Annotated in this window: 192 protein-coding genes, 1 pseudogene and 2 riboswitches; of the genes and pseudogenes, 93 read left to right on the forward strand and 100 right to left on the reverse strand. The window is 58.9% G+C overall.

Annotated features, from left to right (window positions below):
* Positions 1-137, forward strand: a 137-nt coding sequence (locus ACR0J5_RS14990) for a universal stress protein (protein WP_480655223.1), incomplete at its 5' end; no start/stop codon positions are given.
* Positions 138-219: 82 nt separating this feature from the next.
* The gene (gene ggt, locus ACR0J5_RS14995; RefSeq protein ID WP_480654718.1) at positions 220-1,968 is read left to right on the forward strand and encodes a gamma-glutamyltransferase; all 1,749 of its coding nucleotides are present in this window, start codon (positions 220-222) and stop codon (positions 1,966-1,968) included.
* A gap of 109 nt (positions 1,969-2,077) precedes the next feature.
* Here ggt and ACR0J5_RS15000 read toward each other — a convergent pair whose 3' ends face one another.
* Complete coding sequence (locus tag ACR0J5_RS15000) at positions 2,078-6,016, reverse strand: beta strand repeat-containing protein (protein WP_480654720.1); 3,939 nt, start codon at positions 6,014-6,016, stop codon at positions 2,078-2,080.
* 540 nt (positions 6,017-6,556) lie between these two features.
* Here ACR0J5_RS15000 and ACR0J5_RS15005 point away from each other — a divergent pair.
* The 11 genes from ACR0J5_RS15005 (at position 6,557) to ACR0J5_RS15055 (ending at position 21,837) form a co-directional block, all read left to right on the forward strand.
* Positions 6,557-7,183, forward strand: coding sequence for a helix-turn-helix domain-containing protein (locus tag ACR0J5_RS15005; protein ID WP_480654722.1), 627 nt, complete (start codon positions 6,557-6,559; stop codon positions 7,181-7,183).
* A 174-nt stretch (positions 7,184-7,357) separates the two neighbouring features.
* Complete coding sequence (locus tag ACR0J5_RS15010; protein WP_480654723.1) at positions 7,358-8,281, forward strand: class II glutamine amidotransferase; 924 nt, start codon at positions 7,358-7,360, stop codon at positions 8,279-8,281.
* Between the two features lies 1 nt (position 8,282).
* Positions 8,283-8,966, forward strand: a complete 684-nt coding sequence (locus ACR0J5_RS15015) for a protein GlxC (protein WP_480654725.1) — start codon at positions 8,283-8,285, stop codon at positions 8,964-8,966.
* Between the two features lie 20 nt (positions 8,967-8,986).
* Positions 8,987-10,315 (forward strand): FMN-binding glutamate synthase family protein, encoded by a 1,329-nt coding sequence (locus ACR0J5_RS15020; RefSeq protein WP_480655225.1) that lies wholly within the window; start codon positions 8,987-8,989, stop codon positions 10,313-10,315.
* Positions 10,316-10,386: 71 nt separating this feature from the next.
* A complete protein-coding gene (gene glnT, locus ACR0J5_RS15025; protein WP_480654727.1) occupies positions 10,387-11,715 on the forward strand; it encodes a type III glutamate--ammonia ligase in 1,329 nt (442 codons plus the stop codon).
* 414 nt (positions 11,716-12,129) lie between these two features.
* Positions 12,130-13,281 carry a hypothetical protein gene (locus ACR0J5_RS15030; RefSeq protein WP_480654729.1) on the forward strand — a complete coding sequence of 384 codons (1,152 nt, stop codon included), beginning with the start codon at positions 12,130-12,132 and terminating at the stop codon, positions 13,279-13,281.
* A gap of 135 nt (positions 13,282-13,416) precedes the next feature.
* Positions 13,417-15,393 (forward strand): heparinase II/III domain-containing protein, encoded by a 1,977-nt coding sequence (locus ACR0J5_RS15035; RefSeq protein WP_480654731.1) that lies wholly within the window; start codon positions 13,417-13,419, stop codon positions 15,391-15,393.
* A gap of 191 nt (positions 15,394-15,584) precedes the next feature.
* Entirely contained in the window at positions 15,585-17,639 is a 2,055-nt protein-coding gene (locus tag ACR0J5_RS15040) for an ABC transporter substrate-binding protein (protein WP_480654733.1), read from the forward strand.
* Positions 17,640-17,711: 72 nt separating this feature from the next.
* Positions 17,712-18,719 carry an ABC transporter permease gene (locus ACR0J5_RS15045; protein WP_480654735.1) on the forward strand — a complete coding sequence of 336 codons (1,008 nt, stop codon included), beginning with the start codon at positions 17,712-17,714 and terminating at the stop codon, positions 18,717-18,719.
* A 3-nt stretch (positions 18,720-18,722) separates the two neighbouring features.
* The gene (locus ACR0J5_RS15050; RefSeq protein WP_480654737.1) at positions 18,723-19,865 is read left to right on the forward strand and encodes an ABC transporter permease; all 1,143 of its coding nucleotides are present in this window, start codon (positions 18,723-18,725) and stop codon (positions 19,863-19,865) included.
* Between the two features lies 1 nt (position 19,866).
* Positions 19,867-21,837 carry an ABC transporter ATP-binding protein gene (locus tag ACR0J5_RS15055; RefSeq protein ID WP_480654739.1) on the forward strand — a complete coding sequence of 657 codons (1,971 nt, stop codon included), beginning with the start codon at positions 19,867-19,869 and terminating at the stop codon, positions 21,835-21,837.
* Between the two features lie 15 nt (positions 21,838-21,852).
* On the opposite strand, the gene ACR0J5_RS15060 is transcribed toward ACR0J5_RS15055, so the two are convergent.
* The gene (locus tag ACR0J5_RS15060) at positions 21,853-22,584 is read right to left on the reverse strand and encodes a response regulator transcription factor (protein ID WP_480654741.1); all 732 of its coding nucleotides are present in this window, start codon (positions 22,582-22,584) and stop codon (positions 21,853-21,855) included.
* Positions 22,581-23,771 carry a GAF domain-containing sensor histidine kinase gene (locus ACR0J5_RS15065; protein ID WP_480654743.1) on the reverse strand — a complete coding sequence of 397 codons (1,191 nt, stop codon included), beginning with the start codon at positions 23,769-23,771 and terminating at the stop codon, positions 22,581-22,583. Before ACR0J5_RS15065 ends, ACR0J5_RS15060 begins: the two co-directional genes overlap by 4 nt.
* Positions 23,772-23,993: 222 nt before the next feature.
* Here ACR0J5_RS15065 and ACR0J5_RS15070 point away from each other — a divergent pair, with 222 nt between their 5' ends.
* The 5 genes from ACR0J5_RS15070 to ACR0J5_RS15090 are packed head-to-tail and all read left to right on the forward strand — an operon-like array spanning position 23,994 to position 29,282.
* Positions 23,994-25,007 (forward strand): substrate-binding domain-containing protein, encoded by a 1,014-nt coding sequence (locus tag ACR0J5_RS15070; RefSeq protein WP_480654745.1) that lies wholly within the window; start codon positions 23,994-23,996, stop codon positions 25,005-25,007.
* Between the two features lie 3 nt (positions 25,008-25,010).
* On the forward strand, positions 25,011-26,483 hold the full coding sequence (locus ACR0J5_RS15075; protein ID WP_480654747.1) for a sugar ABC transporter ATP-binding protein: 1,473 nt from the start codon (positions 25,011-25,013) through the stop codon (positions 26,481-26,483).
* Complete coding sequence (locus tag ACR0J5_RS15080) at positions 26,480-27,406, forward strand: ABC transporter permease (protein ID WP_480654749.1); 927 nt, start codon at positions 26,480-26,482, stop codon at positions 27,404-27,406. The genes ACR0J5_RS15075 and ACR0J5_RS15080 overlap by 4 nt, the downstream gene beginning before the upstream one ends.
* Positions 27,403-28,380: an ABC transporter permease gene (locus tag ACR0J5_RS15085; protein ID WP_480654751.1), complete on the forward strand. Its 978-nt coding sequence runs from the start codon at positions 27,403-27,405 to the stop codon at positions 28,378-28,380. Before ACR0J5_RS15080 ends, ACR0J5_RS15085 begins: the two co-directional genes overlap by 4 nt.
* A complete protein-coding gene (locus tag ACR0J5_RS15090) occupies positions 28,377-29,282 on the forward strand; it encodes an SMP-30/gluconolactonase/LRE family protein (protein WP_480654753.1) in 906 nt (301 codons plus the stop codon). Before ACR0J5_RS15085 ends, ACR0J5_RS15090 begins: the two co-directional genes overlap by 4 nt.
* A 39-nt stretch (positions 29,283-29,321) precedes the next feature.
* Here the strand turns inward: ACR0J5_RS15090 and ACR0J5_RS15095 are convergent, their stop codons facing one another.
* On the reverse strand, positions 29,322-32,288 hold the full coding sequence (locus ACR0J5_RS15095; protein WP_480654755.1) for a hypothetical protein: 2,967 nt from the start codon (positions 32,286-32,288) through the stop codon (positions 29,322-29,324).
* Between the two features lie 123 nt (positions 32,289-32,411).
* On the reverse strand, positions 32,412-33,449 hold the full coding sequence (locus tag ACR0J5_RS15100; protein ID WP_480654757.1) for a helix-turn-helix transcriptional regulator: 1,038 nt from the start codon (positions 33,447-33,449) through the stop codon (positions 32,412-32,414).
* 235 nt (positions 33,450-33,684) lie between these two features.
* Here ACR0J5_RS15100 and egtB point away from each other — a divergent pair, with 235 nt between their 5' ends.
* Together egtB and ACR0J5_RS15110 are read left to right on the forward strand one after the other, a co-directional pair.
* Positions 33,685-34,956, forward strand: a complete 1,272-nt coding sequence (egtB, locus tag ACR0J5_RS15105) for an ergothioneine biosynthesis protein EgtB (RefSeq protein ID WP_480655227.1) — start codon at positions 33,685-33,687, stop codon at positions 34,954-34,956.
* Between the two features lie 391 nt (positions 34,957-35,347).
* Positions 35,348-35,440 (forward strand): annotated as a pseudogene (locus ACR0J5_RS15110) (IS6 family transposase); the annotation flags it as partial.
* A gap of 126 nt (positions 35,441-35,566) precedes the next feature.
* Here the strand turns inward: ACR0J5_RS15110 and ACR0J5_RS15115 are convergent.
* The 28 genes from ACR0J5_RS15115 to ACR0J5_RS15250 form a co-directional block, all read right to left on the reverse strand.
* The gene (locus ACR0J5_RS15115) at positions 35,567-35,830 is read right to left on the reverse strand and encodes a hypothetical protein (protein ID WP_480654759.1); all 264 of its coding nucleotides are present in this window, start codon (positions 35,828-35,830) and stop codon (positions 35,567-35,569) included.
* Between the two features lie 15 nt (positions 35,831-35,845).
* On the reverse strand, positions 35,846-36,538 hold the full coding sequence (locus ACR0J5_RS15120; RefSeq protein WP_480654761.1) for a NapC/NirT family cytochrome c: 693 nt from the start codon (positions 36,536-36,538) through the stop codon (positions 35,846-35,848).
* A 29-nt stretch (positions 36,539-36,567) separates the two neighbouring features.
* Complete coding sequence (locus ACR0J5_RS15125) at positions 36,568-37,002, reverse strand: nitrate reductase cytochrome c-type subunit (RefSeq protein ID WP_480654763.1); 435 nt, start codon at positions 37,000-37,002, stop codon at positions 36,568-36,570.
* A 12-nt stretch (positions 37,003-37,014) separates the two neighbouring features.
* Positions 37,015-37,932 (reverse strand): quinol dehydrogenase ferredoxin subunit NapH, encoded by a 918-nt coding sequence (gene napH / locus ACR0J5_RS15130; RefSeq protein WP_480654765.1) that lies wholly within the window; start codon positions 37,930-37,932, stop codon positions 37,015-37,017.
* Complete coding sequence (gene napG, locus ACR0J5_RS15135) at positions 37,929-38,747, reverse strand: ferredoxin-type protein NapG (RefSeq protein WP_480654767.1); 819 nt, start codon at positions 38,745-38,747, stop codon at positions 37,929-37,931. Before napG ends, napH begins: the two co-directional genes overlap by 4 nt.
* A gap of 27 nt (positions 38,748-38,774) precedes the next feature.
* Positions 38,775-41,267 (reverse strand): nitrate reductase catalytic subunit NapA, encoded by a 2,493-nt coding sequence (napA, locus tag ACR0J5_RS15140; protein WP_480654769.1) that lies wholly within the window; start codon positions 41,265-41,267, stop codon positions 38,775-38,777.
* A 17-nt stretch (positions 41,268-41,284) separates the two neighbouring features.
* Positions 41,285-41,557: a chaperone NapD gene (locus tag ACR0J5_RS15145; RefSeq protein ID WP_480654771.1), complete on the reverse strand. Its 273-nt coding sequence runs from the start codon at positions 41,555-41,557 to the stop codon at positions 41,285-41,287.
* Positions 41,554-42,066, reverse strand: coding sequence for a ferredoxin-type protein NapF (gene napF / locus ACR0J5_RS15150; protein ID WP_480654773.1), 513 nt, complete (start codon positions 42,064-42,066; stop codon positions 41,554-41,556). The genes ACR0J5_RS15145 and napF overlap by 4 nt, the downstream gene beginning before the upstream one ends.
* A gap of 141 nt (positions 42,067-42,207) precedes the next feature.
* Positions 42,208-43,113, reverse strand: coding sequence for an FAD:protein FMN transferase (locus tag ACR0J5_RS15155; RefSeq protein WP_480654775.1), 906 nt, complete (start codon positions 43,111-43,113; stop codon positions 42,208-42,210).
* The gene (locus ACR0J5_RS15160; protein ID WP_480654777.1) at positions 43,110-43,625 is read right to left on the reverse strand and encodes a nitrous oxide reductase accessory protein NosL; all 516 of its coding nucleotides are present in this window, start codon (positions 43,623-43,625) and stop codon (positions 43,110-43,112) included. The genes ACR0J5_RS15155 and ACR0J5_RS15160 overlap by 4 nt, the downstream gene beginning before the upstream one ends.
* On the reverse strand, positions 43,622-44,443 hold the full coding sequence (locus ACR0J5_RS15165) for an ABC transporter permease (RefSeq protein WP_480654779.1): 822 nt from the start codon (positions 44,441-44,443) through the stop codon (positions 43,622-43,624). The genes ACR0J5_RS15160 and ACR0J5_RS15165 overlap by 4 nt, the downstream gene beginning before the upstream one ends.
* Positions 44,440-45,333 carry an ABC transporter ATP-binding protein gene (locus ACR0J5_RS15170; protein ID WP_480654781.1) on the reverse strand — a complete coding sequence of 298 codons (894 nt, stop codon included), beginning with the start codon at positions 45,331-45,333 and terminating at the stop codon, positions 44,440-44,442. Before ACR0J5_RS15170 ends, ACR0J5_RS15165 begins: the two co-directional genes overlap by 4 nt.
* A complete protein-coding gene (locus ACR0J5_RS15175) occupies positions 45,323-46,579 on the reverse strand; it encodes a nitrous oxide reductase family maturation protein NosD (RefSeq protein WP_480654783.1) in 1,257 nt (418 codons plus the stop codon). The genes ACR0J5_RS15170 and ACR0J5_RS15175 overlap by 11 nt, the downstream gene beginning before the upstream one ends.
* 2 nt (positions 46,580-46,581) lie before the next feature.
* The gene (nosZ, locus tag ACR0J5_RS15180; RefSeq protein ID WP_480654785.1) at positions 46,582-48,489 is read right to left on the reverse strand and encodes a TAT-dependent nitrous-oxide reductase; all 1,908 of its coding nucleotides are present in this window, start codon (positions 48,487-48,489) and stop codon (positions 46,582-46,584) included.
* Positions 48,490-48,504: 15 nt separating this feature from the next.
* Positions 48,505-50,628, reverse strand: coding sequence for a 4Fe-4S binding protein (locus ACR0J5_RS15185; protein ID WP_480655229.1), 2,124 nt, complete (start codon positions 50,626-50,628; stop codon positions 48,505-48,507).
* Between the two features lie 44 nt (positions 50,629-50,672).
* On the reverse strand, positions 50,673-51,137 hold the full coding sequence (locus ACR0J5_RS15190; protein WP_480654787.1) for a DUF2946 family protein: 465 nt from the start codon (positions 51,135-51,137) through the stop codon (positions 50,673-50,675).
* A gap of 89 nt (positions 51,138-51,226) precedes the next feature.
* Positions 51,227-51,490 (reverse strand): hypothetical protein, encoded by a 264-nt coding sequence (locus tag ACR0J5_RS15195; RefSeq protein WP_480654789.1) that lies wholly within the window; start codon positions 51,488-51,490, stop codon positions 51,227-51,229.
* Entirely contained in the window at positions 51,447-52,931 is a 1,485-nt protein-coding gene (locus ACR0J5_RS15200; RefSeq protein WP_480654791.1) for a cytochrome D1 domain-containing protein, read from the reverse strand. The genes ACR0J5_RS15195 and ACR0J5_RS15200 overlap by 44 nt, the downstream gene beginning before the upstream one ends.
* 133 nt (positions 52,932-53,064) lie before the next feature.
* Positions 53,065-54,279: a heme d1 biosynthesis radical SAM protein NirJ gene (nirJ, locus tag ACR0J5_RS15205; protein ID WP_480654793.1), complete on the reverse strand. Its 1,215-nt coding sequence runs from the start codon at positions 54,277-54,279 to the stop codon at positions 53,065-53,067.
* Positions 54,280-54,282: 3 nt separating this feature from the next.
* Complete coding sequence (ahbB, locus tag ACR0J5_RS15210) at positions 54,283-54,765, reverse strand: siroheme decarboxylase subunit beta (RefSeq protein WP_480654795.1); 483 nt, start codon at positions 54,763-54,765, stop codon at positions 54,283-54,285.
* Complete coding sequence (locus tag ACR0J5_RS15215) at positions 54,762-55,211, reverse strand: Lrp/AsnC family transcriptional regulator (RefSeq protein ID WP_480654797.1); 450 nt, start codon at positions 55,209-55,211, stop codon at positions 54,762-54,764. Before ACR0J5_RS15215 ends, ahbB (ACR0J5_RS15210) begins: the two co-directional genes overlap by 4 nt.
* Positions 55,208-56,197 (reverse strand): siroheme decarboxylase subunit beta, encoded by a 990-nt coding sequence (ahbB, locus tag ACR0J5_RS15220; protein WP_480654799.1) that lies wholly within the window; start codon positions 56,195-56,197, stop codon positions 55,208-55,210. Before ahbB (ACR0J5_RS15220) ends, ACR0J5_RS15215 begins: the two co-directional genes overlap by 4 nt.
* A gap of 3 nt (positions 56,198-56,200) precedes the next feature.
* On the reverse strand, positions 56,201-57,346 hold the full coding sequence (locus ACR0J5_RS15225) for a cytochrome D1 domain-containing protein (protein ID WP_480654801.1): 1,146 nt from the start codon (positions 57,344-57,346) through the stop codon (positions 56,201-56,203).
* Complete coding sequence (locus tag ACR0J5_RS15230; RefSeq protein ID WP_480654803.1) at positions 57,343-57,735, reverse strand: c-type cytochrome; 393 nt, start codon at positions 57,733-57,735, stop codon at positions 57,343-57,345. Before ACR0J5_RS15230 ends, ACR0J5_RS15225 begins: the two co-directional genes overlap by 4 nt.
* Entirely contained in the window at positions 57,728-58,489 is a 762-nt protein-coding gene (cobA, locus tag ACR0J5_RS15235; RefSeq protein WP_480654805.1) for a uroporphyrinogen-III C-methyltransferase, read from the reverse strand. The genes ACR0J5_RS15230 and cobA overlap by 8 nt, the downstream gene beginning before the upstream one ends.
* A gap of 191 nt (positions 58,490-58,680) precedes the next feature.
* Positions 58,681-59,088: a cupredoxin domain-containing protein gene (locus ACR0J5_RS15240; RefSeq protein WP_480654806.1), complete on the reverse strand. Its 408-nt coding sequence runs from the start codon at positions 59,086-59,088 to the stop codon at positions 58,681-58,683.
* Between the two features lie 58 nt (positions 59,089-59,146).
* Positions 59,147-60,931 carry a NapC/NirT family cytochrome c gene (locus ACR0J5_RS15245; protein WP_480654807.1) on the reverse strand — a complete coding sequence of 595 codons (1,785 nt, stop codon included), beginning with the start codon at positions 60,929-60,931 and terminating at the stop codon, positions 59,147-59,149.
* A 124-nt stretch (positions 60,932-61,055) separates the two neighbouring features.
* The gene (locus ACR0J5_RS15250) at positions 61,056-62,732 is read right to left on the reverse strand and encodes a cytochrome D1 domain-containing protein (protein ID WP_480654809.1); all 1,677 of its coding nucleotides are present in this window, start codon (positions 62,730-62,732) and stop codon (positions 61,056-61,058) included.
* A 231-nt stretch (positions 62,733-62,963) separates the two neighbouring features.
* Here ACR0J5_RS15250 and ACR0J5_RS15255 point away from each other — a divergent pair, with 231 nt between their 5' ends.
* The 7 genes from ACR0J5_RS15255 to ACR0J5_RS15285 all read left to right on the forward strand — a co-directional run bounded on the left by ACR0J5_RS15255 (position 62,964) and on the right by ACR0J5_RS15285 (position 69,690).
* Positions 62,964-64,151 (forward strand): NnrS family protein, encoded by a 1,188-nt coding sequence (locus tag ACR0J5_RS15255; RefSeq protein WP_480654811.1) that lies wholly within the window; start codon positions 62,964-62,966, stop codon positions 64,149-64,151.
* Between the two features lie 120 nt (positions 64,152-64,271).
* Entirely contained in the window at positions 64,272-64,721 is a 450-nt protein-coding gene (locus tag ACR0J5_RS15260; RefSeq protein WP_480654813.1) for a c-type cytochrome, read from the forward strand.
* Positions 64,722-64,737: 16 nt separating this feature from the next.
* Positions 64,738-66,105 (forward strand): cbb3-type cytochrome c oxidase subunit I, encoded by a 1,368-nt coding sequence (locus ACR0J5_RS15265; protein ID WP_480654815.1) that lies wholly within the window; start codon positions 64,738-64,740, stop codon positions 66,103-66,105.
* A complete protein-coding gene (locus tag ACR0J5_RS15270; protein ID WP_480654817.1) occupies positions 66,105-66,920 on the forward strand; it encodes an AAA family ATPase in 816 nt (271 codons plus the stop codon). The genes ACR0J5_RS15265 and ACR0J5_RS15270 overlap by 1 nt, the downstream gene beginning before the upstream one ends.
* Before the next feature lie 9 nt (positions 66,921-66,929).
* Positions 66,930-68,852 (forward strand): nitric oxide reductase activation protein NorD, encoded by a 1,923-nt coding sequence (locus ACR0J5_RS15275; RefSeq protein WP_480654819.1) that lies wholly within the window; start codon positions 66,930-66,932, stop codon positions 68,850-68,852.
* Positions 68,849-69,397: a cytochrome c oxidase subunit 3 gene (locus tag ACR0J5_RS15280; RefSeq protein WP_480654820.1), complete on the forward strand. Its 549-nt coding sequence runs from the start codon at positions 68,849-68,851 to the stop codon at positions 69,395-69,397. Before ACR0J5_RS15275 ends, ACR0J5_RS15280 begins: the two co-directional genes overlap by 4 nt.
* A 5-nt stretch (positions 69,398-69,402) precedes the next feature.
* Positions 69,403-69,690, forward strand: a complete 288-nt coding sequence (locus ACR0J5_RS15285; RefSeq protein WP_480654822.1) for a cytochrome C oxidase subunit IV family protein — start codon at positions 69,403-69,405, stop codon at positions 69,688-69,690.
* A gap of 60 nt (positions 69,691-69,750) precedes the next feature.
* Here the strand turns inward: ACR0J5_RS15285 and hemA are convergent, their stop codons facing one another.
* Positions 69,751-70,974, reverse strand: a complete 1,224-nt coding sequence (gene hemA, locus ACR0J5_RS15290) for a 5-aminolevulinate synthase (protein WP_480654824.1) — start codon at positions 70,972-70,974, stop codon at positions 69,751-69,753.
* Between the two features lie 188 nt (positions 70,975-71,162).
* Here hemA and ACR0J5_RS15295 point away from each other — a divergent pair, with 188 nt between their 5' ends.
* Positions 71,163-71,861, forward strand: a complete 699-nt coding sequence (locus tag ACR0J5_RS15295; RefSeq protein ID WP_480654826.1) for a Crp/Fnr family transcriptional regulator — start codon at positions 71,163-71,165, stop codon at positions 71,859-71,861.
* Between the two features lie 94 nt (positions 71,862-71,955).
* Here the strand turns inward: ACR0J5_RS15295 and ACR0J5_RS15300 are convergent, their stop codons facing one another.
* Positions 71,956-73,278: a GH1 family beta-glucosidase gene (locus tag ACR0J5_RS15300; protein ID WP_480654828.1), complete on the reverse strand. Its 1,323-nt coding sequence runs from the start codon at positions 73,276-73,278 to the stop codon at positions 71,956-71,958.
* 2 nt (positions 73,279-73,280) lie between these two features.
* Complete coding sequence (locus ACR0J5_RS15305) at positions 73,281-74,312, reverse strand: LacI family DNA-binding transcriptional regulator (RefSeq protein ID WP_480654830.1); 1,032 nt, start codon at positions 74,310-74,312, stop codon at positions 73,281-73,283.
* A gap of 214 nt (positions 74,313-74,526) precedes the next feature.
* On the opposite strand from ACR0J5_RS15305, the gene ACR0J5_RS15310 reads away from it, so the two are divergent.
* The 5 genes from ACR0J5_RS15310 (at position 74,527) to ACR0J5_RS15330 (ending at position 80,775) form a co-directional block, all read left to right on the forward strand.
* Positions 74,527-75,795 carry an ABC transporter substrate-binding protein gene (locus ACR0J5_RS15310; RefSeq protein WP_480654832.1) on the forward strand — a complete coding sequence of 423 codons (1,269 nt, stop codon included), beginning with the start codon at positions 74,527-74,529 and terminating at the stop codon, positions 75,793-75,795.
* 66 nt (positions 75,796-75,861) lie between these two features.
* Positions 75,862-76,869 (forward strand): carbohydrate ABC transporter permease, encoded by a 1,008-nt coding sequence (locus tag ACR0J5_RS15315; RefSeq protein WP_480654834.1) that lies wholly within the window; start codon positions 75,862-75,864, stop codon positions 76,867-76,869.
* A 3-nt stretch (positions 76,870-76,872) separates the two neighbouring features.
* On the forward strand, positions 76,873-78,021 hold the full coding sequence (locus ACR0J5_RS15320) for a carbohydrate ABC transporter permease (RefSeq protein ID WP_480654835.1): 1,149 nt from the start codon (positions 76,873-76,875) through the stop codon (positions 78,019-78,021).
* Between the two features lie 9 nt (positions 78,022-78,030).
* Entirely contained in the window at positions 78,031-79,686 is a 1,656-nt protein-coding gene (locus ACR0J5_RS15325; RefSeq protein ID WP_480654837.1) for an alpha-amylase family glycosyl hydrolase, read from the forward strand.
* Between the two features lie 3 nt (positions 79,687-79,689).
* On the forward strand, positions 79,690-80,775 hold the full coding sequence (locus ACR0J5_RS15330; RefSeq protein ID WP_480654839.1) for an ABC transporter ATP-binding protein: 1,086 nt from the start codon (positions 79,690-79,692) through the stop codon (positions 80,773-80,775).
* Between the two features lie 282 nt (positions 80,776-81,057).
* Here the strand turns inward: ACR0J5_RS15330 and ACR0J5_RS15335 are convergent, their stop codons facing one another.
* A complete protein-coding gene (locus tag ACR0J5_RS15335) occupies positions 81,058-81,474 on the reverse strand; it encodes a hypothetical protein (protein ID WP_480654841.1) in 417 nt (138 codons plus the stop codon).
* Between ACR0J5_RS15335 and ACR0J5_RS15340 the strand changes: the two genes are divergently transcribed.
* The 3 genes from ACR0J5_RS15340 to ACR0J5_RS15350 all read left to right on the forward strand — a co-directional run bounded on the left by ACR0J5_RS15340 (position 81,452) and on the right by ACR0J5_RS15350 (position 85,139).
* Complete coding sequence (locus tag ACR0J5_RS15340; protein WP_480654842.1) at positions 81,452-83,779, forward strand: autotransporter outer membrane beta-barrel domain-containing protein; 2,328 nt, start codon at positions 81,452-81,454, stop codon at positions 83,777-83,779. The genes ACR0J5_RS15335 and ACR0J5_RS15340 overlap by 23 nt on opposite strands.
* Positions 83,780-84,121: 342 nt before the next feature.
* Positions 84,122-84,409: a hypothetical protein gene (locus ACR0J5_RS15345; RefSeq protein WP_480654844.1), complete on the forward strand. Its 288-nt coding sequence runs from the start codon at positions 84,122-84,124 to the stop codon at positions 84,407-84,409.
* Positions 84,410-84,797: 388 nt separating this feature from the next.
* Positions 84,798-85,139 (forward strand): hypothetical protein, encoded by a 342-nt coding sequence (locus tag ACR0J5_RS15350; protein WP_480654846.1) that lies wholly within the window; start codon positions 84,798-84,800, stop codon positions 85,137-85,139.
* 91 nt (positions 85,140-85,230) lie between these two features.
* Here ACR0J5_RS15350 and ACR0J5_RS15355 read toward each other — a convergent pair whose 3' ends face one another.
* From ACR0J5_RS15355 to ACR0J5_RS15375, 5 genes are all read right to left on the reverse strand, one after another.
* On the reverse strand, positions 85,231-86,106 hold the full coding sequence (locus ACR0J5_RS15355; protein WP_480654848.1) for a glycosyltransferase family 25 protein: 876 nt from the start codon (positions 86,104-86,106) through the stop codon (positions 85,231-85,233).
* Positions 86,107-86,192: 86 nt separating this feature from the next.
* Positions 86,193-87,668, reverse strand: coding sequence for a multicopper oxidase domain-containing protein (locus tag ACR0J5_RS15360; RefSeq protein ID WP_480654850.1), 1,476 nt, complete (start codon positions 87,666-87,668; stop codon positions 86,193-86,195).
* A gap of 179 nt (positions 87,669-87,847) precedes the next feature.
* Positions 87,848-89,236, reverse strand: coding sequence for a sensor histidine kinase (locus ACR0J5_RS15365; protein ID WP_480654852.1), 1,389 nt, complete (start codon positions 89,234-89,236; stop codon positions 87,848-87,850).
* 1 nt (position 89,237) lies between these two features.
* On the reverse strand, positions 89,238-89,909 hold the full coding sequence (locus tag ACR0J5_RS15370) for a response regulator transcription factor (protein ID WP_480654854.1): 672 nt from the start codon (positions 89,907-89,909) through the stop codon (positions 89,238-89,240).
* A 267-nt stretch (positions 89,910-90,176) separates the two neighbouring features.
* On the reverse strand, positions 90,177-91,472 hold the full coding sequence (locus tag ACR0J5_RS15375; RefSeq protein ID WP_480654856.1) for a vWA domain-containing protein: 1,296 nt from the start codon (positions 91,470-91,472) through the stop codon (positions 90,177-90,179).
* Positions 91,473-91,552: 80 nt separating this feature from the next.
* Between ACR0J5_RS15375 and ACR0J5_RS15380 the strand changes: the two genes are divergently transcribed.
* On the forward strand, positions 91,553-92,296 hold the full coding sequence (locus ACR0J5_RS15380; protein WP_480654858.1) for a DUF6502 family protein: 744 nt from the start codon (positions 91,553-91,555) through the stop codon (positions 92,294-92,296).
* Positions 92,293-92,484 carry a hypothetical protein gene (locus ACR0J5_RS15385; protein WP_480654860.1) on the forward strand — a complete coding sequence of 64 codons (192 nt, stop codon included), beginning with the start codon at positions 92,293-92,295 and terminating at the stop codon, positions 92,482-92,484. Before ACR0J5_RS15380 ends, ACR0J5_RS15385 begins: the two co-directional genes overlap by 4 nt.
* Before the next feature lie 61 nt (positions 92,485-92,545).
* Here the strand turns inward: ACR0J5_RS15385 and ACR0J5_RS15390 are convergent, their stop codons facing one another.
* Positions 92,546-93,319, reverse strand: coding sequence for a helix-turn-helix domain-containing protein (locus ACR0J5_RS15390; RefSeq protein ID WP_480654862.1), 774 nt, complete (start codon positions 93,317-93,319; stop codon positions 92,546-92,548).
* A 124-nt stretch (positions 93,320-93,443) separates the two neighbouring features.
* Here ACR0J5_RS15390 and ACR0J5_RS15395 point away from each other — a divergent pair, with 124 nt between their 5' ends.
* On the forward strand, positions 93,444-93,860 hold the full coding sequence (locus tag ACR0J5_RS15395) for a hypothetical protein (protein ID WP_480654864.1): 417 nt from the start codon (positions 93,444-93,446) through the stop codon (positions 93,858-93,860).
* Between the two features lie 168 nt (positions 93,861-94,028).
* Here ACR0J5_RS15395 and ACR0J5_RS15400 read toward each other — a convergent pair whose 3' ends face one another.
* A complete protein-coding gene (locus ACR0J5_RS15400; protein ID WP_480654866.1) occupies positions 94,029-94,493 on the reverse strand; it encodes a GNAT family N-acetyltransferase in 465 nt (154 codons plus the stop codon).
* 13 nt (positions 94,494-94,506) lie between these two features.
* Positions 94,507-94,764, reverse strand: coding sequence for a YjhX family toxin (locus ACR0J5_RS15405; protein WP_480654868.1), 258 nt, complete (start codon positions 94,762-94,764; stop codon positions 94,507-94,509).
* Positions 94,765-95,442: 678 nt separating this feature from the next.
* On the opposite strand from ACR0J5_RS15405, the gene ACR0J5_RS15410 reads away from it, so the two are divergent.
* Complete coding sequence (locus ACR0J5_RS15410; RefSeq protein WP_480654870.1) at positions 95,443-96,558, forward strand: RNA ligase; 1,116 nt, start codon at positions 95,443-95,445, stop codon at positions 96,556-96,558.
* Between the two features lie 556 nt (positions 96,559-97,114).
* Here the strand turns inward: ACR0J5_RS15410 and ACR0J5_RS15415 are convergent.
* The 8 genes from ACR0J5_RS15415 to ACR0J5_RS15450 form a co-directional block, all read right to left on the reverse strand.
* Positions 97,115-97,738, reverse strand: a complete 624-nt coding sequence (locus ACR0J5_RS15415; protein ID WP_480654872.1) for a hypothetical protein — start codon at positions 97,736-97,738, stop codon at positions 97,115-97,117.
* A 190-nt stretch (positions 97,739-97,928) separates the two neighbouring features.
* Positions 97,929-103,124: a hypothetical protein gene (locus tag ACR0J5_RS15420; RefSeq protein ID WP_480654874.1), complete on the reverse strand. Its 5,196-nt coding sequence runs from the start codon at positions 103,122-103,124 to the stop codon at positions 97,929-97,931.
* 707 nt (positions 103,125-103,831) lie between these two features.
* A complete protein-coding gene (locus ACR0J5_RS15425; RefSeq protein WP_480654876.1) occupies positions 103,832-112,921 on the reverse strand; it encodes a hypothetical protein in 9,090 nt (3,029 codons plus the stop codon).
* Positions 112,922-113,776: 855 nt separating this feature from the next.
* Positions 113,777-115,285: a sulfatase gene (locus ACR0J5_RS15430; RefSeq protein WP_480654878.1), complete on the reverse strand. Its 1,509-nt coding sequence runs from the start codon at positions 115,283-115,285 to the stop codon at positions 113,777-113,779.
* A gap of 13 nt (positions 115,286-115,298) precedes the next feature.
* The gene (locus ACR0J5_RS15435) at positions 115,299-116,129 is read right to left on the reverse strand and encodes a carbohydrate ABC transporter permease (RefSeq protein ID WP_480654880.1); all 831 of its coding nucleotides are present in this window, start codon (positions 116,127-116,129) and stop codon (positions 115,299-115,301) included.
* A 3-nt stretch (positions 116,130-116,132) separates the two neighbouring features.
* Positions 116,133-117,017 (reverse strand): carbohydrate ABC transporter permease, encoded by an 885-nt coding sequence (locus tag ACR0J5_RS15440; RefSeq protein ID WP_480654882.1) that lies wholly within the window; start codon positions 117,015-117,017, stop codon positions 116,133-116,135.
* Positions 117,018-117,068: 51 nt separating this feature from the next.
* Positions 117,069-118,376, reverse strand: coding sequence for an ABC transporter substrate-binding protein (locus ACR0J5_RS15445; RefSeq protein WP_480654884.1), 1,308 nt, complete (start codon positions 118,374-118,376; stop codon positions 117,069-117,071).
* A gap of 17 nt (positions 118,377-118,393) precedes the next feature.
* On the reverse strand, positions 118,394-119,467 hold the full coding sequence (locus ACR0J5_RS15450) for an ABC transporter ATP-binding protein (protein WP_480654886.1): 1,074 nt from the start codon (positions 119,465-119,467) through the stop codon (positions 118,394-118,396).
* A 96-nt stretch (positions 119,468-119,563) separates the two neighbouring features.
* On the opposite strand from ACR0J5_RS15450, the gene ACR0J5_RS15455 reads away from it, so the two are divergent.
* Positions 119,564-120,481, forward strand: a complete 918-nt coding sequence (locus ACR0J5_RS15455) for a LysR family transcriptional regulator (RefSeq protein ID WP_480654888.1) — start codon at positions 119,564-119,566, stop codon at positions 120,479-120,481.
* Positions 120,482-120,516: 35 nt separating this feature from the next.
* On the opposite strand, the gene ACR0J5_RS15460 is transcribed toward ACR0J5_RS15455, so the two are convergent.
* The 8 genes from ACR0J5_RS15460 to ACR0J5_RS15495 all read right to left on the reverse strand — a co-directional run bounded on the left by ACR0J5_RS15460 (position 120,517) and on the right by ACR0J5_RS15495 (position 129,232).
* Complete coding sequence (locus tag ACR0J5_RS15460; protein ID WP_480654890.1) at positions 120,517-121,512, reverse strand: zinc-binding dehydrogenase; 996 nt, start codon at positions 121,510-121,512, stop codon at positions 120,517-120,519.
* Positions 121,513-121,527: 15 nt separating this feature from the next.
* On the reverse strand, positions 121,528-122,601 hold the full coding sequence (locus ACR0J5_RS15465; protein WP_480654892.1) for an ABC transporter ATP-binding protein: 1,074 nt from the start codon (positions 122,599-122,601) through the stop codon (positions 121,528-121,530).
* A gap of 10 nt (positions 122,602-122,611) precedes the next feature.
* A complete protein-coding gene (locus tag ACR0J5_RS15470) occupies positions 122,612-123,436 on the reverse strand; it encodes a carbohydrate ABC transporter permease (RefSeq protein ID WP_480654894.1) in 825 nt (274 codons plus the stop codon).
* 10 nt (positions 123,437-123,446) lie between these two features.
* The gene (locus tag ACR0J5_RS15475) at positions 123,447-124,334 is read right to left on the reverse strand and encodes a carbohydrate ABC transporter permease (protein WP_480654896.1); all 888 of its coding nucleotides are present in this window, start codon (positions 124,332-124,334) and stop codon (positions 123,447-123,449) included.
* 77 nt (positions 124,335-124,411) lie between these two features.
* Positions 124,412-125,815: an extracellular solute-binding protein gene (locus tag ACR0J5_RS15480; RefSeq protein WP_480654898.1), complete on the reverse strand. Its 1,404-nt coding sequence runs from the start codon at positions 125,813-125,815 to the stop codon at positions 124,412-124,414.
* 74 nt (positions 125,816-125,889) lie between these two features.
* Positions 125,890-126,405 carry a VOC family protein gene (locus ACR0J5_RS15485; protein ID WP_480654900.1) on the reverse strand — a complete coding sequence of 172 codons (516 nt, stop codon included), beginning with the start codon at positions 126,403-126,405 and terminating at the stop codon, positions 125,890-125,892.
* Between the two features lie 98 nt (positions 126,406-126,503).
* Positions 126,504-128,153 (reverse strand): GMC family oxidoreductase, encoded by a 1,650-nt coding sequence (locus ACR0J5_RS15490; protein ID WP_480654902.1) that lies wholly within the window; start codon positions 128,151-128,153, stop codon positions 126,504-126,506.
* A gap of 68 nt (positions 128,154-128,221) precedes the next feature.
* Positions 128,222-129,232 (reverse strand): LacI family DNA-binding transcriptional regulator, encoded by a 1,011-nt coding sequence (locus ACR0J5_RS15495; RefSeq protein WP_480654904.1) that lies wholly within the window; start codon positions 129,230-129,232, stop codon positions 128,222-128,224.
* A 218-nt stretch (positions 129,233-129,450) separates the two neighbouring features.
* Here ACR0J5_RS15495 and ACR0J5_RS15500 point away from each other — a divergent pair, with 218 nt between their 5' ends.
* The 6 genes from ACR0J5_RS15500 (at position 129,451) to ACR0J5_RS15525 (ending at position 135,243) form a co-directional block, all read left to right on the forward strand.
* The gene (locus ACR0J5_RS15500; protein WP_480654906.1) at positions 129,451-130,278 is read left to right on the forward strand and encodes a DeoR/GlpR family DNA-binding transcription regulator; all 828 of its coding nucleotides are present in this window, start codon (positions 129,451-129,453) and stop codon (positions 130,276-130,278) included.
* On the forward strand, positions 130,275-131,336 hold the full coding sequence (locus tag ACR0J5_RS15505) for an ABC transporter ATP-binding protein (protein ID WP_480654907.1): 1,062 nt from the start codon (positions 130,275-130,277) through the stop codon (positions 131,334-131,336). Before ACR0J5_RS15500 ends, ACR0J5_RS15505 begins: the two co-directional genes overlap by 4 nt.
* 81 nt (positions 131,337-131,417) lie before the next feature.
* The gene (locus ACR0J5_RS15510) at positions 131,418-132,680 is read left to right on the forward strand and encodes an ABC transporter substrate-binding protein (protein WP_480654909.1); all 1,263 of its coding nucleotides are present in this window, start codon (positions 131,418-131,420) and stop codon (positions 132,678-132,680) included.
* 54 nt (positions 132,681-132,734) lie between these two features.
* Entirely contained in the window at positions 132,735-133,604 is an 870-nt protein-coding gene (locus ACR0J5_RS15515; protein ID WP_480654911.1) for a carbohydrate ABC transporter permease, read from the forward strand.
* The gene (locus ACR0J5_RS15520) at positions 133,601-134,401 is read left to right on the forward strand and encodes a carbohydrate ABC transporter permease (RefSeq protein WP_480654913.1); all 801 of its coding nucleotides are present in this window, start codon (positions 133,601-133,603) and stop codon (positions 134,399-134,401) included. Before ACR0J5_RS15515 ends, ACR0J5_RS15520 begins: the two co-directional genes overlap by 4 nt.
* A gap of 23 nt (positions 134,402-134,424) precedes the next feature.
* Complete coding sequence (locus ACR0J5_RS15525; protein WP_480654914.1) at positions 134,425-135,243, forward strand: sugar phosphate isomerase/epimerase family protein; 819 nt, start codon at positions 134,425-134,427, stop codon at positions 135,241-135,243.
* Positions 135,244-135,318: 75 nt separating this feature from the next.
* Here the strand turns inward: ACR0J5_RS15525 and ACR0J5_RS15530 are convergent, their stop codons facing one another.
* The 7 genes from ACR0J5_RS15530 to ACR0J5_RS15560 form a co-directional block, all read right to left on the reverse strand.
* Positions 135,319-136,725: a bifunctional enoyl-CoA hydratase/phosphate acetyltransferase gene (locus tag ACR0J5_RS15530; RefSeq protein ID WP_480654916.1), complete on the reverse strand. Its 1,407-nt coding sequence runs from the start codon at positions 136,723-136,725 to the stop codon at positions 135,319-135,321.
* On the reverse strand, positions 136,715-137,488 hold the full coding sequence (fabI, locus tag ACR0J5_RS15535) for an enoyl-ACP reductase FabI (protein ID WP_480654918.1): 774 nt from the start codon (positions 137,486-137,488) through the stop codon (positions 136,715-136,717). The genes ACR0J5_RS15530 and fabI overlap by 11 nt, the downstream gene beginning before the upstream one ends.
* A gap of 4 nt (positions 137,489-137,492) precedes the next feature.
* Positions 137,493-139,154, reverse strand: coding sequence for a PHA/PHB synthase family protein (locus ACR0J5_RS15540; protein ID WP_480654920.1), 1,662 nt, complete (start codon positions 139,152-139,154; stop codon positions 137,493-137,495).
* Between the two features lie 285 nt (positions 139,155-139,439).
* A complete protein-coding gene (locus ACR0J5_RS15545; protein WP_480654922.1) occupies positions 139,440-140,336 on the reverse strand; it encodes a LysR family transcriptional regulator in 897 nt (298 codons plus the stop codon).
* A gap of 46 nt (positions 140,337-140,382) precedes the next feature.
* Positions 140,383-141,681, reverse strand: a complete 1,299-nt coding sequence (locus ACR0J5_RS15550; protein ID WP_480654924.1) for an HlyD family type I secretion periplasmic adaptor subunit — start codon at positions 141,679-141,681, stop codon at positions 140,383-140,385.
* Complete coding sequence (locus ACR0J5_RS15555; protein ID WP_480654926.1) at positions 141,674-143,425, reverse strand: type I secretion system permease/ATPase; 1,752 nt, start codon at positions 143,423-143,425, stop codon at positions 141,674-141,676. Before ACR0J5_RS15555 ends, ACR0J5_RS15550 begins: the two co-directional genes overlap by 8 nt.
* 71 nt (positions 143,426-143,496) lie before the next feature.
* Complete coding sequence (locus ACR0J5_RS15560; protein WP_480654928.1) at positions 143,497-147,897, reverse strand: CHRD domain-containing protein; 4,401 nt, start codon at positions 147,895-147,897, stop codon at positions 143,497-143,499.
* A 248-nt stretch (positions 147,898-148,145) separates the two neighbouring features.
* Here ACR0J5_RS15560 and ACR0J5_RS15565 point away from each other — a divergent pair, with 248 nt between their 5' ends.
* The 15 genes from ACR0J5_RS15565 (at position 148,146) to ACR0J5_RS15635 (ending at position 162,988) form a co-directional block, all read left to right on the forward strand.
* Positions 148,146-149,075 carry a LysR family transcriptional regulator gene (locus ACR0J5_RS15565; RefSeq protein WP_480654930.1) on the forward strand — a complete coding sequence of 310 codons (930 nt, stop codon included), beginning with the start codon at positions 148,146-148,148 and terminating at the stop codon, positions 149,073-149,075.
* A 139-nt stretch (positions 149,076-149,214) separates the two neighbouring features.
* The gene (locus ACR0J5_RS15570) at positions 149,215-149,910 is read left to right on the forward strand and encodes a superoxide dismutase (protein ID WP_480654932.1); all 696 of its coding nucleotides are present in this window, start codon (positions 149,215-149,217) and stop codon (positions 149,908-149,910) included.
* A 247-nt stretch (positions 149,911-150,157) separates the two neighbouring features.
* Positions 150,158-151,393 carry an ABC transporter substrate-binding protein gene (locus tag ACR0J5_RS15575; RefSeq protein WP_480654934.1) on the forward strand — a complete coding sequence of 412 codons (1,236 nt, stop codon included), beginning with the start codon at positions 150,158-150,160 and terminating at the stop codon, positions 151,391-151,393.
* Positions 151,390-152,367 carry a GntR family transcriptional regulator gene (locus ACR0J5_RS15580; RefSeq protein ID WP_480654936.1) on the forward strand — a complete coding sequence of 326 codons (978 nt, stop codon included), beginning with the start codon at positions 151,390-151,392 and terminating at the stop codon, positions 152,365-152,367. The genes ACR0J5_RS15575 and ACR0J5_RS15580 overlap by 4 nt, the downstream gene beginning before the upstream one ends.
* Positions 152,368-152,604: 237 nt before the next feature.
* Positions 152,605-153,687, forward strand: coding sequence for an ABC transporter ATP-binding protein (locus ACR0J5_RS15585; protein WP_480654938.1), 1,083 nt, complete (start codon positions 152,605-152,607; stop codon positions 153,685-153,687).
* A complete protein-coding gene (locus ACR0J5_RS15590) occupies positions 153,684-154,547 on the forward strand; it encodes an ABC transporter permease (RefSeq protein ID WP_480654940.1) in 864 nt (287 codons plus the stop codon). Before ACR0J5_RS15585 ends, ACR0J5_RS15590 begins: the two co-directional genes overlap by 4 nt.
* A 2-nt stretch (positions 154,548-154,549) precedes the next feature.
* Positions 154,550-155,401, forward strand: coding sequence for an ABC transporter permease (locus tag ACR0J5_RS15595; protein ID WP_480654942.1), 852 nt, complete (start codon positions 154,550-154,552; stop codon positions 155,399-155,401).
* Positions 155,398-156,120, forward strand: a complete 723-nt coding sequence (locus ACR0J5_RS15600; RefSeq protein ID WP_480654944.1) for an SDR family NAD(P)-dependent oxidoreductase — start codon at positions 155,398-155,400, stop codon at positions 156,118-156,120. The genes ACR0J5_RS15595 and ACR0J5_RS15600 overlap by 4 nt, the downstream gene beginning before the upstream one ends.
* Positions 156,117-156,872 carry an SDR family NAD(P)-dependent oxidoreductase gene (locus ACR0J5_RS15605; RefSeq protein WP_480654946.1) on the forward strand — a complete coding sequence of 252 codons (756 nt, stop codon included), beginning with the start codon at positions 156,117-156,119 and terminating at the stop codon, positions 156,870-156,872. The genes ACR0J5_RS15600 and ACR0J5_RS15605 overlap by 4 nt, the downstream gene beginning before the upstream one ends.
* A 67-nt stretch (positions 156,873-156,939) precedes the next feature.
* Positions 156,940-158,157 carry an ABC transporter substrate-binding protein gene (locus ACR0J5_RS15610; RefSeq protein WP_480654948.1) on the forward strand — a complete coding sequence of 406 codons (1,218 nt, stop codon included), beginning with the start codon at positions 156,940-156,942 and terminating at the stop codon, positions 158,155-158,157.
* A gap of 83 nt (positions 158,158-158,240) precedes the next feature.
* Positions 158,241-159,344, forward strand: a complete 1,104-nt coding sequence (locus ACR0J5_RS15615) for an ABC transporter ATP-binding protein (RefSeq protein WP_480654950.1) — start codon at positions 158,241-158,243, stop codon at positions 159,342-159,344.
* Positions 159,345-159,359: 15 nt separating this feature from the next.
* Positions 159,360-160,712: an amidase gene (locus tag ACR0J5_RS15620; protein WP_480654951.1), complete on the forward strand. Its 1,353-nt coding sequence runs from the start codon at positions 159,360-159,362 to the stop codon at positions 160,710-160,712.
* Positions 160,713-160,759: 47 nt separating this feature from the next.
* Positions 160,760-161,662: a polysaccharide deacetylase family protein gene (locus ACR0J5_RS15625; RefSeq protein ID WP_480654953.1), complete on the forward strand. Its 903-nt coding sequence runs from the start codon at positions 160,760-160,762 to the stop codon at positions 161,660-161,662.
* A 54-nt stretch (positions 161,663-161,716) separates the two neighbouring features.
* On the forward strand, positions 161,717-162,013 hold the full coding sequence (locus ACR0J5_RS15630) for a hypothetical protein (protein ID WP_480654955.1): 297 nt from the start codon (positions 161,717-161,719) through the stop codon (positions 162,011-162,013).
* Positions 162,014-162,988 carry a CobW family GTP-binding protein gene (locus tag ACR0J5_RS15635; protein WP_480654957.1) on the forward strand — a complete coding sequence of 325 codons (975 nt, stop codon included), beginning with the start codon at positions 162,014-162,016 and terminating at the stop codon, positions 162,986-162,988.
* A gap of 16 nt (positions 162,989-163,004) precedes the next feature.
* Here ACR0J5_RS15635 and ACR0J5_RS15640 read toward each other — a convergent pair whose 3' ends face one another.
* Genes ACR0J5_RS15640 through ACR0J5_RS15660 form a run of 5 tightly spaced genes read right to left on the reverse strand, consistent with a single transcriptional unit; the run spans position 163,005 to position 167,267 of the window.
* Positions 163,005-163,976: a 5-oxoprolinase subunit C family protein gene (locus ACR0J5_RS15640; protein ID WP_480654958.1), complete on the reverse strand. Its 972-nt coding sequence runs from the start codon at positions 163,974-163,976 to the stop codon at positions 163,005-163,007.
* Complete coding sequence (locus ACR0J5_RS15645; protein ID WP_480654959.1) at positions 163,966-164,841, reverse strand: 5-oxoprolinase subunit B family protein; 876 nt, start codon at positions 164,839-164,841, stop codon at positions 163,966-163,968. The genes ACR0J5_RS15640 and ACR0J5_RS15645 overlap by 11 nt, the downstream gene beginning before the upstream one ends.
* 15 nt (positions 164,842-164,856) lie before the next feature.
* A complete protein-coding gene (locus ACR0J5_RS15650; RefSeq protein ID WP_480654960.1) occupies positions 164,857-166,224 on the reverse strand; it encodes an acetyl-CoA carboxylase biotin carboxylase subunit in 1,368 nt (455 codons plus the stop codon).
* Positions 166,225-166,227: 3 nt separating this feature from the next.
* The gene (locus tag ACR0J5_RS15655) at positions 166,228-166,464 is read right to left on the reverse strand and encodes an acetyl-CoA carboxylase (RefSeq protein ID WP_480654962.1); all 237 of its coding nucleotides are present in this window, start codon (positions 166,462-166,464) and stop codon (positions 166,228-166,230) included.
* Positions 166,465-166,487: 23 nt separating this feature from the next.
* On the reverse strand, positions 166,488-167,267 hold the full coding sequence (locus ACR0J5_RS15660; protein ID WP_480654964.1) for a 5-oxoprolinase subunit PxpA: 780 nt from the start codon (positions 167,265-167,267) through the stop codon (positions 166,488-166,490).
* A gap of 121 nt (positions 167,268-167,388) precedes the next feature.
* On the opposite strand from ACR0J5_RS15660, the gene ACR0J5_RS15665 reads away from it, so the two are divergent.
* Complete coding sequence (locus tag ACR0J5_RS15665) at positions 167,389-168,291, forward strand: LysR family transcriptional regulator (protein ID WP_480654966.1); 903 nt, start codon at positions 167,389-167,391, stop codon at positions 168,289-168,291.
* 418 nt (positions 168,292-168,709) lie between these two features.
* On the opposite strand, the gene ACR0J5_RS15670 is transcribed toward ACR0J5_RS15665, so the two are convergent.
* A complete protein-coding gene (locus ACR0J5_RS15670; RefSeq protein ID WP_480654968.1) occupies positions 168,710-169,636 on the reverse strand; it encodes a LysR family transcriptional regulator in 927 nt (308 codons plus the stop codon).
* A 92-nt stretch (positions 169,637-169,728) separates the two neighbouring features.
* Between ACR0J5_RS15670 and ACR0J5_RS15675 the strand changes: the two genes are divergently transcribed.
* The 3 genes from ACR0J5_RS15675 to ACR0J5_RS15685 all read left to right on the forward strand — a co-directional run bounded on the left by ACR0J5_RS15675 (position 169,729) and on the right by ACR0J5_RS15685 (position 172,067).
* A complete protein-coding gene (locus ACR0J5_RS15675; protein WP_480654970.1) occupies positions 169,729-170,613 on the forward strand; it encodes an SDR family oxidoreductase in 885 nt (294 codons plus the stop codon).
* 81 nt (positions 170,614-170,694) lie between these two features.
* Positions 170,695-171,534 carry an SDR family NAD(P)-dependent oxidoreductase gene (locus ACR0J5_RS15680; protein WP_480654971.1) on the forward strand — a complete coding sequence of 280 codons (840 nt, stop codon included), beginning with the start codon at positions 170,695-170,697 and terminating at the stop codon, positions 171,532-171,534.
* Positions 171,535-171,638: 104 nt separating this feature from the next.
* Entirely contained in the window at positions 171,639-172,067 is a 429-nt protein-coding gene (locus ACR0J5_RS15685; RefSeq protein ID WP_480654973.1) for a GFA family protein, read from the forward strand.
* A gap of 356 nt (positions 172,068-172,423) precedes the next feature.
* Here ACR0J5_RS15685 and ACR0J5_RS15690 read toward each other — a convergent pair whose 3' ends face one another.
* The 4 genes from ACR0J5_RS15690 to ACR0J5_RS15705 form a co-directional block, all read right to left on the reverse strand.
* Positions 172,424-174,481 (reverse strand): DEAD/DEAH box helicase, encoded by a 2,058-nt coding sequence (locus tag ACR0J5_RS15690; RefSeq protein WP_480654975.1) that lies wholly within the window; start codon positions 174,479-174,481, stop codon positions 172,424-172,426.
* A gap of 420 nt (positions 174,482-174,901) precedes the next feature.
* Positions 174,902-176,011 (reverse strand): DUF4172 domain-containing protein, encoded by a 1,110-nt coding sequence (locus tag ACR0J5_RS15695; RefSeq protein ID WP_480654977.1) that lies wholly within the window; start codon positions 176,009-176,011, stop codon positions 174,902-174,904.
* 274 nt (positions 176,012-176,285) lie between these two features.
* Entirely contained in the window at positions 176,286-177,545 is a 1,260-nt protein-coding gene (locus tag ACR0J5_RS15700) for an aminotransferase class V-fold PLP-dependent enzyme (protein ID WP_480654978.1), read from the reverse strand.
* Between the two features lie 120 nt (positions 177,546-177,665).
* Positions 177,666-178,295 (reverse strand): response regulator transcription factor, encoded by a 630-nt coding sequence (locus tag ACR0J5_RS15705; RefSeq protein ID WP_480654980.1) that lies wholly within the window; start codon positions 178,293-178,295, stop codon positions 177,666-177,668.
* Positions 178,296-178,511: 216 nt separating this feature from the next.
* On the opposite strand from ACR0J5_RS15705, the gene ACR0J5_RS15710 reads away from it, so the two are divergent.
* The 5 genes from ACR0J5_RS15710 to ACR0J5_RS15730 are packed head-to-tail and all read left to right on the forward strand — an operon-like array spanning position 178,512 to position 183,843.
* Entirely contained in the window at positions 178,512-179,753 is a 1,242-nt protein-coding gene (locus ACR0J5_RS15710) for a pyridoxal-phosphate-dependent aminotransferase family protein (protein WP_480654982.1), read from the forward strand.
* A 28-nt stretch (positions 179,754-179,781) separates the two neighbouring features.
* On the forward strand, positions 179,782-180,978 hold the full coding sequence (locus tag ACR0J5_RS15715; RefSeq protein ID WP_480654984.1) for a malate--CoA ligase subunit beta: 1,197 nt from the start codon (positions 179,782-179,784) through the stop codon (positions 180,976-180,978).
* Positions 180,978-181,865: a succinate--CoA ligase subunit alpha gene (gene sucD / locus ACR0J5_RS15720; protein WP_480654985.1), complete on the forward strand. Its 888-nt coding sequence runs from the start codon at positions 180,978-180,980 to the stop codon at positions 181,863-181,865. Before ACR0J5_RS15715 ends, sucD begins: the two co-directional genes overlap by 1 nt.
* On the forward strand, positions 181,865-182,836 hold the full coding sequence (locus ACR0J5_RS15725; protein ID WP_480654987.1) for a 2-hydroxyacid dehydrogenase: 972 nt from the start codon (positions 181,865-181,867) through the stop codon (positions 182,834-182,836). Before sucD ends, ACR0J5_RS15725 begins: the two co-directional genes overlap by 1 nt.
* A 29-nt stretch (positions 182,837-182,865) precedes the next feature.
* A complete protein-coding gene (locus tag ACR0J5_RS15730; protein ID WP_480654989.1) occupies positions 182,866-183,843 on the forward strand; it encodes an HpcH/HpaI aldolase/citrate lyase family protein in 978 nt (325 codons plus the stop codon).
* A 79-nt stretch (positions 183,844-183,922) separates the two neighbouring features.
* Here ACR0J5_RS15730 and ACR0J5_RS15735 read toward each other — a convergent pair whose 3' ends face one another.
* The gene (locus ACR0J5_RS15735) at positions 183,923-184,867 is read right to left on the reverse strand and encodes a PDR/VanB family oxidoreductase (protein ID WP_480654991.1); all 945 of its coding nucleotides are present in this window, start codon (positions 184,865-184,867) and stop codon (positions 183,923-183,925) included.
* A gap of 212 nt (positions 184,868-185,079) precedes the next feature.
* Here ACR0J5_RS15735 and ACR0J5_RS15740 point away from each other — a divergent pair, with 212 nt between their 5' ends.
* The 9 genes from ACR0J5_RS15740 (at position 185,080) to ACR0J5_RS15780 (ending at position 196,682) form a co-directional block, all read left to right on the forward strand.
* Positions 185,080-185,985 (forward strand): LysR substrate-binding domain-containing protein, encoded by a 906-nt coding sequence (locus ACR0J5_RS15740; protein WP_480654993.1) that lies wholly within the window; start codon positions 185,080-185,082, stop codon positions 185,983-185,985.
* A 102-nt stretch (positions 185,986-186,087) separates the two neighbouring features.
* Entirely contained in the window at positions 186,088-187,242 is a 1,155-nt protein-coding gene (locus ACR0J5_RS15745) for an aromatic ring-hydroxylating oxygenase subunit alpha (RefSeq protein WP_480654995.1), read from the forward strand.
* Positions 187,242-188,693: an aldehyde dehydrogenase family protein gene (locus ACR0J5_RS15750; protein WP_480654997.1), complete on the forward strand. Its 1,452-nt coding sequence runs from the start codon at positions 187,242-187,244 to the stop codon at positions 188,691-188,693. Before ACR0J5_RS15745 ends, ACR0J5_RS15750 begins: the two co-directional genes overlap by 1 nt.
* Before the next feature lie 2 nt (positions 188,694-188,695).
* Complete coding sequence (locus tag ACR0J5_RS15755) at positions 188,696-188,935, forward strand: hypothetical protein (protein ID WP_480654999.1); 240 nt, start codon at positions 188,696-188,698, stop codon at positions 188,933-188,935.
* A 229-nt stretch (positions 188,936-189,164) separates the two neighbouring features.
* Positions 189,165-191,585, forward strand: coding sequence for a GcvT family protein (locus tag ACR0J5_RS15760; RefSeq protein WP_480655001.1), 2,421 nt, complete (start codon positions 189,165-189,167; stop codon positions 191,583-191,585).
* A gap of 259 nt (positions 191,586-191,844) precedes the next feature.
* On the forward strand, positions 191,845-193,395 hold the full coding sequence (locus ACR0J5_RS15765; protein ID WP_480655003.1) for a sugar ABC transporter ATP-binding protein: 1,551 nt from the start codon (positions 191,845-191,847) through the stop codon (positions 193,393-193,395).
* A gap of 41 nt (positions 193,396-193,436) precedes the next feature.
* Positions 193,437-194,720, forward strand: coding sequence for an ABC transporter permease (locus ACR0J5_RS15770; protein WP_480655005.1), 1,284 nt, complete (start codon positions 193,437-193,439; stop codon positions 194,718-194,720).
* Between the two features lie 82 nt (positions 194,721-194,802).
* Positions 194,803-195,762, forward strand: coding sequence for a substrate-binding domain-containing protein (locus ACR0J5_RS15775; protein WP_480655007.1), 960 nt, complete (start codon positions 194,803-194,805; stop codon positions 195,760-195,762).
* Between the two features lie 110 nt (positions 195,763-195,872).
* Positions 195,873-196,682 (forward strand): IclR family transcriptional regulator, encoded by an 810-nt coding sequence (locus ACR0J5_RS15780; protein WP_480655009.1) that lies wholly within the window; start codon positions 195,873-195,875, stop codon positions 196,680-196,682.
* Between the two features lie 3 nt (positions 196,683-196,685).
* Here the strand turns inward: ACR0J5_RS15780 and ACR0J5_RS15785 are convergent, their stop codons facing one another.
* The 16 genes from ACR0J5_RS15785 to ACR0J5_RS15860 form a co-directional block, all read right to left on the reverse strand.
* Positions 196,686-197,165 carry an invasion associated locus B family protein gene (locus ACR0J5_RS15785; RefSeq protein WP_480655011.1) on the reverse strand — a complete coding sequence of 160 codons (480 nt, stop codon included), beginning with the start codon at positions 197,163-197,165 and terminating at the stop codon, positions 196,686-196,688.
* 67 nt (positions 197,166-197,232) lie between these two features.
* Positions 197,233-198,630 carry a pyridoxal phosphate-dependent decarboxylase family protein gene (locus ACR0J5_RS15790; RefSeq protein WP_480655231.1) on the reverse strand — a complete coding sequence of 466 codons (1,398 nt, stop codon included), beginning with the start codon at positions 198,628-198,630 and terminating at the stop codon, positions 197,233-197,235.
* A gap of 100 nt (positions 198,631-198,730) precedes the next feature.
* Positions 198,731-199,828, reverse strand: coding sequence for a Hint domain-containing protein (locus ACR0J5_RS15795; protein WP_480655012.1), 1,098 nt, complete (start codon positions 199,826-199,828; stop codon positions 198,731-198,733).
* 158 nt (positions 199,829-199,986) lie between these two features.
* Positions 199,987-200,448 (reverse strand): preQ(1) synthase, encoded by a 462-nt coding sequence (queF, locus tag ACR0J5_RS15800; RefSeq protein WP_480655014.1) that lies wholly within the window; start codon positions 200,446-200,448, stop codon positions 199,987-199,989.
* A 21-nt stretch (positions 200,449-200,469) separates the two neighbouring features.
* Positions 200,470-201,180, reverse strand: coding sequence for a 7-carboxy-7-deazaguanine synthase QueE (gene queE / locus ACR0J5_RS15805; RefSeq protein ID WP_480655016.1), 711 nt, complete (start codon positions 201,178-201,180; stop codon positions 200,470-200,472).
* Complete coding sequence (gene queD, locus ACR0J5_RS15810; RefSeq protein WP_480655018.1) at positions 201,177-201,530, reverse strand: 6-carboxytetrahydropterin synthase QueD; 354 nt, start codon at positions 201,528-201,530, stop codon at positions 201,177-201,179. Before queD ends, queE begins: the two co-directional genes overlap by 4 nt.
* Positions 201,530-202,231: a 7-cyano-7-deazaguanine synthase QueC gene (gene queC, locus ACR0J5_RS15815; RefSeq protein WP_480655020.1), complete on the reverse strand. Its 702-nt coding sequence runs from the start codon at positions 202,229-202,231 to the stop codon at positions 201,530-201,532. Before queC ends, queD begins: the two co-directional genes overlap by 1 nt.
* A 150-nt stretch (positions 202,232-202,381) precedes the next feature.
* The gene (locus ACR0J5_RS15820; protein WP_480655022.1) at positions 202,382-202,834 is read right to left on the reverse strand and encodes an SRPBCC family protein; all 453 of its coding nucleotides are present in this window, start codon (positions 202,832-202,834) and stop codon (positions 202,382-202,384) included.
* A gap of 97 nt (positions 202,835-202,931) precedes the next feature.
* On the reverse strand, positions 202,932-203,735 hold the full coding sequence (locus tag ACR0J5_RS15825) for an XdhC family protein (RefSeq protein WP_480655024.1): 804 nt from the start codon (positions 203,733-203,735) through the stop codon (positions 202,932-202,934).
* Positions 203,732-204,910, reverse strand: a complete 1,179-nt coding sequence (locus ACR0J5_RS15830) for a vWA domain-containing protein (RefSeq protein WP_480655026.1) — start codon at positions 204,908-204,910, stop codon at positions 203,732-203,734. Before ACR0J5_RS15830 ends, ACR0J5_RS15825 begins: the two co-directional genes overlap by 4 nt.
* Positions 204,907-205,782 (reverse strand): AAA family ATPase, encoded by an 876-nt coding sequence (locus ACR0J5_RS15835; protein WP_480655028.1) that lies wholly within the window; start codon positions 205,780-205,782, stop codon positions 204,907-204,909. The genes ACR0J5_RS15830 and ACR0J5_RS15835 overlap by 4 nt, the downstream gene beginning before the upstream one ends.
* A gap of 53 nt (positions 205,783-205,835) precedes the next feature.
* Positions 205,836-208,253 (reverse strand): aerobic carbon-monoxide dehydrogenase large subunit, encoded by a 2,418-nt coding sequence (locus ACR0J5_RS15840; RefSeq protein ID WP_480655029.1) that lies wholly within the window; start codon positions 208,251-208,253, stop codon positions 205,836-205,838.
* Entirely contained in the window at positions 208,250-208,744 is a 495-nt protein-coding gene (locus tag ACR0J5_RS15845; protein WP_480655031.1) for a (2Fe-2S)-binding protein, read from the reverse strand. The genes ACR0J5_RS15840 and ACR0J5_RS15845 overlap by 4 nt, the downstream gene beginning before the upstream one ends.
* 12 nt (positions 208,745-208,756) lie before the next feature.
* A complete protein-coding gene (locus ACR0J5_RS15850; RefSeq protein WP_480655033.1) occupies positions 208,757-209,608 on the reverse strand; it encodes an FAD binding domain-containing protein in 852 nt (283 codons plus the stop codon).
* 109 nt (positions 209,609-209,717) lie between these two features.
* The gene (locus tag ACR0J5_RS15855; protein WP_480655035.1) at positions 209,718-210,830 is read right to left on the reverse strand and encodes an MHYT domain-containing protein; all 1,113 of its coding nucleotides are present in this window, start codon (positions 210,828-210,830) and stop codon (positions 209,718-209,720) included.
* Positions 210,831-210,927: 97 nt separating this feature from the next.
* The gene (locus ACR0J5_RS15860) at positions 210,928-212,199 is read right to left on the reverse strand and encodes an MFS transporter (RefSeq protein WP_480655037.1); all 1,272 of its coding nucleotides are present in this window, start codon (positions 212,197-212,199) and stop codon (positions 210,928-210,930) included.
* A gap of 186 nt (positions 212,200-212,385) precedes the next feature.
* Here ACR0J5_RS15860 and cyoA point away from each other — a divergent pair, with 186 nt between their 5' ends.
* The 9 genes from cyoA to ACR0J5_RS15905 all read left to right on the forward strand — a co-directional run bounded on the left by cyoA (position 212,386) and on the right by ACR0J5_RS15905 (position 221,250).
* Complete coding sequence (gene cyoA / locus ACR0J5_RS15865) at positions 212,386-213,396, forward strand: ubiquinol oxidase subunit II (protein ID WP_480655039.1); 1,011 nt, start codon at positions 212,386-212,388, stop codon at positions 213,394-213,396.
* A gap of 82 nt (positions 213,397-213,478) precedes the next feature.
* The gene (gene cyoB / locus ACR0J5_RS15870; protein WP_480655041.1) at positions 213,479-215,512 is read left to right on the forward strand and encodes a cytochrome o ubiquinol oxidase subunit I; all 2,034 of its coding nucleotides are present in this window, start codon (positions 213,479-213,481) and stop codon (positions 215,510-215,512) included.
* The gene (cyoC, locus tag ACR0J5_RS15875) at positions 215,512-216,153 is read left to right on the forward strand and encodes a cytochrome o ubiquinol oxidase subunit III (protein ID WP_480655043.1); all 642 of its coding nucleotides are present in this window, start codon (positions 215,512-215,514) and stop codon (positions 216,151-216,153) included. The genes cyoB and cyoC overlap by 1 nt, the downstream gene beginning before the upstream one ends.
* Entirely contained in the window at positions 216,150-216,506 is a 357-nt protein-coding gene (gene cyoD, locus ACR0J5_RS15880; protein WP_480655045.1) for a cytochrome o ubiquinol oxidase subunit IV, read from the forward strand. Before cyoC ends, cyoD begins: the two co-directional genes overlap by 4 nt.
* Positions 216,503-217,207 (forward strand): SURF1 family protein, encoded by a 705-nt coding sequence (locus tag ACR0J5_RS15885; protein ID WP_480655047.1) that lies wholly within the window; start codon positions 216,503-216,505, stop codon positions 217,205-217,207. Before cyoD ends, ACR0J5_RS15885 begins: the two co-directional genes overlap by 4 nt.
* Positions 217,208-217,436: 229 nt before the next feature.
* Positions 217,437-219,731: an FdhF/YdeP family oxidoreductase gene (locus tag ACR0J5_RS15890; protein ID WP_480655049.1), complete on the forward strand. Its 2,295-nt coding sequence runs from the start codon at positions 217,437-217,439 to the stop codon at positions 219,729-219,731.
* A gap of 2 nt (positions 219,732-219,733) precedes the next feature.
* On the forward strand, positions 219,734-220,027 hold the full coding sequence (locus ACR0J5_RS15895; protein WP_480655051.1) for a hypothetical protein: 294 nt from the start codon (positions 219,734-219,736) through the stop codon (positions 220,025-220,027).
* Positions 220,024-220,884 carry a formate dehydrogenase accessory sulfurtransferase FdhD gene (gene fdhD, locus ACR0J5_RS15900; protein WP_480655053.1) on the forward strand — a complete coding sequence of 287 codons (861 nt, stop codon included), beginning with the start codon at positions 220,024-220,026 and terminating at the stop codon, positions 220,882-220,884. Before ACR0J5_RS15895 ends, fdhD begins: the two co-directional genes overlap by 4 nt.
* 9 nt (positions 220,885-220,893) lie before the next feature.
* On the forward strand, positions 220,894-221,250 hold the full coding sequence (locus ACR0J5_RS15905; RefSeq protein ID WP_480655055.1) for a hypothetical protein: 357 nt from the start codon (positions 220,894-220,896) through the stop codon (positions 221,248-221,250).
* Positions 221,251-221,316: 66 nt separating this feature from the next.
* Here the strand turns inward: ACR0J5_RS15905 and ACR0J5_RS15910 are convergent, their stop codons facing one another.
* Genes ACR0J5_RS15910 through ACR0J5_RS15920 form a run of 3 tightly spaced genes read right to left on the reverse strand, consistent with a single transcriptional unit; the run spans position 221,317 to position 223,863 of the window.
* Entirely contained in the window at positions 221,317-222,213 is an 897-nt protein-coding gene (locus ACR0J5_RS15910) for a metal ABC transporter solute-binding protein, Zn/Mn family (protein WP_480655057.1), read from the reverse strand.
* Entirely contained in the window at positions 222,210-223,112 is a 903-nt protein-coding gene (locus ACR0J5_RS15915; RefSeq protein ID WP_480655059.1) for a metal ABC transporter permease, read from the reverse strand. Before ACR0J5_RS15915 ends, ACR0J5_RS15910 begins: the two co-directional genes overlap by 4 nt.
* Positions 223,105-223,863 (reverse strand): metal ABC transporter ATP-binding protein, encoded by a 759-nt coding sequence (locus ACR0J5_RS15920; RefSeq protein WP_480655061.1) that lies wholly within the window; start codon positions 223,861-223,863, stop codon positions 223,105-223,107. The genes ACR0J5_RS15915 and ACR0J5_RS15920 overlap by 8 nt, the downstream gene beginning before the upstream one ends.
* A 327-nt stretch (positions 223,864-224,190) precedes the next feature.
* Positions 224,191-224,400, reverse strand: a riboswitch (cobalamin riboswitch).
* Between the two features lie 126 nt (positions 224,401-224,526).
* A riboswitch (cobalamin riboswitch) is annotated at positions 224,527-224,719 on the forward strand.
* Positions 224,720-224,798: 79 nt separating this feature from the next.
* Between ACR0J5_RS15920 and nrdH the strand changes: the two genes are divergently transcribed.
* From nrdH to nrdF, 4 genes are read left to right on the forward strand one after another with little or no spacing between them, the layout of a single operon-like run.
* Entirely contained in the window at positions 224,799-225,020 is a 222-nt protein-coding gene (nrdH, locus tag ACR0J5_RS15925) for a glutaredoxin-like protein NrdH (RefSeq protein ID WP_480655063.1), read from the forward strand.
* Between the two features lie 15 nt (positions 225,021-225,035).
* Complete coding sequence (nrdI, locus tag ACR0J5_RS15930; RefSeq protein ID WP_480655233.1) at positions 225,036-225,449, forward strand: class Ib ribonucleoside-diphosphate reductase assembly flavoprotein NrdI; 414 nt, start codon at positions 225,036-225,038, stop codon at positions 225,447-225,449.
* Positions 225,431-227,554, forward strand: a complete 2,124-nt coding sequence (nrdE, locus tag ACR0J5_RS15935) for a class 1b ribonucleoside-diphosphate reductase subunit alpha (protein ID WP_480655065.1) — start codon at positions 225,431-225,433, stop codon at positions 227,552-227,554. The genes nrdI and nrdE overlap by 19 nt, the downstream gene beginning before the upstream one ends.
* A gap of 11 nt (positions 227,555-227,565) precedes the next feature.
* A complete protein-coding gene (gene nrdF / locus ACR0J5_RS15940) occupies positions 227,566-228,537 on the forward strand; it encodes a class 1b ribonucleoside-diphosphate reductase subunit beta (RefSeq protein ID WP_480655067.1) in 972 nt (323 codons plus the stop codon).
* Between the two features lie 60 nt (positions 228,538-228,597).
* Here nrdF and ACR0J5_RS15945 read toward each other — a convergent pair whose 3' ends face one another.
* Both ACR0J5_RS15945 and ACR0J5_RS15950 read right to left on the reverse strand, forming a co-directional pair.
* Positions 228,598-229,962: an ArsB/NhaD family transporter gene (locus ACR0J5_RS15945; RefSeq protein ID WP_480655069.1), complete on the reverse strand. Its 1,365-nt coding sequence runs from the start codon at positions 229,960-229,962 to the stop codon at positions 228,598-228,600.
* 24 nt (positions 229,963-229,986) lie between these two features.
* Entirely contained in the window at positions 229,987-230,475 is a 489-nt protein-coding gene (locus ACR0J5_RS15950; protein WP_480655071.1) for a CBS domain-containing protein, read from the reverse strand.
* Positions 230,476-230,686: the final 211 nt, after the last annotated feature.

A 230,686-nucleotide genomic window follows, 5' to 3' on the forward strand; every position in this document is an offset into this window, starting at 1 on the left:
TCAAAACCGCCGACAACGCCGACTCAGACCTCATCGTCATCGGAGCCCACAAACCAGACCTCAAAGACTACCTCCTCGGCCCAAACGCCGCCAGAGTCGTCAGACACTCAACTGCATCCGTATACGTGGTTCGCTGACGCCCGCATGAGGAAAATGTGACCAAAGTATCAGTGTAAACAGTTTCTCAGAAAATCCCGTCATCAATCGGAGGACTTAATGATGAGGACAATATTAAGAACCAGCGTCGCGCTGGCCCTTGGGGTCATTGCGGGCTCGGCCAGCGCGCAGGACCCTGCGCCGGAATACGGGTACGGATGGGAAGACAAGGACTCCGTCACTGGAACTGAGTTCATGGTCTCAGCCGCCAACCCGATTGCCGCCAAGGCAGGCTATGACGTGCTGGCCGCAGGCGGTACTGCAGCGGATGCGATGATCGCTGTGCAACTGATGCTGAACCTGGTCGAGCCGCAATCCTCGGGCATCGGTGGCGGCGCGTTCCTGCTGTACTGGGATGCGGAATCCAAAACGCTGACCACCTTTGACGCGCGCGAGAAAGCGCCCGCCAAGGCCACGCCAGAACGGTTCCTGAACGCCGAAGGTGAGAAGATCCCGTTTGCCGAGGCGATCTCGGGCGGGCAGGCCGTGGGTGTGCCGGGCATCCTGCGTCTGATGGAAGTGACCCATAACCTCTATGGCAAGAAAGACTGGGCCTCGCTGTTCCAATCGACCATCGAACAGGCCGAGAACGGGTTCGAAGTGTCGCCGCGTATGGCAAACTCGATCCAGTCGACCATTGACCGTGAACGTTATCTGGACGTCTTCCCCGGTGCCAAGGAATATTTCTTCAACGAAGATGGCAGCCCGCTGGCCGAAGGCACCCTGCTGAAGAATCCCGATTTCGCCGAGACTCTGCGTATTCTGGCCGATCAGGGCGCGAACGCCTTCTATCACGGCCCGATCGCTGAGGATATCGTTGCTGCGGCGGACTCCACCTCGAAAGTGGAAAACAACATCACGCTGGAAGACATGGCCGCCTATCGCGTCAAGGTTCGCCCCGCCGTTTGTGCCGATTATCGCGGCTATGACGTCTGCGGCATGGGTCCGCCGACCTCGGGGGGGCTGACCGTTGGGCAGATTCTGGGCATCCTGAACAACTTTGACCTCAAAGGCATCGGCTGGAACGCTGAGCTGGCGCACCTCTACGCCGAGGCCGCCAAGCTGGCCTATGCTGACCGCGCGCTGTATATGGCTGACAGCGATTTCGTTGACGTCCCGGTCAAAGGTCTGCTGGACAAGGATTACCTGAAACTGCGTTCGGAAATGATCGACCCGGCAGCCGCCAGTGAAAAGCGCTCGGCAGGTGAGCCGCCGCGCGATCACACCGCGCTGTTTGCTCCGTCGCAGAACCCCGATCGCCCCGGCACCAGCCATATCGTGATCCGCGATCAGTACGGCAACGCGCTGTCGATGACCACGACCATCGAGACCTTCTTTGGCAGCCGTGTCTTCGTTCGGGGCTTCCTGCTGAACAACGAGCTGACCGACTTTGACCGCGCGCCCAAGGATGGCGACCGTCTGGTGGCGAACCGGGTCGAAGGTGGCAAGCGTCCGCGCAGCTCGATGTCGCCGACCATCGTGATGAAGGATGGTGAGCCCTATCTGCTGATCGGTTCGCCCGGCGGCAGCCGCATCATCAACTATGTGGCCAAGACCATCATCGCGATCCTTGATTGGGACATGGACCCGCAGGACGCCATCGAGACCGGCCATTTCGTGCACCGCAACGGATCGAGCATGGATGTGGAACAGGAAACTTCTGCTGCTGATTTCGTTGAGGCGTTGACGGCCAAGGGTCATGAGGTCAAGACGGTTGACCTGAACTCGGGCCTGCATGCAATCCTGATCAAGGATGGACAGCTGATCGGGGCCGCCGACCCACGCCGCGAAGGTGTGGCTTTGGGGCAGTAACGCAACAGAACTGAATAGCGGTGGCCCAAAACGGGCCAGTCAAAAAAAAGGGCCCGGGCAGATGATTGCCCGGGCCTAAATTGTTTGGTTCAGTTGGATTTATCCCAGATCAGAAAGACCATCTGAGCCCGGCTTGAAAATTCGGCCCCTGAGCGTCGTCGCCAATCTCCTGCTCGGCATTCGCTTCGAACTGCAGGTTGGTGACCAGCTCATGTTCGTACCCCAGCAGAATGCTGGCACCATTGAAGTCGGTCGAGGCGAAGGTCAGCGTCTGAGTGGTATCGAACAGTGAAACCGTCGCATCGCTATCCCCCAGACCCCGGCGCAGAACGCCAGCCACCTGGCCGATCAGGATGCCTCCGTTGCCCAATGCCTTTTCAGCTTCAAGCCCCAGACGTGCCTCGATCACCTCTGTGGTGCTGTCGCCCACAGTTGCATTGGCCGAAGATCCGGTTTCCGTATAGCCGTCGTCTTCTTGGCGGGTGTAGCGCAGATCACCGAAGGCCAGCAGGTCAAAGGCGTTGCTGGCTTCGAAGGACCGTTCGACCCCCAGATAGGCCGTCAGCAGGGTGCTATCATAGTCAGCATCCGCATCATTGCTGCCCACAATCTCGCGCGACCGATCAGTCGACAACCAGCCATACCCCAGACCGGCCTCAACCGTGTAGGCCCCGAACTGGCGTCCGATCGCGGCGTCCAGGTAAACCCCGTCCGTGTCGAAATCGGTGGTGTCCGTATCACCATCGGCGCGGAAGACACCCAGACCGATCGCCACGGCCAAACCGCTGTCGAGTTGGCCGGAATAGCCGACCGATCCGTTCACGCTGTTCACATCCGTATCGCTGCCGGGCACGTTTTCGAACCGGCGCGAGGCGAGATCAACCGCGGCATAGGGGCGGAACCCGCCAAAGGTCAGGCCCGAAACACGGCCGGTTGTTGCGTTACGCGTGACCTGACCCTGCGCGTCATAGCCAAGCGCACCGGTCGAACCGCTCAGAAGGTTGCCATAATAGGCCACGACGTCAGACGATATCAGAACGTCCGAGGCGACCACGCTGGCATAGACCGGGGCGGAACCGCCTTCGTCCTGCACAAACCAGCCGGAATTCGGGTCTGAGGTTGTGGTGACAAAGGCGCCTTCACCGGGGTCCGCATCCTCAAACGAGAAGATCGCGCTTTGACCGGCCGCGTCCAGATTGACGTTGTGATCTTCGACGCGGATCAACCCTTCGACCTGGTCCGACGTGACCAGGTTCAGCGTGCCTGTTCCTGTTCCCAGGAAGATCGCATAGGCATTACCCGTATCCGAGGTGGCCGAGATTTGCCCGACATTGGTGATCTCGCCATCGAAGTTCTCGAAATACAGGCCATAGGCCTCAGATTCCAGCGCCCCCGAAGCCGTTGCGGTGATCGTACCGGTGTTCGAGAATGTGCCCTGCATATCCTCAACCCATACACCGGCAGCGCTGGCGGCGGCTTCGGTTGTGCCCATGTTGATCCGGGCCTCTGCCGACAGCGTTCCGCAGTTGGTCAGATCGCCGGAATAGGCTCCGCGAATATAAACCGCATGGGCCGAGGCATCGCTTTCGCTGGTTGCTGTTGCGGAGACTTCGCCACTATTCTGGATCACCGCATCAGTATCGTCGCGCAGATAGATGGCACGGGATTCAGCGTTGTCATCGGTTGCAACGCTGGTGGCCGTCACAACGCCCGAGTTTGACAGCGTACCGTCCAAAGTGGACGAAAGGAAAATGCCATAAGCATAGGCCGAAGCCGTATCCAGATTGTTGGCTGTAGCATCAATCGTGCCGCTGTTGGTGATATTGCCGGTCACCTCACCACTGCTGTAGAACCCATAGGCTTCGGCAGAACTGGTATTGTCGGTCGCGACCGCGGTGATCGAGCCAGAGTTGTTGAAGTCGCCTTCCAGACCGGACGTGACATAAACACCAGCTGCAGTCGCTTCGCTAAAGCCTATGGCGTTGGCCGAAATCGAGCCGCTGTTCGTGATGTCTCCGGTTGTTCCACCGCTGATATAGATCGCGTAGGCTTCGGCCTCTTCGGTTTGGTCGGTTGCGACCGCAGAGATGGTACCTGAGTTAAGGAAGTTGCCCTCAAGCCCGCTGGAGATTTCAAAACCCGACACCGTCGCCGAAGAATACCCATGACCTTCGGCATGAATCGTACCGGAATTGGTTACGTTCCCGACGACACCGCCGCTGATGTCGACACCGTAGGCTTCGGCCTCTTCCGTCTGATCCGTCGCGATAGCTGTGATGGTTCCCGAGTTGTTGAAGTCGCCTTCCAGACCACCTGAGATGTCAAAACCTGCAACGGTGGCCGAGGAATAACCATGACCTTCCGCGTGGATCGTGCCTGTGTTGGTGATGTTCCCTTCGATGCCACCGCTGATATCAAACCCATAGGCTTCGACCTCTTCGGTCTGATCTGTTGCGATCACCGTGATGGTGCCCGAGTTGAGGAAATCACCTTCAAGCCCGCCCGAGATGTCGAACCCGGCAACCGTGGCCTCGGAAAAACCGTTGCCCTCAACCCGGATCGTGCCGGTGTTGGTAATGTTCCCGGTCATACCTCCGCGCACTTCCAGCGCGTAAGCTTCAACCTCGTCATCTTCTTGATCCGTGGCGGTAACCGAAATTGTGCCGCTATTGACAAAATCGCCGGTCAACCCATCGCGGATTTCAAACGCGATGGCATCGGCCGAGGACGCACCTTGGGCGTTCAGAGTAATCGTGCCGCTGTTGACAATATCGCCGGTCATCTCGCCGCTGACATACAGGGCGTAAGCCTCAGCCGAGTCGTCGGTCGAAGTTGCAGTGCCCGTTATGGTGCCCGAGTTTTCGAAACTGCCGTTCAGATCGCCCGACAAATAATAGGCCCCGGCAGAAGCCGAAGCAGAGGCAATGCCAGTTGCGACAATGGTGCCGGAATTGGTGATATTGCCCGTCGTATCGCCTTCGACATAGACGGCTGCAGCGTCCGCGCTGCCGGATGTGCCCTGCGCAATGGCCGTGATGGTGCCTGAATTGTCGAGGTTGCCTGTCAGGTTCCCTTCAACATGCACAGCCCAGGCTGTCGCAGAGGTTGTGGCATTTCCAGCGACCGTGATCTGTCCGCTGTTGGTAATGTCGCCAGCCACATCGCCCCCAACCTGCAGGCCAAGCGCGATGCCTGTCGGGCCGTTGTCCGACGTGTTTGCCTGGATCGTGCCCGAGTTATCAAAGCCTCCGATCAGGTTCCCCCGCACCTGCAGCCCAGCGGCCAGCAAGGTTGACGCATTGCTGGCGCTGGCGCTGATTGTGCCTGAATTCGAAAGCCCGGACACTGCGTTGCCTCTGACCGAGATACCGATGGCCGACGCCGTGCTGCCACCCGGACCGGTGGCGGCAACGGTGATTGTGCCCGCATTGGTGATCAAGCCATTTGCGTTGCCGTCCACCCGGATCCCCATGGACTCGGCCGAGCTGGTTGCAGCGCTTGTGCGCACGCTGATCGCGCCCGTGTTCGAGATCACGCCGCTGGTTGTCAGGTTGCGCCCGATGCGAATGCCCGATGCGCTGGCCGGGCCAGAGGTTCCGGTGGACTGAAGGTCGATCTGACCCGAATTGTCGATCAGACCCCCAGCGTCGACGGTAACGTTGATACCGCGCACATCGGCTGGACTTCCAGCCGTCACATCGACCGACATGACGTTGTTGTTGCGCAGAACTCCGGCCGCTCCCAGAACAGTCAATTCCAGGGCGGTTGGTTCAGTACGGTCGGACCCTGTGACCGAGATCGTTCCGTCATTGGTGAAAGTGCCGGTATAGTCAAAGCGACCGGACACAAATGTGGGGTCAAGCGTCGCCGCGGGCCCGTTGGGATCGCCCGTCGTCAGTACAATCGCGCCGGTTGACGTGATCGTGTCCACATCATTTGAAATAAATGTCTCTGGTACGTTCACCGTTGTCGAAATCGTCTCGGCCCCAGCCATCCCCGCGCTAAGCGCGGCCACCGAAATCGACGCCAGAAAAACCGACGGTGCCATACTTGCCACCCGGCCTTTCCATTTTACAACACGACCCCCACGCGCAACACGTTCCCGTGTGCGCTCAGCTGCGCAACCCCTCATCCTTGTCGTCCTCTTGTTGGGATATATTCCGTAACTTTTTGTTAACTATTACGTGAGGTCAAAGCTGGGCGTAAATGTGGCAGAGAGTTAAAATAGGTGAAGATATAGTGGTATTGCATTCAGAACACACAATATAATATCACTCTGATACTTTTGGCACGACAGACAGAGTTAAGAAAAACGGCTACCCGAGGACGGCAGCTCTGAGCATTGTTCAATCCCCCTTATGCCTGTGATCGGTACAGCGGGGCGGCCAGCAAACCGTTTGTTCAAAGCGTACATTTAACCAAGCCCGCACCCTTGCACTGACCGGAAAAACAATTCACCCCCGGTGATGCAAATAAGCTATGCTCGCCTTACCTGGGACCTGAAGCAACCCGCCCCCTGCCGAACGGGCGCGAACACCTGTAGCAAAGCCGACGAGAGATGACAGCCAAACGACAGATCACCGCAGCCATGACAAAATTGACCCAGGACCCCCACTCAATCCGGTCGGGTGAGAGAGAGAAAGTACTGGAAGTCGCCATTGGTCGCGAAGTCCGTGCCTTTCGCAAGCAGCAAAACACCACGGTGGCAGAGCTTGCACAGGTCACGGGTTTGTCGATCGGAATGCTGTCCAAAATCGAAAACGGCAACACCTCGCCGTCGCTGACAACTCTGCAATTGCTGGCTGACGCGCTTTCGGTGCCTCTGACCAGCTTTTTTCGCGGGTTCGAAGAACACCGCGAGGCCGTGCACACAAAAGCCGGAGAAGGGGTCGAGCAGGAACGTGAAGGCACACGTGCGAACCATCAATACAACCTCTTGGGCCATATTGGTGCCAATGGGTCAGGCGTGATCGTAGAACCTTATCTGATCACGCTGACGGCACAGTCCGACATCTTTCCCACGTTCCAGCATGGCGGGATTGAAACGATTTACATGCTGGAGGGCGCGGTGGATTATCGTCACGGTGACCACGTTTATGCGCTTGAGCCGGGTGACACTTTGTTCTTTGACGCGGATGCGCCGCATGGGCCCGAGCGTCTTGTGACCCTGCCGGCGCGATACCTGTCGGTGATCAGTTACCCCCAGACAAACTGAGCGGCTGCAGCCCGTGGATTTAACCCGAACAGCCAGCTCTGCAAAAGAGCGGGTGCCCAAAGTTTGGGCAAATATTGCCCATTAGGAAAATAACTTTCCTATAATTATTGAAGCCCTTCAGTTTTGCCGCTAGCGTAGAATCACAACGAAACACGCAAGGAGACACTGCCTGCCATGTGCGGAATTGTCGGACTATTCCTGAAGGACCAGTCACTGTCACCCAAACTCGGTGATATGCTGACGGATATGCTGATCACCATGACCGACCGCGGCCCCGACAGTGCTGGCATCGCGATTTATGGCGATCCGACGCAGGGCGCTACGAAGGTCACTGTTCAATCTGCAAACCCCGAACAGGACTTTGCCGGTCTGGCGGATGAGCTGGGCCAGCGTTTGGGCGCAACCGTGACCCAGGCGATCAATGACACCCATGCGGTACTGGATGTTCCCGGCACACAGTTCGACGCCGCGCGCGCCGCACTGGCCGAGATCCGCCCCTCGGTCCGGATCATGAGCCGGGGTGAGAGCCTCGAGATTTACAAAGAGGTCGGCCTGCCCAAGGACGTGGCCGCACGGTTCAACCTCAATGGCATGACCGGCACCCATGGGATTGGCCACACGCGGATGGCGACGGAATCGGCTGTGACCACGATGGGCGCGCACCCGTTCAATACCGGGGATGACCAGTGTCTGGTGCACAATGGCTCGCTGTCGAACCATAACTCTCTGCGCCGTAAGCTGCGCCGCGAAGGGGTACATATTCAGACCGAGAACGATACCGAGGTGGGTGCCGCCTATCTGACCTGGAAGATGATGAACGGTGCGTCCTTGGGTGAGGCGCTGGAAAGCAGCCTTGAGGATCTGGATGGGTTCTTTACCTTTGTTGTTGGCACCAAAGACGGGTTCGGCGTGGTCCGTGATCCGATTGCCTGCAAGCCGGCGGTGATGGCGGAAACCGACCAATATGTGGCTTTCGGCAGCGAATACCGCGCGCTGGTGAACCTGCCCGGCATCGAAGACGCCCGCGTGTGGGAGCCGGAACCCGCTACGGTGTATTTCTGGTCGCACAACGACTCTCCCAACAAAAAGGCCGCCTGATATGCAGACATATGATCTTGAGGCAGACGGCCTTCGCGGGTTGAATGCGACCCTGCAGGAGCAAAGCAAAGAGACCAACCAGACCAGCTGGCAGGTTGTCAACCCAAAGGGCAGCCATGCCATCGCCGTCGGTCTGGACGCGCCGATTGAGGTGACGGTGAAGGGTTCAACCGGCTATTACTGCGCGGGGATGAACCAGCAGGCGACGGTAAAGGTAGAAGGCTCGGTCGGGCCGGGTGTGGCCGAGAACATGATGTCCGGTCAGGTCATCGTCGACGGTGATGCCAGCCAATATGCTGGGGCCACGGGTCATGGCGGGCTGTTGGTCATCAAGGGCAATGCCAGCTCGCGCTGTGGCATCTCGATGAAGGGGATCGACATCGTGGTGCATGGCAATATCGGCCATATGTCCGCCTTCATGGCGCAGGCAGGCAATCTGGTGGTCTGCGGCGATGCGGGCGATGCGCTGGGGGACTCGCTTTACGAGGCGCGGCTGTTCGTGCGCGGCTCAGTCAAAAGCCTGGGTGCCGACTGCATCGAAAAGGACATGCGGCCCGAGCATCTGGAGATACTCAAGGACCTGCTGGAGCGCGCGGGCGCAGATGCCAAGCCCAAAGAGTTCAAACGTTATGGCTCGGCCCGGCAGCTTTACAACTTCGACGTCGACAACTCGGCCGCTTACTAAGGATAAAGGGTATGAAAGATATGGACGATCAGACCCCCCGCACCGTGCCGATCCAATCGGCGACCTTTTCCAACCCGATCAACGCGGAAATCCGTCGCGCGGCAGCCACCGGCATCTACGACATCCGCGGTGGTGGCGCGAAACGCAAGGTGCCGCATTTTGACGATCTGCTGTTTCTTGGGGCATCTGTCTCGCGCTATCCGCTGGAAGGCTATCGCGAACGCTGTGACACATCAGTGACGTTGGGCACGCGCTTTGCCAAGAACCCAATCCAGCTGGACATCCCGATCACCATCGCGGGCATGAGTTTTGGCGCGCTGTCCGGCCCCGCGAAAGAGGCTTTGGGTCGCGGCGCATCGGCGGCCGGTACCTCGACCACCACCGGTGACGGCGGCATGACGCCCGAGGAACGCGGCCATTCCAGCAAGCTGGTCTATCAGTATCTGCCGTCGCGCTATGGCATGAACCCCAACGACCTGCGCAAGGCCGACGCGATTGAGATCGTGGTGGGGCAGGGCGCAAAGCCCGGCGGAGGGGGCATGTTGCTGGGTCAGAAGATCAGCGACCGCGTGGCCGAGATGCGGACCCTGCCCAAGGGGATCGACCAGCGCTCGGCCTGTCGTCACCCGGACTGGACCGGTCCGGATGATCTGGAGATCAAAATCCTCGAACTGCGCGAGATCACCAACTGGCAGGTGCCGATCTACGTCAAGGTCGGCGCGACGCGGCCCTATTACGACACTGCTTTGGCGGTGAAGGCCGGGGCCGATGTGGTGGTGATGGACGGCATGCAGGGCGGCACGGCGGCCACGCAGGATGTGTTCATCGAACATGTGGGCATTCCGACGCTGGCCTGTATCCGCCCCGCCGTACAGGCGCTACAGGATCTGGGCGTGCATCGCGAGGTGCAGCTTGTGATCTCGGGCGGTATTCGGACCGGCGCAGATGTGGCCAAGGCCATGGCGCTTGGCGCGGATGCGGTGGCCATCGGCACGGCGGCGCTGATCGCGCTGGGGGACAATGACCCGAAATGGGAAGCCGAGTATCAAAAGCTGGGCACCACAACCGGCGCGTATGACGACTGGCACGAAGGGCTGGACCCGGCAGGTATCACCACGCAAGACCCGGACCTGGCCGCGCGGCTGGACCCGGTCGATGCCGGGCGCCGTTTGCGCAACTATCTGAAGGTCATGACGCTTGAGGCGCAGACCATCGCGCGCGCCTGCGGGCATAACCACCTGCACAACCTCGAACCCGAGGACCTGTGCGCCCTGACGATGGAGGCCGCCGCCATGGCGCGCGTGCCTCTTGCAGGCACCGACTGGTATCCGGGCAAAGCCGGGTTCTGACATAAGCGGGCGCAACCCTGACCGGGGTTGCGCCCTTTCTTTTTGGTTCAACAGGGAAAGGAAAGCCGACCATGACGACAGATCTGGCAGCTTTCGCCAAAGAAAACGGCGTAAAATACTTCATGATTTCGTTCACCGATCTGTTCGGTGGACAGCGGGCCAAACTGGTGCCCGCGCAGGCGATCGCGGACATGCAGGAAGAGGGCGCGGGCTTTGCCGGCTTTGCAACTTATCTGGACATGACACCCGCGCACCCGGACATGCTGGCGGTGCCGGACCCGTCCTCGGTGATCCAACTGCCATGGAAGCCCGAGGTCGCCTGGGTTGCCGCCAATTGCGTGATGGAGGGCGAAGACGTCGCCCAAGCCCCGCGCAACGTGTTGCGTCGTCTGATCGATGAGGCCGCCGCCGAGGGCCTCCATGTCAAAACCGGGATCGAAGCTGAATTCTTCCTTCTCACCCCCGACGGCGAGCAAATCAGCGACCCGTTCGATACGGCTGAAAAGCCCTGTTACGACCAGCAGGCGGTGATGCGCCGCTATGACGTGGTGCGCGAGATTTGCGACTATATGCTGGAACTGGGCTGGGGGCCGTATCAGAACGACCACGAGGACGCCAATGGCCAGTTCGAAATGAACTGGGAGTTTGACGACGTTCTGAAAACCGCCGACAAGCACTCGTTTTTCAAGTTCATGACCAAATCGGTCGCTGAAAAGCACGGCTTTCGCGCCACCTTCATGCCCAAGCCGGTCGAGGGGCTGACGGGCAATGGCTGCCACGCTCATATCTCGGTCTGGGATGCGCCGGGGGCAGATGCCAAGACCAATGTCTTCGCCGGTGACGGCGACGGTCCGACCGGAGAGGTCGGCTTGGGCGAACAGGGCAAGCATTTCCTTGGCGGAATCATGAAACATGCCAGCGCTCTGGCGGCGATCACCAACCCGACCGTGAACAGCTATAAACGTATCAACGCCCCGCGCACCATGTCGGGCGCGACCTGGGCACCGAACACGGTGACATGGACCGGCAACAACCGCACCCACATGGTCCGCGTCCCCGGACCGGGCCGGTTTGAACTGCGGCTGGCGGACGGGGCAACCAACCCTTACCTGTTGCAGGCAGTCATCATCGCCGCAGGTCTGTCCGGCATCCGCAGCAAAGCCGACCCTGGCAAACGCTATGACATCGACATGTATGCCGAAGGCCACACCATCACAGATGCGCCCAAGCTGCCGCTGAACATGCTGGACGGTCTGCGCGAATTTGACAAAGACTCTGAGCTGAAAGAGATGATGGGGCAGGCGTTCTCATCCGCATTCCTCAAGATGAAGCATCAGGAATGGAACTCCTTCGTAAGCCATTTCTCGCGCTGGGAAAAAGAGCACACGCTGGATATCTGAGCGGGTGTGATGAAGACCGAAAGACCGCAGCGAATTCTGCGGTCTTTTTATTTTGCTGCATGCTAAGCAGCCTGATGGGACGTAGTTCCGAACGCATGGTCATCGACAATGAAGCGGGGGTATAGTCCTGTGATCCTTGCGTGGGATTGAAATGCCCGATGGAACACTCGCCGTCGATTTGATCCACAAACACGCCATCTAATTGGGGCGTTTTCCCAGCAATCTGCACACGTGTGACTTCATCAATTCGGAAGTAGTGTATCCTGAGCTCATGGACCGGGAACGCATCGATGCGTAGTAAAACGAAGGTAAGCTGGGCTTGATGGACCACGCCGCAAGCCTGTCGGGACAAGCGGCCAACAGCGCAACATGTGGGGGGCTATTAGGCGGTTCCCAGGCACGGTGCCTGTCCTGGTGTCCAACTACCGCTTCCATACGGATCGCATAATCGGCATGAATGAAGGTCTGACAGCAAAGGGAACTACACGGATGGATTGGGTTCAGGCAGAAACACAGGCAGGCAGGGTAAGCTTGGATCCGGCGGTCGGCAACCTGCGCGATTTGTCGTTTGACTTCGGGCATCGCCAAATTGCGCCGCTGCACACGGCCCACTGGGTCGGTGGCGATCTGCCCGACGACATGCCGCAGGTGGACCGAAACCTGTCGGGTGACTTCCTGTGCGCCCCGTTTGGACTGTCTGACGTCGAACCTTCCCCTTTGCATGGTTGGAGCGCGAACAGCCCTTGGACAGTTAATCGGGCGGACCCTGACGGGTTTGAGTTGACGCTGGACAAGCCGATCATGGGGGCGTCACTGACGAAATCCCTCAAACTGGCGCAAGATGCCCCCATTCTGTACCAAACGCACGTATTACAGGGTGGCCATAGCGCTCTGACTTTGGCGCATCACCCCATGGTCCGTATCCGCACACGCGGCTGGCTGTCAGTGTCACCCAAATCCGCAACCTTGACGCCGGACACCCCATTGGTGGAGGGGCGTAACGCACTTATGTGCCCCGCGCGGGTTGAAGGGTTCAACCCGGTGCCCGCGACAGAGGGCGGGACGATTGACCTGTCCGAACTGCCAATCGCAGAAGGGTGTGAGGATTTTGTGACGCTGGTCGAACAGCCCCGGGCCACACTTGGCTGGAGCACTGTTATCCGCGAAACCGAGGATGACCTTGTTTTTGTCCTCAAAGACCCGCGCGTGTTGCCTGTGACCATGTTGTGGCACTCGAATGGTGGTCGCACGGATTGGCCGTGGGATGGAAAAAATACCGGCGTTCTGGGCATTGAAGACGGATGCGCCGCCGGGTCTGCGGGTCATCAGGGGGCCCTGGCTGCGAACCCGGTGTCGCGAGAGGGGGTGCCGACGGCCATTCCGCTTGGCGCGACGGTCGTCATTCGGCACGTTATTGGGGCTGTACCTCGCCCGGACGGTTGGACACATGTAACGGATATTCATGTCGCAGGCTCCGAACTGGTTATATGCAACGCCACAGGTGAAATTCGGCTACCTTTTGATCCGGATTTCTTTGCCGCGACATCCGATAGAGGCACAGGGTGATCCACTTGGGGATACCGGGCACTAAGAACTTAAGATGCAAGATTGCGCATTCTGGGTTAAATCTGGTCCGGCCAGTTTAAGGACTTTCCAAAGGCAGTTGCATTGATGAGGCACGCGAACAGACTGAGCGGCATCTTGGTCAAAACACTCGGGCCGACACGTCGGCGGATCATACTTTTGGTCTGCGCTGCACTCAGTCTGTTTGCCATCGACGCGCAGGCCCAAAATACCGTCCCGCAGATTATGCTGACAGATGAGGTGGTTGATCGTATTCTGGCCAATCGCGAAACCGACCCTCGCACTGCCATGGCCTTTATGGCGCTATTGGACAGGGCCGAGGAATACCTGACCCAGCCGACCATTGCGGAAACCTATGGCACGCAAGGCAACAAAGCCCCTTATGCTTTTCAGGGCTTCAGCCAGAAACCTGCCGAGCGACTGACAGATTTGGCGATGGCATGGCGGCTGACCGGCGACCCGCGCTTTGCCGAGCGCACGCGGATCGAGCTTTTGCAACTGGCGGCGCTAGAAACCTGGCACCCCGAGTTTTTTCTGGGCGTCGGGCGCATCTCATTGGCGGTTGCATTGGGCTATAGCTGGATCAGTGAAACGCTGAACGAGAGCGAGCATATCGCCATCCGCAATGCGCTGATCGACAAGGCGCTGACCGAGGGGATGAAGATTTACGATCTGGATCAGCTCTATTTCGACAAGGGCTGGGTACAGCCCCAGCAGTGGCGGCATCCGACGCCCGTTCCAATCGCGCTGCCTGATGGGACGGCAACGGCCGATATCATCTGGCCCGTTGCCTCGTTCAACTGGAACCTGATCTGCAATTCCGGAATGATTGTTGCGGCGCTTGCTGTGTCCGAGACCGCACCGGACCTGTCAAACCGCATCATCGAACAGGCGCAGATTTCCCTCAGAAACGGATTTGCCGAATTCGCCCCCGACGGGGCCTGGCCCGAAGGCCCGATGTACGGCGCGCTCTCTGCCCGTGATGCCGCCGTCGTCATGACTGCTCTGACCTCGGTTCTGGGGCATGACTTTGACCTGTCCCGCTCGGACGGGCTGTCGCAGTTTGGCGACTTTCTGATGCATGCGACCGGACCCACCGGCATGCTGTTCAACTATGGTGACAGTGACACCAGCACCGATCTGGTCCCGCTGGAGTGGTTTGCAACGCATTTCCAGCGGCCAGACTATCGCAGCTTTCTGACCGACATGGCCAAGTCTTCGCACCCGGCCTTTGCGCTGATCTGGGGGCAGCCAGACCAACCGCTGTCTGAGGATCAACGACCCAAATCCTTCTGGTTTGGCAATCTGGGTCTGGTGACGATGCGCTCGGCCTGGGAAGACCCCGAGGCCACCTATGTTGGCTTCAAGGCCGGTCCGCTGCGCAGTCACCACAACAACCTGGATGCGGGAACCTTCGTGCTTGAGGCGAAAGGCGTCAGATGGGCGGTGGATTTGGGCTTGGGGAACTATGACCTGCCGGGATACTTCACCGACAAGCGATTTGACTACTACCGCACAGCGACAATCGGACAAAACACCCTGACCTTCGGGGGTGGCAACCAGAAAACGCTGGGCCGCGCACAGATTGAGGACTTCGGACAGTTCCCCGGATTTCACTACGCGATTGCCGATCTGTCCGATCCCTATGGCCAAGCGCCGGGCTCGGTGAAACGCGGAATTGCCCTGATCGACGGCGCACGGGTTTTGATTCAGGACGAGATTGCGGGTGGGCAATCTGACCCTGTTTCCTGGACCATGCACACTGCGGCGCAGGTGTCTGTGGACGGGCGAACCGCGCTGCTGAAACAAGACGGGCAAGAGTTGCGGGCCCGGATCCTTTCACCCCGGAACGCGGCTTTTTCCCTGCAATCGGCCAATCCCTGCAACACGCCGTTCAATTCGGATTGCAGGGCGCAAAATCCAAACACAGGGATCACCCGGTTGATGATCGATCTGACCGCGCAAGACCTGACCAAAGCGCAGACCATCACCGTCCTCTTCGAACCGGTCGAGGCCACAAAGGACCAAACCCTCATACCCCTGCAAGAATGGCGTTTGAACGCAACGCTATCGCATGGAACCACTGCGCAATAGACCGGGGCCTTTCCCAAAATCCATAACACCGGGTCCCTTCGGAATTTTGGCCTGAGCCCCCGAAACGCAGTTTTGTGACACTTTTATGTCAACTCGGGCAGCATAGCCTTTTTCTATACCTCGCGAAGTATCATAAATTTGTTAACTTCGAAGCATAGCACACCCGACGTCACAAAAATGTTGGGATGGTTATGAAACTTCGTACCTCACTGCTCTCGTTCACCGCGTTGGTTGCCCTGGGCACACCGGTGTTGGCCAATTGCCCCGCTGCCACCGTTGCGGACCCCATGGGCCTGAGCCCCGTTCACCCGCAGCAGCTGGAACTGGCTGAACTGCAGGATGCCGCCTCGTGCGAGCTGGGTTTTGCCGAAAACCCCGCCATTGCCGAGCTGAACAGCCGTATTCTGGGCAACGCCGATCTGGCCCCCGTGGCCGAGCGTCTGCCGGCCGAGCCGCTGGTCGTTATGCCCTATGACACGATCGGTCAGTATGGCGGTGTCATCACCGGCCTGTCCAAAGCAACCGAATCGGGCACCTCGGACCTGCTGTCGGTGCGTCACGTGAACTTTGTTCGCTATGCCGACGATTTGCAGACCGTGGTTCCGAACGTTGCCAAGGCGTGGTCCTGGAATGACGACTACACCCAACTGACCATCACACTGCGCGACGGCCACAAATGGTCGGACGGCGCACCGTTCACTGCCAATGACGTCGCCTTCTGGATGAACGACATCGTCTACAACCCCGATGTCTTCGACAAGACCCCCGACCGCTGGCTGTTTGCCGGTGAACAGGCGCAGGTTGAGGCGCTGGATGACACCACCGTCCAGTTCACCTTCCCGGTGCCGACCCCGGGCATTCTGAACCGCTTTGCCGTGGATTACGGCCAGCCGTTCCAGCCCAAGCACTTCCTGGGCCAGTTCATGCCCAAGTATAACGAAAACGCGGAATCGCTGGCACAGGAATACGGCTTTGAAAACGCCGCTGCCGCGGTTGATTTCTACTATGGCGGTTCGGACTGGAAAGACGTGCCCAGCCCGCTGCTGAAAGACGCTGAGAAAGCTGCCAAGATCGGTCGCGCCGTGGTGCCGACGCTGGAAAGCCATATCGTTGTCGAAGAAACCGCCGAAGGCCGCAAACTGGTGGCGAACCCCTATTTCCACCAGGTCGACACCGCAGGCAACCAGCTGCCCTATATCAACGAAATCGTTGAGACCTATGTGGGCGACAAAGAGGTTCAGAACCTCAAGATCATGAACGGTGAAGTGGTCTGGAAACAGCAGGCGGTCTTCCTTGAGGACTTCCCGCTGCTGAAGGAAAACGAAGGTAAGGGTGGCTACACCATCAACTTCGCCCCCACCTTTGGTGAGAACGTATTCTATTCGTTCAACCGCACCCATCAAGACCCGGTTCTGCGCGAAATCTTCAACGACATCCGCTTTAACCGCGCCATGTCGATGGCGATGAACCGCGACGAGATCAACGAGATCGTCTATCTGGGCCAGGGCACCCCGATGCAGGGTGTGCCTGCGGAACCTAAAACCGTGTCCTTTGTCTCGGACGAGGTTCTGAACCGCGACATCGCCTATGATCCCGAAGCCGCCAAAGCGCTGCTGGCCGAGATGGGCCTGACCGATGCGGATGGCGACGGCACCGTGGAACGTCCCGATGGCAAGCCGCTGGTTGTGCGTCTGGTTTACTCCTCTCAGGGTGTGCCGGTGAAAATGCAGGAACTGGTCCGCGACTACTGGTCGGCGGTCGGCGTGCGCGTTGACCTGAAAGAGGTCACCTCGGACGAATACCGTGCCTCGGGCAACAACAACGATCTGGATGTCACCACCTGGAAATACGACGGCAATGCCGGTCCGACCATCAGCCAGGACGTGACTGTCTTCGTTCCGCCCTTTGGTGATTTCTTCAACCCCGGCACCGGGTTTGGCTGGGCCGCATGGAAAACCAGCGGTGGCAGCGAAGGCATCGAGCCGCCCGCAGACATCCAAAAACTGTGGGATCTGAGCGAAAAGTTCATCCAGGTCGAAATGGGCACCGATGAAAGCAACAAGTTGGGCGAAGAGATCGTCAAGATCCACACCGACAACATGCTGAAGATCGGCACCGTCGGCGACATCGTTGCGCCGTTCCTGTACCGCAACGACCTGCAGAACGTGAAGCCGATCAAGTCAAAGACATACGACTTCTACTGGACCTATCCGTACCGCCCCTCGCAGTGGTGGCTTGAGCAGTAACTCAGACCGACGTCTGAACAATGAACCGGAGCGCAGCCCATCTGCGCTCCGGTATCGGCCTTAAAGGGCCTGATGGGGGACACCGTTTTGCTGAGATTCACTCTGGAGCGTTTCGTCGGAATGGTCATCACGATGCTGCTGGTATCGGTGATGGTCTTTCTGATCATGGAACTGCCACCCGGCGACTATGCCGACCGTTACGCATTCCGCAAATACTCGGGCACCGGGGTGAATGTCACCGAAGCGGATATCGAGGCGATCCGACGCGATCTGGGTTTGGATAAACCCATGCTGCTGCGCTATTTCGACTGGATCGGCGGGATCGTTCTGCGCGGCGATTTCGGGCAGGCGTTCGCCTTTGAAACCTCGGTAACCAAAGTGATCGGAGACAAGGCCTGGCTGACCGCCGGGATCCTGTTCTCCACCTTGCTGCTGACCTACATCATATCGATCCCCATCGGCATTTTTGCCGCGGTACGGCGTGGGTCAGCAGTCGATTACGGGCTGACGGTGTTTTCCTACCTTGGCCTTGCGCTGCCAAACTTCCTGCTGGCGCTGGTGATGCTCTATTTCGCCAATCGCTGGTTCGGAGCGGATATTGGCGGGCTGTTCTCGGACCAGTACAGGGATGCACCATGGTCGCTGGGTAAGTTCTGGGATTTGGTGAAACACCTCTGGCTGCCTGCGGTCGTGCTGGCGTGGTCCGCTGTGGCAATCCAGATTCAGACCGTCCGGGCCACCATGTCGGATGAGCTGAACAAGCTTTCGGTCACTGCTGCCCGTGCACGTGGCGTGCCCGAGTTGAAGCTGCTGGTCAAATATCCGATGCGGCTGGCCATCAACCCCGTGGTCTCAACCATCGGGTTCGACGTGAACCGCATCTTTTCCGAACTGCCCATCGTGGCCGTTGTGCTGGGCCTGACCGAGCTGGGAGAGCTGCTGCTGCGCGCCTATCTGGACCTCGACATGAACGTGGCGGGGGCGATCCTGCTGATGCTGACCTTTGTCATCGTGTTCATGAACTTCGTTTCCGATCTATTGCTCGCGTGGCTGGACCCGCGCATCAAACTGGGGGCCTGATCCATGACAGACGCAACCCATCAGGCACAGACCGCCGACGAGGCGGCACGCCTCAAGTATTATTCGGCCTCGCAATGGACGTTGATCTGGTGGCGCTTTCGCCGTCATCGCGCGGCGATGATCGCTGCCTCGATCCTTGGGTTGATGGCGCTGGCCGGTATCTTTGCCGAATTCGTGGCGCCTTATGGCCCCGTGACCCGCGACACCAACTATATCGAAGGCGCGCCGCAAATTCCGCGTTTCTGTGACGAAGGCGGCTGTTCCATCTCGCCATTCGTCAACGGCACTAAAACCGAACGCGACCCCGTTACGCTGCGCGCGATTTCCGTGCCGGACCCCGAGGTGCGCCACTATCTGCAGTTCTTCGTCAAGGGTGAGCCGGTCAAGCTGCTGGGCTTCATCCCGACGGACCGCCATCTGGTGGGGCTCAGCCCCGATGTGGACCAGAAAATCCATTTCTGGGGCACCGATGATCTGGGCCGAGACGTCTTTAGCCGTACGATTTATGCCACGCGCACATCGCTGTCGATCGGGGTGATCGGCGTCATGATCTCATTCGTGCTGGCGCTGATCATCGGCGGGATTGCGGGCTATTTCGCCGGGGTGATCGACAACATCATCCAGCGTGTGACCGAGGTGATCCGCGTGGTCCCCATCATCCCGCTATACATGGGACTGGCCGCTGCGATGCCCAAGGAATGGTCGACCACGCAGGTCTATTTCGCGATGACGCTGATCCTGGGCCTGTTCGGCTGGCCCACCCTGGCGCGGCGCATCCGGTCGCAGCTGCTGTCGATCCGCAATGAGGATTACGTGGTCGCCGCGCGGCTGGCCGGGGCACGTCCGGGGCGCATCATCGCCCAACATATGCTGCCCAGCTTTACCAGCTTTATCATCGTCGATCTGGTGATCAGCTTTCCCTATATGATCCTGTCGGAAACGGCGCTGTCCTTTGTCGGCCTCGGCCTGCGTCCGCCATCGGTCTCGTGGGGTGTCCTGTTGCAGCAGGCCCAATCCGTGCGCGCGATCGAGCAGACCCCGTGGCTGTTTATCCCGGCAATCTTTGTCGTGGTGGCGGTGCTGGCCTTTACCGTGATCGGCGACGGCTTGCGCGACGCCGCTGACCCCTATGCCGAGGTACGGTGACATGAGCAAAATTCTTGATGTCGAAAACCTTTCCATTTCCTTCCGCACAGATGAGGGGCTGATCACGCCGGTGCGCAACGCCTCATTTTCGGTCGAAAAGGGCAAAACCCTTGGGATCGTTGGTGAATCCGGGTCGGGCAAGTCAATCTCGACCAAGGCGGTGATGCGGTTGCTGCCGGGTACCGCGATGATCGATCCGGGGTCGCGGATCGATTACAATGCAAAGAACGGGCAAAAGATCGACGTGACCGCGTTGCGGCGCGGTGATCCCACCATTGGCCGGTTGCGCGGCGGTGAGATTGGCATGATCTTTCAAGAGCCGATGGCCAGCTTTTCGCCCGTCTACACCATCGGCAATCAAATGAGCGAGGCGATCCGCCTGCACCGTCAGGTCGGCCGCCGCGAGGCGCGCGAGATCGCGGTGGATATGCTGAACCGGGTCGGGCTGACCAACCCGGCGCAGCGTTTCGATCAATATCCGCATGAGCTGTCGGGCGGTATGCGTCAGCGTGCGATGATCGCGCTGGCCCTGTCCGCCGGTCCCGCCCTGCTGATCGCGGATGAGCCGACCACGGCGCTGGATGTGACCATTCAGGCCCAGGTTCTGAAGTTGATGAAAAAGCTTCAGGAAGAGTTTGAGATGGGAATGATCTTCATCACCCATGATCTGGGCGTGGTGGCGCAAGTGGCTGACGATGTGGTCGTCATGCAAAAAGGTGAGGTGGTCGAGCGCGGCACCGTGCGTGATGTCATCCGCACCCCGCAAGAGGCCTATACCAAACGGTTGCTGGCAGCGATCCCACGGCTCGATCGTGTTACGCCACCGGCCCCGCTGACCGGCAAGAAACACCGCCCCCTGATCGACGTCAAAAACCTTGTGGTCGATTTCGATGTTAAGACCAAACGCATGTTCCGCACCGATGTCACCAAGGTGCGGGCCGTGGACGATGTGAGTTTCACCATCAAAAAGGGGGAAACCGTCGGGCTGGTGGGGGAATCCGGCTCTGGCAAGACCACGGTGGGGCGGGCCATCCTGCGCGCCATCGACCCCTCGGGTGGCGAGGTGGTTTTCCATCGCAAAAAGAAAGGCGACATCGATCTGGCCCATGCCAGCCCGGAAGAGCTGCGCGCGGTGCGGTCCAAGCTGAACATGGCGTTTCACGAGGGGCCGGTGCACGTGCACTCGCTGGGCGGTGATCTGTTGCGGTCCTTCCGCCCTGAGATGAGCCTTGTGTTTCAGGACCCGTATTCATCCCTGAACCCACGTATGACGGTGCGTGACATCATCGCCGAGCCGCTGGTTGCATCAGGTCAGATGAAAAATCGCGATGAGATTGACGCGCGGGTGCGCGAGATCGCGACGCGGTGCAAGATCGATCTGGAACATCTGCGCCGTTTCCCACACGCGTTCTCGGGTGGGCAGAGACAGCGGATCTGCATTGCCCGTGCGCTGGTGTCCAAACCCAAATTTGTTGTCTGCGACGAATGTGTCTCCGCGCTGGACGTGTCCATTCAGGCCGAGATTGTTGAGTTGCTGAAAGACATACAGCAAGAGATGGGCGTCAGTTTTCTGTTCATCGCGCATGATCTGGCGGTGGTCGCGCAAATCTCGCACAGCGTCGCCGTTCTGTATCATGGGAAATTTGTTGAATACGGCCCGACCGAAAAAGTATTCTATTCGCCCCAGCACCCCTATACGCAGGCCCTGCTGAGTGCTGTTCCACACCCGGACCCGGACGCCGAATTTACACCGATCCGGCTGGAAGGTGGGTTCCGGCATCCCGTCGCAACCGTCCTTGGTGACAGCGTCGCCCTGACCGCCGCACCGGTTGGGTTCAATCCTGATAGCGCTCCCGTCAAGCTGGTTGAGGTGGATGAAGGGCATTTTGTCGCCTGCCACTATGTCGATGGCCCAACACCTGAGACCGCCCCAGACGTGATAGCGCAACCGGCACCTGCACATGTTTCGTGACGAAAGGTCAGGGCTTTAGTTTTGCGGTAAAACCTTTGGCAGCCACTGGCCGAGCTCTTTCTCGGCCACGGCGATCGCCTCGGTGTTCAGGATTTGTGCGCGTATCGCTTTCGATACGGCCCGGACCCGTTTGTTGATGGTTATGTCGGTGCCGCTGACCGGCAAATCGCTGACATCCAGTTTTTCATAGATGGATAACAACCGGTTTTGCACGGTGCGCAGCGCCAGCTTGCGCCGTTGCGCGATTGTTTTGTCGGACAATCCCAGGGCCAGATCGGACAGGATGGCCAGTTCCACCTCGGTCAGTGCCTCACCCGCACGGTTCTGATCTCGCTGGATCTGGTGGATTTCACGATCAACGACAATTTGGGCCTCAACCAGAACCGCACGCAGCGCCAGATGCATGCGCGAGGGGCTGGCGGTTTTCAGGACATAGCCATAAGCGGCCTCTTTCGGCACGATCCGGGTGATGCCGCGCAAATATGCCTCGTCCGAATAGTTGGACCAGAACAGAATACGGGTCGCGGGCCGTTCCGCCCAGATTGTCCTCGCGGCCTCAATCCCGTTGCGTTCCTTCATGCGTAGGTCCATGACAATCGCCTCGACCGCGTTTTGACGGGCCTGCACCTCGCCCTCACGCCCGTTGGTCGCAAGGCTGATATCCGTGGCTTCGGGCAGGGCCTCTGACACCATTTCTTTCAGGTAATTCGCGTGCATGGCGTCATCTTCAACCAACAGAACTTTCATACTGCTACCTCGGTTTTTGGACATTCCGAGGCAGGCAGGCTGACCACGACCTCGGTGCCGTCAGAGTGTGAGATTGCAAACTGCGCCCCGATCAATTGCGCCCGCGTGCCCATATGGGTCAGACCACCAGATGTTCTGAGCCGCCCCGGCGGACTTGCGCCTATTCCATCGTCGGTGACACGCAAGTGCAGGCCATCCCTGCATTGGATCTCGACTAGAATCCTGCTGGCCTGCGCATGGCGGACAGCGTTGTTGATGGCCTCTTGCGCGATACGGAACAGCGCGATCCGTTTGGTTTGCGGAAGCTGATCGACCAGACCGTCAGACAGATCGCGCACGTCGATGTCGATGTCCTGATCTGCGCCGATGGCGCGTTCCAGATGGGTGCGAACCGCGTGTTGAAACCCAAAAAGTTCCAGCAGGGACGGGATCGACATGTCGATGATGCCACGCAAATCCTGAATGCAGCTTTGCATGCTGTCCTGCAGGGCATCGATATCCTGACGCGATTTACACCGCTCAAGATCGCGGCTGATGCGGGTCAGATCGGCCAGTGTCTGATCATGCAGGTCCATGCCGATACGCTGCCGCTCCAGCTCCAGCGCGTCGGTCAGGCTTGAGGCCCCTTGCCGCAGACCTTCCTCGCGGGCCTGTACTTCGGCGCGCATGATCGCCTCGCGCTTGGCCTGTTCCGTGGCGCGCAGGGCGTAGAAATAGGGGGCAAGGATGTCCGCGATGTTGCGCACCTGCTCAACGGCCTGTTCGTCATAGAAATCGGGTTTCTTCGAGGAACAATTCAGCGCGCCTATCGTGCGCCCCAGCACTTTCATCGCCACATTCACGCGGCTGCGCATCTTGTGCCGTATGATTGGCCCGGCATCGGCCCCTTCGAATACGTATCTTGGGTCTTCCAGAGCGTTCCCGGTCAACAGACTGTCGCACCGACCCAGCAAAATATCCCGTACCGGTGAAACTGCGGCGGGCGCGCGGGTGCGGCTCCAACTGGTGTGCAAACCCACCTCGTAGCTGGTGTTCAGGGTGCCTTCTTCGTCGATCAGGCAGACGTCAAGGTGGTCGACCTCAAGTATCCTGTCGATCTCGGACTTGACCGAGCGCAAAGCGGATTTGATGTCCAGATTACCGGCCAGGTGATTGGAAATCCGCAGGTAATAAGCAAGGTCTGCCATATGCGCGCCCCTTCGAAACCGGCCTCAGGCGTCCGGCAGAGGTGACTATATCGCCGGGGCAGGGGCGTGTCATGCGGATTGCCGCAGCGAATTTGCGGGAACCCGCAAGCTTTGCGCGCGTCTTACTCTTACACAATTGCCCCGCCCGTTGAATCCTTGCGCAGCCAGCTTGAGGAGGCGGGCGCAATTTGTGCGGCGGTTGGGCCGCTCAGGGAGGAAAAGATGACACTGAAGGCCATATTGCTCGGCGCCGTTGCCGGGACCACCGTACTTGCTGCATCTACCGTCGCGGCGGATACGTCGGACAAACGCATTGCTCTGTCGAACAACTATGCCGGAAACTCGTGGCGTCAGGCGATGCTGGAAAGCTGGCAAAAGAACGGGGACGCAGCTGTTGCCGACGGCGTCGTTGCTGCGGCGGATGCGTTCACGACCTCGGAAAACCAGGCCACCGAACAGGCGGCGCAGATTCAGAACATGATCCTGCAGGGCTATGACGCCATCGTCATCAACGCGGCCTCACCCACGGCCATCAACGGCGCGGTCAAGGCGGCCTGTGATGCAGGCATTACCGTCGTTTCCTTTGACGGCATCGTGCAGGAACCCTGCGCATGGCGCATCGCGGTCGACTTTCAGCAGATGGGCCGCGAGCAGGTAAAATACCTGGCCGAGCGGTATCCGGATGGCGGTAACCTGTTGGAAATCCGCGGATTGGCGGGCGTGTTCGTGGATGATGAGATCAGCGCGGGCATTCATGATGAGGTCGCCAACAGCAATTTTGAAATCGTTGGTTCCGTCCATGGTGACTGGGCGCAGGACGTGGCGCAAAAGGCGGTTGCGGGTATCCTGCCCAGCCTGCCTGAAATCGTGGGCGTCGTGACACAGGGCGGTGACGGATACGGTGCCGCGCAAGCCATCGGAGCAACCGACCGGTCAATGCCGACCATCGTTATGGGCAACCGTCAGGACGAACTACAATGGTGGGCCGAGGAAAAAGACGCAAACGGTTATGAGACGACTTCGCTGTCGATTGCCCCGGGTGTGAGCACGCTGGCCTTCTGGGTCGCGCAGCAGGTTCTGGATGGGGCTGATGTTCCCAAGGATCTGACCGTCCCCTTCCTGACCATCAATCAGGATGAGCTGGACGAAGCGCTGAAGACCACGCCCAAAGGCTCGGTCGCCAATGTGGAATACACATTGGAAGAGGCAAAGGCTGTTATCTCGGCGGCTCAGTAATCCATGACCGAAACCCAATCGATACCCGGCGCACCAGATGCGCCGGTTGTCACGCTGGACGGGGCCAACATGTCCTTTGGCCCCGTCCACGCGCTGCGCGCCGCGTCCATTTCGGTGGGCGCGGGCGAATGCGTCGGGCTGGTGGGCCATAACGGGGCTGGCAAGTCGACACTGGCGAATGTGATCAACGGGCGGCTGACACAGACCGGCGGGTCGGTGGCGTATCGAGACGGAGACGCGGCCCTGAGAAACAGCCAGAACGCCCAGAACGCCGGGGTTCGCAGCGTGTTTCAGGAACTGTCCCTGTGCCCCAACCTGACCGTGTTGGAAAACCTGCGCATTCCCTATCGCAACATGCCTCGCAAGGGCTGGCGCCGTGTGGCGCAACAAAGAATTATCGCCGCGCTGGATCTGGTCTTTCCGGGCCATGGCATCCGCGCACATGCAACCGTGGGTGACCTGACCATCGCCGAACGGCAGATGGTCGAGATTGCGATTGCCTTTGCCGAACGCGACCGCGAACCCAGCCTTGTTATTCTGGATGAGCCGACATCCTCACTGGATGCGGCCATCGCTCAGCAGTTGCTGGATCATATCAAACGGTTCTGTGCCTCGGGCGGGGCCGTTTTGTTCATTTCGCACATGATGGGTGAGATTTTTGAGGTCGCGACGCGGATCGTCATCATGAAAGACGGTCAGATCGTGGATGACCAAGCAGCCCATGCCTTTACCCGCAGCAGCATCGTCGATGCGATGGGCCATGTCGCGCCCGATCACGCAGAGGCCGAACAGGCGCGCGCAAACCGTCCTTTGGGGGATGAGGTGATCCGGGCCCGGAACGGCCTGAATGCCCGCAAGGGTGAGATCGTGGGGCTGGCCGGGTTGGCCGGGCACGGGCAGGCCGAAGCCCTGGCGCAGATTTTCTTTGACCATTCCTCGGTCTGGAAGACGTCGAAACAGCCCGAGGTGGTTTTTGTCGCCGGTGACCGCTCGCGCGACGGGGTGATGCCTCTCTGGTCGATCCTGCGGAACCTGTCATTGACCACGCTGCCCGAGTTCAGCCGCAAGATCATGGTGGATCGCGGCAATGAGGCCGGGTTGGTGCAAAGCTGGAAAGAGCGGATCGGCATTCGCACCGATAACCTTCTGAACCCGATCCTTTCGCTGTCGGGCGGCAATCAGCAAAAGGTTCTGTTTGCCCGTGCGCTGGCCTCAAGCGCGCCGATTGTGGTGATGGATGACCCGATGCGCGGCGTGGATGTGGGCACCAAGAAAGAAGTCTATCAGATGATTCAGGATGAGGCCGCCAAAGGGCGCAGCTTTCTGTGGTACTCGACCGAGACGGATGAGATTCTGGAATGCGACCGGGTCTTTGTGTTCCGCGCGGGCGAGATCGCGGCGGAACTGACCGGTGACGAGATTTCCGAGGAAAATATCCTGCGCGCCTCGTTCGAAATGCAGGAGGCCGCCGAATGACCGCCGACCGTATGCGTCTTTTGCTGCCGGTTCTGTCGCTGGCGGTCTTGCTGGGGGCCGTGTTTTACCTGCAGCCCCGCGCGATGAGCTATTTTGGCCTGAACCTGCTGTTCAATCTGGCAATTCCCGTGGCCCTCGCAACGATTGCTCAGATGATGATCATCATGGTCAACGATATCGACCTGTCGATTGGCACCTTCGTCAGTTTCTGCGCCTGTGTCACCGCCACCTTTGTGCATGACACGCCGCTGTTGGGCTATGCCATCCTTGCCGCCGCCATTCTGGCCTATGCGGGCTTGGGCGCACTGATCCAACTGCGCGGCCTGCCTGCCATTGTTGTCACGCTGGGCATGTCCTTTGTCTGGGGCGGACTTGCAGTGCTGATCCTGCCCTCGCCCGGTGGGGCCTCGCCCGAGTGGCTGAAAACGCTGATGAGCCTCAAGACGCCTCTGGTGCCCATTGCCGTTATCGCGCCGCTGGTCATTGCCTTTGTGGTTCACCTGCTGATCAAGCGATCCTGGGTGGGCGTGATCCTGCAAGGCGTCGGTGGCAACGAACGCGCGATGGAGCGAGCAGGCTGGTCCGTCGTCAAACTGCGCGCCGGGGCCTATGGGCTTGCCGGGTTGTTCGGCGTGCTTGCGGGCATGTCTCTGGTCGGGCTGACAACGGCTGCGGATGCCAATATCGCGCTGCGTTATACGCTGTTGTCGATTGCCGGGGTAATTCTTGGGGGCGGAGAGTTTGTCGGCGGCCGTATCTCACCCTTCGGGGCGGTGGTCGGGGCGCTGACGCTGACACTGGCTGCAAGCTTTCTGTCCTTTCTGCGCCTGTCGCCAGATTGGCAGATCGGTGCACAGGGCGCGATCCTAATCCTCGTGCTGGCCGTCCGGCTGCTGTTCGTGCGCAGGGGGGCAACCGCATGACCGATGAAACAACCACGATGGAAACGCGCCCTGGCCCCGTGCGAGAGGTTCTGCGCAAGCCCTGGCTCTGGGCATATGTGGCTGCAGCACTGACCTTTGGCGCAACTTCGATGCTGGCCGGATCGGGGGCGGGATCGCTGCTTTATGCAGCGCTGACCTTCGCGTCTTTCTCGGCCATTGTCGGAATCGGTCAGATGCTGGTGATCACCCTTGGCCCCGGGAATGTCGACCTGTCGATCCCCGCTTCGATGACACTGGCCGCCACGCTGGCACTGAAATTCATGGATACCCAAACGGGGCTGATCCTGCCGGGGCTGCTGGTTGCCATCGGCGTTGGGATCGGCTGCGGAGTACTGAACTTCGCGCTGATCCTGCTGCTGCGCATCCCGCCGATCATCGCCACCCTGTCAGCGTCTTTCATCTATCAATCGCTGGCAATCTGGTCGAACCGGGGCCTGCGGATCAAACCGCCCGAGCCTTTGGCCGATTTTGCTACCGGCGGAACGCTGGGCGTACCAAACGTGGCGCTGGTCGGGATCGCGCTGGCGGTGTTGGCGTGGCTGTTGCTGGAACGTGCCATCGCCGGGCGCTGGATTTCCGCCATCGGCCAGAACCTGCGCGCCGCCCGGCTGAGCGGCGTTCCTGTCAACGCGGTGCGCTTTGCGGTCTATGTAAACTCGGCCGTCTGCGCCGCGCTGGCCGGGTTCCTGCTGGCCAGCTTTTCGGGTGGGGCCAACCTGAACATGGGCACCGAATACATGCTGATGTCCATCGCCGTGGTCGTGATCGGAGGGTCATCGATCGGCGGAGGCAATTCAAACGTGCCGGGCATCTGGGGGGCTGCGCTGTTCATGTTCCTGATCGTGTCGATGCTGAACTCATATGGGTTGGGCGCAGGCATACGGCTTATTTTGACCGGTCTGGTGATCGTTGGCGTTGTCACACTGGCCAATCGCAAAGGATATGGCGCATGACCCAAGCTCAGCTTTACGATGTGATCCGCCCCGAATTCGGCGATCTGATCCACGCCAATCTGGCACTGTCGCGCATTTCAACCGGGCATGCGTGGACCGAGGGGCCGGTGTGGTTTCCTGCCCATAACACCCTGCTGTTCTCGGACATTCCCAATGAGCGTATCTGCCGCTGGACACCCGACGGAGGAACCAGCATGTTCCGCACCGCGTCCAACTATGCCAATGGCAATACCCGCGACCCGCAGGGCCGTCTGGTGACCTGTCAGCACGGCACCCGGTCAGTCGTGCGCACCGAACATGATGGCAGCCGCACCGTTTTGGCCGATGCGCATCAGGGAAAACGCCTGAACTCACCCAATGATGTTGTGGTGCATTCGGACGGGTCCGTTTGGTTTTCCGATCCTACCTATGGAATTCTTTCGGACCTTGAGGGGCACAAGGCCGATCCTGAGCAAGACGGAAACTACGTATACCGCGTCGACCCTGCGGATTTGTCTGTGACCAAAGCAGCAGACGGGTTTGTGCAGCCCAATGGGTTGGCCTTTTCCAAGAATGAATCCCGGCTTTACATCGCGGAATCCGGCAGCAGCCATGACGCCTCGGTGCCGTCGATCCTGAAGGTGTTTGATGTCTTGCCGGGCGGCAGCGTGACCAACGGGCGCGACTTTGCCAGAATCGACAATGGCCTGCCCGACGGGCTGCGGGTGGATCGCCATGACAACATCTGGTGTTCTGCGGGGGACGGGGTGCACGTGTTCTTGCCTTCGGGCGATCTGCTGGGCAAAATTCTGGTGCCCGAACGGGTGGCAAACCTGACCTTCGGCGGCGAACGCGGCAACGTATTGTTCATCACTGCAACCACCTCGGTCTATTCGATCTTCGTGAATACGGCAGAGCGCTGAAAAAGCGGCGGGGGCCGGTAACGCCCCCGCCTTTTGCTGTTACGCCAGGGGGTCGAAACCGATATCGGTCAATTGCGTAAACAGCAAACTGTCATCCTCCAGCAGAGGATTGTTGGGTGCGACCTCAAAGTTGTCGCGGGTCAGGTCCTCGGCCTGTAGACCCACAAAGGTGGTGACATTGCCGCCATTGTTGAGAACCTCGATTTCCAGATTACCGTCCACTTCGCGGATATCGACCAAATCCGCAGGCAGGTTGTTGAAATCAAAACTGTCTTCGTCCGGGTCAAACCCCTTAACCACTGTTTTGGCCCCCCAGTTCCAAGTGATGTCGACAACATCCGGACCATCGGCCAGCGTTACGGCACCGTCTTGAACGGGATCGTTTGGCGTGCCCTGATCCACATCTATATCGGGGGCAGTGGGGTCGCTGTCCGATCCGGTCATGTCTCCGGTTCTGGTCTGATGACCATCCGTGGTCGCCCCTGCCGGAGCCTCAGGGGTCAGCAGGTCTGAGCGATCCACCAGCGTGACGTCGTTCTGGTCAAAGCCGAAAGGTGTTTCCAGGTTGTCTTCCATCACCTGATCGAAATGAAACTCGACCAGACCGGGGATCAGATCGGCCTTGGTGACGCCAGTGAAGGTAAAGCTCTGCCCGCTGGGCAGCGAAGAGATGACAAGACCCGCATCCGTATCTTCGACCGACAGACGTTCCCGCGTGCCGAAAAACAAAAAGCTGATCTTCATTGTGCTGGGGTCGAAATCGTCGATCACTTCGGACCGGCCATATTCATGGCTGCGGATATAGACAGTGTCCGCATCGCGCGGCCCAATGCCCTGTTCCCAGGACACAACGCCCCCCAGATCCTGACGCAGGTGCTCATTCCCGACTACGCCAAAGGATGCGATGGTCACATCCTGATAGCTGACGCCCTGCACGATCTGCGCCGCATCCGACCATGGGCTGTCGATCACGATCTCACCGGACAGGGACTTGGTCACGATCATCCCGTGAACCGAGGTTCCGCCGAAATCCAGCTGATCCACGGCCGGGTCGAAATCGGTAATGTCATCCGCATTGCTGTCGGCGCGGAAGACACGCCCGCCTGCATCGGATGAACCCGTTACCTCTGCCGGGTTGGAGCCGTCGGCATCGTAGCTGAGCGTATAACCATCGCCGGTCGGGGCCGAGATGTTCTGGCCAAGAACGCTGGCGATTTCGTTCAATACGGCCTGATCATCAACCGAGAAATTACCAACCGTCAGATCATCTAGCCCCACACCTGTGAACACAATCTGGGTGGTCACCCCGTCCGAGGTGATGCTGATCCGAACCGTCATCCCAAGCGCGTCGCCGGATTCTTCGAAAATCCGGAAGTCGCTGGCGGCCACGTCCGGGCCGATCTCGATCACATCGCCCAGGGCGGGGCTGAACCCGTCGATAACCTGAGCGGGGCTGTCATAGTCGATAACGACATGCATATGCTGATGGCTGCCGCCCTGATGACCATCACCCGTGTCGTGACCACCGGTATCGTTGTTGATCAAGCTAGCCAACTCATCCCGAGCCGTTGCGTCCTGGGCGTGAATGCTCCCGCCTTCCAGCATGGCCAGAGTCACGCCGTTTAGCGTGATTGTCTGATTGTTGGACGGAACCGCGACAACCACAGACCCGTCAATTTCGGTGATCTCCAGCGCGTCAGCCCCGATCCAGTCGATGAAAATCGTATCACTTGCCGGGTCGAAATCACTGATGACAGTGTTGCTGCCCCAGGCCCATGTCACCACGACATCGGCGTTTTCCCTGGTGATGGCAGGGTTGTCGAACGCATCCCCCGATCCGTGCGACGGCGGGGTCGGCTCTGGCGTTGGGTTCGGATCAGGGTCGGGCGTTGGATCGGGATCAGGTGCGGGGTCAGGGTCTGGTGATGGGGCAGGGGCGTCACCTCCGATCAGGCTCAGGATTTCCTCGGCGGCTGTGGCGTCCAGTATCGTGAAATTACCCGCAGTCAGCTCGGCCAGCGTCACACCCACCAAAGTCAGCGTTTGCTGGTTCGAGGGGATGGTGAACACGACCGATCCGCCGTGTTCGCTGATCTCAAGATCGGCGGCCGAGATCCAGTCGACAAAGATCGTATCAGCAGCGGGATCGAAATCGGTTATCTGAGTGTCGGACCCGTAGGACCACGTCAGCACCACATCGGCGCTGTCCTTGTCCACATCCGCAGTTCCGGTATCCCCACCGGGTGTATCAGGGCCGGAACCGCTGTCGCCGGGCGTTCCCAGACCTTCGTCACCGGTTTTGCGGTCGTTGAAAAAGGCAATCATCTCATCGACCCCGGCGCTGTCATAACCGCCGAACTGATCGATGTATTGCAGGATTGATGTTCCGTATTCGTCGGTGGATACAGCGCCGCCAAGCAACAGATTCAGAGTCCCATAAGCACCCCGCAAATGGGCAGCGGCCAGAATTCCGGTCAGTGTCAACTCGACCGTGACACTGTTGCCGGATGTATCGGTATAGGTGGTGGTCTGGCCGATAAAATCTTCCAGACTTTGTCCCGCGTTTTCCAGCCCTTCCTGAATGATTTGAAGGTTCAGGCCAAACGCCTCTTGAATGGCGATGGTCTGGGCGCCCTCAGTCATGAACTCTTCCAATGAGGTGACGCCGTTCTTGCCGGTCCAGGTCCCATCCCAGGTATTGGTTGCGGCCCCGTTGCCATAAAACTGATCGTCGTCGTAGTAGCCCAGATCAATCAACAGCGCCTCACCAAATTGGAACCCAACAAACCCCAACGAGTTCATCGAGCGATAGGCCATCGTCTGCCATTCATCGTCTGATAGGTCCCCCCAACTGCTGTAGTCGGGGAAGAAATCGGTCACGGTGCCGCCGGCCCAGCTGTTCAACTGCCAGTCCTGAATGACGCCTGAATCGTAGCGATCCCGGTCCCAGCCGGATTCGAACGCCAGCAGCGCCGATAGAAAATCGGTAAAAGTCCCGTTTGACATTGTGAGTGAGCTTTCAGTTAGGGGTTGAGTGGTTCACGCGTGGTAGGCGCGCAACTATCTACTGAAGCACACAAATCATGTTGTCGGGCGGCCAATTGTTTTAGCAAAGCCGCCATCGGCAATTTACCGCAAATTTTCTTCTTGTATCAGCAAGTTTCTGTCTACCTTGGGGGTTCGCCCTGTCCATCTGCGATAGGCTTGTGTAAAGCTGCTTTGGTCAGAGAACCCGCACAGATGGGCGGTTTCCGCCAGCGACAGGTTGGGGTCACTTAGAAAGGCTTTTGCAAGTCTAAGTTGAGTTGCTGCCACCAGGTCTCGAAAACTTGTGCCTTCCTCACGAAGGCGGCGATTCAAGGTCCGTTCCGACATTCCAAATGCAGAAGCCGTTTCAGACAGCTGTGGCCGCCCGTCTGCCATACCGTGCAGCAAGTGGCGTTGTATCGAATCTGACAGTGAACTTGGATCCTGACTGGCCTTTGCCAGCAAAACCTCACCATACCGTGTTAGGTGGTCCAACAAGCCCGCATCCGCATTCAGAACCGGCAAAGAGAGTCGGGAGCGCGGAAAGCGCAGAAAACTGCTTTGCGCGTTCAGTTCAACCGGACAGTCATAGATAGCGCTCAGTTCCCGCTGGCCACTGCGGCGCGGGTTGGCCAAACCAATGCGCGACGTCAGTTGCACCTCTCCGGTGGCGGCACGAAATGCCCCCAGCAGGGCGGCCAGAGAAAACTCAATCAGATGAGTATCAAGGCGAAGCTCGGACCCTACGCCGTCAACGACGAAATCCACGTGGTCCTTACCGTCCACAAGCGCGATCCGCGCGCGAGGGCGGGTGATCGGTGTAAAGCGCCGTATATGGTGCAACGCATCCAAAAGTGTGGTCGAGTTGAACAGGATATACGTCAACAACGCGCTGTTTCGCGGGTTCAGCGCGACACCGATCTCGGCCCCCGCAAACGGTGTCTTCATGCGGTCAGACAAGTGGTTCAGTAACTCAGTTTCGGACCTGCGCGGGATAAGCGCACCGGCATCCCGCAAAGCATCGCGCGACAGCCCCGCCGCCTCTAACGCGTCATTTGCATGATCTGACAGATGGGGCAGGTCCATCATCGCCCGCACCCAGTGGTTGGGAACCTGATCCGTGCCATGTGTGCGGGTCATGGCGCACCTGTTCCATCGCAAAAAATCCAAGTTTGAGAGCAAAGACACATAGCCGGTATACCATTGGAACAGTTTAAGATTTCTGGTTACACCCTAATAAGTCCAAAGGGAACATAACCCGTGCAGGCCGTGACTTTGCCCAATATCACGCAGCTTTGACCCGACACGCGCACCACGTGTCATGGACGCTGTTACAAAGCTATGCGTCTATGAGCGAATCAAGCAGCGACCCGGAGTGCCCCACATGAGCGCAGAACTCGCCCCTCTGTCCCCGTCCAAAGCCCTGAACCTGTTCACACGGACGCGGGCCCGCACCGATGCGCTGGTTGCACCGCTCAGCCCCGAAGACACGATGCTGCAGAGTATGGAGGAGGCCTCGCCCGCGAAATGGCATCTTGCGCACACGACGTGGTTCTTCGAGGAATTCATCCTCAAGCCGCGGGTGCCGGGCTATGCTTCGCCTGATGAGCGGTTCGCCTTCCTGTTCAACTCGTATTACACGCAGGCCGGTCCGCGCCACGCGCGCAACAAACGCGGTCTGGTCTCACGCCCCGGAGGCGATGCGGTGCGGGCCTATCGCGCTCATGTCGAAGACAGTCTGGCCAGTCTCATGGCGCAGACGCGGGACGATGCAGATGACATTGCAGCTCTGGTTGAGCTTGGCTGTCACCACGAGATGCAGCATCAAGAGCTTCTGGTCACGGATTTGCTGCACGGTCTCAGCTATAACCCGCTGCTGCCGACCTACAAAGACCCCGAACCGCTGCCGGTGACCGAAGAAGTGGCCCTGAGTTTTTCACGACATCCGGGCGGGTTGGTCGAAATCGGCCACGACGGTCGCGGCTTTGCCTATGATTGCGAGGGGCCGAGGCACAAACTGTACCTGCGTCCCTATGAGATTGCCGACCGCCCCGTGACCAACCGCGACTGGATCGCGTTCATGGAAGACGGCGGGTATGACGACACGCGACACTGGTTGATGGAGGGTCACGCGGTCGCTATGCGAGAGGGCTGGACCCATCCCCTGTACTGGTGGCAGCAGGACGGGGAGTGGTGGACATTTACCCTGCGCGGCCCGCAACCTGTCGCTTTGGACGCGCCGGTTGTACATGTCAGCTATTACGAGGCAGACGCTTTTGCCCGCTGGGCCGGCGCGCGCCTACCAACTGAGGCGGAACATGAGCTGGCGTTTCGCGATGTGCCGATCGCGGGGAATCTGATGGGCGATGCCGATGCGACCGGAATACTGCGACCCTTGCCGGGGTCCGGCGTCTGGGGCGATGTCTGGGAATGGACGGCATCAGATTTCGCGCCTTATCCGGGTTTCCGCCCGCCCGAAGGTGCGCTTGGCGAATACAACGGGAAATTCATGGTCAATCAACGTGTTCTGCGCGGCGGCTCTTGCGCGACCCCCCGTGAACAAATGCGCCCGACCTATCGCACGTTCTTCTATCCCCATCAACGCTGGCAAATGCTGGGCCTGCGTCTGGCGCGTGACGTTACCTAGGCAAAGCCCGCGCGAACGTTCGCATTTGTGAAGTCTTAGAACATGGCGATGATTTCAATCTCAACCAGCCAAGACGGATCGAGTGTTGCCAAAACAATCGTGGTGGTCGGCGCACCGAGGCGTCGCTGCTCTATTCGAAATGCTAAACCTTCCAAGACAGCGAATAAGGTTGGAAGTCCGAGCTTCAGAGGGCGCAGCGCGCTTGGAGGAACTGTATTGGCGCGGATCGCTCCCTCGAGAAAAGTCGCCGCTAGTCTGTGGGCATCTAAGAATTAAGGGCATATTGAAAGCGGTATAGGGTGCGTTCTTTAAACCGGGCGTGGCGAAGGGGTGAACCATGAGTGAATTCGAGATGCGTACGTATTTGTCTTTGCCGAGCGATCGACAAGAGATCGTTGTGCAGGATCACTGTTTCATCAAACGACGGATCAGCCCCATGCCGGCATTCAGATATTTCGCTTCAGCCGCATCGGTCCTGGCAGGCAAAGCTGGCGGCCTGGACACAGCAACCTCTGGCTGGCCTTAAACGTCAAAGAAAACAACGGCAAAACCAATGGCGGATGTCGGAAAGCCGACACGGCCTTCCGGCATCCGCTGGATTAAGGACGGGTCAGATCGCCTCAGCTGTGCCTTTGATCCGGATGGCGCTGCCCAGGCTGCCTGCGCAGAGCCCGACGATCACTGCGATGATCAGCTCAGTCACTTCGACATTGGCAAAGCTCCAACCTGCGAAGACCAGAGTTTCAAATACGCCGACCAGACCCCCCATTACAGCCCCCAGCCAGATTTTCCGGGTCATCATGCCCAGGGCCAGTCCGAGAATGCCCGGCAGACTGAGGATATTGCCGCCGATGGTTCCAAGTATTTCCAGCATCTTTCCTACCCAATCTTAATCAGAGCTGTTGTTCAGGAATGTACGGATATCATCGCCAGAGGCAGCTGCGGTTTTCTGCAGAACTTCGCCCTCTAACGCGTCAGATATCTTTTGGTATTCCTCCTGATATCCGGGCGGCAGGCTGTGGGCGATACCCTGGTGACAGTCGATGCAGGTCATGCCGGTATCGATCGCACGCTGGTGTTCCGATGCGGCGCGGTTTTCCTGAAGCGTAAAGTCCATGTAGTCAAAGTTGTGACAGTTGCGGCATTCCCGGCTGTCGGATGCCTTCATCTTTTTCCATACGGCCGAGGCCATGGTTAGGCGATGGTCTTCGTATTTCTCGGGGGTGCTGATGGTGCCTGCCAGTTCGTGATAAACGTCCTTCACGGCCATGATCTTGGCCTTGATCTTGTGGTTCCACTCATCCGGGACGTGGCAGTCCGAACAGATTGCGCGCACGCCCGAGTGATTGTTGTAGTGGATCGTCTCGCGATACTCGCCCAGGTTGGTTTCCATCGTATGGCAGGACACGCAGAATTCTTCGTTATTGGTCAGCTCCAGCGTCCAGTGGAACCCACCCCAGAACAGGATGCCTGCCAGAAACCCGGCCAATATCAGGAACCCGGAACTGAACAGGACCGCCGGGGTCCAGAAGGCGTTCCAGATGCGACCAATCCAGCCGCGTTTTTCGGGGGAGTCGGCCATGTCGGTGCTCCTTTCAGACTTGCGATGGATTAGTTGCCAGAGGATTCGAACAGGTTCTCGATCAGGGCCGGCGCATCGGCCTGAGGAACATGGCACTGATTGCAGAAATACCGGGTGCCTGCGATTTGATCCAGTTCGCGGCCTTCGCGGTCCAGATAGTGGGTCATCGACAGGGTCGGTGCATTGCGTTCACCCGCCTTGGTCCAGTCATGACAGGACAGGCATTGATTGGTGCGCAGATCGATCTGATATTGTTCGACCGAATGCGGGATCAATGGCGGCTGTTGGCGGTAGTTGCGCACCATGCGTCCCTCGACGGTTTTATGGACATCGTCCAACGGGATAAGCTCGTCCACTTCGGCCCCGCGCAGGGTTTCCACCTGGGCTGATTGGGCAAGGGCGAACCCGCTCAGAAGTATGACGGGGATCAGGGCGGCGACGCCTGTCAGGATTGGCTTGTTCATCTGGGCACTCCCTTAGATAGGTCTGGCTGCGCGCGGCTGTGGCGCGGGCGCGGGATCGGAAGGTGCGGCGACTTGGTCGTCGAACCGGTGAGTAAAGGTGAAAACGTCGACGGCGCAGACATCGATGCAGCGGCCGCAATTGGTACAGTCGGGCGACAGGATCAGCGGGGTGCTGTCCCCCTTGCCCCTGAGCGCGGGTGAGATCACGTGGTTTTCGGGGCAGACTGCAAAGCAATCCATGCAATCGTCGCAGGCAGTGCGGTTGGGCGCGCTGACGCGCAGCATCGCTTTGCTGCCCACCAACCCATAAAACGCGCCCACCGGGCAGACATGGCCGCACCAACCGTGACGTGACACCAGCAGGTCGAACAGAAAGATCGCACCGACCATGGCCCAGACGAAGCCCATGCCAAAGATCAGACCGCGATGCAGCATGGTGATCGGATTGACCAATTCCCATGCGATCGCGCCGGTCAGGCCCGAGACGATCAGGACCGTAACCATGATCCAAAGGCGTGTGGCACGTTTGGGCTGCCAGCCTTTTTGCAGACCCAGCTTGCGGTGTAGCCAATGCGCTGCGTCAGTGACCGGGTTGATCGGGCACACCCACGAACAGTAAACACGCCCGCCGATCAGCGCATAGGCGACCAGTACGATGGCCGCGCCGATGGCGGCGGTCAGTTCAGGCCAGTGCCCGGCGATCAGGCTTTGCAGGAACACGAACGGGTCGGTCAGGGGCAGCACACCCAGCGTCAGAGACCCAGCCAGCGTACCTTGCACGAGCCAGATGCCGAACCACGGTCCCAGCAGGAACAGGACCAGAAAGAACAGCTGGCTGGCACGGCGCAGCAGCAGGTATTTATGGGCCCCCAGCCAGCCTTTGGTGGCGATGGCCTCTTGTCCCAACGGCATATGCGTGCGGGCGGTCATTGTGTCACCCCCGGCAGTTTGAATGTGGGCTCGAACCCTCCTGGCGCAACCAGATTGTCGGTTCCGGGCCCCGGCAGACGGTCGGGCAGGTCGATAATGCCTTCGACGACCGGAGCGCCCTTGGCCTCTTTTTCTTCCCAGCCCCGGCGGTAGTGATCGGCGCTGGAGCCACGCGCCAGCCGCGCAGGCAGAACCTTGATGGCTGCTTCGGGCAGAACGCAGCTTTTTTCGCACATGCCGCAGCCGGTACAGCGGTCGGCGTGAACGGTCGGGATAAACACCGCATGGTGGCCGGATCGGGCGTTGTGTTCGGTTTCCAGCGTGATCGCCTCGTCAATGACGGGGCAGACGCGGTAGCAGACATCGCAGCGCAGACCGAGGAAGTTCAGGCAGTTTTCCTGATCGACCAGCACCGCGACGCCCATTTCGGCATCGTCGATATTGTCCAAACCCGGGTCCAGTGCCCCGGTGGGGCAGGCGGCAACACAAGGGATGTCGTCGCACATTTCACACGGCACATCGCGGGCGGTGAAATAGGGGGTGCCGGTGGCAACCGCATCGACACCCAGTTCGGCCAGTTTCAGCGTGTCATAGGGACATTCCCGTGCGCACAGACCACAGCGGATGCAGGCGGACAGGAAGTCTTTTTCAGGCAGGGCTCCGGGGGGCCGCAAGGCTTCGGCAGGCAGCGCCCGTGCGTCCCTCGCCAGCCAGGCCAACAAGGACCCGGCTGCGACGCAGCCGCCCGCAGCGCGCGCCGAGTCCTGTAGGAACCGGCGGCGTTGCGGCGAAAGGGGTTTGCCTGCGGAAGACATGGGGACAACCTTTGCCTTGCTTGCCTGTTACGCGCGCTCGACCTTGCAGGCGCATTTCTTGAAGTCGGTCTCTTTCGACAGCGGACAGGTCGCATCCAGCGTCAGCTTGTTGGTCAGCTGGCCTTCGTCGAACCACGGCATAAAGACCAGACCGCGTGGCACCTTGTTGCGGCCCCGGGTTTCGACCCGGCTGTTCACCTCGCCCCGACGGGTGGACAGCACGATCTCCTGACCGCGGCGCAGACCACGCTCGCGCGCGTCTTCGGGGTGCATGTAAACCACGGCTGTGGGATACGCGCGGTGCAGTTCCGGGACCCGGCGGGTCATAGAACCCGAGTGCCAGTGTTCCAGCACACGACCGGTGCAGAGCCACAGGTTGAACTCATCATCCGGTTCCTCGGCAGCCGGTTCATACGGCGCAAAGATGATGTTCGCCTTGCCGTCCTTCTTGCCATAGAACTTCACGCCCGCACCTTCGGGCACATAGGGGTCATAGCCTTCGCGGAAACGATAGAGCGTTTCCTTGCCGTCCACGACCGGCCAGCGCAGGCCGCGGGCCTGGTGGTAGACCTCGAACGGGGCCAGATCGTGCGCGTGGCCACGGCCGAATTCGGCATATTCTTCGAACAGGCCTTTCTGGACGTAATAGCCAAAATGCTCGGATTCGTCGTTGTCGAACCCCTCGGCGGTTTCCGACAGCGGGTATTTGTCGACCACACCGTTGGCAAACAACACGTCATACATGGTCTTGCCGCGGTGTTCCGGCATGGTGGCCAGCAGTTCCTCGCCCCAGACCTCTTCGACGGTGAAGCGTTTCGAGAATTCCATGACCTGCCAGACATCCGACTTGGCCTCGCCCGGTGCCTTGACCTGCTGACGCCAGAACTGGGTGCGGCGCTCGGCGTTGCCATAGGCGCCTTCTTTTTCGACCCACATGGCGGTGGGAAGGATCAGGTCAGCCGACAGCGCGGTGACGGTCGGATAGGGGTCCGAAACGGCAATGAAGTTTTCCGGGTTGCGGTAGCCGGGATAGCCTTCTTCGTTGATATTTGGCGCGGCCTGCATGTTGTTGGTGCACTGCACCCAATAGGCATTCAGATCGCCGTCTTTCAGCTTGCGGTGCTGCAACACGGCGTGGAAGCCGGGTTTCGCGGGAATGGTGCCTGCAGGCACGTTCCAGGCTTTCTCGCAAATCTCGCGGTGCTTGTCGTTCATTACCACCATGTCGGCGGGCAGACGGTGGGCAAAGGTGCCGACCTCACGCGCTGTCCCACAGGCCGAGGGCTGACCGGTCAGCGAAAACGGCGAATTGCCGGGTTCCGAGATCTTACCCACCAGCAGGTGTACGTTATACATCAGCGAGTTCACCCACGACCCGCGTGTGTGCTGGTTAAAGCCCATGGTCCATAAGCTCATGACCTTGCGGTTCGGGTCGGCGTATTGCTTGGCCAGACGTTCGAGCTTGTCGGCAGGCACGCCGGACAATTCCGCCGTATATTCCAGCGTGTATTTCGAGACCGCCTCGGCATATTCCTCGAAGCTGATCGGTTCCATCTTGCCGACATTGGGGTTTTCGGCGGCTTCCTGCAGCGGGTGATTGTCGCGTAGGCCATAGCCGATATCGGTGGCGGTCTTGGTGATGTTGACGTGGTTCTTGACGAACTCTTCGTTCACGGCACCGTTCTGGATGATGTAGTTGGCGATATAGTTCAGGATCGCCAGATCGGTTTGCGGGGCAAAGACCATGCCATTATCGGCCAGCTCGAACGAGCGGTGCTCATAAGTCGACAGCACATGCACTTCGCAGCCCGGTTTGGTCAGGCGCGTATCGGTCAGGCGCGACCACAGGATCGGGTGCATCTCGGCCATGTTCGAGCCCCAGAGCACGAAGGTATCCGCGTGCTCCAGATCGTCATAGCAGCCCATCGGTTCATCAATGCCGAAGGTGCGGATAAAGCCCACCACGGCGGACGCCATACAGTGCCGCGCGTTGGGATCGATGTTGTTCGACCGGAAGCCTGCTTTCATCATCTTGGCGGCGGCATAGCCTTCCCAGACGGTCCACTGGCCCGAACCGAACATACCGATGCTGGTGGGGCCTTTCTTGGCCAAAGCTTCCTTCCACTTGGCGGCCATGACGTCAAAGGCTTCGTCCCAGCTGACCGGTTCGAATTCGCCGTTCTTGTCATATTCGCCGTTGGTCTTGCGCAGCATGGGCGTGGTCAGACGGTCTTTGCCATACATGATCTTGGACAGGAAATAGCCCTTGATGCAGTTCAGGCCGCGGTTCACCGGCGCGTCCGGGTCGCCTTGCGTGGCCACGACGCGGCCTTCCTTGGTGCCGATCAGAACCGAGCAGCCGGTACCGCAGAACCGGCAGGCCGCCTTGTCCCAGCGGATGTCGGGGTTGCCGATCTGCGCGGCGGCTTGCCCGCTAACCAGCGGGATGCCGGCAGCCGAAGCCGTCGCGGCAGCAGCGGTTGATTTCAGGAATGTCCGGCGGGATTCAGAGATGGTCATGACATGGGTCTCCGGCGTTAGGTCTGGCGGGAAGCGTTAAGATGCGGACGGGTCTCCGCGAGGTCTTCGAAATGGTGATAGGTCAGGGACAGAGAGATCACGCCCGGGATCTGGTGCAGATCCATGATCGTCTCAGAGGCCAGTTTTTCCGGCGTGTCCTCGACCACAATGACGATGCGGCCATCTTCGGCGGCCGCGTGGATTTCGACGCCGTCGACGCCCCCCATGGCGGCCTGTGCGGCCTGGGTGGTGTCGGGCGTCACATGGACAAGGCATCCACAGATGTTCATTGCGGGCTCTCCGTGGGCTGGGGGTCGATACGCGTAAAACTGACGGCGCTGGCCGGGCAGGCGCTGGCACATGCGCCGCAACCGCTGCAGGTCAGCTGGTCGAGAACGGGCTCGGACCGGCCACCCAATTGGGGCTTGAAACGGATGGCGTTGTTGTCGCAGCTATCCTGGCACACCCGGCAGCTGACCCCGTTCAGGGACAGACAGCTTGCCATGACACTGGCGCGCCAGGGCCAATCGGCCACCCGTTCGGGCTGCAGCGCCCCGGTCGGGCAGGCATCGGCGCATTTGGCACAAAACGTGCAAGCAGAGGCGGTCAGGTCAACGACCGGCCATCCCTGCGCGTCGAACGTGATGATGTTTTCGGGGCAGGCAGCAGCGCAGTCATTGCATTGGGTGCATAGCTCGTGGAACGCGGCCAGCGCGGCGCCGGGGGGTCTGATCGCGTCCGGGTTTTCCCGCAGGGCTCGTCCCCGCAGAAAAGCGCGTCGGCTTGCTAGCTTATTCATTGGCTTGCGGTCCGCTGTTGATCTTGAGTCTTGTCTTTCCCAGCACCCTATCGAACAATCGATGGTCAAAAATTGACCTAAGTCATGTGTAGAGCGCTTAAGTATTGGTCATTCTGAAAACCTTGACGTCTTCCCTGTGGGTCACATGAGCATCTCGATCCGGGCAGCAGGGAAACGGGACATGGTCTCGGCGATTCTGTGTCGGGGGATGGCGCATAAAGCCGTCGAAAGCCCATCGGCCACGGCGGCGCTGGGGGCGGACACTGACACGGTGCTGTGAAACACGCGCTGCCCGATCGGGTTCAGGATGTGCCCCTGTCCACCCGGCAGAGTCATCGCCGCCGGGGACGAGGTCGCCAAGGCGCGATCCCTCAGACTGATCCGGTTTTCTATGGTCCCATCCGCCGACGCCAGCCCAACCTGCCAGGCATGACCATCGCCGCGCCGGCCGTCGGCCCGGATTTCTCCCATATCGACCAGCACATTCCGAAGACCAAAAGACCTGAGCAACCGGGAAATGCGATCCGTCACCTCACCCTGGGCCACCCCGTTCAACGTCAGGGCAGACACGCCCGGAACCGGCAAGCGGATTTCATTTGTTCCCACGGAAAGGTTGTCCCAGCCGATAACAGCCGACGCCATGTCCCGGGCAGAGGCATCCGCAGGATTGGCCAAAGCCATCCAAAGCGGCTGAATAGTGGGATCGAAAGCGCCCCCCGATGCCGCATGCAGGGCACTGCACAGACTCAGGAGTTGCAAAAGCTCGGCTGAGGGGGCCGACAAGTGGCCCGTTCGGTTCAGGCGGCACAGCTCAGAGTCAGGGCGGTACAGGCTGAATATGTTTTCCAGACGCGAAACCTCGGCGGTGACCGCGTCGAAAATGGGGGCGGCTTCTGCATCGCTCAGCCCATTTAACTGCATACTGGCAGGTGCACCCAACGCGGTTCCTGTCCACCGGGCGGAAGATCCGGCTGCGGACACCGCCGCCGGAAAGGACATGCAAGCAGCCGAAATGCTCAGGAAACGGCGGCGAGAGTAACGGGTCATGCGGGTGTCTCCAACTGCAGGTCCAGATCGACGGGACCAAGGACCTCGGTGTCGGGAATGTCGGACAGGGGCAGCGCCGTTCCGCCATAGTCATTGATGAACGCTTCGGCGGCCATCGGATCCCCAAAGGGCACCACTTCGCGCGCGCCCATGCCACCCGCCACATTGGCTCCGACCACAAAGGTCGCGCCGTCGGCTGCAATCCAGTTCGCGATACCCGGCTGCCGCCAGCTGGGCGCGACACTCATGTCACTGACATAAACGGCGGTGATTTTGGCGTCCCGCTCGGGGCTTTTGAGATAGGCCACCATGTCGCGCACCTGCGCAAAGAACAGCGGGGCAGGGTAGCCTTCAAGGTGGATCTGCCCCTTGGGTCCGCCATGTTCGGCGATGTTCATCTGGCAGAAAAAGCTCAGCGCGTCGGGCGTCAGGTCCACCGGGTCGGGGGCCTCGGCCACCTCTTCCTTGCACGCGGTCAGGGCGATCAGGGCAATCAGGCACAGGCGCTTCATGGTTCAACCCTCCGGAATGCGGCGCGGGCGAGCGTGAAGGCCAGCACCGGCCAGATCAGAAGTGAGGCAGGCGCGGCCCAAACGGGCAGGGCCTGTGCGGCCCCGGTCATGCCCGAGGCCATGGCGACGCCCTCGGTTGCGGCGATGTTCCACAGACGGAATGCGTCGGCCGGGTTGGCGACCATCACCCATGGAAAGACGGATTGGGTGAAGGTGCCGCCCTTGTCCATGACGACGGCCCCCAACAGGCCCAGATCATAGAGGACGACAAAAACCAGCCACAGCCCGGCCGACAGGCCCGCCGCCGCCGTGGCCCCCTTTGCCAAAGCGGACAGCAGGTATCCCAGCGCCAGAAAGACAGCGCCCAGCAGGATGGATGTGAGGATCAGGCGCGCCAGAGCCATCAGGCTTTCGGGCCCCGCGCCGCCAAAGAAGGCCGCCACAGCACCTGCGCTGCCAAAGCCGACGGTCATGGCGAAGGCCAAAGCGGCGAGGTGGGCGGTGAACTTGCCCAGCAGGATTTCTCCGCGCCCCGCAGGGTAGGACAGCAACAGCGACAGGCTGCCCCGGTCCACGTCGCCTGCGATGGCATCAAAAGAAATCATCAGCGCCAGCAAGGGCGCAAGATAGACCGACAGAGTGGTCATCGACGCGACCGAGACGGTCAGCATATCGACCCCCAGCGTGCCGGTCGGGGCGCTACCCGCAAAGGTCAGCGCCAGGGCGAACAGCACCATGATCAACGTTGCGACCATCAGCCAGCGGTTGCGGCGCAGGATCAGCATTTCTGTGCGGGTGATGGCGAGGAAGCGGGTCATAGTCTCTCCTCCTGTGCGTAATGGCGGTAAAGGTCTTCCAGCTTGGGTGGGGTCATTTCCACATCCGCCACCGCGTCGCCCAACCCGGCGATCCGGCGCAGGGCCTCCATCTTGTCTTCGGGGGTACAGAGCAGTTCCACTGAGGCGCCGTTGATCCGGTTGCCGCCCAGTTCGGCGGCCAAGGCGTCAGGGTTGGCACTGGCGCGCACCTTCAGGCGGATCGGCAGACCGGCCAGCGCCGACAGGTTGGTCAACGTGTCATCGGCCACCATCCGACCCTTGCGCATGATGGCGATGCCGTCGGTGCGGGCCTCAACTTCGGTCAGCGCGTGGGACGCGATCAGAACGGCGGTGCCTTGCGCGGCCAATTCGTCAATGATGGCATACAAATCCTGCCGCGAGATCGGGTCCAGACCAGATGTCGGCTCATCCAGCAGCGCGACCTTCGGCTGCCCCAACAGCACCTGCGCCAGACCCAGACGTTGCCGCATCCCTTTGGAATAGGCCCCGATCCGGCGGTCCAGCGCGTCGCTCAGGCCGACCCGCTCCAGCAGACCGGGCACATCCGCCTTCGCGTCCGAAAGCTGCGCGAACAGGGTCAGTTGTTCGCGACCGGTCAGGGCCGGGTGAAACGACACGGCCTCGGGCAGATAGGCCGTCTCGCGCCGCGCCTGTGCACTGCCGGGGGTGGCGTCCCCGACCCGAATGGCACCGCCTTGGATCGGCGTGAGGCCAAGGATGGATTTGATCAGCGTCGACTTGCCCGCACCGTTGTGGCCCAGCAGCGCAACGCGCTGGCCGGGGGCAAGGGACAGGGTGATATCGTCAAGAACGCGGGTCTTGCCACGGTCCTTGCAGACTTGGTTTATCGTCAGGGCCTTATCCGTCATGAGGCACCTTTTTCATAGCTGGGGGTTCAGGGGCTTGCATCAAGGGGTTGCTGTCCATCACACCGCCCGGCAACAGCGCCGGGAAGGCCGATTGCGACCAGCGCACCAGCTGCACGGCAGGCGAGCCGAGCAGCAATTTGGCTGCGGGTTGGGTCCACAGCACATGGTCCATTGAATCATTGGGGCGATAAGGGGCATCGGCCACGCCGTTGCCATCCACATCATAGGCGGCGAAATCGGACCAATAGTTTCCGCGCCCGTCTTCTGACCACTCGACCCATTTGGTCGAGACATATTTCACCTGCGTCCGGTTGCCGACAAAGGCATTGCCGACGATCCGGTTGCGTTCACTGCCTGCGGTAAAGTGGATGCCGATGCCGCAGCCTTCAAACCAGTTGTCAGTGAATTCGTTCTTGTTCGAATTATAAAGGAAGGTGCACTTCTCTTTCGCACCTTTCACCACATTGCCGGTGATGACGCTCTTGTTAGCATAGTTCAGCATCACGCCATGCTCGCGGTCATCAATCGAGACATTATCGGTGACTTTGACATTCGAGGTGAACATCACCGCATAGCCCAGATCGTTGCCGATCGAGACATTGTTGCTGACCACAGAATTGTCGGCATACATATAATGCACCGCAAAGCGCAGATCGCGGAACAGGTTGCCGGTGAAGGTGTTCTTCTTGGACGAGTTCACAAAGATCCCGTCGCGCCCATAGCGGATGTCATTGCCTTCAACCATCGCACCCGGCGCGTTCCAGACATAGACGCCATTTCCGCGCTCGTTCATGCGCTGGTCTTGCCGTCCTTCGATCCGGTTGCCCCGGACGATACTGTCCTTGGCCCCGTGGATGTCGATGCCGTAAAGATTGCCCAGCAGCACATTATCCTCGATCAACGGCGCGGTGGCCGTCTTGGTCAGCTGGATACCGCTGTCGATCCCGTCATGGCTGTCGCCTGATCCGATCACCGTCAGCCCGCGTACGATCACGCCTGGCCCGGTCACCGTAATGACGCTGCCCTCACCCTGTCCGTCAATCGTAGCCTGTCCCAGCCCGTCAATCGTGACGGGCCGGTCCAGCACGAGGTGTTCGGTATAAACACCGGGGCTCAGGCGGAGGGTGTCCCCATCCGCCGCCTGCGCCAGTATCTCGTTGATGGCCCCCGCCCGGTTGGGCACATCCCAGTCTTCCGCCCAAAGGGGCGATCCGAGCAGGAGCGGAATGAGCAGGGACCAACGCATGATTATGCGCTCCGCGGCTCAACAAACATCCGGCCGCGCATTTCCATGTGCAGCGCGTGGCAGAACCACTGGCAATAGAACCAGTGCACGCCCGGACGGTCAGCGATGAACGTGACCGAGGCAGTGGCCTGCGGTGCAACCTCCATCGCGATGCCGAAGTTCGACAGGCAGAAGCCGTGGGTCACATCATCCACGTCATCCAGATTGGTGACGTAGACAGTGACTTCATCGCCCTGCTTGACGGTGAACTTCTCCATGCTGAACACAGGCGCGACCGAGGTCATATAGACCCGAACCTTGTTGCCATCCCGGATGGGTTCTTCGGCCCCATAATCCAGATCGACGCCATCCGCCTCGGCCTGTTTGCGCGCATCTTCCCACATCGGATCGTTGCGGTCCCAGACATTGACCGGGTTCACCTTGGACCGGTGCACAAGGATCGAGTCATGCGGTTCCGCAAAGGTCGGGCCGTCATGAACCACCTTCATCTTGTCGCCCGAGATGTCGATCAACTGCTCATTCTCTGGCTTCAGGGGGCCGACGTTCAGGAAACGGTCTTTCGAGAACTTGTTCATCGAAATCAGCCACTTGCCGTCTGCTTCGGCGGTCTCACCCATCGAGGTCGAGTTGTGACCCGGCTGATACTGCACGTCCACCTTGTCGAGGATCGGATCGACATCGGCACCACCATAGGCCTCGATCGCTTTGGCGATGTCCCATTTCACCACCTGGCTGTCCAGGAACAGGGTGGTGTAGGCGTTGCCCTTGCCGTCAAACGCAGTGTGAAGCGGACCAAGACCCAGCTGCGGTTCAGCCACGATAGCGGAACGCGGATCAGCGTTGTCGGCAAACAGCGCGTCAACTTTCTCGACATCGATCACGGACACGGTCGGCGACAGCTTGCCGTTGATCATGATGTGTTTCTTGTCGGGCGCGGCGTTCACACCGTGCGGCGAGTTCGGGATCGGAATATAGCGGGTCAGGTTGCCACCTGCCTCTTTGCGCCCATCCACGACCTTGACACCGTTCAGCTCCTGATAGTTCCCGGCAGCCACGGCCTCTTCGATGCCTTTGAGGTTGAACACGACCACATGGTCCAGCTCATTCTCGGTCATCTCGGCCAGGTTCATACCCATTTCCGAGTTGTACGAGGTCGAGAACGCATACTTGCCCTGATAGTCACAGTCGGTGTTATCGAGGTTGCCCGACACCATCACCTGCCACGCGATCTCCATTGTGTCACCGTCGATGGCGGTGAAGATGTTCACGTATTTGGACGGATCGTCCAGAATCTGGCCGTCATTGACCAGCGGGGCCTCGTGCTCACCATTGGCAAAGACATAGCCGGTGCGCGGGTATTTCTGCGGGCGCAACCCGTGGATGTCATGCGCGTTCGGGATTTCGATGATCTTGTCGCATTTCATCACGTCACAGCGCACGCGGGCGACGCGGGTATTGGCCTTGTCGTTCATGAACAGATAGCGGCCGTCATAGGTGCCATCGGTGAACGACATATGCGGGTGGTGCAGGTCGCCATTGTCATAGGTGACCTTGCCGTTTGCGGCCAGAAACTCTTTGGTTTCAGGCAGCAGACCTTCGGTCAGAACCTTCAGTGATTCATTGGTCTGACCCCAGCCGGTGGCCGAGCAGCGGTTGAACACGGGCACGCGCATCAGCTCGCGCATCGAGGGTACGCCCAGGATGCGCAGCTCACCGGTTTGTCCCGAGGACCAGAAGCCGTAATACTCGTCCAACTCGCCGGGCTCCAGATGCGCATTTGCGGCAGCGCTGGCTTCGCGCGCAGTCATCAGGGTCGAGCCGAGCCCGGTCCCGGCCAGAACGGCACCGGTGGCGGTGGCCCCCAGCATTCCGCGGCGCGTGATGTTCAGTTTGTTTTCAGTGTCCGACATAATCTTCCCTCCTTTTTAGGAAGCGGTTTGCGGTTTGGCGTTTGGATGGTTCGCCGGTGGTTGTCCGAGTGGGGTCTTCATCTGGACCGACCCTGTCTTGGCCCGCCGTTTCAGCTGGCGGATAACGACGGGACATTTGTCCTCGGACTGGTAGAGCACCTGACAATGCAGGCAGGTGACGCACTCGTTCGGATTGATCTCACCGGTGGGGTGGATCGCCTGAACGGGGCATTCATTGGCGCAGGTCTGACAGGGGGTGCCGCAATCCTTGTAGCGGCGCAGCCAGTCGAACATGCGGATACGGGCGGGGATTGCCAGCGCCCCGCCCAGCGGGCAAAGGTAGCGGCAATAGAACCGTTCCACGAACAGCCCGATCCCCAGCAGGGCCAGCGCAAAGACCACAAACGGCCAGTCGCGCATGAATTTCAGGATGATCGCGGTCTTGAACGGCTCGACCTCGGCATAGGTTTCAGCCAGCGGGATCGAGACAAAGCTGATCCCGAACAGCACCAGGAAGATCATGTATTTCGCAGGCCAGAGGCGTTCGTTCAGACCCCAGGGCAGGGTCCATTGCGGCACTTTCAGCGCGCGCGCGATCTTGTTGGTCAGTTCCTGCAGCGCGCCAAATGGGCAGAGCCAGCCGCAATAGGCCCCGCGCCCCCAGAACAGCAGCGCGGCAGCCACCGCGAACCACTGGATAAAGACCAGCGGATCCAGCAGGAAGGCATCCCACGAAAAGCCCGTGCGCAAGCTGCCTGCCAACGCCATCAGGTTGACCACGCTCAGCTGCGCATTGGCGTACCAGCCGATGAAGAACAGGGTCATGGTCAGGTATCCGATGCGGAACCAGTAAAAGACCCGCGCGTTCATCGTGGCGTGGAACTGGAAGAAGAAGGTCGCGGTCAGCACCAGCAGCATCACACCCAGCACCCCGATCTCGACAGTGCGGTCTTTCCAGATGCGCTGCCACAGCGCGGCCTTGGCCGCAGCCTCGCCGGTGGCATCATCGACCACCACAGGGGTCGCAACGGGCAGCAGGTAATGTTCCGGTAATTTGTACCCCAGATCAAAGGTCAGGAATGTTTTCTCAACCGCGCCCACAGCCCGTTGCGCCAGCAGTTGCAGGCGGAAGGGTTCGGCCGGATCGAACTGGGCCTCGGCGGGGATTTTGAAGATGTCCAGTTCGGTAAAGCTGGGCGCATCCGGTGCTGCAACCTCGCCCAGACGGCGCTGCTGCTTGTCGAAGAACCGCACCGAATTGTCGCCTTGTATCAGCTGAATCCGGTCGAAAATCCCGCCCCGGACATAGCCCGAGCCCTTGAAGCTGTAGGCCCCGCGCCCCAGCACCAGAATGGCCTGTTCGCCTTCGTCCAGCCAGTCGAGCATGTTCTGATATTCGGCCTCGCCCAGCAGCGACTTGCCGATCGACGGCACCGAAACCAGCGCCATATGCATGTCGATATAGGTGTCATCAGGCTCGCCGGGTTCCGGGCGCTTGATCGCGCGCTGATCACCCGTCGCCTCGAACGCGGCGTTGACCTGTCCGATATCCAGCGTCAGCCGCCGGACCGAGCCGTCGCCCGACAGCGTGGTCCAGTCATAGACCGCGTCCTGGGCCAGATCCACCTCCCGCTTGGGCCCATCGGCCTGCGCAGGCGCCAGCCCACCCAGCCCCAGTGCGCGCGCCACCTTGATGCCGCCACGCACAAGGCTGTCATCGATCACCATGATCGTGACGGTCGCGCCCGAGATAATATCAAGGTCATGCCCCTCACCGCCGGTTTCGGCCTCAACCTTCAGGTCCAGCCCGGCATAGCCTTCGGTCAGCTCAACCATACGTGCATTGGGAATGCCGATCAGCACGATCGGTTCCGAGTGTTTGACCAGCTGCACCCCGGTCAACACCGCCTCGTCATTGATGGCAGCAACCACGTGGATCGGCTTTCCGGAATATCCGGTGGTGCCCACGAAATCGGATGTGAGGAACGCCCAGGCCACCGTCTTGCCTCCTTTCAGAACGGGGGCAACCATGACGTCCTCGCGCACCGGGCCAAAGGCATCGGCACCGGGCACCAGATCGGCCGGCTCAATCTCGGGCAGAAAGCTGGCGAGGCTGTCGGCATGGGCGCTGATCGCCATCAGGCAGGACAGGGCAAGAACCAGCAAAAAATGGGTTGCGCGACTTACGACCACGGCGCACCTCCGGTAACTTGGGTTAACGCCATGGACGCGCGCAGGGCGCGTTCGGTTGTGTCTTGGATTGCGCGCGGGGGCCCCCGGGTTTCGGGCCACCGACGCGACGTGTCGTGTATGACGACCTGCCCGGAACACTCCGCACGGGCCATTCGGGTAAATTCGCTGCGGATCAGCACTGGCGTTTCGGCCACAGGGTCCACCGAGGTAACTGCGCACAAGGCGCAATCAGCGCATTTCGGGCAGGGTGCAGTCGGGTCGTCAGTGTCTTGCTCAAGGTCCACCTGGACCCAAACCGCCCCTGCCTCCGAGCAGATCTCCACCCACATGCTTTGCCCGGGACTCGCCAGCGCCGGGCCAAGCAGCTGCAAAAGCAGAAAGAGGATGCCTGCCATGGCACAAGCTGCGCGGGACGCGCGAACAGCTGACTTGTGCAGAGGGTTGAGGACAGACATGGAGAATCCAACTCGGAAATCTTTCCCGAGTCGTATTGGATTCCCGCGCAGCGATACTTGACTTCGGTTAGGCCGCCAAAGATTTAGCCTTACCCGTCCGCCTCATCCATCAGGCCACGCAGCCAGCGCCCGGCCAGCCAGGCTGCAGGCAGGCCCAAAGGGATCGACCAGAGCAGGGCCGACACTGGCGCAATCACGCCAAACCCCGCGCTGTTGGCAATCAAACCGGCCAGAAACAGGTTGATGGCCACGGTCAGCGCCGTGGCCGGATAGAGCAGGATGGCCAGTTTCCAGACCGGCCACCGCCCCTCAGTGGCTGGTGCCTTCCGAGAAGGTGATTTTGTTCCAGACATTGTATTTCCCAGACGGTTTGCGCATCGGCAGGCGGCGGACCTCTTCCAGCGTCTGCGCATCATAGACAATCACGGCACCGTCATCTTCCCAGATGGACACCAGTGCGTGGCGGCCATCCTTGGTGAACTCCACATGGGCCACGGTCTTGCCGGGGGCAGGGCGCAGGGTCTTCACGATCTCAAGGCTTTGCTTGTCAATCACATGCATGGCGTCCTTGTTGGGGCCAAAGAACACATCGGCCCAGACATAAGGAGAATTCTCATGGCTGCGCATGAAGAAACCCGGCCCTTCGGTCTTGATCCGCTTGACGGTTTCCCATGTGCCCATGTCGATCACCGAAACGGTGCCATCGGTCAGATGCGGCGTCGCCATCACCGTGGTGTCGCCATGTTTCCAAGTGATCCCCGAGCCCAAATGAGGCATCCCCGGCAGGTCCAGATCAGCCACCTTTTGCCCGATCACCAGATCGATCACCTGTCCGCCCTTGCCATCGCGCGAGGCGCCCATGACGTATTCATAGCTCTGGTCGAAAAAGAAATCGTCCAGATAGTCGGGCGTGGTGATCTTGCGCACCGGGAAAGGATCGGGGTTCTTGAACTGACCCTCGATGCGGAAATCATGGCCCAGCCCGAATTGCGGCGGGTTGTCCCCGTAAAAGACCTCCCAAATCTCGGGCACGTCTTTCAACGCCAGCACAAAGCTCTCACGCGGCGGGGCCTGATACACGGCCGAGACCCGGCTGGGTACGCCGGTCTTGCTTTTCACCCCGATGACCTTTGCAACCGAGAGATCTTCGGTCGACAGCAAAGTCAAAGAGTTCGGCAGGTAATTCGCCACGGCCACCCATTTGCCGTCGCCTGACATGGCGATGTTGCGGCTGTTGAGGCCCGCGCGCACCCGGCCCACCTGTTTCAGTGCCCAAATGTCGTATTTCTGTACCCAGCCATCGCGGGACATGATGAAGACATAGCGCCCATCGGGGCTGAATTTCGGCCCGCCATGCACGGCAAAGGGCGTCTCGAACCGGTCCAGAACCTCGAACGTATCGCCGTCCAGCACGCTGACATGGTGGTCACCGGTTTCAACCGCCAGCGTAATGTTCATCGGATCGCTGTCCCAGACAGGGGTATCCACAGGAACGTAGTCTTCGTCCAGCGTGCGGCTGGCCGCAATCTGGTCTTCACCCCATTCGGGATCGGTCTCCAGCGGAGATTTCAGCCAACCCGCCAGTTCTTCGATCTGCAACGCATCCAACTCATGCGAAAACGCGGGCATTTGCGTCGCCGCCCGCCCCTCGGCGATGACCGCAGCCACACGCGGCCCCCGCATTCGTTTCAGCGTCTCGGGGATCAGCGCCGGCCCGACCCCGCCCAACCGGTTCTCACCATGGCAGGAGGCACAGAATTCGGCATAATCCGACGGCGCATCTGCCTGCGCCATCACACCAGCAACCACAAATGCAAGGCTGGCCGTAAACAGACCAACCCCCTGCTTCTTCTTGTTCCAAATACGGCCGCCGGAAGCTCCTGCAGCCCCCACTCGCACATCGGATAGGTCAGCTGGACCAATGGTTTCAAAAGAACTGATGCGCCGGATCATGACGTTTCCCCCGGAACGGCGTGACCTGCAGGCGCTCGCCTGCGTCTTCGACGCCGATTTCTCGATTTGATAGATAACAGGCCGGATCTTCGGCCCATGGATCGCCAGTCAGTTGCAACGCCCGGATACGCGTATTGCCGCCACAGACGTCCTTTAGCTGACAGGCCCCGCAGCGCCCTTTCAGGGGGCGCGGACGTGTACGCAGCATCGCCAGCATCGGATCATCGCTGGTCCACAGCTCGGAAAACGGTTTGGTCTTCACATTTCCGACCGTGTAATCCGACCAATAGGTGTCGGGATGCACGCGGCCCAGATTGTCGATATTGGCCACACCCAACCCGCTGGAGTTTCCACCCCAGGCCGCCAGATGCTGTCGCACATGCGCCGCCTTTTCCGCGTCGAAATGCGCCCGGGCCCAATTCAGGAAATAGCCCGCATCAGCATCATTATTGCCGGTCACGATATCCAGCGGACGTCCGCCCGAGACAGCCTCGTATGCGCGCTCCAGCAGCAGGTCCAGCCCGGTGCGGGTGCGCAGATGCTCGGCATCCTCGCCCCGGTTCTTGTCGCCGCGCCCGGCATAGACCAGATGGGACAGATAGAACTTGTCCACGCCCTCATCATCGCACAGGTGCAGCAGATCGGGCAGGTGGTGCTGGGTGCCCTCGGTCAGGCAGAACCGCAGACCCACCTTGATGCCGCGTTTCTTGCATTCGCGCACGCCGCGCAAGGCGTCGGCAAAGGCCCCTTCGACGCCCCGGAACCAGTCATTCGTGGCGCCGATTCCGTCCAGCGAGATGCCCACATAGTTGAACCCCACATCTGCGATCATGTCGGCGGTCTCGTCATGAATCCGCGTGCCATTCGTGGACAGCGCCAGCATCGGCACCAGATCGCGGGCGCGTGTGGCAATGTCGAAGAAATCGAACCGATCCAGCGGCTCCCCACCCGAGAGGATCAGGGCCGGGACGCGAAACTGGCCCAGATCCTCAAGGGTGACCATGGCTTGCTCATGGCTGAGCTCACCGGGGAAGGCCACATCCGCCGAGACGGTGTAGCAATGACGGCATTTCAGATTGCAGCGCCGCGTCAGATTCCAGATCACCACCGGCTTTACCGGGCCGGGGCGACGTTTACGCACCGGGGTCGGTTCAATCAGTTGGTGCATGTACTCGGTCAGGCGGAACATATCTCAGCCTTTCTGTTTCAGGCGCAGCCCGGTCTTTTTCAGGATGCGCGTGGAATAAAGGATGTCCTGCGCCCGGCAGGCATCGCCCAGAATGGCGGCGATCTCGGCGCGTTTCTCCTCGACCTCTCCGGGATCGGTGCCATGGACCATGGCGAACAGGTTATAGGGCCAGTCGGGCAGGGCGCGGGGGCGTTCATAACAATGGGTCACAAAGGGCAGCAGACCGATCTGCGTGCCCATCTCGGTCACTCGGTCATCGGCCACATCCCACACGGTCATCCCGTTTGAGGTCATGCCAAGCTTGTAGTGGTTCGGTGCCGCCGCGATGCGCCGGATCACGCCGCGCGACTTCATATCGGCCAGGCGGTACAGCAGCGCGTCTTCGTCCAGACCCAGCCTCTCGGCCACGTGACGGTAGGGCGCGGGCACCAGCGGCAGCCCACCTTGCAGCGCCTCGATGATCTCTCTGTCTTTGGCGTCAATCATGCTGCCACCCGGAAGCCGATGAAAAATTCCTGAAGTTTGGGAAATTGCAGGACTGCGATCCCGGTTTCCCGTTCGATAGCCTCGGCTGCGGATGCGATCCCTTCGGGTATTTCAGTGGCCAGAACGAACCACATATTCAGCCGATGCGTGCGCTCATAATTATGGGCAACCTCGGGATGTGCATTGACTTTGGTCAGGACGGTTTCGAAATCTGCTTCTGGTACGGCCATAGCACACAGGCAAAAAGCCCCGCCCATGGCGGCGGCGTCAAAGAACGGACCAAACCGGGTTATGACGCGCTCCTCTTTCATCCGGACCAGACGGCCCAGAAGGTCTGCTTCCGCGATTCCCAATTCTTGGGCAATCGCGGCGTAGGGATGCGAAGTCAGCGGCAGGTCGTCCTGCATCCGGTTCAGGATCGCGCGATCGGTGTCGTCCAGTATCATGCAGCCACCTCTTTCGCCTGAATCAGCGCACCGGTTTGTTTGAAGCAACGGGTCGAGAAAAGCACCTTGTGCCGGGCTTCTGCCATCTCGGGCAGGGCGGCGGCCCCGGCCAGAACGTCCATTGCCTCGGGGCGCGAGCGGGCGTGGATCATGGAATATAGGCGATAGGGCCATACGTCTGCGACCGGGTTGCGCTCATAACACAGCGTCACGCCGGGATGCGCGGCCAGTGCGGGACCGGCGGTACCGACCTGATCGGCGGGCATGTCCCAGACCACCATGGCATTGGCGGACCAGCCAAGCGCACGGTGACGCACGATGACGCCCAGGCGTGAGACGATGCCAGCCTGATACAGCGCTTCAATCCGGGCCATGACCTCTGCCGTGCGACGGTTAAGTGCGCAGGCGAGCGCATCGTACGGCTCTGCGACCAGCGGCAGGCCAGAGCTGAGCGCCTGCAACAGGGCACGATCCCCGTCCTGCATGGCGGATCTGTCCACCCGACGGGGTGCGGGCACCTTGCTGGCGGCGCCCGACATCCGGAACCCCAGATCTACGTTGAACGGGCGCACCAGCCGCAGGTCCAGCACGCGCAGGCCGGTGCGGCGGCTGATCCGAGCCAGCGTGTCGTTCACATGCCCCCGGTCCGGGCCGGTGGCCACGAACCACAGATTCCAGTCATCCTCGCGCTGGTAATTGTGGTTCACGCCGGGTTCGGCATCGATGATGGCGGCGACCTCTTCCAGTCGTGCGTCAGGCGCGGCGACAGCGGCAAGCGTACTGGCCGATACTGCGCCGGGGGCAATCGTGGCCCCAACCCGGGTGATGCGCCCGTTTTTACGCATCCGCGCCAGCCGGTCGAGCACTTCTGCCTCGTCCAGACCAAGGGCGTCGGCCAGAACCTGAAACGGACGCGCGGTGACGGGAAAATCGCGCTGGAATTCGTCCAGCAGGCGGCGGTCAAGGGGGTCGGTGATATGGTGCATCGGTTACAGCCCCGTTCTGTGCGCGCGGGCGGTAAAGAAGATGCCGGATGGGCTATCGGCCTCGATCTCGCGCAGTTTCTCGAAGCTTTGCGTGTCGTAGACCATGACCTTGTTGGCATCACGCACGCTGATCCAGACTTCATGCCCGCGAGGCGTGAACTCCATATGCAGCACGGCTGGGCCAGGTTTGAATTCGTGGATGATCTGTTTGCTGACGCTGTCGATCACCTGAATCGTGTCATTCAGCGGGTGGGCGAAATTCACCCAGACCTGCCGCCCGTCGGGCCGTGCCATGGCAAAGACCGGCTGGCCGTGGGTCTGCGTGCGCCCGGTCTCGGTCAGGGTGTCGGCGTCGATCCACAGAACCTCGTGGTGGCCGACGGCGGGCAGCACGAATTCAGGCCCCGTCAGCGCCCAGCCTTCCAGATGAGGCATCTTGTAGACCGGCATCTCCTCTTGCCCGCGCCCATAGTTGGGCAGCACGCGGATCGGTTCGGGCGTCTCGGACCACAGGTCCAGCGCGGTCAGGCCATCTTCGCCAAACAGGCCCGTGATGTAGGTGCGGCCATTGGCGGTGATCAGCGCGTCATAGGGGTGTTTGCCCATGTCGGGGATTTTGGTGATCTCGGGCGCACCCGTGGCGAAATCGGCAATCCAGGTCTCGCCCGTATCCCACATGGTAAAGACAAACCGGCGGCCCGGCGCATCGACCAGACCGATGGTTTTGCTGTCGGTGGGGATGTCGGCGATCATGTCCAGAGTCTCTGCATCAAAAACGCGTACGCCGCCGGGTTCATAGTTCGACACGGCGACCAGCTTACCGTCATCCGAAATCGCGCCGCCGATGGCGTTTCCCGCCTGTACCACGCGGTTCTCGATCCGGCGGGTGACAATATCGACCTTGGTCAGCCCGCCGTCACGCCCGAAGACATAGGCAAAGCGTTCGTCAGGCGAATAGACCAACGAGGCATGGGACAGATCGCCCAGCCCTTCGATCCGCGCCAGAGACGCGCGGTCGGATTGATCCACCAGCAGGACCGAGCCCTTGGCCCGTTCGATCACAAGGCCCAGATCACCGGTTGCGGTCGGCTCGGCCTGCGCCGTGGTCATCAGCAGGGTGGCTGCGAGGGTAAGGATAAGCTGTTTCATTGTGCCTCCTGTTCCAGCAGGTAACGGGCGATCCATTCGGCCTCTTCTTCGCTGATCAGGGGCCGCCACGGGGGCATTGCCGTGTCGGGAATGCCGTCGAGGATCACACGGGTCAGTACGTCCGGGTCGTAATGTTCAAGGGTTTCAGAGCGCAGATCAGGACCAAGCCCGCCTTTAAGCGACAGCCCGTGGCACGAGCCGCAATCCTGATGCACCAGCCGTTTGAGGGCGCTGGGGTCCAGGGTGTCGGCGGCAAAGGCGGTTGTGGCCACAAGCACGGCGGTTGTCAGAACGGCACGCGCAGTCCAACCGGATCGCCCGGTGACACCGCCAGTCCGCGCCCGCGCAGGTGGGTGCCGCCGTGGTTTTCCGGAGCCCAGCCTAGCCATGAGCCTGTTCCAATATCTGAGCGACAGGCTGCTCCGCATAAAGCGACACAACTTTGCCGATGATGAACAGGGTGGGTGCTTCCAATTCGGCCGCCCGCACATCTGCGGCCAACCGATCCAGCCGGGACACCATGCGGCGTTCCTCCGGCGTGGTGGCTTTGCCAACGGCCAGAACCGGGGTCGAGCCGGGCAGGTTTTCGGTCATCAGCCCCATCGCGATCTGGCCGATATTGGCCACGCCCATATAGACGACCAGCGTCGATTCCGGGTCTGCCAGACGTTTCCAATCCAGATCCAGCACCTTGTCGGCCTGCCGGTGTCCGGTGACATATTGCACCGAGGTTGCCAGCCCGCGATGGGTCAGTGGTACGCCGGTAGAGCACGACGCCCCCTGTGCCGCCGTAATCCCCGGCGCGTATTCGACCGGGATGCCCCGGGCCATCAGATAGGCGGCCTCTTCCGAGCCACGGCCAAAGATCATCGGATCGCCACCTTTGAGGCGTGCAACGATATGCCCGGCGCGGGCCTCTTCGACGAGGATGTCGTTGATGCGATCCTGCGGCACCGTGTGGCATTTCGGGGCCTTGCCGACCGGGATCATCCGCGCGCCTGCGGCGTGCAGTGCCAGAATGTCGTCCGAGACCAGCCGGTCATAGACCACCACATCCGCCCTTTGCAGCATCCGCAGCGCGCGCAGGGTCATCAGTTCAGGGTCACCAGGGCCTGCGCCAATCAGAAATACCTTGCCGGTCATGTGTGAACTCGCTTGGTCAGAATGTGCTTTGAGCCCCGCAATCCTGCGCGATCGGGTGACGTTGCTGGGTATGCCGGGCGTGTCATGGGTCAAGACTGGCGCAACCTGAAACAAACCGCCTTGACTAAAGTTAAGGAGCGCGGGTTTTGCGCCCGCGCTCCTCACTCTCATGCCTGTATTTCTGCCTCGGCTCAGGGTTCGACGGTGATCATTCCGATCATGTTCTGTGTCTCCCAATGCGGCCCGCACAAATACTCCTGCGGCCCGGGTGTGAGGAATGTCAGTTCAACCGATTCCTCGGGGAAAAGCCGGTCGCTTTCGGGTTCGCTGCCATCTTTCAACAGGACCGAGTGGCTGGTGCGTTTGTCCACGTTCACCCAGCGCACTGTTGTGCCCGGTTTAACGGTCAGTTCGACCGGGCAAAAAGTGTATTTGTACATCAAAACCACCTCGGCATCCTCGACCGCGGATGAGGGTTGGTCGAACAGTTCGACATAGCGCTCTTCGGCTTCGGCGCAGGTGGCGGCGATCTTGTCTTCTTCCGCCAGTGCGGCGGACGACAAAAGCAGCATCGCAGGAAGAAGGTACCGAGGGTTCATGATCCAAGTCTCCTTTCCGGAATGTGGAGTGGGGGCCGGATAACCCGGCCCCCACCCATTAGTGTTTGACCACGTTGATAAAGGCGCTGTCGTCGTCCAGCGCCAGGCTGGTATCCAGCGTCACGTGATGGAACCGCGCGGCGGCAAAGTCATCGTGGATGGCAAAGCCGACGGTATAGGTTTTGCCGGCCTCAAGCGGCACATCCCCCGGCGCGTCCGAATTCAGCGGGCGGGTAAAGACCACCGTCCACAGACCGCCGTCGAGGCTGGCCGAGGCAGCGATCTCACCGTCATTAACCACGCGCTGTTCCAGCAGATACCCGTTGGTGGCGCTGCCATCGGCATAGACGCGCATCAGGTCCAGATAGGTGCCATCGGCCAGATACTGCTCAATCTGTTCGGCAGCGTGCAGCTTGTCCCAACCGCCCAGAGGCTTGCCACGACGGCCTTTGGTGTCGACCTCGGTGCGGCTTTCGCTGAGGTATTTGGTCACCGTACCCTGCGCGGTCATGCGACTGGAGAAGTCGCCATTGGCCGCAATCGCATCTGCACCCGGATCAAAGGGCATGTATGTGTTGTCGGCGTGGCACGAGGCCCAGCATCCCACCTGATCGCCCATTTCGATACCCGTGCCGGTGATCATCATCGCCACCTTGATCTGGTTGTCCGGGTCCATCTTGCCGCCATCGACAAACGGCGCAGGATTGTGGCCCGCATCCGGCCATTGCAAACGGATATAGAGGTTATCGTCATCATGGGCCGCTTGCACGGTCGCGTCGATCACGCCGCGCTTGCCGGGGATCGGGGTGGGCTCAAGCTCACCGCCTGCCACGATCTTGTTGCCAATCGCGTCCAACTCAGCTGCGTGACAGGTGGTGCATTTGTCCCCGCCCTTGGTCAAGGGCCGCGCACCGCCATGGGACCGGCCATTCTGCACCCATTCGAACGAGGCCTGACCGGGATAAAACAGCTTCATGTCTGCGCTGGCGATCGAATTCCAGTCGATATTCGTGCCGACATCGCTGCCACCACCTGACGGAGCTGCAGCTTCTTCGCCCGACGCTTTGGCCCGTTCTTCGGCCACAGCCGCATCAACAGCCGCCGCAATTTGCGCTTGCACGGCCTCTTGCTGAGCGACACGAGCCGCTTTTTCAGCCTCGGCTTCGGCGGCTTCCTTGGCCTCGATCCGCGCCAGGCTGGCCATGTATTCTTCGGGAATTTCGCGAATAAATGCGGGGTTTGGTGCCTCAAGCTCTTCCAGATAGTCCTCATCCGCCCGGTCGCGGGCGTCCGAGTGGGCAATCCCCTTGTGGCAGTCGATACAGGTCTGGCCCACAGTCATCGCGTTCAGGTGCTGCTGACGCGCGCGGGGCTTCTGGAACTCGGGCATCATCGATTCGAAATCGTGGCAGTTGCGGCATTCGCGCGAGTCTGTGGCCTTCATCCGTTCCCATTCGTTCATCGCCAGATGCACGCGCTTGGCTTCGAATTTCTCGCGCGTGTTGATGGTGCCGACCATCTTGCCATACAGTTCTTTGGACGCCTTGATCTTGCGGATCATCTTATGCGTCCAGTCTTTGGGCACGTGACAGTCGGAACAGACCGCGCCCACGCCGGACCGGTTCACGTCATGGATCGTGCCGGTGTATTCCTCATAGACGAAATCGCGCATCTCGTGGCACGAGACGCAGAATTCCTTGGTGTTGGTCGCTTCCATGGCGGTGTTGAACCCGCCCCAGAAGATGATGCCGCCGGCAAAGGCCGCGGCGATGCCGGCCACGGGCATTCCCCACAGGAAATACCGGCGCCAGATTGGTTTTTTCTTTTCCGGTTCGGAGGTCATATCCGGGCTCCGTTATGGCTGTCTTTTCTGGCCCTGGGTGTCAGGCCTGTGGATTTGGCTGATGTCTCAAACGTGGAAAGGGCGGGCGAGGGGCCCGCCCTTTCCGGTGTTGGTTTCAAACCCGTCAGGTGACGTGGTTCGACCGGTTGTAGACGTTGAACTTGCCGGTCGGAGCGAACAGACCCTTCACGCGTCCGATCTCTTCCAGCGTCTTGGCGTCGAAGATCACGATCTCACCGTTGGCCTCTTTCGAGGTCGAGCGGTTCCACTTGGAAACCCAGACCTCGGAGCCGTCCTGGTTGAACTCGAAGTGGACGGCGACGTTGCCTTCCTCTTCGGTGATCTGGATCGTTTTCACGATCTCACCGGTTGCCTTGTCGATGACCTGTACCGATTGCTGGATCTCAGGCTCGGGGTGCTTGGTTTGGTCGGCCCAGATATAGTCCGATTCCGGGTGTGTCCGGATGAACAGGCCGGGGCCGTCGGTTTCGACCTCGTAGCAGGTTTTCCAAGCCTGATCAGGGTGACCTTCAGGGTCGTTGCCCCAAACGGTGACTGTACCTTCACCCAAGTGGGTCGTACCGGCAACAGGACCGCAATTCGGGTCATCCCAGTTGGCGCCCGGGCCGGGGTGCGGCAGCGGTGCCGTGTCGATCAGAGCCTCCAGCTTGTGAGTCTGGGTGTCCACGACAACCATCTTGTTCGACGCGTTTGCGGCGATCTGGAAGAAGCGACCAGTTGGATCAAAGAACCCGTCATGCAGGAACTTGGCGCTGTCGATCTTGTCGATCCGCAAGTTGTCCAGATCGGTGTAATCCACCTGCCAAAGCTGGCCGAGTTCCTTGACAGCGACGATCCATGTGGGCTCGTTCGGGGTGGTGTAGATAGCGGCCACGCGGGCCTCTTCCACATAATCCCCGTCCACGTTCACACCGCGGGTCGAAACAACCTTTTTCGGCTCCATGGTTTCGGCATCAACGATGGCGAAATGCGGTGGCCAATAGGCCCCACCGATCACGTATTTACCGTCGCCGGATACGGCCACGTCGCGGGCGTCGTAACCAATGGTCACCTCGGCCACGAGCATGTTTTCCGGGTTTTGCCACAGGTCGATCTTGGTCATCTTGCCGTCGCGGCCCATGGTGTACCAGAAGCGGCCCGGGTTTTCCGGTTCTTCAAGTTTGTGGTGCTCGGACGCCTTGAGAACGTGCACGGCATACCCGGTCGGGATATGTGCCAGCACTTCCTTGGTGTCGCCGTCGATCACGGCCACTTTGCCCACGTCACGCTCGATGACCACAAAGAAGTTTTCCCAGTTGCGGCCATGCAGCGGCTCGGACGGGTAATCTTCGGGTTCGACATAGACCTTGCGAGTCGCCATCATCTGTTCAAGCGACATTTCCGGCGGCTTGGGCGGCTCCATCTGGATGTAGGTCGCCATATCGCGGATTTCGTCCTCGGTCATAACGTCCGAGAAGTTGTTCATCCCGCCTTCGGTCCCCCATGCGATGATCTTTTCAAGCCGGTCCTGACCCAGTTTCAGGGTACCGGATACGGTGACGGTGCCATCGTCGTTTTTTGTTTCTACAACCGGCTCAAGGCTTTTGCCCGTTGCCCCTTTGCGCAGCACGCCGTGACAACCGGCGCAACGCTCAAAGTAAAGTTGTTTCGATGATTCAAAGGCTTCCTTGCTCAGTGTCGGCTCGTCGGCGAAGACTGGCGCAGCAACGCTGCCCAGCAACATCGCCAAACCGACCCCAAAGGCGCGGCCAGTTCTGTTGTAGCTAATTCCAAGTGACATGATCACTCTCCATTTGCTGGTGAGGCAGGTCCTAGGGTGGGACATCACGCGGATGTCATCCTTGACGAAAGTCAACGGCAGTGACGCAAACTGCACCGCAAAGCGAAAAAACCACCCAATAAAACAAGGGTTTTTGAGGCATGTTTAGAACCGCTTGACCTTGGTTAAGTCGGTACGGGGCAATCCCCGCTAGGCTGTGGGTCAAAGCCAGTAGAGCCGAGGAGAGCAGCTATGTCGGCAATAATCGCGCGGGTTTTGGGCGAGGGATTTAGGGTATTTTTCCTATCTGCCGGGCTTTATGGCCTGTTTGTCGGCGGCGTCTGGGGCCTGTGGCTGATGACGCAGACCGGGGCGGTGCCTTACACCGATCCGACCTACGCCATGACCCCCCCGATGTGGCACGCGCATGAGATGATCTTTGGCTATGCCACCGCCGCGTTGGGCGGGTTCTTCCTGACCGCCGTGCCGAACTGGACCGGCGCGAAAGAGGCACGGGCACAGTTCATCGCGCTGGCCGCAGGTCTGTGGTTGCTGGGGCGGTTGGCGATGTGGTTTTCCGGCCTGTTGCCGCCGGTTCTGGTGGCGGTGCTTGATTTGGCCTTTGTGCCGATTCTGGCAGCGAAAATCGCGACTCAGCTGATCCGGCGGCCCAAGCCGCAGAACATGGTGTTCCTGCTGCTCCTCAGCCTGATCTGGGTCGCCAATCTTCTGACCCATCTGGAATGGATCGGCATCACCCGGGATACTCTGAACCTTGGTCTGCGGGCCGGGTTGCTGACCCTGTGTTCAATGATCGCAATTCTGGGCGGGCGGATTACCCCGGCCTTTACCCGCAACGCGATGAAGCGCGACGGCGCGCCCGAGGCGGCATGGCCAGTTTCGGTCGCCGCCCTCGACAAGGCAGGGATGATCGTCGCGCTGCTGCTGCCGCTGAGCGCACTGACGTTCGGACTTGGCCCGGTCACGGGGGCCTTTGCGCTGGGGCTAGGCGTCGTGCAGGTCCTGCGCATGGCGCGCTGGCGATCGGTCTGGGCGCTGCGGCAGCCGATCCTGATTGCGCTGCATATCGGGCTTGGAATGCTTGCGCTCGGCCTCATCTTATGGGGTCTGTCCCTGCTGGGCGTCGGAAGCGAAGTCGCGGCGCTGCATGTGCTGGGAATCGGCTGCGTCGGTGGCATGACCCTGGCCGTCATGAGCCGCGCCGCGCTGGGTCACAGCGGGCGGGCGCTGATCGCGCCGACACCGATGGCGGTGGCCTATGGGTTGATGGCGCTGGCGGCGATTCTCAGGTGGGTAGGGTCCGATCTGAACACCGGCTATCTGACTGCGATGCTGGTGGTGGACGGGCTGTGGATCGGGGCCTTCACGCTCTATCTGATCGCCATGTGGTCGGCCCTGACCGGTCCGCGTGCGGCCTGAATATTCATATATTTTGTGGATTTATCCATTCCCGCCCACAGTCTTGACTTTCGTTAAGGCACCCGTGCGACCCAACCGCCATTGTCGTCACACTAGCTAATCTGCGCAAAGGAGAGCGCGATGCGAGAAGTCATGACAAAGAGCATGGCTCGCAACATATTTTATGGCGGGTCACTGTTCTTCATCCTCATCTTTCTGGCTCTGTCAGCCCATTCGCACCTGTATATCGTCAATTCCGAGAACTCGGCAAAGCTTGATGAAAGTGTGGTGAGGGGCAAACACGTCTGGGAAAAACACGCCTGTATCAACTGTCACACCATTCTGGGCGAGGGGGCCTACTATGCCCCCGAAGTCGCGAATGTGATGACCCGTTGGGGCGTTCTGGACGACCCGGAATCAGCCTTTGAAGCCCTCAAGGGCTGGATGGAAGCACAGCCGACCGGCATTCCCGGTCGTCGGCAGATGCCCAATTTCGACCTCAGCGACGAAGAGATCCGCGATCTGACCAACTTTTTGATCTGGACGGACAATATCGACGCTCAGGACTGGCCGCCGAACGAGGCAGGCTGAGAAAGGGACAAGGACAATGAAATACGAATCCCAAAAAATCGCCTACGCCTACTTTGCCGTAGCCATGGGCCTGTTCGCGATACAGGTGTTGGGCGGCCTGCTGGCCGGTCTGATCTATGTCTTCCCGAACTTCCTGAGCGGGCTTTTGCCGTTCAACATCGTGCGGATGCTGCACACCAACTCTCTGATCGTCTGGCTGATCCTGGGCTTCTTCGGGGCGGCCTACTTCCTGATCCCGGAAGAGGCCGAGCGTGAGATCCACTCACCCAAACTGGCCTATCTTCAGCTGATCATCCTTGTTGTCGGCACCTTGGGCGTGGTTGTGACCTATGTCTTCAACCTGTTCGAAGGCAACTGGCTGCTGGGCAAAGAAGGGCGCGAGTTCCTTGAGCAACCCAAATGGGTCAAGGCGGGCATCGTCGTGGCCGCGCTGATCTTCCTTTACAACGTGTCGATGACCGTTCTGAAGGGCAAGAAGACCGCCATCACCAACATCCTTCTGTTGGGTCTGTGGGGTCTGGCGCTGCTGTTCCTGTTTGCCTTCTACAACCCCGGCAACCTGTCCCTGGACAAGCAATACTGGTGGTATGTTGTCCACCTCTGGGTTGAGGGCGTTTGGGAGCTGATCATGGCCTCGATCCTCGCCTACCTGATGCTGAAGCTGACGGGTGTCGACCGTGAGATCGTCGAAAAATGGCTCTATGTCATTGTCGCCGCCGCGCTGTTCTCGGGCATCCTTGGGACCGGGCACCACTATTACTGGATCGGTACACCGGGCTACTGGCAGTGGATCGGGTCGATCTTCTCAAGCCTCGAAGTGATCCCGTTCTTCGCGATGATGGCCTTTGCCTTCGTCATGGTCTGGAAGGGCCGCCGGGACCACCCCAACAAGGCCGCGCTGCTGTGGTCGCTGGGTTGTGCCACTCTGGCCTTCTTCGGTGCCGGTGTCTGGGGCTTCCTGCATACGCTGCACGGGGTGAACTACTATACCCACGGCACGCAGATTACCGCAGCCCACGGTCACCTGGCCTTCTACGGTGCCTATGTCTGTCTCAATCTGGCGATCTTCAGCTATGCAATGCCGATCCTTAAGAACCGCGATCCTTATAATCAGGTTCTGAACATGGGCTCGTTCTGGCTGATGACCAGCGGCATGGTCTTCATGACCTTCGTCCTGACCTTCGGTGGCACCGTGCAAACGCACATGCAACGTGTGGTTGGCGACTACTTCATGGACGTGCAGGACCAGATTGCAGTCTTCTACTGGATGCGTCTCGGCTCTGGCATTGTCGTGGTCCTTGGCGCGCTGCTGTTCATCTACTCGGTCTGGGTGCCCCGGAAAGAGGTCATTGAACCCGGCGCAGCCGAAACCCCTGCGGAGTGATGAACATGGACGGCTCCATGAAACTGAATGAGGGGGCGGCAAACGCCCCCTTCTACCTCGCCCAGGGCGATGAATGCGACGTCTTCTGCGCCGCCTACACCAACGACCTGCCGGTCCTGCTGAAAGGCCCGACAGGTTGCGGCAAAACCCGCTTTGTGGCGCATATGGCCGCCAAGCTTGGCCGCCCGCTTTATACCGTGGCCTGTCACGATGACTTGGCCGCTGCCGACCTGATTGGCCGCTACCTGTTGAAAGGCGGCGAAACCGTCTGGGTCGACGGCCCCCTGACCCGCGCGGTGCGCGAAGGTGCGATCTGCTACCTTGATGAGGTGGTCGAGGCGCGCAAGGACGTCACCGTTGTGCTGCACCCGCTGACCGACGACCGGCGCATCCTGCCAATCGACCGTACGGGTGAGGAGCTTGAGGCCGCGCCCGGCTTCATGCTGGTCGCCTCATACAACCCCGGTTACCAGAATATCCTGAAAACCCTGAAACCCTCGACCCGGCAGCGCTTTATCTCGCTGGAATTCGACTTCCCCTCGCCTGAGTTGGAGGCGCAGGTGGTCGCGCAGGAAAGCGGTCTGCCGCTGGAGCGTTGCAAGCCGTTGATCCGGCTGGCGAACAAGCTGCGCGGGCTCAAGGGTCAGGACCTTGAGGAAGGCGTTTCCACCCGTTTGGTTGTCTATGCCGCGACGCTGATCGCACAGGGCATGTCGACCGACCGCGCCATCCTTGCCGCTATGGTTGAACCTCTGACGGATGATGAGGACATCAAACGCGGGCTCCTCGATCTTGTCACGGCTGTCTTTGGGTGAGGCCGGCCGATGGTCAGGATCGATTTTGAGCCATGGGAACCCGAAGAAACGATCGGGAAACTGTGGCACACCCTTGCCAGCCGCCTCGATGCACCCAAGGTGCATGATGGAGCCGCTGTCGACCTCTCTGAGGTCGCGGGGCGGCTGGCCGTCCTCTTCCGAGGACTTGGGGGTAGCCCGGGCGTTGAATTGCGCCCGGTCTCACCCGAGGTTTCACGCCACCGCCTAAGCTGGCGCCGCAAACTGGCGACCGAGGCCGAGTTGATGCCGCGCGCGTCCTTCGATGGCGAAGTTCTGCGTCTGCCGGATCGGTTGGCAGTCTTTCCGGCGCGCGAGGCCAATGGTGCGCTTTATGTCTGGCTGGCCGCTGCTGCCGCCCATGCGGGAACCCGCATTGACGAAGACGACCCGCTGCGCACCGATCTGCGCGCGTTGATGGCGGCGCAGGACATGGTTGTGGTGACGCTCGACGACGCCCCCGGCTTGCGCCCGCTTTATACCGAGTTGTGCAAGGGCGTGCTGCACCAACGCGGCATTCCCGGTTTGCCACCGGTTGAGGCTGCGGTGGAAGAACTTATCCGTCATATGCTGGACGACCCCGCGCCGCTGTCTGAGAAAGCTGAACAGCTTCTGACGCTGGACGGCGACCTGACCGCCCCGCGCGGCTATCAACCGATGCGCCCGGTGCCCCTGTGGCCCGAGCTGCGCGCCGTCGGCTTTTCCGAACATAACGAAGTCGAAAACCCCTACACCGAAGGTGAACCCGAAGAGTCGGGCGAGAAAACCCACCGCGCCCGCCGCCGCAAATCCGATCAGGCCAACCGCAGCGACAGTTTCATCCTGCATAAGTTCGAAGCCATTCTCAGCTGGGCCGAGTTTCTGAACATCAACCGCCGCATCGACGACGACGATCCCGACAACGCCAAGAAAGCCGCCGACGATCAGGAAGAGATCGGGTTGGGCCAGATATCCAAAGCCCCGCCCACCAAGCTGAAACTGCATCTCGACCTCGCACCCGAGGATGTGAACCGCGAGCGTCTGTCTGGACGCATTCTCTATCCCGAATGGGACGTGCGCACCGGTCAGTACCTGCCGGACCATGTGAACGTCCTGCTGTCCGATGCCGACATCCGCGAAGACGCCGCCGAGTTTGGCAAAGACCCCGCCACCGCCCGCCGCATCCGCGCCGTGAAACGTCAGTTCGAGGCGCTGCGCCCGGGCCGCGTGATGACCCGAGGCCATCTGGACGGCGATCAGCTGGATATCGAAGCCGCCGTGCGCGCCGAAACCGACCGCCACGCCAGCGGCGAAGGCAATGAACGCATCTGGATGCAATCCCGCCCCGAGGCCCGCGATCTGGCGGTCTCGATCCTGCTGGACGTCAGCCGCTCAACCGAGAGCGCTGTCACAGGCCGCGCCGTGATCGACATCGAACGCGAGGCTTTGGCCGCGCTCGCCTGGGGCCTGAACGCCTGCGGAGACGATTTTGCCATCCACGCCTTCAGCTCGCTGAAACGCCAGCGCGTCTATGTGCAGCGCTGCAAACGGTTCGATGAGCCGATGGGGTCAACTGTCGAACAACGCATCGCTTCGCTGCGCCCCGGCCACTACACACGCCTTGGCGCCGCCATCCGCCATTGCTCGGCCGATCTGGCAGAGCAATCCCGAAAACGCCGCCTGCTGCTGGTCATCACTGACGGCAAACCCAACGATCTGGACCATTACGAAGGCCGCCACGGCATTGAAGACACCTGCATGGCCGTCCGCGAGGCGCGCCGCGCCGGACAATCGGTCTTTGGCGTCACCATCGACAAAACCGGCAAAAGCTGGTTCCCGCGCATGTTTGGCCAAGGCGGGTTCGCCGTCATCCCCGACCCGCACCGCCTGACCATGGCCCTGCCGCAGATCTACCGCCAACTGGTCGGCGCATGACCGACAGCTCCCTCATCGACGAGCTTCCGGGCGAGTTGCTGATGTGGGTGCTGATCATCTCGGAACTGCTGGTCTTCGGCGCGGGCCTGATCGCCTTCATGGGCGTCCGCCTGACCGATCCTGCGGGCTTTGCCGAAGCGCAATCGCATCTCTTCCGCACCGGCGCGGCGCTCAACACCGCCGTCCTGATCACGTCCGGCTACCTCGCCGCACAGGCCCTGCACTGGCGGCAAGCCGCCCGCCGCGTCGCCGCCCGTCTGGCGCTGATCGCGGCGGCTGCGTTGGGCGTTGTGTTCCTGATTGTCAAAGGCGCGGAATACGCAGACAAAGCCACCCAGGGCATCACCTTTGAAACCCACCCGTTTTTCCTGTTCTACTACTTGCTGACCGGCTTTCACGCCGCGCATGTGCTGGCTGGCGTGCTGATCCTGCTGCTGGTCGCGTGGCGCGACCATCCCCGCAACATCGAGACAGGCGCACAGTTCTGGCACATGGTCGATCTGGTCTGGATCATGCTCTTCCCCGTGATCTACCTGCTGGGATAAGAGCAATGCCCGCGCCTTCTTCTTGTCCCAAATACGGCCGCCGGAGGCTCCCGAACGCCCTCACACGCGCATGGCTCACACTTATGGCGCTCAGCGTCGTATCAGCGCTATTGACCTTGTCGTCTCTGGCTCCCGCGCTGCTGGCCGCTGGTATCCTGATCCTCGCCCTGATCAAGTCGCGTGTCATCCTTGCCGCATATCTTGACCTGGCAAAAAGCCCGGCCTGGCTGCGGGGATTCACAGGGGTACTGACAGGATTTGTCCTGATCATATTCGCACTCTACCTGATCTGACCAAAGAAAATCGCCGCCCCGTTCAGGGCGGCGACTTTCCAGGCGAGGGGGCGCTTTTGGTTATTGGGCGGCCATCGGCATCCGTGCGATCTGGCAGCGTTGCCACAACGCCGACAGGGCACCGACCAGATGGTCGATATCGTCATCCGTATGTACCGGAGACGGTGTGATCCGCAGGCGCTCGGTCCCTTTTGGCACAGTGGGGTAATTGATCGGCTGGATATAGATGCCGAATTCCTCCAGCAGCGTGTCCGAGATAAACTTGCACTTCACCGGATCACCCACCATCACCGGAATGATGTGGCTGGGGTTGGGCAAATGCGGGATGCCTTCCGCATCCAACCGCGCCCGGACCTGCGCGACGCGGGCCTTTTGCAGGTCGCGTTCCACATTCGACTGTTTCAGGTGCCGGATCGAGGCCGCAGCGCCGGCCGCAATTGACGGGGGCAGGGCGGTGGTAAAGATGAACCCGCTGGCAAAGCTGCGCACGAAATCGCACAGCGCGGCTGAGGCCGCGATATAGCCGCCCACCACGCCAAACGCCTTGCCCAAGGTACCCTCGATCACGGTCAGGCGGTCCATCAGGCCTTCGCGCTCGGCGATACCGCCGCCGCGTGGGCCGTAAAGGCCAACGGCGTGAACCTCGTCCAGATATGTCATCGCACCGTATTTGTCGGCCAGATCGCAGATCTCTTTGATCGGGGCGATGTCACCGTCCATGGAATAAACCGATTCAAACGCCACCATCTTTGGTGCATCGGGGTCTGCAGCGGCCAGTTTCGCCTCAAGATCGGCCAGGTCATTGTGCTTCCAGATCACCTTCTGTGCCCGCGAATGGCGGATGCCTTCGATCATCGAGGCATGGTTCAACGCGTCCGAGAAAACAATCAGATCAGGAATTTTCGCGGCGAGTGTGCCAAGCGCCGCCCAATTCGAAACATATCCGGAGGTAAAAAGAAGCGCGGCTTCTTTTCCGTGCAGATCAGCCAGTTCGGCCTCAAGCAGCACGTGGTCGTGAGTGGTGCCTGATATGTTTCGCGTCCCTCCGGCACCCGCGCCACAGCGGTCCAATGCGTCATGCATCGCCCCGATGACAGATGGGTGTTGACCCATGCCAAGATAGTCGTTGGAACACCAGATCCGCACGTCGCGCTGCACCGTGCCATCCGTTTGCCGGGCATTGGGGAAAGACCCGCACCGGCGTTGCAAATCTATGAAAACACGATAGTTCCCTTCGTCTCGAAGGTCATCAAGGCGCTGAACAAAAAATCGCTCGTAGTCCATTTTATGTGCTCCCCGGAATACTGGCTTTGGACCGAGGATAGGTCAGGCCCGGTCGCCACAACATGACTAATGTCAAGTTGGAGTGTTATCAAAAACCTGATGCGGTCGCTGCAGTTTTGACATAGCTTAAAGACAGCGCGGATGGGTCATGGTTTTCCCGCTACAGAAAAGTCAGGGAGGGCGTTGTTGTGCCGCATGAAGCACAAAAGGCGATCGCACGTCAGTCGCTTCTGCTGCGCAGTTTGCCGGATCAGCATGTCGAGACGCTGCTGAGTCACGCAATATGGCGGCAGTATGATCGCGGAGAGACGATTTTCCTACAGGAGGAAACTGCGCAGGCAGTTCATGTTGTGCTGGCGGGATGGGTTAAGCTTTTCCGCATGAGCCCGACTGGTTCTGAGGCGGTCGTGAGCGTTTTCAAACGCGGCGACAGCTTTGGCGAGGCCGTCGCGCTTCGGAACGTGCCATACCCTGTCTCAGCCGAAGCTGTGTCGGCCTGCGAAGTGATGCATATCCCCAGCCCGATCCTGATCTCGCTGATGAAAGAAGACCCCGAAATCGGAATTTCGATTCTGGCGTCCACGTTCACGCATCTGCATTCTCTGGTGGCTCAGCTTGAGCAGCTCAAGGCACAAACGGGCGCGCAGCGGGTGGCCGAATTCCTTTTGAACCTGTGCGACTGCGCCGAGGGCAGCTGCGATGTGTCGCTTCCTTATGACAAGATGCTCATTGCCGGTCGTCTGGGGATGAAACCAGAGAGCCTGAGCCGGGCGTTTTCCCGGCTCAAAACAGTCGGCGTCAGAATCAACCGAAATCATGCAGAGATCGAAGATATCGACACGTTGCGCGGATATGTTGAAGATGATCCTCACGGCGGGATGTTGTAACCAAACAGAGGTGTCACGGTTGACTTGAAATGGTTGCGCAGGCGGGCAGGGTGGCGACCGGATTCAGGATGAAACGCCGTGCCTTCCATCCATGCTAAACTTCCGCAACAGTACCCGTCAGCATTTTCTGCATGGCGAAATATGACGCTTTCGGAGTTCGCTTCATGGAGCCGAAATCCACATCAACCAGGCCAAAGCGTTTTTCGTACCCCAAGGCCCATTCGTAATTGTCCAGCAAAGACCAGACAAAATAGCCCTTGACCGGGACCCCTTGATCAAGCGCGGCCTGAACGGCGAACAGGTGTTGATCAAGATAGAGGATGCGGTCTTCGTCCTGTTGGCGCTCGGGGCTGGCCATGCCGTTTTCGGTGACGTAGAGGGGCAAGCTGCCTGTGTATTCACGCGCCGCCCGGGTCAGGAAACGGGTCAGAGCGTCCGGGTCGATTTCCCATCCCATTTGGGTCTTTGGCAATGGGCCCGGAACTTCGACAAAACCCGGCCAGACAGAGTCTGAAGGCGCGATTAATTTACGGGTGTAGTAGTTCAGGCCGCACCAGTCGACCGGCGCGCCAATCGTGTCGAAATCATCTTGCCAACCGGTTGGCAGATGGGATTCCAGCCCGTCAAGGACGTTCTGCGGATAGGCTTTGTTGAACACGCCGCCCAAAAAGAACCGGTTGTAGATTCCGTCATACAGGGCGGCGGCTTGCTGCGCCTCGTCACTGTTATCGGCGGGTTCGGCCCATTCCAGATTGAATACACCCCCAAGATTGGACAATCCCAATCCGCGCATCGTCTCAATAGCCCGGCCATGGGCCAACAGAACGTGGTGCATTGCGCGCGCGGTAGCCCGAATGTCGCGCAGGCCGGGGGCGTGGTGCCCGTCGAAATGGCTCAGCCAGCTGACACACCATGGCTCGTTGATGGGGGCAACGCTGTGCATTCGATCCCCGATGCGGCCCATGATAACCTCGGTGAAATCGGCGAACCAACCGGCGATATCGCGGTTGCGCCATCCCCCCAGGTCGGCCAGAGGTGAGGGCAGCTCCCAATGATACAGGGTGGCGCAAGGGCGGATGCCGCGTTCCAATAGCGCGTCGGCCAGACGGTCATAATAATCCAGCCCGGCTTGATTGACCAGCCCGCGCCCTTCGGGCAACACGCGCGCCCAGCTTGTCGAGAAGCGATAGCAATCAAACCCTGCGTCACGCACAAGATCGAAGTCCTCTTCGAACCGGTTCAGGTGGTCGCAGGCAAGATCCCCGTTTTCTGCGCGCACGACATTGCCGGGCGTGGCCGCAAAAGTATCCCAATGCGTCGAGCCGGCCCCGCCCTGCGCGTGCCCTTCGATCTGATAGGCGGATGTGGCAACGCCGAACAGGAAATCGTCGGGAAAATCGCGGCGCGTGTGTCTCATCGTCAGCTCCTTTTCGGGGCAGGGCCTGTTGATCGTCCGACCACCAGTTCGGATTCCAGCAGCGTGGTTTTGACCGGGCCGTCAGGCGATTTGATCCGTGCAATCAGCATTTCGGCCGCCAGCTCTCCGGCGTGTCGGACAGATGACCGCGTGGCCGTGAAAATAGGGACGTCCTGCCCGTTTTTCAGATAGGACAGGTCATCGTCATGCGCGATCACCGAAACATCCCGACCGATCTGCAAGCCCGCCTCATCCAGGGCCCGCCGCACACCAATCGCCGAAATCATCGACGATGCCAGAATTGCCGTTGGCGGGTCGTCCAGCTGCAGCAAATCGCGGGTCTCGTGATGGCCGTAAACCTCGGTCATCTCGGCGCTGCGCATCAGGTGCGGATCAGGGGGCAGACCGGCCTGTTCCAGCGCCTGCAGGTATCCGGCGCGGCGGCGATGTGCAAAATCCATGTCTTCAAGCCCGTTGATCAGGGCAATGCGGCGATGGCCAAGGTCGATCAGGAACTGCGTCGCGCGCAGGAACGAGCCCGTATTGTTCACATCGATCCAGTCATATTCCACATCCACCCCGGTTGACCTCCCGTGCACGATGAACGGAACACCCATGCGGGTCAGCAGCTCAATCCGTTTCTCGTTGACTTTGGGGCCCTGCAAAACAACGCCATCCACAGCCCCGCGCTGAAACAGGTTGCGATAGGCCCCTTCGATCGACGTGTCATCGGCGGTTTTGAACATCATGTCATAACCATTCTCGGCATAGGACCGTGCAGCGCCCGCGACGAAATCGCCAAAGATCGGGTTGACCATCTCGTGCTGGGACGAGCTGGGAATGACATGCCCGATGACCATGGATTTGCCGGTTGCCAGCCCCTTTGCCCGACTGTTTGGTCGATAGCCGTGCTTGGTTGCAGCAGCCTGAACGCGCAGTCGGGTCTTTTCATTGACCTCGGGATAGCCGTTCAGCGCCCGGCTGACCGTGGTTTGAGAAAGACCCAGAATCTCAGAGAGCTGTTTCAGGTTCATAATGTTCAAAGCGCCTTCAAAAAAGTGCCTATTTCTTTTGTTTCGAATTTCCGTTTTCGTCAACATGTTTCGAGGTTTTTGCGGAAAATGCTCAGTTTTACAGGAGTCAATAAACGAATTGTTGACAGAATCTTGTGGACAGCAGATAAATTGCCAAATCCAAAGCGCTTTGAAAAAGACTCACAACGCGCGGAAATGACTGGGAGGAGATTTCATGAAACACGCGCTTTTGACCGGTGCGGCGGCGTTTGCTGTGATGGCGGGAACGGCACAGGCTGACAAAGTCACCGTCTTTGGGCCCTGGCTGGGACCAGACCAAGAAAACGTTGAGGCCGTGCTGGATGGCTTTGCTGCGGCCACAGGGCATGAATACGCTTATGTCGGCTCGGACAGTTTCGAACAGCAAATCAGAATTGATGCCGAGGCAGGGTCGGCGCCGAACGTGTCTGTATTCCCTCAGCCCGGCTTGGCAGCAGATATGGCCCAATCGGGTTTTCTGACGCCGTTGGGTGACGCCACCGCGGACTGGGTTCGCGACAATTACGCGGCCGGGCAGTCGTGGGTCGATTTGGGAACCTATCCCGGCCCTGACCGGCAGGACCATCTGTATGGATTTTTCTACAAGGTCGATGTGAAATCGCTGGTTTGGTACGTCCCCGAGAACTTCGAGGATGCTGGCTATGATGTTCCGACCACAATGGAGGAACTCAAGGCGCTGACCGATCAGATCGTTGCGGATGGAGAGACGCCGTGGTGCATCGGTCTGGGTTCTGGTGGCGCAACCGGTTGGCCCGCAACCGATTGGGTCGAAGACATGATGCTGCGCACGCAGTCACCCGAGGATTACGATGCCTGGGTGTCCAACGAAATGAAATTCAATGACCCGAAAGTGGTCGCAGCGATCGAGGAATTCGGCGCGTTTGCGCGCAATGACGACTATGTTGCGGGCGGTGCGGGCACGGTGGCGACCACCGATTTCCGCGACAGCCCCAAAGGCATGTTCAGCGCGCCTCCACAGTGCTACATGCACCGACAGGCATCGTTTATCCCGGCGTTTTTTCCGGAAGGCACTGTTGTGGGTGAGGATGTTGATTTCTTTTACTTCCCAGCCTATGAAAGCAAAGACCTCGGCAGCCCGGTTCTGGGGGCCGGTACGTTGTGGGCGATCACCAATGACAGCCCGGCGGCGCATGATCTGATCGCCTATCTGCAGACCCCCGAAGCGCATGAAACCTGGATGGCCCTGACCGGCTTTCTGACCCCGCATAAAGGTGTGGATACTTCGGTGTTCTCAGACCCGACACTCAAGAAAATGAACGATATTCTGCTGGGCGCGACCACTTTCCGGTTTGACGGCTCGGATCTGATGCCGGGCGGTGTCGGGGCCGGTACGTTCTGGACCGGAATGGTCGATTATACGGGCGGCAAGTCCGCTCAGGATGTCGCCGACGAGATCCAGTCCTCGTGGGACGCATTGGACTAAGCAACCGCATGATCGGGCGGCCCTGCGTTAAGGCCGCCCCCTCCTTCTTTCTCAACGGAGAGCGATATGCATCCGGCAATTCAGGGCCTGCTGACCATCGCCATAGGCGTGTCGGGCTGTGTGGGCTATTTCTTTCTGTCCAACCAGCTTTTGGACAAGGTCCTGTTCCCCGCACGCGGACCAAATGCAGGGCGCAATATCAACCGTGCCAATCTCATTCGCCCATGGCTTTTTCTGCTTCCGGCGTTGGTCGCGATTGGCCTGTATCTGGCCTATCCCGTTGTTGAGACGCTGCGCCTGTCCGTGACCGAACGCGTGGCCGGTGGTGGGTACACGTGGGTGGGCCTCGATAACTATGTCCAGATGGTATCAGAGCCGAAATTCTGGGAAGCGATGCGCAACAACGCGTTCTGGCTGATCGTTGTCCCGGCGATGTCTACGGCTTTCGGTTTGCTGGCTGCTCAACTGACCGACCGCATCCGCTGGGGCAACATCGCCAAGGCGCTGATCTTTATGCCGATGGCGATTTCCTTTGTCGGGGCCTCGGTGATCTGGAAACTGATCTATGACGCGCGCCCGGCCGAGCAGGACCAGATCGGTATTCTGAACGCGCTTTATCTGTTTTTTGGCGGGGTCGAGCCTCAGACCTGGCTGACCATCCCGTTCTGGAACAATTTCTTTCTGATGGCCATCCTGATCTGGATTCAGACAGGTTTCGCCATGGTCATCCTGTCCGCAGCCTTGCGCGGTATCCCCGAAGAAACCGTCGAAGCCGCGATTTTGGATGGGGCAAGCCCCTTCCAGATCTTCTTTAAGATCAAGGTGCCGCAAATCTGGAACACAATTCTGGTTGTCTGGACAACGATCACTATCCTGGTCCTGAAAGTCTTCGACATTGTCTTTGCGATGACCAATGGCCAGTGGGAGACGCAGGTTCTGGCCAATTACATGTACGACAAGATGTTTCGCGCCAATGACTGGGGCGTGGGGTCGGCATCGGCGATGGTGATCATGTTGCTGGTAACGCCCATCCTGGTCTGGAACGTCCGCAACGCACGCAGGGAAATGGAATAGAGCATGAGCGATATTGCAGGAACCAAACCCGCCCTCAGATGGATCGTTCAGGCATCGGTCATTTTCCTTGTGGTGCTGTGGGTGATACCCACATTCGGGTTGTTGATTTCATCCTTTCGCACGGCGGACCAGATCGCGACCAGTGGCTGGTGGAAGTCTCTTTTCCCGTCCGAACAAAACTTGACCCTGCGCACGTCAGCCCCGGATACGCAGGTTCTGGAAAACGGGCTTTACGTAATCGAGGGCAACCTGTTCGACGCAGAGCAAAAGGCCGTGATCTCAAAATGGGGTGTCAGTTCGCGGGCCGTGGACGCGTTTGAGCCCGGTCAGACCGCAGAGCTACGCCGTGGCGGGACGATCACTGTCGATGCCGATGGCAATTACCGGGCAGAAAACACAGAGGAATTCACCGGCAGCCGTGGCCCCCGTGTCTTTGTCAGCGCCGAACTTCCGCCCGAGTTCACGCTGGACAATTACCACAAGGTTCTTCTGGCCGAGGACAGCACCGACAGTATGGGGCGGGCGTTTTTCAACACTCTGACCGTGACAATTCCGGCAACGATCATTCCCATTCTCGTGGCGGCCTTTGCAGCCTATGCGCTGGCCTGGATGGAGTTTCCGGGCCGGGCGTTGCTGATTGCCGCAATTGTGGGTCTGTTGGTTGTGCCGTTGCAACTTGCCCTTATTCCCCTGCTGAAACTCCACCTCAATATCGGGATCGGAAAAGGGTATCTGGGGGTTTGGCTGGCGCATACCGGCTTTGGGTTGCCTTTGGCAATTTACCTGCTGCGCAGCTACATGGCCGGGCTGCCGCGCGATCTGATCGAAAACGCGCGGGTCGACGGAGCGACCGAGTTCCAGATCTTTACCAAGCTGATCCTGCCGCTCAGCTTCCCGGCGCTGGCGTCATTTGCAATTCTTCAGTTCCTCTGGACCTGGAATGATCTTCTGGTGGCCAAGGTTTTCCTGATCGACGCATCAGGCCAAACCACTGTCATGACCAACCGGATTGTGGAACTGCTGGGAACACGGGGCGGCAATTGGGAAATCCTGGCGACCGCGGCCTTTGTGTCGATCATCGTTCCCCTGATCGTTTTCTTCGCAATGCAAAAATACCTGGTCCGCGGCCTGCTGGCCGGGTCTGTAAAATAGAGGCGTCTGATGAACGTGCAGAACACCGTAGAAGTTTCGAACTCAAATCAGGCAACATCCGAGTGGTGGCGCGGTGGGGTGATCTATCAGATTTATCCGCGCAGCTTTCAGGACAGCAATGGCGACGGGATCGGTGACCTCAAAGGGATCACCCAACGCCTGGGTTACATTGCTGATCTGGGGGTTGATGCGATCTGGATTTCGCCCTTCTTCAAATCTCCGATGAAGGATTTTGGATATGATGTCAGCGACTACCGCGATGTCGATCCGATGTTCGGGACGTTGGAAGACTTCCGCACTTTGCTGGACCAGGCCCACGCCAAGGGGCTGAAAGTGATGATCGACCTCGTGCTGTCTCACACCTCTGACCAGCACCCGTGGTTTGCTGAAAGCCGCTCTGACAGGGACAATTCGAAATCTGACTGGTTCGTCTGGGCCGATCCGAAACCGGACGGCACGCCGCCCAATAACTGGCTGTCTATCTTCGGCGGTTCTGCATGGCAGTGGGAGCCCCGGCGCCTGCAATACTACCTGCACAATTTCCTGACCTCGCAGCCGGACCTGAACTTTCACAGCCCCGCAGTGCAGGACGCCCTTCTGGATGTGGCCCGGTATTGGCTGGACATGGGGGTGGATGGTTTTCGTCTGGACACCATCAATTTCTATTTCCACGACGCACAACTGCGGGACAACCCGGCCCTTCCGATCGAAGAGCGCAACGCATCCATCGCGCCTGCGGTGAACCCCTATAACCACCAGGACCACCTTTTTTCCAAAAGCCAGCCCGAGAATATCGCCTTTCTCGAACGCCTGAGGGCATTGACGGATGAATATGAAGGCCGGGCCTGTCTGGGTGAGGTTGGCGATGCGCAGCGCGGGCTTGAGATCATGGGCGAATACACCTCGGGCGATACACGGATGCACATGTGTTATGCTTTTGAATTTCTTGAAAAACGCGTTTTGACAGCCCCCTACGCCAAGCAGGTTTTTGACCAGCTCGAAGAAAAGGCGGGCGATGCCTGGCCGTGCTGGGCGTTCTCGAACCATGATGTGCAACGCCACGCCTCGCGTTGGGCGCTGGATCATGCAGCGGTGCGCCAATATGCGGTTCTGATGATGTGCCTGCGGGGGTCTGCCTGCCTGTATCAGGGAGAAGAGCTGGGCCTGCACGAGGCAGATGTGCCCTTCGAAAAGCTTCAGGACCCTTACGGGATTGAGTTCTGGCCAGAATTCAAGGGCCGCGACGGGTGCCGCACACCGATGGTCTGGGCGACGCAGGATGAGCATTCCGGCTTTAGCACCCATGAACCTTGGCTGCCTGTCAGCACGGCCCAAATGGACAAGGCTGTGGATCGGTTGGCAGCGGATGACCAATCGGTGTTGAACCACTATCGCCGCGCGATTGCGCTGCGTCACGCGCATCCTGCACTGACCTCGGGGTCGCAATCGGAGATGGCCCAGATCGGCCCCGTTCTGACATTCCAGCGCGAGGGTGCTTCTGAGACGGTATTTTGCGCCTTCAACCTCGGGACAGAGGCGCAACAGGTCGGTCTGCCCAAAGGCAACTGGCGGGTCATTGGGCAGGATCTTGGCGGTGTCGATGGCGCGGGCAGCGCTGTGCTGCAGCCGGCGCAATTCTGTCTGATGGCTATGGACAAGGGGTAAACCATGTCGGAACTCAAACTCACGGATGTGGCGAAATCCTATGGCCCGGTCGATGTGCTCAAACATATCGATCTGGACATCGAAAAGGGTGAACTGATCGTGTTTGTCGGCCCGTCGGGCTGTGGGAAGTCCACCTTGCTGCGCATGATTGCCGGGCTGGAAAAGATCACCGGCGGCACGTTAGAGATCGAAGGTCAGGTCATGAACGATGTGCCACCCGCCCAGCGGGGGATCGCGATGGTGTTTCAGTCCTATGCACTCTATCCGCATTTGACCGTGCGCGAGAACATGGCCTTTGCCCTCAAGATCGCCAAGATGCCCGCCGCCGAGATCGACACAGCAGTCGAACGGGCCGCGCAAACTCTTCAACTGGATCCGCTTTTGGATCGCCTGCCCAAGGCCCTGTCCGGCGGTCAGCGCCAGCGCGTGGCCATCGGGCGCGCCATCGTGCGCGATCCCAAGGTCTATCTGTTTGACGAACCTCTCTCGAACCTCGATGCCGCGCTGCGCGTCGCAACCCGCATCGAAATTGCGCGCCTTAAAGAGGCAATGCCCGACAGCACGATGATCTACGTGACGCATGATCAGGTCGAGGCAATGACATTGGCCAGCCGGATCGTCGTTCTGGCCAACAAGGGCATCGCGCAGGTTGGCACGCCCCTGGAACTTTATGAGACGCCGGATAACGAGTTCGTGGCCCAGTTTATCGGTTCGCCCTCAATGAACCTGCTTCCCGGCGAAATATCCAAGACCGGCGCGCGGACCGAAGTTACACTTGATGCAGGTGGGACGGCCATTTCAACCATACCGACCAAGCCGGAACATTTGGGTTTGCAGGTCAATATCGGCGTGCGTCCCGAAGACTTTGTCGCCGACGAAACCTCGGGGTTTTTGGATGGCACTGTCGACTATGTCGAAGCCCTGGGTGAAGTGACGCTGGTATATTTTGCCGACCGGCCAGGGTCTGAAAACACAATCGCCAAATTCCCGGGCGTTGAGCGAAACCTGCGGGGTGCAACAATCAAATTGAATGCCGATCCCGGTAAAGTGCATCTGTTCCACAATGGCGTGTCGATGAGAAAACGCTGAGCGAGGCTTAAGGTCGCGCCGCAAATTCTTGGGCTCTGGTTTTTCAGATCAGATGGGGCGGGGCTTTCCATGACTGCGCTCTGAGCTACGCTTGACACGGGATCAAGCCGATTGTGTTCCGTCCTATGGACGACATCGCTGATGATCTACGATTAGGTCAGACTTGGTATAGTAGGGAATCGAAACGTGACCCATCTCTCTGTTTCATGCGTCCGCGAAACACTTTTCAAAGAACGTAGTATTTCACCAATCCTATTTGGGTTCTCTGTACAAATTTCAGGCTCAATATTTTGACCGATGTCTTAGTTTAATCGCGACGATCGGGACAAAAACAAACGGGATCAACAATAGCGTGGCTGAAACCAGCAAGAATGCAAACGTCAGACTGAGTGTGTCAGATGCCAGTCCGATCGCAACTGGCCCGATCAAATAGGCGGAATAGGCAATGGCACTTGCCCTGGTCACGGCAAAAACGCGGTGAGATGCAGCCACGGCTTGACCCAAGAGCGTCAGGCTGAGGGGTGAAATCAATGCCAGAGCAAGAGATGCGACAGCGAACCCAAGAAAGGCCTGCCATTGAGTAGTGGCGATCGCTGCCATCGCCAAGCTAATGGCGGCGATCATCGCTGATGTCGCAAGCAAAAGGACGGGCGCTATCCTTTGAGAAACCCAATTGGTGCGGTCTACCGATGCCGACATCAATATCTCTGGCGACAATTCTGTAGGCATCTGGGCTCAATCTGTTGGCGGTGGTGGCGGCACGGCAGGCAGCATCGCGCTGTCCTTCTATGTTACGGGTTCGAATGGTGCTGAAGGCGACAGCGGTGATGTTAACGTGACGCTGGACGGTGCAAATGTCATTACAACCGGTGACTATTCGTTTGGAGTATTCGCGCAATCAAGCAGCGGGTCTTACGAAACATCCGACGTAAGTGACCTTGACGACTATTTCACCTATGACGGTGACGCTTCTTACGAATCCGGTGATGTCAAAATCAATCTCACCAACGGATCAAGCATTGACGTGTCCGGAGAGAACAGTCGGGCGATCCTGGCCGCGTCCACTGGATATGACCGCGCTGGCGCAGTCTCCATCAATATTGGAGAAGGCGGCTCGATTTCCGGCAGCGACGGCAATGCTCATGTGATTTCGATCTATGACGGCAACAGCAACGTGATAAAAAACTACGGCACGATCGCGGACGAAGATTTCACTGACACAAGCCGCGAATACGATGTTTACGTTGTCTATACGGATGTCTCCAGCGACGATTACGACAGTTCGGGCACGGACGGTCAGGGCGCGATCACCATTTCCAACTATGGGACGGTCTCGGGGTCGATCAAGCTGTATGAAAACGCCACGAGCAGCGTGTTCTCGAATGAGGTCGATGGGGTATTCAATATGGGATCCATTGTCGATTTGGGCGACGGTGGTGGCCTGCTGAGCAATTCGGGCACTTTGTCACCGGGTGGGTCAGATCAGGTATTCACATCGACGATTTCGGGCGGAACTCTTGCACAAAGTGACACCGGCGCTCTTCTGATAGATCTGGAGATGAACACATCGTCAGACGACGAAAGCGCAGATTTGATCATTGCCAGCAAGGTGACATCTCTGGACGGGGTCTTGGATGTGAACGCCACCGGGACGAACAGTGTTTCCGATGGGGACAGCGGGTCCGTCTACGTTTTTGTCTCTGATGACCTAAGTGCTGAGGAACTGACCGTATCGGATACTGTACTTGTCGACGATGAGGTCGCGCTTATTACTGGTGAAGACCTCACTATCGACGGTACGACCTATTCGGACACAAACGCCGTTGAATTGAGCTATTCAATCAACGCAGCACCGTCCGGTGTTAATGAAAACACAACCAACACTGTTAACTACTTCGGGAATGGCAATAAGGACGAAACAGGGTCAGGCAATTCAACTGATGCTGGCACAGGAGGCTCGGCCGGCGGATCAGACGTACAGAGTGCGGTCGCGACGGTCTTCAATGATCTGTTGAACGCAGAAAGTGTGGAAGAACTCGAAACGATTTCTGCGGCTCATGTTATCGACGAAACGGGTGCAGCACTGTTCGCAGCACGCCAGGCCAGCCACACTGTGCACAATAACCTACGCTCATGCCCGTCCCTGAACCGTGAAAACCCCGGTGAGCTCCTTCGCGAAAAGGACTGCGGCTGGGTAGGTTTTATTGGAAGTATAAGCACCCATGAAAACGCAGGTGGAGGAGCCACCGTCGACGAAAACACCTATGGGTTCGCCGCCGGTGGACAGCGTATCACAGACACAGGTTTGATCCTGGGCGGACTGCTGCAAGGCGAAGACGTTATGCTTTCTGGGTCCGGTTTTGATCAAGATGGCCACAGGTTCATTGCGGCAGCAGTTCTCAAGTATGAAAATGGTCCGCTAACTTTTTCCCTTTCAACAGCTTACGGCCATCAGAACCTTGACCAGAAACGTCAATACTCAGTTGGTGGGATGGGTTACGAAGCCAATTCAGATGTGACGAGCCATAGCTTTTCGGCTGATGCGCGCGTAACTTACCTTAAGCAGTTCACAACGAATTACCTGCGTTGGGGAATGGGGTTGGGGCTTTATCACACTCGCCAAGATGGTTTTAACGAGGCTGGGGATGGTCCACTGAATTGGGCCATTCAAAGCTCTGACGAGACGGATGTTGTGCTGCACCCAACCATGGAGTTCGGCCATCTGTTTGGAGAAAGCGGGGATTTGGGACGAGTTTACGCCTCGGTCGGGCTATCGGCGCATCTGACGGATCCCAGCAATCAGGTTACCGGCAGTTTGATTGGCTTGAATGGTGATGACCAGATTGCGCATGTATTCAACTATGATCGCTACGCTGCGGAAATTCGCGTCGGTTTGGACTATCAAATTCAGGACAACGTGCGGTTTACAATCCGAGGCGGAGGCGCGTTCTCAGAAAACTCCCGTTCGGGCGATTTATCGGCTACTGCACGTTGGATGTTTTGAGCATGAATCTTGGTCGTAAAAGCGGCCTGGTTATCACAGGCCTGCGGTTCAATGCGATTGGCAGGATTCCAAACCCTTTTTCCGTTGGTATCCAGCTCCCCGCAACCATCATCCAAGAGCACGGTCAGGCCGTCCCTGAGTTTATCTAAGTAACTCAGGGCCGCGCCGCTAGGAGATTTGGCGGTGACGCGAGAGCGCGTTTCCCAGGTGATGGAAAAGCAGGACATCCAATTTTTCGCCCATCGCGATCACGATATCCACCAGCGCCGCCCGCAATCAATAGCTGGTATATTCGAATATCCCTTTGCTTCGCCGCATCTTCACAAACACTGAAAAGCGACCTTGGTAAAGTCACTTGGTGGCGGGGCCGAGGCCGCCGAAAACGTCAGTACTCAACCTCATATCGAATGCGACGACTACAATTTCCTCGTCGGATTGCTGGAAGGCCCGGATCATATCGTCGGCGGGATGCCGGACACGTTTGCAGAACTGGCCTGCGCAAATAAGGTCAAGCCGGTGTTGATGAGCCAAAACCTGACATGGAACATCTGCGCCGCGCGCAAGTCGCAGAACGCATCGGCTGCAGTTGAATTGTGTTGGAATGAGCTTGTAAAACACCGGGCTCAGTGACGTGAGGCGCGTCAAAGTGTTCACCCGTTAAATTTTGGGTCTCATCATCGCTGCGAAAACTGACGTGAAAAGTGCACGTCAGCACGATTTCGTGTACGCCCGCTCTGAAAGCTCCGGAAAACAAAGGGAAATTTAGGCATTACCAGTTAGCAACCAGAAAAACGAAATAAAAACAAAGCCATAAGACGATACCGGCTGACAAATTGCAGGCATCCTGCAAGAGCTGTGCCATCCGCCTACGGTCGGGATTCCGATGCTTAAACTTCTGTTTTCATTCACTTTCTCTCAAACATGTCATCCTGTGTTACCAGGGCTTCTATTCCATCGTCGGCACAGATTCATACTCTCTCTTCCCGGGTGGGACCAACTTTTGCTTTGCGGAGAGAAAATGAAACACGTAACCCTCAAGACACTTCTGGTCATATCCTCCTTTTTTCCGATGACGGCATCCGCCTCAGGCCCCACGGTTCAGACTGAGGACTTTTTCGTGAACTGCATTTCTGACAAGGGCGGAGAGCCGATCACACTGGCGCGTTCAGGGGGATCGGACAAGGGTTACATCTTTACAAATCGAACAGAAGGCGAAGCGACCATTCACTCGGGGCAGGGGTCTATGACGTTCCTGCTGGTTGAAGAGCTCAAGGTGCTGACCTTCATCGTCAACTATGCAGATTACAGGTACAGCATGTTTGCGCAGGGCGCCCATGACAGCGGGCAGTGCAACCTGTAGTCGATCATTGACCCGAAGGTCGCCGCAGGGCCAGCAAATGCCTGTTTGCTTCGGTCCCTGGGCTTTGAGTCAATCGGTGATGTTACCCATGTCAAGAAGAGGACGTCCCAATCGCTGGGCGCAATGCGTCTGGTGTGGGCGATGGGGTTTTCGGGCGCTGTTGCGCCACAAGTGTCGCCTGTTCGGGCAAGACGTAATCCGCACGGCACATGCGAAGGGACCTGCGCTCTCCGAACACCAAGCCCGGCACGACCAAGGGTATTTCGCCGACTGAAAGCGCCAGCCGTTTGAGTTTGGCATTCAGCCATGACTTGTTGCGAAAGACCTTGTTCGTTTGGTATTGCCCGTCCCTTTGCCCAAAGCTTGCATTCGGATCAAATACGTTAAGTTGTACAGCCTGGCAGGGCTCAATCTGCAGTTGGAGCATCCAGGGCCGCGTCCAAAGAAAAGCTTCCATCATGCGATAGCCGTTTGCTTCATTCAGCAGTCTCTGCGCCGCCTTTGGTCCAAGAACATAGGCTGCTGCACCGTGTTTGTTTTTGTAGATGCGATGCGCCGCCACCCGCAGACCTGCGTTGCGCCAGACCGGAGTTCGGCCGAGTTTGTGTTCATGATTTGCAAATTCCAGATCATAGACACAGTCCCAGCCATCCCGGCGCTTTTCAATATAGCCAAGAACCTCCTTGAAATGGCACGAGAGCAATACGTCGTCTTCCAGAACACACATCCGCTCAGACTGCTCTGCTATGATCTCCCAGGCGCGCCAGTGCGAGAATGTGCAGGCAATATCCTGTGCACGGATCGCCCGGGTCCATTCGTTCGCAGCGTTCTGCAGGATACGTGTGGGCAAATCGTCAACGGAAACGGCGTTGATGAATTCGGGCTCCAAACCCAGTCGCTCGGCCTGCATCCGTTGAAATGCCCGCCGTGAAGCTTTGTTTGGCGTATTTATCACGAGTATCCGCATATCGGGGTTTCCGTGTTGAACCTTGCGCGGCCTGCGAAAGGCGCATGGGGCGAAAGACTGTTTGAAGCCGGGGTGGATTCGATGTGTTAGCCGACAGTGAACTGGCCCATCATTCCGCAATCCTCATGTTCCAGAATGTGACAGTGGTACATGTACGGCGCGTTATCCGGTGCGGAGTGGTCAAAACGGACCAGCACCTCGGACCACCCGTTTTCAACATGCACCATGTCTTTCCAGCCCTGCGCATAAGCAGGGGGTTCTGCACCATTTTGCGTCAGAATGCGGAAGGAACATCCATGGATGTGAAAGGGATGAAGCTGATCATCCGAGGCGATCCGCCAGATTTCGGTGTCACCCTTGCGCACGCGCTCATCAATGCGCGCCATGTTCATAGGTTGGCCATTGATCGCCATGGCACCATCGCCGCACAAGTTGCCCCAGAGGGCGGCAAGGGTCGCCAGTTCTTCGCTGCCGCCCATGTTCAGTTGAAAGTGTCTTGTGACCGAGGCTGCGGTCGGATCAGGCGGGGACAGGTTGGCCAGCTTATCAGGCAAAGACCCCGTGAAACCCGCCGTGGAGCTGCAGTTGATAATCAGGGCGGCTAAACTATTGCCAGCCCCCCCGAAAACCGAGCCCAAAAACCCCAAGACCCCTTCGTCGTCACCAAAATCCACCATCAGCGTATTGCTGTCCGACGCCTCCATGTCGATCAGGATTTCATAGCGTTCGCCGGGCGAAATCAGGATACTCTCGGTTTGGACAGCCGAGGCCAAAAAGCCGCCATCCGATGCGATCACGGTCAGAGGCCCGGATTGCAGCGACAAGGTCAGGAACCGTGCATTGCAGGCGTTCAGAATGCGAAGACGCACCAAGCCCTGTGGCACCGTCTGCGCCACTGGCGCGATGGCACCGTTCACCACGAGGGTGTCGCCGATGAAACCTTCTTCTAACACCTCGCCGGTCAGGATGTAGTCCATCTGGCCCGAGGCGTTGAACATCTTGTCCTGCAGGATCAGAGTAAAGTCGTCCACGCCGTAGGTATGAGGAAGATCGGCGGACAGGCTGGCGTCATCCTCAATCAGTAAAATACCGGCAAGACCCGAATAGGTCTGCCGGGCCGTTTTGCCGTGTGTGTGCGAATGGAACCAGTTCATCGAGGCGGACTGTGTAACCGGCACATCTGGTGACCAGGTTTGCCCCGGTTCGATTTCCTGATGCGGGCCGCCATCCACTTGTCCGGGGATGTGCAACCCGTGCCAATGCAGGGTCGTGACCTCGCCGATCCCGTTCGTGACGTCAAACGGCAGGGTCTGCCCCTGTTTGGCCCGCACCACCGGCCCGAGGTAGGATTGGTTGATGCCAAAGGTGGTGCTGCCCGTGCCAGTCCCAAAGTCATGCGCGGCGGTCTGCAGATTCAATTTGACCCGGTCGTCGATGCCCCCGGTCACATCGGTGATCGGGATCACCGGCAAGGCGCGCGCCGCAGCTTGCGCCCGGGCTGGACCCGGAAAGGAAAGCAAAGCGGCGGAACCTGCCGCTGCCAGGAAATCACGTCTGTTCACCTGTTTCTCCGTCTTGAGCCAAGAGGCCGTTCTGATCCCTGCAAGCGCATGGAGGATCGAGGTAAGCCTGCCTTCGCCACAGGTGATACAAACAGCATCGCGGCTGCCCGCGGGATGTCCGGAACATTACCGTTTGGTAATATTGGGGCGGACAACGATAGGAGTCGGGGGAGGGCGCGCTAACCCGCTTTGACCCTGCGAAATACCACGTCGATTGTCAGGCCCGGTGCATTGTCACTGAGCGAAATATCGGCGTCGTGCAGGGTTGCGATGGCCTTTACCGTTGCCAGACCCAGACCGTGACCCGCGCTGCTGCGGCTTTTATCGCCGCGGAAAAAGCGTCGGAAAACGCGTTCGTGATCCTCGACGATAATACCAGGGCCATCATCCGAGACAGTGAGCCACGCCTGCCCATCACGCACGTTGGCGGTGATGTCGATCGTTGTGCCCGCCGGGCAATGGTGCAGGGCGTTTTCAATCAGGTTTGACGCCAGTTGCAGCAACAAGGCCCGGTCCCCAAGCACCAGTGCAGCCGACGGTGATCGCGTCAGGCGCAGTGTCTGGTTCTGGATCTCGGCCGCAGGCTCAAAGGCTTCGAAAATCGTCTCGGCAACTGTATCAAGATCGACCTTTTCAAACCTGGCCCGCTGATCCCCGGCTTGGACCTGTGCGATCCTAAGCAAGGCGTTGAACGTGGCGATGATGTCTTCGACCTCGGCCAGAGCGGCCGCGGCCTCGAACGGGTCGGGTTGTGACGGGCCCTGCAACCGCTCCAGCCGCTGACGCAACCGCTGCAATGGCGTGCGCAGGTCATGGGCGATGTCATTGGAGATCTGCTGTTGCGTTTCCAGCAAGGTTTCCAGCTGGCCAAGTGTTGCATTGACGCTTTCTGAAACTCGGCTGAGATCGTCGCTGGCACCGCCCGAGATTGGAATGCGTGCTTGCAGGTTACCTGTTGAAACGCGGTCCAATGTGTTCGAGATATCGACAATGCGCTTTTCGGTACTTTTGCCGACCCACACACCGGCCGGCAAACCGGCGGCAATCGCCAGCACGGACCCGATGGCCAGTGCTAGCCCCAACGCCTCGACCACCTCAGTACCCACATGGTCGCCGGTGCCCTGAATGAACTCGAACGGGCCAATGTGAGTTTGGGTGAGCCAATAACCGTTGACTTCGTCTTCGTGCACACCGACGATTTCGATGTCATTAACAGGGATGAACTGCACGTCCTCACCTGTTACCGCAGCCAGGTCCATCTCCAATATATTTCCTGAAACAGGTCGAGCGTTCCCGTCAAGCAGCAGGAATATCCGTGAATTCTCAAAGTTCACCGTTTGCAGCGCCTTGACGTGCTCGGTCAAGCGGTCCGCCCCGTGAGCGGCATAGACACCCTTTAGGGTCTCGGCATCGGCGCGCATCTGATCAAAAGTGCGATCCCTTATCTCATAGATCGACAGGCGGTAGGCCCCGAAAAACATCAAGGCCACCAACACCGAATACAGCAGCGCAAACTGCAGGGACAGTTTTGTAGACGTGCTGCGCAGACCGGACCACGGTATTTTCATATCAGGCGTGTAGGCTATAGCCAAAGCCGCGAACCGTGTGGATCAGGTCTTTGGCAAAGGGTTTGTCGATCTTCTGGCGCAGGCGGCTGATGTGGGTCTCGACCACGTTGGTCTTGGGATCAAAGTGGAAGTCCCAGACGGCCTCAAGCAACATCGTGCGTGTCACAACCCGGCCCTCGTTGCGCATAAGGTGCACCAGCAGCCGATATTCACGCGGTTGTATCGGAATATCCTGCCCCGCGCGCGTGACAGTATGCGCGATCAGGTTCACCTCAAGATCGGCGACCTTCAGCATTGTTGGCTCGGATTGCATCGGGGGTCGCCGAGTGAGGGCCATCAGCCGCGCCGACAGTTCCGAGAATGCGAAAGGTTTGACCAAATAGTCGTCTGCCCCGGCCTCAAGACCATCAATCCTGTCGTGCAGCCCGTTCATGGCGCTGAGAAATATTATCGGCGTTTTGACATCCGCGCTGCGAATGGATTTGACCAGAGCCAGACCGTCCAGTTTGGGAATCATACGTTCCACGATCATGACGTCGAAGTCGCTGTCGAGCGCTTGCAAGAACGCCTGTTTGCCGTCGGATGCAACCTCATATGTGTGCCCCAACGCGTTCAGGCTGGAACTGATGTATTCTGCCGTCTCAGTATCATCTTCCACAATGAGTACGCGCATCGTCCTGGCCCACAGATTGGTTTTCGTCACTCTATTGGATTCTCGCTGCGGCCCGCCAGCACATTACCAAATTGTATAGTTGTGCCCATGATCCGAGGATTTGGGGGATCATAGGCATTCTGGGCGAATACGTTGCCCGGATGTTCGATGACGTGAAAGGCAGGCCAGGTTTCATCATTGCCGAAGATCTCGCCTCCAATCTGGATAAATCGCGCATGCCCACCGGTTCGGCGCGACGTATGTGGCCGAACAGCGGCTTTCGCCCGTCTAGTTCAGGCAGACGCCGTTCCTGTAGGTTCCGACCTGGCGGACCACATCCTGACTTGATGCCTCAACGCGATAGCCTTTGAGTTCGCTTTGAATCACACGGACCATCAGATCGTTGAGAGGCGTCACGCGGTAACATGTCGTTGCCGGCTCGTTATGCGCATATCCGACGCCACTGTCATCGGTCAGGAATATGTATCGCCCGTTGGACACCAGCGCGCCCTGCCGCATAAGGTATTCAAGATGTGGTCCCTGGCTGCTGGCTTCGACGCTGAAAATCTGGACGCCTTTCTGCGCCGCGTCCCGCGCTGCGTTCAAATAGGTTCGGGTCTGGCTGGAATGGGGTGGTTCATCGCCGATCTGGAACAAGAGGCGCTCACCGCGCCCGCGGCGCCAGTTTAGGGCGACAGCGGTTTCCAAAGCGTCTGCAACCGCTTCGGGATAGCCGCTTCCGCCGCTTGTAGGCAGCTCACCGCTGAGCCAATTTCGGAACTGCTTTTGGTTTCTGGTAAAGCCATAGCTCTTGACCACATAGCGATCCCCCTTCGATTTATAGACCACGAGGCCAAGCCGGACATCGATACCCTTTGCGCTGTTTTTGGCCTGCCGCAGAATGGAGCTCAGATCCTTGAGCAGCCACTCCATTTCATCACCCATGCTACCAGTGGTATCGATTACAAAAGTCAAATCCAGAAATTCGGGCCGCCACTTTTGGGTTCCGGGCAGCTTTACCGTTTGGCGCGTTCCATTGCTTTTCAAGACATGTGTTGTCGGAGCCTCCGATCCATCCGTGAACGCCCGTATTTCAACTTCGCGCATCCGTCCGGCGTCCAACGCTGCGGGGAATACGGTTATGGCCCCGTCCACACCGGAAAGCCCATCATAAAAAGGCTGGGCCGCGCCAGGTTTCCTCAGCGTGAAACGAACGCCGGGGGCGGGCTCGTTATCTTCTCCTACAAACGTTGCCAGAACGGGTGTGGACAAATCCGCGCGCGGCAGCCCCAGCGCTTTGGACGCTTTTGACTGCAGGGGGACAAACGCGGCCAGGTTCAAAGAGTCATCTATGTCGCCTGCCGTCAGCACACCTTGACGCGGCGTTGACCTGACGGGCTGCGATGCCGGTAGGGGTTCTGACACCGCTACCGATTCCTCAATTACTACAGGGGCTTCTACAACGGGCTCTTCCAGATTTCCGGTGGCGGAAATCCCTGTGCAGCCAGAAAGACCCAAGCCCATCAAGGCGGCACCAAAGGCGATACCCGCAGATTTTGATGCTTTGGATTCGAGGGGTTTCATCGGCGACTCTCCTTAAAATGTGTAATTTACACATTTCATGGCGACTTGCTGGCGTCAAGAAAAATGTGCATATAGCACATATGGCCGATCTACTGGATACGCTCTTCGCCCCTTTCGCCCGCCTCATGGTTGCACGTGGTGTCCTGTTTCCTGAGCTGATGGAGCGATTAAAGACGCATTACGTAGCCGCTGCGATCAAGCGGTCCGAAGGGAAAGCGACAGACAGCCGCATTTCGGTACTGACCGGTCTGCAAAGGCGCGACATTGCCCGCCTGAAATCCGAGCCACCGGTGCAAGCGCGCTCCAACCATTTGGCTACATTGATTCAGCGATGGCGCACCGATCCGAACTATCAGGCCCGCGATATTCCCAAAAGCGGTGCGGACCCTTCGTTTGAGGCCCTCGCACGTGACATTCGAAAGGATGTTCACCCAAGGACGATGCTGGATACGTTGCTCAATGCAGGGACGGTTGAAGCTCTGGACAATGACATGCTGCGCTTGCGCCAGACGTCGTATCAGCCTCTTGCCGGGTCCGAGGATCAGCTGGCCTATCTGACGCGCAATCTGGGGGATCATATGTCTGCTGCGACCGAAAACGTTATGGGCGCAACGCCCCGCTATTTTGAACGCGCCGTTCATTTTGGTGGCCTGACCAAGGAACAAGTGCAGACGCTGGAAGACGCACATAAACGCGCGCAGATGGCGGTTTTTGAATCGCTCGCGGATAAAGCTGCTGATATGAAAGCAAAAAACAAGACCGATGCAGACCACAGGTTCCGGGCCGGGGCCTATTTCTATCGTCAGAGGGACAACACCGAATGAAAACTGCCAGATACTGCCTTTTCCTGTTCATCCTGACAGCCTGTACAGGAACTGAAAATCTGGAGGAACCTGTCGTCGAGGCGCCTGTCGTTATCGAAGAGGCCATAGACAACAGCGACCTGGACTGCCCCTCCATTGACCCCGGTGCAGATGATGGGATAGGCGGCACAGGTTGCAGTGTCGAGTAACTGCTGTGGTGCCACCCGTTCCTCTTATCAAAAAAGGTACAGCGGTGCCCAAGTGGTTTGACTAACTTCGGTCGGAGGTTCCCAGAGGGGCAATCGACCTGAGGAAAGCCGCGCTTGGTTCGTCGGACGGAAAGAACAGCTCGATCTTCAGGTCGTCAAGCGTCACATCCGTGGCCGTGCTGAATTGCGCGATGGTGCCAAACATCGAAACCCGCTGTTGTCCAAAGCGATAGACGGCAGGAACCGTTGGCCCGACGGCCCGGTCATTGTGGTTTTTCGCGTAAGGCGCAAGCGCTTGTGCGGCGGCGTCCAACTCAGCCAACCCTCCGGCATTCGCGCTTTCCGCGCGCAGCCGCAGCATCGTATGATGTGCAACTTGGGGCCAGTTTTCCACAAGCTCGGCCATAATCGGATTTGTAACCAGCGACAGCAGGCTTTGCCCAGTCTCGATCCCAAGAGGCGCAAAAAGCAGCTCGGCGGGTCTATTCAGCCTGACGACCTTCCAGACCCGATCCAACACCATCCCCGGGTAGGGTTCATGTTGCGTCAGAGTCCAGTCCACAGCCTTGCGGATTGGCACCATCGCATCGTCGTCGAGCGGGGTTGTGGCAAAGCGGGCGGCAAAACCCTCCGCACGCATCATCTGGTTTCTGGTATCCACAGGAATATCCATGACCTCTGACAGATGCATGATCATATCTGGGCTGGGATGGGACCGGCCGGTTTCAAGAAACGAGATATGGCGCGCACTCACACCGGCTTCGTTTGCCAGATCAAGCTGGCTCATTCGTCGGCGTTTCCGCCATTCTTTCAACAAACCAGGATACGTCGTCATGGACCGAGTTTAACAACGCGGCGAACAGAAATCACTTACCTCTGAGGTAATTGATTTCGACCGTGTAACCGCCGCATGAAGGGCATCTTTAAAGGAGGATGTCATGACCCGACAACAATCCGCCATGCGCCTGTCCGGCGCCGTTCTGGTCGTTACCGGAGTTCTGTTTGCACTGACTGCATTACCGGCCCTGCATGTCGTGGCGCATATATTTCTGACCGTTGCGTATTGGCCGATCCACGCAGTTGCGCCTGACATATCGGTTCCCTCGCCTTTGTTGCTGGCGATCGTCGGTGGGTTGACCGCCGGTTTAGGCGCGATGCAATGGGCTTTGGGGACCTATGTGGTGCCTTTTTCCTCTGTCGCAGCAGCCAAAGTGGCAAAGATTGCCGGGTGGGTTTGGTTTTACACAGACAGCGCAGGTTCTGTTTTGGTGGGGGCACCGTTTAACGTTGTACTCAACCTGTCATTCCTGCTTTTGATTCTGCTGTCCAGTCGACCTCAAAGCGACAGTGACCGATCGCACGTCCATAATAGTTGATGCAACATGCCCTTCCGCAACGACGACCCAACGAAGTCACGTTTTCCCAGGATGAGATGCCGTGTTGCATCCGATGTCCGGAGAGAGCGCAAGGCACCGCATGCTTCAGCGTGCGTGAACTGCGGTTTCGTGTTCCCCCCGCCATATAGATGGCGAGGGGCGTGAGTTTCAAAGGGCTTTGCGGAAAGTCACCTTGTCGTCGCCGTCAGCCCAGAAATCACGGATGCGTGCTTCTTCTTCATACCCATTCTGTACATAGAATTGGCGGGTTAGTCTGAAATCATCCGTGCCAGATGTATCCACAATCAAGATACGTTGCCCCTGGTCTCTAAGGTGCCGCTCGGCCGCTCGTAGCAGAGCAGCGCCAAGCCGCTTGCCTTGCAAATCTGTACGAACGGCAAGAGCACGCATGTTCCAGGTGCCGTCGGCCAGATCTTCGGAAACAGTGTAGCAAAGTCCCACGGCCTCACCATCGCTATGACACGTCAGCCAAAGAGCGTCGGTTTCACCCGCCAACGAAGGGGCAAGCATGTCCGGAAGCATTTCGCTGGGGAAAAGCTTTGTCCCATCCAACACAACCTGAAGCGCTGCAATATCCTTGGCGGCAGTGGCTTTAATGATTGGGTTTGTCATTGTCTGTAGGTCCTTAACGGTTGTCGTATTGAGAGTTCACAGAGCGAATGCCGAGCCGCGTTGCGCGGTAGGGTCGTCCGTTTTCGGATTTGATAAAGCGTCGTTTCTTCAGACGCTCAAAAAGCTTCAACGGGCAATCAGCCAACACGTGGCCGTCGCGTGTGAAACAGGAGACTTTGCGCACTTTGCCGTTCGCCATGCGTTCAAAGTGGATGGCTCCACCCTGCGCAAGAACGTGCAAAACGCGTTGCTCGTGCTTTGAGATATTCAACGGTTTGTCTCTTGAGTTTATGCCAGCCTAAAAGGCTTCCGGCCAATCGCTCGGAAGTCTTTTGGTTCAGATGGTCCAAACAGGTGGACCTTAGCGGCGGGCCGCAATCGTAGACATAAAATCTCCATCGCTCTGTTTTGTGCAGAGCATGAACGGCAGTTACTGCGATGTCTGACGGTTGACAAGCGGACATTGGAAAAATCGAAGCCGAAGACTGCCTTAGCACGCCAACGTGTGATTTCAGCCAGCCTTTGGCTTTCTGATCGCAGCGAATGGCAGGTGTCGGCGGGACGCGTCACAGCGGGGGCTGGCAAACCTTGAAGACAGGTAATCGCCGCTTGTTAAGTGCGGAGTGACACCCCATACGCTGGTCAACTTTCTTGGGATTTCCGTGGGTTCGGAGACATGTTGAGCGGCAAATCAATCGCGACCACTAGCTACAGTAATCCTTGACCCAGCCGCACTGCGCAGGCTAAACGCCGGATCAGGAGAAACCAAGATGACTATTGTAGTGTCATATCTACCAAAGCAGCTGTGCGCGGATGATCGCGACGCAGTGCTTTTTGGCGGCTTCTCTTCGACAGGTGGACTAAGATCCGAGTGACCTAACCCCACCCTTATTGTCCGAACCAGGCCGTCTCGTCCCGAGGCGGCTTTTTCTTTTTCTGGAGCCTAAAAATGGACCATATCATCGAAACGCTGGAGGACGTCCTCCCGCATATTGTGCCCGACACCGGGATCTTTCATTTCGACCACGATGGATACTCGGTGATCAACTACCTCTACACGCTGGACAACACGTTCGACAGCGCGTTGGCGCGGGAATGCCGGGGGTTGAAATTTGACCCCGACGGCAGGCTGATCGCGCGGCCGTTCCACAAGTTCTTCAACCTGGGTGAAAAGCGCCCGGTGCAGGAAGAGCCGTGGGATGCGTCTCATGCGGTTTTGGATAAACTGGACGGATCGATGATTCACCCCGCGATTGTCGGGGGTGAGATGGTGTTTATGACCCGGATGGGCATTTCTGCCCAGTCCCGGGCAGCTTGGGCTGTTGCAGGACCCGAGGTCAAAGCACTTTGCACCGACATGATCGCGGCAGGGTTCACGCCCGTCTTCGAGTTCACCTCGCCCGAGAACCGGGTGGTGCTGGCCTATAACGTTCCGCAGCTGACTTTGCTTGCGATCCGGCACATGCGGTCTGGGGCCTACATGCCGCACGCAGAGTTGGAGGCCGTGGCCACCCGGCACGGTGTTCCGATCGTCGCACAGTTCGACAGCGTCGAGGACGTTCATCGGTTCTGGACGGATGCTCGGGCATTGGAGGGTGTCGAAGGTTACGTCATCGCGTTTGAGGACGGCCACAGGCTGAAGATCAAAGCGGATGCCTATGTCCTGCGGCATAAGGCACTGGCTGGGCTGGCGCATGAAAAGAACCTGTTGGCTTGGGTTGCAAAAGGCGCGCTGGACGATGTTCTGCCGTTACTGGCACCCGAGGCTGCTGCGCAGGTTCAATCCTACCATGACGAGGTCATGAGGGCGGTCGATGTGCAGGCTGGCGAGATTGACGCCTTCGTGTCTGAACACAGGGAGTTGGCCCGGAAAGAGTTCGCGTTGAAGGCCAAGGCAGAGCTTGATCCGCGGTTGCAATCTGTCGCCTTCCGGGCACTGGACGGGACGCCGCCTAGTAAGAGCCTGTTGGGTATCCTCGAACGAGCTGCGGGCTCGGAGAACAAAGTTGAGGCGATCCGGCCTCTGTTCGGGATGCAATGGCAACCGATCGACACACCGGAATAAGATAGGAGGGGGCGTCAAACCACGCCCTCTCCACGGTATCGAGCCCAGACAGATTAGCGCGTCGCAATTTTACAAATGCGGGCCTCCGCCTGTTTACGTTCGAGAATGGAGAAAGACCTTTCTCTGGAGAGCTTTGTCCATCTGGCAGATTTAGAGCAAATCCACCTCGGTGGAACTAGGCGTCGGGAGTGTCACCCTGGCTTGAAGACGTTAATCAAGATTGCCAACAGGCTGCATGTAGGGTGGACTCAACTCATTTAGTCCAACTAGTGGTTCACCGAGCCAGCATACCAGCCAACCCCAAAAGGACTGCCATTATTTACCATAACTTAGCTTATATGTTTTTTATTGAAACCGCAAAGCTAATGGTGTCACCCGTACGCAATTCAGCAAAGTAACTCTGCCCTAACGGGAACATGAAGGTAAGCAGACATGGGTTGGGTTGTTGCCCAACCACATCTGCTTGGTCGTCTGAGATCAAAGATTTGCACCACAGGGTTCTTGGAAAGGTGCATCACGCCGATATTAGGAAGCCCATTGATCCCGCATACTGCGCCTAATTCAAACAGTAGGTCTGCACCACATGGCAAGCGCTGTCAAACTCAGCCTGGTGCTGCGATATGGCTTGATTCAGTTCCGCAGGGCCAAGCGTGTCATGCGCCTCCAGCATTTCCCTGACATCGTTCAAGGCAGCTTGGGCGTGTTGTTTGTCACCGGACATGGTTGAAAAACTCCAGACAGTCCCAACTTGTGTCAGCACAAAGCCACCAACGCATGCGATTGCAGGGATGCCGGCCACCGCACTTGGATTGCAACCGGCCAGTGTCAAACCATACCCAGTGTAGTGAAGAGCAATGGTCACCGCGGCCTGAATCTCGGCACTGCTGTTTGCATCCGCCAGGCGCTGTTCAGCATCTCCGAGTTTGGCCAAATAGCTCTGTCGGACAGCCTGCCATTGCGCCAGGTTGGCGAAAGCTGAATCGGAAATACCCAGCAAATTTTGGACATAGATATCTTCTCGGTACTGTTCTAATGCGCCGCACTGCATACCCCCAAAGACCCCGGTATCGAATGCATCAGGAACCGAAGGGACAACTTTGTTGGGGTCAATGTCAAAGGACTGATTGCAACTCTGCGCATGAGCCGCCGCAGCGAAGAAAAACGACAGAAAAAATGCCATTCGACTGAAAAACAACATGGTAAACCCTCATAATTTTGGCGTATCGCCGGTTAAAAGTAAGTATTCTGCAAGTCTGCCAGAAGCTAAGCACAAAACGCTTAATGTGTTAACATGTTAAGTCCTTCCAAAGCTTGTAGGGCCATCAGGACGCTTTTCACGTGTCCGACTAGTCGGTTGTTGAACCCAAAACTCATTCTAACATCCTTAGGTCCAGAACTGCGCTGAACCGCGGGCCGGCCTCTTGCAATTGGTTTTGCCACTCGGCGTTCGCAGCGCTGGCCAAGGGTTCTTCGGCGTAGCTTGCAGGGCGAAAATGCTCGATTTCTTCTATCAGCAATCGCAAACCTCCTTCGGGCGTTAATTCATCGCCTTCGGCCAAATCGACGGTGTATTCACTCAGGTCCAAGGTGTGCCGCCAAAGGGCCATGGGATCGGCAAGCCGTTCGGGCGTCACAAGCACGTTGTCAGCATTCAATGCCGCCTCTTTCGTGGCCACAGTTTCGTCAGTAGTATCTTCGGTCGTCTCTAAGGAACTCAATTCGACCACTCCGCGTCGTTTAAGCAAGACCCGTTGGGTTTCCCCTCCTCTGGTCATCTCGCGAAACAACGTCAGCCGCATAGCCGGCTGGCATGTCAATGCAGCAAGGTCTATGCCGCGCAGCGGTTCGGCACTGGAAAGTGCAGAAACTGGTTTGCGCTCCTTTGGTGCCGGTCCTGTCATTTCGACCGTTATGCGTCCGGAACTGTTTTTTCGCGCATAAACAGAGCGCGCGCTCAGGGGCTGCGCCCATTGAACAACCGGTCGCGAACACCGCAGATTCGGCACAGTATTTGGCTGATACCGCACAATACCCAAGCGAACAAAACCATCCGGCGCCATTGGAGCATCCAGCGTAACATCGATAAACCACTCTTCGCGCTCCACATCGAAGCGTGGTTCATAAACCGCCAGCGAAACGCGCATGGGCGGTGTTTTGGGTTGTTCAGACTGGCTCGGCTCGGACCCTTCATCGTCAAGCGGCATGAGCACGTTTTCCACCATATAAGCCCGCCGTATGTCTGACCTGTCGCGCATCAGGTCTGCGATTGCAGAGGGCGGAAGAACGGCTTCTCGCTCTATCCCTCCTCGCACTGGATCGCTGCCCCGGCGAGATACAAACTTGCCACCCGGCCCAAGGTCGTCATCATTGAAGAAATAGCATTCGTCGCCGAGATCATCGAGATCGACGCGGCGGTCGAGATCCCCAGGATGGAGACCCGGCAAGGGAACCGAATTGTCAAAACGCTTTTCAACGCCATCATATACCGGTGGCCACAACACGATCCCAACGGCCTCGCCCTCGCCGCTGGAGAACCATTCCCGACCCAGAGGAATACGCAGCGACGACCGCCGTTTGTGGTAGATCCACGGCTTGGTTTCTGTCGCATCCGGGCTGATCTCGGTCTCCAACAGCGGCGTAGGCGCCCTTGCGTCGGGTTTCGCCGGACGGATTGTTGCTGGAAGAATGATATCGGTCTTGTCCGACAGGTTACTCTGGTGACGCGCAGGTACAATCTGGCCAGGAATCTGAGCGTCCACATCGTAGATACGACCCTCGCCCTTGGTCCAAGGATCATTCGTTCGGGCAACCCGGGGCGCGGTGCGCATGTCTTCCAACGTGCGGGACAAAGCGTTGACCCGAACTGTCATGCGGCGTGCCTTGCCGTCAGGGAAAACATGTCTATGCGCCTCACGCGCGCCATTTGGCAGGTCGCCAAGGAACAATGCACGTAAATCCAGCAACCCGCCCGGCAGTGTCCGAGGCAACCCTTCTACCCGCAACAGTGTGACCTTCGCCTGGGCAAACCGGACGCTTCCGTCGCGGCAGACATCGAATCCGAACAGGTCCTCGGCGCTGCGATATCGAATCTGACCTGAGCTGTCTTTCAGTTCGCTCCCATCAAGCCCCCTCAGGGGGGGCCAGGTTCCTTTACGCCGATGTGCCAATGATCTCTGACGGTTGGCATCGTCGAAAACCGAACTGCCCGGTAGGGTCACATCCGCAACGACCTCAACAATGTCGTTGCCACTGGTGTTGAACGGAACCGTGCCATCCAGCACGAAATGCGCGGAATCTGGCGCACAGACAGCAAGCGGTTCATGAACTGAGCCGTTCAGGGTTGCAGGTCGCGCGGCCCGCACCGGGCGTGGGCTCGGCTCTTCCCCGTCCTTAGGTTTTGGCACGGGCGTAAACACTGAGGATTGCGGTACAGGCGGTTGCGCAGCACGCAATGCTGCGGGCTGTTCCGGCATACGATTTGTGGCATGCACCGCTTCGAGTGTTGTTTTGCCGGAAATCTCGGGCAAGGGTGATCGCTCAAGAAAAGCGGTCACGGCGCGCCCCAGAGCCTTTAGCGTGCGGTTGGACGGTGTCTCGACCCCACCGGGTCCTATGAAACGCACCGCATCTGTTGGCTTGACGCCCTCTTGCCCCACTGCGTCCTCGGCTTCAAAAAGAGCCTCGACAAAAGCGGCCGGCATGGTTTCCTTTGCCCCTAGGAACACAGCTTCATCTTCAGGTGCATTTTTGTCTATCTTACGTCCCGCAGCCCCAAGGCGAATGCCCAAGGACTGAATAAGCGCATGTTCCCGCGCAAGCAGGTCCTCGTCCGGAAGTGCCCAGACGTCGATCTCGACGGCTTCGCCCGCCCGTAGACCAAGCCGTAATTCAAGTACAGGGAAGTGGCGGTTGATACCGATAAATCCATCCCCGGATGCGTCCGAATTGAACCAATTCAGTTTGGAATCAGGGCCCACAAGGACAAGATCCCGCAGATGCGTTGGCGTCGGTCGCGACGACCCGCCAGAGATCACTGTGGTGACCACCACGGGGACCTGCGAGTAGACAGGCGCTCTGGGCCCATTACCGTCGGTCACGTCCGCGACTTGATAGATCAAGGGGCCCCCGTCGACATAGCAATCTTCGCCCTTCATCCGGATACCAAAGGCCAGTCGGCGGGCCAGCGGGTCAGAGTAGTATCGGTTCAAAGGCCGTTCATTTCTTGCCAGCGGATTCCCGTTCAACTCATTTGGTCGCTTTAGGATCGCATCGCCAAGCTTGACCGTGTCAGAGGCAAGTTCAGCATTCGGAACGTCTGTATAGGTTCGGGTATCCAATATGCTTTGATTGCCAATCCCACGCTGCAGATTGGTGCGTGCGACAATAAGGTTCTCACGGTCGTTGGGGTCACGCTGAGCCGCCAGGGTTCCCCTTTCTCCAACCAAAGCACGCGCGCCGGTCATCCAGCGGAAATCACCTTGGGGATTATCGGTGATGACGTCATCGAAGGCTCCGTGCCACTCGGCGCAGTCGAAAGGAAGGCTTGGCGCCATAACGACGCGATGACATATCTCGGGAGTGCCTCGCGCTTGCATGCGCGCATCGTAGTCCGGTCGGTCACTGCCACCGGTAGGTCCGAGCGAACGCAAAATCATCCGCGGACCCGTATCAAACCCCATGGGGCCTGCTGCGATAAAGGGAAAGGGCTGCCCACCTCTGTTCAGCTTTTCCTCGCCGCTGCGCAGGGCATGACCCAATGGCAAAGCAAATTGCGGAGCCGCAATCTTTTCATGTCGCAGGAAACGAAAGAACGGCCAAATGGTCGCTGCATCCGGCTTGGACGGCGTCACGGGTGCAGGATAAAAGGCGGGTGCCTCATCGGGCTCGGGCCGTGAGGGGAGGCTTTCGACCGAGCGTGAAACACCCCCGGAGTATACAGCCGCCAGGGCAAAACGGTAAGGAATGCCAAAACGCAGAGCGTCGAGGCTTTTGCTTGGAAGTTTGAGAGTGCGACCGAATGCTTGCACGTCACGCGCTGCTTGGTCCAGAGACGTAATATCAACACCCATGGGTGAGCCGTCCCACGTTGTGAAGGCTTCGTCGACAACCGCTTCTTGATCAGCCCCCGCGGTAGGCAGCAGACGAGAGGGCGTGGTCAAGTATCCGGCTTCTAACGTGTTACGCAGGTTTGCCATGGCGGGTGGTCGGAACACAGCCCTGATCAAACGTCGGACAGCTGTGCGCTGTGCGCCTGACGTTGCATAGTCGATGTCGCGTTCCGTCAACAAGGACCATCGCGTGGTATTCCCGCTATCTGTGGGAACACCGACGATTGGCCGAACCCCCGTGGTCAGATCATCGGCATCGAGGACAACGTCCGGATGATTGGCCCGTGACATCAAGCGTCCATCACGGCGGGCCAAACGTATGGCCATGTCCGTACCCGAAGAGCGCGTTACAAGTGTCAGACCGCCCGTCAGATATTTCGCCCCCATGCTCAGATCATCGGCTTCTGGCAACGGGTCAGTGGGAAGCGGATTGTTGCCATCGGCACTATCGGGAAGGCGCGGGTCGCCAGAGTCCACATTTGCCTGCCGTGCCAGTCGGCGTTGCATTTCCGCTTCGGTCGCCGTTCGAAGCTCAAGGCTGGTGAGGTCGAAACGGGGAAGATCCGCCCCCGCGCCGCACGCGCCCTGAGACAGCGCCATGAGACCATGGGATTGTCGCGGTACACCGTTGGCCCCTGCCCCGCCCCGCCCCACAAAGGCTGCGCGCTCCGTTGCGGGCCAAAACTTCACGTCCTTCCCATGATCGGCGATCTCCAGCAAAGTCCAGGTTGCGCCGCGACCAGTGAGCGGAGTTTCACGTTCTGCTTCGGACAAGTCGCCGATCTGTGCGGTGACCAGATAAAACCCGTCGGAAAGCTTCGCAAAATCTGCCGGCGAAAGCTCGAGATCGACGCTCAAACCGAAGAGACGAGACAGAACCGGATCAGACTTGAGACTGGCATAGCGCTGAACAATTGCCTTTTCGTTTTGCGGTGGTTCTGTTTTGTGGGGAACGCCCACAGTTTTGTTGCTATCGGTTTCCGTGTCCGGGTACTGGGGCCAGCTTGCATAGTGATGCGCTGCGCAAGCACGCTGCATGGCCTCTTCCCGCGCGGTGTCATCCAGAACGCTCTCTCCGCACAGCTGCGTTTCCGGTTGGGCGTCCTTTGCGTCACAAAGCCCGTCTTCAAGCCGCTTTTGTTCGTCACAATACGCCTGAGCCGCCGCTTTTCGCCCGGCCGACAAGCGCTCGGACAGCCTTGATCTCTCTTGCTGCTTAAGCACTTTTCGCAGCTCAGACATGACCGCGTCCTGATCTTTTCCGGGCGGCCCCCACAAGGCAGAAATGTCCAGTTCGGCCCCCAGGGCTTTTTTGACCTGCTTAGGGGTCGGTGCCTTCGGTGCATCCAGAAGCGCGCGGATTTTCTCGAATTTTTTGTCGCGTTGCAGCCCGTCCCGCCGCGTCGACTCTGCCGTCCAGTGTCGTTTGGACTGCTCGCAGACGTCTTGCAAAGACAAGCACAACTCTTGCGTACGCTGTTGATCCAGCGCAAGAGCCAGATCCCCGTGAGGAACAGAGACAATTGCGGCTATGCCGGCGCTATCTTCGGCAGAGCGTGGTGGGATTTGCCCATCCTGCCCAAGCTGGTCCAGAGGCAGGTCTGACACTGCGCCGGTTCCGTCCTTCATGGACGATCCAGCCATGACACCTTGGTTGGCCTGAGAATTCATCAGCGCCTTGGCAAGGTCGGACCACGTTCCTTCCTTGCCGCGCTCTGTTGCTGCGTCGGTACTGCCTGGGGCGCGATAACGATGATCGGGCAAGGCCCCGGCATTCGACAGCAACGTGCTCCATAGAACGGCCGCATCGCTTTGGGTGGCCGCGTTCTGTTGCGGCAACCCAAGGGCTCGGGCATCGAAGCTCACTTCGTCTTCGGCAACAGGCTGAGGCGAAAGTTGCGGATCATGATCCCTCAGCCGGACGAAGGTCAACCGCACGCCTTCCGCCAGCTTTGCGGCAATTCCGCTGGGCCAGCTCTCAAGTGTAAACAAATCTGCTGCGCTGTCGCGAAGCGTGCCTTTGGGGATTGGTGCGGGTTCGACCTGCAGTGTAAGTCTGGCAGCGCCCGTCTCGGGCCAGGTGCCCGCCGCCAGAACAAAAAGATCCGCATCGACATACTCTGCGCCGCTGACACTCGCCTCGCTGACTCCAAACTCAAGGGCCATCAGAAAAAATCCTCACTGCGTAGGGGTTTGCGGAAATACGTATCCCGATAGCCGGCGTAATCTGTATTGGGGTGGGCCCGTATATCGGTCTCAACCAACGGGCTGGAGCGCGCCGACACGCGCCCCCCGCCAACCTGAGCAAAGCGCGTCTGTTCCATCGGGTCGAGAGATGTGGTTTGACCGTTGAAACCTTTGGCTTCCTGCTTCCAGACCTGCACCGAAAAGTCGAAGTCCTTTATCCCGATTGAGAAGGAATAGGTGAACACGGCCTCGCCGGACATGTCTCCGTTGATCATGCCCAGACGGACGTAAAGCGAGGCACCAAAGCCAAAGATCCAGATTCTGGCGGACCCACCGACATAAAACGTTCCCGATATCTCGGTCAGCTTGCGGCCCCGCGCCAGAGTCATCTGCCGCACGTAGATACCGGACATCAGCCGACCCTGCCCGGTTAATGGACCAAACCCGAACGCGGCCGCCCCGCCGAACTCAAACGATGCCTCAAAACCGACTATACCTTCAGCATTTGCCTCGATGGCAAAGAACCCTGACCCACCAAATGGCAAGTAGGAAATGGTGAACGGGTTTGATCTGCTGGACAGGGCCGCTCTGAACCGTGCGTCCCCGTCTCCGAAAGGCAGGATTGCCGACGTGCGCAAAGCGATATTGAAAAACGACGCAGCCCCAATCGAGAAAACGCCAAGGTTCATACTGTAGCCTGCTTCAATGCCCGGCAGGCCAAAACGCGGTATGATGAAAGCCCCTGAACCTTCGGACGGAGACAGGATGGACTGCAGTTTTTGAACGAACGCCAGTTGGGGGCCAATCACATAGTCATCGTAAGTGATGTCGAACCGAGGCCTGGAACCACCTTTGGTTTCAAACCGGGCCCCTTTGAACCGCAGCGTAAGCGCATCGAAAGCGTCACCCACCAGCTTAACGTCGAATGCGCCAAGGGTTCCGACCGAAGAGAACGCGATCTCGGGCTCAAACTGATTAAGCCGGATGACGATGCCCGTGTTAACGTCCAGCCGAGTCCCTTTTTGGGGCGCAAAAATACCGGCTGTTGCCTTACGAACGGGGTCTCCCAATTCTACACCGTAGCCGTACCGCATCTGGATTTCCGACGGCACAAGCGACAACAGGTAATCTTCGATCTGGGTGCGAATGGCGTTGAGATCAATCAGGCGCATAATATCGCCACGCAGGATGTCGGAAAGAACGCGCACCACTGATTGGCCGATGACCACAGGCGTTGCCTCATTCACCGCAACCCACTGCCGCAAGAACGCTTCTAGGAATTGACGTTGATCAGGATCGCTAAGCGGTTTGCCAGCTGAAACAAAGCTAAGCCACGCGGCATCCCCGGCCAAAGCGTCGTTTTCAGGTGTCAGTGACTCAGAACTGGTTCCCGGTTTAAAAACCGCGGCGGCCGGAGGCGAAGAAAGCGCTTTGTGATGCGCGCCAGGATTGGCAACAATTGCGTCTTGCAGCGTGGACCGCAGTACATCCGGGGTCTGAGACAGTAGAATTGCACGCTGTTTGACCGCGTTTTCATAAAATGCCGCGAGCGTGTATTTTTCGCGACCGAACATCACACGCTTGTTCAACAGGTCGACCGCAACGGCATCGAATTCGGCCAAAACCTGCGCTTCGGCCCTTTGAAGTCTGACGCGTAGATTTTGCACGATAGCTTCAAGCTCTTGCTCAATCGCCGCCTGAAATGCCCTGAACTCGGCCAGCGTCCTGCCTTCTGGGTTTGGCGACACCGAGACGGTCAGAAAATCCAATGGACCGGGACCCTTGGTCAGGACTGACTGCAATTCCGAAAGCTTCGGACCCAGCATGGGCGGCTGCGCGTCTGCAGGCTGGTCCTCATCATAGTCAGGCATGGCAGCAAGGCCAGCAAGCTGGGCGTTCAACTCGTCAAGATACCCGAGCGCCGTCTCAATGGTTTCCAGGTTCTCGGCCAGACCTTCAACTATGACAAGGTCTTTGACCACGTCGTCTTCGCCCAAGGCGCGCACGTCATTCACAAGGGAACGCGCATGTTTCGCCTGTGCCTGGATCGGTCGAACGAAATCCTGCAAAACGCGGGAAACGTAAATCGTGAGCTTGTATTCAAGGCGCTGGAGCCGTTTTGCATAGGCTTTCGCCGATTGTGCTGCGTCCGCAGCCTCTTGTTCGATCAGTGCGAAAACACCGGTCGCTTCATCCAGTTCCTTGACCAGAAACGCGGTGAGGGCGACATATTTTGCATCTCCATCCAACAAGGATTTCAACGCCGTTCCAATTGCCACGCCAGACCTGTTCAGTGTTGCGGCAAGGGTCTGATAATTTGCAGCAAAAGCTTCAAGGTCACGGGGCAACCGCGCGGCCGCATCCAGCTGCGCGCCGACGTTGGGACCGCAGATATCGATCTTGGCCACAGCATTCAGGCGACCACGCAGGATCACCGCGCCCCGCTCGGCCGCCACAAGATCCCGGTAGCTTTCAACAAGGGCTGTGTGCACGATGTTGACGTCCGTCAACGCGGGTTCAACAAGATCTTCCAGCTCACCGATCACGGCATTGATCTGGTCCTCAACACCAGGGGCCTTGTCTTTTGCATCTTCCAGGTCAGCCACCGCGCCCGCCAGACCAGAAGCTCCTTGTTCCAAGGCTTTCCCGATGTCGCGCTGCGCTTTGAACAGGCGCGTTCCCGGCCGGGCCACCTGCGGAACCGGTGTATCCTCTTGGGGCCGTGTCAGCGTGAGTTTGAAGGCTGCTGCTACTTCCGGCACTGTCACCTGTTCAAGCACGACCGGAGCGCCAAGGATGTTGGAATCCGAAAGCAGCAATTCCTCGGGGTTGAGGTATGTGAGAACCTGCCGCAAAGGTTTGACAAACCTTTCAGCCTCTTCGCAGATGCCTTCGGATGTCAGTTGAAGCGGTCCAGTGAAAACCGCGACCAGATCCAAAGACCTATCAATGACAGGTCGCGGCGCACCCTTTTGAATGGCGGCCTTCAGTGCTTCGACCTTGACGATGATATCCGCCAGAACAGAAATCTCTTCAGCGAATTCCCGCAAAACCCAGTCGATCAAATCATCGATCGCCTGATCGACCAGCTCATTCAGCAGGATACGGTATTCAGCAGCCAACGCCTCAAGTTCGACTAAGCGTTGTTCAAGGCGTTCTCGCTCCTCATCTGCGGCAGCGTCGATTTCCGCGCGCAGTTGCTCGATCCGCGTTTCGACGGCAGAAATGACAGCGTCCAGAACCTCTTTGACCTGATCTTCCTTGTTTTCCATCCACTCGGCCAGTTGCTCGCCATGGGTGTCGCTTCCCAAAACACGTGAAAACACACCGCGACCTGAGGCCGAGGACAGGACATTTGGAAAACTGTTATCCGAAAGAAAGGTTCGCACCAGATCACCCAGAGGATCATCAGAGTCGAGGTCCTTGATCACCTCGGGATCAAGGCTGAAAACAAAGAAATTCTCAAGTAACCACCGCGCCTCTTCGCGTTCCAGCAAAAGAATGGCACGCAGGTCCGAAACCAGCTTGTCCGCCGCATCGGGTGGCAGACCAATGGCTTGCAGCTCATCGATGTCCGGAATGCGAATGATCGGGAAGGCAAAATTGTCCGATCCACTGCCGGCAACAATCCGAGTTGCAAGCTGGTTGGCAAGGGGTCTGACTTCTTGTTGGAACAACGTCCCGACATAGTCCTCGACGATGCGATCAAACCCATCGACTATCCCCTTGAAGATATCTCGCAGCGCATCAAAACGGGAACGGAATGCTTCTTCGATCCGGGCAACAGGGTTGGACAGCGACCGCTGCAACGCATCGATAAAGCGACGACCGGCCTCATAAACTGCGCCCAAAGAAAGGGCGAAAGCAATTTGATCGGTCTGGTTTGCACTGTCGGACAAAGCTATGTCCAGCGCCGTCAGACCACCGTCAAGTTCGGGAAAGATTTCCCGGAATGTTATCGCACTGATCTGCGCCGGGGCCACAATACGCTGTTCTTCTGCCAGTTGCGCCTCGATTTCATCCCAACCCTTGCGGATATCCTTGACCGCGTCCGACAACGGTTTGACAACCTGCAACCTGACCAAATCCGCCGCATCCGAAGCCTGTTGCCGAACTTCGCCAGTCAATTCGTCGACCGCGTCATCGACCTCATCCACGATGTCGTTGACTTGACCTTGTGCGTTGTTGATCGCCCCTTTCAACTGCCCCGCACCATAGCGGATTTGCTCATCAAGCTCTGGCGCACCCGTATTTGGGTTTTCCAGGTTTTCCAGAACTTTCATGAGGTCCTTGAGACTGACAAGACCAAGGATTTTGGCCTTGGAGTCAAAGAGCTTGCCGTAAATCTCACGCGCTCTTTGCAGGGCTTCGTTGGCTTTGCTCAATGCGTCGCGCTCATCGTCCGGCGCATCCTTGAGTTCCTGATCGGTGTAGGGCCGCGCCGCGGGCGGCGTTGCATCGTGATCGAACAACGGAGCCATTTGGGGATAGGCCCCAATGACCGGTCGGGTTGTTTCAGGTTCCTCCGAAATTGGTGCGATTGCAGGGGCGCCCAAGGGAACGGCCACGCGCGTCGTGTTGCTCAGAACGCCTTTTGCCCGTGACAACGCCACCATCTGACCGGACGGGCGAAAGACACCACCCGATTGGTCCCCTTTCTTGCCCATTGACTGCTCTTGTTGATCCTGTGAGGCGATTGCAAGAAACACCTCACCTGCATTGCCAGGAACGACTTCACCGTCGGGAACCTCGGGGAAACCTTGCTGTAAGTAGGAAAAATCGAAACGAGCACGAACCGGTGGGTAGCTGCGGCCGACAAGCCTTTCAGCCTGGCGCAGACGCACGCGGGCTATATCGACTTGTGGATAAAACGGGGGCTGATCAGCGCCCTGCAGGATCGGATCGCTTACAAAACGGTTGAGGGACGGTGTGAACGCCCGAATCTGCTGAACATCAGGAATGGACACCGGGGCGCCTTCGGCCCCACCTCCGCGTCTGCCGCTGGCTGCCAGGGTCCAGTGATCTGTCTCAAGACTTGCAGATCCCGCTTTCTTTTCGGGCGCATAGCGGCGTTTCTCCCCTCGGAACAAAAGCGTGCGCAGATGCCTGAGAGGGTCAACCGCAGCCTGCCCTTTGGCGTTATCAGGCGAAACAAGGGCGTTGTAGGTTACGACAACCTCTTCCAGACTTTCCGGATCATTGGCCGCAACATTGTCTACGAAGATAAGTGGCAGGTCGGATTTGGCGCCATCGACTTCCATCTCAAAGCGTACGTTCGCCTCCTGGAGGGGGGCGGTCCGGGGCCAGAACGCCAAAGCGCTTTTTTTGCGTAAATTGAGCCGCCCAAACGCATCTACGCCAACCGGCACGATAGGTCCTTGCCGTGGCGTGCTTGTATCGGCGTTTGATGCCGGATCCATGATGTCAGGCGTCTGTGTGGTCAGAATGCGGAGGCGTTCGACCGGGAAAAGACGACCCTCAAACGGCTGTCCAATGGCAGGGAAGCGTTTTTCCGGTTTACCCAGCCGAATGAACATCCGTTGCCGCAAATAGGCGCGGATACTGCCAGACGCATTGTCGCGCAGGAACTCACGCTCGGTCACCTGGACCAAGGCCGCGCGATGCCCCAAGGGGAAAAGGAACCCTTTGAAAGTAACCTCGCAAAACACGTCCCGACCCAGCACGGTCCATTGCTGCCAGCGTTCAATGGAAAGCGCGTCGAACAGACCCTTTTTCGAAAACGCACTTAGTGCGGCCGCCGGAGGTTCGAAACTGCTGTCGTGACGCAGCGACCCCCCCAAACTGCTGAGAGACAGCTCTGTGACCTCCAGTGGGCGCGGCTGATAAAGAGCGCTGCCTTTCGACACATCAACAAGACGGTGTCTCTGTTCTGGTTCAACCTGCGACGCGCCCTGCGTCAAACCACCCGTGGGCAAGCGGCGACCGATGACAGGCAAACCCCAACCCGAAGACAACAAAACCAGTTCGTGACGGATAAACGCATCTGTTGGCCCCCGGAATCGCGAAGACTCTGCGGGTTTTTGCCCGCCGTCGGTCACAGTCAGGGCGTTGCAAATCGCGGCAACCGTTTCGCGTAGTCCTTTTTTCTGTTTGGGTTGGACGACAAAGGACCACTCATTCGACGGGTTTTCGGGCGAACCTAGGGATCGGCCGAACTCATGGCGCCCCGGACCGATCAGGATCGGTTCGCGCGCTCCGATAGCGGCATCGCCGCGACCGGACAACCAAGGTGACAACGGGCCTCGTGGCGGTGCGGTGGCCGGCACATGATCGGGCTTTACATCTGGAACAGGTGTTGTCCCATACGTACCGCCCCAGAGAAAATCTGATCGCAAGTCGGGCGAGGCGACAGCCCGAATACCGGGATCTTCGGCCTCGATCATAAAGTCGGCGCTCCAGACCGCGCGCCCCGGTGTTGGTTCGCTTTCATCATCGGCATAGACACCCTTGGGGACAACACCTGTACCCCGTCCCAGGACCACTGCGTCCTGATGCGGTGAAAGGATCAGCCTGGCAGGAATCTCAATTGCGGTCTCGAACGCTCCGGGCGGCGTTTGAAGGGCTTTCTGAATATCTGCCAAGCGCGTAGATGAGTTGACAAAAGGGCCCTGATGAAACCCCAGGTGATCCAGCATCGCACCAGGGCTGACGTTCAGCGTGCGGCGGCTCAGCCGATCTGTCCGGCCCCCCTCATCCGCGGTGTAGATACGTTCGGCCCTTTTGGTCACCGCAAGTTCGAAATCCGCAAAGTTCGTCAGCGCCTGAAGCGAGAACTTCAGCGTAGATCGCGGCAAGCGGGCTTCCGCTTCGTCGGGCTCATCAAGATGGGTAATTGCGCTGGCCCGTTGCACTTCTGTCCAGTCGCGACACAACACGCGAAACGCCAGGCGCGACGGGTTGGCCAACCGGCCTTCGACAAGCCCTGCCTCCGTTTGTCGGGCAATCTGAGCCTGTTCGTCCTGTGCGAGGATTTCGGTGACAAAAGCATTCTTAACATCGGAAAACCGTTGTTCAGCGTCCGCCTGAGAGACCCCGGGCGGCAGGTCTGAGGGCAGCCCAACTATGATTGCCGAAAAAAGCTCAAGCTCTGCCGCCGACGTATCGAAGGCTCCCGATGCGCTCTCTGCTCCGTCCCCTGACAAAACCTGAGAAATCATGAGGTCGCGGTAATAGCTTCGCAGAAGTTGAAGAACCGGGACGGCCTGTTCCAAACGCCCTTCCAACGCCAGCGTATTGGCGACCGATTCCTTTGGTGCCGCCACCGCGATATCTTCGGAGGTTTTGTCTTTCACTTGCTGTGCGGCCGCAATGACGGCTGCCCGCGTTTCACCCAAGCGGCCAACGAACGCATCAAAGAACATCTTGGCGTCTTGCTCTCGCAGCTTGCGCTGGACATTGTTCGCCAATGCACGCGTGTCAGCATCAAGCCCCACATTTCCGATGTAAATGCGTTGGCTATCCGGCAGCTTGAGCTTTTTCGCCATGTTGCTGAATGCTGTTTCAAACGCGTCGACGAATTTTGGGAACGTTCCGTCTTCAGCGTTGTTTTTCAACTCCTGCAGGGTCTCTCGGAACTTCCTGCGTGGCTCCCCTTTTGGAAGACGGCGCAACGCTTCGTCGACTTGCACGAGGTCGTTCAGATCAAGAATCAAATGTGTCTCGGTCTCTTCCAGGACGCGAGGGGCATCCTCTGACGAAGCCGAGAGCTGCCCGAATTGCTTATCAACCGATCCGCGCGACTGAGTGAGCCCGACATCTGGCAGCGGCTCGGCTTTTGGCAGAAACAGCGCCTCTTCAAACAGGTGCTGGCCCGGAAAATCCACGACAATCAGGGGTCTGGGATCGTCGTCGCCCACCCCATTCCCAACCGGTCGCAGACATGCAACGTTATCCTTTACCAACTCAGGAGGCCCAACAGGACCATATGCCAGAGAAAGACCGGAAAACCTAAATCCCAGCGAAAGCAGGTCATGGGTTCGCGAGGCCCGCAATGTCGCCTGGCTCAGATCAATACGGGTGCCAGGGACTTGATCGCGCGGTCCGACACGCAGCAAGCTTTTGACGCTTGCTGCTGCGTCCGAACGCTCATTAGGGGCCCAGAGAATGCGCAGATCTGTCGGCTCAAACGTCAGCCGAGAGTATTCCGCATCAGCCAAGCCAGCCGCATGTTCCAGCAACAAGACATTGATTTCGGCCCATTCGAGATCGCGCTCGAATGTTTGAGCACGTGACCAGATCAGCGATACACCTTGATCCCAACGTGGTGCGAAAGGGTCTAAGAAGACGCTCGGCCTGCGGGAGGTTTCCTGGTTCGAAGTTCTGTTAAGATCGACCTCGGGCGACAATGTCGGACCACGCAAAATCAATGGCCCGATCGGGCTGATGATCCGCTGGGCCTTGGTCGACGCAAAGTCACCATCGAAACTAAGCGAAAATACGGAAAGTGCTCCGGGCGCTGCACGGTCCGCCCTTAACAGAAGCCGCGCGGCCAGGTTTCGAAATGGACCCGTTCGGTGATCAGCGTCGTTGGAATCGCCGATTGTCAGCGTGAACATCCCTGGCAAAGTGGCCTCGGCACGTGACGCGCCATCCGTTTGGGTATCGTCTCGTCTTAAAACAAAGACGCCCGGAGCGCTCGACCCATCCCGTTCTGAAGCGCTGACCTGCGTAAGGTATACTCTTGGACCATTGCCTCCGTTCAGGTTAAACGCGGCAAGGTCTTTCCTGGTGGCGCGGGCAAAAAGCTGGTACCCGTCCGCCTCATCATCGTCGGAAACCTCGCCCGTCATAGCCGTTTTGTCTGTCATCCAGCCGAACTGAATTCTCCGCAAAGGCAACAGAATAGATGCGATGTAAACCTGATCTGCAGGTGAGGCCCCTTTGGTGCGGATATCCCAAAGCATATCCCGTGTCAGCACGACGTCTAAATTCCGTCCTTTTGATGATGTGGGGTTGTACTGGACAAGACCGTTGAACATGCCGTCAAATGTGTCCGGCAACACGTTCGCGTTCACGACCTGACGCAGTTCAGACTTGCCACGCGCCACGTCACGAAAAAGCCCGGGATAGGGGCGCCTATCTCCGATCTGTGACTCTAGGCGAACAGTGAACGCCTCCCCGTTAGGGACCTTCATTGGATTGTCGTAATCTTCAAGGAAGAATGGAAGGCGACCCCCGCGTTGAAAGACGTTGGATTCAACAACAACACCAAAGCGTTTTGTTTTGCTGTCCTGCATTTGACGTTGCTCGAAAACGAAGACAACATCCCCGGCAGGCACCGCACCATATTGGACATCACGAATGCGAAGTTCGTAGATTTTTGAAACCGCGTTTGGCTTAGATTTTGCTGATCTGTCCCGGAATGTGAAATAGGCACGCGGCCCAAAACGACGGGCATCAATCGTCCACTGAATAGGAACTTCGGTCGCGGTCGGTGGATACGTTTCTCCTCTAGGGGATGTAAACAGCACCGTTACCTGAACCTGTTTGCGACCGCTCAGGAACTGAAAGTCAAGGTCCACCTCATCGCCATCATAAGACGTGCTTGCTGCGGCGACTTTGGCACTCAACGGCACGGCAGCGCTGGATTGGAGGAAGCGGCGACGCGTTAGCTCGATTTTTGAAGAAGAACCAGAATTGGCAGACTTAGAGCCGTTGGCATCATCTTTCATAAAACTACCCAAAAAAGAAATATGCCTAAAGAAAAGCAAGGAACCTGAGTAATTTCAACATTTATATGTATGCATGATCAAAATTATCAACCAATGGGCGACTATAGCTCAGGCTGTGATTTTGGAAACAAGACTATGGGCCTATGTTCGCGCATATGCGCAACCTGATGTATCTGGCTTTGTAAACTGCAACACGCTCCTTAGCCCAATGGAAATCAAAAGCTCCCAATCCTATAGCCCAATGCGTTTGAACGCTTCTGTTGGTGCGCGGTTTCGCTGCATGATCTTTTTCAACTGTGCTTCCAATCGTTCAACGACCTCGGGCGCATCTATCGGAGTGTATTGCCCGGGGTCGGTTTGCACGTCGTAAAGCACCGTCTCTGTTTCGCGCGGGGTTCCCATGCAAGGCACATCAATGCCACCTTCTTCATCCTTACGAGCGGGAATTTTCATCACGCGCAGGCCCTGCGCATATTCCATCGGGTCCGACAGGTTCATCTGGCGCAGGTTCTCGACCGAGAACGCTTCCTCCAGATGGGTCGGCATCAAGGTGTATTCATAGATTTCCTGATCCGCGATATCCTCGGGGTAACGGAAATAGGTATAGCGCCCGTCGGTGATGTTCACCGAGCCGCCAAAGATGCCGTAGGCCACGGCCTCGTGCCCCTGCCCGTCCCGCGCCAAGAGCGGTGTCAGGTCCTGCCCTTCGACATTTTCGGGGATGGCGCAGTCAAACATCGACAAGATCGTTGGCATCAAGTCCATGGTCTGCGTCAGGGCCTGACGAGAGGTGCCGCCCTGATCTGCGTGATCGGGGTGGTAGATCATTAGCGGGATATGGGCGATTTCGTTGTAATAGGGCGTGATGTTCTTGGCCCACCATTCATGTTCACCCAGCAAAAAGCCATGATCGGTGGTCAGGATCACGACCGTATCTTTCCACATGTCGTGCGTGTCCATGTGATCCAGCAGGCGGCCGAAATATTCGTCACACATCTCGACAAGCCCGGCGTAGTTGTTGCGCAGCTCTTCGATTTCTTCGGCGCTTTCGCTGACCTTGTCATAGCGCGGCCAGTCGAGGATCGGGCCCTCATAACCGCTGTCGCGCCGGCCCTGGAACCGCTCGGGCGACCAGAAGGGTTCGTGCGGGTCAAAGCATTCCAGATGGCAGAACCAGCCATCCTTGTCCGCATTGGTGTCCAGAAATTCGAATGCTGATTCCATACACTTGGCCAGCGGCATATCGGCCTCGGTCGGCTGATGGTCGCGGCTGATCATATAGGGGACGTGCTTTTCGTCCATCCCCTGCATCTGTTGCGGGTGATACATCTCGCGCCAGCGTTCCAAGGGCGGCTGCACCATCGCTTTCCAGCGGTCTTTTTCCTGACCCCGGATGAAATCGAAACTGGAATACTGGGTGTGATAGGTCGCGCCGCCTTCCATCCAGTAATGCGCGTGATCGGTGATCATGTGGGTCCAGATGCCCGAGGATTTCAGCTCGCGGATCATCGAATTGTCGAAGGGTTCAAGCGGCCCCCAGCTGCGATGCATGAAATTCAGCCGCCCCGTATGCAGATCACGGCGGGCGGGCATGCAGGGCATCGAACCGACATAATGATTGTCAAACCGGACAGACCGGGCCGCAAAGCGGTCGAAATTGGGGGTCGCCATGCGGGTGCCGCCATAAGCGCCCAAGGCATTGCGGTTCAGACTGTCGAACAGGACGAATAGAACTTTCATAAGGACCTCTGGGTTACTTGAGGCTGCCGGACAGCAGGCCGCGGATGATGTATTTCTGACCGATCAGAACAAAGATCAGCGCCGGGATCACCGACAGGACCGACCCCGCCGCCATCTCGCCAAAGCGGATGTCGTATTCCTGCGCATAGCTTGAGATCGTGACCGGGATCGTCTGGGTCGCGCTGGAGGTCAGGTTCACCGCCACGATGAAATCGTTCCAGATGAAGATGAACACCAGCACCCCCGCCGCAATCATCGCAGGCCGCAGCAGGGGCAGGACGATCTGCCGGAACAGGTCCGCATCGCGGCACCCGTCCAGACGGCCGGATTCCAGCAACTCTTCGGGGACTTCGTGGATGAAGCTGAACATCAGCCACAAGGCCAGCGGCAGGTGCAGCACGGTTTCCGCAAGGATCAGCCCGGTCAGCGTGTCCAGCAAACCGACCGACAAAAGCTGAACGAACCAGATGCCGATAAAGGTGATCGGCGGCAGGATGTGGAAAATCATCGCCCATGTGAACAGGGCAAACCGCACCCAGCGCCCGACCTTTAGCCGGAACAGGGTGAACACGGCCATGGTCGAGATCGCCAGCACCAGCGCGGTAGAGATCACCGACACGATGATCGAGTTCTTGAGGCTGGACAGGTATTGCGAGGATTTGCCGAACAGCAGTTCCTCGAAATTGGTCCAGACCGGGGTGAACAGGACCTGTCCCAACAGGATCGAGATTTGGGTTTTGAACGCGATCGTGACGATCCAGACAAAGGGCACCAGCACCAGAATGCCGTAGATCACGACCAGGGCGAGCGCGGGCAGGCCGGAGGAACGGTTGGGATGTGACATGGCTTACCCTTCGGTCCGTTGCACGAAACGGCGTTGCAGCCAAAGCGTCACCAGCGCCAGCGTTGCCACAACGGCCAGAGTGAACAGCGACATCACCGACCCCAGCCCGATATCGTCCTGCGTGAAATAGGCGCGCTGGATCGACAGGCTGACCACTTCGGTCGAGGTGCCCGGCCCGCCCGAGGTCAGCAGGTAAATCTCGTCAAAGACCTTGAAGGACAGGATCATGCGCAGGATCAGGGTCGAGATGATGACCGGCATCATCAAGGGCAGCGTGATATAGCGCAGGATTTGCCAGCGGCTTTGGGCGTCCAGCTCGGCGGCCTCATAGACCTCTTCCGGCAGCCCCTCACGGCCCGTCAGCATCAGCAGGAACACAAACGGGGTCCAGTGCCAGATGTCGACGATGATCACAGCCCACAGCGCAGCCGACTGGCTGGCCAGCCAGTTCTGTTTCGGCAGCCCCAATGTGCTGAGCAGCAGGTTGATCGCGCCAAAATCTGCGTTGTAGAGCAGATTCCAGACCGCCCCGATGACGATAGGGGGCGTGACCACCGGCAACAGCATCACAAAGATGGCGGCGACGCGTACCCAGCCTCTCATCCCGGCCACGGCCAGCGCCAGAGTGAACCCGATGATGAACTGGATCAGAACCGCAAAGAACGCGAAATAGATCGTGTTCCACAGGCCCGGCCAATAGAACAGATCGGCCTGAAATTTGCGGATATTGTCCAGCCCGACAAAATGCGTCACGGCCTGACCGTCAACCCATTCCAGCTGATGGAACACCATCCAGACGATCTGCAGGATCGGCAGCATCGTGAACAGCACCAGCAACGTCGCCAATGGGCCAAGAGACAGCAATCGCCATGTTCTGTCACCGATCATTTGGTCCGTCCTTCAGGGGTTTGGCCCCGGATTGCGCCGGGGCCGCTTGGGTTATTGCAGATCGGACAGTTTGCCGGTGCTGTAGCCTTCACGCTCCATCACCGCGTGTATCTCGGCCGCTGCCTTGTTCAACGCCTCGGCCGCCGTCATGTCGCCGATCACGGCAAGGTTCAGATGCAGATCGATGATCGAGTTGATCTCGTTGCGCTCCGGCACGGCCGCATAAAACAGCGCGTTCCTGGCATTCTGCGCGGTGGCATCGAGAAAGCGGTACTTCTCGGGGTCGTCAAAGTCAGACGCGCCAAGGCCGATGGACACCGGAACCGACCCGTTTTCGATCATCGCCCGCTGGCCGTCGGGCGTGTTCAGCCATTTCATGAACGCAAGTGCGGCCTGCTTTTTGTCATCGGGGATGTTCTTGGGAATGCCACCGATGAAATGCCCGGTCGAGCTGTAGTTCTGCCCGCCGTCAACCGAGGGGATTTCGGCCACACCGACCTTGCCCGCAACGATGGATTTGGCCGGGTCCTCCAACCCTGCCCAGGCCGCGTTGACCATAATCGTATGGGCCGAGCGTCCGGTGGCCATGAACTGGATCATCTCGGCCTGACCGGTTGCGCCCGGATCGTCTGGGCCAACATCATTGGCAAAGCTCAGAAAGGTTTCCAGCGCGGCGAGCGCCTCGGGGCTGTTGAAGGTGACCGAGTAATCGCCGCCTGCCTCATCCGCAAAGATCGTGCCGCCATGGCTGTAGATATAGGGCATCGCGTTCCAGCCCACATTCTGGCGCGACCCGCGCACGGTAAAGCCCACGCGTTCCGGCGGGTTGTGCAGCGCTTTGGCGTTGGCCATCAGCTCTTCCCATGTGGTCGGAACCTCCAGCCCGGCTTCCTCGTAAAGATCGGCGCGATAATAGAGCAACTGGATCACCCCCGCCATCGGCAAGGCCATCAGCTTGCCGCTGCCGATCGTTTTTTTGGCGTCGTCCCAATAGACCGAGCCGCCGAAATCCGAGATGTCGTCGCGCAGTTTGTAATCGGGGTCGATATCGGACACGGCCTCAAGAAAGCCGCCCTCATACATCTCGATGATGCCAAGCGCGTTGATGGTGAGCAGGTCGTAAATCCCCTCATCCGCGCGTACTGAGTTGCGGGATTTTTCCAGCAGAACCGGGAATGGCACCGCCTCGATATTGACGGTGTTGCCGGTTGCGGCCTCATAAGCCTCGACCGTGGCTTCAAAGCCCGGATACCAGGGGGACTGGTTGATGATCATTTGAATGTCGGCCTCGGCCCAGGCCCCCATGGGTGCCCCTGTCAGTATGGCCGCTGCCGCCGTGTTTCTCAGCGTCTTCAGCATTGTCGTCTCCTCCGCTGTTATCCGTTCAGGCGTTGCCCTGTTGTTGCGCTGAACAGATGGAATTGGCCCGGTTGGGGCCGGATAGTGACGGGCGTATCAAGTGTCAGTGCCGCGTCTTGCGCGCGGTCAACAAGGGCGGCCACCCGCCCCAACGCGCCGTCACAATGAATGATGGTCTGGTGGCCCAGCGACTCGGTCGCCACAACGGTTTCGGACCCGTCGCCGCCGGGCGTGATGTCAAGATGTTCGGGGCGGAACCCGCAGATCACTGGCTCCTGCGGTAGCGTATCCAGAGGACCAAGAGGCACACGCGCCCCATCCTCCAGCCTCAGCACCGCGCCGTCTGACTGCTCGACCGTTCCCTGCACGAGGTTCATCTGAGGCGCGCCAATGAACTCGGCCACAAACAGGTTTTTGGGGCGATCATACAGCTCGGTCGGCTTGCCGACCTGCTGGATCACCCCGTCATTCATCAGCACGATCCGGTCGGCCATCGTCATCGCCTCGACCTGATCATGGGTCACGAAAATCGAAGTCGCGCCCAACCGCCGGTGCAGCTGTTCAATCTCGACCCGCATCCGGGCGCGCAGCTTGGCATCGAGGTTCGACAGCGGTTCATCGAACAGAAATACCTTGGGGTCGCGCACGATGGCACGCCCCATCGCAACCCGCTGACGCTGACCGCCGGACAAGGCGCGGGGTTTGCGGTTCAGATAGTCCTGCAGACCCAGGATATTCGCCGCCTCGGCCACCCGGCGTTCAATTTCAGCCGGATCAACGCCGCGCATTTTCAACGCGAACCCCATGTTTTCGGCAACATTCATATGCGGGTAGAGCGCATAGTTCTGGAACACCATCGCAACGTCCCGATCCCGCGCCGGAACATCGTTGACGACCGCGCCGTTGATCGCGATGTCCCCGCCCGAGATGTCCTCGAGCCCCGCAAGCATGCGCAGCAGCGTGGATTTTCCGCACCCGGACGGGCCCAATAGAACGATGAATTCACCGTCGCCGATGGTAAGCGACAGATCGGTAATCACCTCAACCGCGCCATAGCTTTTCTTGATATTGCTGAATTCAACAGAATTCACAGCGCCTGACCCCCGACACGTTCTTTTGTTCCTTTCTTGTCTTTTCCCCTGACGGGCAGCTAGAATCAAATTCATAATTTTCAGAAGGGCATGAAAATGGCGACTACCCCTGACCTCCTGCCTCGAAAACTGCGTATCTTTGCGGCGGTCTACGATACCACGAGCACGACAGCCGCGGCCGAAGCTGTCGGCATAACGCAATCGGCCGTGTCAAAAAGCATCGCGCAGCTTGAAGCCGAGTTCGGGGTGCAATTGTTCGAACGCACCCCCCAGGGCCTGCGCCCCATGCCCACAGCCGAGGCCCTGCGCAAGCGTACACGTTGGCTGGTTCGGGAAATCGATTTTGCAAATGCCGAAATTCGTGACACGGCATCGCTTGCCAATGTTGAACTGCGCATTGGATCGGGTCCGGTCTGGAACGTAAAACTGCTGCCCGAAATCCTGCCGGGGTTTTGCGCGGACCATCCGCAAATCCGGCTGGATATTGCAACCGGGTCCGGCGATTACCTTGTGCCGCGAATGATCGACGGGCATTTCGACATCTACTTTGGTGTTTTGTCGAAAGAGTTTGAGCGCCCCGGCGTCCATTGCGAACCACTGCTGAACATGGAGCTGCAGATTTTCGTGCGGCAGGGGCATCCCTTGCTGTCATCCTCTGAACCCCGCGCCGAGCAGTTGGTGAACTACCCATGGATTGGATTCTCCAGCGACGATCAATTGGAAGGGAACGCGCAAAAATGGGCCAGGGACCTGGCGATCCCGTCGCGCCAGTTCTCGCTGCGGATCATGTCGCTGACTGCGATGATGGCGGTTGCGCGCGCCAGCGATCATGTCGTCTTTGCCGTTGATGCGCTTGCGGATGCGCTTGGCCGCAACGGTCTTGTCCAGCTGCCGTTCGCACAGGGGCCGGGACAGGTCATCAGCGGATATGCCGTCCGATCCAGCATTGCCGAGCTTCCCCCGATCAAGAACCTGATCTCAAGGGCGCGGCACTGCTGTCTGACAGACGCATAGGCACAGAGTTGACGCGCGCGGGTTCCGTCATCCGGTCACGTGGCGCCCCAATCCAGAATGATAAACGGTTCTTTGATCACCCGTTGCGAAATATCGGAATAGACGCGTTCGATATCCTGCACAGGGATGCTGACGGACAGGGCGCTGAAATCCTGCCCGTTCTCAGCCAGCCACCCCAATGCTTTTTCAAACCCGGAAAAGATACTGTGAGGCGCGTTGTTATACCCCTCAAGCAACTCTTCCCAGACGAACCCGCGGCTGTGGATCGGCAGTTCCCATTCCCAGCCGCTGCGCAGGTTGACATAGCTAAAGAAAACCTCGCGCAGGATGTCATGGGCCGGGATGTCGGTGCGTTGCTGCCAGGGCACGCCAACCAGAACAACTTCTCCGCCTTGCCTGACGATGCGACAGGCGTCCAATACGGCGGCCTCGTGACCCGAACAATCGACCACCAGTGCCACTTTGCGGGCAAAAGCAGGATCGTCCAAGGGCATTTTGGCGAAGGTGCTATTGATGCCTGACTGTTCAACCTGCGCACGGCGCAGCGGGTCTGGTTCAACCACCGAAACCTTGTATCCGCCAATTTTGAAGTTCCGGGCGGCCAGAATGCCAACAGGTCCGGCCCCGCAGATCACGACATTATCCCCCGGACGGGCCTTTGTGGTCATCAGCGTTGTCATGGACACACCCATAAGCCGGGCCAGCAGCGCGGTTTCCGGTGTCATGCCGTGTGGCACGGGCAAGGTATGACGGGCCTGATACTGCTGGGTTGAGCGATGATGACCCATGCAAAAACGCAAATCCCCGACCGCAACGCCCTGCACATCCGCGCCGACCTCATCGACGCGAAACACGGCGGCGTATCCGGGGCGGATGGGGAAATCGTCCCCATTGGCCCAGGCCAGTTCTGTGCCCTGGCTGATCAGGGTCGCCACCGTCGGCCCCCTGATTTCGTCTGCGGCAAGCGGGGTGTCCTGATAGTCGGACAGCACAAAGGTGTTTTTGGCGGGAAAGACGATTTCCTGAGGCATTAGGGTGTCCTTTCGTCAGAGCGACAGGCTGTCGCCGCTTGCGGTGTCAAACAGGTGGAGGGCATCGGGGTCGAAGTGCACCGTGACCTCAGCGCCCGGAGCGGGCCTGCCCAACGCCGGAACCTCGGCGATCAGTTCGTGCGGCCCGGCGCGCAGGTCCAGAAGGGCCTCGTTGCCCAGATACTCGGTCACTTCGACACGGGCAGGGGCGGTGTTGGGGTCAACGTCCTTTGCCAGAGACAGGCCGTTGGGGCGAATTCCGATGGTCACGTCCTGATCTTCGGCCAGAACACCCTTGAACCGGTCTGGCACAGAAAGGTGCAGGCCATCCGCCTCAAGCCGCCCCTGTCGCACACGGGCCGGGATCATGTTCATCGGGGGTGAGCCGATGAACGTGGCAACGAACGTGTTGTTGGGCTGGCTATAGACCTGTTCCGGCGTGCCCACCTGCTCGATATGGCCGTCGCGCATTATGACGATCTTGTCGGCAAGGGTCATCGCCTCGACTTGGTCATGGGTGACATACAGGACGGTTGTGCCAAGGCGGTTGTGCAGCTTGGCGATTTCCAGCCGAACCTGTGTGCGCAGCTTGGCGTCCAGGTTGGACAGCGGCTCGTCAAACAGGAACACATCCGGCGTGCGCACCATGGCGCGGCCCATCGCGACGCGCTGGCGTTGTCCGCCGGACAGTTGTGCGGGGCGACGCGCCAGCAGCTCGGCCAACCCAAGCGTGGCGGCAACCTCATCGACGCGGCGGGCGACCTCGTCTGTGGACAGGCTCAGCGGTTTGAGCGCGAACTCCATATTCTGCCGCACGGTCATATGGGGATAAAGCGCATAGTTCTGGAACACCATCGCCACGCCACGATCCTTGGGCGCGACCTCATTCACGCGCGCGCCGCCGATCGACAGGTCGCCATCCGAGACATCTTCGAGCCCCGCAACCATGCGCAGCGTCGTGGTCTTGCCGCAGCCCGATGGCCCCAGCAGAACGACGAATTCGCCCTCTTCTACGTCCAGATCAATGCCATGGACGACCTCGACCTGGCCGTATCGTTTGATGACATTTCTCAGCGTGATTGCCGACATTGCACTTCCTTTACTTGACCGAACCCATCGTCAGCCCGCGCACCAGCCACCGCTGGCAGGTCAGGACAAAGACGACACCGGGAATGAGTATGACAAACGAACCGGCCATGATGCGGCCCCATTGCACCGCGTCCGACGACCAGAAAGACATGACCGCCACCGGCGCCGTTTGCGCGTTCGAGCCGGTAAGCATCAGGGCGAACAGGAACTCGTTCCATGAGAAGATGAAACAGAACACCGCCGACACCGCGAGGCCGGGTGCCGCCAGTGGCAGCGTAACCTTCCAGAAGATCGAGATCAGCCCATGCCCGTCCACCGCAGCGGCTTCTTCCAGCGCGGTTGGCACTTCGTCAAAGAAGCCTTTCATCAGCCAGACGGTCAGGGGGATATTCGCCGTGGAATAGACAATGATCAGCGCAATGGGTGTGTCCAGCAGGCCCACGGTCTTGAAGATGATGTAATAGGGCACGACCACGGCGATAGGGGGGAACATGCGCATTGACAAAATCCAGAACGCGACATCGTTCATCCGCTTGTGCTTGATCCGGCTGATCGCATAGGCGGCGATGCTGCCGAAAAACACTGAAAACGCGGTCGACCCAAGCGCCACAATCAGACTGTTTGCGATGAACTTGCCAAAGGGCCGCATGGCGAACAGGTCGCGATAGTGATCCAGCGTCGGCTCAAAGATCATCGCCGGGGGTTTCTGGAACATGATCGGGCTTGGTTTGACCGAAGATGAGGCGATCAGATAGATCGGCGTCATAAAGACGATCAGGGCAATCCCCAGAAGGGTATAGACTAGGATCGCTTGTTGGGTGCTAGGTTTGTTCATATCGTCACTGTCAGCTCTGCATCGGATCGCGGTTGAGGGATTTGAAGAAGAAGGTGATCAGCACGACAATGATGATCAGCGACACAAAAGATGCAGCCGCCCCGACCCCCATCTGCCAAAAGGTGAAAGACTGGCGGTAGATGTACAGTGACAGCACTTCGGTTGAATCGCCGGGGCCGCCTTTGGTCAGCACAAAGATGATGTCGTAGATCTTGAACGCATCGATGGCACGCAGGAACAACAGGCTGACCAGAACCGGCTTCAGCTGCGGCAGCGTCACATAGCGGAAGACCTGCCAGCGGGTGTTCCCGTCAATGCGCGCGGCCTCATAGGGTTCGGGCGACAGGCTGGTCAGCGCGGCGGCGGTGCCCATCATGATGAACGGCGTCCACTGCCAGATATCAGCAATGGCAATTGCCCACAGCGCCCAGTCCGGCGAGGTGATCCAAGAGACCGGGCCAAGGCCAAGAAAGCTGAGGAAATAGTTCAGATAGCCCAGCTCGGGGAAGTACAGAAACAGCCAGACAAGCCCCACGATCACCGGTGAGATCATCATCGGGATCAGCAGCAGCGTCCGCGCGACCCCCATTCCGGGGAGCCGCTGGGTGACCAGCAACGCAAGACCCACACCGATGAAGAGCTGAATGCTGAGCGTAATGGCCATCAGCTGAAAGGTGATCTTCAGCGCATGCAGGAAGTCGCCGGTCGTCAGAACGTTCTGATAGTTGCTCCACCCCACGAACACGCGCGGCACGAAAGGTTTGGCCAGATCGTAAGACCGGAAGCTCAGATACCCTGCATAGAGCATCGGGTAGATCGTCGTCAGAAACAGGATCAGGATGGCAGGCAGCAGAAAGATCAGGAAAATCCGTCTGTTGCGCTTACGGATATACGCCATGAAGCAGAGCCTTGGTGAAAGAGTTTGTATCTTGGTGCTGCCCCGGTACGCGGGCCGGGGCAGCGGGGAGGCCGGCCTTAGTTGAAAATGTCGGCCGGTGCGTCGTTGATCCAGCGTAGGCGCAGATCCTCGGGGAAGACCTTGAGCCGCGTGTTGATCTTGGTGCAGGCATTGGTCAGCGCTTCTTCCGCTGTCTCGGTTTCACCCGCCATGTACTTGTTCAGCTCAACGCCAAAGATTTCTTCGACATCGGCATAGAACGGGTGGAAGATACGACGGCGTGCGTTGTCCTGCGTTTCAAGAAGCACCTTGTAGTAGGGGTATTTCTCTTGCAGGTCGGGGTCGGACAGGATCGACTTGTGAAACTGGCTGACGCCTGATCCTTCTTCGGCAAAGCGGCGCATCATGTCACGGGATGTGCCCCATTTGATGAACTCCCACGCGGCCTCTTTTTCCTGATCGGCGGCCTTGGAGTTGATGCCAAAGCTCAGCGCGCCGGTCATGGTCGGCTGCGGGCTGCCATCGCCGGTCGGGCTGGCGGCATAGCCTGCTTCACCCACGGTCGGCAGAACGGCCTCATCAGGGTTGGTCAGACGCACGGTGCGCACCGACCAATAGCTGGACTGGGCGACCTCGGCCCGTTCCATGTAACCGGTGCGAATGTCCCACATCAGGCCCAGATAATCCGGCGGGTTGAACGCCACGAGGCGTTTCATCACATCCGCTGCGGCCAGCGCAGCCTCACTGTCCATCGCGCAGAGGCCGGTTTCCGGGTCCCAATAGCTGCCGCCAAAGCTGCGCATGATCGGGAAGAAGTCATGGGTGATCGCACCGGCCACCCGGCTATAGGCTTGCGCGTTGCCGTAGAAGTCTTTCTCAAGCGTTTCGCCGGCCAGTGTTGCGCCAGCGGGCCGGGTAAAGAACTCGGCAATGTCGATATACTGATCCCAGGTCTGCGCCGGGGCCAGATCATAGCCGTATTTCTCTTTGAATGCCGCCTGTTCTTCGGCGTTCTCATACAAGTCCTTGCGGTAATTTTGATGCCAGATCATGCCCGAGGCCGGGAAGGCCAACAAGCGCCCCTGCCAGGTGTTTTCCTGTAGCTGGATAGGAACGATGTCATCGAGATGGATTTCCTCAGCGTCGCGTTTGACCAGATCGGTCAGATCCTCCAACGCGCCGGATTCGCCCAGAACGCCAACCCAGGGGCTGTCGACCCACATCAACTGATAAGACGGGTCGTTGGCGCTGGCCTCGATCACGATCTTGTCGATCAGACCGGGATAGGGGAACATGTCGATCTGCACCTTCGCGCCGGTCAGTTCCTCGAACTCATCCACGATCGGGGCAAGACGGGTGACGGATGTGTCACCGATAGCCAGCATCTTAAGCTCAACGCCGTCAAAATCCTTTGCGTAGCCCACCGTCGCCGCAGTGATGGCGACGGCTGACACAAATGCGGTCAGTCCTAATGGTTTCATGGTTTCTCCTCCGCTGTGCGACGCTTTCCGCGTCTTGATGAAACGTTTAATCTTTTGTCAATTTTTTGCGCCGGTCATTTGCCCTGCGACGGAGTCCAAAGCATCTCAGACGCCTCTGCCTCATATCCCAACGGCCCGTTTGCGCTTACGATTTCAAGATATTGTCCCCAGGGGGCACGCAGATACATCCAGACCAGCTGGTCCATCGGCCCACCTTCGATCAGGGTTGGCCCTTCCAGCACGTCCACGCCCTTGGCCTTCAGCCGTTCGGCGGTGGCAAAAGCATCTTCGACCTCGAACGCCATATGCATCGCGCCAACCTCACCATTGTGCTTGATGGGTGTCGGATCGGAGACGCCCGAATACTCGAACACCTCCAGCGATCCGCCGCGTCCGACCTGCAAAACCCGCTGGTCCGAGATCTTGCAACCCGCCGGAACACCCAGCCGAGTCAGCATGAAATCGTCATCCACATCGACCGCGCCGCATTCCATGATCGTGACCGCCCCGAAAACGTCGGTGAAGAAGGCAACCGCCTCTTCCATATCCGGCACGGTGAACCCGATATGGTGTAAACCCAATGTGGTCAAAGCAGCCTCCCTTCTGTTTGATGAAACGATTAACGCACTAGATAGTTACTTAGTCAAGGAGGAATTTTTTCCGTCTTCATTATTGGTCAGAAAAAGCCTCAGGCCAGGTCGCGGCGGCCATCGTTGCGTTCGTCCGCGAAAATGACCGCGGGCAGAGGATCAAGCCCCCGCACCATGTCTGACGCTTTTTCACCGATCATGATGGTCGGCGCGTTTGTGTTGGACGAATTGATCGCGGGCATGATGGAGGCATCGCAAACCCGGATACCCTCTAGCCCCTTGATTTTCAGTTCGGTGTCCACCACCGCCATGTCATCATGCCCCATCTTACAGGTTCCGACCGGGTGGTGGTCGGTCTTGGCAATGCCCATGGCATAATCCAGCACCTCAGCTTCTGATGCATTAGGGCCGGGCAGAACCTCGTGCTGGACATAGTCTTTCAGGGCGGGTTGCTGCATGATCTCGCGCGCCATCTCCAGCCCGCGCAGAGACATTTCCCGATCATAGGGATCGCCCCAGAAATTAGGATCGATAAGCGGGGCCGTATCCAACTGGTCCGAGGCCAGCCGCACGGTGCCGCGGGACCTTGGTCGGGCAAATGTGCTGTTTAGCGTTACGCCGCACCCATCGATCTTGACGATGCCTTTCTCGATCCCGGACCCCTGCCCCAGATGAAACTGCATATCGGGTGCGTCCGCATTCTCGTCCGCGTACCAGAACCCGCCCGTTTCAAACAGCGACGCCGTCACTGGGCCGGTCTTGGTCAGGTAATATTGCAATCCGGCCAGAATGGTCCGGTCGATCCGATCCGTTCCATCATAGGTATGACGTCCCGTGCATTGCGAAATCGTGCAGAGATCAACGTGATCCTGCAGGTTCGACCCGACGCCGGGCAGGTCATGTTGCACGTCGATCCCGACCGAACGCAGATGGTCTGCTGGCCCGACGCCGGACAGCATCAGCAGCCGGGGCGAGCCAATCGCGCCAGAGGTCAGCAACACCTCGCGCTCGGCCCGCAGGGTGGTGCGATCCGATCCGGTCATCACCTCAACCCCGGTCGCGCGGCTTTTGTCCAAAACGATCCGCCGGACCTGAGCCCCCGTCATCACTGTCAGGTTGGGCCGGGATTCGACCGGCTTCAGATAGGCTTGCGCGGTCGAGGACCTGCGCGCGTCTTTCTGCGTCAGCTGGTAAAACCCGCAGCCGGCCTGCTGCTTGCCGTTGAAATCCGGGTTGTACGGCAGACCCCATTGCTGCGCAGCCCGGATGAAGGCGCTGCAAATCGGCAGCGCGCCGCGTGGCATCGAGACACCCAGCGGGCCATCACCGCCGTGATAGTCATCTTCAAACCGCTCATTCCCCTCGGCCCGTTTGAAATAGGGTAGAACCTCGCGATAGCTCCAGCCGTCGCAGCCGTGAACCTCGGACCAATTGTCATAATCCCTGCGGTTACCGCGCGTGTAGATCTGCGCATTGATCGAAGACCCGCCACCGATCACACGTGCCTGCGTGTACCACAGTGACCGACCGTTCAGACCCTTTTGCGGCACCGTGGACCAGCCCCAGGACGCAATCCCCTTGGTCATCTTGGCAAAGCCCGCAGGCATGTGAAACAGCGGGCTGCGATCCCGCCCGCCGGCCTCGACCAGCGCAACTTTGACGTCCGGGTCTTCGCTCAGGCGGGCGGCCAGCACGCAGCCAGAGGACCCACCCCCGACGATCACATAGTCGAAAGTCTGACGCGACATCTGCCTTCCTCTGCACCATAGTTTGTAACCATTTGGTTACAATAGGTGGCACAGGCGCATCGGCCCAGTCAAGTCAGGCGGGCGACAGAGTCGCGTATCACAAGCTCGGGCCTGAGGATAACAGGGTCTACGGGCGCGTTGTCATTGCGCAGAAGTTTTACAATCGTCTCTGCCGATATTCGTCCAATCTGGGTTGGATGAATGTCCACTGACGACAGTCCCGGTATCATCGCATCATTTTGCTGGATGTTGTCGAACCCCATAACCGACAAATCCCGGCCGATCAGAATTCCCATGTCCTTGGCGGCTCGATAAACGCCGCTGGCTTGGTCGTCATTGAAACATAGAACGGCCGTCGGAAGCCGGTTTTCGGATTGGGCGGCCAAGAGCCTGTCGCGGGCAAAGTCCGGCAGTTGAGAGCCAGGGTGCAACACACAGGCGCTGGCGGGCAGACCGGCTTCGGCAAGCGCCTTCAGCACGCCCTGCTTTCTACCTTGCCAGGTCGTTGTCTGTTCATAACCTCCGACAAACCAGAAAGAGCGGTGGCCGTTTTCGATCAGATGGCTCGCTGCCAGATAACCCGACATTACCTCATCAGCGCCGACAAAGGCAGCACCTGATCCGGGCAGGTCGCGCACACACACAACTGTCGGGATGTTGCGGCGCAGTGTTTCCGATATGGATTCGGCGTTGGGAACATGCACCGGGCTGATAACAACCCCAGCCACCCCTTGTGCAATCATCGAGGCAATCAATTTTTGCTGCCGGACAGGATCATTCTGCGCGGTCGCCAACAGGGTCAGATAGCCTGCCTCGTAGGCTGCCGTTTCCAAGGCTGCGACAAGCTCGCTGAAGAACGGGTTCACAACGGTGTTCAGCACGACACCGATCAGAGAGGATCGGCCCGTGCGCAGCTGCGCCGCCTTGTCGTCCCTGATGAACCCCAACTCGCGGGAAATCTTCAGAATGCGGTCCCGCGTCTTTGCCGACACACGCCCGCCACCGTTCAAAGCATAGGAAACAGTCGCGTTTGAAACGCCTGCTGCGCTGGCAATGTCAGAGATTTTAACGCGTCCCAAGCCCGCTTCCTAAATTGTGGCGCAAACTTTTTCCAAGGTCCAAGCGCAGTTTCTTCAGACAAAAGCATCACATTTGCGGTGTGATTGTCCAGTCAGAGCCAGCTGACCTGCCGTGCAAACTGCGCGCATGACCCGTCAGGTGCCTGCTACCCCGGCATACTTATCCTGTGACCCTTCGCCCGGATTCTTCCGCGCATTGTCACAAATGGTTCGTATGAATGCGTTACGTGGTTCACATGAACCAAGAAACGCCATCCATAAAACAAACCGCGCCTACCGGCAGCACCGAACGTCAGGCGCAGATCGCCGAGATCGTCCGCGACAGGGGGCAGGCCAAGGTCGAAGAGCTTGCAATCCAGTTCGGCGTCGCAACGCAGACCATTCGCAAAGACGTCAACGCGATGTGCCAGAAAGGGCTGCTGCGGCGCGTGCATGGCGGGGTCGAGCTGGCAACGGTGAGTGCGCAGCATTACGAACTGCGCCGCATCCTGAACCTGACTGCCAAACGCGCGGTCGGTCAGGCCGCCGCCAAATTGATTCCCGACGGGGCGACCGTGGCCGTCTCGATTGGCACCACGCCCGAGTTGGTTGTGGCGAATCTCGATCGGCATCAGGGGCTGCAGCTGTTTTCGAACAACCTGCATGTGGCGCTGACAGCGCATCAGTTCGATGGCACTCAGGTCACTATCCCCGGCGGCCGCCTGCGCCGGTCCGAGGCCGATATCGTGGGGCCTGCGGCGGTTGATTTCTTTGACAGCTATCGCGTTGACATCGGTCTTTTTGGTGTCGCGGCCGTCAGTGCCGATGGCGCGTTGCTGGATTTGTCCGAAGAGGACGTTTTTGCCCGCGAGGCGATCTCGCGCAATGCACAGACGCGCATTCTGGTTCTGGACGCGACGAAATTCTCTCGCACGGCCCATGCCTGCAGCGGACACGTCACGGGTGTCGACCATGTGGTGTGCAATACCCGCCCACCCGAGGCGATCTGCACGATGCTTGCAGGTGCCGGAGTGAACCTGGTGATTTGCGACGAGGTGGACAAATGAGCGCCCTGAACGGCAAGCCCATCCACCTGTCCGCCGTGCGCAAAGCCTGGGGCGAGACGATCTCGCTTCGGGGCATTGATCTTGAGATCCCGGCGGGCAAGTTCACGGCGATCCTCGGCCCGTCGGGCTGCGGGAAATCAACCACGTTGCGGGTTATTGCAGGGCTGGAAACGGTCAGCGGGGGTACGGTTCGTATCGGATCAGATGACGTGACCACCCTGCCGCCTGCGCAGCGGCAATTGTCGATGGTGTTCCAGAACTATGCGCTGTTTCCGCATTTGTCGGTGGCGGAAAACATAATCTTCGGCCTGCGGGTTGAGAGGCTGAACAAGGCGGAACGCGACCAGCGCCTGACCGAGGTGGCCGGGCTGTTGGAACTGACGCCGTATCTTGATCGCAAACCGGCGGCCCTGTCAGGCGGGCAACAACAGCGTGTCGCGCTGGGGCGGGCGGTCATCTCGCGGCGGCCTGTCTGTCTGATGGATGAACCCCTGTCCAATCTCGACGCCCGTCTGCGCGACGAGATGCGGCGTGAAATCCGGCAACTGCAACGCAGCCTTGGCTTTACCATGGTCTACGTCACCCATGATCAGATCGAAGCCATCACCATGGCTGATCAGGTCGTGCTGATGAATGCGGGGCAAATTGAACAGGTGGCTACGCCGCAGGAGCTTTACTCGGCCCCTGCCACACCGTTTGCCGCGCGGTTCATCGGCACGCCACCGATGAATCTGCTGCCCGCCGAGGTGTTCGCAAATGGTGAAGGTTCAGAAAGCTTGCAGGTTGGCATCCGCCCCGAACAAATGCGGGTCGCAGTGGACGGCCCGCTGACAGCCACGGTCAAGAACGCCGAGTTTCTGGGCGCGGATACCCTTGTCGAACTCACTACTCAAGGGAACAGCCTTCTGGCCAAGTTGCCGGGCAACCGCAGCTTTGCGCCCGGAGAACACCTGTCTTTCGGTTTTGAGGTCGATGACGTGCACCTTTTTGACACCCGATCGCAACGGCGCATCGATGACGCCGCGCGTGCGTCCAGTTTTGCGCGGGGGGTGGCATGATCCCCCGCCCCGGAATGCCCCCGAACTGCCTCGGGCGCTGCCTGCCGGCCTGGCCGGTCTTTACCCTCATGGAGAACTGACATGATCCCGAAACTCAAAGCGGCCGTGGCCGCATTGGCCCTTGCCGCATCCCCGGCTCTGGCTGTGGACCTGGAGTTTTACTTTCCGGTCGCCGTTGGCGGGGCCGCTGCCAACACCATCGAAGAACTGACCGCCCAATATGTCGCTGCCAACCCGGACGTGAATATCGACGCAATCTATGCCGGGTCGTATCAGGACACCGTCGCCAAGGCCCTGACAGCCGCGCGCGGCGGCAACGCGCCGCAGCTGTCGGTGATCCTGTCGGTCGATATGTACACACTCTACGACGAAGATCTGATCCATGCGTTTGATGATTTCGCCACCACGGACGAAGACAAAGCATGGCTCAAGTCGTTCTACCCGGCGTTCATGGAAAACTCCATGATCGACGGTAACACCTATGGAATCCCGTTCCAGCGCTCGACGCCTGTGCTCTATTACAACAAAGAAGCGCTGGCTGAGGCCGGTCTGGAGCGCGCGCCCGAAACATGGGACGAGATGAAAGACTGGGCCGCCAAACTCACTAAAAAAGATGACAGCGGAAACGTCACCCAATGGGGTGTGCGTATCCCGTCGTCGGGCTTCCCCTACTGGCTGTTTCAGGGTCTGACGACCTCGAACGGTGCAACACTGGTTTCCGATGGTGGCACCAAGACCAACTTTGACGATCCCAAGGTGGTCGAGGCGCTGGAGTATCTGGTGTCGCTGTCCAATGACGGCGTGATGGCGCCCGGTATCATCGAATGGGGCGCGACGCCGAAAGCCTTTTTCGAAGGCCAGACCGCAATGATGTGGACCTCGACCGGCAACCTGACCAACGTGCGCAACAATGCCCCGTTCGAGTTCGGCGTTGCAATGCTGCCCGCCAAGGAAAGCCGCGGCGCGCCGACCGGTGGCGGCAATTTCTACCTGTTCAAAGGCGGCTCGGACGAAGAAACCAAAGCTGCGTTCGACTTCATCAAGTGGATCTCGCAGCCCGAACAGGCGGCCAAATGGTCGATTGCAACCGGCTATGTGGCCCCGTCTCCTGCCACATGGGACTCCGATGTGATGAAGGCTTATGTCGCGGATTTCCCGCCCGCCCTGGTCGCGCGGGATCAGCTGGAGTTCGCAACGGCTGAGCTGTCCACCTACGAAAACCAGCGCGTGACCCGCATTTTCAACGATGCGCTGCACGCCGCCATCACCGGCGAGAAATCGGCAGCCGAGGCGCTGGCCGAAGCACAAGCGAAAGCCGACGATGTCCTGAAGGACTATCGCTAACCCCAATCGCGAGGCGGGCCGCCCCGCCTCGCACCCCCCCTAAAGGACTGCCCGATGCAACGACACTGGATACATGCCTGGCTGCTGCTGACGCCTGCTTTTGTGTTTTTGCTGGCGTTCACGCATATCCCGGCCATCACCACCCTGTGGCAGAGTTTCTGGACCACGCCGCGGGGCCGCCGCCCCAGCCGCTGGGCCGGGTTGGAGAACTATCAGGAGCTGATCGCCGACCCGATTTTCTGGAAAGTGCTCAGCAACAATATCTGGTTCGCCATCGGTACAATTCCCACCTCGATCGTCATCGCGCTTGGGATGGCGCTTTGGGTGAGTGAACGGCTGCCGGGGCGCGGTTTCGTGCGCATGGCATATTTCACCCCGACCGTGCTGCCGATGATCGCCGTCGCTAATATCTGGCTGTTCTTTTACACACCCGGCTTTGGCCTTTTTGACCAGATCACCGGCCTGTTCGGCTTTGGCCAGTCCAACGTGCTGGGCAACCCCCAAACGGCGCTGATTGGGGTCATGGTGGTGACGATCTGGAAAGAGGCGGGGTTTTTCATGATCTTCTACCTTGCCGCCCTGCAAACCATCCCGCCCAGCCTGATCGAGGCCGCCCGGATCGAAGGCGCAGGCCCCTGGACCATCTTCCGGCGCGTGACCTTTCCCCTGCTGATGCCCACCACGCTGTTTATCGGCGTCAACGCGGTGGTGAATGCGTTCCGCATGATCGACCATATCTTTGTGCTGACCGGGGGCGGGCCCGACAATGCCTCATCGCTGCTGCTTTACTACATCTACGAAACTGCCTTCCGCTTTTGGGATACATCCTACGCGGCGGCTTTGACGGTGGTGTTGCTGGCCCTTCTGGCCCTGCTGGCACTGGGCCAGTTCTTTTTCCTCGACCGCAAGGTGCATTACAAATGACGCGCGCGCTCAACATCACCGGGGCCTGGGTGCTGGCCCTGATCTGGGTCCTGCCTCTGGCCTACGCGGTCTGGACAGCGTTTCATCCCGCCGCCTATGAGGCGCGGTTTGACCTGTTCGCCCCAATCACGCTGGAGAACTTCGCCAAAGCGTGGGAGGCCGCGCCGTTTGCGCGCTACTTCCTCAACACCTTCATTCTGGTCACGGCCATTCTGATCGGTCAATTCATCCTGTGCACCCTCGCGGCCTATGCCTTTGCCCGCTACCGCTTTCCGGGGCGCGAGATCCTGTTTGCGCTGGTGCTGGTACAGCTTCTGGTGATGCCTGACATTCTGATTGTCGAGAACTACAAGACCATCCGCTATCTCGGGCTGGTCGACACGATTGCGGCGATTGCCTTGCCCTATATCGCCTCGGGCTTTGGGATATTCCTTTTGCGCCAGACCTTTCTGTCGGTCCCCAAGGAACTGGAAGAGGCTGCGCAGATCGAAGGCATGTCCAGCCTTGGGATCATGCTGAAGGTCTATGTGCCCCTGGCGCTGCCGACCTATCTGGCCTATGGGCTGGTCTCGGTCAGCCATCACTGGAACAACTTCCTCTGGCCGCTGATCATCACCAATTCGGTGGAAACGCGGCCCGTGACGGTGGGATTGCAAATCTTCGCCTCGATCGATTCCGGGGTCGAATGGAGCGTGATCAACGCCGCCACCCTGATGACCTCGGGGCCGCTGCTGATCGCCTTCCTTCTGTTCCAGCGCCAGTTTGTTCAAAGCTTCATGCGCGCGGGCATCAAGTAACGCCATCTTCTTAGGAGACAGATATGTCAGACCTTCCCACCGTCGGAGCAGCGTTGACGCTGGACGGGCTCACCGCCCTTCGCGACGAGATGTTCGATCATGACCGTGATTTGGAGCTGCAGGATTTTCACAACCCGCTGGTTCTGGACGGTGATTTTGCGCCTCTGGTCGCGCGCGCAAAGCGCGCGCTGGACGGGTATCGCGGGCGTCACGGTATTCATGGCCCGTTCTGGGATTTGCCGCTGGCGACCTGGGATCCGATGGTCCGCAACGTGATCCATGACCGCATGTTCAAAGCGCTGGATATTTGCGAGGCGCTTGGCAGCAGCCACATGGTGGTGCACAGCCCCTATCTGGAATGGGACCATCGCAACATCATGCATTACCCCAACGCCAAAGAGAGCATCTTTGAGCGGTTCCAAACCACGATGACCCCAATCGTGAAACGCGCCGAAGACATCGGCACGACGCTGGTTCTGGAAAACATCAGCGACATTGACCCGCATTTCCGCGTCGAACTGGCGGCAAGCCTGCAATCGGATGCCCTTCAGGTTTCGGTCGACACCGGCCACGCGCATTATGCCCACGGCGCATGCGGGGCCCCGCCGGTGGATTATTACATCAAGGCCGCCGGAAACGCGTTGCAGCATGTTCATCTGCAGGATGCCGACGGATATGCGGACCGACACTGGGCCCTGGGCGACGGGACCATCCGCTGGGTGTCGGTTTTCAGAGCGCTGGCAGAACTGGAAAGCAAGCCGAGGCTGATCATAGAAGTTCATGTGCCGGGCGGGGTCGAGCGGTCATTTGCCTTTCTCAGGCGCGAAGGATTGGCGGTGTAACCCTGCCGCGCGCGTGTCTGAGAGCGCCCGCAATACGCTCTGCGCAATAAATGCGGCTAAAACACCCCCTTATGCTCAGCGCGTTGTCTGAGTGTACAAAGAGGCAATAGCCGCCGAGGCAATGCGTGTGCGTTTGTCATCGGCCCGGCTGGTCAGCATGATCGGGACCTGCGCGCCCAAGACGACACCGGCAGCTTCCGCGCCGGCCAGATACATGAGCTGTTTGGCGATCATGTTGCCGGCCTCAAGATCGGGCGCGATCAGTATGTCGGCCTGACCGGCGACATCGGACGTGATGCCCTTGGTGCTGACCGCGTGCATCGAGACCGCGTTGTCGAAGGCCAGCGGACCGTCCAGAATGCCGCCGGTGATCTGGCCGCGATCCGCCATTTTGCACAGCGCGCCCGCCTCGACCGTGGATTGCAGCCGGGGCGTGATGGTCTCAACCGCTGACAGGATGGCCACTTTGGGCGTTTCAATGCCAATGGCGCGCGCCAGATCGATGGCGTTCTGGATCATATCAGCCTTTGTCTGAAGGTCCGGTGCGATGTTGATGGCCGCATCCGTAATCAGCAGGGGCTTGGCATAGGTCGGAACATCCATGACGTAGATATGGCTCATCCGGCGTTCGCTGCGCAGCCCGTTGGCCTTGGACACAACGGCGGACATGACCTCATCCGTGTGCAGCGCCCCTTTCATCAGCGCGCTGACGCGCCCGTCCCGCACCAGATGAACTGCCGCCTCGGCCGAGGCATGGCTGTGCGGCGTGTCGATAACCTCCAGCCCGGTAATATCAAGCCCGGCAGCGTCTGCGGCCTCATGTATCCGCGCGCGCGGCCCGACCAGAACAGGGTCCAGCAGGCCCAGATCGCGGGCGGACAACGCGCCCTCAAGCGCGCTTTCATCGCAGGGATGGATTATGGCGGTGGGCAGCGCGGGCGCGCGGTGGGCGGCGCTGAGCAAACGGTCATAGACGGCCCCCCGGCGGTGCAGGACCAGGTCCGGCATGGCCACCCTTGGCCTGCGGATTTTCCTGTCGGGGGCGATCACAACGGCCTGCCCGGTGATAACGGGCTTACCATCGCCGTTTGTGCACAGGCATTCGAGAACAACGCGCTTTTTGTCGGCCTGTTTCTCGGTCACGGTCACGCGTACGGTGACGGTGTCGCCAATGCCCACGGGTTTCAGGAACTTCAGCGACTGATCCAGATAGATCGTGCCCGGGCCGGGCAGTTGTGTGCCCAGCACGTTCGAGATCAGCGCGCCGCCCCACATGCCATGCGCGATGACCTTGTGAAAAATATCATCCTGCGCGAATTCCTCATCGACATGCGCAGGGTTCACATCGCCCGAGACCACGGCAAAGGCGTCGATATCCTGCGCGGTCAGGGTGCGCGACAGTTCAGCACTGTCACCCAGCTTGATCTCGTCAAAGGGCCGGTTCTCGATGAAACCGATATCGGTGTCACGATCAGACAACATGGTGCCCCCCGTCGATATAGGCGGTATTGCCGCTGACGGACCGGGCGAAATCCGACACAAGGCAGGCCGCCATCGCGCCGACCTCTTCGATCGTGGTCAACCGGTGCAGCGGCGCATTGCGTTTTGCGTCCTCGATCAGCTCATCGAAATGGTCGATCCCAGACGCCGCCCGCGTTTCCAGCGGGCCGGGTGACATGGCATTGACCCGGATGTTGCGCGGCCCAAGCTCAACCGCGAGATAGCGTGCCGTGGCCTCAAGCGCGGCTTTCACGGGCCCCATGACGTTATAGTGGTCCACCACCTTTTCCGCGCCATGATACGACACCGTCAGGATCGTGCCACCGTCGGTCATCAGAGGTTCCGCCTGTTTGGCCAGCCGGATCAGGGAATGGACCGAGATATCCATGGCCACGCCAAACCCCTCGCGCGAGCAGTCGACGACCCGCCCGTGCAGGTCTTCTCGCGGGCAATAGGCAATCGAATGGACCAGAAAATCCAGCCGCCCCCATTGCTTTTGGATTGCGTCGAACACAGCCTTGGTCTGGCTGGTATCGGTCACGTCCAGCGGCATGACAATCCCGGCCTCAACCGCATCGATGACCGGCTGAACAAAGCGCAGCGCTTTTTCCGACTGATAGGTCATCGCAATGTCCGCGCCCGCAGCCCGGCAGGCCAGCGCACAGCCCGCGGCGATGGAGTGTTCATTGGCCACCCCAACCACAAGCCCCTTTTTCCCTTTCAGAAACCCGGTTTCCGCCAGCATGTTTCTACTCCATCCGCACATATGTGCCGGGCGCGTCACTCAGCGCCGTTTTGATCCGGGGCGGGCCTTGCCGCCCGCTTGACTGATCGGACAGCCACTGCGCCCATGCGGGCCACCAGCTGCCCTCGTGCGGTTCGGCCGTCTCAAGCCAGTCATCGGGGGTCAGCGTCCGGTCCTGATCGCGGGTTGTGTGCAGGCGGAAATGACGCCGCTTGTGCCCCGGCTCTGAGATCACGCCCGCATTGTGCCCGCCATTCGTCAGGGCAAAGGTGACATCCGCATGGCTGAGGTTGTGGATCTTGAACACCGATTTCCACGGCGCGATATGATCCGTTTCGGTCCCCAGACCAAAGATCGGGATGCGAATGTCGCGCAGCGAGACGGCATGCCCGTCGACCTCAAACCGCCCCGTCGCCAGATCATTGTTCAGGAACATCCCCCGCAAATATTCCGAATGCATCCGCGCGGGAAGCCGCGTGCTGTCAGCGTTCCATGCCATCAGATCGGTCATCGGTGCCGCCTCTTCGCCCATGAGATAGGCATGGATCATCCGCGACCAGATCAGATCGTAGGACCGGATCATCTGAAACGCGCTGGCCATCTGGCTGGCATCCAGATACCCCTGCGCCTCCATCACGTCTTCCAGCATCGAGACCTGGCTTTCGTTGATGAACAGCATCAACTCACCCGCATCGGTGAAATCGGTCTGCGCCGCGATCAGCGTCATACTGCGCAGGCTGTCGTCACCTTCTCTGGCCAGCTTCGCCGCCGCGATGGACAGTAGCGTTCCGCCCAGACAATACCCGGCTGCATGGACCTGCGCCGCGCCTGTTGCCTCTTTGATGAAAGACACCGCCGCCAGAGGCCCCTGCCCGAGGTAATCCGCCATGCCCAGATCGGCATCCTTAGCCCCGGGATTGCGCCACGAGATCATGAAGACGGTAAAGCCCTGATCGACCAGATAGCGCACCATCGAATTCTCGGGGCTCAGGTCCATGATGTAATATTTCATGATCCAGGCGGGCACGATCAGCAGAGGCTCAGCCTGCACCGTTTTGGTGGTCGGCTCATATTGGATCAGTTCCATCAGGTGGTTCTGATAAACCACCTTGCCCTTCGTGATTGCAATATCCCGCCCGACCTGCTGGGCGGGTTTGGGTTTGGTCCCCTGAACCTGCGCCTGCCAGTCTTTCAGAAAGGCCGACGCCCCGGCAACAAGGTTGGCCCCATGGGTCTGGGCGGTGCGATCCAGCGCCTGGGGGTTGGTCGGCAGGAAATTTGACGGCGCAAAAACATCCATCATCTGCCGCGCCATGAAGGTCATCGCGGCATCATTCGCCGGGCTCAGCCCCGGAACATCGGATGTGGCGTGATCGGCGAAATCCTCGGCCAGCAGAAAGGCTTGCGCCAGCGCAGCAAAGGGCGGTTTGGCCCAGGCTTCATCCAGAAAACGGCGGTCATTTCTGGCGGGCGCAATCGGTTCTTCGTCTGCCGGACAGGCTTTGGCGACATAGGTCAGCCAATCCATCCAGTTCTGCTGTGCCTTGCGGGCCAGCGACGCCTGCTTGTCCGGTGCGGACATCAAATGCAACGCCCAATCGCAGACCAGGCTGGCCGTCGCCGCAGGTGAGGCCCCCTGAAACAGCTGGGCCATTTCGCGACGCATCGGGCGATGATTTTGAAATGATCGCGCGCTGTCCGACGCCCCGGCCGGGGATTGTGTGGTCCCGAAATCTCGCATGTCTTACCCCGTATCAACCGTGGTTGGTCGCTGCCTAAGGTCTCAACATGACAGGAATATGTCCGTTTGTTCAACCTGAGGCAGGTTGCGAGGTTTGTCTGGAATCCAGGCGCTCGGCCCCGCCTTTCGCCTCGAATTTCGGCAGTGGTCTGACGGTTGGATGGCTTCACCACAAGAAGGCGCATTCTTGGACTGTGTTCATTTCCGGTTCTATTGCGCGAGATTGCGCAGGTTCAAAACCTGATTGTCTATGGCCTTGTCGAAAATTCCCGCAGCTCTTGCGGCCTGGTCAGACAGATCAATCGGGTTAATGCGGTTCAGAAAATATGTTCCCAAATTCCCCAAATATTCATCCAGAAAAACAAGGTTCTTGGACGTCATCTTATGAATGACAAACAGATCCCCGATACAGCCAAGCCCCACACCCGAAGCGATCGCATTCAGGTAGGAATTGATGCCATCGGCGCGGAATACAGGTTTGCATTCGAACCCAAGAAATTCGAGCTTCGCGTAAAAAGCATTCGCCAGCCTGTGCTGATCCGAAAGCTCAACGATTGGCAGTGTCAGCTGTTTCATCGGCTTATTGAGTATAAAGTCCTTGCTTGCGATCCAGCGCATTGTGAACGGCCAGCTTTTTTCAATGAGCGGGCCGCTCTTGTCCTGAGTGATCGTATACAAGATGCGGTTGCCGCTGAGGTTGCGAGCCTGCGCTTCGATGTCTTCAAAGCTTTTCATGTCCACAAACAGCGCGGGCAGATCGGTCTCAGGTCCTGTGTTGAAGATATTGTACGGGTTCAGGAAGGACTCGACCGTCGAGATTAAAGATATGCGAACCTGCTCTGGGCTGTCCTTGTCCGAGATGCTGCGGATGTGATGGATGCTGCGCAGGATTTCCTCGCTGTGATTCAGCAACTCACGGCCGCCAGGTGTCAGGCGGAAGCCAAAGCTGCCGCTTTCCACAAGTTTGCAGCCAACCAGAGATTCCAAGGAGCGGACCCTGTTGCTGATCGCCGGTTGGGAACAGCCCATCACTTTGGCCGTTTTGGAATACGACTTTACCCTGCACAGGATCGCAAACGACTCGATTGCTTCTAGTGAAATACGCATTTTGCCTGCCTGCTCGATAGGATCCGCCCGCTGATCGGGGGCTGTGCTATTCGTCCCGAAATGTCTTGGACATGGCATCGCGGATGGGGCGCGACAGGTACGAGATCACCAGTCTTTCACCGGTTGAGACCAGCACTTCGACCGGCATGCCCGGAACCAGTTCCTGACCGTTGATGCGTGAGAATTCCGCCTCGGACACTTCGACCTCGGCGCTGTAATAGACCGCGCCTGTTACCGGGTCCGACAGGGTATCAGCGGACACCCATTTGACCGAGCCATTCAATTCCGGCGTCTGGTTGTAGTTGAACGCGGTCAGACGCACACGCGCATCCTGACCCGGCGCGATCCTGTCAACCTCGGTGACCGGAATATTCGCCATCAGGATGGGCTGTTCAGCGACGGGTACGATATCCATGATCGCCTGACCGGGTGCTATGACGCCCCCTTTTGTGTGGAACCCGAGGTTCAGCACACGCCCGTCCAGAGGGGCCAGAATTTCGCTGCGCGCAATCCGGTCCTGCGCCGTGGTCTGACGCTCCAGCGCTTCGCGCAGACGTTGCGAGACATCGGACAGTTCGGTCGAGATTTCTTCGCGCGATGTGGCCGCGCTGCTGACCAGGGCGCTTTCAACCTCGGCGATCTGGGCCTGAACACTGTCAATCTGGGCTGTGTTGGTGGACAGGCTGGCTTCGATATCAAGGGCGGCGCGGCGCACCTGCAACAGACGGGTTACGTTTGCGAGACCCTTGTCATTTAGAACCGAAACCGTCTCAAGCTCTTCCTGGGTCAGCCTCTGGTTGGCTTCTTGCGACTTGATCTGGCTGCGCAGTCCCGCGACCTGAGCCAACAGAGCATCTTTTTGCGTCTCAAGCTGCGCGACATTGGCGGCCTTGGCCAGGGCGCGGCTTTCGAACAGCTGGGCCTCACTTTCGAAAATCTCGCGGGCTTCGTCTGTCTGATCGAATTCCGATGCAAGCGCCGGGAAATCACCCTCGCTCAGTTCGGCCTGCAGCCGGGCCTTGCGGATGGACAGAGACGCGATCTGGCTGCTCAGCGCGTTCAGTTCGGCCTGTTCCCGGGTTGTGTCCAGGCTGACTAGGACCTGACCCTGTTTCACCGCATCATCTTCTGACACGTGGATTTCATAGATGATGCCGCCTTCGAGATGCTGAACGGTCTGACGATCCGTTTCCAAGGCGACCATGCCGGGGGCGACAATGGCACCGTCAATGCGGGTTGCCATGGACCAATAGCCCAGCCCGCCCAGCATCAGGCCCATGGTGGCGGCGCCGAACCAAACCCAGTTTCCAATCCGGTCTGCGGGGGATGTTTTAGTGTTACGCATTGGTCTTACCCTCACGTTTTGGCGCTGCATCTGCGGCGCTGTCGCTTGCTTTCTTGGTGCGGTTTTCGGTGTAGGTCCGCAGGATTTCATCGCGCGGGCCATAGGCCGAGACCATGCCGCTATCCATGACCAGCACCTTGTCTGCGTGGTTCAACGACCCCATGCGATGCGCGATCATGACAACGGTCCGGCCTTCGTTTTTCAGCCGTTCGATGGTCATGTTAAGGGCGGCAGTGCCCGCGGCATCCAGATTTGAGTTCGGCTCATCCAGCACGATCAGGGACGGGTTTTTATACAGAACCCGGGCCAGCCCGATGCGCTGACGCTCACCACCCGAAAGGGCGCTGCCGTTTTCGCCCAAGGGCGTATCGTAGGCCTTGGGCAGTTTCAGAATAAGGTCATGGGCATTGGCGGCCCTGGCCGCGGCAACCACGTCGGCATCGCTTGCATCCGATTGGAACCGGGCGATGTTTTCGCGGACGGTGCCATCGAACAGCTCGACCGTCTGTGGCATGTATCCCACCGAATCCCGCAGTTGCAGGGCATTCCAATAGCTCATGTCAGCGCCGTCCAGACGCACGCTGCCCCGGTTGGGTTCCAACGTGCCGACGATGACGCGCGCCAGGGTGGATTTGCCCGATCCGCTGGGGCCGATGACCGCAAGAACTTCGCCCGCGTCCAGCGACAGCGACACGTTTCTCAGAACCGTGGCGGCACCATCCGGGGTCATTGCAAACACGTTCTTCAAGGCCAGCACACCGCGCGGTTGCGGCAGCTGAACGGACGGGCTGACCGGCGGGAAGTCTTCCAGCAGTGTGTTGAGACGCTTGCGCGCGGCACTGGCCAGAACATATTGACGCCAGCTGCCAATCGCCTGCTCGGCGGGGGCAAGCGCGCGCCCGACCAGAACCGATGCGGCGATGATCGAACCGGCGCTCAGATCGCCCGAAATGGCCAGATACGCGCCCAGTCCCAGAACCGCGGATTGCAGCACCAGCCGAACCGTCCGCGAGATCGATGACAGGGTTGCCGCCATATCGCTGATCTGGCTTTGTTTGACCTGTGCCTGACCGTTCAGCCCGTTCCAGTGGCTGTACAGATCGTCCCGCATCCGCATCGCATGCGCCACCTCGTGGTTGCGCGACACGTCATTCAGAATGCGTTTGCTGCGGATTTGGAACTGGTTGGCCCGGGCAACGCCGCGATGGGTCAACATGTTGTTGATCATGGCAACAGCGATCAGAAACACCACACCGGCCAGACCCACATATCCCAGCCATGGATGCAGCAGATAGGCAAACCCCAGATAGATCGGAGTCCACGGCGCATCGAACATCACCGCAGGCGTTGATCCACCCATGAACTCGCGCACTGAATTCAGGTCGCCGATGGCGTCGCGGCCTTTGGCCCCGCCCTCTTTGACCGATCGTTCGATCTGTGCGTCGAAGACGCGTTTTTCCAGCCGATTGCCCAGCCGGTTGCCGATCCGCACCAGAATGCGTGACCGCACAAGGGACAGCAGGCCGAATACGGAATACAATCCCAGCATCAGCACGCTCAGACCAAAGAGGGTCTGGTAGCTCTGGCTGGGCAAGGCCCGGTCATAGACCAGGATCATGAAAAGCGGGCCGGTCAGCATCGTCAGGTTGATCACCATGCTGATGACACCGGTGGTAACTAAACCCGGGCGAGCGGCACGGAACGCCTGCTCAAGCTCGGTACGTTTGAGGGGACTATGGGACATGGTGGCCCTCTTTCTTGCTGAAAACAAAGGAAGGAAACGGCGGCGACCGTCAGGCCGCCGCCGTGATTGGGTTAGACCAGAACGTTATCTTCGTTCAGATCGGCCAGCTGGACGCCCAGCAGTGTGACACTGCCGTCGTCACCCAGGTCGATGACAACGTCATTGCCGTCCTGCGTCGCCATGGCGGCCACGTCACCGAAGGTTTCGAACTCGAACGCAGCGGACGTCAGGTCGAGCACATCACCGTTGGCAAAGGCTTCGAAGTCGCCAATGACATCGTCACCGGCATTGGCTTCGAACACGAAGGTGTCAGAGCCGCGGTTGCCTTCCAACCGGTCGTTCCCTTCACCGCCGTTGATGATGTCGTCCCCGAGACCCGCGCAGACAATGTCGTCGCCTGCACCGCCATCAAGGATATCATCACCGCGACCACCTTCGATGATGTCGTTACCGGCACCACCTTCGATGACATCGTCGCCACGACCACCATCGATCATGTCAGCGCCCAGGCCACCTTCGATGATGTCGTCACCGTTGCCGCCATCGAGAACGTCGTCGCCTTCGCCGCCAACCAGAAGGTCATCGTCGTTGCCGCCGTTCAGCGCATCATTGCCGGTGCCGCCAATCAGGTCGTCATCGCCATTGCTGCCGACAAGCTGGTCGTTTCCAGCCTCGCCTTCCAGGGTGTCGTCACCGTTGCCGCCGTCCAGAACGTCGTTCCCGGCACCGCCAAGGACAATGTCATCGCCGTTGCCTGCATCGATGTTGTCGTCGCCGACACCACCTTGCAGATCATCGTCCTCATTGGTCGCTTCGACGACCACTTCGGGCTGTTCCGGCGCGAAGACAAAGTTCTCGGCCACCAGCTCGTCGGGGGCAACCCCTTCGAGGGTGATCTGATCACCATTGCCCAGATCGATGACGGTGTTCTCACCATCTGCCTCGATCTGCAGATCGGACAGCTGCGTGATGCCGAAATCGGACACATCCAGGAAGTCGCCGTTTTCGACACTGACCGAGAAGTCAGCCACAACGTCGAAACCGGTACCGCGACGGAAGGCGAACGTGTCGCGGCCCGACCCACCGATCAGGGTGTCGTTGTCGGCACCACCATCGAGGAAGTCGTCACCACGGCCACCATCAACGATGTCTTCACCCGCACCGCCGAACAGTTCGTCATCGCCACCTTCGGCAATGTCGATCACAATGCGCAGAAGCTGTTCATCGCCACCGTTGCGGGTAAAGTCGCCTTCGATCGGGTCAATAATCGTACCGGCCGCGGTTTCGCCGCCCAGAATGTTGACAGGCGTACCGTCCGGGTTGCCTTCCGAGCCGTTGAAGCCCGGGTGCAGACCCACGACACCGTTCTCGGCCGTTCCCTGATCGCGCGCGGTCTGGTTGAGGAAGGCGGCACCTTCTTCGTTATTGACCTCGGTGCCCGCGTCCAGAACATCGTCGCCAAACCGTTCGATGATGACCGGGCCAAGGAAATTGCCCTCTTCATCAAAGATCGGATCTGCCAACGCATCGTCCGGAACTGCCAGGAACGCATCGTTCGACGGGATGATCATGGTGGCCCAGGTAAAGAAGCCCTGACCGACCTGATCGGTGTTTACGTTCAGCGTAAAGCTGGCCGTTTCACCGGGATCGATCACACCTGGCGCACCGATGCCGCCCAGAATGGTCGCATCCACACCATTGTCGCCAACCTGCTGGTTGAACTCGGCTGCGATCCCTTCGACGCTGCCATCCTCGGCCAGACGTTCCAGACCCAGGCTGGCTTCTTCGCCTGCGGTGAACAGGTCAAAGTTGGCGCCATCATGGAAACCGAACCAGACAGGCGTCAGGAAGGTTCCGCCTTCGCCCAGCGTGTTGGTGACCGATACGGTGATGGCCTCGCCGTCACCCACAGCATCGCCGCGGATCACGTCGTTGCCTGCGCCGCCGCGGATCACGTCGTCGCCCGCGGCACCGGCCAGCAGGTTGTCACCCTCGTCGCCGGTCAGGATGTCGTCATTGACGGACCCTGTCAGGTTTTCGATGCTGATCAGCTGATCCTGCACGCCATTGCCGTTCGGCGCGGCATAATCAGCCGTACCGGCAGACAGGTCTGCAGTTACAGACGAGCCGATGTCGCTGAAATCCGCCGTGTCGATCCCTTCACCACCGTCGGTGATGTCGTTGCCGCCACCGCCACGCAGGACGTCATTGCCTTCGCCGCCTTCCAGGATGTCATTGCCACCCCGGCCAACCAGCAGGTCGTTGCCGTCGTTGCCGGTCAGAGTGTTGGCGTTGTTGTCGCCAAACAGCTGATCGTCAAGCGCCGAGCCGTCGAGGTTTTCGAACCCTTCGAAATTCTCGAAGATCGTGACATTCGCGTTCGGAGCATATGAGGCGCTGCCTGTTGCCAGATCCGCGACCACCTCGGCGTTGATCCCCTGGAAGCTGTTGGTGTCGATCCCTTCGCCACCGCTCAGGACATCCAGACCGCCGCCACCGGCGATAAAGTCGTCACCCGCACCACCATCGATGGTGTTCGGCGCAGCACCGGTTGCTACGATGTTGTCATCGTTGGACGTGCCGGTGATGTTCTCGATGCCGGTGAAGCTTTCCAGGATCAGCGGGCCGTTTCCGCCACCGCCGTTATACTCGGCCGTACCGTTGCCAAATGCATCCAGCGTGACGCGAACACCCGCAATCGTCGGATCTGCAGCACCCAGGTTGATGTTGGAGAAGTCGTTGGTGTCCGACCCTTCACCACCGTCGATGACATCGGTGCCGCCGCCGCCGATCAGGGTGTCATCCCCCGCACCGCCGTTCAGAACATCGTTGCCGCCAAGGCCGCTTAGCACGTCGTCGCCGTCCAGACCGTTCAGGACATTCGGGCCACCGTCACCGATGATCACGTCACCATCATTGGAGCCGTCGACATTCTCGATGCTGATCAATGTGTCGGTTTCGACAACGGCCAGAGTCACAGCTTCGACGTCCAGAACGCCCGAGGGGTTTTCTGCAACTTCTTCGGCGCTTGCCAGGATTGCTCCGGCATCGACCAGCGTGTCGCGCACGACGGGGCCGTTTTCACCGGCAGGCGCATTGTGCAGGTGGATGGCGGATACCGCACCCGGGATCGGGGTCAGCAGGTCGGATACGGCCAGACCGGTCACCGACAGTTGGGACGAATAGGTCGCGATGCCGTCTTCGACTGTGACGGTCACAGTCGCCAGTCCGGTTGCGTCTGAATCAGACACCGGGTCAGGTTCCTGAGCGGCGTCCAACCGGGCGGTCAGAACAAGTGTGCCGTTCCCTTCGAAATCCAGATTGTTCTGCGTAACAAACAACTGACCACGGATTTCTCCGGCGGGGAAATCGGCGGTGTGGATGTTGTAGTACAGCTCTCCGGCCAGGGCTTCGTCAACCAGGCTGTCCTCGGGATCGCCAAAGTTCGCAAAGGATGCGTCTTCGACCGAAACCGAAAAGCCGGTTTCGCGGGTGGCAATTCCTGCACCCAGATCAACGTCGACAGGTACATCGACATCGTTAAAGGCGGCCGTGTCGCTGCCTTCGCCACCATCCAGAACGTCATCGCCCAGACCACCGGTCAGAACGTTGTCATTCTCATCACCGGTCAGAATGTCAGCGTCATCCGAACCAACGATGTTTTCGATGCTGATCAGCGTGTCGGTTTCAACAACCGCATCGGTCACGGCCTCGATCTCAAGAACGCCCGAGGGGTTCTCGGCCACTTCCTCGGCGGTGGCCAGTTCGGCACCGGCATCCACCAGCGAGTCGCGCACAACCGGGCCGTTGATGCCGGCGGGTGCGTTGTGCAGGTGGATGGCAGAAACCGCACCCGGGATCGGGGTCAGCAGGTCGGATACGGCCAGACCGGTCACCGACAATTCCGACGAATAGGTCGCAATGCCGTTTTCGACCGTCACGGTCACGGATGCGGTTCCGGTTGCCAGCGAGTCCGACAGGGGGCCGGGCTCTTGTGCTGCGTCCAATACGGCTGTCAGCACCAGCGTACCGTTGCCGAACTCATCCAGATCGTTTTCTTCAACCAGCAGCTGGCCGCGGATTTCACCACCCGGGAAGTCGGCAGTGTGAATGTTGTAGTACAGGTTCCCTGCCAGGGCTTCGTCAACCAGGCTGTCCTCGGGGTCAGCAAAGTTCACGAAAGGCGCGCCTTCTACCGAAACCGAAAAGCCGGTCTCGCGGGTTGCTTCGCCTGCGGGCAGATCAACGTTGACGGGCACGTCGATGTCGTTGAAGGCCGCGGTGTCGATCCCTTCGCCACCATCCAGCGTATCATCGCCCAGACCGCCGGTCAGAACGTCATTGCCGCCAAGACCCTCAATCTGATCGTCGCCGCCAAGGCCGTTGATAATATCGTCTTCAGGGGTACCCACCAGTTGGTTGTCGTTGTCGTCGCCTTCGATAATCGGGTTCATCATGTCTTCGGGGTTCATGTTACACTCCAAGCTAGAAAGCGAACGCTTCTGCGCTCACGCCGGGTTACCTGCGCCTGGAAGAACCCGTCTCAACTGTTCAAAAATGAAGGGTAGACCATCAAGTGGGGCATGACCCCAAACTATTTGCCAAGCCACTCATATTGAACGAAAAAAAATTCCAATTCACGAAGTCACAAGTAAAGTTGAACTCGGGTTTTTTCCTGTCGAAATGTGAAATCATAGGGAAAGAGCAAAGGCACAACACCATGAGTGACAACATTTCGGCGACAGACGCTTTGGAAAAAGTCCCGGTTCAGGATTGGGACCTGCTGCGGTTTCTTGTGTGTGTGGCACGCGCGGGCAGTATTGCCACCGCCTCGGGCCAATTGTCGGAAAGCCCGGCCACGGTGGGCCGCAAGCTGCGCGAGCTGGAAAAGTCCTTGTCCCTGCCATTGTTTGAGCGCGGGTCTACGGGCGTTTCGCTGACACCCATTGGCGAAGACATTCTGAAAATCGCGTTGGGGATCGAAACCGAGCTTTGCCATATGGGCGAGGTGGCCCGCGGCCATCTTGGTTTCAAGGGCAGCCGGGTTTCAGTGGCTGCACCAGAGGGGTTCGGATCGTCGGTTCTTGCGCCGAAACTGATCGAATTTCACGCATTGAACCCCCACATCAAGATTGACCTGCTGTTGTCCAACAAAAAGGCAAACCTGCACAATCGCGAAGCTGACATTGCCCTTCGTATGGGTGAACCAGAAGCGTACCGCGTCAACAGCGAAAAGCTGGGCGTCGTGAAGTTTGGGATTTACGCGTCACGGGAATACCTGTGCGACCTTGGACCGATCCAAACCCTTGAGGATTTTCTGGGCCATAATGTTATTGTCGCCACCGGCGCGCTGAGCCAGACGGTGCAGGATGTCGAATTCCGCAAAATTACCGATAAATGCAATGTTGCGGCCAGAACCGATAACGTGAACGCGCAACTCTCGGCCGTCAAAAGCGGGCTGGGTTTTGCTGCGCTGCCGAAATTCATGGCGGAATCCGACGCGGACCTTGTCGAAGCATTGCCGGGATTTCTGACCCAGTGCCTGGACCTGTGGATTTTGACCCATAGCGACATTGCGCCCTACCCACATGTTCAAACGACCATCGAATTCCTGGTCAATACCTGTCGGGGTGTGGTCGAACCGCATTGAGACGCGGCCCAAACATCCGATCCCATTCAGGACGCCCGCTGCGGCGATTTGTACATCCCCGCCTTCGAATAAATCCATGACGCAGGTGTTTTAAAGACATCTGTCGGATCCATCGACAGGCAATGGAAAGGACCAAAAAATGACTCTCTCACGTCGTGGATTTCTGGCGTCTGCCGGCTCGGGCCTGTTGGTTGCAGCAGCGCCGGCTTTTGCGAAAAAGGCGATTGCCGCCGAAACCTATACGCTGCCCTCCCTTGATTACAGCTACTATGCCCTTGAACCCGTCATCAGCGCCGAGACGATGGAGCTGCATCACAGCAAACATGCCGCTGGCTATGCCCGCAATCTGAACAAACTGATCCCCGGAACACCCCTTGAGGGGCAATCCCTGGACAGCATCATCAAGGCCGCAGCAGCCGATCGGGGCAAGTACCAGACCGTTCTCAACAATGCGGGCCAGCACTGGAACCATTCAGAGTTCTGGAAAATGCTGATCCCCGGCGGCACCGGCGTCCCCGGAACCCTTCAGAAAAAGATCGAAGGCGATTTCGGCAGCTTTGAGGCTTTCCGCGAGCAATTCATCACTGTGTCCAGCAAGCAATTCGGGTCGGGCTGGGGCTGGCTGGCTGTCGACACGTCCGGCAAACTGACGGTTCTTTCGACGCCGAACGGCGAGAACCCGTTTGTCCACGACATGTTCCCCCTGTTGGGCATCGATGTCTGGGAACATGCCTATTATGTGGATTACCGCAACCGGCGCAAAGACTACATCGCCGCCGTTTTCGATGGCATAGTCAACTGGGACTATGTGGACGCACGGTTGTCAAACGCATAGCGGCACCCGCTGGTCATTCGAATAGAACAAACGCTGAAGCGGCGTCATAACCCGCTTCAGCGTTTCCTGTTTTCATTGATGCTGTTGAGGTATTTCTGCCTCGTTCTTTCAATCAGAGTCGGCCACATTGACATATCCGGGCGCCCTCGATGCCGATAACACTGGAAACTCAACATTTACGGCTGTGGGCATGGCAGCTAGTTTGACGTCATCTCATGTCTGAGACGGTTAGCGATCAGGAGTATCAATGCCCATCGACCTCTCTGTCGAGCACAAACTGGCCGCGCCTCCGCGGGTCAAGCGCCGTACTTTGCGGGTGATCGGAACGGACGTCACGCTGCTGGAAAGCGTTCGCAAGATGGCGATGGAAGATCTGCAGTTCGACATTGAATATGAGTCTCTGGATTTTCTGACCTGTCAGCGCCGCGCGGCGACGCATCCGGAACACTACGATATCTACGAACAGTGTTTTCACAATCTGGACATCGTTTGGTATTGGGGCGCGCTGCAGCCGATTGATACGCAGCGGATCGCCGAATGGGACAACATAGGCGACTTGTCCAAGCTTGGGGGTGTCAGCAAATACATGCGGCAGGGCTATGGCGACGCTCCGGTCCGCAAGCTGTATGTCCAGCCAGACGGCGTGATCGGGCAACAGCCCATGCAGTACATTTCGATGTTGCCAACGGCACATAATGTCGACTCGTTCGGGTTTGATCGCCGCGTTTTTGGCGACGAAGGCCCCGAAGGATCCAGCTGGGCGTGGTTGCTGGATAAACGGGCCAAAGGACGGATTGCGATCGTGGATGAGCCCGCGATCGGTTTTTTTGATGTGGCTTTGGCCGCCGAGGCCAGCGGCGATCTCAACTTTGTCGATATCTGCAACATGTCGGTGAATGAAATCGATAACCTGATGGCGCTTCTGGAGACGCTCAGGCAACAGGGCTTTTTTTGCGACAGCTGGAAATCCGCTCAGGATGCCGAGGCGTTGTTGCACGCGGGCAAAGTGGCCGCGCAGAGTATGTGGTCGCCCTCATACGGCAACCTTGGTCCGATGGAAGAGTATTTCGTCGAAAGCGTCCCCCGCGAGGGGTATCGCGCGTGGCACGGGGGCGCCTCGCTTGCGCGACATCTAACCGGAACCAAACTTGGCATGGCCTACGAGTATCTGAACTGGTGGCTAACGGGTAAGGCCGGGGCCGTCATGGCGCGGCAGGGTTATTACATGACGGTGCCCAACAACACGCGGCAATTCCTGACAGAGGATGAGTGGGACTATTGGTATGATGGTCAGGTTGCCCGCTCTGATCTTGTCGGTACAAACGGTCAGGTCGTCGTCAAAAAGGGGCGGCGTCGCACGGGTGGCGCGTACCATCAACGGGTCAGCCGCATCGCCCTTTGGAATACGGTCATGGACGAATACAACTATGCCGCCCGGGCATGGAACCGCTTTATCTCAGCCGTCCGGGAGGGCAAACCATGAGCCGGACAACGGGCGTACGCGGGCAAGAGCCGTTGTATGAGGTCATCAGCCAGATTCTGAAACGCAACATCGAATCCGGACGTCTGCCCCGTGGTCTTGTTCTGATCGAAGGTCCGATTGCGCGCGTCATGCTGACCAGCCGCGCGCCGGTTCAGGCGGCGCTTCGCAAACTACATGAAGAAGGAATGATCCACCGGTTCCGTGGACGCGGGTATCTGGTGGGCGACGCTGATATGGAACCGATCCGGCGGCCAATCAACGAATTCCAGCTTGATATCCCCGACCGCTCCAGGTCGGCATTGGCCATCCGCGGCACTTGGATGCGGGTCTATGACCAGGTCGAGGCCGATGTTGCCGCATGTCAGGTCTTTGGAGAATTTCGGCTGATTGAAACCGAGCTGGCCGATTACCTTGGCGTCAGCCGCACGGTCGCGCGCGACGTGCTCAGCCGCCTGAACGAACGTGGCCTTATTCGCAAGGGCGCGTCCTCACATTGGCTAGCCGGCCCGCTGACGGCGCATGTGTTGCGCGAGAAATACCAACTCAGCGCGATTGTCGAACCCGCCGCACTGATCCTGGCGGCTGACTTTATCGATCCTGTCGAAATCAACAAAGTGCGCGATCAGATCCGCCAGGGGCTGACGCGCGAATCCGATGCCTATGAGGCGGCGTTCCAGAAACACTGTCTTGAAAGGGCACCAAACACCGCCCTGGTCGAGATGGTACTGAACAACCGGCTGTTGCTGTCTTCGGTGAACGAGGCGCTGAACCGGCTGGGCCTGCCAGCCGATCACGTTGCTGTCGACCAATACCGCGTCCTGTTTGATCTTATCGGTTCTCGCCAGATCAATGCCGCCGCAGAGTATCTGAAAGAGCATTTACGCCTGTTGGCAGACAAGAATGTGGCCCGGCTGAAGATTGTTGCGCTTGTCCCAGAAGCCGAGGCGATTCCGGGATATCTCTCCCCGCTTTAATTGGCTTGCGTATCCTTTATTCATTTTTAATTTAGGTGGTATGAAGGTTTTCTTGAAAAATACCCCATATCTCCGCTGTTTTTTCTCCAAAAATGATTATTGACGTATAATTAAATGCAAACTTTCATACGAAGTGCGTTTTAAAAGGGTGCGCTCTTCAGTGCTGCTCGGGGGGTCCGGCAGCCATTTGGAAAGACATGACGCTGTCTGCGCCCTGAATACCAAATGGGGAATTGAATGGGTCATACAGAGTCCATCTTCAGACTGGAAAATGTCTCGCGGCACTTTGGCGACTTGATCGCGCTCAACGACATTTCGTTCGAGGCGACACAGAACGAATACATCTCATTGCTGGGGCCATCGGGGTCAGGCAAGACAACACTGCTGCGTGTGATGGCGGGGTTCGAAAAACCCGATATGGGCCGCATTCACTTTCTGGGTCAGGACATCACCGATCTGCCCGCCCACAAGCGCGGAATTGGGTTCGTGTTTCAGAACTTCGCGCTGTTTCCGCATCTGACCGTGTTTGAAAACATCGCCTTCGGGCTGCGTAACGGCACGCAGGACGTGGCGGGTTCAGACGTCGAGACCCGCGTCACGGACATGATTGACCTGGTCGGATTAAAGGGGCTGGAAGATCGCGTGCCCGACCAGATTTCCGGCGGCCAGAAACAACGCGTGGCGCTGGCCCGTACTCTGGTCATGCAGCCCAAACTGGTGTTGCTGGACGAACCGCTCGGGGCTTTGGACGCCAATCTCCGGGGCCGCATGCAGACCGAGCTTCGGCAAATCCGAGAACGGCTGGACGTGACCTTTCTGCATGTAACCGGCAGCGAGACCGAAGCGCTGGCGATGGGCGACACGGTCGCGGTGCTGGATCAGGGGAACATCATCCAAACGGGTACACCCGAGCAGATTCACGACACCCCGGCCAGTTCGGATGTGGCCCTGTTTCTGAACCGGTTCAACCTGTTTGACGGCACCCTGGCGGACAACACGTTCCGCGGCCCGTTCGGAGCGGTGCCGGTACAGCACGCGCAGCATAATGCCAAGGATGTCTATGCCATCCGCTATGATCGCACCAAAGCCTTCAGGCAGGGCGACACCCTGCCCGGCCCGGCCCTGCCCGCGCGGTATCTGGCCAGCGAATATCTGGGGTCGTCGGTGATTTCCTTCTTTGAAACCGCCGACCGCAAACAGGTCGAGGTGGATCACCACCTCAGCTTTGGTGAGCCGGACACATACGAGGTCGGTCAGGATTATGTCCTGTCCTGGGACCCGGACCACGCCATTGTCTTTGGTCAGGAGGCCGCAGCATGAGCGCATCGTCCCCCGACCGCAACGCGTTTACCGGCTGGCTGCTGGCGCCGGGTGTCTTCTGGATGATCCTGTTTCTGGTCGCGCCGATCATGATGATTGTCTACGTCTCATTCTGGACGCAGACCACCTTTTCCATCAACTCGACGCTCACGCTGGACAGCTGGAAAAACTTCTTCAGCTCTGAGGCATATGTGGGCGCGCTTTGGACGACGTTGCGGCTGTGGCTGATCGTCCTCGCGATGACCTTCATCATCGGCTACCCGGCGGCGCTGTTCGTGGGATTGCTGGTCAAAAGCAAGACCGTCTCGACCGTGTTGCTGGTGCTGTGCGTTATCCCGTTCTGGACCTCGTTCCTGATCCGCGTGCTGGCATGGCGGCCGATGCTGGGCAAGGAAGGCGCGATCAACATCATCCTGCAAAAGCTGGGGCTGATCGACAGCCCGATCGAGGTTTTGTTGTTCTCGGAACTGTCGGTGATCATAGGCATGACACAGATTTACGTGGTGTTCATGGTTGGCCCGATTGCCTTCATGCTGGGCCGCATCGACCGCAATATTATCGAGGCTGCACGCGATCTGGGCGCAGGCTTTGGGCGCATCTTCTGGAAGATCATCTTCCCCCTCAGCCTGCCGGGCGTCGTCGTGGGCGCGATTTTCGTCAGCGTCATGGTTCTGGGTGAGTTCGCAACCTCGGGCGCGCTGTCGGGGCGCAAGGTGAACCTGCTGGGCAACATCATCGTCACGCAGGTGGGCTCGCTCAAATGGGCGATGGCCTCGGTCGTGGGCGTCATCCTGACCATTCTTCTTGGCATCGTCGTGGCCGGTTTCCTGCGCATCGTCGACCTGAAAAGCGAGCTGTGATCATGGAGACCAAAATCCTCAAGCCCATCCTCGCCGTCTACGTCGCCGCGTTCATCCTGTTTCTTTATGGCCCGTTCATCGTGCTGGGTATCCTGTCGTTCCAGCAAGGCCCCGAAGGCGGGCCACAGTTTCCTATCATCGAATGGTCGACCTACTGGTATCAGCACCTGTTCGGCCTGACCCCGCCGTCGCGCATCGCGCCATTGCCGGTGGGTGAGGCGCTGCTGCGGTCGCTGACTCTTGCCTTTATGACGATGGTCACGGCCACGGTTCTGGGAGTTATGGCTGCGCAGGCCTTTCGCCGCCGCTTCAAAGGGGCAGGCATCGTCTTTTACCTGATCGTTCTGGGCATGATGGTACCCGGAGTTCTGACCGGGCTGGGCACGTCGCTACTGGCCAACAACGTTGTGGGTGTCGAGCGGCACTGGTGGTCGACGGCCTTCGTGGCGCATGTCGTCTATACCTTCCCTTTTGCCTTTCTGGTAATGCTGGCGATCCTGAACCGCTTTGACGGATCGGTTGAGGAAGCCGCGTGGTCTCTGGGTGTTTCGCCGGCGCGCACGTTCCGCAAAGTAACCTTTCCGCTGATCTTCCCCGGCGTGCTGTCAGCTATGCTGTTCGCCTTCACGCTCAGCTTTGATGAATTCCCGCGCACCCTGTTTGCCTCGGGCCGGGATCAGACGCTGCCGCTGGCGATCTACGGAACATTCTCGGTTGAGATTCACCCCAATATTTTTGCCTTCGGTGTGATGACAACGTTGTTCTCATTCTCGCTGCTGGCCGTTTACGGCATTCTGATGGGCCTCAGCGTGCGGCGGGCCAAGAAAATCGCGATGCAGGAGGAGATCTCATGAGCATCGCGATTGTGACAGGTGCCGGGTCCGGTATCGGACAGGCCATTGCCGAAAAGCTGGCGGCTGATGGCTATAAGATGCTGGTGAACGACTATAACGCCGATGCAGCCGAGGCGACGGCGGCCCGGATCGGCCTTGCAGCGGCAGCCCATCATGGAGATGTATCTGATCCTGCCGACGTGGCGAAGATGATCGCGCATTGCAAACAGGTGTTCGGTGCGCCGACCCATCTGGTGAACAATGCCGGGCATGTCCACCAGTCTGCGTTCACTGACCTTTCGGTAGATGATTTTGACCGCATGATTGCCGTGCATCTGCGTGGGACATTCCTGTGCACCAAGGCTGTTATTCATGAAATGTTAAGCGCCGCGAAAGGCTGCGTGGTTAATGTGGCGTCCCAGTTGGGGCAGATTGGCGGCGTTGAACTGGTGCATTATTCGGCGGCCAAAGCCGGCATTCTGGGCATGACCAAAGCGCTGGCGCGCGAGGTGTCAGCGAACGGGATACGCGTGAATGCCGTCGCCCCCGGCCCGATCAACACACCACTGGTACGTGCGCTGTCGCCGGACTGGCAGGCAGCCAAGGCAGCCGAGCTTCCGCTGGGCTATTTCGGTGAGCCGCAGGACGTGGCCGATACGGTCGCGTTTCTGTGCTCGGACGCGGCGCGCATCTATGTCGGCCAGACCCTTTGCCCCAATTCAGGAGACGTAATGCTATGAGCAGAACCGTGTTCATCACCGGAGGTGGCATCGGCATCGGCCGCGCCTGCGCGCTGGCCTTTGCGGCGCAGGGTGACACCGTGATCGTCACCGATGTGCTTGAGGCCGAGGGCCAGTCCGTCGCGGACGAAATCAAGGGCGCCGGCGGCACCGCCGAGTTCCATCATCTCGACGTGCGCGACACCGCCCGCGCGGATGCGCTCGTCGCCGATATCGAGGCACGCCAAGGGGGTATCGACATCATTGTCGCCAATGCGGGTATTGCCCATCGGGTACCGCTGGACGCGCTGACGGATGAAAAGTGGGATCACACGTTTGATATTGACCTCAAGGGCATGTTTCGGGTGATCCGCCCGGCCCTTGCGGGCATGAAATCGCGCGGTTCAGGGAACATTGTTTGCCTGTCTTCGATCATGGGTGTGGCCTATGGCTGGGACGAACATGTCCATTATTCCTCGGCCAAGGCCGGGGTGGTTGGGCTGGTGCGCGGTCTGGCCGTGGAACTGGCCCGCGACGGCATCCGCGTGAACGGAGTGGCCCCGGGATATATCCGCACCGCGCAACTTCTTTCCGAAGAACATTCGCTGGGCCCTGCGGGGGCAGAAACCGCGGGGGACAACATTCCGATGGGACGGATTGGCGAACCCGACGACATCGCCGATGTCGTTGTTTTCCTTGCCTCAAACGGGGCGCGTTACCTCACCGGACAAGTGATTGCTGTAGATGGTGGCCTGTTGGTCGGACGGTACTGAATGCAGCGGGGCCCGTGGCCCCAAACCAAAGAAAAAGACACACGACCGCAACACGGAGTAAACTGAAATGAGTACATATTCACGACGGAAATTCCTTCAGACAACCGCAGGCGGCGCGGCACTGGCCGCAGGTGGTATGCCGTTCATGGGTGCGCAACAGGCCTTTGCGGCAAATCTGGGAAATCAGGAACTGCGCACCGTTGGCCTGTCGGTGACGGTTCAGGAACGCATCCTGAACGATTTCCAACAGCAATCGGGCGTGGGGTCGGTCAATGGCAAGGCCGACATCTTCCCCAACACCCAGACCGAGATCCTGTCGGGCACCGATGCCTATGACTGTTGGGAAATCATCGGCGAACGTCTGGCCGCGATGGTGGCCACCGACAAGCTTGCCCCGGTCGCCGCAACCGACCTGCAGAACTGGTCGGGTATTCGCGACACATTCACCACCGCCTCGGATCGCTGGGACCGCAATCGCCAGATCGTCGGACAGATCTGGGAAGACGACAGCCAGACGCGCCTGAACATGGTGCCGACGGTCTATAACTACGACTCCATCGGGTACCGCCCCGATCTGGTGGATGCCGAAGAGGCGTCAACCTGGGCCGCGTTGTTCGACCCCAAGTTCAAGGGCAAGACCGGCCTGAACGTGGACCCGCTGATTGCCTTTGGTCAGGCCATTCTGGCGATGAACGCGCTGGGTCTGCTTGAGGTTGAAAACCCCGGCAACCCGGATGCGGGCGCTATCGAGGAAGCCTCGAAATTCCTGATCGCCAAGAAGAAAGACGGCCAGTTCCGCGCCCTTTGGGGAGATTTCGGTGAGCTGGTAAACCTGCTGGCCTCGGGCGAGATGATCATCGCGGATGCGTGGCAGCCGGCCGTCATGGCGGTCAAGGCGCAGGGCGTGGAGTGTTCCTATGCCACGATGAAAGAGGGCTATCGCGGCTGGTCCATCGGCGTCTCGCCATTGAAGACATCGCCAAACCTTGAGGCGGTGACGGCCTATGCCGATTACTGGCTGTCTGGCCCGCCCGCGATCGCTGTGTCCGAACAAGGGTATTACTCGCCCACCACCAACGTCAAAGAGGTGATGGATCCCGACAAATACGCCTTCTGGTACGAGGGCAAACCCTGGGTCGGCGAGACCGAGCGCGGCATCAAGGAAGGTGACCTGCGCGATGGCGGCTCGCTGGAGACCCGCGCCGCCAACGTCGCCTACTGGCACCAGTGGCCGGACGAGTACGACCTGCTGATCCAGAAATGGGACGAGTTCCTGTCGGCCTGATCCAAAACAGGGTTCAGCCGGGGTGACCTGGCTGAACCACATCCCCGATTTACCAGACTTCACATAAAAAGGGTGCAACGTCCTTGGCTTACGATCTGCAACTCAAAAACGTTGGCAAAGTCTATGACAACGGCACGCCTGCCGTCATCGACTTTAATCTGGACGTCGAAAAGGGTGAATTCATCGCCTTTCTCGGCCCATCCGGCTGCGGAAAGTCGACAACGCTGCGCATGATTTCGGGGTTTGAAAGCGTGACCTCGGGCGACCTGCTGATCCGGGGGCAGCGGATCAATGACCAGCCGCCGGAAAAGCGCCCAACCTCGATGATTTTTCAGAACTATGCGCTGTTTCCGCATATGAACGTGCGCCAGAACGTCCGGTTCGGCCTTGAGGTCAAGGGCTTTCCCCGGGATGAGGCCGACCGCAAGGTCGATGGTATTCTGGACAAGTTGGGCCTGCTCGACATCGCGGAGATGGCGACCAGCCGCCTGTCCGGCGGTCAGCGTCAGCGCATCGCGCTGGCCCGCTCGCTGGTGGTCGAGCCTGATATTCTGCTGCTGGATGAACCCCTTGGAGCATTGGACGCCAATCTGCGCAAAAGCATTCAGAATGAGTTGAAGCTGCTGCAGCGGGAACTTGGCATTACCTTTGTCTTCGTCACCCACGCCCAATCCGAGGCGCTGGCGCTGTCTGATCGGATCATCGTGATGAACGCAGGCAGGGTCGAACAGATCAGCCCCCCGCATGAGCTTTATACCCGTCCCACCAGCGAGTTCGTCGCGCGGTTTATCGGATCGAACACCATCATTCCCGGCACGGTCAAAGCCACCGAGGGCCAGACCATCACGCTGGACACACCCTTTGGCGCGATTTCGGGAACGAACCGGATCGACGTGGCGCATTCACAGGGCGAAGAGATGAGCATCGTTCTGCCCGCCGAAGCGGTTGAACTGATCCCCGCTGAAACCGATCAAAGCGCGTTGCACGGCACGTTCGGCGCAAACCTGATCCCCTGTCGGATCGAGCGGCTGCAGGTCATTGGCCACATCATGCAAATGCTGGTCCGGCTGGAAAACGGCGAGACCATCAATACCGAGGGGCATGTCGACAAATACCGTGGCCGCCTGTCGGTCGGCGCATCGGCCTATGTCGCCTGGCAGTCCAGCGGCGCGACGATGATCGCGTGATAGGGGCTGGATGAGATGACCAATCTGACCATCACCCAAATGGCAGCCGATCTAAGCGCCGGACGCACGAACCCGGTTGCCCTGTTGGAGGGCGTTTTTGACCGGGTCGAGGATCACAACGACCCTGCCCTGTTCATCGACCTGCTAAAGGACCGTGCACTGGCCGAGGCCGAAGCCTCGCACCTGAGATGGCGCGCGGGCATCCCCTCAAGCCCTGTCGACGGGGTGCCAACCGCTTGGAAAGACCTGTTCGACCTGAGGGGGCGTGTGACCACAGCCGGGTCCGTTGTCTTGAAATCCAACCCTCCGGCCACTGCCGATGCGCCGATTGTGGCACAGGCTGCGCGGGCGGGGCTGACCACGGTCGGGACGGTCAACATGACCGAGTTTGCCTATTCCGGCATCGGTCTGAACCCCCATTATGGCACTCCACGCAATATCCACGCCGCGTCGGATACGCCGCGCAGCCCCGGCGGATCATCCTCGGGTTCCGGCGCGGTGGTGGCCGCCGGGATCGTGCCGATGTCAATGGGATCGGATACCGGCGGGTCGGTGCGTATCCCGGCCTCGTTCAACGGGATTGTTGGGTACAAACCCTCGATGGGGCGCTATCCGATGGAGGGCGTGTTTCCGCTGGCGCAATCGCTCGACACAATCGGTCCACTTGCCAACAGCGTTGCCGATTGCGTGCTGATCGACGCGGTTCTGCGTGGCCTGTCCCAGCCGGAAATCAAACCGGCCGAGATTTCCAGCCTGCGCTTCGTCATCCCGGAACAGGTGGTTTTTGAGGGCGCAACCCCCGAGGTTCTGACCACTTTCGACGCCACCATCGCGCGTCTGGAAGGCGCGGGCGCCCGTGTGTCCCGCATTTCAATGCCGCAGCTGCAAGAGATTCTGGACCTTATGGCACGGCACGGTTTTCTGGCCGGGGCCGAAGCGCTGGCTGTTCATCAAGATCGGGTGAATGGCCCGGAGGCCGGGCAGATGGATGCACGCGTCGTCCGGCGGGTTCTGCAAGCCGCCCCGATGAGCGCGGTGGATCTGGTCATTCTGCAACAGGCCCGTACGCGGCTGATGGCGGAAACTGCGGCCCTGATCGGCGACAGCATCGTGCTTTGCCCCACCACGGTCACCACAGCGATGGAGATCGCTCCGCTTGAGGCGGATCAAGACATGTTTTTCGAACATAACGGACTGACGCTGCGCAACACGTCGCTGGGAAATTTTTTGGATTGGCCCGGCGTCTCGATCCCCAACGGAACGGACAGCAACGGCATGCCGACCGGCTTTTTGCTATCGGCCCCAAATGGCCGCGACCATGCCGTACTGGCGGCTGCGCTGGCGACCGAAGACATCATACGCAGCTGATTCAAATGACTAATTCGGAAACTTAGAATGCACAGAGGAGAAAAATCATGACCAAGAAAATTCTATGCGCCTTCGGGACGGATATCGACTCCGTCGCGGGCCAGATCGGCTCGTATGGCGGTGGAGATTCTCCCAACGATATTCAGCGCGGCATTTTCGCGACCGAGGTCGGTATCCCCCGCCTTTTGCGCCTGTTCAAGAAATATGAGATGCGCACATCTTTTTTCATTCCAGGGCATTCCTTGGAGACTTTTCCCAAGGAAATGGACATGATTGTCGAGGCCGGCCATGAGATCGGCGCGCATGGCTATATGCACGAAAACCCGGTGGCGATGACCCCCACGCAGGAAGAGGACGTGCTGGTCAAATCCATCGAGTTGATCAAGGGTCTGACCGGCGAAGCCCCCAAGGGCTATGTCGCGCCCTGGTGGGAAATGTCGAACGTCACCGCCGCATTGCTGGGCAAATACGGATTCTCGTATGACCACAGCCAAAGCTATCGCGATTTCCAGCCTTTCTATGCCCGCGTCGGCGACGAATGGAACGTGATCGACTATTCCAAAACCGCGGGTGAATGGATGCATCCGCTAAAACACGGCAAAGAGATTGACCTCGTGGATATCGGGGCCAACTGGTACGTGGATGACCTGCCGCCGATGATGTTCATCAAGAACGCGCCCAATAGTCACGGCTTTGTCAGCCCCCGCGATATCGAACAGCTTTGGAAAGATCAGTTCGACTGGGTTTATCGCGAGATGGAGTACGGCGTCTTCCCGATCACCATCCACCCCGATGTCGCAGGCCGTCCGCAGGTGTTGCTGATGCTGGAACGGCTGATCGACTACATCAACGGTCATTCCGGTATCGAATGGGTGGATTTCAACACCATCGCCGACGATTTCCGCGCGCGCTTTCCCTTCGACAGCGACAAGCGTCCCGAGGTCATCTGATCTTACCTGCCAGAGGGGCTATCCCTCTGGCATTTTCCCCAAGGAGAATACGCGATGTGCAGTGCCTGTGGCTTCCCCACCAAACCGGGCCATTGGACAGACGCTGGCGCTGATGCCGCCGGTGACAGGTTACAGCTGAAATTTCGCCGTGCCCGCATTCTGAACAAGATTCTGCAAAGCTATGGGCTTGCGGTCCATGATGATGGGCTGACACCCGGCATACAGTTGCGATCCTTCACCGGACGCACGGTGATCGTGCCCGATCTTGAGGCGGTCTGGTCCGAGGCCGAAGCCCAGACCGGAACCGCGCTTGATCCGCTGGACCCCCGCTTCCTGCACGCGGCGGCGTGAATGTCCGGGCCCGAGGTATCCACCGACACCAGAATGCGGCTGACCATTCTGGGCGGCTATCTGGGGTCGGGTAAAACGACATGGTTGCGTCATCAACTGTACTTAGGGCGGTTTGGCAGGGCACATATCTTGGTCAACGAGGCGGCCGAAACCCCGGTGGACGACACGCTGCTGCAACAGCATGCCTCGGGAATTGCCCTTCTGGCCGGGGGGTGTGCCTGTTGTGTCGGTAAGGCCGATTTGCTTGGCGCTCTGCGTCAGATTTGCAATGACCGCAGCCAGACCGGATCCACCAAGGCGCGCCTTGAACACATCGTGCTTGAGACCAGCGGGCTGGCCGATCCCGCCGCCATCGCGACGGCCATTCAAAGCGACCCGATGCTGGTGCATCACATCCTGCTGGACGAAATCATCGTGCTGGCAGATGCGGTCAACATCATTCAGCAATTGGGGACCGAGCATCTGGGGCGGGCTCAGATCGAAGCTGCGGACCGGATCATCCTGACCAAAGCGGACGTGCAAGCGCCCGGTGCGTACAGCGCGGTCCATGCGACGTTGAAACGGCTGAACCCCGGCGCTGCCATCTCCGCTGCTGTTCTGGGCGAAGAGATCAAGCCCGAGTTTGACGCCAACGCGGCCCCCATCGACATTCCCGCGCTGGCCGAACTGTCGCGATTACCCGCGATTGCGCCAACGCGCCTCAAGATCGACCCCTCTGTCGATTGGGCCGCGTTTTCCGTCTGGCTATCTGCGCTGCTGCATGCCCGCGGCGATGACATTGTCCGGGTGAAGGGCGTGTTTGACACCTCAGCGGGCTTTCTGCTGCTTCAGGGCGTGCGCAATTCGGTTCAGGCCCCCGAGATTCTGCCCCCCTCTGCAAACCGACGGGCCAATGAAATTGTATTCATTGGCCGCAATTTCGCGAAAGAGGACCTTGGAAAGTCGCTCAGCTATTTCGCGCTGAGTGGCGGGTGATCACACCATTGCGGGACTAACCCAGATGCGCCCGAACTGTGCGCAGCATGTCTTTGCGGGCGCGGCGGGCGGTCAGGGCCTGCTCCATATCAACCTGCCGGAATTTTACGGGTGTATGCGGTTGCAACTGTCCGATCAGGTCCATATCCGCCGATATGATCGCGCCCAGCGTAAAGTATCCGCCGCCCGACACCGCATCGCGATGCAGCACAATCGGCTCTAACCCGCCCGGCACCTGAATCGAACCATAGGAATAACACCCGTCCACGATATTCGACGGGTCGGCCCCTGCCCCAAAAGGCTGTTCGCGGTCGACAAACTCAAGCGGTTGACCGCCCTTAAAGCGATAGCCCATCCGGTCCGCCTCAGGGGCAACGGACCAGTTATCGTCAAAGAACCCCTGTTGCGCCGCCTCGGTCAGACGATGCCAGTAGAGACCCGGCAGAACCCGCAATTCGGCGGGCGTACCCGGCCCGCGGCGCAGGTTTTCGGGAATGCTGAACCCCTGCTCGATCACGTCAACCTCTCCGACCGGGATCATGTCACCGGCCTGAATGGCGCGCCCGTCGATCCCGCCCAACGCCCCGATCGGATAGGTCGAGCGGCTGCCAAGCGCGGGCGGCGTGTCAATCCCGCCGCTGATCGCGATATAGGCCCGCGCGCCGGATTTGAGAAAATCAAAGCTGAGCGTCTGGCCTTTTTTGACGGCAAAACCCGTCCATGTCGGCTGTGGTTCGCCATCGACCTTGGGCGGCAATTCGGCCCCTGTCACCGCGACCAGAGCGTCTTGCATGAATTCGATCTCGGGGCCCATGAAGACAATCTCAAGACCCGCCGCACCCTCGGGATTTCCGACCAGCATATTGGCGCAACGTAACGCGAACCGGTCCATAGCACCGCCAATGGGAATGCCCAAATGAAAGTAACCGGGACGCCCCAGATCCTGAATAGATGTCGACAAGCCGGGCGCAAGTACCTTAAGCGTCATTGAGAGCCTCCATCAGCTTGGCATTGGTGCCGGTCATGTCGGCGTTGAACGCATCCAGATCGAAATCGACCTGCGCGATCCGCGGCGCATAGGTGCCCGCCTCGACCTCGGCCAGAATCCGGTCGTATTCGGCGCGGTCGATAGGTTTCCATTTCACGATGTCGCCGGGTTTGAAAAACACCATGAAGTCCCGCAGATAGCTGACCTGCTGGGTGGGGTCGAAAATGGTCATCGGGGTGATCCCGAACATCTGATACCCCCCTGCCCCGCGCACGGAATAGATGCAGGAAAAACACCCGCCATAGCCCACTGTCTGTTTGGGCGTATCGGTCCGGGGGCGCAGGTACTTGGGCACTTGCAATTGCTTGTCGCGTTCGACCAACTGATACAGAAACGGCAGCCCCGCCACGAACCCCACCATCGACACGAACCAGGGCTGCGAATGGTGCGCCTCGATAAACGCCTCGGCACTGTCATAGCCGTTGATGCGCGCAGCATAGTCCAGATCGGTGCCATCGGGGTCCTGATGACGCTCGCGAAAGCGCATCAGGGTCTCATGCGTCCACGGGTCCTGATAATAGACCGGAATTTCGATGATCCGCGTTTTCAGATGCTTGTCGGCATCTTCGGCCTTGTGTTCCAGATTTTTGATCTGCTCCATCATCTGATCGGGGTGGATCACATCGGGGTCGAACTTGACCTGAAACGACGCGTTTGCCGGGCAGATTTCAGTCACCCCTTCAATATCTGCATCGCGGACGGCGTTGCTCATCGACAGGGATTTGAAGAAAGCGTCCAGCGACATCTCATCATCCATCTCGACATAGATGTGTTCGTCGCCACCGTAGGTATATCGTGTCTTCACGGTGCGTCTCCTTGGTTATGCCGGTACGGTCAGGTTGCCCGCGTCCAGCCACGGTTCCAGCCATTGGGTGTGAATGTCATCGGCCAGCACATTGGCATCCGCCGCAAGCGCCCGGTGCAGCGGGATGGTGGTTTTCAGCCCCTCAAGGCGCAGATCATCCAACGCCGCGCTCAGCTTTGCGATGGCTTCGGCGCGCGTGGGCGCATGGACGATCAACTTGCCCAGCAACGAGTCGTAAAAGGGTGGTATCTGATAGCCTTCGTAAAGAAAGTGATCGAACCGGATGCCATCCCCTGTGGGCAGCTGCATCTGACCGACCCGACCGGGAAAGGGCAGAAATTGCAGCGCCGGGTCTTCGGCATTGATGCGCACTTCGATCGCGTGACCGCTTCGGGTGATCTGGTCTTGTGTGACCGACAGCGCCTGATCCCCCGAAACCCGGATCATTTCCTGCACCAGATCCAGACCGGTGATCATCTCGGTCACCGGGTGTTCAACCTGAATGCGGGTATTCATTTCGATGAAAAAGAATTCGTTCGTTGCGCTGTCATAGAGGTATTCCAGCGTTCCCGCGCCAACATAGTTGACGGATTTCGCCAGCGCGACGGCGGATGCGCACAGACGGTCACGGGTTGCGTCATCCAGACAGACCGCTCCGGCCTCTTCCCACACTTTCTGGCGACGGCGCTGCATCGAGCATTCGCGTTCAAAACAATGCACCGCGTCGGTGCCATCGCCCAGAATCTGAACCTCGATATGTCGGGGCGATTGGATAGCGCGCTCCAGATACAAGCCCCCATCACCAAAGGCCGCCTGTGCCTCGGCCTGCGCCTGCGGGGCCATCTGCGCCAGCTCATCGGCACTCTGGGCAACACGGATACCCTTGCCCCCGCCCCCGGCTGAGGCTTTGATCATCACGGGATAGCCGACCTGTTCCGCTACGGCCAAAGCGTCCTCGGGGGTGTCGACACGTCCTTTTGAGCCCAGCACCACGGGAACCCCCGCCGCTTGCGCCGCCTGACGGGCCGAGACCTTGTCGCCCATCCGGTCAATCGTGTCAGCAGAGGGCCCAACAAAGCGCATCCCGGCGGCCTCAACCGCGCGGACGAAATCGGCATTCTCGGCAAGAAACCCGTATCCGGGATGAACGGCGTCGGCACTGCAGCTGCGCGCCGCTTGCACCATTGCCTTGGTATTCAGATAGGACTGCGCGGCTTGCGGTGGTCCGACACAGACCGCCTCATCCGCCATCCGCACCGCCAGCATATCGGCGTCAGCCTCGGAATAGGCCTGTATCGTGTGAATACCCATCCCTTGCGCCGCGCGGATGATCCGAACAGCGATCTCGCCCCGATTGGCAATGAACAAGCGCTTGATGGGCATGAGTCAGCCGTCCACCTGAGCCAGCGTCTGACCGGCTGTTACGGCGGCTTCGTTTTCCACCGAATAGCCAGCAAAGGTTCCGGCGACGTCTGATTTGATTTCTATAAAGGTCTTCATCACCTCGACCAGCCCGACCACATCCCCGATGGCCACAGCATCGCCTTTGGCCTTGTAAAGCGGCGCGTCGGGTGTTGCCTGGGTATAAAACGTTCCGGGCACGGGCGATTGTATCTCTGCCATCCGTTATCTCCTATGCGTGTCGATTACAGCGTCGCCGCGATTTCACCGGCGGTCGCGATCTGAATTCCGTTATCCGTCAGACCCTTGCGAATGGCGCGGCCCATCTCAAGCGCGCCGGGCGTGTCGGAATGAAAGCAGATCGATTCAAATGCGATCTCAAGCTCATCGCCCTCGACCGTTGTCACGGTACCGGTCTTGCACGCCTTGACGCATTTCTCGGCAACCTGCACGGGATCGGGGCGGCCGACCTGACGGGCAAAGACAATCGAGCCGCTGTTGTCGTAATCCCGGTCGGCAAAAAATTCACGGATCACAGGCTGTCCGGCGCGTTTCGCGGCGGCGTAGGTTTTGGATATCCCCATGCAGAACAACAGCGCATCGGGGCAGATCGCCTGCATTGTATCAACCAGCGCCTGGGACAGGTCTTCGTTCACCGCCGCCTCCATATACAAGGCACCATGCAGCTTTACGTGTTGCAGAGGCGCGCCATGACGACGCCCAAATTCGCGGATCGCCCCGACCTGATACACCACATCATTGATCAGCTCGGCCGGGTTCATATTGATGTAACGGCGCCCAAACCCCCTGAGGTCCAGATATCCGGGATGCGCCCCCAGACCTACGCCATACGTCTGCGCCAGTTTGGCCATCCGGTCGATAGAGTTCGGATCGCCCGCGTGAAACCCCGCCGCGATATTGGCCGAGCTGATGACCTCCATGATCTTGTCCTCGGGCGCATCGCTCAGCACCCAATGGCCAAACCCTTCGCCCATATCGCAGTTCAGATCGACGATCATCCGCATGCGTCCAGCCCTCCGTTTCAGACCGCAGGGCCATCATTGATATTTCTCGTGAAATTGGTATTTCTTTTTTTTGCTCAAGCATTATTAAAAAAACTGATGATGAATGGCGGGTTGTCCGACGATGAATTTCAAGCATTTGAAGTATTTCGTAGCCACCGCAGAAACCGGGCAGGTCAGCCGGGCGGCGCAGCTTTTGTCGATCTCGCAATCCGCCGTCACCAGCGCGATACGCGAGCTTGAGGCTATTCTTGGCACAACTCTGTTCACCCGTCGCGCACAGGGAATGGAGATGACAGAGGCCGGGCAGCAATTCCTGCAATCTGCGCGGGACATTCTGGAAAGGCTGGACGCGGCCCGTGTTCTGGACCAAAGGGATTCGAACATCTCTGGCGTGGTCAGAATGGCTGCGACATACACGGTGATCGGGTATTTTCTGCCCTATCATTTGGGACGCCTGAACCAGCTTTACCCGGGGCTGGACATCCAGATCGTCGAGCTGAACCGGCAAAGCATCGAGCAGCAGTTGCAATCCGGTCAGATCGATATGGCCGTGGCGCTGACCTCGAATATTCAAAACGAGATGGTCGAGACGGTGACGCTGCTCAAGTCCCAACGCAGGCTATGGGTCCCTGCAGGTCACCCGTTGGGCAATCAGGATCGGGTGGCGTTGCAGGATATCGCACGCGAGCCCTACATCATGCTGACCGTCGACGAAGCGGCGCATACCAGCATGAAATACTGGAATGCCAATGACTGCACCCCTGACGTGAAACTGCGTACATCATCGGTCGAAGCTGCCCGGTCCATGGTTGCCAACGGCCATGGCGTGACGATCCTGTCCGACATGGTTTACCGTCCCTGGTCGCTTGAGGGCAGACGGATCGAGACCGTCCAAACCAGCGTCGCAATCCCAACCATGGATGTGGGAATGGCGTTTCGCAAGCAGGCACGTCTGTCCGGCGCAACCCGGGTGTTGCGGGATTACTTTACGTCGTCTTTCCTGTCCCCAAAGCCCGCGTTCTGACAGTGCTTTCGGGTAGTGCTAAGTTGGTCGGCAGGTTCGATGAAGCGATGTCAGCGCATTGAGAACACTGACCAATATACCGCGCTTGAAGGGCTTTCTCTATCTTCGTGAGGTCACTGCATCCGCCGGGATCATCCACGACCAATTGACAAGTGACACCTTAACGAACCTGTAACCATGATCAGTGGCAAGAAACACCGGCTGGGGCAATCAGTCGAAGCAAATGCAAAAGCGGTATTTCCTAAAAAATGAGTTTCACAGCCTGACAATAGTGGTGCGGCAAGAGCCAGCACAATGGCATTGGAACCGTTGACGAAGTGGGGCAACTGGTTCTCCGCTGTTCCCACAGGTCCAAATCAGACGTCCTTACAAAGACAAAAGTATGCGCCAGCGGGGCCCTGCGGTCCGAACTTCAGAGCTATTCCAGGATGTCCTTTCTGGACAGGAGACCGGGAATGATTTCCTCGGACAGCTTGATCGCGGCATCAATGCGCGCCACCCGGCGCGCACCCGGTCGATACGTTAGAAACACCGGATGGGGTCGTACACGAAAGCCGGGCAAGCATCGCACAAGCTTGCCGGAGGTGACGAGATCACCGAGCATGAATTCGGGCACCAGCGCAAACCCCAGACCGTTCAGCGCCAGATCAAGCAGAATGTGGAAGCTCATCACCGCCACGGGACCCGTTACCGAGACTGCGGCTTCTTCTGCCGCAGATTCAAACTTCCAGACGGCACCCGGGCGATCCCCCCGGAACGTCAGGCAGGGCGCGTTGGCAAGATCTCTGGGATGCTTCAGCTTGTACTCGGCGCATTGTTGCGGTGCCGCAACAAGTATACGTCTGAACGACCCCATCTCACGCGCGATGAGACGATCATCATGGACCGTACCAATTCGAAACGCGATGTCGGTGCCGGGGTCCTGCATGTCGGCAAAGCCATAATCGGGCCGCATGACCAGAGTTAGATCCGGATGTTGCTGACGTGCGATTGGAAACAGTTTGGACGCGACAAGACCGCCGAACTCATGTGTTGCCGCAAGGTTGACCTGCCCTGATATGCCAACGCTTTCCTCGCGTGCGATATCTTCGATCAGGTCGATTTCAGCCAGAACCGAAGCAATCCGATGTTCAAGACGCTCGCCAATTGGCGTCAACTTGACCGAACGCGCCCCGCGTTCCAGCAGCTTTACACCCAACTGCTCTTCAAGCTGCGCGACATGCCGGCTGACACCGGATTTGGCGATCCCCAACTGATCTGCGGCCGCGCTTATCCCGCCGGTCCTGGCGACCGTTTGGAAACTTATAAGGGTGGGCAGACCCAGCGTTCTAATATCTTGAACCATAGATTCCGATTAATCCCACTGTTCCGAAATATTGGCAAGACGTATTTGTGTCTCATCAACGGCCCAAATCGGGCAGGAATGGAGATGAGAAGATGAATATCCTGATTACAGGTGCAAGCAGCGGCTTTGGCAAGCTGATCGTCGCCGAGCTGCTCAAGGCCGGTCACCAAGTGGCGGGCACTGTCCGCGATCCAAAAGGCCGCAACGCCGAGGCGGCGGATCTGTTGCGCGACCTGGGCGCGGAAATCGTCGACCTCGATGTAACGGATGACGCATCGGTCGAGGCCGGAGTGGCGGCGGCAAGCGACCGTCTGGGCGGTATCGATGTCCTGATCAATAACGCAGGCGTTGGCGTACATGGTCTGCAAGAGAACTTCTCGGCGGCAGATTTTCAGCGGGTTTTCGACATCAACGTCTTTGGTCCCCAGCGGCTGACACGCGCGGTTCTTCCGCAAATGCGCGAACGGGGAGAGGGCCTTATCCTGAACGTCACCAGCGTTCTTGGCCGCATCACCCTTCCATTCTATGGACCGTATAACGCAACCAAATGGGCGTTGGAGGCCGTCAGCGAGAACTATCGCGCAGAGCTGAGCCAGTTTGGTGTTGATGTCGCAATCGTTGAACCCTGCGGTTTCCCGACGGAATTCCATGGCAACCTGATCCTGCCAACCTCGACCGACCGCAATGAGGGCTATGGCGAAATGGCAGACGCGCCGGTTGCGGCACGCCAGCAAATGAATGAGTTCCTTGCCACCAATCCACAGCAAGACCCATCACTGGTGGCGGAGGCTGTTGTTTCTGTCGTTGACGCCGCTCCTGGGACGCGCCCGTTCCGTACCGAAGTGGACACGGTCGGCATGGGAGACCTTGTAAAACCAATGAACGATCTGGCGGCGACCAGTACTCAAGCCCTCTTCACAAACTTTGGCATGGCAGACATGCTGAAACTGAACGTGGCGGCCAGGAAAGCCGCCTGATCCAAAGGGCTGGCCGGGATTGGTCCGGCCAGCCGCCTAGCCTAAATTCGCTCTCTTGTTTTCCCGAAAAGGATGATCAACATGACACACCCCGCGTTTCAATCTTCATCCGTTGCCGTTGTCACCGGTGGCGCTTCGGGCATTGGCCTTGCCGCCGCGACCAGGTTCGCCGGAATGGGCATGAAAGTTGTCGCAGTCGACCGCAATGCCGACAAGCTGGCCGAAGCCGATGAGGCGCTGCGCGTCGCGGGTGCGGCAGACGTCATGACGTCCTCCACTGACGTCTCCGACCGTGTGCAACTTGAAGCTCTTGAAAAGGAGGTGACGGAACGTTTCGGCGGCGCGGATATCCTGATGAACAATGCTGGAATCGGTGGTCGGACGTCATGCCTGACCGCACCGGACGTTTGGGAGAAGATACTGGGTGTCAATCTTTGGGGCGCAATCCACGGCACGCAGGTGTTCGCTCCGGGCATGATCGAACGGGGTCGCCCCGGCGCAATCATCAACACCGGGTCCAAACAAGGGATCACGACACCGCCCGGAAACCCGGCGTACAATGTGTCCAAGGCGGGTCTGAAAGTCTTCACCGAGGCACTGGCGCACGAACTGCGAAACACCGAAGGCGCCCAGATTTCTGCACATCTGTTAGTGCCCGGCTTTGTGCACACGGCAATGATCGGAGCAGCCGAGAAGCCCCCCGCCGCATGGACAGCCGAGCAAACGGTCGAATTCTTCGTTGAAAGCGTGAACCGCGGCGATTTCTACATCCTGTGCCCGGACAACGATGTGCCCCGCGCGCTGGACGAAAAACGTATCGCTTGGGCCGTGGGCGACATGATCGAAAACCGCCCACCCCTCAGCCGTTGGCATCCTGACTATGCAGAGGCTTTCGCAGCGTTCATTGCACAGGACAGCTGAAACCGCGTCGCCTCGGGAAAAGAAACCTATAAAACCATGCCCGCATGGAAAACCAGCAACGTGAAATGGCTCTTGCCACCCTTATGCAATAGTTGGAGGGACAGATGACAACGCGAGGGTTTTGCTTGTGCAAAAAAACGCAATGGGAGTTTTATGGCGAAGTGACCTGGGCCTGCTACTGCCATTGCGACGACTGCCGCAGAAACTGCGCCGCACCGGTCGTCGCCTGGCTGGGTGTGCCAATCAGGAACTTTAAATGGATCGGACATGCTCCGAAGACCATCGAAAGCTCTAATGGCGTGTTCAGGCATTTTTGCAAAGATTGCGGATCGCCGATTGGATTTGAGGCCGACCATTACGCAGGGGGAATGCACCTATACGCAGCATCCCTTGAAAACCCTGCGGATTTCAAACCGACATTCCATGTGAACTATCAAAGCAAACTGCCGTGGCTTCAGATGAACGATGACCTCAAAAAATATGACGGGACATTGCTGCATGCTCCCGAGGATTTGAGCGACTACCGCTCATAAACTGATACTGTGGTTTTAGGACTCCGCACTTTGCAAACTGCACGACGGGTTGTTCGAGGTCTAGGACCATCCCCTTGGGTGATCTATTTTCAAATGTCAAAGCCTGTACAATTCGGCACATGAGGCATGCGGATCCGCTTTTTCGGGTTGTCTCTATTGCGGGTGTTGTATTGTAGGGAATTCCAACATCCATAGGGCTGAGAACTCGCGACGAATGTTCGGAGAGTGGAATCCGCCTGCAGCATCCTAACCCGGTTTCCAAGGCCTCCTTTTGGCCGCAAGTCGTGCCAAACCGCAATTCTCTCAAAAAGCACGCATGTCTTTTCCCATCGGCCCAACGATAGGTATCTGAACACTCAACTTCTCTTCGATGGCTTGCGGAAAGGTCTTGCCTCACCGCCCTTACCGTTTTTGCTTTTTGAACGCGGTGCGTTTGTGTCTTTGGTGTTGGTCTTGCGAGGCGCCTTTTGTGCTCTCAGAGACTTGGATGTATCGGAAGCGTTCGCATCTCGTTTTTGCCGCTTCTTGTCCTTGCCGGTGGATTGTGGTTTTGCCTTTCCACGCTCGCTTGACCGCGGCGCTGGCTCAGCTTTGGCCCGTTTCGGCTTGGCTTCGCTTGCTTGCTTGTTCGAAGTGCCAGCAGCGGATTTTCCTTTCCCCTTCGGACGCTCGGAACCAATACGGGTATCTTGGTCAGAACGTTGGGAGTCGCGCGCAGTTTTTGAGGGTTTGCCCGAACGCGGCCCCCGGCTCTTGGCAGCGTCGTCCGGTGAATAGGATGCTGCTGGCGGCCCTTTGGGAGAGGCGTCGAAATCCGGCGTACCCGCCAGCTCGGTCAGCGCCGCGCCTTGTTCGATGGTGAGGTCATCGCCCAATTCCAGTTTCATTGCAGGCACGGCGTCATTGGCAATCTCGACAAAGGTCTCTTGGTATTGAACCCGGATTGCGCCGATTGCGTCTTTGGACAGACCCGCGTTGCGGCAAAGCATTGGCAACAACCAACGCGGCTCGGCGCGCTGTTTGCGGCCCAGGGAAAGTGAGAACCACGTGCTTGGCCCAAACTCTGCGCGCCGGTCAGGTTTGTGTTTGCCGGCTTCCGGCACGGCACCCAATATCTCAGGTGCTGAGTTCCGCTCTCTGTAGAGGCGCAAATAGGCTGCGGCGATCTGCTCGGGTGTTCTGCCGCTAAGCAGCCGTTCTGCAAAAGCCGTTTCCTCGGGGCTTGGCGGCTCATCCAAAGCGGGATTGGAAATGATGCGGTCCTCTTCGCGTGCCAGCACTTCCTCTGCCGAGGGCGGCGTGCCCCATTCGGCCTCAAGCTTGGCCGTCTTTAGCAATCGTTGCGCCTTTGAGCGTTGCCGGCCTGGCACAATCAGGATGGACGTTCCCTTGCGTCCCGCGCGGCCTGTCCGTCCAGAGCGATGCAGCAGACTTTCCGCATTTGAAGGGAGATCTGCGTGGATCACCAACTCCAACCCCGGCAGATCGATGCCACGGGCGGCCACATCCGTTGCAACACAGACCTGCGCGCGCCGGTCACGCAGGGCTTGCATGGCATTGGAACGTTCTGTCTGGCTGAGCTCCCCCGACAGTGAGACGACAGAAAATCCCCGGTTTGAGAATTTTGCAGTCAGACGCGCAACCATGGATCGGGTGTTCGCGAACACGATTGCGGTCTGTGCGTCGTGATAGCACAGCAGATTGATGATCGCTTTTTCGATGTCCGACGGGGCCACGTTGAGCGCGCGATAGGTGATGTCCGAATGCTGCGCTTCGGCACTGCCGACCTTGATCCGCTGCGCGTCCTCTTTCTGGTAAGTCTGGGCCAGCTTGGAGATGCCCGGTGGCACTGTGGCCGAGAACATCAGGGTGCGCCGACTTTCAGGGGTTTGATCAAGGATGTATTGCAGGTCTTCGGCGAAACCCAGATCCAGCATTTCGTCCGCTTCGTCGAGAACGACGGTCCGCATATCGCTCAGGTCGATCACACCCCGTGCGATATGGTCGCGCAACCGACCGGGCGTGCCGATCACGACATGTGCCCCACGCTCAAGCGTCCTGCGCTCGGTGCGCGCATCCATACCGCCCACGGCCGACGCAGTGACGATCCCGGCCTCGGCAAACAGCCAGTCGAACTCTCTTCGAACCTGCAAAGCCAGCTCGCGCGTGGGGGCGATAACCATGGCCAATGGCGTCGCAGGCCGATCAAATCGACCACGCTCATCGAGAAGCTCTTTCGCCATCGCCAGCCCGAAGCCCACGGTTTTTCCGGAACCGGTCTGCGCAGAGACAAGCAGGTCTTTTCCTGCCAGTGCTTCATCTGAGACAGCCTTTTGCACGGGCGTCAAACCGCTATAGCCCTTTTTGGACAGCGCTGCGGATAGGGTTTTCGGGAGGGCAGAAAAATCTTGCATGGGTCACCAGATGCCGGGAAAGACCCGGCGATAGCGGTATTTGGTTCAGATGTATAGCCTGTAACGTACGCTCGTATGAGAATGTGGCAATCACAGGAGACAGACTCTCGCATCCGCTCGACCAATCGCCACTGTGTTTTACGTCTTGTGAATTCAGGCGGTAAGAATTTGTGGTGGCGTGAAGGTTCGGACTAACGCTTACTGCAGCGAAGCGTTGGACAGCACCGGCATGGTCAGGTTTGGGCCGCTGTCCAAGTCTACACCGCGCAAAGCGGCGGTAGCTCTATGTGTTTGTCGCGCAATGCGGCTTTGGAGCAGCTGATTGTCTGGTACTTGCAGCGTTGCCTAAATCGACTTCTATAAATCCGTTTTTTTGTGCGACGAGGCATTTCACACTTGTGCCGGATGGCCGTTAGCCGCCTACGCTGCCCGGTCCAACTTTAGCCAATAGCGTGTGTATCGGAGTTCACCCGTTCGGATCAGAGCCCCCTTCTCTACCAGGTCTTGCAGATCCCGCGTTGCCGTGGCGCGGGACGTTCCCGTGATCGAGATATAGTTCTCGGCGCTCAATCCGCCTTTGAATCCATCTGGCCCAGCCTTGAACAACCGGGCGATGACCTTGGTTTGGCGGGCGTTGAACTGATCGCGATGCCGGTCATAGAAATGCGTCTTGGCTATAAAGAAGCCAACCCGTTCCAGAGTCACCTGCTGTGCTGTAAGAACGGTCTCGGCAAACCAGATAAGCCAAGGCGTGACGTCCAGCGTCTTTTGATGACGTTCAAGCTGGTCGTAGTAAGTCTTCCGCTCTCGCTCGATTGTGAACGCAAGAGCAATCAGGCTTGGCTGACCAATGTTTTGCGCCAGTGATTTTTCCGCCAGCGCCCTGCCCAACCGTCCATTGCCGTCTTCGAAGGGGTGAATGCTCTCGAAATACAGATGGCTCAATCCCGCCCGGATCAGTGCGCGCAAAGGCTCGGTACCATCCGGTGCAGTCCGATTGAACCAGGCCACGAACTGGTCCATTTCGGCCGGAACCTGATGTGACGGTGGCGCTTCGAAATGCACCGTCGGGCGGTCTAACCTGCCTGAGACGATTTGCATCGCATCCCCATGGCTCCGGTATGCTCCAATCGTTTCCAGATGCCTGTCGTGGGACAGAAGCATGTCATGCCACCGAAACAGGGTGTCGTGTGACAGCGGTTCCGTATAGGTGGAATAGACATCCACCATCATCTCAGAAACGCCCTGTTCGCGCGGTTTGGATGGATAACTGTCGGGAGCCAGTCCAAGATGCCGACGCAGGGAAGATTGCACGCTGAAACGATCCAGCATCTCACCTTCGATCGCGCTGGTTTTCATCGCTTCTTCGCTCAGAAGATCGATACGCAATTGATCCCGATCCGCCGCGTTTACATGGTGAACCGCTCCAAGAACTTCCCCTGAGGACAATAGGAATTGTTGCTCGTATGATTCGAATCTTGAGGCATCGTAACGAAATGTCGGCCAATCAGGGCTCTGCCAGTTCCACATCGTGAGGTATAAGGATCCAGTCTATAACTCATTATTTATGGTAAATTGAGTTATAGAGGTCAATCCTATTGCTCATCTTTTTAAGCTCATCAGCTTTTTGTTTAACGTCGCCATAAAGCACTTGAACCGTCGAAACATTCAAAAAGCGTAAAATCTTAAGATGTTGACTTCAATGGAAGGCGTATCTGAATAACTCAGCCCCGGTGTTGACCTACTCCGACACCCGGAGGGAACGTCAGATCAGAAGCATTAGATCAGCAATCTGTTAATCTAATCACATAACATCCCCGAGAACCTTGATCGCGCTCAGCATCCGCGCGATTTCCTGTTCGGTGTTGTAATGGCAAAAGGATATGCGGATACAATCCGACAAGCCAAGCGGAGTCAGGACATTGCCTGAGTAATGATCGGCCTTGCGCGTGTGTGTACGAATGCCCTGCTGGTTCAGCAATTCGACCACATCTTCTGAAGGGTATCCGTCCACTACGATGGACACCAGACCTTCGCGCGCCGGGTTATCGGCGCCGGCCAGAAGGGTCACATGATCCATATCCCGTAACCCCGGCAGGTTACCTGTGCCGTTAATGGCGATATCGGTCAAATGAGTCTCATAGGCGTGAATGGCGCGGCCCGCAGCTTCGATCCGTTTGCGCGGGTTTTCCTCGTCAGACACTTGCATGCCCAGCCAGTCGAAATAGGCCACCACATCCGAGATGGTCGCGTAAGAGCCTGCATCGCGGGTCCCAAACTCCCAACCCGTTGCGGGCGCGTCGATCAGCATGTCGTGCGGCACGGAACTGAGCCTGTCTGAAATCCAGGCGATACCATAGCCATGGCGCGAGAACACTTTGTAGGGTGAGATGGCGTAACCGTCGACACCATACGCATCGAGGTCCATCTGGCCGTGGGCGGCGTGCTGGATGCCGTCGACAATGATCATGCACTCGGGCGCAACCGCACGGATCGCCGCTGAAATCGCCGCCACATCCATCCCCATTCCGGTCACGGGCGAGGCATGCAGGATCGTTGCAACCGCCACGTCCGGCGTCATCAGCGCGGCGTAATCGTCTGCGGTAACCAATCCCGTTTCATTGTCATGGGCCACATTTACATAGTCCAAACCCGCGATCCCGGCCCAGCGGCGCGCGGCGCTGCGCGTGGCGGGATGTTCGATGGAGGACCCGATAAGTTTGGTCCCTTTTGGTGTCGCCAGACATGCGGTGCGGATCAGGCGAAACAGCAGCTCAGTCCCGCTTTCCCCGGCAAAAAACTGACCCGACGAGGCGTTCATGAAAACGCCCAGATCGCTTTTGGCTTTGTTAATCACCTGCTGGGTCCCCCGCCCCGCGGGATTGATCCGACCCGGATTGTCCGGGATTGCCGCATAAAAAGCCGATGTCTCAACAACCGATTTCAACGTCAACGCCCCGCCCGCATTTTCAAAGAAAATACGCTCGCCCTGAAACGGGCAGCTGTCGACATGGGCGAACCGGTCACGGATGGCCTCGATCAAGGCGGGGTTGTTCTGAATCATGGCGCGGTCCTATCGATAGTCTGGGCAGGCAGAGCGGGTCGCTCACACCTAACGTCACCGCCACGGGGGATGCAATCTTTCACATTGCCGACATCAGATGGCCCGCCAACGCCATCCGCCCTACCCGCGGGACAGTTGAGACGAGTAATAAAAGGCAATAGCCTGCGCCCGGTTCTTTACAGCCAGTTTTTCATAGATGTTGGACAGGTGGAACTTGACCGTGTTGGTTGAGATCTGAAGCTCTTTCGACATGTCCCGGTTGGACATGCCCTGCGCCAAAGCTTCGAGTATGGTGCGTTCCTTGCGGGACAAGCTCTGGATCGGGTCCTGCTGCATTTTGCGCACATCGATAAACGGAAACACCATCTTGCCTGCGGCCACGTCAGCGCAGGTTTCCAGCAAGCCCTCAACCTCACCGGATCGGGCGGCAAAACCGGCTGCCCCGGCCTGCATGGCCAGGCGCGGGATTTCACCTGTCGCCTCACCGTAAACCACAAAGCGCGGCGCGTTGGCCTGTTCGCGCAGCACTTCGATCAGTTTGGCCGCGCCCAATACCGGCAGGTTCCAATCCACCACGCCGACTTTCACGGGCACGCGCATGACCGTTCCCAAAAAGCCTTCGGCCGTGGCCGACGTCGCCACCAGCGAGAACCGCGAATCCCGCTCAAAGATTTCGGACATCGCCGACAAAACCAACGGGTTGCCATCCGCCAGCATGACATCGATCGGAGCGTTAGCGTTATCACCCATCTTTTCTTCCCGAATTTGTCAAAAACCACCTATTTGGGTAGGCGTTAATTTGGTATACACTGGTATTTTTACCGGTATGGGTAGGTATTTCCCCACCCAAATAGCCATCCTAAAGCAGTAGTAAGTTACGTTGCGTCCACTGGCAACTGCGGGTTTTCTGTTCGGCAACATAACACACCGGGCCCCGCTGCCCCCAACTGCCGAGGATATCTAGCCATGACCTTTCAGATCTTCCCTCCGCTCGAAATCCCCGAGACCCTGGCCGCCGGCCCCGGGCCCGGAAACACCGATGCCCGCGTCCTGCATGCCTTTGCCAGCGCAGGGGTGGCGGATCACATGCAGGGCGACGTTCTGCGCGGCATGGTAGAATGCAAGCACATGCTGCGCGCCGTCTGGGGCACTCAGAACGCCTATACCTTTGCGGTCGCCGGAACGGGCTGGAGCGCGCTGGACACCATGTTTTCCGCAGTGATGCCCGGTGACAGGGTTGTTGCGTTCACCAATGGCACCTTCTCGGGCATTGATGCCCTCACTTTGCGGATCAAGGCCGCAACACCCGAGGAACACGCCGCCAATCCCCTTGACCCGCAGGCCGCCAGCGTCACCGTAATTGAGGTTCCGCACGGTCAGCCGGTGACGGGTGAATTGGTTGAAGCTGCCCTGGCCGAGCATCAGCCCAAATGGGCTTTCATGGCGCATTGGGAAACCGGGTCTGGTCGCGTGAATGATCTGCGCGGGTTCTCGGACGCGTGCGAACGCCACGGTGCCATGGGTCTGATCGACGCCGTGTCATCGCTGGGTGCCGAAGATTTCTCAATCGACGACTATCCGGGTATCGCTGGGTGGGCCTCTTGCCCGCAAAAGGGCCTGTGCTGCCTGCCGCTGACCTACGCGCCGGTCAGCTTTACTGAAGATTATATTGAAAGTCTGAAGACGTCTGGTGCCTATACCTATGTGCACAACCCCATCTTTGAGGCCCGTCACTGGGGCATCGTTGATGGTCAGGATTTCGAAAAAGGCACCTATCACCGGACGCATTCGGGCTATGCAGTTGCCGCGTTCCACGAATCCCTGCGCCTGACACTGCAAGAAGGTCTGGCAAAACGGTCATTGGCCTACCGCACCCATGAAAAGGTTCTGCGCGATGCGGTGATCGCCATGGGGTGCGAGGTGACGTCGGACATGCCCAGCCTTGTGGTACTGAACCTGCCGCCGGAACTGGCGGGCCGCGAGATGGAGCTGGTGCAGAACTGCCGCGCCCAAGGCTTTGGCATCTGGCCCACGCTCAGCGCGCCGGTGCAGGTCCGCATCGGCATCCTCAACCAGCTGAACCGGGATGCTGTCAGCCGGATCATACATCTTTTTGCCGACGCCCTGCGCGAGCTGGGCGCCGATGTTGATCAGGACGCAATCGAGACCCTTTTGGAAAGCCGTTACGGCACCTCGATCGCCGCATAATCACACTGCATGAACGGGAGGATTGCAGATGGATATCCATGAATATCAAGCGAAAGAGCTTCTTTCGAACTTTGGCGTCGACGTCCCGCCGGGTGCGTTGGCCTACAGCCCCGAACAGGCAGCTTACCGCGCGCGTGAAATGGGTGGCGACAAGTGGATCGTCAAAGCGCAGGTCCATGCCGGTGGGCGCGGCAAGGCCGGTGGCGTCAAACTGTGCGACACCGAGCACGATATCTATCAGGCCTGTGACGACCTGTTCGGCCGCAAGCTGGTGACCCATCAAACCGGCCCCGAAGGCAAGGGCATCTACCGCGTCTATGTAGAAGGCGCGGTGCCGATTGATCGTGAGATTTACTTGGGCCTCGTTCTGGACCGCTCCAGCCAGCGGGTGATGATCGTGGCCTCGTCCGAAGGTGGGATGGAGATCGAAGAAATCTCGGCCGAACGCCCCGACAGCATCGTGCGTTCCATTGTCGAACCTGCGGTGGGCCTGCAGGAATTCCAGGCGCGCGAGATTGCGTTCAAACTGGGGCTGGAGCCGAAGCTGGTGCAGCAGATGGTGCGCACGCTGCAAGGCTGCTACGCCGCCTTCAGCGATCTGGACGCCACCATGGTCGAGATCAACCCGCTGGTCATCACCGCCGATGACCGGGTTCTGGCGCTGGACGCCAAGATGAGTTTTGACGACAACGCCCTGTTCCGTCACCCGCAAATCGCTGAACTGCGCGACAAAAGTCAGGAAGACCCGCGCGAAAGCCGCGCGGCGGATCGCGGTCTGTCTTATGTCGGCCTGGACGGCAATATCGGCTGCATCGTGAACGGCGCCGGTCTGGCGATGGCCACGATGGACACGATCAAGCTGGCCGGGGGTGAGCCTGCAAACTTCCTCGACATCGGTGGCGGGGCCTCGCCCGAGCGTGTGACCAAAGCGTTCCGTCTGGTTCTGTCGGACCAGAATGTGCAGGCGATCCTGGTGAATATCTTCGCCGGTATCAACCGCTGTGACTGGGTGGCCGAAGGTGTTGTTCAGGCGCTGAAGGAACTGGACATCGACATCCCCGTCGTCGTCCGGCTGGCGGGCACGAATGTGGAAGAAGGCCAGAAAATCCTGGCCAAATCCGGCCTGCCCATCATCCGCGCCACCACATTGATGGAAGCCGCCGAACGCGCCGTGGGCGCATGGAAAAACGACCTGTCTCAGGGCACCAAGATGAGGGCTGTGTAATGAGCATTCTTCTGGATCGCGACTCACGCGTTATCGTTCAGGGTATCACCGGCCGTATGGCACGGTTCCACACCAAGGACATGCTGAACTATGGCACCAATGTCGTCGGCGGCGTCGTGCCCGGCAAGGGCGGTGAGACCGTCGAAGGTGTGCCCGTCTTCGACACGGTCAAGCAGGCGGTTGAGGCCACCGGCGCAGATGCCAGCCTTGTCTTCGTGCCGCCGCCCTTTGCCGCCGACTCGATCATGGAGGCCGCCGATGCCGGTATCCGCTATTGCGTCTGTATCACCGACGGCATCCCGGCCCAGGACATGATCCGCGTGAAACGCTACATGTACCGCTATCCCAAGGACAAGCGCATGGTGCTGACCGGGCCGAACTGCGCGGGCACCATCTCACCCGGCAAGGCACTGCTGGGGATCATGCCGGGGCATATCTACCTGCCCGGTCACGTCGGGATCATCGGCCGCTCGGGCACGCTGGGCTATGAGGCCGCAGCGCAGCTGAAAGAGCGCGGGATCGGTGTTTCGACCAGCGTCGGCATCGGCGGTGACCCGATCAACGGCTCGTCCTTCAAGGACATCCTGCAGCGGTTCGAAGAGGACGAAGACACCCATGTCATCGCCATGATCGGTGAGATTGGCGGCCCGCAAGAGGCAGAGGCGGCAGACTACATCCGCAACCACATCACCAAACCGGTGATCGCCTATGTTGCAGGTCTGACCGCGCCCAAGGGCCGGACCATGGGGCACGCCGGTGCAATCATCTCGGCCTTTGGCGAAAGCGCCAGCGAGAAGGTTGAGATTCTGTCCGCCGCCGGTGTGACTGTGGCCGAAAACCCCGCCGTGATCGGTGAAACAATCGCTCGGGTGATGGAGGCTGCGTGATGGTCAAACCCTCGGTTCTTGTGACCCGCCGCTGGCCTGCCGCCGTCGAGGCGCAACTGGCCGAGAGCTATGACACCGTACTCAACACCGGGGACAAACCTTTGTCCCCGGCTGAAATCCGGCAAGCGCTGAAAACCTATGATGCGGTGCTGCCAACCGTCACCGACACGCTCAGCGCCGAGGCGCTGGACGTGTCCGGTGCGCAGACGAAAATCCTTGCCAATTATGGCGTTGGCTACAGCCATATCTGCGAACCCTCGGCGCGTGGGCTGGGCATGACGGTGACCAACACGCCCGACGTGCTGTCCGAATGCACTGCTGACATTGCCATGACGCTGTTGCTGATGGTGGCCCGCCGCACCCGCGAGGGCGAGCGTGAATTGCGCGCCGGGAACTGGACCGGCTGGCGGCCCACCCATCTGACCGGCACCAAGGTCAGCGGCAAGACGCTGGGCATTATCGGCTTTGGCCGCATCGGTCAGGAAATGGCGCGCCGCGCCCATCACGGCTTTGGCATGACTGTCCTGGTCTACAGCCGCAGACCGGTGGCCCCGGACGTTCTGGCCCAATGCAACGCAACCCAGGTCGACAGCATCGACGCGCTGCTGCCGCTCTGCGATTTCGTCTCGCTGCATTGCCCCGGAGGGGCCGCGAACCGCCACCTGATCAACGCGCACAGGCTGGATCTGATGAAGCCTGATGCGTTTCTGATCAACACCGCACGGGGCGAATTGATCGACGAACACGCCCTGACGCAGTCGCTGATGTTCGACATGATCGGCGGTGCCGCGCTGGATGTGTTCGACGGCGAGCCCCACATCGCCCCGGCGCTTTTGGACTGCGACAACCTCGTGATGCTGCCCCACATGGGCAGCGCAACGCGCGAGGCCCGCGAGGCAATGGGCTTTCGCGTGCTCGACAACCTGCACGACTTTTTCAGCGGCCAGGAACCCCGTGACCGCGTGATCTGAACGAAGCTTTACAACCAAGGACCAACCTCATGAGCTTTCACCCCATTGAACAGGCCCCTGCCCGGCTGAACCGCAGCGAACTGGCCGTTCCGGGCAGCCAGCCCGGCATGTTCGAAAAAGCGGCAAAATCTGACGTTGACGTCATCTTTCTGGATCTCGAAGACGCCGTTGCGCCGGATGAGAAGGAACAAGCGCGCAAGAACATCATAGAGGCGCTGAACGACATCGACTGGGGCAACAAAACCATGTCGGTGCGCATCAACGGTCTGGACACGCATTACATGTACCGCGACGTGGTGGATGTGGTGGAACAGGCCGGCACGCGGCTTGACCTGATCATGATCCCCAAGGTTGGCACGGCGGCAGATGTTTACGCGGTCGACATGCTGGTCACCCAGATCGAAGACGCCAAGGGCTACAAGAAGCGCATCGGGTTCGAACATATCATCGAAACCGCCCTGGGCATGCAGAATGTCAGCGAGATCGCAGCAGCCTCAAAGCGCAATGAAAGCCTGCATTTTGGTGTGGCCGACTATGCGGCCTCGACCCGCGCCCGCACCACGATCATCGGTGGCGTGAACCCGGACTATTCGGTTCTGACCGATGCAGATGCAGATGGTGGCCGTATGACCCATTGGGGCGATATGTGGCACTATGCTCTGGCCCGCATGGTCGTCGCCGCGCGCGCCAACGGTCTGCGCCCGATTGACGGACCGTTCGGTGATTTCCAGGACCCCGACGGCTATCGCGCCGCCGCAAAACGGGCCGCTGTTCTGGGGTGCGAAGGCAAATGGGCCATCCACCCCAGCCAGATCGCGCTGGCCAATGAGGTGATGTCGCCGTCTGACGCCGAAGTCACCAAGGCACAGCGCATTCTGGTCGCCATGTCCGAGGCCGAAGCCGCAGGCAAAGGCGCCGTATCGCTGGACGGGCGTCTGATCGACTATGCCTCGATCCGTCAGGCCGAAGTGCTTGTCGAAAAAGCGCGCCAGATCGAAGCGGCGTAAGGACTTCGGATCAAACGAAAAAACGGCAGCGGGGGCCTTGGTCCTCGCTGCCGCGTTTAAACTTGCAATATCCGCGACCCTAAAGCGCCAATACCAGACGCTTGGATTTGGAACGCGAAACGCAGGCGCACATGTAGCTGTTCGATGCCTGTTCTTCCGGTGTCAGGATGCCGTCGCGATGGTCGACTTCGCCCTCGACAACATCCACCATGCAGGATCCGCACAACCCCTCGGAACAGCCGAAATCCACATGAACGCCATTGCTGCGCAGAACGTCCAGAAGCGTTTCGTCTTTCGTGACCGTATACACGGCCCCCGAGGACTGCACCTCAACCTCAAAGCTTTCGTTGGGCGCGTGATCGATATCCGACGCCGCCGCAAAGCGTTCAAAGTGGATCGCACCACCACGCAATGAGGTACCCGCCTCAAGAACAGCGTTCAGCATCGGCTCGGGGCCGCAGGTATAGACATCGGCACCCATCGGCATGGACTGCATGACCGCGGCCAGATCGAACTGCCCGTCTGTGTCGTCACAATGCAGGTGATACCACTCATCCAGCCCCAGGGCGCGGAACTGTTTGTCCATCGCCGCATAGTCCTTGGATCGCACCAGATAATAAACCCGGAAATCCTGCCCCCGGTTCAGCAACTCGCGCGCCATGGCCACCAACGGGGTGGCACCAATACCGCCCGCGATCAGGGTGACGTGCCGGTCATGGCTTTCCAGAGGGAAGTGATTGCGCGGCCCGCCGATGGGCAGCTCGACCCCTTCCTCAAGCGCGTGCATGGCGATGGACCCGCCGCGACCATCCTCTTCGTGCTTGACGGCGACATTGATCAGTCGACCGTCCTGGCTCCAGCTCCACAAGGAATACTGCCGCACCAGATCATCGCTTAGGTGAATATCCACATGCGCACCGGGTTCCAGACTGGTAAAGCGGCCGCTGAGAATCTCGAAACAGAAATCCGAAGTATCTGGGCTCAACCGGGTTTTGCGGATCAAGCGTGCAGTTTGTGTAGTCATCAGAGGTCCCTTATGTCATTGCCCATTGTCGCGATCAGCAACACAGGCGCGTTCGGCACTGGGTATTCTTAAGGCGCAACATGGGGCCTGCCCAATTGGGAAGGCCAAGTACAGGCGCCACATACGCGCAGAGAAAGATGCAAATTTCAATTGCAATTTTTTTCGTTTTCAGTTGAGGTCACCTCAATCAAACCCGCAGCTACGTAGTCTCCATGTCTCGCCGCCATTATAACCTACCGCCCCTTGCAACCCTCTCTGCGTTTGAGGCGGCTGCCCGACGTCTCAGCTTTAAAGAAGCGGCGGGCGAATTGTCCGTCACGCCGGGCGCCGTAAGCCATCAGATAAAGGCACTGGAAACCGAGTTGAACGCGCCTTTGTTCCTGCGTCAGCACCGGGGCGTCGAACTGACCGATGACGGGGCCGCGCTGTACGAAGTTCTGGGAGACTCTTTTCTAAAAGTGTCCAAGGTGTTGGAACGCATCCGCAGCAATGATTCCGATAATCAGGTAACAGTCGGTTCGACCACTGCCGTTGCGGCCCTGTGGCTTTCCCCGTCCGTGATCCGGTTCTGGCAGGACCATCCGCACGTAAAAGTGAACCAGGTGGCGCAAGACTCGGCCTTCTCAAACAACCCCAATCTGGACCTGTTCATTCGTTACGGAAAGGATCCGATTTCAACCTTGTCCCACACGAGGCTCTACCGGGATACCCTGACCCCTGTATGCAGCCCCGAACTGGCTGCAGAGTTAAAGGATGCCGATCTCAGCGACCTGTTGCAGCACCGTCTGATTCACCTTGAGACGGCAGACAACACTTGGACAACCTGGGCAGAATGGTTCAAAGAACTTGGGTTTACTGGCAATATACCGACGCAATCCAGGGTCAACAGCTACGCATTGGCACTGCAGGTGGCACGCAAGGGTGCAGGTCTTGCGCTGGGGTGGAAACGCCTGCTGCAACCAATGCTAAGTTCCGGAAAACTGGCAACGTTGGAGCAGTTCAGCGCACCCGCACCCAGAAACTTTTATCTGGTCGGCCGGGACGATACGCACCTGTCTGACGGCGCGCTGGCATTCAAGAAATGGCTTCTGGATGAGGTCAACGCAGGGTCGGTTTAGCTGGCCTCATCTGCCGGTTAGGTTTTTTCCTATTGAAGCTTTGCCGGTTGCGCTGCCAATGGAGGTCAAAACCAACGCCAATCTCATACTCAGGAGTGACCGATGAACAAGCACGCATCGCTTTCGTCCGTTCTGACCCCGGTAAACACAGCAAAGGGGCTGCCGAACGAGCACTATATCGACCCCAAAGTCTTTGCCGAAGAACGGGAATCCGTACTGTTCGCGAACTGGTCCGGTATTGGCTTTGGCAAGGATATCCCCGAAGCTGGCGATGCAAAGCCGGTTGATTTCCTGGGCATGCCGATTCTGATGGTCCGCGACCGCAATGGTGAAATCGGCGTATTCCAGAACACCTGCCGTCACCGCGGCATGATTCTGGTCGACAAGCCGCAGAAAATCCGTGGCGCGATCCGCTGCCCCTATCACAGCTGGTGCTACGGCCTGAACGGCGAACTGCGCACCGCACCTCACGTAGGCGGCCCCGGCCAAAACACCCACGAAGATCTCGATTTCTCGGAACTGGGTCTGATCCGCATCCGCTCTTATGTCTGGCGCGACGTTGTGTTCGTCAATGTCGACGGCAACGCGCCCGAGTTCGAAGAGGTGCACAGCGACCTGATGGAGCGCTGGAAAGAGTTCGAACAGCCGATGTATCACGGCGGCGCCGGTGCCTCGGTTCGTCTGGAACTGGACTCGAACTGGAAACTGGCGGTCGAAAACTACTGCGAAAGCTATCACCTGCCTTGGGTTCACCCCGGCCTGAACAGCTATTCCCGTCTGGAAGACCACTACAACATCAACGAGCTGGGCAAATACTCGGGCCAGGGCACGCTGGTATATCGCCAGTTCGAAGGTCAGGACGGCGAAAAGCTGGACGATTTCGACGGCCTGAGCGACAAGTGGAACGAAGGCGCGGAATACATTGTCGTGTACCCGAACGTCCTGCTGGGAGTTCAGCGCGACCACGGTTTTGCCTTTATCCTCGAACCTGTGAACCAGGAAAAAACCATCGAGCATATTGAGTTGTACTACGCCAAAAAACCCGAAGACGCGCCCGAGCATGAACCTCTGCGGGCCAAGAACGCTCAGCTGTGGAAGACCGTTTTCGAAGAGGACGTGTTCGTGGTCGAAGGCATGCAGAAAGGTCGTCACGGCGTTCTGTTCGACGGCGGCCGTTTCTCGCCTGCGATGGACGGTCCGACCCATTGCTTCCACCATTGGGTTGCAACGCAGATCGAAAAAGGTCGCGCTGCATAATGAGCGACTTTCTAAAGGACGGTCTGGCCAGAAACTTTCTGGCCGGATCGTGGGTCGATGGTGACAAGGGCGCTGCCATCGCCGTCGAGGACCCCGGCAATCAAGAACATGTCGCCGATTGCGCACAAGCGGGTGAGGCATCTCTGGCCCGCGCGCTAGAGGCTGCGCGCACGTCGTTTGAACAGCGCGATCTGGCCGACATGAAACCGGCCGAACGCGGTCGGTTGATGATGCGCATCGCGCAGGAAATCCGCAACATCGCGGATGAAGGGGCCGTACTGCTGTGCCGTGAAAGCGGCAAGACGCTTGAGGCCGCCCGGGATGAATTCATCGAGGCCGCGCAGTATTTTGAGTACTATGGCGGTGTTGCCGACAAGATCGAGGGCAAGTCGATCCCGTTGGGACCAGACTATGCTGACTATACCGTTTTCGAACCTTATGGGGTCTCGGCGCAGATCGTGCCGTGGAACTTCCCTGTTTCCATTGCGGGCCGTTCGCTGGCGCCGTCGATGGCGGCGGGAAATTCGACCATTATCAAATCGCCGGAACTGGACCCGATTGGCCTGGCGATGCTGGGTGTTGCGCTGGAACGGGCCGAGGTGCCCGCCGGTGCCGTGTCGATCCTGAATGGCATTGGCTCGGATCTGGGCGCGAAACTGGTTGCCAGTTCCCAGGTGGATCAGATCGTATTCACCGGTTCGGTTCCGACCGGGCAGAACATCCTGCGGTCAGCCGCCGACAACGTGATCCCGTCACTGATGGAACTGGGTGGCAAGTCCGCAGCCGTGGCCTTTGACGATGCGGATCTCGATACGCTTATGACCAGCCTGCAAAGCGGTATTTTCTACAATGCCGGTCAGGTGTGTTCGGCCATGGCACGGGTGTTGGTGCATCGTTCGATCTATGACCAAGCGGTCGAGCGTGCGGCCCAGCTGGCCAATGGCCTCAGCGTCGGGCACGGGTTGGACAATCCTGAACATACGCCTGTCATCTCGGCTCTGCAGTTGCAGCGCGTGGAAGAGATCACCTCGACTGCGCGTCAGGACGGTGCGCGCGTCGCTGCTGGCGGTGCGCGTCTGGAACGCGGCGGGTATTTCATGTCCCCCACCATCCTGGCGGATGTCGATCCCCAAAGCCGCGTCGCGCAAGAGGAAATCTTCGGCCCGGTGACCTGCTTTACCCCCTTCGACACCGAGGAACAGGCGATCGCCATGGCCAACGGGACCGAGTTCGGTCTGGTCGCAGGCATCTTTACCCGTGACCTCGCGCGGGCCCATCGTGTGGCGCACAAGCTGCGGGCGGGTCAGGTTTTCGTCAACGAATGGTTCGCCGGTGGTATTTCGACCCCGTTTGGGGGCGTCGGGAAATCAGGTTTTGGACGTGAAAAAGGGCTTGAGGCGCTTTACAACTACGTCAGGACCAAGAACATCGCGATTTCGCTGAAAGGCTGACTGTGGATCTCGACGAACTCGACACACAACTGCTGCAGGCGCATGCGGATTACAACGTGCCTGACCTGATACGGTTGTACCATCAGGCGGCGAATCTTGCAGAGCTTCGTCAAGATCATGAAGCGGCGTGCTTCTATTTGACTCATGCGTTTGTCTTCGCTCTGGAATACGGCTCGCCCCAGGCTGATGAGTTGAACCGAATGCTGTTTGAACGCGGCCGCGCGCATCGTCTGGAGTTCTAGGTTTTTTGCCTTGATTCCGCGCGCCGACACCCGGTGCGCGTCATACAAGGGGCGCAAAGCAATCACAAATTCGGGAACCCCGGGCCTTGGCTCGGGGTTTTTCTTGTTGGGGACCGCGCAAAGGAGTTCAGTTTAATTCCTCTCACCTCTTCTTGAATTTTGTGGACATTGCCGTTGGCCCCCGGTTCGTGAAAGAAACCCATCGAAACACAACGCGCGAGATAGCAAAATGCGAACAGAAGCCAGGGCCGTGGTCATCGGCGGCGGTGTCATCGGATGCTCAATCCTGTATCACCTCACCAAGCTGGGATGGTCGGATGTCGTACTATTGGAAAGGGACGAGTTGACCTCTGGCTCAACTTGGCACGCAGCGGCGAACATCCACGGGCTGCATGACAGCACCAATATCAGCCGCATCCAGCACTATACGATGAATCTGTATAACTCGTTGGAGGAAGAAACCGGCCAAAGCTGTGGCGTTTTCCAGCCCGGCTCGTTGTATCTGGCCCAGACCGAAGAGCGCGAGCATCAGCTCAAGCTGCAGGCCGCCAAGGCCAAGCTGTACGGCATGAACTTCTATGAGATCAGCATTGAAGAAGCGCAAAAGCTGAACCCGCTGGTCAATTACGACGGCATCCGCTGCGTGATGTTCGAACCCGATGGCGGCAACGTGGACCCGTCGGGCGTGACCAACGCCTATGCCGTGGGTGCGCGTCAGCGCGGGGCCGAGATTCACCGCTTTACCCCCGTCACCGCGACCGAGCAGCAGGAAGATGGCACCTGGATCGTCAAGACTCCCAAGGGCGACATCAAAACGCCTTGGGTGGTGAATGCCGCGGGTCTGTGGGGTCGTGAGGTCGCGAAACTGGCCGGGATCGAGCTGCCGCTGCAGCCGACCGAACACCAGTATTTCGTCACCGAGGCCATGTCTGGCGTCGAAGGTCACGGCACCCGCCTGCCCTCGGTCTCGGACCGCGATGGCGAATACTACCTGCGTCAGGAAGGCAACGGCCTGCTGGTCGGCGCTTATGAGAAAGACATGAAGTTCTGGGCCGAAGAAGGCACGCCGCTGGACTTTGCCCATGACCTGTTCCCCGACGATCTGGAGCGGATCGAAGAGAACATGATGAACGCCATCGAACGTCTGCCCGCCGTGGGCGAGGCCGGAATCAAGCGCGTCATCAACGGACCGATGATCTGGTCGCCCGATTCCAACGTTCTGATGGGCCCGGTGCCCGAGGTCGATGGCTATTTCTGCTGCAACGGCATCATTCCCGGCTTCTCGCAATCGGGCGGCATGGGCCTGATGGCGGCACAGTGGATCATCGAAGGGGAAACCGAATACGACATGTTCGCCTGGGACATGGCGCGCTTCGACACCTGGGCCACGAAAGAGTTCACCAAGGCCAAGGTGCAGGATCAATACGCCCACCGCTTTGCGATTCACTTCCCGAACGAGGAACGCAGCGCAGGCCGCCCGGCCCGTGTGCGCCCGATCTATGAAACCCAGAAAGCCATGGGCGCGGTGTTCGGCCTGAACGTTGGCTGGGAACACCCGCTGTGGTTCGCGGATGAGCCCGGCACCGTGGATACCAACGGCTTTACCCGCCAGAACTGGTGGGGGCCTGTGGGCGAGGAATGCAAGATGCTGCGCGAGCGGGCGGGCATCATCGATATCTCGAACTTTGCCAAATACATCTGCAAAGGCCCCGGCGCTGCGGATTGGCTGAACGCGGTCTTTGCCAACAACATGCCCAAGGCGGTTGGCCGGTCCTGCCTGACGCCGCTGATCTCGAAACGTGGCGGTATTGCCGGGGACTTCACCGTCACCCGCGTGGCCGAGGATGAGTTCTGGATCATCGGGTCCGGCATGGCCGAGCGCTATCACAAGCGGTTCTTCAAGCAGGTTCCGCTGCCTGAAGGGACCACCTTTGAGAGCCACACCGAGGCGATGTGCGGCTTCAACGTCGCCGGTCCTAAATCGCGCGAAATCCTGCAGCGCCTGACCAACACGTCGCTGGCGACCGAGGACTTCCCGTTCATGCGGTCGGCCAAGATCGAACTGGCGGGGGTCGAGGTTCTGGCCCTGCGCGTCTCGTTCACCGGCGATCTGGGGTGGGAACTCCACTGCAAGACCGAAGATCAGGCCCGTCTGTATGACGCACTGCTGGACGCCGGCAAAGCCTTCGACGCGGGCCCTGTCGGCAGCCGCGCTCTCATGTCGATGCGGGTTGAAAAAGGGTATGGTTCGTGGAGCCGCGAATACAGCCCCGAATACTGGCCGCACGAAGTCGGGCTGGACCGTCTATGCAAATTCGAAAAGGACTTCCTGAACAAGGAAGCCGCGCAGAAGGTGCTGGACACCTCCGCCCGCGAACAGCTGGTTCTGCTGCATTTGGATGAGGCCGACGTCACCGCCTCGAACGCTGACGCCACCGGTGGTGAGCCGATCTTCAAGGATGGCGAAGGCATCGGTCGTGTGACCTCGGGCACCTATGGCTACACCGTCGGCATGTCGCTGGCCCTGGGCTATGTCAAGAACGCCCAGCCTGGTGATGAGGTTGAGGTGATGGTGCTGGGTCGGCCGCACAAGGCCACGATCCTGCACGAACCTCCGTTTGATCCGGCGGGCAAGGTCCTGCGCGGATAAAACGAGCGAAAACAGAATCAAGATCAAGCCGCGGCGTTTCGATGAAACGCCGCGGTTTTTCTGTTTTCGGCTTCCTACGTATTGGAAGAAATTTATTATTTATAAATAAGTTAACCACCTCAAGTCAGGACATGTCACCGCCACGTATTCACAGCTGAAAATAAGTCGCAAAAAGAGCTTGACGCTTCATTGGTGTACGTGATTTCATATATGAAACACCCAAGATGGGTTCGTTTGCACCGCGTAGGGAGGCGCCGTGATGACGACACAACAATCTGCTTTGCGTGCAAGGCAGGGAACCGAAAGCCAGATTGAATTGTCCTTGAACGGGATCGGAATGTCCTTTTCCGGCGTGTCTGTTCTGCGCGACGTGAATCTGGCGTTTCAGGGCGGTGAAATACACACGTTGATGGGTGAGAACGGCGCCGGGAAAAGCACGTTGGTCAAAATCATCAGCGGTGTGCAGAAACCGACCTTTGGCACCTTTCAAATCGATGGGGAAACTGTCGAGTTTGACGCCCCGCGTGATGCTGAAAAGCATGGCATTGTCATCATGCATCAGGAACTCAGCCTGATCCCGGAAATGACCGTGGCCGAAAACGTGCTGCTGGGGCATGAGCCCCGGAAATTCGGGACTTTCATCGACCGCAAGGCCCTGCGCGAAAAAGCCAGCAAGGCATTGTCGCGGTTCGGGTTCACGCTGGACATCGACACGCCCGTCAAGGACCTGCGCGTGGGCGAACAGCAGCTGGTTGAAATCGCCCGTGCGCTGCTGATGAATGCGCGTCTGCTGATCATGGATGAGCCGACCTCGGCCCTGTCGCAGGCCGAAGCGGATATTCTGATGGAGGTCGTGCGCGACCTGGCTCTTCAGGGGGTGGCGGTAATCTACATCTCGCACCGCATGGACGAGGTGTTCGAAATCTCGGACCGCGTCAGCGTTCTGCGCGACGGCGACTTGATCGGCACGCGTCTTGCCTCGGAAACCACATCGGCCGAGTTGATCCGCATGATGGTAGGCCGCACCGTCGAAATCGTTCCCGTCGAGCGGCAGAAACCAGCCACCGATGAGGTCGTTTTGCAGGTCGAGAACCTGACCGCGTGGGATGGCCACCGCAAAGTTCTGGATGATGTCTCATTCAACCTGAACCGCGGCGAGGTTCTGGGCATCGGCGGCCTTCTGGGGGCCGGTCGCACAGAACTGCTTGAGACGCTGTTTGGCGCTCGCGGCAACAGCTATCGGGGCGACATCACCCTCGAAGGTCAAAAGCTGCGCCCGGCGAAACCGCAGGATGGGGTTCGCAACGGGCTTGCCCTGATCACCGAGGATCGCAAAGGCAACGGGTTGATCCTGGACCGGTCGATCTCATCCAATGTGGCCTTGCCGCTGATGCCCCTGCAATCGCGGTTCGGGCGCTTTTCCGAGGCCGAACAGAACAAACAGGCGCTGCGCGCAATTGAGACGCTCAAGGTTGCGGCAACCGGCCCCGACCATCCGGTCGGCAAGCTGAGCGGCGGCAATCAGCAAAAGGTGGTTCTGGGCAAATGGCTGGCCACACAGCCGCGTGTCCTGCTGCTGGACGAACCCACGCGCGGCATCGATATCGGTGCCAAGGACGAGATTTACGATCTGGTCGGACGGCTGGCGGATCAGGGGATCTCAGTCCTCTTTGCCAGCTCGGAACTTTCGGAATTCATGGCGGTTTGTGACCGGATGATCGTGCTGTGCGAAGGCCAGATGGCCGGAGAGCTGTCGCGCGAAGAAATGTCCGTGGATTCAATAAAAGCCCTGGCAATGCAGTTTCGCTGACTGCCCAACCCAAGCGAACTGGCCCACAAAAGAGAAAAGACATGACCGTTATGGAACCCAACAGCCAAACAGTGAAACAACAGCACGCGGGCAGTTCGATGTTCATGCACCTGCTGAGCAAAACAAAACTCTATTGGGGTCTGTTCGCCCTGATCCTGTTTGGTGCGCTGACCTCGCCCCTGTCCTCTAAAGGCAACAACATCTTTCTGTCACTGGGCAACCTGACAGACATCCTGCGTCAGGTCTCGGTCACCGGGATTGTCGCCGTGGGCATGACCATGGTGATTTTCATCGCCGGGATCGACCTGTCGGTCGGATCGGTCATGGCGCTGGGAACGGTGATCTGCGCCATGTTGCTGACGCAAGAGGGGTGGACAGCCGCCAGCTATTTCGGGGTTCCGGCAACCGGCATCGTGCTGTTTGTCTGCATCGCCGCGCTGATCTATTTCGTCCAAAGCAACCTGAACCGCAGTTCGGAAAACCCTACGGCCAGCGCGCCCTCGCGGATGCTGAGCCGTCTGGTTGCCGCCGCCATTGCAATCGGCGTTATGGTCTGGCTGGCCGGTCAGGTGATGCCCAAGTTCGGGGTGCTGGCTGTGCTGATCGTCGTGCCCTGCATCGGGGCCGTGATGGGAACGGTGAACGGTGCGCTGATCGTTTATGGCCGCCTGCAACCCTTTATCGTGACACTGGCGATGATGGTGGGCGCGCTGGGTCTGGCCCGCGTTATCGCCGGGCAGGATACAGCCGTCTACCCGGTGTACACAGGGTCGAATGCGACCGAGAATTTCGAAGTGCTGCGTGAACTCCTGTGGGGTGTTGTCCCCGTACCGGGCCTGTTCTTTCTGGGCGTGCTGCTGGTGTTTTTCCTGATCACCCGCTTCACCACCTTTGGCAGCTATCTGATGGCCATCGGCGGCAATGAAGAGGCCGCGCGTTTGGCCGGCATCAATGTGGGCCGCAACAAGATCATCACCTATGCGCTGGCCGGGGGCCTCTCGGCGCTGGCCGGAGTGCTGTATGTGGCGCAGTTCCGTCAGGGGAAACCCGACGCGGGTCTGGGTCTGGAACTGGACGCGATCGCAGCCGTGGTCATCGGCGGGACCAGTCTGATGGGTGGCCGTGGCGCGATCATGGGAACGTTTGTGGGCGTGCTGATCTTTGGTTTCCTCAGCAACATCCTGCAACTCAACAACATCGACAGCAACACGCAGCTGGTGCTGAAGGGCATCATCATCGTGGTCGCCGTCCTGCTTCAGGAAGGGCGATTTGAAGAGATCTTTGTCATGGCGAAAGAGCGCCTGGGCAGAGGGAGGAGGCTCTGACCTCAAATCTTGGCGGACCAAGGTCAGAGCAATCAGAACGCGGGAATTTGGAGAAACCCGCATCATGACTAAGGAGTAAACTATGAAAAGAAGAACATTTGGCAAGAGCCTGATGGCTGCCACCGCGCTCGCAACCTCGTTTTCGGCATCCATGGTACTGGCGGCTGACGACTATGTGATCGGTTTCTCGCAGGTGACCACAGTTGAGCCCTGGCGCGTCCAGTTCAACAAAGACCTGCGGGCCGAGGCCGATCTGCACGACAATGTCGAGCTGATCATCGCCGACGCCAATGACCGCACTGAAAAGCAGGTTGCGGATGTTGAGAACTTTATCCGTCAGGAAGTGGACGCGATCCTGATCTCGCCCAAAGAATCCGCCGGTCTGACCGGTGTGGTGGAACAGGCCACCGACGCGGGCATCCCCGTCTTTGTTCTGGACCGCAACGTGGACACGGACAAATTCGTTCAGTGGGTTGGCGGCGACAACGAACTGATCGGCCGCGAGGCAGGCAAGTTCGCCCTGGATCAACTGGGTGGCGCAGGCGCTGCCAGTGGTACCATCGTTGAAATCTGGGGTGGTCTGGGCACGCAGGCTGCGCATGACCGCGCCAATGGGTTCCACGAAGCCTTTGACGGCGAAGACGGCGTGACCTTCCTGCTGGATCAGCAGTCGGGCGACTGGAAGCAGGATCAGGCCTATGACATCATGTCGACCGCTCTGCGCAACTATGAAGACATCACCATGGTCTATGGCCACAACGATCCCATGGCCTATGGCGCCTATCTCGCCGCCAAGGACGCGGGCCGCGCCGATGACATCATCTTTATCGGCGTCGACGCCCTGCCCGGTGAAGGCGTGACCTGGGTTGCCAATGGCGAGCTTTCGGCGACATTCCTGTACCCGACCCCGGGTGCAGAAGGTCTGCGTCAGGCGCTCAAGCATCTGAAAGGCGAAGAGGTGCCGAAATCGGTTGTCATGGGCACCGAAGCGATCACCGCCGACAACGCGGATGACGTTCTGAAAAAGAATGGCCTGAAATAACGGTCCAAGGCTGACGATCTTTCTCCTCCCTGTCGGGATAGTCAGCCGAGTATGCAGGGGCTTGCGCCCCTGCTGCTTTTTCTGAGAAAGCTATTCGAAAAGGTAGCTGCATGTCCGAGCAAAAGACAAAACTCCAGAAATACTCGGCCCCTGCCTTGGAAAAGGGGCTGGATATCCTTGAGTTTCTGTCGCTCGCGGACACGGCCCCAACCCTTTCGCAACTGGCCCAGGGCATTGGGCGCTCAAAGAACGAAATCTTCCGTATGATGATCGTGCTGGAAGAGAGGGGCTATATCGAACGTCAGGAAGACGATCTGTTCAAACTGACCGGCAAACTGGCACTGCTGGGCGGAGAGCGCACCGATAACAGCAAGCTGGCAGAACTGGCTGAACCTTATATGGAGCGGCTGGCCGAAGAGACCGCCCTGTCCAATCACCTCTGGGTTCCAAGCGGCGCTGGCGACCTTGTGGTGATCAGCAGTGTCTCATCCTCGCAAAACTATGGCGTCACTGTACAAGTCGGATACGCAAACCCCATCTTTACGACATCCGCCGGGGCCTGTTTCTTGTCCGAGTTGGACACAAATTCCGAACGTCTGGCCTTGCTGGAACGTATTGCACCAGGGCAGGACGCGCAAAACCATCAGGAATTCGCAGATCAGGCCGGAACCTGCCTTGAGCAGGGTTTTATCTCACTGAGCAGTCCGGAAAGCAACGCGATCAACGAAATCTCGGCCCCGGTGCGCCATATGCCGGGCAAAGCCGTCATCGCGGCGCTGACCATTCCGCATTTCGCCAGCGCCCTGATCGACAATCGCCGCGAAATGGTCATTGACGCGCTCAAGACGACGGCGCAGCAGCTTCAGGCCAGCATCGCCACCAGAATGCCCCTGCCCCGGACACCGTGGCACCAGATGTAAGCCTTATGGCATCAGAGCAGAAATCTGGCTGAACCCGGTCAAATCAAATTGAAAGCTGATCGGCTCACCGCGCCGGTTGATACTGTCGATGGTCATCTGATTTCCGGCCCGCATGGCCGCCACCCAGTCCGGCGACACGGGTGAACGTGCAAAACAGCCCTGCGCCTCGCAGGTCAGAAATTCAAGCTGCGCGACCTCGGTCCCGTCTACTCTGGCAGTCAACCCTTCGGAAAAAAGCAGGCCAAAAGGCAGAGTCACCACGGTCTCCATCTCGTCTCTGCCTGCCGCTTTCAAAAAGGCAATCGAGGTCAGCCGTTGGTTGCTGTCGGTCAGAACGATGCTCTGGGTCATTTCACAGATCAGCTCGGACCCGTTGCCGCGATTGCTGCAGTTGACCGACCACGGAGGGGCCGTGCCCTCTTGCGCAAACAAAGGCTGTGACATTCCCACTGCCAGCCCCAGGGCTCCGATCCATGATTTCATGATACTCTTCTTCATAGTTTATGCGTCGATTTCGACACGGTTTTCCCGGTAAGCTCGCAATACAGGATCAGCCGAGCGCACGCCATACATCCTGAATTACGTCAGCTGCGGCCAGCACGTCATTACGTGTCGTATCGAATTGCCCGACCTGAAATCTGATGATTTTACGACCGTTGAAAAGACCTTGTGTCAGGTAAATCCTGCCGTCGTTATTCAACGCGTCCACCAGCCTTTGCTGCATGTCATCATCACCGGGGCAACGAAAAGAAAACAGGCTGAGCACCGGGCCGGTGATGATCTCAAACCCATCCATCCGGGCGATCTGTTCCGACAGTTCATGCGCCCAGGCCACATGGTTGCGAATGCGAGCGCGCAACCCCTCCAACCCGTAAGAGCGCAGCAAGAACCATATCTTCAGCGCCCGGAACCGCCGGCCAAGTGGGATGGTCCACTCGGAATAATTGGTCACCTCGGCACCGGTTGTCTTTAGATACTCAGGCTCAATCTTCAGGGTGTTCAGTTGCGGTGTGGCATCCCGCAGAAATTGAACCGCACAATCGAACTGAGCCCCCATCCATTTATGCGGATTGAAAACGATACTGTCATAGCGATCCGCACCGTGCCACAGGGCGTCGCGGAATTCGGGGCAGATCATGGCCGACCCGGCCCAAGCCGCATCCAGATGGGTGTAAAGGTCGTGTTTTGCGGCAATATCCGCCACAGACATCAGGTCATCACATGCGCCGACACCGGTCCCTCCGGTGATTGCGATGATCCCTGCGGGGATATGTCCGGCAACCAAGTCTGCCTGAATGGCGGCCTCAAGCGCCTTGGGGTCCAGCGCATAGCGTGACCCCTTTACCGGCAGTTTAACCAGATTTTCCTGACCGATCCCTGCAACCCAACACGCCCGGTCGATGGATGAATGCACCTGGTCCGAGCAATAGATGCGCAGTGATCCTTTGCCATTCAGCCCCTCGCGGTTGCCGGTGAACCCGGTTGCACGCTCTCGCATGGTCAGCACGGCGGACAATGTGGCTGACGACGCGCTGTCCTGTATCACGCCTGTCATGCCGTCCGGCAAACCCAATGCCTGTCGCAACCAGTCGATCATCACACCCTCGACCTCGGTCGCTGCCGGAGAGGTCTGCCACAGCATGCACTGGGCCGCGATCGTGGTCACCAGCATCTCGGCCAGCATAGAGGGCGGCGCGGCATTGGCCGGGAAATACGCAAAGAATCGCGGATGCTGCCAATGGGTGATCCCGGGCATTACAATCCGTTCGAAATCCGCAAGGATTGCGTCCATCGACTCGGGCGTTTCGGGAGGCGTCACCTCAAGCTGCTGTGCAATCTCACCGGGTGCAGTCTGTGCTCGAACGGGTTGGTCCGGCAACCCCTTGTGGTAATCCGCAGCCCACCTTGCGATGTGCTGTCCCCAATAGGAAAACGTGTCCCAATCCATGCCCTGTTCTTTCCCTGTGGCCCGTGCCTCATTCATTTCGATGCCGCGGCCACACTACCCGGACCTCACCCGCTGACAAGATGGTCGGGGTGACACAGGCCTATTGAAAGACGGGTTTTCCGTTTTTGATATGCCTGGAGATAAGCTGCTTTTGGCCTTTTCCATGGAGAATGAACCGCACCGGCTCGGGCTTATAGTCCAATTCCGCAACCTCGGGGAAAAGCGTCAGTATTTCATCCCGGGCCTCGGGATCAATGGCCCTGAGCGCTTCTGGCCCCGTGAACAGGCTTTCGGTCATGGTCCCTTCGGCACTGATGATTTCATGCTGGTCGAAAAGCAGATGAAAATACTCGATCAAGTCCACCGATTCATCTTCGAAAACACCCGGCAGGTCGGTCATCCGGATCGCGGCCACCATAACCTCGGCCTGTCCGAACATGCGTTCGGCAACCTTGGATTGCAGCAACATGCGGTGCTGACGCGAAACCCAAAGGTCGCGTTCCGGCAGGCCCGTTCCCAACGCACCCGACACAATCCTGACCGGCCTGAGCTTGGGATGTTGGGCCAATTCATCCGCCGAGACTTTGCGCGACCCAATCCAGCGGATGGGCTGCAGGCCACGGTCTTTGGTCCAAACACGATCTCCGACCCGCAGATCTTCGACCCTCACGTATCCGTCTTCGGCCTGAATGCGCGTGCCACGCACAACGCAAGGGACAAAGAACGACGCATCATCGACATAGAAATCCCGGCTGAACGTACCCGGGTTGGATGTGTCGGTAATCCGGATGGTATAGCTGGTGTCCTCGGTCGTGAACGAGGTACTGACCGTCTCACCCGGCGTTGTCGCCGTTTGCGAAAAGACAACATTGCCGGAACTGTCGAGAATTTCGATCAGGGCGCTGGCATTGCCACCGGACCCAACTTCGTCATAGTCGATTGAAAAGGTGGCGGTTTTCCCCAGCGGAATGCCATCGACGGTCTGTTCGATACTGCCGCCATTCGTATTGCCACCACCATTGAAATAAGCCGTGTTGCTGCCGCCGATATTGACGGATTCCACCCGGCCAACACCGTCGGTTTCGTCCGTGACCGTCCAGTTGGCGGGGTCATTGGCTCCTTCGGGTGCGCCATTCGTAACGATGTCCGGGTCGGCGACCAGAATCTCAAAATTGCCGTTCAGCAGTCTTTCAACCATTCCGATCCTCCCGGTCACCGCGCAACATGTTTGAGACCTTCTAAGGCCTTAAGAAATTTCAACTCTACGTGCTAAAACTTAGCACCAGATAAACGTCCAATACCAAACATATATACCAGGACGGCGCCCAGGGCAGCCCAATGAGTGCCTAATCGCAACTATCCCCGCCCGCGATAGGGTGGAACACCCTGATCGGGAATCCAGACATGTTCCGGCATTGCGCCGGTCTGCCAGAAAACATCAATCGGGATGCCCCCGCGCGGGTACCAGTAGCCCCCGATCCGCAGCCAGCGCGGTTCCAGAAACTCAACCAGCCGACGGGCGATAGAGACAGTGCAATCCTCGTGAAAGGCGCCGTGATTGCGGAACGATCCCAGAAACAGTTTCAAGGATTTCGATTCCACCAGCCAATCGCCCGGCACATAATCGATGACCAGATGCGCAAAGTCCGGCTGCCCCGTCATCGGGCAGAGCGAAGTAAACTCGGGCGCAGTGAACCGCACGCAATAGTCGATATCGGCCTGCGGGTTCTGCACACGTTCCAATTCAGCCGCTTCCGGCGAGGCGGGCAGTTCAGTCGTGCCGCCCAATTGGGTCAGGTCGCTATAGATCGTTTCCATGTGATGCTCCTTGTTGGGGCCTCAGACCCCGCGTTTATTGCCCCATAGCAGGACGTGCAGTTGCGGCAGCACCCGGGGGGTGAACCAACCATCTGCGGTGACTTTTTCCACCAGCCACAACAGCCGATCCGACAAGCTTTGCGGATCGACGGGCAGGGCCGGGTCGACCTCGGCATTGCCGGGCTGCAGGAACAGCGGCAGAGAGGCGTAGCGATCCGAAACAGACCGGGCCCAATCGTAGTCAACCTCATCAAAAATCACGATTTTCATAACTGTTTTGGGGCCGTTCCCCGCTGCTTCAAGACAGGTCTCAAAGGCGCCCCAATCCACGGTTTCACCGCTGGAGGGCGGCTTGGGGCTGAGCACCAGCGTATCCAGCGCACCAAACCACGGCTTCGCAATCGAGCCCTGAGTTTCGCAGGCAAAGCGATAGCCCTGTTCGCGCCCCAACGTGATGAGAGGTCCAAAGTCCTGAATGGCCGGGTTGCCACCCGACAGCGAGACGGTCAAAGGCCGGTCGCCAGACAGCGCGCGCACCCGGCCCCAGACATCATCGGTCGACATGGCCGCCCAGTTATGCCGAAAGGCGGTATCAACCGCGTGCAGGCTGTCGCACCAACTGCAGCGATAGTCACATCCGCCGGTGCGTACGAACACAGTCGGCTCCCCGATCAGCGCGCCTTCGCCCTGTATCGTGGGGCCGAAAATCTCGGCAATGCGCAGGCGGGTCATGGGCGGTACTCGGCCCAGGTTTTCGGCGTTTCGCTGACCCGAACGGCAGCCGTTTCCGGCCAGCGTGCGGCGCACCAGTCGTAGAAATGCCGCGCCATATTCTCGGCAGTGGTCAGGATGTTCATCACATCGTTCAGGTGGCGATGATCGAACGTCTCATCGATATAGGTCTTGAGCGGTTTCAGTTCGCCATAATCGCGCACGAACCCGTCCGCGTTCAGATCTGCAGCCGCCAGCTCGACCTCGACGATGTAATTGTGCCCATGCATCCGTGCGCATTGGTGATCCTCGGGCAGGTGGGTCAGCTGGTGCGAGGCGGAAAAGTGGAATTCCTTGGTGATCCGGTACATCAGGCGCTTTCCTTTTGTGCCGTTGCCGCCGCCCAGAAATCCGGGTCGTCATAAACGGTCGGGTCAGTGACTCCGGCCAGATGAAAGGCCTCGCGCCGTTCGACACAGGTGCCGCAGCGCCCGCAGTGATGTGCGCCGCCCTTGTAGCAGGACCATGTTTCGGCAAAGGGCGTATCGACCCGCGCACCTTCGGTCACGATATCCGCCTTGCTGCGATGGACAAACGGCGTGAACAGGGACACGTCGGCATACCCTTCCAGCGCGTGCTTCTGCATCAGTTCAAAGCTTTCGGTAAAGGCAGGACGGCAATCGGGATAGATAAAGTGATCTCCGCCATGCACGGCCGTTCCAACTGCATCCGCGCCACGTGCGGCGGCCGCCCCGAACGCGACGGTCAGCATGATGGCATTGCGGTTAGGCACCACGGTGACCTTCATGCTGTCCTCGGCATAGTGCCCGTCGGGCACGTCCACATCGTCCGTCAGGGCCGAGCCGGTCAGGACCGCCCCGACCGAGCGCAGATCGATGATGTCATGCGGCACGCCAAGGCGCTGCGCGCACAGCGCGGCATAGTCCAGCTCTTTGCGGTGGCGTTGGCCATAGTCGAAAGAGATCAGGCCAACCAGTTCATGGTCGCGCGCCACCATATGCGCCAGCGACACCGAATCCAGCCCACCCGAGCAGATTACGATCGTTTTCATATTTTGAACCCTTGTTTTGTTACCCGGGTAGGCTGCGACCGGGATGCGCCCTGTTATACGTGGAAATCACATGTCACAAGTCACAATTGCGTCGGGCTGTGGTGGATAGGTGATCACCACAGCCCATTCGGTGAGTGAGTGGTAAAGCGTTCAACCGACCGTCTGGTTTTCCATTACGTCGGCAAAGGATTTGAAAAACTTGGCCGCCAGCTTTTTGGCCGTCCCCTGGATCAGCCGGCTGCCCAGTTGGGCCAGCTTGCCGCCAATCTCAGCCGTCGCCTCGTACTTCAGGATCGTGCTGTTACCATCGCCGGTCAGCGTGACATCAGCACCGCCCTTGGCATGGCCAGCCGTTCCGCCATTTCCCTGACCGGTCAGAGAAAACGCATCCGGCGCGCCTTCGGTATTCAGCACCACATTGCCCGAGAACTTGGCCTTGACCGGGCCAACCTTCAGGACCACTTTCGCCTCAAGATCAGTATCCGAGTGTTTGATCAACTCCTCACAACCCGGTATGCACTGTTTCAGGACCTCGGGGTCATTGAGCGCGGCATAGACAACCTCTTTCGGGGCGTTGATGGTTATTTCGTCTGCCAGTTCCATCGGCTATTCCTTCTAACAACAGGGAAATTTGATCTGGGCGAGGCGCTCGGCCTGCTCAGGGGTTAGGGCAAGCTTGCGGCGCAAGCGGGTGTAGCATTCAAGAATCCACATGCGGGGTCCTCCGGTTCTTTTCGGGCCCTCGGCGCACGCGGACCAATTCGGCCAGAATGGACAGCGCGATCTCCTCGGGGGTCACAGCGTGAATATCCAGACCCGCAGGGGCCTTGATGCGGGCGATTTGATCAGGGTCTGCACCGGCATCAGCCAGCTTGTCCGACAGGGCGGCAAACTTGCGGGAACTGCCGACAAAGCAGGCGTGATCGGCCTGCGCGGCAATAGCGGCTTTCAGGGCCGCCAGATCGCCCTGCCCCTGCGTGGCCACAACAACAAACCGTCTGCGGTTGGTCTCGGCCAGATCGGCGCCATCGGCGCTTTGGGTGACCGACCAATGAAACTGAGGCGCTAGTTGCGCCAGCGCATTGGCCACAGGTGACCCGCCAAGGATCGCAAGTTCCGGCATGGGAAGGCAGGGTTCTATGAAAATATCGACCGTCCCCTTCGACGGGCAATTGTTGCGCGCATAGCTGACACCGTCCTGTTCCGTCCCCGGCTTGACGCCCTGCTGGGCCAGAAACTCTTCGGGCGCGACTGAGATCAGCTGCGGCGCGCCGGTGGCCAGTGCCTCAACCGCCGCACGCTTGACTGCACCGCGGGCGCACCCACCGCCCAGCCAGCCTTCAAGGATCGTTCCATCCGCCGCAATCAGCGCCTTGGCACCGGGTTTGGCCGCCGTCGCCCCGACCGTGCGCACGATGGTGGCAAAGGCAAAGGGTTGTTCTTGCGCGTGCAGCTTTTGGGCGGTTTGCGACAGATCGGGGTCGATGATTTCAGCCGGGGTCATAGGCGGGTCAGCTCCGGTTCCAGCGCGGCAAGATCGGCCAGAGTATTGGCGGGTTGAAACAGGTCGAGATAGGGCAGCGCCGCTGCCATGCCTGCGGTCACCGGCTCATAATCGCGCCAACCCTTGAGCGGGTTCAGCCAGATGATCTTGCAGCCGCGTTTGCGCAGCTGCGCTAGGGCCGCGCTCATATGCGCAGGCGCGCCGGTGTCATAGCCATCCGACAGGATCAGCACCACGCTGCGCCCGTCCACGAAACGCCGCGCATAGGTTCGCGCAAAGCGATCCAGACATGCGCCGATTTTTGAGCCCCCGCCGAACCCGTCAGCCATCAGCGACATCCGCCCGATCGCACGCATGGCATCCTTGTCGCGCAGCGTCTCGGATATGCGTACCAGACGGGTGTGAAACAGATAGGCGTCGGCCTTGGGATCGGCCCGCATCAGACCGGCGACAAAAGCCAGAAACACCTGCGCATAAACGGTCATGGACCCGGACACATCACACAGCGCAACGATTTTACGGGTGCGGTCCGGGCGTTTTTTGCGCAACAGATGCACGGGTTCGCCCCCGGTGGACAGGCTGCGCCGGATCGTGCGACGGAAATGCAGCCGATCCCCTTTGCGCGCGGCAATCCGTCGGCGTGAGCGGCGATCGCGTAGAGCAGCCCCCAGATCGCGGGCGACCTGCTCGGCCTGTGCAATCTCGTCCGGGCGCACCAGATCACGCAGGTCGCGACGGGACAGGTTGCGCGTCTCGGTCGCGATCAGCTTGCCCTCACCATCGCTTTCCGCATCGCCGTCACCGGCATCCGGGGTCGTTTCCTGCCCCGCCCCGCCGGACGCCTCACCCTGTGCGTCGCGGGACGAATGCACGCTGTCACTGCTTGGGCTTTGCGTCGGCATCACGCGGGTCTTGACGCGACCGGCATCCAGCCAGAACGCATCGAACAGCGCGTCGAACTGGGCCGCCTCATCCTGACAGCCTGTGCAAACCGGGCGCAGCGCGTTGCGGCATTCCTCGGGCGAAAACGCATCCGAGACGGACAGAGCTTGCAGGGCCAGAGAGGTCTCGGCCACACCCAGACGCAGACCGTTGGCGCGCAGATGGGCGATAAAGCCCGTCATCCGCGCGGCTGGCCCGGGGTCGCGGGCGGCAAAGCGGGTCACGCGGGTCATGCGGCCTTGCCCGCAATACGTTGCGCGACCTCAGTGGTGATATTGGCCTGATCGCTTTGGGTTTTCAGCAAAGTCACCAAGGCGCGCTGCAACGCCGTCGGATCATCGGTCAGATCGGCAACCCCAAGCCCGCCAAGCGCGGCGGCAAAATCCATCGTCTCGGCGATACCCGGCACTTTCTCAAGCTCTTCCTTGCGCAGGGTCTGCACAAACCCGATGATTTGCCGCGCCAGCCTGTCGTTCAGGCCCGGATGGCGGGCATTCAGAATGGCAAGCTCGGCCGCTGCATCAGGGTAGTCGACATAGGTATAAAGGCACCGCCGCCGCAAAGCGTCGCTTAAATCACGGGTTCCGTTGCAGGTCAGAATGACAATCGGGCGTGTGGTGGCTTTGATCGAGCCCAGCTCGGGCACGGTGATCTGAAAATCCGACAGGATTTCCAGCAGATAAGCTTCGAATTCCTCGTCGGCGCGGTCAACCTCATCAACCAGCAGAACCGGGGGCACCTCTTTGGTGATCGCTGCCAAAAGCGGGCGCTCCAGCAGGAATTCGCGCGAGAATATACGGTCTTCGACCACTTTGCCGGTCTCGCCGCCCTCAGCCGCGGCCCGAATGGTCAAAAGCTGGCGCTGGTAATTCCATTCATAAATCGATTGCGCCGCATCCAGCCCCTCATAACATTGCAGGCGCACCAGCTCGGTCTTGCGGATGTCGGCCAGAACGCGGGCCACTTCGGTTTTGCCAACTCCAGCCGCCCCTTCCAGCAACAGGGGGCGTTCAAGGGACAAGGCCAGATGGATGGCAACCGACAGATCGTCGGACGCAACATAGCCAGCCTTGGCCATCTCGGATTGTAGATGAGTCCACGTCATATTCAGCCTCAGAATACCCGCCCCGAGGAAACCCCGGGGCGGCAGGTCCGATCTTAGCCGTGAAGGCCCAGCTCATTGGCGGTCTTCCAGATGCGCCAATGATCATGCGGCATATGCGTATGGGTCAGACCGAACGCCCGGAACGCATCATTCACCGCGTTCGAGAAGCACGGAACGCCGCCCACATGCGGGCTTTCGCCAACACCCTTGGCCCCAATGGGGTGGTGCGGGCTGGGCGTCACGGTGTGGTCCGTCTCATAGTTCGGAACCTCCCACGCGGTTGGCAGGAAGAAGTCCATTAGCGTACCGGTCTTCACGTTGCCCATTTCATCATAGGCAATCTCTTGCCCCAGAGCGACGGCCAGCGCCTCGGTCAGTCCGCCATGCACCTGACCTTCGATGATCATCGGGTTGATCCGCGTGCCGCAATCATCCAGCGCATAGAACCGGCGAATGTCAGTGACACCTGTATCAACATCAATATCCATCACGCAGACATAGGCCCCAAACGGATAGGTCATGTTGGGCGGATCATAGTAACTTACGGCCTCAAGCCCCGGTTCGATCCCCGGAATGGCCTGATTGTAGGCGGCAAAAGCGATCTCTTTCATCGTCTTGAACTTTTCCGGCGCGCCTTTGACGACAAAGCGGTCCACATCGAATTCCACGTCGTCATCATGCACTTCGAGCAGATAGGCCGCGATCATCTGCGCCTTGGCGCGGATTTTGCGCCCCGCCATCGCGGTTGCAGCCCCTGCCACCGGGGTCGAGCGCGACCCATAGGTGCCCAGACCATATGGCGCGGTGTCGGTGTCGCCTTCCTCGATGGTGATCGAATCCGCGGGCAATCCGATCTCAGAGGCGAGAATCTGCGCAAATGTGGTCGCGTGACCCTGCCCTTGGCTGATCGTCCCAAGCCGCGCAATGGCGCTGCCTGTGGGGTGGATGCGAATTTCGCAGCTGTCGAACATGCCCAGACCTAGAATGTCGCAGTTTTTGACCGGCCCTGCGCCGACGATTTCAGTAAAGAAGCTGAGGCCAACGCCCATCAGCTTGCGGGTTTTGCCCGCTTTGAAATCCTCAACCCGCTGGGCCTGCTCGGCGCGCAGACCGTCATAGTCGACCGTCTTCAATGCCTTTTCCCAGGCTGTGTGATAGTCGCCGCTGTCATATTCCCAGCCAAGCGCCGACTGATAGGGGAACTGGTCCTTGCGGATAAAGTTGATCCGGCGCAGTTCAGCCGCGTCCATATTCAGCTTGATCGCCAGAACTTCGATCATGCGTTCGATGAAATACACCGCCTCGGTCACGCGGAAGGAACAGCGATAGCTGACCCCACCCGGTGCCTTGTTGGTATAGACCCCGTCAACACTCAGGAACGCGACCGGAATGTCGTATGAGCCCGTGCAGATATTCATGAACCCCGCCGGGAATTTGGTCGGGTCAGCGCAGGCATCGAACCCGCCGTGATCTGCGGTGGTGTGGCACCACAGCCCGGTGATCTTGCCCTCTTTGGTGGCCGAGATCTTGCCGTGCATGTGATAGTCGCGGGCAAAGGCGGTGGTCATCAGGTTGTCCATCCGGTCTTCGATCCACTTGACCGGCTTACCCGTGACAATCGAGGCCACGACCGAGCAGACATAGCCCGGATAAGCGCCCACCTTATTGCCGAACCCGCCGCCGATATCGGGCGAGATCACGCGGATATTGTGCTCTTCAATCCCCGAGATCAGGCTGACCACGGTTCGGATCGCATGCGGTGCCTGGAACGTACCCCACAGCGTCAACTTGCCGTTGACCTTATCCATCGACGCCACGCAGCCGCAGGTTTCCAACGGACAGGGATGGGTGCGGTGGTAATAAACCTTCTCCTCGGCCACCACGTCTGAGGCATCAATCGCCTGCTCAGTGGCCTCTTTGTCGCCCACGTCCCAGGTGAAGATATGGTTGTGGTGCTTGCGGGGTCCATGCGCACCATCGGCTTTCGGATCAAGATCCTCGCGCAGAACCACGTCCGATTTCAGCGACTCGAACGGGTCGGTGATGACGGGTAGCTCTTCATACTCGACCTCAACGGCTTCGATCCCGTCTGCGGCGGTATAGCGGTCGGTGGCCACGACAAAGGCGACCTCCTGCCCCTGAAACAGGACCTTGCCGTCGGCCAGAACCATCTGTTTGTCCCCGGCCAATGTCGGCATCCAATGCAGGCCCAGCGGCTCAAGATCGGCCGCCGTGAGCACAGCCAGAACACCGGGCACCTCAAGCGCTGCTTCGGTGTTGATCGAAGTGATGCGGGCATGCGCATAGGGCGACCGGACGAAATCGCCAAACAGCATCCCGTCCAGCTTTACATCATCGACATAATTACCCTGGCCCTGCGTGAACCGGGCATCCTCGACGCGTTTACGCGAACAGCCCATTCCTTTGAGGTTGGCGACGCGGTCCTCACGATCTGGTGTCATATCATTCATTGGGCCGCCTCCTTGGCTGCATTCATCTCGGCTGCGGCGGCCTGGATGGATTTGACGATGTTCTGATAGCCGGTGCAGCGACAGATATTACCGGACATGCCAAAGCGGATTTCTTCCTCAGACGGGTTCGGGTTTTCCTCCAACAGCTTGGCGGCGCGCGTGATCATCCCCGGTGTGCAATAGCCACATTGCAGGCCATGGTGTTCGCGGAACGCCTCTTGCAGCGGGTGCAGGCCATCGGGGCTGCCCAGACCTTCGATCGTGGTGATGTCCTTGCCATCGGCCTGCGCCACGAACATGGTACAGGATTTGACCGATTTGCCATCGATGGTAACGGTACAGGCCCCACAATGCGAGGTGTCGCAGCCGATATGCGGTCCGGTGATGTTGAGCTGTTCGCGCAGCGTATAGATCAACAGTTCGCGCGGTTCGGCCAATACGTCTACGGCCTGACCGTTCACGGTCAGCTTGTAATGTTTCTTGTCAGACATGTTCTCATTCCCTCAGGCGCGCGACCAGGCGCGTTCGATGGCGCGAGTCAGAATGACGCCCGCCACATGACGTTTGAATGCAACCGGACCACGGTTGTCCTCCATCGGATCAATGTCGCCCAGCATGGCACTGACAGCGGCTTTGATCGCTGCTGCGTCAACTGACGTCCCGATCAGCGCAGCCCCGGCCTCATCCGAGAAAACCGGCGTATCGCTGAGGTTGGTCATGGCGATGGAGGCTTGCGCACACGTACCGCCCTGCGCGACCAACTGAACAGCGGCGGCAGCGGTGGCATAGTCACCGATCTTGCGCTTTTGCTTTTCATAAGCATAGCCGCCCTGCGGAGGTGCGAATGAGACTTTGGTCAAAACCTCATCATCCTCACGATCCGTCATATAGGCCGCCTCGTAAAACTCGCGCGCAGCCACCGTGCGCTCACCGTCCGAGCCGACAAGCGTGAACTGCGCATCCAGACACTGCATCAGGCCCGGCATGTCATTGCCGGGATCGCCGTTGGCGACATTGCCGCCGACCGTACCCATATACCGCACCTGAGGATCAGCGATCTGCAACGCAGCCTCACGCATGATCGGGGCCGCAGCCGCCAGATCCGCGTGGTCGATGATCTCGGCCTGAGTGGTCATGGCACCGATGGTGATGGTGTCGCCGACGGTGATACCCGACAATCCGTCGACATCCTGCAGATCGATCAGATGCGGCACGTCCGCCATGCGCAGCTTCATCATGGGGATCAGGCTATGCCCGCCCGCCATGACGCGCGCGTCGTCTCCGTGTTCTTCGAGGATGGCAAGAACGCCCGGCATATCCTTTGGACGATGATATTCAAACGTCGCTGGAATCATGTGCTTCCTCCCTTGAGCAAATGTTCTGGCTGGGAGGAGCGCAGCACAATCACAGCTGCAACATCACGCTGAAACTGTTCAAATGCAGGGATTTTGCACGAAATGCGCCCTAGGCTGCACCAAATGCGCCGACATGCGGGGCCAGTTTTGACTGCACATCTTTCATCTTGGACCGGCTAACCGGAACCGGAGGCAGGCTGTCGGCCTCAAAGGTGCATTTGCCCTTGTCCTTGGTCCGCTCGAACCGCGTGACCTTGGACGGGTTGATCAGATAGCTGCGATGCACCTGCATGAAACCAGCGGGAACAAGCCGCTTGCCGCTTTCCGTGATGGTCCAGACACAGAAACAACGCTCGCCCGTGTCGGTATAGACCTGCGTGTAATGCCCGTCGGCGCGGACAAAGGCGATGTCTTCGGCCCGCAGGAAAATCCGCGCGCCGTCCCGCTCACAGGGAACCGTCACGGGGGTGTCTTCGGGCTGAACCGGGTCTGGTATGGCCTGCGTCTCGGGGGGAGTCAGGAACGTCGCGCTGACCCACAGGAACGCGCCGAAAATCACAAAGCTGGACAGGATCACCCCGATTGCCATCATCTCATTGCTGATGGGGGGCCCGAATTCGCTGACCCGCTCGACCGCGACAAAATTCGTCCCGGCCATCGCCAGAAAATGAACCGCCACCACCGCAAAGCCGAAACACAGCGTCCCGATCAGGATGTTGCGCGTATTGCGCGTCTGATAGGCGACGCGAAAGGCCAGAACACACAGCACAATGGCGCTGACCGACGACAACGCGACCCCAAGCGGCGAGTAAACCGCGCGGCACAGCTGCAACCCGGCCATGCCCACATAGTGCATCACCAAAATACCCGCGCCGACGATTGCGCCTGCGGCCAGGATGATCGTCGGCGTCCGTTCAGCAAAATGCAGCAACCCAAGGGCGACCGCGACCATCAGAATGGCAATCAGAGCCGAGGCCAGCGTAATCGCGGCGTCATAATAGAACAGGATCGGCAGTTGCAGCCCCAACATGGCCACGAAGTGCATCGACCAGATGCCACCGCCCAACGCCATCGAGGCCAGCGCGACCGCGACCTTTCTCTGCGACACGGATTTCGATGACAGGTCTTTCGTCAGGCTGAGACCGGTGAACCCAGCGACCAGCGCCACGACGAACGACATCGCAACGAGCAACCCGTTGTGTCCAAATTCCAAGAACTCCATGGCAGGTTTATGCCGCCTGGAACCGGATTACGCAAATGCCGAGTGCCCGGAATGACCCGTGCACCCGGCTTGCGGGTCTTCTGTCGGCCAATGCGCCTTATTGAGCGTGCGTCTCCTGACCGCGTTTTTCCAGCAAGGACAGCGCAACAAAGGTCACGACTGCCCCGGAAAGCAGGTAAAGGCCCGCGGCCCAAAGGCCGAACAATGCGGTCAGACCAATCCCGACCAGCGGCGCAAAGGCGGCGCCGATGATCCAGGACAGGTTGGTGGCCATGGCCGAGCCTGAATAGCGGTATTTCTTGGGGAACCGACGCGGCACAATCGCACCGGCCTGACCATAGGCCAGCCCCAGGATCACAAAGCCGGACAGGATGTACACGTAGGGGTAGTGAGCCAGAGTTCCGATCATCAGGCTGAGCACCACGATCAGCACCGTGCTGATCCGGATCACCGTGCGCCGGTCATAGCGGTCGGCCAACACGCCCGAATAGATGACCGACACAATCGCCAGCGCGCCACCGATCAACTGCACCGTCAGGACCTGTGTGATCTCAAACCGCTCATAGATCATCGCGAAGGCCAAAGGGAACACCGTTACCATATGGAACAACGCATAGCTGGCCAGAGGCAGGCAGGCCGACAGAAAGATGGTTTTCCCTTCATTGCGGACCAGTTCCGGCAGCGGCGCTGATTCCAGAACCTCGGGCTCAACCCCAAGATCGGCGTTCAACAAACGCACCCGCGCATAAAGCGAGACGACATTCACCGCCATCACCGCAAAGAACGCAAAGCGCCAGCCCCAATTGATGAATTCCTCCGGGGTCAGAAACCCATGCAGCACGTAAAAGATCGACGCTGCGACGACAAAGCCAATAGGTCCGCCCAATTGCGGCACCATCGCGTAAATGCCCTTGCGATTCTCAGGCGCGGCATTTTGCAACTGCAGCGTCAGCCCATCCCAGGCACCGCCCAGCCCTAGCCCCTGTAGAATGCGCAAAAAAGCCAGCAAAACCGGGGCAAACCACCCTATTTTTTCATAGCCTGGCAGCAACCCGATGGCGACTGTGGCGGTTCCCAGCAACACAAGGGCCAGGGTGACCTTGCCGACCCGACCGATTCTGTACTGCAGCGTACGCCCCGCAAGGCTGGCCACGGGTCTGGCCAGAAACGCCAGCGCAAAAATCGCAAAGGATGCCAGCGTGCCGCTGACCGGGTCCAGCATCGGGAAAAAGAGCTGTGGAAACACCAGCGCCGAGGCGATGGCATAGACAAAAAATCCAAAGAAATCAGTTACTCGGGCCATTACGACCGTTGTGATCACTTCATCGATCGTCGCGGAATAGCGTGGTGCATCACTGACGCTTGTCATCATATTCTCCTGCATTGACCCCAATGTTCCGAAGCGTCACGCCAAAGGTATTTTCGCGGGTCATGTTTTGTCGCATTGCAGCACGGCTGAAAAACTTGCACAAGGCCCCCGCAAGCAGAGGCGTATTTAATGTCTCGCCAGCTTAGCAACTCTTCAGTGACAAACAGAACCAAGAGACGCAAAAATATGAAGCGCGCAATTTTCGCGACGGCCCTGCTGTCGCTCATCGCACTGTCGGGGTGCGATCTGGTCGTTATGAATCCGTCTGGCGATGTGGCCGTCCAGCAGGCCGATCTGATTCTGTACTCGACTGTCCTGATGCTGATCATCATCGTGCCGGTGATGGCCCTGACCGTGTTTTTTGCTTGGAAATACCGGGCCTCGAACAAAGACGCAGCCTATGAGCCCGATTGGGACCATTCAACCAGCCTTGAGATCATCGTCTGGTCTGTTCCGCTGGCGATCATCATCTGTCTGGCCGGTCTGACCTATGTTGCAACGCACCGCCTCGATCCGTTTCAACCGCTGTCGCGCGTGTCAGCCGAGCAGCCGATTGACCCTGCGGTCGAGCCGATGGTGATTCAGGTCTCGGCAATGGATTGGAAATGGCTGTTCATCTACCCCGAACAGGGCATCGCCACCGTTAACGAAGTGGCCGCAGTCGTCGACCGTCCGATCAAATTCGAAATTACATCGACCACTGTTATGAACTCGTTCTTCGTGCCTGCATTGGCCGGACAGATTTATGCGATGTCGGGCATGCAGTCCGAGCTGAACGCCGTGATCAACGAAGCAGGCGTCTATAACGGGTTCTCGGCCAATTACAGTGGCGAGGGATTCTCGCAAATGCGCTTTAAGTTCCATGGTAAGGATCAGGCAGATTTCGACGCCTGGGTCGCGCAGGTTCGGGCGCAGGGCACTGCGTTAGATCGCGACACAATCGCCAAGCTCAACCAGCCCAGCGTGGCGCATCCCGTGACCTATTACGATTCGGTCGAAGACGGGTTGTGGGACAAGGTTGTAAACCTGTGCATCGATGACGACTCGCTATGTCTGAACGACATGATGATGGTCGACGCACTGGGTGGCGGCGGGATCGAGGGGCTGTTCAACCGCGAATTGTTCCGGGGCATCTGCTCGGCCGATGATCCGGGTGCGCTGATGGCCATGATCCGCCCTGAAATGCGCATCCGCTAGGACGAAATCATCACTGCGATGACGTTGGTTCCGCCAGCGTCCGCAAACTGAAACAAAGAACAAGAAACGGAAAGATATCGCGATGTCGCTATCTCACGGAGCCGCTGACGGACATGCAACACTGTCCTCCGTCGATCCATTCTGGGGCAAGCTGTCCTGGAATGTGTTCCCCTTCTACGAACCGGTCATCTTCTACACATTCATAGCCGTCGCCCTGGGCGGCATCGCCGTCGTCGGAGCGCTGACCTATTTCCGGCTGTGGGGCTATCTGTGGAAAGAGTGGTTCACCAGTATTGATCACAAAAAGATCGGGATCATGTACATGGTGCTGGGTCTGATCATGCTGCTGCGCGGCTTTGCCGATGCACTGCTGATGCGGCTGCATCAGGCAATGGCGGCAAGTGGTGGCGAAGGCTATCTGAACGCCCACCATTACGACCAGATCTTTACCGCCCATGGCGTGATCATGATCTTCTTTGTTGCGATGCCCTTTGTGACCGGCTTCATGAACTACGTCATGCCGTTGCAGATCGGTGCGCGCGACGTGGCGTTCCCGTTCCTCAATAACCTCAGCTTCTGGCTGACGGTGTCGGGCGCGGTGCTGATCATGCTCTCGCTGTTCGTGGGTGAATTCTCGACCGCGGGCTGGCTGGCCTATGCGCCGTTCTCGGGGTTGGATTACAGCCCGAGCGTTGGCATGGATTATTACCTGTGGGCCCTGAACATCGCCGGGATCGGTACGACGCTTTCGGGCATCAACCTGGTTGTGACCATCGTCAAGATGCGCGCGCCGGGCATGGATTACATGAAGATGCCGGTCTTTGTCTGGACCACCCTGTGTACCAACATCCTGATCGTGGCGACCTTTCCGGTGCTGGCGGCGACGCTGGCCCTGCTGACGGCGGATCGCTATCTGGGCACCCATTTCTTCACAAATGATATGGGCGGAAGCCCGATGATGTATGTGAACCTCATCTGGATCTGGGGCCACCCCGAGGTCTACATTCTGATCCTGCCGATCTTTGGCATCTTTTCCGAAATCGTGCCGACATTCACCGGTAAGCGCCTGTTTGGCTATACCTCGATGGTCTACGCGACCTGCGTGATCATGATCCTCAGCTATCTGGTCTGGCTGCACCATTTCTTCACCATGGGCGCGGGCGCGAATGTGAACGCCTTCTTTGGCATCACCACGATGATCATCTCGATCCCGACGGGGGCCAAGATCTTCAACTGGCTGTTCACCATGTATAAGGGCCGCATCCGGTTCGAGACCCCGATGCTGTGGGTCATGGGCTTTATGCTGACCTTCGTGATCGGCGGTATGACCGGCGTTCTGCTGGCGGTGCCGCCTGCGGATTATGTCCTGCATAACTCGCTTTTCCTGATCGCGCATTTCCACAACGTGATCATCGGTGGCGTGGTGTTCGGCATCTTTGCGGGCATCATCTATTGGTGGCCCAAGGCGTTCGGCTTCAAGCTTGAGCCGTTCTGGGGCAAGGTCAGCTTCTGGTGCTGGCTGATCGGCTTCTACCTGGCCTTCATGCCGCTTTACGTGCTGGGCCTGATGGGCGTCACCCGCCGTATCAGCCAGTTCGAGGATACGTTCTATTCGGTCTATTTCGTCATCGCCCTGGTGGGTGCATTGTTCATCGCCGCCGGGATCGGAGCGTTCATCGTGCAGATCGTTGTCTCGATCCTGCGCCGCGACGCATTGCGCGATGTCACGGGTGACCCATGGGACGGCCGGACACTGGAATGGTCGACCTCTTCACCCCCACCCTACTACAACTTTGCGTTCTCACCCCGAGTACACGAGCTGGACGCCTTTACCCAGATGAAGCGCGAGGGGTTCACGCGGCCCACCGACGGGTTCGTGCCGATCCACATGCCGCGTTATACGGCGACGGGGATTGTCATGGCCGGGCTGCTGACCGTAATGGGCTTTGCGCTGGTCTGGCACGTGTGGTGGCTGGCCGCCGCCAGCTTTGCCGCGACGCTGATCTATGGCATCGCGCATACCTTCAACTATGACCGTGACTACTACGTCCCTGCGGATGAAGTGCGCGATATCGAACACCAGCGGACACAACAGCTGGCAGGGGCTGCGGAATAATGAGCGACACCACAAGCGAAACGCCAAAAGAGTTCTTCGTGATCGAAGACCCCCATCACGGGGGTGATCACGGCGAACATCACCACGAAACCGGAACCATGCTTGGGTTCTGGATCTACCTTATGAGCGACTGCCTGATCTTTGGCATCCTCTTTGCGACCTATGCGGTGCTGGGCCAGAACTATGCGGCTGGCCCCGCGCCGGTCGACCTGTTCGAGATCGACATGATCCTGGTGGCCACCTTCATGCTGCTGTTCTCGTCGATCACCTACGGGTTCGCGGTGCTACGGATGGATATGCACGACCTGCGCGGAACGGTTCTGTGGCTGATTGTCACCGGCCTGTTCGGGGCGGCGTTCCTGTTTCTTGAGGTCAAAGAGTTCAACCACCTGATCCATATCGGCGCAGGTCCGGGGGCGAGTGCATTCCTGTCCTCATTCTTTGTTCTGGTGGGCACGCACGGGCTGCACGTTCTGGGCGGCAGCATCTGGCTGATCGTTCTGCTGATGCAGCTGGGCCAGCACGGCCTGACCCATGAGAACAAGCGCCGGGTGATGTGCCTGTCGCTGTTCTGGCACTTCCTCGACCTGATCTGGATCGGCGTCTTTTCCTTGGTTTACCTCACGGGGGTCCTGCTATGAGCGATCACGCAAAAGGCAGCCACGGCACCTTCAAATCCTACATGATCGGCTTTTTGCTGTCTGTTGTCCTGACCCTGATCCCGTTCTGGGTGGTGATGGGCGACGTGATGGACAGCACCGGTTGGGCCATTGCGGTCATCTTCACACTGGGTGCGGCGCAGATGATGGTGCATATCCACTACTTCTTGCACGTCTCGATCAAGGTGGAAAATGGCTGGCAGGCCATGTCGGCAGGGCTGACGGTTTTGCTGCTGGTCATCATCATGGCCGGGTCGATCTGGGTCATGTTCAACCTGGATGAAAACCTGATGCCCGCCCACGAACAGATCGAACGGGTCCGCAACCTGCCATGACCGATCCGACCACCGCGCGGCGGCCCTTTTGGGTCAAAGCTCTGCTCATTGGGCTGTCGGCGGTGTTGGTCGTGGTCTTTGTACTGCTGGGCAACTGGCAGATGCGGCGTTTGGCCTGGAAACAGGACCTGATCACCGCCGTGGATGCGCGGGCTTATGGCGAGGCGACCGCCCTGCCCGCGCAGTTCGACCCGGACCGTCACGCCTACCAGCGCGTGCAGGTTCAGGGTCAGTTTCTGGACACCCCGCCCGTGCTGGTCAAAGCAGTGACCGAGATTGGCCCCGGTCTGTGGGTCATGTCACCGCTGCAGACGGATCTGGGGGTCTTGTGGGTCAATCGCGGCTATGTGCATGCGGATGTGGCAACGCCGGAACACTGGACCTTGCCGCAGACTCCGATCACCGGGCTTTTGCGCCCAACCGTCAAGGATGGCACGCTGCTGGAACGCAACGATCCCGCAATCGACCGCTGGGTGTCGCGCGATACGCAGGTCATGTCCGATGAGCGGGGTCTGACCGGCGAAAGCCTTCCGTATTTTCTGGATGCAGACCATCAAGGCGATCGGGGCGCGTGGCCGCGTGGGGGGCTGACCGTCATCACCTTCAGCAACTCTCATCTGTCTTATGCGCTGACATGGTATGCGATGGCTCTGCTGTTCGTGGTCGCGTTGGTTTATGTCTTCCGGTCTGGCTCTGATTGATCAAGTTGGCTTATCGTAAATTCAAAAATTACGCATGTTCTCCTTATTAAAATCCACCATCCACAATTGACAGATGCGCGGTTCCGTCGCATCTAGACTTTGAAACAGCCACCGGAACGATGGTTCCGGAAGCCTGCGAATACTCACCTGAACTCAATACTTTAGCCGGATCTTCGGAGCATGCCGCACGCGTGTTCCCACCCCGGCGCAACCGCAGGCGGAACCGGGAATGGCAAAGAAGAAACACGTCGGCAAAAGCTCGAACGCGGCGGGTGGCTGGGGCGCCCTGAAAAGCGTGGGTCGCCAGTTGATGGGCAGCGGCAAGCCGCTCTCGGGTGCCAAAACGATGTTGAAAGCCAACCAGCCCGACGGTTTCGATTGCCCCGGCTGCGCCTGGGGCGACCCTGAACATGGCTCATCGTTCGAATTCTGCGAAAACGGTGTCAAAGCCGTCGCGTGGGAGGCGACGAAGGCCCGTGTCACGCCCGAGTTTTTTGCCAAACACACAGTGACCCAGTTGCAGGGCTGGACCGATTATGATCTGGAACATCAGGGCCGCCTGACACATCCCGTGCGCTACAATCCCGAGACAGACAAATACGAGCAGGTTGACTGGGACACCGCCTTTACCCAGATCGGCGCGGCCCTGAACGCGCTGGACGATCCCAACCGGGCCGAGTTCTATACCTCGGGCCGGGCCAGCAACGAGGCCGCCTTTCTGTATCAGACCTTCGTGCGCCTTTATGGCACCAACAATTTCCCCGATTGCTCGAACATGTGCCACGAGGCCAGCGGCGTTGCCCTGACGGAATCGATCGGCATCGGCAAGGGCACCGTGCTGCTGGAAGATTTTGAAAAGGCCGACGCAATTTTTGTTGTGGGCCAGAACCCCGGCACCAACCACCCCCGCATGCTGGCCGATCTGCGCAAGGCCACCCAGCGCGGCGCACGGGTCGTGGTGTTCAACACGCTCAAGGAAAAGGGCCTGCATCGGTTTGCCGACCCGCAGAACAAGCTTGAGATGATCCGGGGCGGGTCCGAGGCGACGTCGACCGATTACTTCCGCCCGCGTCTGGGCGGCGACATGGCCATCTTCCGAGGCATGGCCAAGGTGATCCTGGCCGCCGAAGACGCGGCTGTGGCCGAGGCGCGCGCCCCGGTTCTGGATCAAGCATTCATCGCCAAGCATGCGCATGGGTTTGACGCCTATCGTGCTTTGGTCGAACGCACCCCATGGGATCAGATCGAGGAACAATCCGGCCTGACCCGCGCCAAGATCGAAGAAGCTGCCGAGATTTACATGTCCGCAGACAAAGTGATCACCACCTGGGCGATGGGTATCACGCAGCACAAGCATTCCGTCCAGATGATCCGTGAAATCGTCAACGTCATGCTCATGCGCGGCAATATCGGACGCCCCGGTGCCGGGCTGTGTCCGGTGCGCGGTCATTCAAACGTACAGGGCGACCGCACCGTCGGCATCAACGAAAAGGCCCCCGCCCCCCTGCTGGACGGGATGGAGCGGGAGCTGGGCGTGCCCATGCCGCGCGATCCGGGGCATAACGTGCTGCACGCGATTGGCGCGATGCTGAATGGACAGGCCAAGGCGTTTATCGGGCTGGGCGGCAACTTTGCCCGCGCCACCCCGGACAGCCAGTTGATCGCGCAGGCGCTTGGCAATCTGGACCTGACGGTGAATGTGGCGACCAAGCTGAACCACGGCCATCTGCTGCCGGGCAAACTGTCCTTTATCCTGCCCTGTCTGGGCCGGACCGAGATTGACCGCAATTCCGAAGGCGTGCGCCAGATCGTAACGGTCGAGGATTCGATGTCGATGGTGCATGGTTCGGGCGGGATCAACCTGCCCGCCTCGCAAGAGCTGAAGTCCGAGGTGCGGATCGTTGCGGGCATCGCCAAGGCGACCGTTGGCAGCGATGTGGTCGATTGGGATACGCTGGCGGATGACAATGACAAAATCCGCGACCTGATCGCGCGGGTCCTGCCCGCCTTTGACAACTATAACGAGGCCGTGCGCAAACCGCGCGGCTTCCACCTTTATAACAGCGCCGCCGCGCGAGACTGGAAAACGCCGACTGCGCGGGCCAATTTCTCGGACGCGGATCTGCCGGATCAGACCGAATGGCAACGGGCGCAGGACGAAGATCAGGTTTTCGTGCTGCAAACCTTCCGGTCGCATGATCAGTACAACACCACCGTCTATGGCATGGATGACCGGTATCGCGGTGTTTATGGCGAACGTCAGGTTGTCTTCATGCACCCCAAAGACGTCGCCCTGCTGGGGGCCGCGGCCGGGGACCGGGTCAACATAATCGGTTGCCACGATGACGGGATTGAGCGGATCGCCCACGATTTTCGGTTGGTGCCTTATGACATCCCACGTGGCTGTGTCGCAGGCTATTACCCCGAGCTGAACGTCTTGGTCCCCTATAAGACCTTTGGCGACAAAAGCTTCACCCCCGCATCGAAATCCGTGATGGTGCGCTTTGAAATACAAGGGGCCTGAGGATGGACGAGGCGCTGATGGAAACCGTCTCGACACTGCTGGATCGCAGCCCGGATCGTCTCAGCCCATTGGCGGCGGGCGTTCTGGCCTCGGCCCATCTGGGTCTGTCGCATGACAGCCGCAGCCTGGCCACCAAGCTGGGAATTGCCCATGCGCTTGTCCTGCGGGAATGCGTGGCGCTGAGCGAGGAACACCAGATGGTTTGGCTGGATGACAGACAGGACCGCTCGCAGCGCGTGTTCTTTTCGCTGACCGAGCGTGGCCGCGCCCTGCTTGCCGGGGTTTCTGGACCATGACGGCACCCTTTCGCCAAGGGTCGCACGTTCACTACCCCACCTCATTACAGCTGGGCTGCAGCCAGCATCCGCAGGGCGCGTCACAATTGCGGAATTTGGTGCAGGAGGTTCCGGTGGCGCTGGTCTTTAATGGCTCTACCGCAGCCGTGATGATGGCCTCACCCGCCGATATTGAGGATTTCGCCCTCGGCTTTGCCATGACCGAGGGCTTTGTCACCGGCCCCGATGACATTGAAGAGTATGAGCAGATCGCGCATAAATCCGGGCTGGAAGCGCGATTTTGGCTCAAGCCGCACGCCTCTGAGACCGTCGCTGCCCGGCGGCGCGCGATGATGGGGCCTGTTGGATGCGGGTTGTGCGGTATCGACAGCCTGGAACAAGCGACCCGCGCAGTTGCCGCTGTCCCGCCGACCTCGTTGCGCATCAGCGCAAACGAGGCAGCAGACGCCCCCGAAGGGCTGCGCGCCCATCAACATCTGCACGACCTGACACGGTCTGCCCATGCCGCCGGGTTTTTGGTGCCCGGTCAGGGCATCGTCATAGCCCGCGAAGATGTGGGGCGTCACAATGCGCTGGACAAACTGCTGGGGGCTTTGATCCGTCACGGTATTGATCCGGCCAAAGGGGCGGTGGTTCTGACCTCACGTGTATCGCTTGAGCTGGTTCAAAAAACCGCCGCGCTGGGATGTCCGATCCTGATTGCCGTATCTTCGCCGACCGCGCTGGCGGTCGAGCTGTCGGATCAGGCTGGGATCACCCTTGTTTCGAATGCCAGGCGATCCGAATGCGCGGTGTTCACCCATCCGCATCGCATCCTGCCGGCAACACATGGACCCGCACCCATTGATTTGACGTGAGAGCTGAGCATGCTGAAAACCGCCCTTATCATTCTGACCCTCAGCGCCAGTGGCCAGACCCATTTTGCCCTTATGGAAACGGACACGGCACAGGACTGCCACGCCGCTGCTGAAACGATCAGTGCGATCTTACAGGACACAGATATCCGGATCACTGCCATGCGCTGTGGCCAGACCGCACTGACCCTGACAGGCTTCGAACATGGTCACGCCGAGGAAGATATGCGCTGGCTTTACCGCGTGACGATCCATGGCGACGCGCTGAATGACGGGTTTACGGCCGAGCTTATGACCGATGGAACATGCAATGCGATTGAGCGGCAGACCTATTGCGCGATCTCTGCGCAGCACCCAGTGACGCAATAAGCATCCAAGACCCCACAGGGGAAACAACGGGGCGGCATGGTTGGCCGCCCCGATTTCGTTCAGAACTTAGCTCGCAGGTGTGCTCAGCGCGTCCAGCAGCGTGCCCAGATTGTGCTGGAACATCGCCAGATAGCTGGTCGCCGGGCCACCACGCTCGGACAGCGCATCCGAGAACAAGCGCCCCCCGATCTCGATACCCGTTTCGTCTGAGATCTGCTGAACCAGCGCAGGGCTGGTGATGTTTTCAACGAACAACGCCGCCACGCCTTCGCCCTTCAGCTGGTCGATCAGTACCGCCAGTTCCTGGGCCGAGGGCTCGGCCTCGGTGTCGATACCAACGGGCGCCAGGAAGGTCAGGCCGTAGGCATCCGCCAGATAGCCGAACGCGTCATGCGCGGTGACAACTGTGCGGCGATCTGCCGGCAGATCGGCCAGTTTGGTTTTGGTCTCGGCGTCCAGAGCTTCAAGCTGCGCAATGTAAGCATCCGCGTTGGCGGTGATCTCATCAGCGTGTTCGGGCATGGCCGCTTTCATCGCATCCGCCACGTTGGTCACGTAGATCACGCCATTGGTCAACGCGTTCCAGGCATGGGGATCGATTTCGCCGTCCACCTTCACAGGAGTGATACCATCGGTGGCGACATGCACGGTGGCCTCGGTCCCGGATTCCGAGATCAGCGTGTCGGACCAGGTTTCAAATCCCAAACCGTTGACAAAGATGATGTCCGCCTGGGCGACGGCCTTGGCGTCGGCAACCGACGGCTGATAGACATGCGCGTCGGCATCGGGGCCAACGATGGTTGTCACCGTGGCCAGATCGCCTACGACCTCTTCGACCATATCGCCCAGAATTGAAAAGCTGGCGACGATCTGGATGTCTTCGTCAGCAGCTGCAGCCGGAAATGCGGCCAGAGCAAAGGACGCCGAGGCAATACCGGCGTAGAGGGATTTAATAAGAGTCATTTTGCTCTCTCTTCCTGTTGAATTTGCGCAAGGGGGACGCTCTTTGAAACGGACGATTTGCGCAGCCGTCCGCCAAACCCAAGGGGGCCGAAAATGGCCGAGATCAGAAAGAACACACCCGCCACCAGCACAATGGCCGGGCCCGAGGGCGTGTTTGGAAACAGGTAGGACAGGCTAAGCCCGATCCAGCAGCTGGACAGGGCAAAGACAAAGCCCAAAACCAGCTGCGCCGTGATTGTGCTGGCCCAATAGCGCGCCGCCGTTGCAGGCAGGATCATCAGACCGACAGCCATCAACGTACCCAGCGTCTTGAACGCGGCCAGCAGGTTCAAAACCAGCAGCAGCATGAAACCTTGATCCACCAGCCACGGCCAGCGTGTTTGGGTTTCGAAATAGACCGGGTCGCATGTGCTCACGATCAGCGGGCGCAGAAGAAAGGCAAACGCCACCAGCGTTACAGTCGCAACCCCGCCCACCAGCAACATCGAGGCATCGTCAATCCCAAGGATCGAGCCGAAGAGAAAGCTTTTCAGCGGCACCGCAGACCCGGCCGCCGACAAGATAAAGATCCCCACCGCCAACGCGATCAGATAGAGAGATGCAAGGCTGGCATCGCTGCGCAGGATGGTTCTGCGCGCCAGAAACGCGGTCAGAATGGCAACGCCTACGCCCGCAATCAGCCCACCGACCAATAGCGACATGACCGACAGGCCCGCCGTGACAAAGCCGATAACGATGCCGGGCGTAATCGCATGGGCCATCGCCTCACCCGCCAGCGACAAGCGGCGCAGAACAAGGAACGCCCCCACCGGCGCGACCGAGGCCGACAGAACCGTTGTCGCCACAAAAGCGCGGCGCATGAACGCAAAGCTCCACATTTCGGCGAAAAGATCAAACATATGCGCTCTCCGATGCGGGGGAGTTGTTGCGGAACATCCATGAGGCCTGGCTTTCCGACATATAGCCCTGTGCAACCAGCCGATGTGGGGTCAGCACTTCATTGACCGACCCGTGCGTTGCCTCTTGTCCGCCCAGCAACAGGGCATGGCTGCAATGATCCAGAACCGAGGACAGATCATGCACGACCAACACCACTGCACGGCCTTCGTCGCGCCAACGGCGGATGATCTTCAAAAGATGCTCCTCGGTGGATTGGTCGACGGCGGCAAAGGGTTCGTCCAGCAGGATCAACGGGGCGTCCTGCATGATGACCCGCGCAAACAGCGCTCGCTGCAATTGGCCACCCGACAGCATATGCAGGGGGCGGTCCGCGATATCGAGAACACCGGCCTCATCCAAGGCGGCGGTCATCCGATCCCGCGCCGCGCTGTCCAGTCCGGACCGAAATCCAAACCCGCGCCACGCACCCATCGCGGCCAGATCCCGCACGCGTATGGGAAACCGCCGGTCGAATTCGGTCATCTGCGCCAGATAGCCAATTTCGCGCGGGCGTCCCTGCGGCCAGTGCAGACTGCCGGAAAGAGGGTCCATCAGGCCCAGCATCATTTTGACAAACGTACTCTTGCCAGAGCCATTGGCGCCCAGCACCGCAAGGGTGGTTCCGGCCTCAATATCCATCGAGAGGCGGCGAAACAGCGTCAGATCACTATATCCAAGCGTCAGGTCGCGCAGTTGCAGAACAGTTGTCATCAGATCACCGCGTAGATCGATAGCCACAACAGCGCCGACAGTGCCAATGCACCCGCAACCTGCGCTATCACACTATATTCAGTCAGGCACCGGCCCCACTTGGTCATGGCGCGCCTGATCATTGATGCGCACTCCAAGCAACGGCGCGCATAGGAAGGTCCACAGGAAAGGCGTCTACCCCGTGTGTCCCACCATATGGGACAGGAGATTTTTGTACTGACATAGGCCTCGGCTCCTCCGATTGGTCGGGGGGCAAGCAAGGACACGTCTTTTTACGGCATGGACCGTTTGAAACACTGTCTACTCCCTCTGGGACACCCCGCCCAGCTACGTTAAAATCGGATGGCAGGTCTCCTGACTTGCGGGTCAACGCTGTCCCGATCCTTCCCAGGCTTTGGCCCAGTGGACGATCTCGGGTCGCTTACCGCCTACAGTTGCGGGGGCAGTTACGGATTTGGCATGAAAAGCGCCGCACCGTATTCCCTTTTATCCCGTCCCGCAGATCGCGGTCAGGGAACCATCACGGCGACAAAACACAAACGGGGTTGATTCGACAAGAGATCACACTAGGACTTCACCATTTTGTGGCTGGGGCACGTTTTGTGCGAAAAAGAAATTTATCGGACCTTCACCCTATATATTGACAAGAAGTGGCAACCAAACTCTATATACAGTTGCTTCGGTTCTTTCGATTCCTGTCGAAAGCTAAGAGGGAAACCGGTGAAAAACCGGCGCTGCCCCCGCAACTGTAAGCGGATCGTTCGGCTGGACACGCCACTGAAAGCGTGCTTTTGGGAAGGCCAGTCCGAACCACGATCCGCAAGCCAGGAGACCTGCCGGGCGCAAATGATAACCACGAACGGAGGGTTCGGGGGCGTGTTCTGGGGCATTTTCCCCGCAGCGTCCTCGACTTTGATTAAAGGACAGAGGACGACATGAGCATTACCGTATATTCCAAACCCGCCTGCGTACAATGCACCGCAACCACCCGCGCGCTGGATGCAAAGGGCGTCGCCTATGATGTGGTCGATCTGACTCAGGACGATAGCGCCATGACCCACGTGACCGAGCTGGGCTATCGTCAGGCCCCCGTTGTGGTCGCTGGCAGCGCACATTGGTCGGGCTTTCGCCCCGACATGATCGCCCAGCTGGCCTGATCCATGACCGCGCCGATCCCGGCGCTGGTCTATTTCTCATCGAAATCCGGAAACACCCACCGCTTTGTGACGCGGCTGGGGCTGACCTCTTTCCGCATTCCGACCGGGATGGACCCGCTGCCTGACCCCAAAGGCCCCTATGTTCTGATCTGCCCGACCTATGCCGATGGCGAGGGGCGCGGGGCGGTTCCGAAACAGGTGATCCGGTTTCTGAACGACCCGGCCCGCCGCGCCGGGATCATCGGGGTGATCGGCGCTGGAAATCGCAACTTTGGTGCGACCTACGCCATGTCCGGTCGCATCATCGCCCAGAAATGCAACGTTCCGCTGCTCTATTCCTTCGAGCTGGCCGGCACTGACACCGACATCGCCCGCGTCCGCGCCGGGCTTGAAAAACTAGGGAGACACCAATGCTCGACAGCAGCGTAAATGAGCAGGACTATCACGCGCTGAACGCGATGCTGAACCTTTACGATGGTGAGGGGAAGATCAGGTTCGACGCAGACCGCATGGCCGCGCGGCAGTATTTCCTGCAGCATGTGAACCAGAACACCGTGTTCTTCCACTCGCTGGATGAAAAGCTGGGCTATCTGGTGTCCGAAGGCTATTACGAAGCGGCCGTTCTGGACCAGTATTCCAAGAACTTCATGCGTCAGATCTGGGATTCGGCCTATGCCAAGAAATTCCGGTTTCCGACCTTTCTGGGCGCGTTCAAGTATTACACCTCGTACACTCTGAAAACCCGCGACGGGCAACGGTATCTTGAGCGGTACGAAGACCGCGTTGTGATGACCGCACTGGCACTGGCGCGCGGGGATGAGGCGCTGGCCCTGTCCTTCATGGAGGAAATTCTGGATGGCCGGTTCCAACCCGCCACGCCAACCTTCCTGAACGCGGGCAAGGCGTCACGTGGTGAGCTGATCTCGTGCTTTCTGCTGCGGTTGGAAGACAACATGGAAAGCATCGGGCGCGGCATCAACTCGGCCCTGCAACTGTCCAAGCGCGGCGGCGGTGTGGCGCTGCTGCTGACCAATATCCGCGAGCATGGCGCACCGATCAAGGGGATCGAAAACCAGTCCTCGGGCGTGATCCCTGTGATGAAACTGTTGGAGGATAGCTTTTCCTACGCCAACCAACTGGGCGCGCGGCAAGGGGCTGGGGCCGTGTATATGAACGCGCACCACCCCGATATCATGCGGTTCCTCGACACCAAGCGCGAAAACGCGGATGAGAAAATCCGTATCAAGACCCTCAGCCTTGGCGTGGTCATCCCCGACATCACCTTTGAACTGGCGAAAAAGAACGCCGATATGTACCTGTTCTCACCGCATGACGTGGAAAAGGTCTATGGCGTGCCCTTCTCGGAAATCTCGGTCACCGAGAAATATCACGAGATGGTGGATGACAAACGCATCCGCAAATCCAAGGTCAACGCGCGCGAGTTCTTTCAGACCATTGCCGAGATTCAGTTCGAATCCGGCTATCCCTATGTGATGTTCGAGGACACGGTGAACCGGATGAACCCAATCGCGGGCCGGATCAACATGTCGAACCTGTGCTCGGAAATCCTGCAGGTGAATGAGGCGTCGGAATTCAATGATGACCTCAGCTATGCGCATCTGGGCACGGACATCTCGTGCAACCTCGGGTCGCTGAACATCGCCAAGACGATGGATGGCGGCGATCTGGGCCGCACTGTTGGCGCTGCGATCCGCGCACTGACGGCAGTGTCTGAGATGTCGGCGATTGACTCGGTCCCCTCCGTGCGTCGTGGCAATGATGAAAGCCACGCGATTGGTCTGGGGCAGATGAACCTGCACGGGTTTCTGGCGCGCGAACATATCCACTATGGCTCACCCGAAGGGGTTGAGTTCACCTCGGTCTATTTCGCCAGCGTGGCCTATCACGCGATCCGCACCTCTTGCGATCTGGCCAAGGAACGCAAAACGTCATTCAAGGGGTTTGAGGACTCCGACTATGCATCGGGCACATTCTTCGACAAATACACCACCCGCGATTGGCTGCCCGAAAACGACCGCGTAAAAGCGCTGTTTGATGGCATGACCCTGCCCACGCGTGATGACTGGGCGGCGCTGAAGGCCGATGTGATGAGGCACGGCCTCTATAACCGCAACCTTCAGGCGGTGCCGCCAACAGGGTCGATCAGCTATATCAACAACTCGACCTCTTCGATCCACCCGATCGTCTCCAAGATCGAAATCCGCAAAGAAGGCAAGATAGGCCGCGTTTATTACCCGGCAGCCTTCATGGACAACGACAACCTCGAATACTACCGCGATGCCTATGAGATCGGCCCCGAGGCCCTGATCGACACATACGCGGCGGCCACCGAACATGTGGATCAGGGCCTGTCGCTAACCCTGTTCTTCCCGGCCGAGGCCACGACCCGCGACATCAACCGCACGCAGATCTACGCGTGGAAGAAGGGCATCAAAACCATCTATTACGTGCGTCTGCGCCAAGAGGCCCTCGAAGGGACCGAGGTGCAGGGCTGCGTGTCCTGCAGTTTGTAAGGGGAACGAAAATGAAAGACATGATTCAAACCAAGATCCCCCGCGCGATCAACTGGAACCGTTTGGACGACGACAAAGACCTTGAGGTCTGGAACCGTCTGACCGTCAATTTCTGGCTGCCCGAAAAAGTGCCGCTGTCCAACGACATCCAAAGCTGGGCCACGCTGACCGACCATGAAAAGCAGCTGACCATCCGCGTTTTCACCGGCCTGACACTGCTGGACACGATCCAGAACACAGTCGGGGCCCCTGCCCTGATGCCGGACGCTGTGACCCCGCATGAAGAAGCCGTTCTGACCAACATCGCCTTTATGGAGGCGGTGCATGCACGCAGCTATTCCTCGATCTTTTCGACACTGTGTTCGACCAAAGAGATTGATGAGGCGTTCCGTTGGTCCGAGGAAAACCCGCATCTGCAGGCCAAGGCCGAGGCCATCCTGAACACCTATGCGCCAGGCAACGACCCGCTGAAACGCAAGATCGCGTCGGTGTTTTTGGAAAGTTTCCTTTTCTATTCCGGCTTTTATCTGCCGATGTACTGGTCCAGCCGCGCCAAGCTGACCAACACCGCCGACCTGATCCGCCTGATCATTCGCGATGAGGCCGTGCATGGGTACTACATTGGCTACAAGTTCCAGCGCGGCTACGAGAAACTGTCCGAGGCTGAACAACAGGAGCTGAAAGACTATGCCTTTGGCCTGATGTTCGAGCTTTATGGTATCGAAAACCAGTATACCGAAGAGCTCTATGACGAAATCGGCCTGACCGAGGACGTGAAGGTCTTCCTGCACTACAATGCCAACAAAGCGCTGCAAAACCTAGGGTTCGAGGCCCTGTTCCCGCCCGAGGTTTCCGAGGTCAACCCGGCCATTCTGGCTGCGCTCAGCCCCGACAGCGAAAACCACGACTTCTTCTCGGGATCGGGGTCGTCCTATGTCATCGGCAAAGCCGTGGCGACCGAAGACGAAGACTGGGATTTCTGAAACAAAAAAGGGGAAACGCGAAACCGACGCTTCCCCTTTTCATCACCAGATCGGCTGCATTCAGAAATATCGCAGCCAAATATAGACGTTCGCAATCATCAACGTCAGGATCATGATCGGAAAGGCGACCTTGGCGAAGGCGATGAAGCCGATGGGTTGCTTGGCTTTCTCGGCAAAGGCCGCAACGGTCAGGTTGGCGCTTGCGCCCAGCAGCGTCCCGTTGCCGCCCAGACATGCGCCCAGAGCCAGCGACCACCACAACGGCTCAATCGCGTCTTCGCCGCCAAAGGTATCCGCAGTGGATTCGATCAGCGGGATCATCGTCGCCACAAACGGGATGTTGTCCAGGATCGCCGACAGAATGCCCGACGCCCAAAAGATGAAGAACGCCGTCCACATCATGTCACCCTGAGTCAACTCCAACACCTTCTCGCCAAAGAAGGCCAGCAGGCCGACATGTTCGACGCCCGCCACGATGACAAACAAACCGCCAAAGAAGAAGATCGTGATCCATTCGACCTCACCGAAGATATGGTGAACGGATTCGGATTGTTCCTCGCCGCTTTGATGCCCGTAAGCCAACAGCATCAGCAGCGCAGCGCCGGCCAGCGCCGATGTTCCCGGCTGAATCCCGTGGCTGTGGCCCAACGTAAAGCCCAGCAGGACAAGCGCCAGAACCGACAGGGACTTGATCATAAGCAGCACGTCGGTGACGGCCTCTTTTTCATTGAAACCCATGATCCGCTGGCTGGCCGATTCAGGGATGCTGGACAATTCCTTGCGGTTCATCAGATAGATAATGCCCGTCAGCACAACCAGACAGATGGCCGAAATGGGCGCGAGGTTCACGACGAAATCGTTAAAGCTCAAACCCGCAGCCGATCCGATGATGATATTGGGCGGATCGCCGATCAGTGTGGCCGTGCCGCCCACGTTTGAGGCCAGAATCTCGGCAATAAAGAACGGATAAACCCGCGTCTCAAGTGCCTCGGTGATCAGCAGGGTGATCGGTGCGATCAGCAATACGGTTGTTACGTTATCCAACAGGGCCGAAAAGACCGCCGTGATCAGCGTCAGCATGATCAGAATGCCCGTCGGATTGGCTTTGACCGTCTTGGCCGCCTTGATCGCCACATATTGGAACAGGCCACATTTACTGGTGATACCCACAATCACCATCATGCCGATCAGCAAAGCCAGCGTGTTGGAATCCACCCCTGCGATGGCCTGTTCCTGATTTATGATGCCAAACAGGACCATCAGCGACGCCCCCATCATGGCCAGTATGGCACGGTTGATCTTTTCCGTGATCAACACCGCATAGACCAAGATCAAAATGCCGGTTGCGACCCAAATGGGTTCAACACCCAACAGGTGAGGAACAGAGAGCGTTGCCTCTCCGTGTGACGTCGAATGAGCTGCCAATGTACTTGTCCGGTTCGTGGGGAGTTAGCTGAGTGCGCGATCCAAGAGCGAGTTTGCGCTGACGGTCCCGACGAATTTGTTTGTGTCGGGCTCAACAAGGATCACGTGCCTTTTGAATTTATAGATCAGGAAGATACCTTCCATCACCGGCGTGTCGGGCGCGGCGATCGGAATGTTTGACGGCCTCGACATGTTGTCGCGCACTTTTTCGGTTTTCAGCCGTTCCAGCTGGGTCTCGAAATCGCTGTGCGTCAGGCTCATGAAACTCAGCGAGTCGATTGCAACGCGCGAGGCTTCGTCGTTCAGGCCAATTGTGGCCGCCTTCGGCAGGATGAGTTTTAGCAATGTGGGTGCCGTAAACACACCGACATAGGTTCCGTCCTTGTCCACAACCGGCAAAAACCGTGCCCGGCTGCCGCGAATGATGTTGAAGGCAGTCGCGATGCTTTCGTCCGGCAGAATAGTCTGCTGAGTTTCCGTCGGGACCATTACATCAAAGCAGGTCAGGCCCATGGATGTCCTCTTTGTTTTGTATTTCGACCGGGCTCGGGCGTCGTGGCAAATCGGCGGGGACGCGGGCACCGAATCGAAGTTTCTTGGTTGCGGCGTTCATTTCACCCTCGTCCCGGTTTGGCCACCCCGACGGGCAGCAAATTCCGCAGATAGTGCTGTTTTCGGGCTGGATTGGTAACAACCCGAGGTCGGAAAGCTCCCGAACCGTGCT

The organism is Ruegeria sp. BE1, from assembly GCF_056538885.1.

Excerpts from the sequence above, each read along its gene's own strand:
- ggt (WP_480654718.1), top strand. The coding sequence starts at position 220 with ATGAGGACAATATTAAGAACCAGCGTCGCGCTGGCCCTTGGGGTCATT.
- ACR0J5_RS15000 (WP_480654720.1), bottom strand. The coding sequence starts at position 6,016 with ATGGCACCGTCGGTTTTTCTGGCGTCGATTTCGGTGGCCGCGCTTAGC.
- ACR0J5_RS15005 (WP_480654722.1), top strand. The coding sequence starts at position 6,557 with ATGACAAAATTGACCCAGGACCCCCACTCAATCCGGTCGGGTGAGAGA.
- ACR0J5_RS15010 (WP_480654723.1), top strand. The coding sequence starts at position 7,358 with ATGTGCGGAATTGTCGGACTATTCCTGAAGGACCAGTCACTGTCACCC.
- ACR0J5_RS15015 (WP_480654725.1), top strand. The coding sequence starts at position 8,283 with ATGCAGACATATGATCTTGAGGCAGACGGCCTTCGCGGGTTGAATGCG.
- ACR0J5_RS15020 (WP_480655225.1), top strand. The coding sequence starts at position 8,987 with ATGGACGATCAGACCCCCCGCACCGTGCCGATCCAATCGGCGACCTTT.
- glnT (WP_480654727.1), top strand. The coding sequence starts at position 10,387 with ATGACGACAGATCTGGCAGCTTTCGCCAAAGAAAACGGCGTAAAATAC.
- ACR0J5_RS15040 (WP_480654733.1), top strand. The coding sequence starts at position 15,585 with ATGAAACTTCGTACCTCACTGCTCTCGTTCACCGCGTTGGTTGCCCTG.
- ACR0J5_RS15045 (WP_480654735.1), top strand. The coding sequence starts at position 17,712 with ATGGGGGACACCGTTTTGCTGAGATTCACTCTGGAGCGTTTCGTCGGA.
- ACR0J5_RS15050 (WP_480654737.1), top strand. The coding sequence starts at position 18,723 with ATGACAGACGCAACCCATCAGGCACAGACCGCCGACGAGGCGGCACGC.
- ACR0J5_RS15055 (WP_480654739.1), top strand. The coding sequence starts at position 19,867 with ATGAGCAAAATTCTTGATGTCGAAAACCTTTCCATTTCCTTCCGCACA.
- ACR0J5_RS15060 (WP_480654741.1), bottom strand. The coding sequence starts at position 22,584 with ATGAAAGTTCTGTTGGTTGAAGATGACGCCATGCACGCGAATTACCTG.
- ACR0J5_RS15065 (WP_480654743.1), bottom strand. The coding sequence starts at position 23,771 with ATGGCAGACCTTGCTTATTACCTGCGGATTTCCAATCACCTGGCCGGT.
- ACR0J5_RS15070 (WP_480654745.1), top strand. The coding sequence starts at position 23,994 with ATGACACTGAAGGCCATATTGCTCGGCGCCGTTGCCGGGACCACCGTA.
- ACR0J5_RS15075 (WP_480654747.1), top strand. The coding sequence starts at position 25,011 with ATGACCGAAACCCAATCGATACCCGGCGCACCAGATGCGCCGGTTGTC.
- ACR0J5_RS15080 (WP_480654749.1), top strand. The coding sequence starts at position 26,480 with ATGACCGCCGACCGTATGCGTCTTTTGCTGCCGGTTCTGTCGCTGGCG.
- ACR0J5_RS15085 (WP_480654751.1), top strand. The coding sequence starts at position 27,403 with ATGACCGATGAAACAACCACGATGGAAACGCGCCCTGGCCCCGTGCGA.
- ACR0J5_RS15090 (WP_480654753.1), top strand. The coding sequence starts at position 28,377 with ATGACCCAAGCTCAGCTTTACGATGTGATCCGCCCCGAATTCGGCGAT.
- ACR0J5_RS15095 (WP_480654755.1), bottom strand. The coding sequence starts at position 32,288 with ATGTCAAACGGGACTTTTACCGATTTTCTATCGGCGCTGCTGGCGTTC.
- ACR0J5_RS15100 (WP_480654757.1), bottom strand. The coding sequence starts at position 33,449 with ATGACCCGCACACATGGCACGGATCAGGTTCCCAACCACTGGGTGCGG.
- ACR0J5_RS15115 (WP_480654759.1), bottom strand. The coding sequence starts at position 35,830 with ATGCTGGAAATACTTGGAACCATCGGCGGCAATATCCTCAGTCTGCCG.
- ACR0J5_RS15120 (WP_480654761.1), bottom strand. The coding sequence starts at position 36,538 with ATGGCCGACTCCCCCGAAAAACGCGGCTGGATTGGTCGCATCTGGAAC.
- ACR0J5_RS15125 (WP_480654763.1), bottom strand. The coding sequence starts at position 37,002 with ATGAACAAGCCAATCCTGACAGGCGTCGCCGCCCTGATCCCCGTCATA.
- napH (WP_480654765.1), bottom strand. The coding sequence starts at position 37,932 with ATGACCGCCCGCACGCATATGCCGTTGGGACAAGAGGCCATCGCCACC.
- napG (WP_480654767.1), bottom strand. The coding sequence starts at position 38,747 with ATGTCTTCCGCAGGCAAACCCCTTTCGCCGCAACGCCGCCGGTTCCTA.
- napA (WP_480654769.1), bottom strand. The coding sequence starts at position 41,267 with ATGACCATCTCTGAATCCCGCCGGACATTCCTGAAATCAACCGCTGCT.
- ACR0J5_RS15145 (WP_480654771.1), bottom strand. The coding sequence starts at position 41,557 with ATGAACATCTGTGGATGCCTTGTCCATGTGACGCCCGACACCACCCAG.
- napF (WP_480654773.1), bottom strand. The coding sequence starts at position 42,066 with ATGAATAAGCTAGCAAGCCGACGCGCTTTTCTGCGGGGACGAGCCCTG.
- ACR0J5_RS15155 (WP_480654775.1), bottom strand. The coding sequence starts at position 43,113 with ATGACCCGTTACTCTCGCCGCCGTTTCCTGAGCATTTCGGCTGCTTGC.
- ACR0J5_RS15160 (WP_480654777.1), bottom strand. The coding sequence starts at position 43,625 with ATGAAGCGCCTGTGCCTGATTGCCCTGATCGCCCTGACCGCGTGCAAG.
- ACR0J5_RS15165 (WP_480654779.1), bottom strand. The coding sequence starts at position 44,443 with ATGACCCGCTTCCTCGCCATCACCCGCACAGAAATGCTGATCCTGCGC.
- ACR0J5_RS15170 (WP_480654781.1), bottom strand. The coding sequence starts at position 45,333 with ATGACGGATAAGGCCCTGACGATAAACCAAGTCTGCAAGGACCGTGGC.
- ACR0J5_RS15175 (WP_480654783.1), bottom strand. The coding sequence starts at position 46,579 with ATGCGTTGGTCCCTGCTCATTCCGCTCCTGCTCGGATCGCCCCTTTGG.
- nosZ (WP_480654785.1), bottom strand. The coding sequence starts at position 48,489 with ATGTCGGACACTGAAAACAAACTGAACATCACGCGCCGCGGAATGCTG.
- ACR0J5_RS15185 (WP_480655229.1), bottom strand. The coding sequence starts at position 50,628 with ATGGCGATCAGCGCCCATGCCGACAGCCTCGCCAGCTTTCTGCCCGAG.
- ACR0J5_RS15190 (WP_480654787.1), bottom strand. The coding sequence starts at position 51,137 with ATGTCTGTCCTCAACCCTCTGCACAAGTCAGCTGTTCGCGCGTCCCGC.
- ACR0J5_RS15195 (WP_480654789.1), bottom strand. The coding sequence starts at position 51,490 with ATGTCTGGAACAAAATCACCTTCTCGGAAGGCACCAGCCACTGAGGGG.
- ACR0J5_RS15200 (WP_480654791.1), bottom strand. The coding sequence starts at position 52,931 with ATGGCGCAGGCAGATGCGCCGTCGGATTATGCCGAATTCTGTGCCTCC.
- nirJ (WP_480654793.1), bottom strand. The coding sequence starts at position 54,279 with ATGTTCCGCCTGACCGAGTACATGCACCAACTGATTGAACCGACCCCG.
- ahbB (WP_480654795.1), bottom strand. The coding sequence starts at position 54,765 with ATGATTGACGCCAAAGACAGAGAGATCATCGAGGCGCTGCAAGGTGGG.
- ACR0J5_RS15215 (WP_480654797.1), bottom strand. The coding sequence starts at position 55,211 with ATGATACTGGACGACACCGATCGCGCGATCCTGAACCGGATGCAGGAC.
- ahbB (WP_480654799.1), bottom strand. The coding sequence starts at position 56,197 with ATGCACCATATCACCGACCCCCTTGACCGCCGCCTGCTGGACGAATTC.
- ACR0J5_RS15225 (WP_480654801.1), bottom strand. The coding sequence starts at position 57,346 with ATGAAACAGCTTATCCTTACCCTCGCAGCCACCCTGCTGATGACCACG.
- ACR0J5_RS15230 (WP_480654803.1), bottom strand. The coding sequence starts at position 57,735 with ATGGCTAGGCTGGGCTCCGGAAAACCACGGCGGCACCCACCTGCGCGG.
- cobA (WP_480654805.1), bottom strand. The coding sequence starts at position 58,489 with ATGACCGGCAAGGTATTTCTGATTGGCGCAGGCCCTGGTGACCCTGAA.
- ACR0J5_RS15240 (WP_480654806.1), bottom strand. The coding sequence starts at position 59,088 with ATGAACCCTCGGTACCTTCTTCCTGCGATGCTGCTTTTGTCGTCCGCC.
- ACR0J5_RS15245 (WP_480654807.1), bottom strand. The coding sequence starts at position 60,931 with ATGACCTCCGAACCGGAAAAGAAAAAACCAATCTGGCGCCGGTATTTC.
- ACR0J5_RS15250 (WP_480654809.1), bottom strand. The coding sequence starts at position 62,732 with ATGTCACTTGGAATTAGCTACAACAGAACTGGCCGCGCCTTTGGGGTC.
- ACR0J5_RS15255 (WP_480654811.1), top strand. The coding sequence starts at position 62,964 with ATGTCGGCAATAATCGCGCGGGTTTTGGGCGAGGGATTTAGGGTATTT.
- ACR0J5_RS15260 (WP_480654813.1), top strand. The coding sequence starts at position 64,272 with ATGCGAGAAGTCATGACAAAGAGCATGGCTCGCAACATATTTTATGGC.
- ACR0J5_RS15265 (WP_480654815.1), top strand. The coding sequence starts at position 64,738 with ATGAAATACGAATCCCAAAAAATCGCCTACGCCTACTTTGCCGTAGCC.
- ACR0J5_RS15270 (WP_480654817.1), top strand. The coding sequence starts at position 66,105 with ATGAACATGGACGGCTCCATGAAACTGAATGAGGGGGCGGCAAACGCC.
- ACR0J5_RS15275 (WP_480654819.1), top strand. The coding sequence starts at position 66,930 with ATGGTCAGGATCGATTTTGAGCCATGGGAACCCGAAGAAACGATCGGG.
- ACR0J5_RS15280 (WP_480654820.1), top strand. The coding sequence starts at position 68,849 with ATGACCGACAGCTCCCTCATCGACGAGCTTCCGGGCGAGTTGCTGATG.
- ACR0J5_RS15285 (WP_480654822.1), top strand. The coding sequence starts at position 69,403 with ATGCCCGCGCCTTCTTCTTGTCCCAAATACGGCCGCCGGAGGCTCCCG.
- hemA (WP_480654824.1), bottom strand. The coding sequence starts at position 70,974 with ATGGACTACGAGCGATTTTTTGTTCAGCGCCTTGATGACCTTCGAGAC.
- ACR0J5_RS15300 (WP_480654828.1), bottom strand. The coding sequence starts at position 73,278 with ATGAGACACACGCGCCGCGATTTTCCCGACGATTTCCTGTTCGGCGTT.
- ACR0J5_RS15305 (WP_480654830.1), bottom strand. The coding sequence starts at position 74,312 with ATGAACCTGAAACAGCTCTCTGAGATTCTGGGTCTTTCTCAAACCACG.
- ACR0J5_RS15310 (WP_480654832.1), top strand. The coding sequence starts at position 74,527 with ATGAAACACGCGCTTTTGACCGGTGCGGCGGCGTTTGCTGTGATGGCG.
- ACR0J5_RS15315 (WP_480654834.1), top strand. The coding sequence starts at position 75,862 with ATGCATCCGGCAATTCAGGGCCTGCTGACCATCGCCATAGGCGTGTCG.
- ACR0J5_RS15320 (WP_480654835.1), top strand. The coding sequence starts at position 76,873 with ATGAGCGATATTGCAGGAACCAAACCCGCCCTCAGATGGATCGTTCAG.
- ACR0J5_RS15325 (WP_480654837.1), top strand. The coding sequence starts at position 78,031 with ATGAACGTGCAGAACACCGTAGAAGTTTCGAACTCAAATCAGGCAACA.
- ACR0J5_RS15330 (WP_480654839.1), top strand. The coding sequence starts at position 79,690 with ATGTCGGAACTCAAACTCACGGATGTGGCGAAATCCTATGGCCCGGTC.
- ACR0J5_RS15335 (WP_480654841.1), bottom strand. The coding sequence starts at position 81,474 with ATGTCGGCATCGGTAGACCGCACCAATTGGGTTTCTCAAAGGATAGCG.
- ACR0J5_RS15350 (WP_480654846.1), top strand. The coding sequence starts at position 84,798 with ATGAAACACGTAACCCTCAAGACACTTCTGGTCATATCCTCCTTTTTT.
- ACR0J5_RS15355 (WP_480654848.1), bottom strand. The coding sequence starts at position 86,106 with ATGCGGATACTCGTGATAAATACGCCAAACAAAGCTTCACGGCGGGCA.
- ACR0J5_RS15365 (WP_480654852.1), bottom strand. The coding sequence starts at position 89,236 with ATGAAAATACCGTGGTCCGGTCTGCGCAGCACGTCTACAAAACTGTCC.
- ACR0J5_RS15370 (WP_480654854.1), bottom strand. The coding sequence starts at position 89,909 with ATGCGCGTACTCATTGTGGAAGATGATACTGAGACGGCAGAATACATC.
- ACR0J5_RS15375 (WP_480654856.1), bottom strand. The coding sequence starts at position 91,472 with ATGAAACCCCTCGAATCCAAAGCATCAAAATCTGCGGGTATCGCCTTT.
- ACR0J5_RS15380 (WP_480654858.1), top strand. The coding sequence starts at position 91,553 with ATGGCCGATCTACTGGATACGCTCTTCGCCCCTTTCGCCCGCCTCATG.
- ACR0J5_RS15385 (WP_480654860.1), top strand. The coding sequence starts at position 92,293 with ATGAAAACTGCCAGATACTGCCTTTTCCTGTTCATCCTGACAGCCTGT.
- ACR0J5_RS15390 (WP_480654862.1), bottom strand. The coding sequence starts at position 93,319 with ATGACGACGTATCCTGGTTTGTTGAAAGAATGGCGGAAACGCCGACGA.
- ACR0J5_RS15395 (WP_480654864.1), top strand. The coding sequence starts at position 93,444 with ATGCGCCTGTCCGGCGCCGTTCTGGTCGTTACCGGAGTTCTGTTTGCA.
- ACR0J5_RS15400 (WP_480654866.1), bottom strand. The coding sequence starts at position 94,493 with ATGACAAACCCAATCATTAAAGCCACTGCCGCCAAGGATATTGCAGCG.
- ACR0J5_RS15410 (WP_480654870.1), top strand. The coding sequence starts at position 95,443 with ATGGACCATATCATCGAAACGCTGGAGGACGTCCTCCCGCATATTGTG.
- ACR0J5_RS15415 (WP_480654872.1), bottom strand. The coding sequence starts at position 97,738 with ATGGCATTTTTTCTGTCGTTTTTCTTCGCTGCGGCGGCTCATGCGCAG.
- ACR0J5_RS15430 (WP_480654878.1), bottom strand. The coding sequence starts at position 115,285 with ATGAAAGTTCTATTCGTCCTGTTCGACAGTCTGAACCGCAATGCCTTG.
- ACR0J5_RS15435 (WP_480654880.1), bottom strand. The coding sequence starts at position 116,129 with ATGTCACATCCCAACCGTTCCTCCGGCCTGCCCGCGCTCGCCCTGGTC.
- ACR0J5_RS15440 (WP_480654882.1), bottom strand. The coding sequence starts at position 117,017 with ATGATCGGTGACAGAACATGGCGATTGCTGTCTCTTGGCCCATTGGCG.
- ACR0J5_RS15445 (WP_480654884.1), bottom strand. The coding sequence starts at position 118,376 with ATGCTGAAGACGCTGAGAAACACGGCGGCAGCGGCCATACTGACAGGG.
- ACR0J5_RS15455 (WP_480654888.1), top strand. The coding sequence starts at position 119,564 with ATGGCGACTACCCCTGACCTCCTGCCTCGAAAACTGCGTATCTTTGCG.
- ACR0J5_RS15460 (WP_480654890.1), bottom strand. The coding sequence starts at position 121,512 with ATGCCTCAGGAAATCGTCTTTCCCGCCAAAAACACCTTTGTGCTGTCC.
- ACR0J5_RS15465 (WP_480654892.1), bottom strand. The coding sequence starts at position 122,601 with ATGTCGGCAATCACGCTGAGAAATGTCATCAAACGATACGGCCAGGTC.
- ACR0J5_RS15470 (WP_480654894.1), bottom strand. The coding sequence starts at position 123,436 with ATGAACAAACCTAGCACCCAACAAGCGATCCTAGTCTATACCCTTCTG.
- ACR0J5_RS15475 (WP_480654896.1), bottom strand. The coding sequence starts at position 124,334 with ATGGCGTATATCCGTAAGCGCAACAGACGGATTTTCCTGATCTTTCTG.
- ACR0J5_RS15480 (WP_480654898.1), bottom strand. The coding sequence starts at position 125,815 with ATGAAACCATTAGGACTGACCGCATTTGTGTCAGCCGTCGCCATCACT.
- ACR0J5_RS15490 (WP_480654902.1), bottom strand. The coding sequence starts at position 128,153 with ATGTCGCGTCAGACTTTCGACTATGTGATCGTCGGGGGTGGGTCCTCT.
- ACR0J5_RS15500 (WP_480654906.1), top strand. The coding sequence starts at position 129,451 with ATGCGTTACGTGGTTCACATGAACCAAGAAACGCCATCCATAAAACAA.
- ACR0J5_RS15505 (WP_480654907.1), top strand. The coding sequence starts at position 130,275 with ATGAGCGCCCTGAACGGCAAGCCCATCCACCTGTCCGCCGTGCGCAAA.
- ACR0J5_RS15510 (WP_480654909.1), top strand. The coding sequence starts at position 131,418 with ATGATCCCGAAACTCAAAGCGGCCGTGGCCGCATTGGCCCTTGCCGCA.
- ACR0J5_RS15515 (WP_480654911.1), top strand. The coding sequence starts at position 132,735 with ATGCAACGACACTGGATACATGCCTGGCTGCTGCTGACGCCTGCTTTT.
- ACR0J5_RS15520 (WP_480654913.1), top strand. The coding sequence starts at position 133,601 with ATGACGCGCGCGCTCAACATCACCGGGGCCTGGGTGCTGGCCCTGATC.
- ACR0J5_RS15525 (WP_480654914.1), top strand. The coding sequence starts at position 134,425 with ATGTCAGACCTTCCCACCGTCGGAGCAGCGTTGACGCTGGACGGGCTC.
- ACR0J5_RS15530 (WP_480654916.1), bottom strand. The coding sequence starts at position 136,725 with ATGTTGTCTGATCGTGACACCGATATCGGTTTCATCGAGAACCGGCCC.
- fabI (WP_480654918.1), bottom strand. The coding sequence starts at position 137,488 with ATGCTGGCGGAAACCGGGTTTCTGAAAGGGAAAAAGGGGCTTGTGGTT.
- ACR0J5_RS15540 (WP_480654920.1), bottom strand. The coding sequence starts at position 139,154 with ATGCGTCGCGAAATGGCCCAGCTGTTTCAGGGGGCCTCACCTGCGGCG.
- ACR0J5_RS15545 (WP_480654922.1), bottom strand. The coding sequence starts at position 140,336 with ATGCGTATTTCACTAGAAGCAATCGAGTCGTTTGCGATCCTGTGCAGG.
- ACR0J5_RS15550 (WP_480654924.1), bottom strand. The coding sequence starts at position 141,681 with ATGCGTAACACTAAAACATCCCCCGCAGACCGGATTGGAAACTGGGTT.
- ACR0J5_RS15555 (WP_480654926.1), bottom strand. The coding sequence starts at position 143,425 with ATGTCCCATAGTCCCCTCAAACGTACCGAGCTTGAGCAGGCGTTCCGT.
- ACR0J5_RS15560 (WP_480654928.1), bottom strand. The coding sequence starts at position 147,897 with ATGAACCCCGAAGACATGATGAACCCGATTATCGAAGGCGACGACAAC.
- ACR0J5_RS15565 (WP_480654930.1), top strand. The coding sequence starts at position 148,146 with ATGAGTGACAACATTTCGGCGACAGACGCTTTGGAAAAAGTCCCGGTT.
- ACR0J5_RS15570 (WP_480654932.1), top strand. The coding sequence starts at position 149,215 with ATGACTCTCTCACGTCGTGGATTTCTGGCGTCTGCCGGCTCGGGCCTG.
- ACR0J5_RS15575 (WP_480654934.1), top strand. The coding sequence starts at position 150,158 with ATGCCCATCGACCTCTCTGTCGAGCACAAACTGGCCGCGCCTCCGCGG.
- ACR0J5_RS15580 (WP_480654936.1), top strand. The coding sequence starts at position 151,390 with ATGAGCCGGACAACGGGCGTACGCGGGCAAGAGCCGTTGTATGAGGTC.
- ACR0J5_RS15585 (WP_480654938.1), top strand. The coding sequence starts at position 152,605 with ATGGGTCATACAGAGTCCATCTTCAGACTGGAAAATGTCTCGCGGCAC.
- ACR0J5_RS15590 (WP_480654940.1), top strand. The coding sequence starts at position 153,684 with ATGAGCGCATCGTCCCCCGACCGCAACGCGTTTACCGGCTGGCTGCTG.
- ACR0J5_RS15595 (WP_480654942.1), top strand. The coding sequence starts at position 154,550 with ATGGAGACCAAAATCCTCAAGCCCATCCTCGCCGTCTACGTCGCCGCG.
- ACR0J5_RS15600 (WP_480654944.1), top strand. The coding sequence starts at position 155,398 with ATGAGCATCGCGATTGTGACAGGTGCCGGGTCCGGTATCGGACAGGCC.
- ACR0J5_RS15605 (WP_480654946.1), top strand. The coding sequence starts at position 156,117 with ATGAGCAGAACCGTGTTCATCACCGGAGGTGGCATCGGCATCGGCCGC.
- ACR0J5_RS15610 (WP_480654948.1), top strand. The coding sequence starts at position 156,940 with ATGAGTACATATTCACGACGGAAATTCCTTCAGACAACCGCAGGCGGC.
- ACR0J5_RS15620 (WP_480654951.1), top strand. The coding sequence starts at position 159,360 with ATGACCAATCTGACCATCACCCAAATGGCAGCCGATCTAAGCGCCGGA.
- ACR0J5_RS15625 (WP_480654953.1), top strand. The coding sequence starts at position 160,760 with ATGACCAAGAAAATTCTATGCGCCTTCGGGACGGATATCGACTCCGTC.
- ACR0J5_RS15630 (WP_480654955.1), top strand. The coding sequence starts at position 161,717 with ATGTGCAGTGCCTGTGGCTTCCCCACCAAACCGGGCCATTGGACAGAC.
- ACR0J5_RS15635 (WP_480654957.1), top strand. The coding sequence starts at position 162,014 with ATGTCCGGGCCCGAGGTATCCACCGACACCAGAATGCGGCTGACCATT.
- ACR0J5_RS15640 (WP_480654958.1), bottom strand. The coding sequence starts at position 163,976 with ATGACGCTTAAGGTACTTGCGCCCGGCTTGTCGACATCTATTCAGGAT.
- ACR0J5_RS15650 (WP_480654960.1), bottom strand. The coding sequence starts at position 166,224 with ATGCCCATCAAGCGCTTGTTCATTGCCAATCGGGGCGAGATCGCTGTT.
- ACR0J5_RS15655 (WP_480654962.1), bottom strand. The coding sequence starts at position 166,464 with ATGGCAGAGATACAATCGCCCGTGCCCGGAACGTTTTATACCCAGGCA.
- ACR0J5_RS15660 (WP_480654964.1), bottom strand. The coding sequence starts at position 167,267 with ATGCGGATGATCGTCGATCTGAACTGCGATATGGGCGAAGGGTTTGGC.
- ACR0J5_RS15665 (WP_480654966.1), top strand. The coding sequence starts at position 167,389 with ATGAATTTCAAGCATTTGAAGTATTTCGTAGCCACCGCAGAAACCGGG.
- ACR0J5_RS15670 (WP_480654968.1), bottom strand. The coding sequence starts at position 169,636 with ATGGTTCAAGATATTAGAACGCTGGGTCTGCCCACCCTTATAAGTTTC.
- ACR0J5_RS15675 (WP_480654970.1), top strand. The coding sequence starts at position 169,729 with ATGAATATCCTGATTACAGGTGCAAGCAGCGGCTTTGGCAAGCTGATC.
- ACR0J5_RS15680 (WP_480654971.1), top strand. The coding sequence starts at position 170,695 with ATGACACACCCCGCGTTTCAATCTTCATCCGTTGCCGTTGTCACCGGT.
- ACR0J5_RS15685 (WP_480654973.1), top strand. The coding sequence starts at position 171,639 with ATGACAACGCGAGGGTTTTGCTTGTGCAAAAAAACGCAATGGGAGTTT.
- ACR0J5_RS15690 (WP_480654975.1), bottom strand. The coding sequence starts at position 174,481 with ATGCAAGATTTTTCTGCCCTCCCGAAAACCCTATCCGCAGCGCTGTCC.
- ACR0J5_RS15695 (WP_480654977.1), bottom strand. The coding sequence starts at position 176,011 with ATGTGGAACTGGCAGAGCCCTGATTGGCCGACATTTCGTTACGATGCC.
- ACR0J5_RS15700 (WP_480654978.1), bottom strand. The coding sequence starts at position 177,545 with ATGATTCAGAACAACCCCGCCTTGATCGAGGCCATCCGTGACCGGTTC.
- ACR0J5_RS15705 (WP_480654980.1), bottom strand. The coding sequence starts at position 178,295 with ATGGGTGATAACGCTAACGCTCCGATCGATGTCATGCTGGCGGATGGC.
- ACR0J5_RS15710 (WP_480654982.1), top strand. The coding sequence starts at position 178,512 with ATGACCTTTCAGATCTTCCCTCCGCTCGAAATCCCCGAGACCCTGGCC.
- ACR0J5_RS15715 (WP_480654984.1), top strand. The coding sequence starts at position 179,782 with ATGGATATCCATGAATATCAAGCGAAAGAGCTTCTTTCGAACTTTGGC.
- sucD (WP_480654985.1), top strand. The coding sequence starts at position 180,978 with ATGAGCATTCTTCTGGATCGCGACTCACGCGTTATCGTTCAGGGTATC.
- ACR0J5_RS15725 (WP_480654987.1), top strand. The coding sequence starts at position 181,865 with ATGGTCAAACCCTCGGTTCTTGTGACCCGCCGCTGGCCTGCCGCCGTC.
- ACR0J5_RS15730 (WP_480654989.1), top strand. The coding sequence starts at position 182,866 with ATGAGCTTTCACCCCATTGAACAGGCCCCTGCCCGGCTGAACCGCAGC.
- ACR0J5_RS15735 (WP_480654991.1), bottom strand. The coding sequence starts at position 184,867 with ATGACTACACAAACTGCACGCTTGATCCGCAAAACCCGGTTGAGCCCA.
- ACR0J5_RS15740 (WP_480654993.1), top strand. The coding sequence starts at position 185,080 with ATGTCTCGCCGCCATTATAACCTACCGCCCCTTGCAACCCTCTCTGCG.
- ACR0J5_RS15745 (WP_480654995.1), top strand. The coding sequence starts at position 186,088 with ATGAACAAGCACGCATCGCTTTCGTCCGTTCTGACCCCGGTAAACACA.
- ACR0J5_RS15750 (WP_480654997.1), top strand. The coding sequence starts at position 187,242 with ATGAGCGACTTTCTAAAGGACGGTCTGGCCAGAAACTTTCTGGCCGGA.
- ACR0J5_RS15760 (WP_480655001.1), top strand. The coding sequence starts at position 189,165 with ATGCGAACAGAAGCCAGGGCCGTGGTCATCGGCGGCGGTGTCATCGGA.
- ACR0J5_RS15765 (WP_480655003.1), top strand. The coding sequence starts at position 191,845 with ATGACGACACAACAATCTGCTTTGCGTGCAAGGCAGGGAACCGAAAGC.
- ACR0J5_RS15770 (WP_480655005.1), top strand. The coding sequence starts at position 193,437 with ATGACCGTTATGGAACCCAACAGCCAAACAGTGAAACAACAGCACGCG.
- ACR0J5_RS15775 (WP_480655007.1), top strand. The coding sequence starts at position 194,803 with ATGAAAAGAAGAACATTTGGCAAGAGCCTGATGGCTGCCACCGCGCTC.
- ACR0J5_RS15780 (WP_480655009.1), top strand. The coding sequence starts at position 195,873 with ATGTCCGAGCAAAAGACAAAACTCCAGAAATACTCGGCCCCTGCCTTG.
- ACR0J5_RS15785 (WP_480655011.1), bottom strand. The coding sequence starts at position 197,165 with ATGAAATCATGGATCGGAGCCCTGGGGCTGGCAGTGGGAATGTCACAG.
- ACR0J5_RS15790 (WP_480655231.1), bottom strand. The coding sequence starts at position 198,630 with ATGGATTGGGACACGTTTTCCTATTGGGGACAGCACATCGCAAGGTGG.
- ACR0J5_RS15795 (WP_480655012.1), bottom strand. The coding sequence starts at position 199,828 with ATGGTTGAAAGACTGCTGAACGGCAATTTTGAGATTCTGGTCGCCGAC.
- queF (WP_480655014.1), bottom strand. The coding sequence starts at position 200,448 with ATGGAAACGATCTATAGCGACCTGACCCAATTGGGCGGCACGACTGAA.
- queE (WP_480655016.1), bottom strand. The coding sequence starts at position 201,180 with ATGACCCGCCTGCGCATTGCCGAGATTTTCGGCCCCACGATACAGGGC.
- queD (WP_480655018.1), bottom strand. The coding sequence starts at position 201,530 with ATGTACCGGATCACCAAGGAATTCCACTTTTCCGCCTCGCACCAGCTG.
- queC (WP_480655020.1), bottom strand. The coding sequence starts at position 202,231 with ATGAAAACGATCGTAATCTGCTCGGGTGGGCTGGATTCGGTGTCGCTG.
- ACR0J5_RS15820 (WP_480655022.1), bottom strand. The coding sequence starts at position 202,834 with ATGGAACTGGCAGACGAAATAACCATCAACGCCCCGAAAGAGGTTGTC.
- ACR0J5_RS15825 (WP_480655024.1), bottom strand. The coding sequence starts at position 203,735 with ATGACCCCGGCTGAAATCATCGACCCCGATCTGTCGCAAACCGCCCAA.
- ACR0J5_RS15830 (WP_480655026.1), bottom strand. The coding sequence starts at position 204,910 with ATGACCCGCGTGACCCGCTTTGCCGCCCGCGACCCCGGGCCAGCCGCG.
- ACR0J5_RS15835 (WP_480655028.1), bottom strand. The coding sequence starts at position 205,782 with ATGACGTGGACTCATCTACAATCCGAGATGGCCAAGGCTGGCTATGTT.
- ACR0J5_RS15840 (WP_480655029.1), bottom strand. The coding sequence starts at position 208,253 with ATGAATGATATGACACCAGATCGTGAGGACCGCGTCGCCAACCTCAAA.
- ACR0J5_RS15845 (WP_480655031.1), bottom strand. The coding sequence starts at position 208,744 with ATGTCTGACAAGAAACATTACAAGCTGACCGTGAACGGTCAGGCCGTA.
- ACR0J5_RS15850 (WP_480655033.1), bottom strand. The coding sequence starts at position 209,608 with ATGATTCCAGCGACGTTTGAATATCATCGTCCAAAGGATATGCCGGGC.
- ACR0J5_RS15855 (WP_480655035.1), bottom strand. The coding sequence starts at position 210,830 with ATGGAGTTCTTGGAATTTGGACACAACGGGTTGCTCGTTGCGATGTCG.
- ACR0J5_RS15860 (WP_480655037.1), bottom strand. The coding sequence starts at position 212,199 with ATGACAAGCGTCAGTGATGCACCACGCTATTCCGCGACGATCGATGAA.
- cyoA (WP_480655039.1), top strand. The coding sequence starts at position 212,386 with ATGAAGCGCGCAATTTTCGCGACGGCCCTGCTGTCGCTCATCGCACTG.
- cyoB (WP_480655041.1), top strand. The coding sequence starts at position 213,479 with ATGTCGCTATCTCACGGAGCCGCTGACGGACATGCAACACTGTCCTCC.
- cyoC (WP_480655043.1), top strand. The coding sequence starts at position 215,512 with ATGAGCGACACCACAAGCGAAACGCCAAAAGAGTTCTTCGTGATCGAA.
- cyoD (WP_480655045.1), top strand. The coding sequence starts at position 216,150 with ATGAGCGATCACGCAAAAGGCAGCCACGGCACCTTCAAATCCTACATG.
- ACR0J5_RS15885 (WP_480655047.1), top strand. The coding sequence starts at position 216,503 with ATGACCGATCCGACCACCGCGCGGCGGCCCTTTTGGGTCAAAGCTCTG.
- ACR0J5_RS15890 (WP_480655049.1), top strand. The coding sequence starts at position 217,437 with ATGGCAAAGAAGAAACACGTCGGCAAAAGCTCGAACGCGGCGGGTGGC.
- ACR0J5_RS15895 (WP_480655051.1), top strand. The coding sequence starts at position 219,734 with ATGGACGAGGCGCTGATGGAAACCGTCTCGACACTGCTGGATCGCAGC.
- fdhD (WP_480655053.1), top strand. The coding sequence starts at position 220,024 with ATGACGGCACCCTTTCGCCAAGGGTCGCACGTTCACTACCCCACCTCA.
- ACR0J5_RS15905 (WP_480655055.1), top strand. The coding sequence starts at position 220,894 with ATGCTGAAAACCGCCCTTATCATTCTGACCCTCAGCGCCAGTGGCCAG.
- ACR0J5_RS15910 (WP_480655057.1), bottom strand. The coding sequence starts at position 222,213 with ATGACTCTTATTAAATCCCTCTACGCCGGTATTGCCTCGGCGTCCTTT.
- ACR0J5_RS15915 (WP_480655059.1), bottom strand. The coding sequence starts at position 223,112 with ATGTTTGATCTTTTCGCCGAAATGTGGAGCTTTGCGTTCATGCGCCGC.
- ACR0J5_RS15920 (WP_480655061.1), bottom strand. The coding sequence starts at position 223,863 with ATGACAACTGTTCTGCAACTGCGCGACCTGACGCTTGGATATAGTGAT.
- nrdH (WP_480655063.1), top strand. The coding sequence starts at position 224,799 with ATGAGCATTACCGTATATTCCAAACCCGCCTGCGTACAATGCACCGCA.
- nrdE (WP_480655065.1), top strand. The coding sequence starts at position 225,431 with ATGCTCGACAGCAGCGTAAATGAGCAGGACTATCACGCGCTGAACGCG.
- nrdF (WP_480655067.1), top strand. The coding sequence starts at position 227,566 with ATGAAAGACATGATTCAAACCAAGATCCCCCGCGCGATCAACTGGAAC.
- ACR0J5_RS15950 (WP_480655071.1), bottom strand. The coding sequence starts at position 230,475 with ATGGGCCTGACCTGCTTTGATGTAATGGTCCCGACGGAAACTCAGCAG.